This is a genomic window from Pedobacter sp. N36a, assembly GCF_014472395.1.
In the GTDB taxonomy this organism is placed as follows: domain Bacteria; phylum Bacteroidota; class Bacteroidia; order Sphingobacteriales; family Sphingobacteriaceae; genus Pedobacter.
Genome location: NZ_JACSZW010000001.1, coordinates 634160 through 834625 on the forward strand (window position 1 = coordinate 634160; position 200466 = coordinate 834625).

At 40.0% G+C, this 200466-nt stretch carries 175 protein-coding genes, 3 tRNA genes and 1 rRNA gene (1 of these 179 running past the window's edge); 89 read left to right on the plus strand and 90 right to left on the minus strand.

Annotated elements, in window-relative coordinates; genetic code table 11:
* From H9X96_RS02945 to H9X96_RS02965, 5 genes are all read right to left on the minus strand, one after another.
* Nucleotides 1–536, minus strand: the beginning of a protein-coding gene (locus H9X96_RS02945) for a TonB-dependent receptor (protein WP_187664826.1). It extends 2419 nt beyond the left edge of the window; only the first 536 of its 2955 coding nucleotides appear in the window; its start codon is at nt 534–536; the stop codon falls past the left edge of the window.
* A gap of 74 nt (nt 537–610) precedes the next feature.
* Nucleotides 611–1474, minus strand: a complete 864-nt coding sequence (locus tag H9X96_RS02950; protein WP_187664827.1) for a hypothetical protein — start codon at nt 1472–1474, stop codon at nt 611–613.
* A gap of 247 nt (nt 1475–1721) precedes the next feature.
* Nucleotides 1722–2126, minus strand: coding sequence for a hypothetical protein (locus tag H9X96_RS02955; RefSeq protein WP_187664828.1), 405 nt, complete (start codon nt 2124–2126; stop codon nt 1722–1724).
* Between the two features lie 247 nt (nt 2127–2373).
* Nucleotides 2374–3393 (minus strand): cytochrome d ubiquinol oxidase subunit II, encoded by a 1020-nt coding sequence (locus H9X96_RS02960; protein ID WP_187664829.1) that lies wholly within the window; start codon nt 3391–3393, stop codon nt 2374–2376.
* Nucleotides 3394–3397: 4 nt separating this feature from the next.
* Complete coding sequence (locus tag H9X96_RS02965) at nt 3398–4726, minus strand: cytochrome ubiquinol oxidase subunit I (RefSeq protein ID WP_187664830.1); 1329 nt, start codon at nt 4724–4726, stop codon at nt 3398–3400.
* Nucleotides 4727–4980: 254 nt separating this feature from the next.
* Between H9X96_RS02965 and H9X96_RS02970 the strand changes: the two genes are divergently transcribed.
* Entirely contained in the window at nt 4981–5832 is an 852-nt protein-coding gene (locus H9X96_RS02970; protein WP_187664831.1) for a hypothetical protein, read from the plus strand.
* On the opposite strand, the gene H9X96_RS02975 is transcribed toward H9X96_RS02970, so the two are convergent.
* Nucleotides 5833–8457: a M1 family aminopeptidase gene (locus H9X96_RS02975; protein WP_187664832.1), complete on the minus strand. Its 2625-nt coding sequence runs from the start codon at nt 8455–8457 to the stop codon at nt 5833–5835.
* 112 nt (nt 8458–8569) lie between these two features.
* Here H9X96_RS02975 and H9X96_RS02980 point away from each other — a divergent pair, with 112 nt between their 5' ends.
* Nucleotides 8570–9418: a DUF2911 domain-containing protein gene (locus H9X96_RS02980; RefSeq protein WP_187664833.1), complete on the plus strand. Its 849-nt coding sequence runs from the start codon at nt 8570–8572 to the stop codon at nt 9416–9418.
* A 112-nt stretch (nt 9419–9530) separates the two neighbouring features.
* Here H9X96_RS02980 and H9X96_RS02985 read toward each other — a convergent pair whose 3' ends face one another.
* From H9X96_RS02985 to H9X96_RS03010, 6 genes are all read right to left on the minus strand, one after another.
* Nucleotides 9531–11234, minus strand: coding sequence for a sodium:solute symporter (locus H9X96_RS02985; RefSeq protein WP_187664834.1), 1704 nt, complete (start codon nt 11232–11234; stop codon nt 9531–9533).
* 88 nt (nt 11235–11322) lie between these two features.
* On the minus strand, nt 11323–13764 hold the full coding sequence (locus H9X96_RS02990; RefSeq protein WP_187664835.1) for a PIG-L family deacetylase: 2442 nt from the start codon (nt 13762–13764) through the stop codon (nt 11323–11325).
* Nucleotides 13765–13860: 96 nt separating this feature from the next.
* Nucleotides 13861–14454, minus strand: a complete 594-nt coding sequence (locus H9X96_RS02995) for a hypothetical protein (protein ID WP_187664836.1) — start codon at nt 14452–14454, stop codon at nt 13861–13863.
* Nucleotides 14455–14507: 53 nt separating this feature from the next.
* On the minus strand, nt 14508–14939 hold the full coding sequence (locus H9X96_RS03000) for a DoxX family protein (RefSeq protein ID WP_187664837.1): 432 nt from the start codon (nt 14937–14939) through the stop codon (nt 14508–14510).
* 47 nt (nt 14940–14986) lie between these two features.
* Complete coding sequence (locus H9X96_RS03005; protein ID WP_187664838.1) at nt 14987–15592, minus strand: TetR/AcrR family transcriptional regulator; 606 nt, start codon at nt 15590–15592, stop codon at nt 14987–14989.
* Nucleotides 15593–15709: 117 nt separating this feature from the next.
* Nucleotides 15710–16306, minus strand: a complete 597-nt coding sequence (locus tag H9X96_RS03010; protein ID WP_187664839.1) for an alpha-ketoglutarate-dependent dioxygenase AlkB — start codon at nt 16304–16306, stop codon at nt 15710–15712.
* 293 nt (nt 16307–16599) lie between these two features.
* On the opposite strand from H9X96_RS03010, the gene H9X96_RS03015 reads away from it, so the two are divergent.
* Complete coding sequence (locus tag H9X96_RS03015; protein ID WP_187664840.1) at nt 16600–17295, plus strand: LytTR family DNA-binding domain-containing protein; 696 nt, start codon at nt 16600–16602, stop codon at nt 17293–17295.
* Nucleotides 17296–17349: 54 nt separating this feature from the next.
* A complete protein-coding gene (locus H9X96_RS03020; RefSeq protein ID WP_187664841.1) occupies nt 17350–17724 on the plus strand; it encodes a hypothetical protein in 375 nt (124 codons plus the stop codon).
* A gap of 16 nt (nt 17725–17740) precedes the next feature.
* Here the strand turns inward: H9X96_RS03020 and H9X96_RS03025 are convergent, their stop codons facing one another.
* The 9 genes from H9X96_RS03025 to H9X96_RS03060 all read right to left on the minus strand — a co-directional run bounded on the left by H9X96_RS03025 (nt 17741) and on the right by H9X96_RS03060 (nt 24044).
* A complete protein-coding gene (locus tag H9X96_RS03025) occupies nt 17741–18517 on the minus strand; it encodes a DNA-formamidopyrimidine glycosylase family protein (RefSeq protein ID WP_187664842.1) in 777 nt (258 codons plus the stop codon).
* A 68-nt stretch (nt 18518–18585) separates the two neighbouring features.
* Nucleotides 18586–19695 (minus strand): hypothetical protein, encoded by a 1110-nt coding sequence (locus H9X96_RS03030; RefSeq protein WP_187664843.1) that lies wholly within the window; start codon nt 19693–19695, stop codon nt 18586–18588.
* Between the two features lie 106 nt (nt 19696–19801).
* Entirely contained in the window at nt 19802–19960 is a 159-nt protein-coding gene (locus tag H9X96_RS03035) for a hypothetical protein (RefSeq protein ID WP_187664844.1), read from the minus strand.
* Between the two features lie 37 nt (nt 19961–19997).
* Entirely contained in the window at nt 19998–20210 is a 213-nt protein-coding gene (locus H9X96_RS03040; RefSeq protein WP_187664845.1) for a PHP domain-containing protein, read from the minus strand.
* A gap of 3 nt (nt 20211–20213) precedes the next feature.
* On the minus strand, nt 20214–20390 hold the full coding sequence (locus H9X96_RS22800; RefSeq protein WP_255430964.1) for a hypothetical protein: 177 nt from the start codon (nt 20388–20390) through the stop codon (nt 20214–20216).
* A gap of 37 nt (nt 20391–20427) precedes the next feature.
* Nucleotides 20428–20727, minus strand: coding sequence for a hypothetical protein (locus tag H9X96_RS22805; protein WP_255430965.1), 300 nt, complete (start codon nt 20725–20727; stop codon nt 20428–20430).
* A gap of 515 nt (nt 20728–21242) precedes the next feature.
* Nucleotides 21243–23048 (minus strand): alpha-L-fucosidase, encoded by a 1806-nt coding sequence (locus H9X96_RS03050; protein ID WP_187664846.1) that lies wholly within the window; start codon nt 23046–23048, stop codon nt 21243–21245.
* 59 nt (nt 23049–23107) lie between these two features.
* Nucleotides 23108–23575 carry a VOC family protein gene (locus H9X96_RS03055; protein WP_255430966.1) on the minus strand — a complete coding sequence of 156 codons (468 nt, stop codon included), beginning with the start codon at nt 23573–23575 and terminating at the stop codon, nt 23108–23110.
* A gap of 10 nt (nt 23576–23585) precedes the next feature.
* On the minus strand, nt 23586–24044 hold the full coding sequence (locus H9X96_RS03060) for a GNAT family N-acetyltransferase (RefSeq protein WP_187664847.1): 459 nt from the start codon (nt 24042–24044) through the stop codon (nt 23586–23588).
* Nucleotides 24045–24440: 396 nt separating this feature from the next.
* On the opposite strand from H9X96_RS03060, the gene H9X96_RS03065 reads away from it, so the two are divergent.
* Nucleotides 24441–24758: a pyrimidine/purine nucleoside phosphorylase gene (locus tag H9X96_RS03065; protein WP_187664848.1), complete on the plus strand. Its 318-nt coding sequence runs from the start codon at nt 24441–24443 to the stop codon at nt 24756–24758.
* Nucleotides 24759–24836: 78 nt separating this feature from the next.
* Here the strand turns inward: H9X96_RS03065 and H9X96_RS03070 are convergent, their stop codons facing one another.
* Nucleotides 24837–25283 (minus strand): KTSC domain-containing protein, encoded by a 447-nt coding sequence (locus H9X96_RS03070; RefSeq protein ID WP_187664849.1) that lies wholly within the window; start codon nt 25281–25283, stop codon nt 24837–24839.
* Between the two features lie 221 nt (nt 25284–25504).
* Between H9X96_RS03070 and H9X96_RS03075 the strand changes: the two genes are divergently transcribed.
* The 5 genes from H9X96_RS03075 (at nt 25505) to H9X96_RS03095 (ending at nt 33279) form a co-directional block, all read left to right on the plus strand.
* Nucleotides 25505–26188, plus strand: a complete 684-nt coding sequence (locus H9X96_RS03075) for a response regulator transcription factor (RefSeq protein ID WP_187664850.1) — start codon at nt 25505–25507, stop codon at nt 26186–26188.
* Between the two features lie 11 nt (nt 26189–26199).
* Nucleotides 26200–27558, plus strand: a complete 1359-nt coding sequence (locus H9X96_RS03080; RefSeq protein WP_187664851.1) for a HAMP domain-containing sensor histidine kinase — start codon at nt 26200–26202, stop codon at nt 27556–27558.
* Nucleotides 27559–27681: 123 nt separating this feature from the next.
* A complete protein-coding gene (locus H9X96_RS03085; protein WP_187664852.1) occupies nt 27682–28950 on the plus strand; it encodes a TolC family protein in 1269 nt (422 codons plus the stop codon).
* An 89-nt stretch (nt 28951–29039) separates the two neighbouring features.
* Nucleotides 29040–30134 (plus strand): efflux RND transporter periplasmic adaptor subunit, encoded by a 1095-nt coding sequence (locus tag H9X96_RS03090; RefSeq protein ID WP_187664853.1) that lies wholly within the window; start codon nt 29040–29042, stop codon nt 30132–30134.
* A gap of 28 nt (nt 30135–30162) precedes the next feature.
* Nucleotides 30163–33279 (plus strand): efflux RND transporter permease subunit, encoded by a 3117-nt coding sequence (locus H9X96_RS03095; RefSeq protein ID WP_187664854.1) that lies wholly within the window; start codon nt 30163–30165, stop codon nt 33277–33279.
* Between the two features lie 3 nt (nt 33280–33282).
* Here H9X96_RS03095 and H9X96_RS03100 read toward each other — a convergent pair whose 3' ends face one another.
* Nucleotides 33283–34707 (minus strand): alpha-L-fucosidase, encoded by a 1425-nt coding sequence (locus H9X96_RS03100; RefSeq protein WP_187664855.1) that lies wholly within the window; start codon nt 34705–34707, stop codon nt 33283–33285.
* A gap of 172 nt (nt 34708–34879) precedes the next feature.
* On the opposite strand from H9X96_RS03100, the gene H9X96_RS03105 reads away from it, so the two are divergent.
* Nucleotides 34880–35131, plus strand: coding sequence for a hypothetical protein (locus tag H9X96_RS03105; protein WP_187664856.1), 252 nt, complete (start codon nt 34880–34882; stop codon nt 35129–35131).
* A complete protein-coding gene (locus H9X96_RS03110) occupies nt 35128–35817 on the plus strand; it encodes an SRPBCC family protein (RefSeq protein ID WP_187664857.1) in 690 nt (229 codons plus the stop codon). Before H9X96_RS03105 ends, H9X96_RS03110 begins: the two co-directional genes overlap by 4 nt.
* 130 nt (nt 35818–35947) lie before the next feature.
* On the opposite strand, the gene H9X96_RS03115 is transcribed toward H9X96_RS03110, so the two are convergent.
* Complete coding sequence (locus H9X96_RS03115; RefSeq protein ID WP_187664858.1) at nt 35948–36418, minus strand: DUF5362 family protein; 471 nt, start codon at nt 36416–36418, stop codon at nt 35948–35950.
* A 101-nt stretch (nt 36419–36519) separates the two neighbouring features.
* On the opposite strand from H9X96_RS03115, the gene ychF reads away from it, so the two are divergent.
* Nucleotides 36520–37614: a redox-regulated ATPase YchF gene (gene ychF / locus H9X96_RS03120; RefSeq protein WP_062550043.1), complete on the plus strand. Its 1095-nt coding sequence runs from the start codon at nt 36520–36522 to the stop codon at nt 37612–37614.
* Nucleotides 37615–37744: 130 nt separating this feature from the next.
* On the opposite strand, the gene mgtE is transcribed toward ychF, so the two are convergent.
* Nucleotides 37745–39118 carry a magnesium transporter gene (gene mgtE, locus H9X96_RS03125; protein WP_187664859.1) on the minus strand — a complete coding sequence of 458 codons (1374 nt, stop codon included), beginning with the start codon at nt 39116–39118 and terminating at the stop codon, nt 37745–37747.
* A gap of 402 nt (nt 39119–39520) precedes the next feature.
* On the opposite strand from mgtE, the gene H9X96_RS03130 reads away from it, so the two are divergent.
* The 7 genes from H9X96_RS03130 (at nt 39521) to H9X96_RS03160 (ending at nt 43624) form a co-directional block, all read left to right on the plus strand.
* Nucleotides 39521–39592 (plus strand) — tRNA-Arg (locus tag H9X96_RS03130).
* Between the two features lie 561 nt (nt 39593–40153).
* Complete coding sequence (locus H9X96_RS03135) at nt 40154–40456, plus strand: hypothetical protein (RefSeq protein WP_187664860.1); 303 nt, start codon at nt 40154–40156, stop codon at nt 40454–40456.
* A gap of 176 nt (nt 40457–40632) precedes the next feature.
* Nucleotides 40633–40929, plus strand: coding sequence for a hypothetical protein (locus tag H9X96_RS03140; protein ID WP_187664861.1), 297 nt, complete (start codon nt 40633–40635; stop codon nt 40927–40929).
* Nucleotides 40922–41326, plus strand: a complete 405-nt coding sequence (locus H9X96_RS03145) for a hypothetical protein (protein ID WP_187664862.1) — start codon at nt 40922–40924, stop codon at nt 41324–41326. The genes H9X96_RS03140 and H9X96_RS03145 overlap by 8 nt, the downstream gene beginning before the upstream one ends.
* 349 nt (nt 41327–41675) lie before the next feature.
* Complete coding sequence (locus tag H9X96_RS03150) at nt 41676–41879, plus strand: hypothetical protein (protein WP_187664863.1); 204 nt, start codon at nt 41676–41678, stop codon at nt 41877–41879.
* A 632-nt stretch (nt 41880–42511) separates the two neighbouring features.
* Complete coding sequence (locus H9X96_RS03155) at nt 42512–42709, plus strand: hypothetical protein (protein ID WP_187664864.1); 198 nt, start codon at nt 42512–42514, stop codon at nt 42707–42709.
* A 3-nt stretch (nt 42710–42712) separates the two neighbouring features.
* Nucleotides 42713–43624, plus strand: coding sequence for a S49 family peptidase (locus tag H9X96_RS03160; RefSeq protein ID WP_187664865.1), 912 nt, complete (start codon nt 42713–42715; stop codon nt 43622–43624).
* A 71-nt stretch (nt 43625–43695) separates the two neighbouring features.
* Here the strand turns inward: H9X96_RS03160 and H9X96_RS03165 are convergent, their stop codons facing one another.
* The 18 genes from H9X96_RS03165 to H9X96_RS23055 form a co-directional block, all read right to left on the minus strand.
* A complete protein-coding gene (locus H9X96_RS03165; protein ID WP_187664866.1) occupies nt 43696–44412 on the minus strand; it encodes a hypothetical protein in 717 nt (238 codons plus the stop codon).
* A gap of 217 nt (nt 44413–44629) precedes the next feature.
* Nucleotides 44630–45064, minus strand: coding sequence for a hypothetical protein (locus tag H9X96_RS03170; protein WP_187664867.1), 435 nt, complete (start codon nt 45062–45064; stop codon nt 44630–44632).
* A 2-nt stretch (nt 45065–45066) separates the two neighbouring features.
* Entirely contained in the window at nt 45067–49428 is a 4362-nt protein-coding gene (locus tag H9X96_RS03175; RefSeq protein WP_187664868.1) for a tape measure protein, read from the minus strand.
* Between the two features lie 5 nt (nt 49429–49433).
* Nucleotides 49434–49955 (minus strand): hypothetical protein, encoded by a 522-nt coding sequence (locus tag H9X96_RS03180; RefSeq protein WP_187664869.1) that lies wholly within the window; start codon nt 49953–49955, stop codon nt 49434–49436.
* Nucleotides 49956–50077: 122 nt separating this feature from the next.
* Nucleotides 50078–50308 (minus strand): hypothetical protein, encoded by a 231-nt coding sequence (locus H9X96_RS03185; RefSeq protein WP_187664870.1) that lies wholly within the window; start codon nt 50306–50308, stop codon nt 50078–50080.
* On the minus strand, nt 50305–50631 hold the full coding sequence (locus tag H9X96_RS03190; RefSeq protein ID WP_187664871.1) for a hypothetical protein: 327 nt from the start codon (nt 50629–50631) through the stop codon (nt 50305–50307). Before H9X96_RS03190 ends, H9X96_RS03185 begins: the two co-directional genes overlap by 4 nt.
* Nucleotides 50632–50642: 11 nt before the next feature.
* Nucleotides 50643–50951, minus strand: a complete 309-nt coding sequence (locus H9X96_RS03195) for a hypothetical protein (protein WP_187664872.1) — start codon at nt 50949–50951, stop codon at nt 50643–50645.
* A 56-nt stretch (nt 50952–51007) separates the two neighbouring features.
* Complete coding sequence (locus tag H9X96_RS03200) at nt 51008–51289, minus strand: hypothetical protein (RefSeq protein ID WP_187664873.1); 282 nt, start codon at nt 51287–51289, stop codon at nt 51008–51010.
* Between the two features lie 7 nt (nt 51290–51296).
* Complete coding sequence (locus H9X96_RS03205) at nt 51297–51974, minus strand: hypothetical protein (RefSeq protein ID WP_187664874.1); 678 nt, start codon at nt 51972–51974, stop codon at nt 51297–51299.
* Between the two features lie 22 nt (nt 51975–51996).
* Entirely contained in the window at nt 51997–53385 is a 1389-nt protein-coding gene (dnaB, locus tag H9X96_RS03210; RefSeq protein ID WP_187664875.1) for a replicative DNA helicase, read from the minus strand.
* The gene (locus tag H9X96_RS03215; protein ID WP_187664876.1) at nt 53382–54110 is read right to left on the minus strand and encodes a hypothetical protein; all 729 of its coding nucleotides are present in this window, start codon (nt 54108–54110) and stop codon (nt 53382–53384) included. The genes dnaB and H9X96_RS03215 overlap by 4 nt, the downstream gene beginning before the upstream one ends.
* Before the next feature lie 196 nt (nt 54111–54306).
* A complete protein-coding gene (locus H9X96_RS03220) occupies nt 54307–54591 on the minus strand; it encodes a helix-turn-helix domain-containing protein (RefSeq protein ID WP_187664877.1) in 285 nt (94 codons plus the stop codon).
* A gap of 94 nt (nt 54592–54685) precedes the next feature.
* Complete coding sequence (locus H9X96_RS03225; RefSeq protein ID WP_187664878.1) at nt 54686–55654, minus strand: hypothetical protein; 969 nt, start codon at nt 55652–55654, stop codon at nt 54686–54688.
* A 2-nt stretch (nt 55655–55656) separates the two neighbouring features.
* A complete protein-coding gene (locus tag H9X96_RS03230) occupies nt 55657–56970 on the minus strand; it encodes a site-specific integrase (protein WP_187664879.1) in 1314 nt (437 codons plus the stop codon).
* 506 nt (nt 56971–57476) lie between these two features.
* Complete coding sequence (locus H9X96_RS03235) at nt 57477–58541, minus strand: META domain-containing protein (RefSeq protein ID WP_187664880.1); 1065 nt, start codon at nt 58539–58541, stop codon at nt 57477–57479.
* 91 nt (nt 58542–58632) lie between these two features.
* A complete protein-coding gene (locus tag H9X96_RS03240; protein ID WP_187664881.1) occupies nt 58633–59160 on the minus strand; it encodes a hypothetical protein in 528 nt (175 codons plus the stop codon).
* Nucleotides 59161–59196: 36 nt separating this feature from the next.
* A complete protein-coding gene (locus H9X96_RS03245) occupies nt 59197–59433 on the minus strand; it encodes a hypothetical protein (protein WP_187664882.1) in 237 nt (78 codons plus the stop codon).
* The gene (locus tag H9X96_RS23055; RefSeq protein WP_222943817.1) at nt 59385–59606 is read right to left on the minus strand and encodes a DUF5690 family protein; all 222 of its coding nucleotides are present in this window, start codon (nt 59604–59606) and stop codon (nt 59385–59387) included. Before H9X96_RS23055 ends, H9X96_RS03245 begins: the two co-directional genes overlap by 49 nt.
* Nucleotides 59607–59974: 368 nt before the next feature.
* Here H9X96_RS23055 and H9X96_RS03250 point away from each other — a divergent pair, with 368 nt between their 5' ends.
* A complete protein-coding gene (locus H9X96_RS03250; RefSeq protein ID WP_187664883.1) occupies nt 59975–60451 on the plus strand; it encodes a TspO/MBR family protein in 477 nt (158 codons plus the stop codon).
* 112 nt (nt 60452–60563) lie between these two features.
* Nucleotides 60564–61061, plus strand: a complete 498-nt coding sequence (locus H9X96_RS03255) for a hypothetical protein (RefSeq protein WP_255430967.1) — start codon at nt 60564–60566, stop codon at nt 61059–61061.
* 69 nt (nt 61062–61130) lie between these two features.
* Here H9X96_RS03255 and H9X96_RS03260 read toward each other — a convergent pair whose 3' ends face one another.
* Complete coding sequence (locus H9X96_RS03260; RefSeq protein WP_187664885.1) at nt 61131–63569, minus strand: BamA/TamA family outer membrane protein; 2439 nt, start codon at nt 63567–63569, stop codon at nt 61131–61133.
* On the opposite strand from H9X96_RS03260, the gene H9X96_RS03265 reads away from it, so the two are divergent.
* From H9X96_RS03265 to H9X96_RS03275, 3 genes are all read left to right on the plus strand, one after another.
* Nucleotides 63560–64309, plus strand: a complete 750-nt coding sequence (locus H9X96_RS03265; RefSeq protein WP_187664886.1) for an RNA methyltransferase — start codon at nt 63560–63562, stop codon at nt 64307–64309. The genes H9X96_RS03260 and H9X96_RS03265 overlap by 10 nt on opposite strands.
* A 50-nt stretch (nt 64310–64359) precedes the next feature.
* Nucleotides 64360–64430 (plus strand) — tRNA-Cys (locus tag H9X96_RS03270).
* Nucleotides 64431–64467: 37 nt separating this feature from the next.
* Complete coding sequence (locus H9X96_RS03275; protein WP_062550053.1) at nt 64468–64644, plus strand: hypothetical protein; 177 nt, start codon at nt 64468–64470, stop codon at nt 64642–64644.
* A gap of 333 nt (nt 64645–64977) precedes the next feature.
* Here the strand turns inward: H9X96_RS03275 and H9X96_RS03280 are convergent, their stop codons facing one another.
* The gene (locus H9X96_RS03280; protein ID WP_187664887.1) at nt 64978–66006 is read right to left on the minus strand and encodes a quinone-dependent dihydroorotate dehydrogenase; all 1029 of its coding nucleotides are present in this window, start codon (nt 66004–66006) and stop codon (nt 64978–64980) included.
* A gap of 294 nt (nt 66007–66300) precedes the next feature.
* On the opposite strand from H9X96_RS03280, the gene H9X96_RS03285 reads away from it, so the two are divergent.
* Together H9X96_RS03285 and H9X96_RS03290 are read left to right on the plus strand one after the other, a co-directional pair.
* Nucleotides 66301–68217 carry an ABC-F family ATP-binding cassette domain-containing protein gene (locus H9X96_RS03285; protein ID WP_187664888.1) on the plus strand — a complete coding sequence of 639 codons (1917 nt, stop codon included), beginning with the start codon at nt 66301–66303 and terminating at the stop codon, nt 68215–68217.
* Nucleotides 68217–69485 carry a DUF5103 domain-containing protein gene (locus H9X96_RS03290; protein ID WP_187664889.1) on the plus strand — a complete coding sequence of 423 codons (1269 nt, stop codon included), beginning with the start codon at nt 68217–68219 and terminating at the stop codon, nt 69483–69485. The genes H9X96_RS03285 and H9X96_RS03290 overlap by 1 nt, the downstream gene beginning before the upstream one ends.
* Here the strand turns inward: H9X96_RS03290 and H9X96_RS03295 are convergent.
* Nucleotides 69475–70959 (minus strand): alpha-amylase, encoded by a 1485-nt coding sequence (locus tag H9X96_RS03295; protein WP_187664890.1) that lies wholly within the window; start codon nt 70957–70959, stop codon nt 69475–69477. The two genes, H9X96_RS03290 and H9X96_RS03295, sit on opposite strands and share 11 nt — an antisense overlap.
* A gap of 100 nt (nt 70960–71059) precedes the next feature.
* Here H9X96_RS03295 and H9X96_RS03300 point away from each other — a divergent pair, with 100 nt between their 5' ends.
* Both H9X96_RS03300 and H9X96_RS03305 read left to right on the plus strand, forming a co-directional pair.
* Entirely contained in the window at nt 71060–71581 is a 522-nt protein-coding gene (locus tag H9X96_RS03300) for an acyl-CoA thioesterase (RefSeq protein WP_187664891.1), read from the plus strand.
* A gap of 41 nt (nt 71582–71622) precedes the next feature.
* On the plus strand, nt 71623–72819 hold the full coding sequence (locus H9X96_RS03305; protein WP_187664892.1) for a cation:proton antiporter: 1197 nt from the start codon (nt 71623–71625) through the stop codon (nt 72817–72819).
* Here H9X96_RS03305 and H9X96_RS03310 read toward each other — a convergent pair.
* Nucleotides 72816–73232 carry an EVE domain-containing protein gene (locus tag H9X96_RS03310; protein ID WP_187664893.1) on the minus strand — a complete coding sequence of 139 codons (417 nt, stop codon included), beginning with the start codon at nt 73230–73232 and terminating at the stop codon, nt 72816–72818. The genes H9X96_RS03305 and H9X96_RS03310 overlap by 4 nt on opposite strands.
* 1173 nt (nt 73233–74405) lie before the next feature.
* Between H9X96_RS03310 and H9X96_RS03315 the strand changes: the two genes are divergently transcribed.
* Both H9X96_RS03315 and H9X96_RS03320 read left to right on the plus strand, forming a co-directional pair.
* Nucleotides 74406–74654: a hypothetical protein gene (locus tag H9X96_RS03315; RefSeq protein WP_187664894.1), complete on the plus strand. Its 249-nt coding sequence runs from the start codon at nt 74406–74408 to the stop codon at nt 74652–74654.
* A gap of 10 nt (nt 74655–74664) precedes the next feature.
* Nucleotides 74665–75183 carry a hypothetical protein gene (locus tag H9X96_RS03320; protein ID WP_187664895.1) on the plus strand — a complete coding sequence of 173 codons (519 nt, stop codon included), beginning with the start codon at nt 74665–74667 and terminating at the stop codon, nt 75181–75183.
* A 572-nt stretch (nt 75184–75755) separates the two neighbouring features.
* Here H9X96_RS03320 and H9X96_RS03325 read toward each other — a convergent pair.
* Nucleotides 75756–76205, minus strand: coding sequence for a hypothetical protein (locus tag H9X96_RS03325; protein ID WP_187664896.1), 450 nt, complete (start codon nt 76203–76205; stop codon nt 75756–75758).
* Between the two features lie 274 nt (nt 76206–76479).
* Between H9X96_RS03325 and H9X96_RS03330 the strand changes: the two genes are divergently transcribed.
* Nucleotides 76480–77046: a Crp/Fnr family transcriptional regulator gene (locus H9X96_RS03330; RefSeq protein ID WP_187664897.1), complete on the plus strand. Its 567-nt coding sequence runs from the start codon at nt 76480–76482 to the stop codon at nt 77044–77046.
* Between the two features lie 120 nt (nt 77047–77166).
* The gene (locus H9X96_RS03335) at nt 77167–77496 is read left to right on the plus strand and encodes a multidrug efflux SMR transporter (protein WP_062550068.1); all 330 of its coding nucleotides are present in this window, start codon (nt 77167–77169) and stop codon (nt 77494–77496) included.
* A 111-nt stretch (nt 77497–77607) separates the two neighbouring features.
* Here the strand turns inward: H9X96_RS03335 and holA are convergent, their stop codons facing one another.
* A complete protein-coding gene (gene holA, locus H9X96_RS03340; RefSeq protein ID WP_187664898.1) occupies nt 77608–78633 on the minus strand; it encodes a DNA polymerase III subunit delta in 1026 nt (341 codons plus the stop codon).
* Between the two features lie 56 nt (nt 78634–78689).
* On the opposite strand from holA, the gene H9X96_RS03345 reads away from it, so the two are divergent.
* Nucleotides 78690–79151, plus strand: coding sequence for a type I restriction enzyme HsdR N-terminal domain-containing protein (locus H9X96_RS03345; RefSeq protein ID WP_187664899.1), 462 nt, complete (start codon nt 78690–78692; stop codon nt 79149–79151).
* Between the two features lie 83 nt (nt 79152–79234).
* Nucleotides 79235–79456, plus strand: a complete 222-nt coding sequence (locus tag H9X96_RS03350; protein WP_187664900.1) for a hypothetical protein — start codon at nt 79235–79237, stop codon at nt 79454–79456.
* A gap of 98 nt (nt 79457–79554) precedes the next feature.
* Here the strand turns inward: H9X96_RS03350 and H9X96_RS03355 are convergent, their stop codons facing one another.
* From H9X96_RS03355 to H9X96_RS03390, 8 genes are all read right to left on the minus strand, one after another.
* On the minus strand, nt 79555–82224 hold the full coding sequence (locus H9X96_RS03355; protein ID WP_187664901.1) for a valine--tRNA ligase: 2670 nt from the start codon (nt 82222–82224) through the stop codon (nt 79555–79557).
* A gap of 452 nt (nt 82225–82676) precedes the next feature.
* Nucleotides 82677–84833, minus strand: a complete 2157-nt coding sequence (locus tag H9X96_RS03360; RefSeq protein ID WP_187664902.1) for a DPP IV N-terminal domain-containing protein — start codon at nt 84831–84833, stop codon at nt 82677–82679.
* 76 nt (nt 84834–84909) lie between these two features.
* Nucleotides 84910–87363 (minus strand): PQQ-binding-like beta-propeller repeat protein, encoded by a 2454-nt coding sequence (locus H9X96_RS03365; protein ID WP_187664903.1) that lies wholly within the window; start codon nt 87361–87363, stop codon nt 84910–84912.
* 259 nt (nt 87364–87622) lie between these two features.
* Entirely contained in the window at nt 87623–89425 is a 1803-nt protein-coding gene (locus tag H9X96_RS03370; RefSeq protein WP_187664904.1) for a RagB/SusD family nutrient uptake outer membrane protein, read from the minus strand.
* Nucleotides 89426–89436: 11 nt separating this feature from the next.
* Nucleotides 89437–92916: a TonB-dependent receptor gene (locus tag H9X96_RS03375; RefSeq protein ID WP_222943818.1), complete on the minus strand. Its 3480-nt coding sequence runs from the start codon at nt 92914–92916 to the stop codon at nt 89437–89439.
* 140 nt (nt 92917–93056) lie between these two features.
* Entirely contained in the window at nt 93057–93968 is a 912-nt protein-coding gene (locus tag H9X96_RS03380; RefSeq protein WP_187664905.1) for a FecR family protein, read from the minus strand.
* A gap of 105 nt (nt 93969–94073) precedes the next feature.
* Nucleotides 94074–95513, minus strand: a complete 1440-nt coding sequence (locus tag H9X96_RS03385) for a glycoside hydrolase (protein WP_255430968.1) — start codon at nt 95511–95513, stop codon at nt 94074–94076.
* Nucleotides 95514–95789: 276 nt separating this feature from the next.
* Complete coding sequence (locus tag H9X96_RS03390) at nt 95790–96332, minus strand: RNA polymerase sigma factor (RefSeq protein WP_187664907.1); 543 nt, start codon at nt 96330–96332, stop codon at nt 95790–95792.
* 228 nt (nt 96333–96560) lie between these two features.
* On the opposite strand from H9X96_RS03390, the gene H9X96_RS03395 reads away from it, so the two are divergent.
* The 6 genes from H9X96_RS03395 (at nt 96561) to mazG (ending at nt 103794) form a co-directional block, all read left to right on the plus strand.
* The gene (locus H9X96_RS03395; RefSeq protein WP_222943819.1) at nt 96561–97454 is read left to right on the plus strand and encodes a DMT family transporter; all 894 of its coding nucleotides are present in this window, start codon (nt 96561–96563) and stop codon (nt 97452–97454) included.
* A 300-nt stretch (nt 97455–97754) separates the two neighbouring features.
* Nucleotides 97755–99788, plus strand: coding sequence for a M13 family metallopeptidase (locus H9X96_RS03400; protein WP_187664908.1), 2034 nt, complete (start codon nt 97755–97757; stop codon nt 99786–99788).
* A gap of 103 nt (nt 99789–99891) precedes the next feature.
* Nucleotides 99892–100554, plus strand: coding sequence for a tRNA (5-methylaminomethyl-2-thiouridine)(34)-methyltransferase MnmD (gene mnmD, locus H9X96_RS03405; protein WP_187664909.1), 663 nt, complete (start codon nt 99892–99894; stop codon nt 100552–100554).
* A 177-nt stretch (nt 100555–100731) separates the two neighbouring features.
* Nucleotides 100732–101682: an aldo/keto reductase gene (locus tag H9X96_RS03410; protein ID WP_187664910.1), complete on the plus strand. Its 951-nt coding sequence runs from the start codon at nt 100732–100734 to the stop codon at nt 101680–101682.
* A 123-nt stretch (nt 101683–101805) separates the two neighbouring features.
* Nucleotides 101806–102921 (plus strand): AI-2E family transporter, encoded by a 1116-nt coding sequence (locus H9X96_RS03415; protein ID WP_187664911.1) that lies wholly within the window; start codon nt 101806–101808, stop codon nt 102919–102921.
* A 66-nt stretch (nt 102922–102987) separates the two neighbouring features.
* The gene (gene mazG, locus H9X96_RS03420) at nt 102988–103794 is read left to right on the plus strand and encodes a nucleoside triphosphate pyrophosphohydrolase (RefSeq protein WP_187664912.1); all 807 of its coding nucleotides are present in this window, start codon (nt 102988–102990) and stop codon (nt 103792–103794) included.
* Between the two features lie 72 nt (nt 103795–103866).
* Here the strand turns inward: mazG and H9X96_RS03425 are convergent, their stop codons facing one another.
* Entirely contained in the window at nt 103867–105168 is a 1302-nt protein-coding gene (locus H9X96_RS03425; protein WP_370576704.1) for a DEAD/DEAH box helicase, read from the minus strand.
* A 121-nt stretch (nt 105169–105289) separates the two neighbouring features.
* Between H9X96_RS03425 and H9X96_RS03430 the strand changes: the two genes are divergently transcribed.
* The gene (locus tag H9X96_RS03430) at nt 105290–105757 is read left to right on the plus strand and encodes a DUF2059 domain-containing protein (protein WP_255430969.1); all 468 of its coding nucleotides are present in this window, start codon (nt 105290–105292) and stop codon (nt 105755–105757) included.
* 8 nt (nt 105758–105765) lie between these two features.
* On the opposite strand, the gene H9X96_RS03435 is transcribed toward H9X96_RS03430, so the two are convergent.
* The 3 genes from H9X96_RS03435 to H9X96_RS03445 form a co-directional block, all read right to left on the minus strand.
* Nucleotides 105766–107523, minus strand: coding sequence for an ABC transporter ATP-binding protein (locus tag H9X96_RS03435; protein WP_187664913.1), 1758 nt, complete (start codon nt 107521–107523; stop codon nt 105766–105768).
* Complete coding sequence (locus H9X96_RS03440) at nt 107507–109243, minus strand: ABC transporter ATP-binding protein (protein WP_187664914.1); 1737 nt, start codon at nt 109241–109243, stop codon at nt 107507–107509. The genes H9X96_RS03435 and H9X96_RS03440 overlap by 17 nt, the downstream gene beginning before the upstream one ends.
* A gap of 87 nt (nt 109244–109330) precedes the next feature.
* Nucleotides 109331–110551 (minus strand): FtsX-like permease family protein, encoded by a 1221-nt coding sequence (locus tag H9X96_RS03445; RefSeq protein ID WP_187664915.1) that lies wholly within the window; start codon nt 110549–110551, stop codon nt 109331–109333.
* A 429-nt stretch (nt 110552–110980) separates the two neighbouring features.
* Between H9X96_RS03445 and H9X96_RS03450 the strand changes: the two genes are divergently transcribed.
* Nucleotides 110981–112264, plus strand: coding sequence for an exo-beta-N-acetylmuramidase NamZ domain-containing protein (locus H9X96_RS03450; protein ID WP_187664916.1), 1284 nt, complete (start codon nt 110981–110983; stop codon nt 112262–112264).
* A 26-nt stretch (nt 112265–112290) separates the two neighbouring features.
* Nucleotides 112291–112509 carry a hypothetical protein gene (locus tag H9X96_RS03455; protein WP_255430970.1) on the plus strand — a complete coding sequence of 73 codons (219 nt, stop codon included), beginning with the start codon at nt 112291–112293 and terminating at the stop codon, nt 112507–112509.
* 33 nt (nt 112510–112542) lie between these two features.
* Here H9X96_RS03455 and H9X96_RS03460 read toward each other — a convergent pair whose 3' ends face one another.
* Nucleotides 112543–113604, minus strand: a complete 1062-nt coding sequence (locus H9X96_RS03460; RefSeq protein ID WP_187664917.1) for a DNA topoisomerase IB — start codon at nt 113602–113604, stop codon at nt 112543–112545.
* Nucleotides 113605–113664: 60 nt separating this feature from the next.
* Between H9X96_RS03460 and fmt the strand changes: the two genes are divergently transcribed.
* Complete coding sequence (gene fmt / locus H9X96_RS03465) at nt 113665–114573, plus strand: methionyl-tRNA formyltransferase (protein WP_187664918.1); 909 nt, start codon at nt 113665–113667, stop codon at nt 114571–114573.
* Nucleotides 114574–114591: 18 nt separating this feature from the next.
* On the opposite strand, the gene H9X96_RS03470 is transcribed toward fmt, so the two are convergent.
* Nucleotides 114592–115431, minus strand: a complete 840-nt coding sequence (locus tag H9X96_RS03470; protein WP_187664919.1) for an aminotransferase class IV — start codon at nt 115429–115431, stop codon at nt 114592–114594.
* The gene (locus H9X96_RS03475) at nt 115432–116463 is read right to left on the minus strand and encodes an RluA family pseudouridine synthase (RefSeq protein ID WP_187664920.1); all 1032 of its coding nucleotides are present in this window, start codon (nt 116461–116463) and stop codon (nt 115432–115434) included.
* Between the two features lie 346 nt (nt 116464–116809).
* Here H9X96_RS03475 and H9X96_RS03480 point away from each other — a divergent pair, with 346 nt between their 5' ends.
* Nucleotides 116810–117682: a 1-aminocyclopropane-1-carboxylate deaminase/D-cysteine desulfhydrase gene (locus H9X96_RS03480; RefSeq protein WP_187664921.1), complete on the plus strand. Its 873-nt coding sequence runs from the start codon at nt 116810–116812 to the stop codon at nt 117680–117682.
* A gap of 227 nt (nt 117683–117909) precedes the next feature.
* Here the strand turns inward: H9X96_RS03480 and H9X96_RS03485 are convergent, their stop codons facing one another.
* From H9X96_RS03485 to H9X96_RS03500, 4 genes are read right to left on the minus strand one after another with little or no spacing between them, the layout of a single operon-like run.
* Nucleotides 117910–118671, minus strand: coding sequence for a Ku protein (locus tag H9X96_RS03485; protein ID WP_187664922.1), 762 nt, complete (start codon nt 118669–118671; stop codon nt 117910–117912).
* 1 nt (nt 118672) lies between these two features.
* Nucleotides 118673–118930 (minus strand): hypothetical protein, encoded by a 258-nt coding sequence (locus H9X96_RS03490; protein ID WP_187664923.1) that lies wholly within the window; start codon nt 118928–118930, stop codon nt 118673–118675.
* 50 nt (nt 118931–118980) lie between these two features.
* Nucleotides 118981–121716 (minus strand): DNA ligase D, encoded by a 2736-nt coding sequence (gene ligD, locus H9X96_RS03495; RefSeq protein WP_187664924.1) that lies wholly within the window; start codon nt 121714–121716, stop codon nt 118981–118983.
* Nucleotides 121717–121724: 8 nt separating this feature from the next.
* Nucleotides 121725–121979, minus strand: coding sequence for a hypothetical protein (locus H9X96_RS03500; protein ID WP_187664925.1), 255 nt, complete (start codon nt 121977–121979; stop codon nt 121725–121727).
* Between the two features lie 351 nt (nt 121980–122330).
* Between H9X96_RS03500 and H9X96_RS03505 the strand changes: the two genes are divergently transcribed.
* The 4 genes from H9X96_RS03505 to H9X96_RS03520 all read left to right on the plus strand — a co-directional run bounded on the left by H9X96_RS03505 (nt 122331) and on the right by H9X96_RS03520 (nt 125150).
* Complete coding sequence (locus H9X96_RS03505) at nt 122331–122897, plus strand: DUF4256 domain-containing protein (protein ID WP_187664926.1); 567 nt, start codon at nt 122331–122333, stop codon at nt 122895–122897.
* Nucleotides 122898–123087: 190 nt separating this feature from the next.
* On the plus strand, nt 123088–123213 hold the full coding sequence (locus tag H9X96_RS22815; protein ID WP_255430982.1) for a YdeI/OmpD-associated family protein: 126 nt from the start codon (nt 123088–123090) through the stop codon (nt 123211–123213).
* Between the two features lie 189 nt (nt 123214–123402).
* A complete protein-coding gene (gene lat / locus H9X96_RS03515) occupies nt 123403–124734 on the plus strand; it encodes an L-lysine 6-transaminase (protein WP_187664927.1) in 1332 nt (443 codons plus the stop codon).
* Nucleotides 124734–125150 (plus strand): hypothetical protein, encoded by a 417-nt coding sequence (locus tag H9X96_RS03520; protein ID WP_187664928.1) that lies wholly within the window; start codon nt 124734–124736, stop codon nt 125148–125150. Before lat ends, H9X96_RS03520 begins: the two co-directional genes overlap by 1 nt.
* Before the next feature lie 33 nt (nt 125151–125183).
* Here H9X96_RS03520 and H9X96_RS03525 read toward each other — a convergent pair whose 3' ends face one another.
* The 4 genes from H9X96_RS03525 to H9X96_RS03540 form a co-directional block, all read right to left on the minus strand.
* Nucleotides 125184–126545, minus strand: a complete 1362-nt coding sequence (locus H9X96_RS03525) for an acyl-CoA dehydrogenase family protein (protein ID WP_187664929.1) — start codon at nt 126543–126545, stop codon at nt 125184–125186.
* 98 nt (nt 126546–126643) lie between these two features.
* Nucleotides 126644–127360 (minus strand): bacillithiol biosynthesis deacetylase BshB1, encoded by a 717-nt coding sequence (gene bshB1, locus H9X96_RS03530; RefSeq protein ID WP_187664930.1) that lies wholly within the window; start codon nt 127358–127360, stop codon nt 126644–126646.
* 26 nt (nt 127361–127386) lie between these two features.
* A complete protein-coding gene (locus tag H9X96_RS03535) occupies nt 127387–127884 on the minus strand; it encodes a glutathione peroxidase (protein ID WP_187664931.1) in 498 nt (165 codons plus the stop codon).
* A gap of 3 nt (nt 127885–127887) precedes the next feature.
* Entirely contained in the window at nt 127888–128505 is a 618-nt protein-coding gene (locus H9X96_RS03540) for a DUF4294 domain-containing protein (protein ID WP_187664932.1), read from the minus strand.
* A gap of 342 nt (nt 128506–128847) precedes the next feature.
* Between H9X96_RS03540 and H9X96_RS03545 the strand changes: the two genes are divergently transcribed.
* The 4 genes from H9X96_RS03545 to H9X96_RS03560 all read left to right on the plus strand — a co-directional run bounded on the left by H9X96_RS03545 (nt 128848) and on the right by H9X96_RS03560 (nt 134257).
* Nucleotides 128848–131058 (plus strand): bifunctional (p)ppGpp synthetase/guanosine-3',5'-bis(diphosphate) 3'-pyrophosphohydrolase, encoded by a 2211-nt coding sequence (locus tag H9X96_RS03545; RefSeq protein WP_062550109.1) that lies wholly within the window; start codon nt 128848–128850, stop codon nt 131056–131058.
* A gap of 63 nt (nt 131059–131121) precedes the next feature.
* Nucleotides 131122–131613 (plus strand): Fur family transcriptional regulator, encoded by a 492-nt coding sequence (locus H9X96_RS03550; protein WP_187664933.1) that lies wholly within the window; start codon nt 131122–131124, stop codon nt 131611–131613.
* Between the two features lie 32 nt (nt 131614–131645).
* The gene (locus tag H9X96_RS03555; protein WP_187664934.1) at nt 131646–132923 is read left to right on the plus strand and encodes an adenylosuccinate synthase; all 1278 of its coding nucleotides are present in this window, start codon (nt 131646–131648) and stop codon (nt 132921–132923) included.
* A gap of 80 nt (nt 132924–133003) precedes the next feature.
* Entirely contained in the window at nt 133004–134257 is a 1254-nt protein-coding gene (locus H9X96_RS03560; RefSeq protein ID WP_187664935.1) for an anthranilate synthase component I family protein, read from the plus strand.
* A 67-nt stretch (nt 134258–134324) separates the two neighbouring features.
* On the opposite strand, the gene H9X96_RS03565 is transcribed toward H9X96_RS03560, so the two are convergent.
* From H9X96_RS03565 to H9X96_RS03580, 4 genes are read right to left on the minus strand one after another with little or no spacing between them, the layout of a single operon-like run.
* Nucleotides 134325–135152, minus strand: coding sequence for a M48 family metallopeptidase (locus tag H9X96_RS03565; protein ID WP_187664936.1), 828 nt, complete (start codon nt 135150–135152; stop codon nt 134325–134327).
* Between the two features lie 12 nt (nt 135153–135164).
* Nucleotides 135165–135812, minus strand: a complete 648-nt coding sequence (gene plsY, locus H9X96_RS03570; protein ID WP_062550114.1) for a glycerol-3-phosphate 1-O-acyltransferase PlsY — start codon at nt 135810–135812, stop codon at nt 135165–135167.
* Nucleotides 135813–135864: 52 nt separating this feature from the next.
* Complete coding sequence (nadC, locus tag H9X96_RS03575; protein WP_187664937.1) at nt 135865–136707, minus strand: carboxylating nicotinate-nucleotide diphosphorylase; 843 nt, start codon at nt 136705–136707, stop codon at nt 135865–135867.
* A gap of 36 nt (nt 136708–136743) precedes the next feature.
* The gene (locus H9X96_RS03580; protein WP_187664938.1) at nt 136744–137136 is read right to left on the minus strand and encodes a DUF4783 domain-containing protein; all 393 of its coding nucleotides are present in this window, start codon (nt 137134–137136) and stop codon (nt 136744–136746) included.
* A 173-nt stretch (nt 137137–137309) separates the two neighbouring features.
* Here H9X96_RS03580 and gpmI point away from each other — a divergent pair, with 173 nt between their 5' ends.
* From gpmI to H9X96_RS03600, 4 genes are all read left to right on the plus strand, one after another.
* Nucleotides 137310–138830 (plus strand): 2,3-bisphosphoglycerate-independent phosphoglycerate mutase, encoded by a 1521-nt coding sequence (gene gpmI / locus H9X96_RS03585; RefSeq protein ID WP_187664939.1) that lies wholly within the window; start codon nt 137310–137312, stop codon nt 138828–138830.
* Nucleotides 138830–139360, plus strand: a complete 531-nt coding sequence (locus H9X96_RS03590) for a hypothetical protein (protein ID WP_187664940.1) — start codon at nt 138830–138832, stop codon at nt 139358–139360. The genes gpmI and H9X96_RS03590 overlap by 1 nt, the downstream gene beginning before the upstream one ends.
* A gap of 320 nt (nt 139361–139680) precedes the next feature.
* Entirely contained in the window at nt 139681–140913 is a 1233-nt protein-coding gene (locus H9X96_RS03595) for a PAS domain S-box protein (RefSeq protein ID WP_187664941.1), read from the plus strand.
* A 62-nt stretch (nt 140914–140975) separates the two neighbouring features.
* Nucleotides 140976–141371 carry a response regulator gene (locus H9X96_RS03600; RefSeq protein ID WP_062550120.1) on the plus strand — a complete coding sequence of 132 codons (396 nt, stop codon included), beginning with the start codon at nt 140976–140978 and terminating at the stop codon, nt 141369–141371.
* A gap of 59 nt (nt 141372–141430) precedes the next feature.
* Here the strand turns inward: H9X96_RS03600 and H9X96_RS03605 are convergent, their stop codons facing one another.
* The gene (locus H9X96_RS03605; protein WP_187664942.1) at nt 141431–142057 is read right to left on the minus strand and encodes a tetratricopeptide repeat protein; all 627 of its coding nucleotides are present in this window, start codon (nt 142055–142057) and stop codon (nt 141431–141433) included.
* A gap of 379 nt (nt 142058–142436) precedes the next feature.
* Here H9X96_RS03605 and lon point away from each other — a divergent pair, with 379 nt between their 5' ends.
* The 3 genes from lon to H9X96_RS03620 all read left to right on the plus strand — a co-directional run bounded on the left by lon (nt 142437) and on the right by H9X96_RS03620 (nt 146482).
* Nucleotides 142437–144908: an endopeptidase La gene (gene lon, locus H9X96_RS03610; protein ID WP_187664943.1), complete on the plus strand. Its 2472-nt coding sequence runs from the start codon at nt 142437–142439 to the stop codon at nt 144906–144908.
* A 39-nt stretch (nt 144909–144947) separates the two neighbouring features.
* Nucleotides 144948–145457 carry a hypothetical protein gene (locus H9X96_RS03615; protein WP_187664944.1) on the plus strand — a complete coding sequence of 170 codons (510 nt, stop codon included), beginning with the start codon at nt 144948–144950 and terminating at the stop codon, nt 145455–145457.
* A 62-nt stretch (nt 145458–145519) separates the two neighbouring features.
* Nucleotides 145520–146482 (plus strand): lipid A deacylase LpxR family protein, encoded by a 963-nt coding sequence (locus H9X96_RS03620; protein WP_187664945.1) that lies wholly within the window; start codon nt 145520–145522, stop codon nt 146480–146482.
* 12 nt (nt 146483–146494) lie between these two features.
* On the opposite strand, the gene arfB is transcribed toward H9X96_RS03620, so the two are convergent.
* Nucleotides 146495–146905, minus strand: coding sequence for an alternative ribosome rescue aminoacyl-tRNA hydrolase ArfB (gene arfB, locus H9X96_RS03625; protein WP_187664946.1), 411 nt, complete (start codon nt 146903–146905; stop codon nt 146495–146497).
* An 80-nt stretch (nt 146906–146985) separates the two neighbouring features.
* On the opposite strand from arfB, the gene cmk reads away from it, so the two are divergent.
* The 5 genes from cmk to H9X96_RS03650 all read left to right on the plus strand — a co-directional run bounded on the left by cmk (nt 146986) and on the right by H9X96_RS03650 (nt 154286).
* Nucleotides 146986–147666 (plus strand): (d)CMP kinase, encoded by a 681-nt coding sequence (gene cmk, locus H9X96_RS03630; protein ID WP_187664947.1) that lies wholly within the window; start codon nt 146986–146988, stop codon nt 147664–147666.
* Nucleotides 147667–147862: 196 nt separating this feature from the next.
* On the plus strand, nt 147863–148450 hold the full coding sequence (locus H9X96_RS03635) for a TetR/AcrR family transcriptional regulator (RefSeq protein WP_187664948.1): 588 nt from the start codon (nt 147863–147865) through the stop codon (nt 148448–148450).
* 56 nt (nt 148451–148506) lie between these two features.
* Complete coding sequence (locus H9X96_RS03640) at nt 148507–149673, plus strand: efflux RND transporter periplasmic adaptor subunit (protein ID WP_187664949.1); 1167 nt, start codon at nt 148507–148509, stop codon at nt 149671–149673.
* 9 nt (nt 149674–149682) lie between these two features.
* Nucleotides 149683–152871 (plus strand): efflux RND transporter permease subunit, encoded by a 3189-nt coding sequence (locus H9X96_RS03645; RefSeq protein ID WP_187664950.1) that lies wholly within the window; start codon nt 149683–149685, stop codon nt 152869–152871.
* A gap of 32 nt (nt 152872–152903) precedes the next feature.
* Nucleotides 152904–154286 carry an efflux transporter outer membrane subunit gene (locus H9X96_RS03650; RefSeq protein WP_255430971.1) on the plus strand — a complete coding sequence of 461 codons (1383 nt, stop codon included), beginning with the start codon at nt 152904–152906 and terminating at the stop codon, nt 154284–154286.
* Nucleotides 154287–154413: 127 nt separating this feature from the next.
* Here H9X96_RS03650 and H9X96_RS03655 read toward each other — a convergent pair whose 3' ends face one another.
* From H9X96_RS03655 to H9X96_RS03665, 3 genes are read right to left on the minus strand one after another with little or no spacing between them, the layout of a single operon-like run.
* Nucleotides 154414–157593, minus strand: a complete 3180-nt coding sequence (locus tag H9X96_RS03655) for an efflux RND transporter permease subunit (RefSeq protein ID WP_187664952.1) — start codon at nt 157591–157593, stop codon at nt 154414–154416.
* Nucleotides 157594–157608: 15 nt separating this feature from the next.
* Nucleotides 157609–158724 carry an efflux RND transporter periplasmic adaptor subunit gene (locus H9X96_RS03660; RefSeq protein WP_187664953.1) on the minus strand — a complete coding sequence of 372 codons (1116 nt, stop codon included), beginning with the start codon at nt 158722–158724 and terminating at the stop codon, nt 157609–157611.
* 8 nt (nt 158725–158732) lie between these two features.
* Nucleotides 158733–160082, minus strand: coding sequence for a TolC family protein (locus H9X96_RS03665; protein WP_187664954.1), 1350 nt, complete (start codon nt 160080–160082; stop codon nt 158733–158735).
* 356 nt (nt 160083–160438) lie between these two features.
* Here H9X96_RS03665 and H9X96_RS03670 point away from each other — a divergent pair, with 356 nt between their 5' ends.
* The 5 genes from H9X96_RS03670 (at nt 160439) to H9X96_RS03690 (ending at nt 164035) form a co-directional block, all read left to right on the plus strand.
* Nucleotides 160439–161122 carry a response regulator transcription factor gene (locus tag H9X96_RS03670; RefSeq protein WP_187664955.1) on the plus strand — a complete coding sequence of 228 codons (684 nt, stop codon included), beginning with the start codon at nt 160439–160441 and terminating at the stop codon, nt 161120–161122.
* A 44-nt stretch (nt 161123–161166) separates the two neighbouring features.
* Nucleotides 161167–162477: a HAMP domain-containing sensor histidine kinase gene (locus tag H9X96_RS03675; RefSeq protein WP_187664956.1), complete on the plus strand. Its 1311-nt coding sequence runs from the start codon at nt 161167–161169 to the stop codon at nt 162475–162477.
* Nucleotides 162478–162567: 90 nt separating this feature from the next.
* On the plus strand, nt 162568–162786 hold the full coding sequence (locus H9X96_RS03680; protein WP_187664957.1) for a hypothetical protein: 219 nt from the start codon (nt 162568–162570) through the stop codon (nt 162784–162786).
* A gap of 106 nt (nt 162787–162892) precedes the next feature.
* Nucleotides 162893–163873, plus strand: a complete 981-nt coding sequence (locus H9X96_RS03685) for a DUF1080 domain-containing protein (protein ID WP_255430972.1) — start codon at nt 162893–162895, stop codon at nt 163871–163873.
* 88 nt (nt 163874–163961) lie between these two features.
* Nucleotides 163962–164035: transfer RNA gene (locus H9X96_RS03690), tRNA-Arg, on the plus strand.
* 167 nt (nt 164036–164202) lie between these two features.
* Here the strand turns inward: H9X96_RS03690 and H9X96_RS03695 are convergent.
* On the minus strand, nt 164203–164655 hold the full coding sequence (locus H9X96_RS03695) for a GNAT family N-acetyltransferase (protein WP_187664958.1): 453 nt from the start codon (nt 164653–164655) through the stop codon (nt 164203–164205).
* A 287-nt stretch (nt 164656–164942) separates the two neighbouring features.
* On the opposite strand from H9X96_RS03695, the gene H9X96_RS03700 reads away from it, so the two are divergent.
* Nucleotides 164943–165860 carry a GlxA family transcriptional regulator gene (locus H9X96_RS03700; protein ID WP_187664959.1) on the plus strand — a complete coding sequence of 306 codons (918 nt, stop codon included), beginning with the start codon at nt 164943–164945 and terminating at the stop codon, nt 165858–165860.
* Between the two features lie 94 nt (nt 165861–165954).
* Nucleotides 165955–166734 carry a DJ-1/PfpI family protein gene (locus H9X96_RS03705; protein WP_187664960.1) on the plus strand — a complete coding sequence of 260 codons (780 nt, stop codon included), beginning with the start codon at nt 165955–165957 and terminating at the stop codon, nt 166732–166734.
* Nucleotides 166735–166772: 38 nt separating this feature from the next.
* On the opposite strand, the gene H9X96_RS03710 is transcribed toward H9X96_RS03705, so the two are convergent.
* Together H9X96_RS03710 and serC are read right to left on the minus strand one after the other, a co-directional pair.
* A complete protein-coding gene (locus H9X96_RS03710) occupies nt 166773–167633 on the minus strand; it encodes an RNA polymerase sigma factor RpoD/SigA (RefSeq protein ID WP_187664961.1) in 861 nt (286 codons plus the stop codon).
* A complete protein-coding gene (serC, locus tag H9X96_RS03715) occupies nt 167630–168733 on the minus strand; it encodes a 3-phosphoserine/phosphohydroxythreonine transaminase (RefSeq protein WP_187665020.1) in 1104 nt (367 codons plus the stop codon). The genes H9X96_RS03710 and serC overlap by 4 nt, the downstream gene beginning before the upstream one ends.
* Before the next feature lie 316 nt (nt 168734–169049).
* Between serC and H9X96_RS03720 the strand changes: the two genes are divergently transcribed.
* Both H9X96_RS03720 and H9X96_RS03725 read left to right on the plus strand, forming a co-directional pair.
* The gene (locus H9X96_RS03720; RefSeq protein ID WP_062550140.1) at nt 169050–169511 is read left to right on the plus strand and encodes an Lrp/AsnC family transcriptional regulator; all 462 of its coding nucleotides are present in this window, start codon (nt 169050–169052) and stop codon (nt 169509–169511) included.
* A 390-nt stretch (nt 169512–169901) separates the two neighbouring features.
* Nucleotides 169902–170876 (plus strand): GlxA family transcriptional regulator, encoded by a 975-nt coding sequence (locus H9X96_RS03725; protein WP_187664962.1) that lies wholly within the window; start codon nt 169902–169904, stop codon nt 170874–170876.
* On the opposite strand, the gene H9X96_RS03730 is transcribed toward H9X96_RS03725, so the two are convergent.
* From H9X96_RS03730 to H9X96_RS03740, 3 genes are all read right to left on the minus strand, one after another.
* On the minus strand, nt 170857–172140 hold the full coding sequence (locus H9X96_RS03730) for a PepSY domain-containing protein (RefSeq protein WP_187664963.1): 1284 nt from the start codon (nt 172138–172140) through the stop codon (nt 170857–170859). The two genes, H9X96_RS03725 and H9X96_RS03730, sit on opposite strands and share 20 nt — an antisense overlap.
* Nucleotides 172141–172234: 94 nt before the next feature.
* Nucleotides 172235–173749 (minus strand): SusD/RagB family nutrient-binding outer membrane lipoprotein, encoded by a 1515-nt coding sequence (locus H9X96_RS03735; RefSeq protein WP_187664964.1) that lies wholly within the window; start codon nt 173747–173749, stop codon nt 172235–172237.
* A gap of 57 nt (nt 173750–173806) precedes the next feature.
* Nucleotides 173807–176860, minus strand: a complete 3054-nt coding sequence (locus tag H9X96_RS03740) for a SusC/RagA family TonB-linked outer membrane protein (RefSeq protein WP_187664965.1) — start codon at nt 176858–176860, stop codon at nt 173807–173809.
* A gap of 75 nt (nt 176861–176935) precedes the next feature.
* Between H9X96_RS03740 and H9X96_RS03745 the strand changes: the two genes are divergently transcribed.
* The 3 genes from H9X96_RS03745 (at nt 176936) to H9X96_RS03755 (ending at nt 181716) form a co-directional block, all read left to right on the plus strand.
* On the plus strand, nt 176936–177925 hold the full coding sequence (locus H9X96_RS03745; RefSeq protein ID WP_187664966.1) for an AraC family transcriptional regulator: 990 nt from the start codon (nt 176936–176938) through the stop codon (nt 177923–177925).
* A 124-nt stretch (nt 177926–178049) separates the two neighbouring features.
* Nucleotides 178050–179984: a 30S ribosomal protein S1 gene (gene rpsA, locus H9X96_RS03750; protein WP_062550146.1), complete on the plus strand. Its 1935-nt coding sequence runs from the start codon at nt 178050–178052 to the stop codon at nt 179982–179984.
* Between the two features lie 115 nt (nt 179985–180099).
* Complete coding sequence (locus H9X96_RS03755) at nt 180100–181716, plus strand: beta-N-acetylhexosaminidase (RefSeq protein WP_255430973.1); 1617 nt, start codon at nt 180100–180102, stop codon at nt 181714–181716.
* Nucleotides 181717–181741: 25 nt separating this feature from the next.
* On the opposite strand, the gene H9X96_RS03760 is transcribed toward H9X96_RS03755, so the two are convergent.
* Complete coding sequence (locus H9X96_RS03760) at nt 181742–182200, minus strand: thiol-disulfide oxidoreductase DCC family protein (protein ID WP_187664968.1); 459 nt, start codon at nt 182198–182200, stop codon at nt 181742–181744.
* 226 nt (nt 182201–182426) lie between these two features.
* Between H9X96_RS03760 and pyrR the strand changes: the two genes are divergently transcribed.
* From pyrR to H9X96_RS03815, 11 genes are all read left to right on the plus strand, one after another.
* Nucleotides 182427–182975 (plus strand): bifunctional pyr operon transcriptional regulator/uracil phosphoribosyltransferase PyrR, encoded by a 549-nt coding sequence (gene pyrR / locus H9X96_RS03765; protein WP_062550149.1) that lies wholly within the window; start codon nt 182427–182429, stop codon nt 182973–182975.
* 1 nt (nt 182976) lies between these two features.
* Nucleotides 182977–183909 carry an aspartate carbamoyltransferase catalytic subunit gene (locus H9X96_RS03770; RefSeq protein ID WP_187664969.1) on the plus strand — a complete coding sequence of 311 codons (933 nt, stop codon included), beginning with the start codon at nt 182977–182979 and terminating at the stop codon, nt 183907–183909.
* 132 nt (nt 183910–184041) lie between these two features.
* On the plus strand, nt 184042–187059 hold the full coding sequence (locus H9X96_RS03775) for a tetratricopeptide repeat protein (protein ID WP_187664970.1): 3018 nt from the start codon (nt 184042–184044) through the stop codon (nt 187057–187059).
* Between the two features lie 10 nt (nt 187060–187069).
* Nucleotides 187070–188773: a TonB-dependent receptor gene (locus H9X96_RS03780; protein WP_187664971.1), complete on the plus strand. Its 1704-nt coding sequence runs from the start codon at nt 187070–187072 to the stop codon at nt 188771–188773.
* Nucleotides 188774–188828: 55 nt separating this feature from the next.
* Complete coding sequence (locus H9X96_RS03785; RefSeq protein WP_187664972.1) at nt 188829–190289, plus strand: SPOR domain-containing protein; 1461 nt, start codon at nt 188829–188831, stop codon at nt 190287–190289.
* A gap of 3 nt (nt 190290–190292) precedes the next feature.
* Nucleotides 190293–191003, plus strand: coding sequence for a MotA/TolQ/ExbB proton channel family protein (locus H9X96_RS03790; protein WP_187664973.1), 711 nt, complete (start codon nt 190293–190295; stop codon nt 191001–191003).
* Complete coding sequence (locus H9X96_RS03795) at nt 191003–191404, plus strand: biopolymer transporter ExbD (protein ID WP_062550154.1); 402 nt, start codon at nt 191003–191005, stop codon at nt 191402–191404. Before H9X96_RS03790 ends, H9X96_RS03795 begins: the two co-directional genes overlap by 1 nt.
* Nucleotides 191404–192219 (plus strand): energy transducer TonB, encoded by an 816-nt coding sequence (locus tag H9X96_RS03800; RefSeq protein ID WP_187664974.1) that lies wholly within the window; start codon nt 191404–191406, stop codon nt 192217–192219. Before H9X96_RS03795 ends, H9X96_RS03800 begins: the two co-directional genes overlap by 1 nt.
* 29 nt (nt 192220–192248) lie before the next feature.
* Nucleotides 192249–193535, plus strand: a complete 1287-nt coding sequence (locus H9X96_RS03805; RefSeq protein WP_187664975.1) for a folylpolyglutamate synthase/dihydrofolate synthase family protein — start codon at nt 192249–192251, stop codon at nt 193533–193535.
* Nucleotides 193536–193657: 122 nt separating this feature from the next.
* Complete coding sequence (gene pafA / locus H9X96_RS03810) at nt 193658–195325, plus strand: alkaline phosphatase PafA (RefSeq protein ID WP_187664976.1); 1668 nt, start codon at nt 193658–193660, stop codon at nt 195323–195325.
* A gap of 149 nt (nt 195326–195474) precedes the next feature.
* Nucleotides 195475–198867, plus strand: a complete 3393-nt coding sequence (locus tag H9X96_RS03815; protein ID WP_187664977.1) for a methylmalonyl-CoA mutase family protein — start codon at nt 195475–195477, stop codon at nt 198865–198867.
* A gap of 101 nt (nt 198868–198968) precedes the next feature.
* Here H9X96_RS03815 and H9X96_RS03820 read toward each other — a convergent pair whose 3' ends face one another.
* Nucleotides 198969–199949, minus strand: a complete 981-nt coding sequence (locus H9X96_RS03820; RefSeq protein ID WP_062550159.1) for an acyl-ACP desaturase — start codon at nt 199947–199949, stop codon at nt 198969–198971.
* 396 nt (nt 199950–200345) lie between these two features.
* A 5S ribosomal RNA gene (gene rrf / locus H9X96_RS03825) occupies nt 200346–200457 on the minus strand.
* Nucleotides 200458–200466: the final 9 nt, after the last annotated feature.

A 200466-nucleotide genomic window follows, 5' to 3' on the forward strand; every position in this document is an offset into this window, starting at 1 on the left:
TCAACTGAGGCATTCTTCCTGACGATATAATCGCTGGCCTTATACTCCACCGTATCTGTTTTATAGGTTATCGATGGCGTACCGCTGATCACCACTTCATTCAGGAGGTTTTTCTCCTCTTTTAGTGTAATTGGGTCCATCACAATTCTTGGAATTACATCATTCTGTTTATAACGAACAGGCTTTGTAGCTGCATATCCGATACTTTGGACCATCAGCGTATAGGTGGCAGATTTTACATTTTTGAACACAAAAATACCATCTGAATTTGTACTGGTTTTCAACGTATCCATAGTTGAAGTCAGCGTTACTGTAGCGCCAATTACGCCAAGATCTGTAGAATCTTTTACAATCCCACTGATTTCCCTGGTAGGAAGCGGCGGTGGGGCGGTTTGTTTACCTTGATTTTGCGCAAAGCCGTAAGCCGAACTGAAAATAAAACCCAATAATAGTAATGTTCTTTTTAATAGCCCAAAATGCCGGCTGCGTTGAAATTGCTGCAGCCGGGGGACTGCAACCGAATGAAAATGGTTCATGAGTTTGTATGGTTGGTTTGTGTGTGTCTATGTGTGCGCTGTGACCCGGTAACTGGTCGCATTTTTAGGCCTGATTATTTTTTTACTAAAGTATACTTGCCCCAAAAATCAGTTGGACTGATCAGTGCCTGAAAGTCGAAGTTACCACCTCCGCCGCCACGTGGACCAAAATTACCACCGCCACCGCCTCTTGGACCGCCTCCGCCGCCGCCATCAAATCCTGGCATTTGTAAGCCATTCAGTTTAATGTTGTAGGCAAATTCAGTAGCACTGTCTTTAGCAATACCCAAAGCAGATAGTGGAATGGCAATTTCATAGAATAAAGCATGGTCTTTGGTAATACTTGCTACCGCTTTAATCCCATATTCATTATATATAGATATCAAGGTATCCGCAGTATTTTTAAAGCCATTGATTCTAATCTCTTTGACTTGTGCCAACTGCTTTTTCTGCATTTCGGCCATCATGGAATCTCTTTGTAATTTACTGACTTGACCAGCTGAGGCTGAACCCATCACTGTGCCCATCATCATCGTTCTACGACCGCCGCCACCCTGACCGCCACCAGGTCTCATATTCGCCCTGTTTACTACAGGATAAGTTAAAGTGATACTTTCTTTTTCTTTCTTTTTCCCATCAGGGTTGATGGAAAGGGTAATCCCACCGGCCAGGATTTTAGTATTATTACTGGCCTCTGTAGATTTGATGGCGACATACAGGTTATTGTCGTCGTTAGCCATCGTATAATAGATATTTGTTCTCTTATTCAGTGCCTGAAAACTATCATTCCATTCTGTATTTCTCCCATCTGCTCTTATTCCTGCGGGTGCATACAACCCATTAGTTTGTACATCTGGAAGTTTCTGAGCATATCCAGCTGAACTAACGGCCAGCAATAACAAGAAAGAAGGAATTAATTTGGAGAGTTTCATTTTCATAGTAGTTCAAATTAAAGAGATCAATATATTCAGTTGTTGTGTTTAGGACTTTAGAAATTGATTTAGGTTTAATCTTTACACAAATTTTCTCTGTGTAAAGATTTTTGTGCTTCAGCCCTTTTTCTTTACAGCTATAGAACTACACCTTTCTTTAGCATTACACCAAAATCAACGCGAATTAAACATAAAATATATGCAGGATAAAATATCTACCTTAATTTGTTACATACCTATTGTGGATCAAGAACTAACCCTCACAATTCTTGATTTCGATTTTAGCGATTCCCAGCCAATTTTCTACCGGTACACCATCAGCGCCAAGTAAGACTTTAGGATCATGACCAACATGTCCTGCAATCTCCTGGATCATATCCTTACTGATTGCCTTGTTATTAATCCGAAGTGGTTCATCCAAAGTATCTGTACAAATTTCGAGATCATAGATGCCTTCCACCATAGTTTTACAGATCATCAGGTCAATGCCCTCCCCTTGAACCATTCGTTTTAATTCAGAAAAAGCATGGTTAACCTGTGCAGTACGATCCTCCGTAAAACCCATTTGCAGTGCTCCATTAAATCCGTCGCGACCGTCTTTTGTTAAATTAAAGCCATTTACATCCGCTAACACGGATTCCATAATCAATCTGTCCATAATTTCTATTTTAAATAATTATCTCTATTTAAAAGCTAATAAAGGCCCTAATTGTTTGATCAAAATTAAAAACAGCAGGTTTTTTAGTTTTATTTTATACCTTAAAAAAAATTGAAAGCATGAACATACAAGGAGTAAAAGTAGGATTGTCAGAAATCATGATCATGTTGATGGGACTGATTATTGTCTTTTTAATCATCAGGGCATTTATTGTTAAACCAAAAGGCTAAAATTACCACCGATTGGTTTAATGATCTGTCTCAACATTTGTTTTCTTTTGAAAAATATAGATGAGGTATACCAAAGCCGGTAAAATGAATATACTGCCGATCAATAAGGCATAGCCTAAAGTTTCTATAGTTTTAGCCTGTCCCTGGTGCGTCAGTAAAGAAAGGTTAGCACCGTCTTTTAATAAAAGAATATCTGGAAAATGGCTATAGGTAGCGGCAAATAAGATCATGGTGACCTGGAAGCCGGCCAGCAACCTTAAAAGAATAGGTTTATCTCTTTCCAGTACAAAGAACATTAGTACCAAAGAAATACTGGCGGCAATGATGGCAATGAGTCCTGGGATATCCCCAAAAATCCAGTGAATCAAAGGAATTTGTTCAAAGTAAGCGGCCAGGAATACCAGTGCTCCACAAAACATAACGATAAAAATAATCCTCCTGGCTTTTCTAATAAAATGGTTCCTATCTTCCTTTTCTGTGGTTTGTCCAATGATAAAGATGGTGGCTAAAAACGCACAAATGCTGACGGTAAAAATACCTACGGCAACAGAGAACCAGTTCAGCCAGCTGAACACATAGGCCGACAAGAAGTCATTCGCCTGTGGATCAATCCTTCCTGAAACAGCGCTTGCTGCGATAATACCCAAAAAGAAAGGCGTAATCAGACTGGAATACACAAATATTGGCGTATAGACTTTCTGCATATCATCTTCCACGGCATCATAATTTCTAAACACAAAAGCAGTGCCTCTGGCAATAATACCCAGCAGCATCCCTACAAGCGGAATATGAAGATATATAGATACCGTGGTATAAATTTTAGGGAAGCCTACAAAAAGAATGACAACGGCAATGATCAGCCACATATGATTTGCTTCCCAAATAGGGCCAATCGCTTTATACATCGTTTTTCGGGTTCTTTCTTTATTCTTATCCGAAGTAAGCAGTTCGATGATACCTGCTCCAAAATCGGCACCGCCCAATAAAATGTAAAGTAAAATAGCGGTCCAGAGAAAAACAATCACAACGTATATCATAATATTAGCTTTTAGGAACTTCGGATGACGAATTGTATAGTTTACCTACCATGGTAATCTGACGGTACAATAATAAACTTACGATCACTGCAAGAGAGATGTACACTGCAGTGAACAGGTAAAAAGAATAGGCAATTCCGGGCATAGGTGTGACCGCATCCGCCGTACGCATCACGCCATGAATGATCCATGGCTGTCGACCCACCTCTGTGACTGTCCAGCCGGCTTCCAAAGCAATAAATCCCATCGGGGTAGCCACAACGAACAGCTTGAGCAGCCAGGTACTCCTAAGCCAGAGTTTTTTCTTCCATAAAGCAAGAAAGTACAAGAGCGACAAGCCAACCATCGCCATGCCTAAACCTACCATAATCTGGAATGCATAATGTGTTACTGCAACTGGAGGATGATCTGCTTTAGGAACGCTGTCCAGTCCTTTTACTTCCCCATTAAAGTCTCCGGTAGTCATAAAACTAAGCAAACCAGGGATCCTGATCGCATAATCTACTGTTTTTCTTGCCGTATCAGGAATACCACCAATAATCAGCGGGGCATTTCTTTCCGTATGAAAATGTGCTTCCATCGCAGCTAGTTTTGCTGGCTGGCGCTTGGCCACATCTTTTGCAGAAATATCTCCACTTAAGGGCTGCAAACAAGCAAACACTGTCGCAAATATGGCGGCGATTCTAAAGGCCATGCTATGGAAAGCTACATTTTTACCTTTCAGGATCATGAGTGCATGAACCCCTGCCACAGCAAAGCCCGTGGATACAAATGCGGCTACTGTCATGTGCAGCGCCTGAGAAAACCAAGCATCATTAAACATCGCTTTAACCGGGTCTATATTTAAGTATTGTCCGTCTATATAATCAAATCCAGCAGGGCTGTTCATCCAGGCATTGGCGGCTACCACCAGAATTCCGGATAACAAACCACTGATCCCTACTACTACCCCTGTTGCCCAATGAAACCAGGGATTGAGCCTGTTCCAGCCATAGAGGTAGAACCCTAGCGCAATCGCTTCGATAAAAAAAGCTGTTCCCTCTAAAGAGAAAGGCATTCCAAATATTGGGCCGGCATGTTCCATAAATTTTGGCCAAAGCAGGCCAAGTTCGAATGACAATACAGTTCCGGAAACTGCTCCAGTAGCAAAGAAAATCGCTACACCAGCGCTCCATGCTTTTGTGACATCCCGGTAAACTTTTTTCTTCGTTTTAAGCCAGTAAAAATGTGCCAGTGACATAAAAAATGGCATCACCATTCCAATACAAGCAAAAACAATGTGGAAGCCTAAGGAGAAGGCCATCTGAAGGCGGGCAGCTAAAAAATCGTCCATATTAACTTACAATAAACGGTAATAGATAAAAGAAATCTTTGCCTGCTAAGGTACTGCTTAATGCGTGCAGAACATACTATTCATAGATTAATTAAACATTTCCAGGTCAAAAATTAACCGGTTAAATTCTTCAAAACAACAGGCATTAATTTAACCAAAAAATAATATAAAGTATTTTAAATTAATTATTAATCAGAATCCTCACCTTAATTAGAAAATTAAATATAGATTCGAATTTCATCAATCCCAATTATATGAACAGAAAGATCGTTTTCTCCGTTGGAGTATTGCTGCGTCCAATTTATCTCTGGGCGCTGTGTTGTATTTTACTGAGTTATAGCTGCAGCAAAAACCAAGGATTGCCAGATCCAGCAAAGAAAAAAGAAAAACCAAAGGATCCTGAAAAGCCTGTTCCGCCGGGAAATTCGGTTTTAATACCCACTACCATCAAATCCCAAAACCTCCTGATGACCTTCAAATATGAAGCAGAAAGCAATCTATTGACAGAGCTGATCCAATCTGATGGATGGGTAACAAAATTCTTTTACCGTAAAGATGGTACGCCAATGGAACAGGAGTACCACAAGGACAACAAGCTGCAGCAGAAAATCAGCTACGTCCACAGTAAAGAAGGTATGGTAGAAAAGATTTTGCTCTTCGATAAAAGTGGCACGACCTCAACAGGATCCTATTTCCTTGTGCAGGATGAGAAAAAACGAACCACACAATTAAAGAAACTGGATCCCAGAGGGAAATTAGTGGAAGAGGAAAATATCAGCTACAATCCACAGGGAAACATCATAAGCGTCTTGGTCACAAATAATGGCAATACAACAGCAATGACAAGTACTTACGACAACCGCCCTGGAATTTACCGGAACATCCCCTATTTTCAGCTGCTATTTTTAATACAGCCGCAAGTACAGTCTAGGGCTATATATTCGAATAACAACCCCTTACGCCTGGATTACCTGCCGCTGAGCATTACCAGCAGCAGCTTCACTTATGAATACAACAGTAACAATTATCCTTCAAACCTCGATATCAAAAAAGAAAAACATACGGAAACACTCAAGATAACCTATAAAAAGATTAAACCGAAATAACTATTTAGCAGAATTATTCCTTAAAGCTGAGGCCCGGTACAGGTTGTCTGTCGCCTGCAGGATTTTAGCTTTAAGCTTAGGGTTATAATCAGGATGTGCTTTTAGGAAATCTGTAACTACCTGTGCAGCCTCGACTGTCTGGTAATAGCTAAAGGTAGCTTGCAGCCAGCTTTGAGGGAAAAATATGTCACCTGTAGTTTGGATTTCAGCAAGCATTTCCAGGCTCTTAGGCAAATACGCAATAGAAGTGGTTTGCCTAAGCGGGTGATGCAGGTAGTACAAAGCAACGCCTACGTTGGCTTCTTTTTCTCTGTTCACCTTTAAGTCTAACCGCTTAAAAAAAGCATTCCGGTCGGCAAGATCAGAAGAAACAGCAGGTCTGATATACTCATAACGTTTTCTGCGGTCTACGTTACTAATTCTATCTAGCTGTGATTGGAGCAGATTGGAATTATCTTCCATTCTGAGTGCCAAAGCAAAGGTTAATGCGGTATAATCATCTTCAGATAAGATCAACCCTTGTGGTGCTTTTTGATTTTTCCAAATGAGGGATAATTGGTCAGCTGCAAATTTCGACTGGAAGACATCCTGGTAAGCCTTGAAATACAATTTTTTCTGATTTGCTAATGGCTGGTTCAACATAGCATTCCACAATACTTTTTCCAGTCTGCTATGAATGGTTACTCTTTGCTCGGGCGTCATAAATTCCCAGAAAATAGTACTGATATACCCGGTCATCAGCTTCAGGTTCAGTTCTTCTTTTTCCTGACTAATTCCAGCCATCAATAACTCCAGTAATGCGCTTGGCTGGATAAACCTGCCGTTCAGCATGTTTTCATAAAGAGAAATGTATGCTGTGGCACGGTTCAATGGCTGTTCAATTTCGTAAAGTTTTGAAAACATTGCCGTATCTACCGGCCATACGCCATAACCTTGTCCCGAAGAATTAAACTGTATAAATAATGGAGCATCCATTCCTATGGCCTCTTTTACTGCTACTGCTTTTGCATTCAGATTTACTGTCAGTTCTTTAACACCGTCAGGATAATATAAGCTGACTTCAAAAAGCTGAGGCCATATCTTTTCATTTCCGGTTCCACCGCTAGTCTCCGTTCCAGTTCTCTTATCCGTTCCACTTTTATACTCTGCCTTTTGCTGAATATTGAAACTGGTAATCTTACCATCTTTCTTTTCCAATTGGTAATCAATAACGGGTCTACCACTATCATTAACCCATACTTTATTCCATTTTTGCAAATCAGCATCGGCATACTTGTCCAGGATAGTAATTAAATCCGGCCATGAAGCATTGCCATTGGCAAACTTCTTCAGGTATTCACGAACTCCCTGTTGAAATTTATCTTTTCCCATCAGGCGTTCTAACTGACGCATCATGATGGGGGCCTTATGGTAAATGATATTACCATAAAGTGTTCCGGCATCTTTTAAATTGTCCAGATCCTGACGGATAGGATTTGCGCCCGTACTGCGGTCTACCCCATACGCTGCTGGAAAGTGATCCACCAGGAACTTCAAATCAAAATCTGCTTTTCCAGTAATGGCTTCTGTGCTTTTATCTGCCATAAAATTAGCAAACACTTCCTTCATCCAAACATCTGTAAACCAGTTCATGGTCACTAGATCTCCAAACCAGATGTGCGCAGTTTCATGGGCAATCAAATTACTTCTGGAATTTAGCTGGTCTTTCGTTGCACCTCCATCTAAAAACAAGGAGGATTCTTTATATTGAATTGCACCTACATGTTCCATTCCTCCGAATTGGAAATCCGGAATTGCCACGAAATCAAACTTCTGAAATGGATAAGGGATTTTCGTCCAGTTTTCCATGAATTTTAAAGAATTATCATGGATCTTGAAGATTTCATTTAGGCTATGATTGAGCTTTGCGGTATCTGTTTCACGGTATAAGAAATTGCCTGATAGACGATCCAGTGGCGCTGTCATCTTCTTAAATTTCCCTGCGGCAAAAGCAAAAAGATAGGTACTGATGGTATCGGAAGTCTGATAACGATAAGTTTTGCGGGTATTGGTTACGCTGGAATCTTTCAGCGCTGCATTTGCAATTGCCTTCCAGTCCTTGGGCACTGTTAAAGTTAACGAATACACTGCCTTCATGTCTGGCTGATCAAAACAAGGGAAAACAGTTCTTGCACGATCAGGTACAAATAAGGTATACAGGTAATCTGAATTACGATTCAGCGCGGCATTACCTGCCCAGAATTCCAGATTAACGAGATTTTTTCCTGATTTCAAGTAGCTCTGATCTACCAGTAAATGCTCCTTGGTCAGTTGAATCTCTACTGGCACTCCATTTACAGAAAGCTTTTTGATCCGACTTTTATCTTCTTTAAAATCCAGCTGCAAAGGGTACTTTGTAGATTTAAGCAGGAATGAAATCTCGGATACGGCATCAATTTTCTGCTCCTTTTCGGCCGGAATATCCAATTCCATCCGATAATGAACATCAGAAATATTAGCCTTTCTATAATTAGCCAGACTACGGGAAACTCCGGTTTCGATTCCTGGGTCAGGAAGAGATTTTACCGTTGCGCAGGATAAAAAAACAGTGGCCACCAAGGGAAAAAGATAACGTACATTCAGCATTTGGCTAATTTAACAATGATTCTCTAATTTGTTCGTCATATATACGATCAGAAACCTAATTTATAGCAAAACATCATTCTTTAGTGTAAATTAGTAACAAAAAAATAATCAAATGAAGACAACATTAAAGACTTTGATGATTCTCGCACTGGCAGTTTCATTGAACACGGAACTTCAGGCTCAAGGTATCAAAATACCACAGGCGAGTTCTGCTCAGACCATCACACAAAGTTTTGGATTGGGTAAAATCAACGTTTCTTATTCACGTCCAAACACTAAAGGCCGTAAAGTTTTTGGAGGAATGGAACCATTCGACAAGGTCTGGCGTACGGGTGCTAACTCGGCTACTTCCATCACTTTCAGTGACCCTGTAAAAATTGGCGGACAAGAGCTTGCAGCTGGTACTTATGGTTTATTTACCATTCCTGGTAAAGATGAGTGGACAGTTATCTTCAATAAGGATTCAAAACAATGGGGTGCTTATGAATACAAAGAGGCTGAAGATGTATTGCGCATCAAAGTAAAGCCTATTAAACTAAAAGAGAAAGTGGAAACCTTCACTATTCAGTTTGCCAATGTTTACCCTACTACTGCACAGTTACAGTTGTCATGGGAAAACACAGGTTTAAACATTGACTTGAGCACAGAAATTGATGCTCAGGTAATGGCTAGCATCGATGAGGCAATGAAAGGTGAGAAAAAACCTTATTTCGCTGCTGCACAATATTACTTTGAAAATGGTAAAGACCTGAATAAAGCATTAGAGTGGATCAATGCTGCTGAAGCTGCAGATCAGAAAGCACCATGGGTAAGGTTATGGAAAGGACGTATTCAGCTGAAAAAAGGTGATAAAGCCGGAGCAATTGCTTCTGCAGAAGCTGGAATCAAATTGGCTACCGAAGCTAAAGTTGATGAATACGTGAGATTAAACAGCGCGTTACTTGCTGAAGCAAAAAAATAATATCCGGTTCGCTAGAACCAGTTGAAATAGAAAGGGACTGCATCATGATGCAGTCCCTTTCTATTTATAATCCCTTTCTTTATTCAGAAACAATTAATAGTGATCATCTCCCCTATATCGTTTCTAAGCGCTTAGTTTCCTTGGTAAACTGTTGAATGATGATCGACAATACCACCACCAATATACAGCCAATTACATTGAGCCATAAATAAGCAACCCAGTCTTGCCTGCCGATGAGTACTACCGCAATTTCAGCAGCAATTGCAGCAAGAAAAACGGCCTTCCCATTCACTTGTTTGATATAAAAAGCGACCAGGAATACACCTAAAATAGTTCCATAAATGTAAGAGCCGAGGATATTCACTGCTTCCAGTAAATTTCCAATTTTACTGGCATATAGCGCCATAATGATACAGATTACGCCCCAAAAAACGGTTGCCCACCTAGAAGCCTGTAAGTATTCATGATCAGATCCATCCTTACGGATCATTCTTTTATAAATGTCGATAACGGTTGTTGAAGCTAAAGAATTCAATGCACTGGCTGTTGAGCCCATCGAGGCTAAAAATATAATAGCGATCAGCAGTCCAATTAATCCTTTAGGGAGGTATTGCGTGACAAAACTTAGGAAAATATAATTGTTGTCATTGACATCTGCATGTTCATCATTCTTTGTCATTAGCGTAGTCACTTCCTTACGGATCGACTTCCCTTTTTCATCAGCAAGCTGCAAGGCAGTCCGGTAACGATCGATTTCCGCTTTATTCCCATTGTCTAAAGCTTGATTCATCTGATCTACTACCTTTTGCTTCTCCACAAATGACTGATCATACGCTGTTTTCAACTTATTCAGTTCCGGCTGGTATTCGCTCTTTTCCAGCTTATTTAATTCAAAGCTGTTAAAAAAGATAGGCGGACGATTGTATTGGTAAAAAGTAAATACGAGTACCCCAATCAAAAGAATCAGGAATTGCATAGGGATTTTAACCAATCCATTCATCAGAAGTCCCAAACGGCTTTGGTTGACAGAAGCACCCGATAAATACCGTCCCACCTGACTTTGATCCGTTCCAAAATAAGAAAGCTGTAAAAAGAATCCACCAATCAGTCCAGACCAAACCGTATAAGGATTGTTCAGATCAAAGGTGAAATCGATCGCATTTGTCCTTCCCATTTTTCCGGCAATGCTCAAGGCTTTCCCAAAACCGATGTCTCCAGGCAGTAAATGAACTACCATAATTCCTGCGGCAAATAATCCGCAGAAGATGATGCTCATTTGTAACATCTGGGTATAGGATACTGCTTTTGTACCTCCATAAACCGTATAAAACACCACCAGACTCCCAATAAATAGTGTCGTATAAGTGGTATTGATATCTAAAATAGTCGAAAGAATAATCGAAGGTGCATAAATGGTAATTCCAGTAGATAAGCCCCGCTGAATCAAAAATAGGAACGCTGTTAATGCCCTGGTATTTAAATCAAAACGCTGCTCCAAAAACTCGTAGGCGGTGTACACCTTTAGTCTGTGATATATCGGTACAAAAGTGATACACAATACAATCATCGCCAATGGCAAACCGAAATAAAACTGCACGAAGCTCATTCCAGAGGAGTAAGCTAGGCCCGGCGCGGATAAAAAAGTAATTGCACTCGCTTGCGTGGCCATTACAGAAAGACATACCTGATACCAGGGCGCCGTTTGGTTGCCCAGCAAAAATCCCTGGATATTTTTAGCTCCCCGGCTTTTATAAATGCCATAAACGACAATAGCCACCAGGGTAATGATCAATACGGCCCAATCTATATTACTCATTGGAAATATTTAGTAAACGCATAAAATGCTATAATTAAAAAAATGAGCCAGCCGATTAGAAATCTATAAAATATCCGATAGTTATCCATTATTTCTTTTTTGAAAGCAGGTTTATAAATAGTCGGTATGCACCAGGAACTCCTGCAGGTAATTGTCTGAAAAAGGATAGAGAAGTGTAAACAAATTTCCCTTTGCCATAATCAGCAATCAGTAAGGAACCACTTTTCTCCGTATCACCGGTATCATGCATTCCAAGGATCGGTGTATATTTTGGATCAACATCTACAGCGAAATACAAACCTCTCTCTTGTACCCAGCCATCAAAATCCTGCTGACTGATTTGATTTGGATAGTTTAAGGCAGGATGATTAGGCGCCAGCACATGAACAGCGGCATCTTCTTCGGTTACCCTTTCGGTAGTTAAACGAAAAGGATAAGGCCCGATATGATCCAGTTTCAATGGGGAATTAACATTGTATTGCTGCAATAAAACACCACCGTTCTCCACATACTTCATCAGTTTAGGCTGCATGGCAGTGATCTGATGATTGATGTTATATAAGCGAACGCCAGTTACAATAGCATCAAACTGGGAAAGGTCCCCACTTAGTACTTCCTGCTCAGAAAGCTGGGTCAGTTCAAAACCAATCTGCTTCAAGGATTCCGGGATCAGATCGCCTGCTCCAGCAATATAACCGATTTTTTTACCGGCAAATTTCAGGTCAGTCTCGTTGATCTTTGCGGAAGCCAGCGGGAATAGTGTTTGTAAGGGGATATGGTCATAATTCAACACCCGTAATCCCTGATGAAAGGTTTTCCCATTTACATTGACATTCAATAACATTTCTCCAGCTTTGGCATTGGCGGCCGGACTCAGTTTAAAAGTCAGCATTTCCTCTGCTCCTTTTTTACTGAGTTTAAAATCCAGTTGCTGAGGAGTCATTTTCCAGCCTTCCGGCAATTGTACTGTCAATGTGCCATTTGCCTCTTTTTCTTCGAAACTTTTCAGTGCTACAGTAATCGTTTTACTTTCCTGACCATTGAAAAGGAAGGCATTCTCCTGGAAGGTTGCTGTAACCGGAGGAGCAATAACCAATGGCTGATAAACCTCTCCCCTTACCGGATCCGTAAATTTATAAATGACTGGTACCTTTTTTTCGATCAGCTGATCACCAATTTTAACATGAAATATCCCATTTACGAAAGGTTCATTTTCTGGAAGTCCGATTAAGGATAAGTCATCTACGGTATATCTTCCCTGGCCATGTTTTTTCTCCAGCCAGTAAGGCTGGGTAATTCTGGAAGCAGTTCCAAATATTTTACGGTCCAGTACCACCAATTGATTAGGCGCAAGCTGTACACTGGCTCCCGTACTTTCCTCAGTGACCAAAACAGGGTAAGAGAAATTTTTTCCAGCTCTGGCAATTGCCTGTATTTTCACTGGAATAGAATCATTCAACGTATAGGCAGGATTCATGGCTGCTACTTCCAGCCATACTCCAGCACAAGCAAGAATCAGCTGATCCAGCAAATCCTGTTTAAATGCTTTCCCTTTCACTAATTCTTTTAATTTCAATAGCTTTGGTACGGAGGCTCCAGGATTAGAAACTTGATATTCATTGTTGATTTCTGTAACTAAGTGTTGGACTTTCTTGGTTTCAGGATATCTATTGAGTGTAAAATCCAAACCATCAAAAAGATCTGATTTCGCCTTCGATCCGGCAATAGGGCTAAAATATTCCAAAGCTGAACCGCGTTGTTTCGCGGAACCAAAGCCCTGGCTTTTATGGTTAGACCTGCTATCCGCAGCAATCTCGCCATAACTTTTACCCAATAAGACATTGTATGCACCGACATCAATCTTCAATTGATCATCTGCAGTCGTGTTCATCCCTCCAAAATTATAGGTATTCCAAACGATTCTTGTAGCTTGCCATGGTTTCACATATGACAATTGCTCAGGAAATTGTTTTGGATCTGCTGCGGCTGCAAATGCCTCGCGGGCAAGGATTGCAGAACCGGAGTGATGTCCATGCCCGGCGCGTCCATCTTCCGGGAAGCGGGTAATGATCACATCAGGCTGAAACTTCCGAATCACCCATACAACATCAGCAAGAATTTTATTTTTATCCCAGATCTTGAAACTTTCTTCCGGGGTTTTAGAGAAACCAAAGTCATTGGCTCTGGTAAAGAACTGTTCGGCACCGTCCGTTTTTCTGGCGGCTAACAGCTCCTGGGTACGAATCAGGCCAAGCAGTTCGCCCTGCTCATTACCAATTAAGTTTTGTCCGCCGTCGCCCCTCGTGAGCGAGAGATAACCTGCTCTTACTTTTTTCTCTTTGGCAAGATAGGCCAGCAGGCGTGTATTTTCATCATCCGGGTGTGCCGCGATATACAAAACACTGCCAGTCACATTTAGCGCTTCCAGGCCTTGCTTAATTTCTGCAGCATTCAGCTGCACAGCAGATTGCGCTTTTAAAGAAATTGGAAGAACAAATGGTATTAAAAACAAATATTGACGAAGGTTCATAAACAGATCTTAATATCCGAATGTAAATAAAACATCCTCAATCTGAAACTTAATTTCGTCAATATTTGTAATCAGGTTGTAAAACAAAAAGCAGCTTTACAGTAAAATTTTACTACTGACCTCTTTATCGATGGTGATAAATCCAGGATACTTAATCAATGCCCCGGCAACCTTAATGCTCGGTCTAATCTTTAAAGTAAGTATTCCTTTTTTCTCTCCACCACCTTTATTTCCTTTTAGAAATTCTGTAATCTCCCCCATCACCTTACTATTCGTCACAAAAGGATAAATATTTGCGACCATATCTACAGGGACAACAGTTGATTTTCCTCCTGCTACGTTTACTTCCTGGTTTACAAAACCAGAAGCAATTTCTGCTCTGTTGATCAGGATTTTGTATTCAAATTCATTGATCGCAGCAGTATTGGCAGTTGGATTTGTAATTTCAAGGTTTATGCGCGCTTTTAAAGGCACATCCTTCCTCAACAAACCCAGTGCTAGTCCAGGAAGGCTGGCCAGATTAAGATCCTGACCATTCAGCAATCGCTTTACATCTGTACCTCCAAGAGAGATCTGATCAGCAGAAACTACTTTATAAGTGCATTTTTCCAATGCTTTTATTTGCTGTTTGCTGACACTACAGCTTTGAATGATAATCGCCGTTAAGCAAAGTATGATGATCTTTTTCATGGTATATGTTTTTGTGTGTGACCTAGCTATAACGGATAATTCCGCCAATTGGTCTAACGTCTTCGTTTACTTTGGTTCCGGCTAATGATGTAGTCGATACTATATTTACCACTTCCTGATACCAGTATAAATAAGTAAACCACTAAATAATGACAAGCCAATTCTTTCTTTTCAAAAGCATCCGCTGCATGGACCATAAATATGGCGATCAGCATGGTTACGATTAAAGGGAGTACTGCGAGTCTCGTTCCTAATCCAAACAGCAATAGTATTGAGCAAAAAAATTCAGCAAAAACGGCGAGTGCCAGGGAAGCGGCTTGACCAATTCCTAAAAAATCCATAAATTCTATTGGGCCACCGGAGGTTAAATATTGCAGTTTTGGATAACCATGTGCTAACATAAAAGCAGCGATAGCTACACGCAGGACCAACAGCATAAAATGAATGCCCTCTTGGTTAAAATTCGTGTTAAATAGTTTTCTCATTGACGTAGGTATGGTTTATAGGTGATAAGATAGATTAAAATTAAGAATTACTTCCTGTTTATGGAGATAATGAAACCAGAAATCGCATCTTGAAGGATCATTTTCTTCGCAGCATCTGGTTTTCCTTCTTTTTGAATCATCTGAATAGAGACCAAACCATGAAGAATAGACAAATAAGTATGGTATTTTAAGAAGTAATCGGTTTCGGGATGACTGCTTTCCTCAATTGCGGTTTTGATGGTAGAAATCATCACGCTGGTTGCATTTTTCAATTCTTCGATTTCGTTTACACGATCGCAGGCAGGAATTCCCAAACCAAACATCAATTGATAATATTCTTTATGGTCAAATGCGAAATCCCAATAGGCATGGGCCATGGCTTCCAATTGCTCTGCTGGAACGGTATACTGGTCTTTAACCGTCTGCAAGGTATCCGCCAGTTTCTGGAAACCTTCTTTTGTAAACTCTAAAAGAATCGCCTCTTTGTTTTCAAAGTGATTGTAAATCACAGGAATGCTGTATTCTATGGCATCTGCGATTTTTCGGATAGATAAAGATTGCCAGCCATCAGAAATGACTTGCTGCCACGCTGCTTCTAAAATACTAGCCCTGAATTCTTCTCTCTGTCTGATTTTACGCTCTGCAATTCCCATATCATGTATACTTTTGTTAACACCGTTAACAAAAGTAATGGGTAAATTATATTTACAAAACTCTTTCCGCTATTCTGACTTAAATACAACAATCAGTAGAGACCACATAATGTACCTTTATTTATCCAGAATCAACCTAAAAGTCAGGTTGATCCTAGGCTCGGTTACTTTGACTGTTTTTGGCAAGCGATGCTCCCAATAATGCTGGGTTTCCCCTTTCATAATCAGCACACTCCCCCCAGTAAGGTCAATGGAAATGATCGGGAGTTTTTCTTTATACCTTCTAAATTGAAAAATTCTGTGGGCGCCAAAACTGACAGAAGCGATAAAAGGATATCTGCCCAGGCTTTTTTCATTATCTCTATGCCAGCCCATACTGTCGCTCCCATCCCGATAATGGTTCAGCAAACACACATTAAACTTCACTTGATAACGCGTTTCAATCCTTTCTTTTATCGCCAATAAAGCTTCCGTCCAGGGCAAAGCATCCATAGTGATACCAGAATAGCTATAACTCAGCTCCGGATCTCCATAAAAAGCGGTAAACCGCGGCTGTAAAACTGTTTTACCAAAAATCTGGATTGGTTCCTGTTTCCAGGCGATACCAGTGCTGAGTTCTTCAAAAAACACATTACTTTCTTCTTCCGTAAAAAAACCTGGAAGGAACAACGCTTCTCCCGGAATGGGAAGAAGGTTTACATGATCTCCGTACATCGAGTGTGATAAGCTAAATTTATTTAAAGATAACTCAATTTAAAATAATCTTTACACAATAATGCAGATGGAAAACACCGAAGTATTTTAACCATCTGCAATTCTTCCCCCCACGTATCCGCTCTCAAAAATCTGTCTGATCTGATCGATTCAGTAAGACAAAATTAAATAGGTTTAGCGCTTGGGGAAAGTAAGAATAGATAGAAAGGCATCATCGATCGTTAAACGAGCAAAAAAACACTTTCATTTTTTGATCATTAATAACTATTTTGAACCAGGTTAACTACACGCTCATGAATTGCCTTATCGTTGACGATCATAGAATTGCCCGAACTACGCTCAAAAAACTGATCAGTTTGGACAACTCACTTATACTTGCTGGGGAATGCAGCACTGCCGAAGAAGCTTATAATAAAATTATCCATGATCCTATTGACCTTCTGTTTCTGGACATTGAGATGCCCGGAATGACTGGAATGGAATTGGTAAAAAGCCTTGGAAAAAGTAGTCCAATGATTATTTTTACCACGTCAGATCGGGATTATGCGGCCGATGCCTTCGACCTTAATGTGATTGATTTTATGATTAAACCTGTGAGTCCGGTCAGGTTTCTTCAATCAATGGAACGCTTGCGGGAGTTTGTCAAGACCAGAACATCCAAAACTATGATCAGAGATAAGGACTATATTTTCATCAGAGATTCGAATACGATCAGAAGGTTAGCACTCGATCAGGTTTTATTTCTGGAGGCACAGGGTGATTACGTCAAAATATACGTCAGAGACCATACCTACCTCATTCATTCGACACTGAAATCGGTGGTTGATAAACTGCCCGACAGTGTCTTTATTAGAGTCCACCGTTCCTTTATTGTTAATGTTAGTAAAATAGATACGCTAGAAGGCAGCACTTTAGTGCTGGATAAAAACTTTGTTCCAGTTTCCGATGCGTACCGAGCTTCTTTAAATAAACGCATGCAAATTTTATAAATCAGGAACTGGCTTATTTTTTGCTTGTAATGGTTAATTATCGCAACTCAACAAATGCCTCGACTTAAGTCCTATACCGCTCCAGACTACGAATATATAGACCTCAGCTATATTGAAGCCCTTAGTAATGGGGACCTAGCCTTTGAAAAAGAAATTGTAGAAATTTTTATTGATCAAATTCTCGAGGACCTCAATTTATTGAATACTAATTTCAATGAGGGTAATTTTAATCAACTGAAACAAAGTGCCCATTATATGCTGCCCAGTATCTCCATTCTTGGTTTAGAAAACAGGCTAAAAACTGAACTTGAAGCCCTGGATGCTTTAGATGCTCCTTATAAAATTCTTAAAAAACATGTACATACCATTACCACGGTATGCAATAAGGCTAGGAAGGAAGCAATTTCCTTAGTGCATACCTTAAGTTAGTCCTTATCATAAATGATCAATTGAAAAGTTGCTGTTCCTCTGTGTAATAAGTCTTTCTGGCGCCACTTTTATGGATGAGGATGTCTGCACCAGTTGGACTTTTGGGGTTGTGCTGTGTATGTACTTTCAGAAAATCTCTGAACTCTCCTGTTATGCTTCCCGGATGTGCTTTTCTGATTTCCTTTATCGCATCTGTCAGCACTTCATGGATAACATGATGTAAATCTTTAACCTTTTCTTCCGGAATCTTTCCTGCAATAGAAAAGGGAGAAATCCTGGCTTTCCATAAGATCTCATCGGCGTAAGCATTGCCTATTCCTCTGATTTGATGCTGATCTAATAATACTCCTTTAATACCTGCTTTTTTTCCTTTTAGATGTTCCTTTAAAAACTCCGGTGTTACTTTACTGTCCAGCGCATCCGGAGCAGCTGAAGGCTCTGGATTCAGGGTTGCTGCTGCAATCTTTTGCGGATCTGACATCACTAAACCAAGATCTCCCTCAAAATAAAGTTCGATCACCGGATATTTAATCTGATGAATTTCTTCAAAAAAATGCAATTGCCCTCTTAACATCAGGTGTAAGGCCAACACATCTTTTTCAAAGTTAAAATGAAGTTCCTTCCCGGAACGCGTCACCGATTTCAGCAGTTGTCCGTTCAGTACCTCCCTCAATTCTTCAGGAGTTACATTTAATTTTTTATCATTGGGCACTTGTACTGTGATCAACTTTTTACCGGCAAAGGCTTCATTAAGGTTTGCACTGAATACTTCTAAATCTGGTAATTCTGGCATAATAAAGAGTTCAAAAATGAGCATACATTTATGAGATTAAAACAATTCAAAACGTTGATAGTTTGCGTTTACTCTTGTTCGGCCTTGATTATTTTCCGAAGTCCGGTATTGAGCTGATCAGGTGCCAAACCAAATTCTTGCTGGAAGATCTCATTCAAGCTTTCGTAAGACATCATTTTCTTCAAACCTGCTATCCCTCCTTTTTTAAATGCGATGCGACATAGCATGCCTTGTATGGCACTATCTGGATTGGTGAAATTATCCATCTGCCAGAAGTCTTCCAATTTATTTAAATCTATCTCCGGATGCTGGATCAAATAAGTATTCAGACGTTTCAAATGCCAGGAGAGCTGCTGTCCTAAAGATCCGCCATAAAAAACAGCTAATCCTTCCTGCAAAGGGGATTTTGGATACTTATGATTGAGATAAATGTGCACCACTTCATGAAAATAGTTCTCTCCCCAGCCAGAACAATATACCAGATTGTCTACATGATCAGAAATACCAGATGGCTTATCCGCATTGCCCATTCCAATACTATAATCGAAGCCTCTTAGCCTTCCTATTTCCTCATTTGTAGCTGCAAAGTAATAGGTAATTGGAATAGAACCCAATCCCCATTCCTTTTCTAGTTTTTTAATCTGCAGCTGCAGGCTGTCTGCTTTTTTCTGGTTAAAAGTATGGTAAGGGGCGTAGTGATAGGTAATATTCCTGACTACTTTTGTCTTCCAGTCCTTCGAGTTCAGGGCTACCGGGTTTATAAAATATGGCTGCCCTTTGTCATCAAATTTCACATAGTGATTGGTGATGCATAGCGTGGTAATGTTCTTTGCAGTATCCAGCCAGCTGAATTGTGTTTTAAGTTGAACGTAATCTTTGCTGGGCTTAATGTACAAAATCAAGTGTTTATCGGCCATTTTATAAGTCGGATAATCACTACTGATCGCATAAATCATCTGGTCAGGGATTTTGTATTGCTGCTGGTCTGCCAGGGACCAATATTTCTTAAAATCTGGTAATCCATTTTTTTTAAACTCGTCCAAATATCCCTGGTAAAACCGAAGTGCAGACTTCACCTCTAGATTTAGCGTATCCACGCCTGGATTAATATTCAGCTGTGCTTTAGCTAAAAAACTAGTACCTAACCATACGATCAGTACTAACAAAGAGTTGCGCATAAAAAATGGATTAAGAGATCACTAAACTATACGCAAATTATAAAAATATTAAAGACTTATAAACTAAAAACCCTACCTGTCGAACAGGTAGGGTTTTTATAAGCAGCTAAATCAGGTTCCAGTCTACCGGATCTTTTAAATTGGTTTTACCGGCAACCACTGCTACTTTATTCTTTCCTTTTTGAAGTTTCACATCTTCAAAGATGTAATGGACCTTGGTGGTCCCTTTTTTACACCAGTAATCTTCCCCTAGCGTCTCTTCCATCACCGAATGCGAATAATCGAACTTGCGGCCACAAGTGTCATATAGTTTTATGGCGTCGAAATTCTATTCTTCCAATCGGCTTAATCCCTTTTTCATCACAGATACGTATAAATTCCATGATACCAGTAGAACTATTGATATCCGTGAGCACCAATTGAGTGATGCCCAGGGACAGTGCTTCTGCGGTCAATTTAGGAATAGACATCGTTCCGTAACGCAGGCTATATTGAGAATGGACATTCAAATACATGGCCTATAAATCTATATTCAACGTAGAGGCCAGTTTAATCGCTTGATCTCCAAATCGATTCCGAATTTTGTCTAATGCCTGATACAGGCGATATTGTTCCTGAGATTCAGTATATAAATCAATCTGTTCATGGCCGGTTAACAGGTTAGACAACCGTACACCAACCAGACGCAGCAACATCCGTTTTTGATACAGTTGGCGAAACAATTCTTTGGCTTTATATTAATGGAACACGCTCCCTCAAGATCTCCGTAATTTCAAAGGAAGCTTTAGAATAAGCATCCATATTCCCTTTCAAAAAAATCGCATGCGGGCAAAGCATTTTTGCCATTCGGGAACTCATGGCAGCATTTACCCAAAACTTTCTAGCTTCATAACTACAGGAAGCCACTACCCCACGATCGCAAGTCCCGCCAATAATGACCGGTTTTCCAATTAAACTGGGATCTTTTTTCACCTTCACTGACACGAAAAAGGCATCCTGATCCCTGTGGATGATGTGTTTGTTTGAAGTCATGAAATATTTTTTTGATACCCACAAAGTTATACTAAAATATTTACTATTTTAATTGTTCTACTAACTATATTAGTATCCACAAAACTAGTAAGGTTCCTTTATTCAGCGATTGTTTGCTTAAAATGGTCTTTGGTGGAATGGTACTAGCTACTGATCAATTACTTTTCTCCGACTTAGCGAATGCTGGTATTTTAGTGACCATCAAGAACTGTTATCCTAAAAAGCATACTAAATTATCATTCTATGAACCGATTAAACATTATGACACATTTAACTGTCGATTTCTATTTTTGGTTGTTCAGCTGTTTATTAATCACCGCGCTGCTGCTCCTCATTTTCCTGACCCATATTTTAAAAATCATTGCTAAACCTAAGCAGCCCTGTTAAAAACACAGGAAGCACTGCTGCAACCTTAAAAGATCTTTAAGGGTATTTTTGGACGGGGTACATTCATAAAAAGGGCCAGAAATCGTTAAATTTCCAGCCCTTTAATATCATTTATAAAATACCTTCCTTTACATTGGAATCAGCGTAATGCTGCTAATTTCAGCCATCGACTGGCCTTTTATCGTTAAAATTTTCAGCTGTAACCTCAGCGATTCTGCTCCGATTGCTTGCTGAGAAATATCAATTACACCTGCCTCGACGTCTTTGAAACCAGGAGTCTCTGAGCTAGGAAGGGTATAATTTAAGGTGTTTTTTTCCAGAGCAATATTCAGGTCTCCACCAGTATTTGCATTTTCAAAGTAATTGACCATTACTTTATACTTACCTGGGCGCTGAACTTTCATATCCCAATGCGCGGCATCTGATTTATTGGTCCAGAAAGCGATGGTATTTGGTCTGTTAGGATCATGTGTGGATGCTCCTTTCAATTTAATTCCTCCATTTCCAGTCAGCTGTGCCTGGTTTGCAGTGAGTACAATCCTGCCATCCGACAATGAGCTTACGCGGTTATTCAATGCTTTTGGTGCTCCTTTGACTTCTAGCACCAGCACCATTGGTTTAGGGCCTGAAAAGTCTGCCGGCAATTGAACTACCTTTCCTTTGGCAGTTGTTTTTACTGCTAATGTTTTTCCTTTAGCGCCTAAGATATAGGCTTTAGCAACCGTATTAGAGAGAGGTACTTCTAAAGCCCCATCTTTTGGTGCATCAAACACTTCCAGGTAAAGTTTCCCTGCTTTCTGTGTGGCATACCCCCATTCTAAAGGCTGGAATGGACTTGCTGTAGTTCCATAAACCGCTTCATTGTTGACCTTCATCCAGGCTCCGATTTGCTTTAAGATCGCCACTGCCGGCTCAGGAATTACTCCTTCCGCATCTGGGCCTACATTTAAAAGGAAGTTCCCTCCTTTACTCACAGTTTCGATAAACAGGCGCATCATCTTATCATAAGATTTCCAATTTTTATCATGTGCGCTATAGCCGTAACTCTCATTGGTGGTATGGCTCACTTCCCAGTTCATCCCAGGCAATCCTGTTGGTGGAACATATTTTTCTGGTGTTCCCATATCTCCATTTTTATTCTCCAGGCCATCCCAGAAGCGATTATTCACCAGGATACCCGGCTGCCATTTGATCAGGTCAGTTAGGATGCGTTTGGTGCCCCAGGTTTCTCCCTGTCGGTTTTTTGAGCTGAAATCCAACCAAAGAATATCCATTTTACCGTAGTTATTGGCCAGTTCTTTAATTTGTCCGTACAGGTAATCTTTATACACCTCATAGTTGGGATTTTCCTTAGGAGCATTCGCGACAAACTTATCGTAAGAATCAGGGTGCTGCCAATCCAAAAGAGAATAGTAAGCGCCAATTTTCAGGCCTTCTTTTTTAAATGCTGCCACCGTTTCTCCATATAAATCTCTTCCTTTCGGGGAGACATTGGTGCCTCCGGTAATGCTGTTATTTAGGGAATAAGGTTGTTTACTGTTGAAGATGCTAAATCCTTCATGGTGTCTGGAAGTGATCACCATATATTTCATTCCTGCTTCTTTGGCCAATGCGGCCCAATCCGCAGCATTAAATTTTGAGGCGGTAAACTTTGGTTTCAGCTCCTCTGCATATTCTTTACTGGGCACCTGTGCCCAGGTCTGGATCCATTCGGCATAATGCTGCGGATATTGTTTACCCTTCCAGGAACCACCGGCAGCACTGTATAAACCCCAATGAATAAACATTCCAAAGCGGGCATCATTGAACCACTTCATCCGCTGATCTTTTGTTTCTACCCAGCCTGGCACCCCTTCATAGGGTTTCGGTTCTTCCTGGGCAATTACCCTTCCTACTGTTAAAAGCAGCATGAGCATTACAATTACCTTTTTCATTGATGTGTTTGTGTTTAGTTTCTCAGGTTCCTTACCAACCTGGTTGTTGTTTAAGTTTTTTATTTATAGTCATCATTTACTTCCAGCCAATGCCCATCGGGATCCTGAAAATAGATCTGTTTGATGCCATCTACTCTTAGTGTGATGCTATGCGCAGTCCCTCCCCAGTCTTCATAAGGAATATGACTTGCGTTTAGCTTTTCAATAAAGGGATCAATAGCCGCAACACTAAAACACAAGTGCTCATTTTTATCAAAATTCCCTTTCCCTTTTGCACCTTGTATTAAATGAAGCTGTCCGGCAGCTCCCAGACTAAACCAGGTATGTCTGCCATCATGAAAAGGTTCGGGAATCTGGTTCAATTCAAATGTATTTTTATAGAAATCTGTAGATTTCTCCAAATCAGTTACGTATACTGCAATATGATTTAATATGGCCGGGCTTGTTTTTTGCATGTTTTGTGCTTTGCTGTCTTGAAAAGAATGAATTGTTATAGTCAATACAAGGATGAGGGTAAAAAGCTTCATGATTTTTGTTTTAAACTAAATGAATATCTCTGTCCAGTCGGTATAAGTCAAAACCAACGTCCCAATAATCCTTAACGACCTCTCTGAGTTCCAGGCCAAATTTCTCATAGAATTTATAAGCCATTTGCGAAGTTCTGACCGAGAGGATTTTTACACTATCGATTTCTTTAATCTTCCGAATTCTAAACTTCGTTAATGCGGTACCCAGTCCTTTTCCCTGGCTGTCTGGATGAAAGATGTCCCAGGAAATTTTACCGGTTTCGCCATCTTCGGATAAATTGAAGCCACCGCAGCCAAGAATCTCGCCATCTATTTCCAATACGTAATAATTATCGGCGAAATGGTTTAAATAATCAATCAAATCAGCTTCCTCTTCTGGCGAGAAATATTCTGGTGTATTTAACCTGAGTAAATTGAGGAGATGTGGTCTATCTTCAGGATGATGTGCTCTAATATTGATATTGTTCATGTTTATAAATTGGTTATTCCGGCTTAGTGATTCGGTAAAAGTAAAAATAAGTTTTTCCAGCTGATTTTCAACATGGCTGAAAAATAACAACATCCTTATACAGGTTAAATAAAGACAAGCTAGAAACTAAAATTGGTTGAAAAATAAAAAGGTAGATGCGGGGTCTAAATCAAGTTTAATTTTTATTGTAATCTTATTCAATACATTTGTTTTAAACACTTTAGCTGAAGCAATAATTTGAAGCGACTAAATGGCGAAATAAAGTAGACCGCTAAATTTTAAGGTGCATAAAAAACGGATTAGAAGCGACAGACCCCGAATCAAAGAACGGGATGAAAATACAACTATTGATTAATGAATAAATAAATTCCCCCTTAACAAAAGAAGATCTAAACCATGAGTAATCCCCACAATACTGCCCCGGCAGCAGAAATCGTATCCCATAATGTTTATTTTGAAGGCAAAGTTCAAAGTCTTGGTCTGGAAACGCCAACAGGTAAGGCCACCGTTGGGGTCATGAAAACAGGAAGTTATACATTTTCAGCATCTTCGCCAGAAACCATGTTAGTCATTTCGGGCCGCATGCAGGTTCGATTTTCTGGTAAGGATGACCAGCAGCAATATGAGGCACAGGAATCGTTTGAAGTTCCTGCGGAAAGTTCTTTCGAGGTACACTGCGAAGCAGATGTAGCTTACATCTGTTACTACGCCTAATAGAAAAGGGGTTACAAAGCACCCTGCCTGTAACCCCTTTTAAGGAAATTAAATATATAATGTGACTAAAAACTGCGCTTATGCAGTTTGAAGTTTAGCTATATTTCTATATGGGAATGAATTGAAGATATGACGACGTGCGAATCTACCTGGAGAATCAGCATTAACCAATTTCACGTAAACAGCTTTAGGAACACCGAAATATTCATAAGCGCTGCCATCCAGGAAATGAACGGTTAAAACCAGACCTGCCCAAGTATAATCAGCAATACCGCAATTTGCAGTAGTTTGCGTATATTCTTCAATAGAAAGCTCTAATGTTTCAGGAGCAATACTTACTAAGAAATGATATGCTTCAATGATTTCCTTACTTTTAGCTTCCGCTTCCACTTTAGCTTCTTCACTATCCTGGAATTTATCCGGGTGCCAGTCTTTCATCAAATTCCTGTAAATGGTCTTCAATTCTTTTAATTCGGCATCCTTTTGTACACCTAATAGCTTTCTGTAGTCAACAATCTTCTTCATAAATATTTTTAATGGCAATTATTGCCTTTGAAAAGCAGCCTGTTTTTTAGGGTAAATCTGCTCCATTCAAACAATATTTTGCAAAGATACGCTTTTTTATATTAAAGAAAGAGTAAGATTGTATTAACAAATCAATTGATAGTCTGTGAGATAGGAAGAATTAATCAGGATGCCTATTTTTAAATTACATTTGTGCCTTCAACAAAAACCATTTTTCAGGTATGTTTAAAATCGGATTAGCAGAAGATGACCTTAAAATAGCCGGATTGATAAAAACCGGATTAGAAGAGCAGGGATACCTGGTTACCATTGAACCTAACGGGGAACAGGCCTTAAAAACATTTAAAGATCAGGAATTTCACCTGGTGATTCTGGACATCATGATGCCTGGATTAAATGGCATTGCAGTTTGTAAATCATTGCGTCTTACCGATAAAAATCTGCCCATCTTAATGCTCACTGCATTGGGCACAATTGACGATAAGGTGACAGGATTAAACTCCGGCGCAGACGATTACCTGGTGAAGCCATTTCATTTCAAGGAGTTACTGGCCAGAATAGAGGCCCTACTGCGCAGGCAGCATGGGGTAAGTGGCAGCAATGTGGAAGATCATATTTTAAGTTTTGACGACATCAGTCTGAATACTTACAGCAAAGAAGTTAAAAGAGGCGGGGTACTTATTGAGCTCACCGCAAAAGAACATACGTTGCTGGAATTGTTCCTGCGCAATCCAAATCGCTTGCTTTCCCGACAATACATTGCGGAAAACGCCTGGGACATTAGTTTTGACACGGGTACCAATGTGATTGATGTTTACATCAATTTTCTACGTAAAAAAATAGAAAAAGGTTTTGCCCGTAAATTGATCCATACCAAAATCGGTATGGGCTATATCCTTAAATAAACATATTTTTCATGAAACTGAAAGACCGCCTTTCTTTATATTTTACCCTCATCAGTACATTAACCCTGCTGGCGGTATTGTGTGCGGTCTATTTCACTTTCATCAAATTTTTAGAAGCTGATTTCTTTGAGCGGCTAACCGACCGGACCATGGTTACGGCCAAACTCTATCTGGAAGCAGATGAGATCTCTGCGGATTCACTGAATACGGTCAGAAATCAATACCTGAAAACCTTAAATGGAGAGGTAATCAGGATTTACAATTCAAAAAACAGGGCTACTTTTATCGGGGACGACCAGCAATATTGGAGTCATGAAACGATCGAGAAAGTTAGAAAAAACAAGAAAATTCAATTTATTGATGGCGACAGGCAGGTGGTCGGCATCTTTTATAAAGACAATCAGGGCGATTTCGTGATCCTCGCCTCTGGTATAGACCAAAGTACACACCTCAGAATAGACAAGCTGCAGAAAATCATGGTGATGATTTTTGTGTTCATATTTATTGGGCTGCTGCTGTCTGGAAGGTGGATTGCCAAGAAAATATTAAAACCGCTGGATCGGTTTATAGATGATGTAAAGCAAATCAAGTCCAGCAACCTCCATTTTAGAGTGCAGGAGGGAAATAATAAGGACGAGATCAGCCTGCTTGCCCAGAATTTCAACAACCTCATGGAGCATTTGGAGCAGGCTTTTGTACTGCAGAAAACTTTTATTGCCAATGCTTCTCATGAGCTGAGAACTCCGATTACCAGAATGATGATTGCTGCAGAAATTACCTTATCACAAGAAAGACAAATTGAGGATTATAAAAAAGCTTTACTTTCTGTGATGGAAGATTCCGAAAAAATGGACAATATCATCACTGGTCTGCTCAACCTTGCACAGGCAGACCTGGAATTTGCTGCGCCGGAATTACAGGAAATCAGAATTGACGAAAGCCTCTGGGCCATATCGGAAGAATGGAACAAAAAAGAAAGGGCTAAGCTGTTGGTAGACATTCAAAACATGCCGGAAGATCCTGCCGAGCTACTAATCAAAGCCAACCCGACCCTGTTGGGCATCGCTTTAAACAATATCATTTCCAATGCTTTTAAATTCTCCGACCATCAGGATGTACATTGTTTACTGGATATACAAGAGCAAGAAACCGTCATCTCCATTAAGGATAAAGGCCCGGGAATTCCTAAAGCTATCCATACAGAAATTTTTAAACCTTTTTACAGTTTTAGTGCAGAAAACAGACATGAAGGCAATGGAATGGGGCTTTATATGGCACATAAAATCATTACTCTATTTAAAGGATCACTGACCGTACAATCAAAAGAAGGCGATGGAGCCCGTTTTATTCTTCGTTTTCCTAAACCTTAATCTGCCTGTCTAACCTAGGGGCTGGTCATGTTTCGGACTTCAAAACCCTACACACTCAATTTTAATCCCCTTTTAATTTCTCTTTAATTAGGGTTTAATTCACTCCAGATAGCTTTGTAGGAGATGAAAAGACAATTAATTCTGAGCAGCTTGCTCATTCTGGGATTTAGTGCGACAGGTATGGCACAAGACAACCTAAGACTTAGTCTCCGGGAAGCCGAGCAATTATTTATCAAGGGAAACTACGAGCTTATTGCTCAAAATTACCAAACAGAAGAAGCGAAAGCTGAAATCATCACAGCCAAACTTTTCGACAATCCGGAGCTAAGCTATGAGAGTCTTTTCTACAACCATGAGACGAAAAAATTCTTTCAAACCTCTATGGCTTATGGGCAATACAACGCACAGATTTCTCAGCTGATTAAACTGGCGGGAAAAAGAAACAAGAACATCCAACTGGCCAATACTGGGGTTAAACTATCTGAATACGCTTATTTCGACCTGATGCGCACTTTGCGCTATAACCTGCGTAGTGATTTTTACAAGGCCTATTATGCGCAGCAGTCTGCCGCCATTTACCAGCAGCAGATCGTTTCGCTGGAACAACTTTTACAGGCCTCAGAACAGCAGCTTAAACTGGGCAATATTGCCCTTAAGGACATCATCAGAATTAAATCTCTGGTCTACAACTTAAAAGCAGAATACATCAGTTTACTCAATGATATTGAGGATATGGAGACCTCTTTAAAGCTGATGACCAATATCAAAGCTGATGTGGTTTTGCAACTGACTGTTCCTGCTGAGGATGAGCAGAACTTTTCATTTGAAAAACAGCCTTATCTACAATTGCTGGAAAGTGCAAAAGCAAACCGTGCAGATTTGCAGCTGGCAAAAACAACAGTCAGCTACGCGGAAAATAACCTGCGTGTCCAAAAAGCCAATGCCATTCCTGACGTAGAACTTTCGCTCAGCTATGATTTGAAAGGTAATTATCCAGAAAAATATACAGGTTTAGGCATTAAAATTCCATTGCCGCTTTTCAATAGGAATCAGGGAGAAATCAAGAAAGCTAAAATTGCGATAGAAGCGGGCAATATTGGCATCCAGCAACAGGAAAACGCCTTGGAAAACGAGGTGTACAACAGCTATAAATCTGCGATAAGAACAGAAGGTTTATACCAAAGTCTGGATCATAATTTCAGTACAGATTTCACAAAACTCATTCATGAAGTGACTAAAAACTACCGTAGCAGAAACATCAGCCTGATTGAGTTTTTGGATTTCTATGATTCCTATAAAGAAAACACCTTACAGCTCAACCGTTTGAAATATGAACGGATGAATGCCAAGGAAGAAATTAATTACGTAACCGGATCTGCCATTTTCAAATAAGCTTTTTCCCGATGAACACCCTTACCGCTATCCTTAAATAAATAAAATCCAGTTCTAAATTAAGCTACACCCATTTTAAATAGTTCCACATGCATATCTTTATAAAAAACATCAGCAAACTCTCTTTCATTGGATTGGTTATCGCCAGTCAGAGTTGTACCAGCTCAAAAGAAGCACCAGTATCAGAGAAATTTGCAGTGACCGATTCTCTCATCAACAAGTTGTTAATTGATACTGTACAAGAAGCAAATAGTAAGACTAATTTGAGTTTTTCTGCAAAAATCACCGCAAATGAAGAGCGTAAAGCCGAGATTTTCCCTATGGTCAGCGGTGTGCTGCGCAGTGTTCCAGTGCGACTGGGCGATAAAGTAAGCGCAGGACAAGTATTGGCCACTATGGGTAGTTCAGAAATGGCTGGATTTGATAAAGAGGTGATCAGTGCTGCTGCAGAATTGAAAAATGCGGAGCGACAAGTGAAACAAGCAGAAGAGCTTTATAAAAGCGGTTTGTCATCAGCCAGAGAATTAGAAGAAGCTAAAAACGATTTTCTGATCAAACAGGCAGAAAATAAACGCGCCAGTGCTACCTTAAAATTAAACGGCGGGAACAGCAGCGGTAATTACACCATTAAATCACCTTTATCTGGATTCATTATAGAGAAAAATGTAAATGCAAATATGCAGCTGCGTCCTGACAACGATAAAAACCTATTTACCGTAGCGGACCTGTCTACAGTATGGGCGATGGTGAATATCTATGAATCCGATATCTCCAGAATCAAAGAAGGGAACTTAGTACACCTATCTATCCTCTCCTATCCAGAAAAAACTTTCACAGGAAAGATCGATAAGATTTACAATATGATCGATAATGAAAGTAAGGTGATGAATGCCAGGGTCAGCATCGCCAATCCTGGTTATTTATTAAAACCCGGGATGATGGCTACCGTAATGATTTCTGCGAATTCAGGATCAGATCTTCCCCTGGTAAATTCCAGAGGCATCATTTTCGACGACAACAAAAACTATGTACTGGTGGTAGATGGCACTAGTAAATTACGCATTCAGGAAATAGAAATTGGCCGTAAGAGCGCCAACAAAGCCTATATCAGTAAAGGACTGAAGGCTGGTGACCGTGTGGTTGCTTCCAAGCAGGTCTTGCTATTCGAGAGCCTAAAAAACTAAACTATTCATCACTAAAAAAACAGCTGTAATGAATAAATTCATTAAGAACATCATCGGCTTTTCGCTAAACAACAAGTATTTTATTTTCTTTGCCACTTTCATTTTGATCCTTGCAGGGTACTTTAGTTTCAAACATACTACGATTGAAGCTTTCCCCGATGTGACCAATACCAATATTACCATCATTACCCAATGGCCCGGACGAAGTGCAGAAGAGGTCGAAAAGTTTGTGAGCAGACCTTTAGAGATCGCCATGAATCCTACAGAGAAAAGGACCAGTATCCGATCCTCCTCTCTCTTTGGTTTATCTATCGTAAAAATCACGTTTGAAGACAATGTAGATTATGCAGAGGCCAGGGTTCAAGTAAACAACCATATTGACGAGGCTGATTTACCGGAGGGGCTGAAGCCTGAGATACAACCCCCTTATGGGCCTACAGGAGAGATCTTCCGTTATACCTTGAGCAGTGATCAGAAATCGGTCAGGGAGTTAAAAACCCTGCAGGACTGGGTGATCCAGCGGGAATTACTTTCCGTTCCAGGCATCGCTGATGTAGTTAGTTTTGGTGGAGAGGTCAAATCTTATCAAATCACTGTAGATCCTCAAAAAGCGCTACAATACGGAGTCAGCGCGACTGAATTATTTGAAGCAGTTTCCAAGAGCAATATCAATGTTGGCGGGGATGTTATTGTTCAGGGCGGACAGGCATATGTAGTTCGTGGAATCGGGATATTGAACAATATTGACGAAATTAAAAATGTAGTGGTTGATAATTTTAACGGAACCCCTGTTTACGTTAAAACAATCGCTGAAGTGGCAGAATCGGCCTTACCGCGGTTAGGACAGGTAGGCCGAGACCTCGATCCCGACGTGGTTGAAGGGATCGTGGTGATGCGCAAAGGAGAAAACCCAAGCGAGGTGATCAGCAAGCTGAAAGAAAAGATTAAAGACATCAATCACAACATACTCCCAGGAGACGTAAAGATCAATCCTTTCTATGACCGGGAAGACCTGGTTAACTATGCTACGCATACGGTCATAGGTAATATGATGGAGGGAATTATTTTTGTGACCCTCATCGTGTTTCTGTTCATGGCAGATTGGCGCACCACCTTAATTGTATCTATTGTTATTCCTTTAGCCTTATTATTTGCCTTCATCTGCCTGAAAGTAAAGGGGATGTCGGCCAACTTACTATCTATGGGGGCAATTGACTTCGGAATCATTATTGATGGTGCGGTAGTCATGGTTGAGGGCATTTTTGTTGCCCTCGACCATAAAGCCAAAAAGATAGGCATGGAGAAATTCAACCGCCTGAGTAAATTGGGATTGATCAAAAAAGCAGCTTTGGAGAATGGAAAAGGGATTTTCTTTGCCAAGCTGATCATCATTACCGGTTTACTGCCAATCTTCACGTTTGAGAAAGTGGAAGGAAAAATGTTTTCCCCATTGGCATGGACGCTAAGTTTTGCTTTACTCGGTGCGCTGCTCCTTACGTTTACCCTGGTACCGGCACTGGCTAGTGTACTTTTAAAGAAAAATGTAAAAGAGAAGCACAACATATTTTTGGAGTTCGTCATTAAATATGTGACTCTGTTTTATGATAGGTGTTTTAAATTCAGAAAACTGGCATTTGTTATTTCTATAGGTCTTCTTGTTCTGGGGCTGTTCAGTGCAAGATTTCTGGGTACAGAATTCTTGCCTACTTTGGATGAAGGCTCTATTTATGTCCGTGCAACGGGTCCGCTCAGCATCTCCCTGGATGAGACAAAAAAGCTATCAAATGACATCAGAAAGATCTTTTTAAGCTTCGAGGAAGTCAAGCAGGTGATGTCGCAGACCGGCAGACCGAATGATGGCACGGATGCGACCGGCTTTTACAATATGGAGTTCCATGTTGATATTTTTCCTAAGAAAGAATGGAAGCGAAAGCAGACGAAAGAACAGCTGATCGAAAGGATGCAGGAGAAGTTGAAGAGTTTTCCGGGTATTAGTTTGAATTTCTCTCAACCGATCTCAGACAACGTTGAAGAAGCTGTTTCCGGCGTAAAGGGCTCTATTGTAGTCAAGATGTTTGGCAATGATTTCGAGTTTATAGAAAAAGAAGAAGAGAAAATTGAGAACATTCTGAAAACTGTAGAAGGGATTGAAGATTTAGGGATTTTGCGAAACCTTGGACAGCCGGAACTGCAGATCAATCTGGATCAAAATAAAATGGCTTTATATGGGGTGAGCACTGCGGACGCCAATGCGGTGATTGAGATGGCAATTGGTGGAAAGGCGGCTACACAGATTTATGAAGGAGAACGGAAGTTTGACCTGATTATCCGCTATCCGGAAGATTTCAGAAAAGACGAAAGCGACATTGCCAAACTGCGCATTCCTACCATTTCCGGAGCAAAAGTACCTTTAGGAGAAATTGCCAGCATCAAAAAAATAACGGGTCCAAGTATGATTTACCGCGACAAGCACCAGCGCTATGGGGCCATTAAATTCTCTATCCGAGGCAGGGATATGGGAAGTGTCATTGCGGAGGCTCAGGCCAAGGTAAATGAGAAGATTAAGCTCCCTAAGGAGTATAAACTGGAATGGGCGGGTGATTTTGAGAATCAGCAAAGGGCAACCAGCAGGTTATCTCAGGCCGTTCCAATTAGTCTATTACTGATCTTTTTAATTCTATTTGTCTTGCTTGGTAATTTCAAAGACTCCCTGTTGGTTTTGAATAATGTGCCTTTTGCAATGGTTGGGGGGATATTGGCCATCCTGGCTACAGGCATTAACTTTAATATTTCGGCGGGAATCGGTTTTATCGCCTTGTTTGGGATCTGCGTGCAGAACGGGGTAATCCTGATTACTAAATTCAAGCACAATATTATAGAGCTGAGGCATCGTCCGGACTGGACTTTTGCGGATGCGATAAAAGACGGGGTATCGAGCAGAATACGTCCGGTACTGATGACGGCAATGATGGCAGCTATCGGCCTGATGCCCGCAGCAATGTCTACGGGAATTGGTGCTGAAGCTTCAAAACCACTGGCCATCGTAGTGATTGGAGGTTTAATTACCGATACCCTGTTTAACCTTTTTGTATATCCAATAGTATTCTATTGGGCATACCAGAAAAAGGTAAATCAAATACATTAATGCCTATAAGTCCGGTGCGTTGTATACTGCTATCTCTGATAGCACCGGACAGGCATTTGCTTCCAGAATATTGACACGAATTTTAGTGGTTTTTATCTTTGGAAAAGAAAGGATTCGCTTATGGCCAATCGTGGTTTGCTGGTCTAAAGTTTTATAAGTATTGTCAGCTAAATACTCGACAGAAAACGATTTGACACGTTGTCCGAGGGCGATATATTCCTGTAAAACCAGGCGGTTGAGTTCCGTTGCTTTTCCAAAATCTATGGTGATAGCAGCGGTCTTCAACTGATCATCTGTAGCCCAATAAGTAGCTGGGTGACCATCCGTCAGATTTGCGGCAGTAAATTGCGCGCCTTTTCTGGTATTGCTCACGGTAACTTTTTTTCCTTTCGCCAGGTTTGTTTTATAGCTGGCATCAATGGTTTTTCTAAATTCCATCAATCTGGTGGAGTCATTGGGATGGATCAGTCCTTCACGGTTTACAGGAACGTTCAATAACAGGTTTCCATTACGTCCGATAGAGGTTTCATAAATGGACACCAGTTCTTTTAAAGTTTTCACTTTATCATCTGTGTTGGCACTGTAGAACCATCCTGGTCTGATAGAAACATCGACCTCCGCAGGAATCCAGTATTTGCCATCTTCATTTCCGGTGTTTAATACGGTTGCTGCAGGTGCCGCTGCCCCTACCCCAAAACCATCGGTATTTAAAGTAGACCAGTTGGTCGTTCCGGCAACACCACTTTCATTTCCCATCCAGCGTGCATCAGGACCAATATCACTAAAGATCACTGCTTGCGGATTATTTGCCCTGACGATGCTATTGAACAGCTTAAAATCATAGTCCTGGTTTTTCTCTTTTTCTCCTTTTGCACCGTCAAACCACTGTTCAAATACAGGACCGTACTGGGTATGTACTTCTTTCAATGTATTGGCAAATACTTGATTGTATTCTGGTGTGCCATATTTAGGGTGGTTACGGTCCCATGGAGATAGGTATACACCGAATTTCAAGCCATATTCTTTACAGGCCGCAGAAAGTTCTTTCAGCACATCGCCTTTGCCATTTTTCCAGGCACTTTCTTTTACGGTATGGGTACTGTATTTACTTGGAAACAGGCAAAAACCATCGTGGTGTTTTGCAGTGATAATGATGGCTTTCATCCCTGCTGCTTTCGCAGTACGTGCCCATTGACGGGCATCCAGTTTAGTTGGATTGAAGACTTTAGGATCTTCATCACCATGCCCCCATTCCTTATCAGTGAAGGTATTTGGCCCAAAATGGATAAACATATAGTACTCCATATCCTGCCACGCCAGCTGGTTTTTATTTGGAACTGCTCCATAAGGAGCAGGTGCCTTTTGTGCAAAAGTACTGCCGGTACTCAGCAAAAAAGAGCATAAGAAAAAAAATGAGGACTTCTTCATACGTTTAAAATTCATTTATGGTTAGATATAGTCTCCTAAATTGCAACATATAAGCGGCTGTAAGTTCTTTTTTTTTGCCATTAAATTAAATGATTTTGGCTTGATTCACAGCATCCTGTAAAACACTAAGCCCATTTAGGTGTTATATAAGCTGAAATTAAACCCAGCAAACATGAAAGACAATAAATCAGGTCCGGATGAGTTTGACATTCATCTGGATATAGATGGCGCAGACGCTATAATAACCGTAAAACCAGATGAAACCAGTGATGGTGCCCGTTATTTCATCTGTTATATTGATAACGATAGAATCACTCAATTAAGGGAAGAAATAGATGGCAAATGGGAACAGATATGGGGAATATTAGACCATGATATGGTAGATGCCATTGGAAAAGAAATTAATCAGCGTCATAAATCATGAGTACTCCATTAAAATTAAGATCCGGCAGGTTTTCTATTGAAAAGCATCAGTATGAGAATATAGGATGGTCGGAACGTATGGTATCGATGTTCCTAAGTGGAGCATTGATCAGCTGGGGCCTCAGAAGGCCATCGAAAACGAAGTTTCTTTATGGCGCATATATGGCCTATCGCGCTGCAACAGGACGTTGTCTGTTTTATGAGCAATTGGGAATTGACGCAAGAAAGCCTCGTGCAGTTAATATTCGGGGGGAATTTGTGATTGAGAAGCCAGTAGCAGAAGTATTCAGCTATTGGCGGAATCTGAATAATCTTCCGGGAAGTATACAGCACCTGCTGGATGTGAAAGTAATTGATGAGCATTTGTCGACCTGGAAATCCAAAGTGATTGGCAATCTATTTTCGGTAAACTGGGAGGCCGAAATTGTAAAGGAAGAACCGGGGCACTTGATTGGCTGGCAGTCTGCTTCAGGATCCCTGCTTAGCCATGTAGGAAGGGTAGAATTTACCCCTTCTGAAGATGGAAAAGATACTTTTTTGAAAGTAGTGCTGTCTTATCGTCCGGTTGGCGGCGGTGTAGGAATCGGCATCTCGAAAATGATCAACCCTTATCTGGAAGGTTTACTGAAAAAGGAAATGAAAAATTTCAAGCATACAATTGAGCATAGAACACCAGTATATATTTGATTTTAAAGGGTAAACTGGGTTAAATAAAAAGTGCTGGATCATCAATAAATGATCCAGCACTTTTTATTTAATTTTTCGACGCTTTTCTTTTATTCTTTTAGGATGATGCTGCGCAGCGTATTTGCAGGTTTTAGCTGGCTGCACCAATAGCAGTGACCACGCTCAATAATAAGATGACCGAGTATAGTCCCAACATCACAATAGTTAAAATCCCCCAGAATTTGAAAAATGATTTCATCTTGCTCATGGCTTCAGCTAAACTTTCCTGATCTAGAAATAACACTGCTTTTTTCGCTGAGTTAGCATATTTAAACAACATTAAGCTTGGATAAAAATACAGCAGTGCAAAAAGAATATAAACTACAGATAGTGCACCAGTAGCTACGCCCATCATCGGATTTTTACCCATTGCAGTCATCGCTGCAAGGATTGCAGGTAAGCTTAAAGCCAATAAAATGATTAAAACACAAAATATGAAGCCCATAACAGATAGAAATTTCGCCCATTTAGCCGTTTCATAGATGTAGCTGCGGATATCTTCCGTGACAATAAGTGTTTCTACCTCTGTGTGATCTGGTTTAGTTTCTTCGAATTCTTCCATATAGCTGTGATTTAAACGTTAATTAGTTTTTAGATACCCTAAACATAAAGAATATTTTTAAAAAATTGGTAGCTTTGCGCCAAAACTAGAAAAAATCATTCATGGCATTACAATGTGGTATAGTTGGTTTACCAAATGTTGGAAAATCTACCTTATTTAACTGTTTATCTAACGCAAAAGCTCAAGCGGCTAACTTCCCTTTCTGTACAATTGAACCTAATATCGGTGTGATCACCGTTCCAGATGAAAGGTTAACTAAATTAGCAGAATTGGTACAGCCAAACCGTATTGTACCCAATACAATTGAGATTGTTGATATTGCAGGTTTAGTGAAAGGTGCTTCCAAAGGCGAAGGACTAGGCAATCAATTTTTGGGTAACATCAGGGCTACAAGCGCAATTATCCATGTTTTGCGTTGTTTTGACGACGGAAACGTGATTCACGTTGACGGCTCAGTTGATCCGATTCGCGATAAAGAAATTATAGATACTGAGTTACAGCTGAAAGACCTTGACACCATTACGAAACGCATTCAGAAAGTAGAGAAAATGGCTAAAACCGATAAGGATGCCAAAAGAACTTTCGATATTTTAAGCGTGATCAAAACACATGTTGAATCTGGCCAGTCGGTACGTTCGGCAGCAGTAGCAGCAGAAGATTTTGAGTTTATTGCCGATATGGGTTTGTTAACTCAGAAACCAGTGATGTACGTTTGTAATGTTGATGAGAACTCTGTAATCAATGGCAATGCGTATGTAGATCGCGTGAAAGAAGCAGTAAAAGATGAGAAAGCTGAAGTATTGGTGATCTCAGCGAAGATAGAATCGGAAATTGCAGAACTAGAGAGTTATGAAGAGCGTCAGGAATTTTTAGCTGACCTGGGCTTAACGGAATCTGGTGTAAACAAACTGATCGTTGCAGCTTACCGTTTATTAGATCTTTATACTTACTTCACTGCGGGTGTTCAAGAAGTACGTGCATGGACGATAACTAAAGGATTTACCGCACCTCAGGCTGCTGGTGTGATCCATACAGACTTTGAAAAAGGTTTCATCCGTGCAGAGGTGATCAAATATAATGACTTCGTTACTTTAGGGTCTGAAGCAGCTTGTAAAGAAGCTGGTAAATTAGCAGTAGAGGGAAAAACTTATGTTGTAGAAGATGGAGACATCATGCACTTCCGTTTTAACGTATAATTTGTCGGTTTAACTGACCTCATTATTCATATAAAAAAAACCGGATGATTATTGATCATCCGGTTTTTTTTATATGAATAATTCCCTGGATAGTTTTACGAGGATTTATTTTTAGCGGCTTTTTCCTGCTTTAGAGGAGTACTCCGGTCAGGAACATCACTGCTACTGAGAAGTAAATGATTAATCCGGTGACATCCACCAGCGTCGCTACAAATGGCGCGGAAGAGGTTGCAGGGTCTGCTCCAAGCTTTTTCAGAATTAAAGGCAGCATAGAGCCTGCCAATGATCCCCATAAAACGACTCCTACTAAGGAAACGCCGACAGTAACACCTATTAACATCCAATGCGGGCCATACATATCGGTAAAGAACGTCCATGCAAAAATCCTTAGGAAACCGATACAGCCCAATACCACGCCCAGCATCAGGCCTGAAATGATTTCCCTCCGCATCACTCTCCACCAATCTGAAACAGTAATTTCGCCAAGTGCCATTGCCTGAATGATCAGTGTAGAGGCTTGAGAGCCACTATTACCACCACTGGAAATGATCAAAGGGACAAACATGGCCAGGATTACCGCTTTTGCGATGTCTGCTTCAAAATGACCCATTGCACTTGCAGTTAGCATTTCTCCAAGGAAAAGCACCACCAGCCAACCTATTCTTCGTTTAAATAAACCCAGAATAGGCATATCTAAATAGGGTTCATCGAGTGCCTGTGTACCCCCTATTTTATGCATATCTTCTGTATATTCTTCATTTGCAATCCAAAGAATATCATCTACAGTTACAATTCCTAACAACACATTATGGTCGTCTACAACAGGTAAAGCGACGCGGTTATTCATCCTAAAGATGTTAATGGCTTCTTCCTGATGGTCATTTGCTTTTAAGGCGATCAGGCGACGATCGGTGAGATCTCCAATTTTTGCCTCTGGATCTGCCAGGAGAATCTCCCTGATCCTGATGTCGTCCAATAAGGTTCCATCTTTATCGATGACATAAATCACATCAATGGTTTCGGAGTTTTTTCCGTAGCGTCGGATGTGTTCCAATACTCTGGTTACTGTCCAGTCTTTCTTTACCGCCACATAATCTGGCGTCATCAGCCTGCCTACACTGTCTTCTTCATAGCCTAAAAGCGAAAGCGCTTCTACTCTATCTTTCGCTGGCAGCAGAATGATCAGCTTTTTTACAGCCTCACCACTGAGCTCGGAAAATAAGGAAGTACGGTCGTCTGGAGGCAACAGGTTGATTAACTCAGCGAGTTTATTACCGGGAAGTTTCTTAATGATCCTTTCCTGAGTTGGAAAGTCGAGGATTCTGAAAACGTTAACTGCCCTTTTGATGGACAACGTATCTATAAATGTAACTGCGTGCTGTGGAAGTTCGTCTATTAGATGTTCCACATCCGAAATATTCAGATTGTCTAAATATTCCTTTAATTGTGTATTATCTTCCTGCTCTAAGAGCTTTTCGACCTCTTCAACAATCATTTCTTCCATACGCCCCTTCTTTACATGATTTTCATTAATGTATTCTTTTAATGCCTAAGTCCTTAGGATGGGATTTATTGATCCGCATTCCAGTAAGACGGCATTTATCATTTTTGCAAAAGTGCCTTTTTATTTTCGAAAAATGGCCTTTATGTCTGATTATTATTGTCTTTTAGAGGAAGGCCTAACTTTTAAAAGCCCAGACCTATCTATCCGTTTCATTACCAGATTTTAAGAGAACAGATTTGAGCGTGAATTTGATTTACTTATTTGCAGGTAAACAGTAGTTTTTATAGTAGAAGCTTGTTTTTTAAAGTACTAAAGGTGTTTATTAGCTTAAGAAATCATGAAAAGATGGAAATTTAAAGAGTATAAAGGAATAACCAATCAAATTGATATATTTGCCAAAATGTTTCCGTAGTTCAATGGATAGAATTGTTGATTCCGGTTCAACAGATATGGGTTCGAATCCCTTCGGGAACACAAGTAAAATTCAAAAACCCCTCTAAATATGCTTTAGTGGGGTTTTTTTACGAATTTTAAAAACATGGTGCAAATTTAGGTGCATCTTCTTGATTTTTGAACTAAAAAATAACTACGCAGTTTTTTCTATATTCCGATATCCTTAGAGGCTATATTTATGCTGCTGTTGCTTAAAAGCAAGGTGTGTAAACCATATGGTTTACTTAGATACCTAAGTGCATCAACTCAGTTCCTTCATTATTTTAACACCCTGAATGAAGACGAAAAGCTGCTGTATAAATTACATACAGCAGGTCAAATAGTGATCTGACGTCAGAAACACTTTGGGCAGATCATAAATCCTTTAAGAAATAATTTATTTGTGGATATGAATATCTTTTCTCATCATTGCAGTGCAGAATAACATATTAACAGATTTACGAACTTTAACAGAGATACCACATAAGCAAAATTATTTTTTAACAATATTCCTGGGTGAGCGGTTTGGAACCGTATCTATTTTTTTCTCTGTAAAGAGTTAAATGTTGTTCTGCAGCACCCGGGATACTTTTATTAAATGTTATGCAGAACAACATTCGTAAAATTCAAAACAAAGCCACCAATGCTTTAATCCAGCAATTATCGGGCTCAAACAAAAATGTTTTAAACCAAACTCTTTCCGGTTTTGTTGATTCAAAAACCCTTGACGGGTATGAAGAAACAATTCACTACTTATTGAACGTGTATCTTGTTTCAGATGAAGAATCATCATTCCACGTAGCAAATACAGTTCACGATGTAAGGATGATCGTCAACCTTCTTAGGAGGTTTTCTGACTTCAATGCAGTTAATAAAATTAGAACGGAGGTAAACTCATGCGTTTAACCAATTCACTTCAGAAAGCACCAGTAGCCGTATTAGTGCAATCACCGGTGTGTCTGATTCAAGATAATAAAGGACCATGTTTCCACAATCACTGTTTACTCGCTCTCAAGAAACCACAGTGGTGGGGAATTAGTGTAAGCGAGTTTTACAGCCAACACCAGTTTTCAGAGTTTGATGTGACCTACTGTGATCGCTCTTACATTATCCCTCATAACCCAAATACTTGTACCGGCGATGGTTTTGAAGGATTTAGACAGTCGATGAACGCCATTACACATTTATGGGGAGAGTGGCCGAAAGAACTCAAAACAGTGCCTCGTGGAAATGTAGAGTTAAGGTGGACCGAGTTTGATGATGAATGCCCCTTTACTGATCCTACCACAATGAAAACTACTTGGCTAGTTAGAAAAGATGTACAGGAGTACGCTTATTATGTTGGTCCAGCTAAAGAGAAAGGAGTAGATAATGAATAGAAGAACCAAGCAGAATACCAGAAATAATTCCGTTGTAATAATGCTAAATAAGGGTGGAAGCAAAGTTAAGCCAAGTAAATTCACCACTGATTTAAATTTCATTACCCCCAGTCAGGCCAGTCGAATTCTCAAAATGTTTGACAGTCCGGAAGCGTATGCTGAAAACTTTGCAGCGCTAAAAGCGATTACAAGAGGTCTTTATAAATTAATAGATGACAATGGCTATGATAACAATGACCAGGTTGCAAGGATGTTTCAGACTGTTAATAGACTTCAGGGAATTTTATTACTTGACGATATACAGGAGGTGGACCGTATACTAAGAGAAAGTAGCTTAATGCCTGATCCATGGTTTGGATTTCGTGGAAACGGAGAGGAGGGGTGCAATGTTAAATAATAATAGATCTGATAAAGAAAAAATCAAGGACCTCAAGCGGCATATACACCTCCTAGAAAAGATGCTTTTGCAGGAGGTTTTAAAGAATGATCTCCTGGAAGAGAACTTTAGGTCAATAAATATCAGGCCTTTACTTAAAAGTAGTTGTAACGAATGGCCCCTGGAGGCAAATCGATTAGAGGATCATTAAATATAAATTAATCATGAAAATAGTTAAAGAACTTACTGAAGTTGATTTGCCTAAGAAAGGTAAATTAATAATCTTGACGGAAGAATACCGTAGGAATTTAGGGTTGCAGTTCATCGCAGCGCATAATAAGAAGATCAGAAACAAAAAAACACACAAATAATGAAAATCGCATATCTAAATAAAGGAAGGATTAAGGCAAAATCTAGTACAGACGAACTGCTTGAACTGGCTTATTTAAAGGATATGAGGCGCTGCTGGAATCGTAAAAAGGAGAAGTTTATCTCATTAGGAATTACAGAAAAGCAATATTTTACTTTGATAAAGGAAAAGTTAAGAGAAAAGTACGGACTGTTTATCGTGTAGGTAATAATATGCCTAGGTAAAACCTACCTAGGCATATTTATAAATGTTAAAAATGAAAATATTAAAATCATCTTCAATCAAGATTCCCAATTCTGGGAAATTCGGATCACTGGTGTTAACTGAAGAATTCTGGCGCAACTGGAGATTGGAGTTCATCGCAGCTCATAATGAGAAGATTCGTAAGAAGAGGCAAGGAAGCTTACGGTAAACAGCTGGGGAAAATAGCTTCCAAGTGATTTAATGGTTTTGTCCTATTTGCATACGAAACATAGGTCGACTTTAATGATTCAAATATTTTTTCAAATATTTTTTAAAATATTTAAACGTTTTTAAGGCATTTTAAGCGTTTTTGCTTTTTGGCTTGCACCTGTATACAATATGTATACAAAATGAATGTAGATCATGTTGATGGTCTTAATTTAAATCTGTGCTATATAATAGTTTGAAATTTGAATAATGTACCCGCTAGAATTAGTTTTTCATTCAAATGACGATAGTTTATGACATAGTGATTTATAAAAACTATTTTATAGATTTGGCTGTTAACAAAGTAAATAAAGAAGTATATATCAGTCCGTTGGGATTGTGTGTCTTCTTTTTTTAGTTACAAAAAAGTTCAAAACTCAACAATCATGGCAACTGACAAAATCAAAACAGCAGAAGAGTATGCCGAGTTATTCAAACATGACTATAGTAACATAGTCGGTAATGGCTCAAATTTTCAATCTAATCTTGGATGGATGAACCAAACAGAAAATTTTTCAGTATTTACCCTTTATAAGGACACCACTCCAGTGGTGGCTTCCAATAATAGCTCAATCAATAAATAATAAATGCCAAATTGGAATGAAGTCATCTTAGAAATAGATTTAGCTAGTAAAGAGAATCCAGATGACAATGCATATGATACTGTAAGAAGGAAATATTTAGCAAAAATACACACGATTACAAAAAGAAATGTTATAGCCTATTATTCAGGTTGGATGCAGAGGCCTGGATCAGCGGATGCTTCAGTCAATGATAAAGATAAATCTGGTTTTATGCTAGCTATTAATAAGCTAGATAAAACTTTAGGGTTAGATTTAATTTTACATACTCCGGGAGGAGATGTTGCTGCGACCGAATCTTTAGTTGATTATTTATACCAAATTTTTGGTAAAGATATTAGGGTTATTGTGCCTCAGATTTCAATGTCTGCTGGGACTATGATAGCTCTTTGTTCTAAAGAGATCATCATGGGGAAACACTCTAACCTTGGTCCAATAGATCCTCAATTTGGTGGCATGGCTTGTCAAGCTGTTTTAGATGAATTTGCACAGGCAACAAATGATATTAAAGTAAATCCCCATTCTGCAATACTTTGGCAGGCAATAATTAGCAAATACCACCCAACATTTCTAGGTGCGTGTAAGCAAGCAATTGAATGGTCAGAAAGAATGGTCTCTAGTTGGTTGAGTCACAATATGTGTCATGGAAAGGGTGAAGATGCAGTTAAAAAAATACTTACTACCTTCTCAAACCATCAAGAACAAAAATCTCATTCTAGACATATCCCAAAACAGGAGTGTATTGATGTAGGTTTAAATATTACAGCGTTAGAGGATGATCAAGATTTACAAGATGCAGTTTTAACAACTCACCATATGTATTTACATACTTTTTCGAATAGTTTAGCTGTTAAGTTTATAGAAAATCATACAGGGATTGCCTACATTGAGAAGTTTGCAGCCCCTAAACCGAATTAGGATTAGTAACACTTTTTAAATTAAAGGTATAAAATAATAAAACCGGGTAGTTATTACTCGGTTTTATTATTTTATACCTTATTCATAATTCTACATGTATAATTATGAATACCAGGTAGATTAACCTCCAGCTTAGCATTAGAGCCCTGTGCTGGGTAAACATACTCAGCGAAATCACCAAAACCATTTAGATCCGTAATATTATAAAGGCCGTTTGATCTTAAGGTCTCATTGATAGAATTCAGAATGTTTACCAGACTTTCCGCTTTAGCAACAAGGTCATAGCCGGTTTCTGTATCAATGTATTGTCTGGCCCTAGAGTCTTTCAAGCCTTCTAGATCTATTTCATTCTTTATGGCCGCTAAGCCATCGACGACTTTAATATCTGTCAAAGCGAACGTCATTCCAGGATATTCTAACCTGAGAATTAACCTGAGATCTAGATATTGCAGCAACTCATTAAAAGCCCTTAAAAAGGCATTACCCTTTTCATAGGTTTGAGCGGTTACTGCATCTGTTACTGCAGGGGATGTAATGCCAGCAGTAGCAAATTCAGCTTTGATCTTGCTTATTGCTGCATCAATGTATGATTGTGGACCAACAGCAAGCAACTCATTATACTTTGCGGTTGTAGATCCTAACTCGATGTATGTTTCATCAAATTCGGTAAATAAAGCAATAACATTATTGGCTTTGCTAAGAATTAAAGATTTTTCATTCAGGTATGCCTGATCAATCTGCTTAATAATTTCATCATTTTGATGAATTAAAATCCGGGTCTTCTCCATTTCTTTTTGTTTTAAATTTACTTAAAGTGCACCACTTTGTGCACCATGAATTGCGTTTGTTATTGAAAATATGTGTTTACTGCCGGTTTTAACTCTTTTATTTAAGATACAGTAGGATTTGAACCTAATTAATTTAGTCCTATATTTATATCTCTAAAATTTATGTAGCCGTTGGTTACCAATAGCCGCTGACGGGATGTCACCGGCTATTGATTTATTATCGATTAAAGTCTTTAAAGGCTGCTCTTAATTGTCTTTTGGTTTCCGGAATGCTACCGGTTAATACATCTTTCCCTTTACTCTCAACAGCAGCAGCGTAATTCATTCCAGCTACAACAATCAAGACATAGCCTGTTGGATGTGCTTGTAATAATTCTTTAATAAGCTTCTTTCCTGCGGCCACTCCTTCTTCACCGTTTTTAACCTTAACAAAATCACTGCCTAATCTCTTTACGCCGTTCTTTAAAACCACATACCCAATCGAGCTTCTTAAAGCCCCGCTCTGATCCATGTATGTATTTTTCAACCGGGCATTATTTACAAACGTTTCACCTATAAAAGCAAGACGGAGTACAATAGCCCGATCCACGGCTACAAGACGTTCGCCAATTGCGCGGCGAATATCTTGGCGGGTAAAATTTGGTTTTATCATTATTAGTCCCTCGTAGTTTTAGCTCCAGTTTTTTTATCAATTGAAGCAAGTGTATTTTCAATATTTGTTAACCGGTTAAGGTTATCCGTATTATTCGCTGTCCTGAAAGTGTTAGCTTCAATCTTAAGTGCAGTATCAAAGTTTGCTTTAGCGATGTTTAAAATTTGTTGCGCAGTTAAGTTTGTTTGCTTAGTAATATCAAATTGACCACGCCATAAACCTTCAAGGCGCGAGCCGGTATCCTGGTTTAATGAGGCGGTAAGTGTACTGGGTTTTAAAGCAGTCGTGTCTGAGTTACTACCTTTTAGATCAGATCCGGTAATCTTTTGAAATTCTTCAAACTTTTTAAGTGCATTACCTGTAAGTGAAGTAAATAATCCATTTAACCTGGCGATCTCATCAGCAGTAAGCTCATCCCCACTTTGAGCTGCTTTATCAAACTCATTATAGAAACTCTCCATTGCCCCAGCCAATACCTTATTTTTGAATATGCTCAGCGCAGCATCGTCCATCGACGTCTTAAAGAAGTCTGCAAGATCCTGAGCTGAGGTTTTTCCACTTTTAAACATGTCAGCCAGCGTGTCGGTTAGTGCGTTTGACGTGGTGCCAGTAAACAACTCTGAGGTTTCTCTTGCTAAGTCAGCAATAGCCTCTTCAGCATCATATCCCTTCTGCTCAAGCTCTTTTAACCGCTCAACTAGTGCTTTAGCATCTTTCTCCAGCTTACCCTCCGCGAGCAACTGACTCAGTTCTTGAAATGATTTGCCCTGAAGACTCGCGTATGTTTTCTCAACTTTTGCTTTCCGGAACCAGGTACCATGTTTATATGTCTCAGATGCAATAGAACTTTGTCCCTGAAGCTTAGCCATGATCTCATCGGCCTCCTTGCTATACGCTGCATTTTGCGACTTTCTTAAATTAATTTCATCACGAATACCTTGAAGGGCAATTTTATTATTTCGAACTGTTTCAAGCTGCCTTTCTTTCAGAAGATCCTGGTACTCTCTTTCTCCCTTTATTGCGTTGATATAAAAATCTTCAACCTCCTTTTTAGCGGCTAAGTTCATTTCACGAACCTTTTTTCCGATGGAGAATAATGTACCAACAGCTTTAACCGCAGCACCCACCATCTTGGCCGGATCACCTGAAACAATTGCCCCAGCAACATCCGCGGCAGCCCCTGCCAGTTGGCCAATAGTATCTAATGTATAACCAGCTTCAGTATCAACCCCACCTAAACCTTGCGACAAAGTCATAGCGGCATCGGAGGCTAATCCTAAACCGGTAGCAACTGTATCTAGGGCTTTATTATCCTTAAGTTTGTTAAGGAAGCCTTTTAGGCCTTTAGCGTTAATTTTATCAGTTGCATCCTGAATTTCAATTAACCTTCCATAAAGCCTCTTTAATTCAGCATCGTTCTCAGGGGTGGTTATCTTAAGTTTTTGTCTCTCAGATATTTCTCCAATTACTGAACCCTTTTCCTTGTTAAGCTCTTTTACATTAGATTTGTTAGCGCCCAAATTTAACCGACCTTCTAAGCCACTAAGCTGATATTCAACACTCTTTTTTAGATCACCAGAAATTGAAGGATCTTTTAACAGGGAACGCATTGTTTCAATCTGCTTTCTAATCTGCTCCCGAGTCAGGATCAAAGCGTCCTCACTGAATTTTCTGTAAATTTCAGACTTAGCCAAAACCTCCTCCCTAGCAGAGTTAATACCTGCATCCCTGCTTAGCTCTAAATTTCTTCGTTGTTCATCGGACACGTTCCCGTTCTGTTTTTTAAGAAGAGCATCCAACTGTTCATTGTATTTTTCACGGATAGATAGCTCTTTTTTAGCAAGGGTTTCAGCAACCTGGGATGCTTCGGTGTATTGTTGGTCACGTTTTTTCTGTTCGGCTTTTATCTCCTCATTGATCCGTTTATCCTGATCTTGCAGGCGATCCAGCTCAGGACCACTCATTTCCGTTGGGTCTTTACTGAGTAGTTTAGCTCGTTCAGCTTCTAATTTCTGTAAATAAGTAACCGATGTATCTATTTCACCTTTGAAACGAGAATCAGCAGCCTCCTTACCTAAGGATGTTTTGTATGATTCATAATCATCATAAAGAACCTTCTGCTTGTCCAGTTCAGTCTTTAATTTTTCAGTATCGTTTGAATATTGTTGATTTTCAAGTGCCTTTTCAATCGCTGGCTTCAGATCCGGATTAACCTTTTTATTTTTAGGATCCTTGTTATAAGTATCTATGTCGTGTTGCAGTGATTTGTATTGGCTCCTGATCTCAGCTAACTTTTGTTCATCATCAGTTAAAGACTTATTGTTGTATTTATCATTAAGATCATAGATTTTTTGAAGCATTTCAGCGTGGCGTTTTAATGCGGATCCCTCTTCCTTGTCTGTTTTACCAGAATTGACAACATTAAAACTTAGTAATTCCCTTTGAGCATCAGAGATCTTCTTTTTTAAAGGAGCAGCATCTTTTTCGAAAGTACTGCTGGCCTTATCTAACGCTTCTAGGTCTTCAGTGTTCTTTTTTACTATTTCTGCATAGAAAGCTTTATTTTTGGTGACTTCTATCTTATCCGTTTTGTCTACCGGCTTATTTACATTTCTTAAAGCATTTAGTTCATCCTGCTTTTCTAAGTATTGCTTTTCTAATGTTAATAGCTCTACAGATCCCCTTTTGTATAATGATTTTTGGCTTTCAATTATAGCCAAGTCATTTTTAGCAGCATTGATTTGTTCCTTTGATCCAGTTTGAACAGAATTACCGATCAACTTATTGGTTTCAATCTGCTGCTTCAAGATTTTAGCCCTTTCTTGATTTTCTGAAAACATTAAGGATTTTATAGTTGAATCATTTATTGCATCGCTTCTTTTTTTACCGCTTTTTTTTAAGTAATCCTCTAAAACGGCAGTGGTATTGTCTAGGTTCTTCTTTATCTCGCTCTCATTGCCAATACTGGCCTTAATGGCACCTTCTTGAGTTTCTAAACGGAATTTATCTCTTAATGATTTTATGTACTCGTCAACTCCTTTCTTAAGGTTGATATATGATAGTGTTTTTGCATCAAGACCTTTTACAATACTTGGATCAATATCTTTAATCTTGTTATAGATGCTTAATCTTTCAATCTCTGACAGATTCGTGTTTTTAAGCATTTCAACATATACCTTTAGTTTTGATTCTGCTGTTGAAACACTATCGCCTTGTAATTTTACGGCTTCAGCAGTCAACTCTGATGCAGTTTTAACTTTCGATGTAGCATCTTCAGCCATATAAAGATATGTGGTTATAGCGGCCAATGCGGTAGCCACAGCCACATATGGATTGGCAGCTAACACTGCATTCAATGCCTTTAGACCTTTCCCCAAGGTTTGTGTCCAGTAATATTGGAGTATTTCCGCGCTAGTAAAGCCCACAGATGCATATGTCGCTACTGATGTGGTGGCAGCTGTTAATAATAGGGCGGTACGATAGACTCCGTATCCGGCAATTAGAGATCCTAAAATATCAAGGATATCCTGGTAGTTCTCTATCATGTTGGTTGCGGCAGCTATACCTGATGCAAATAAGCCCTCTTGTGATTGCCCCATATCATTTAACATCAGATCCCAGGCATCTTTTAACCTTTCAATCTGGCCAGTTAGAGTTTTAGATTGAGCATCCATCAACCCGCCAAACATTCCACCGGCAGCAGTCATGTTTTTAAAAGCCTGCTCTACTTGCGGGAACCCAACTTTTCCTGATTCAACTAATCCAGCAACTTTGTCTTTAGCTACACCAAGAACTTTAGCGAGTTCAGCATAAATCGGAATACCACGGCCAGCGAACTGACGTATATCCATGGCATAAGCGCGCCCCTGAGTCTTTAATGTACCATATAAGTAAACAAGGTCACCAATCGGCACAGAAACACCACTGGCTACATCCCCCAACATCCGGAGTTCACCGACTACGGTTTTGGCAGTTGATCCGTAAGCCAGTAATTGTTTAGCGGCTCCGGCAGCATCCTTTAATCCAAATGGCGTGGTACCAGCAAATACAACCAGCTCCTTCATTAAAGTGTCAGACGCTGCTTTACTTTTCAGCATGGTCGAGAATGCAATATCCAATTGCTGGAACTCACTACGGACCTTTACTATTGATGAAACAAAACCTCCAGCCGCTTGAACTGAAAAATATGCAGCAGCGGCTGCTCCTGCTTTCTGGGAGAAAGATTGAATTTCATCTCCCTGCCTTCGCATGCCATCTGTCATACGGTTTACACCGCGCTCCATGTTATTTATTCCGTTATTAAATCTTGAATCATTTAATGTTGCGGTGAAATCTAGCGGCCCACCTGTGATATTTACAGCCATAATATTTAGTTTTCAAAAGATTTATTTTCAATATCACTATCCTTAGGCGGGTCCACACCTGGTGGCAATCGCATTTCTATCTGTTGGTCAGGAGAATCCAATACATTTTGACCTTTAATGAATTCAAGACTCTTTACAAACCCTAATAGATCCATTTGTTTTGATATGATTTGCATTGCTTGATGAAGATCATTGACTGTAAATTCTTTTTTTATTCTTCTTAAAAGATGTTTACTTGGTCCTTTTGGGCTGTTAACCATCCCTAAACCAATTATCTCTATTAATTTATCTACTTGTTCTATATATAGGTTTGATACTGATCTTTCCATTCCATCAGCAAGTATTTCATCTGGGATAGTTATTGCTATTTTAGAGACGTTGTATCTAACTACAGCTAATACAGGGGTGATTTCATACTTTCTATAAGATGGGAGGATTCTTAGTGTTTTTAAAGCCCACATTAATACATTTGTAGGCCTGGTTCCTATTGCTATCGTAAGGGGATTACTTTTAATTGTCTGTTTCATTTTTTAATAAATTAAGAGAAGTTATGCACCATAAAACGCACCACTATTTGTGTTTTATGATGTAACTTCTTGTTTTCTATATTGTTGTGTTTATTTTTTGAGATGAGGTGAGATTTGAACCTTTAATTTGGAAGCTTATCTGGCTTGTGATCTTCAATCATTTGCTTTTGAACAAAGGCCTGCAGCTTTATATGATGATCTTCTAGTTCTTTATACATTGCAAATGTTTCTTTTTTCTGATCCATGAGATAAACGATAACATCCCATTGATGCTTAGCTAGCTCTTTAGCTTGTTTAAATGTTGTTGGCGATTCATTATCCATTATGAACCCCATTTTTTCTTTTATTGTCATGTAAAATTCTGTTTTAATCGTTCATACTCTCTTTGCAGCTCTTCGTCCGACATCTTGTCGAATCGATTTACACTTTCCCCTTTAGTAGTAAGATCAACGGCTGTCATGGCTGGAAGGCTATATTTTATCATCTTCTCAAAGAAGGTCAGCTTATCCTTAGGGTCTAGCTTTTCATATTCCTCCTGCATTTTTGTCGCATTTTTTTGAAGGAATCCAGATATAACCTCTCTTAGGTCTTTAGTTACCTTGTTAGTGGTACCTGGTTTCCTTCCGCCGGTTCTAGGCAATCCCTTAGGCCGTCCGCGTTGTTTTATATTATCCATCTTTATCTACTTTAGATATTAATCTCTTCCTCCAAAGCCTTAGCGTAAGCTTTTACCTCTTCATCCGTCAATGGCACATTGTAATTGATGTTATTCATATTACCCTCAATAGTTGTTGTCTTTGGAAGCACGTAGGCTACAAGCTTTTCAATAAAGGCAACTCTATCTTTTGGGGATAGCTTCTTTATATCATCACCTATTATTTTCCAGTTGCTATCAATAAGATCTTTTACAGCCTGTTTCATGTTCTCTGTAGCCTTATTTTTCGATCCCCTGGGTCTGCCATAAGGGTTATTGGTTGTACCTTTCTTCGGTGCCATATCTTAGTATTTCTTTGTTATTTACAAAAGGGGGATTGTTAGGCCCCCAATTGTTATCACATTTCTTGTATGTTCACATTTGAAGCTTTTCGGGCTTCTGGAGTGTTTGAATTAAATTGCTCAAGCCCCTGTTTAAACCGTTCTTGCTGTCTATCTGATTCAATCTCTTCCGGAGACCTATCTAGGCCATGGTAGCTCATCAGACTATCTACTTCAATGTTCGCAGCGTTATTTGGATGGCTTCGAATGAATTCGTTTAGATCCTTTACAATTTGTGTGCGAGTTTCAGTGCTCATTTTTTCCAAAAAAGCCGCTAATAATGTGTGTTTACCTTTCATATGTTTATTAATTATTTGTTGTGTAAGTGAATTGAGCGAGATTAGGACCGTAAATAGCGGTCTTGCCATCTAAATGAGTAATAAATCTATTCAGGGTTTCAGTTGACCTAAGTTTATTTGCTAAGTCGCTATTATAACCATTGACATCAGTGATCATCTGGTTATAAGCCCTCACAAAGTCCAGAAGTGAAGCGTATCCTTTTGCTTCAGCTTCAGTTTCTATGTAAATCCTGCAATATTCATCCTTTAATACTTCAATATTTTCTTGTGTTATATTAAATCTATTATTGAAGAATGTGATCTTATTAGATCCACTTATAAGAGTGTAATAACCAATTCGATCACTACTATACTTTTTAAGTTCCGAAACAGCATCTGATAGCGGTTTCAATGCTTTATCAATATCACTCATTAAGGCGTTTTTCAAACTTGGATTATTGATCTTAAGACGTTTAATCTCTGATTTTACGTCATCGGAATACTTAACCTGGACATTTGACACCCCGTTTGAAACCAAATCCTCATATACTTCGATAGTAAATGCGCCCATGCTAAGCTCTTCGTATTTTGAAGCTACTTTATTAGCCAGGTTCGCGACCTTTTCTAAACTATTTTGAGGGTTACTAAGCCTCGATAAGTCTTCGAACACTAATGTCCTTTGTTGTTCTATTTCTTGCTTTCCCATATCTTTTATTTTCTTTTACTGATTAAAATATTTTTTCTTCGTTGGTTTCATTCGTTATTTCACCTGGAATACCCTGTATCTCGCTGAATTTCATTTTAGCACCATTAAAACTTAAGATTGCCGTATCAATAGCGCCATTTCTATTTTTAGCGAAATTCACTTCTGTAATACCGACCATACTATTGCCCTCAGCGTCTTCCATAATTCCGTAATACTCAGGTCTAAATAGGAAGATAACCTGATCAGCGTCTTGCTCAATTGAACCAGATTCACGCAAATCAGAAAGCATTGGCCTTTTATGAGCTCCAGCCCTCTCTTCGACTTTCCTGCTCAGTTGGGATAATGCTATAACTGGCACATTCAAGTCCTTAGCAACCGCCTTTAAGCTTCGTGAGATGCTACTTATTTCCTGCTCACGATTATTTTTGTATTCAGATTCACCTTTCATAAGCTGCAGGTAATCCACGACTATTAGACCGATGTTGTGATTTCTTTTGAGACGAGCGCATTTAGATCTGAATGATTGAATGCTTAATGAAGCAGTATCGTCAATAAATATTGTGCTCTCAATTAATTCTCTTGAATGATGAAATTTGTAAAACTCCCACGGTTGTAAATTCCTATTTAAAATTTTATCAAGTGGAATACCTGTTTCGGCCGACAGCATTCTATCAGTTAACTGTTCCTTACTCATTTCCAAAGAAAATATAACGGTCGGCTGATTACCAATAACCGCAGCATTTCGACAGAGATTAAGCATGAATGCAGTTTTACCCATTCCAGGTCTGCCAGCTAGTATAACGAGATTGGAGTTCTGCCAACCGGAAGTTATCAAATCGATACTATGAAACCCACTGGGAATACCTGTAAGTCCATTTTCACTTTTGGTTTCATAGTGCAAGAGACGATCCTTCACAATATCACTTAATTCAGAAATTTGACCAGCACTTGTTTCGGTAAGTTTCTGAATTGAATTGATCATTTGATCTTGCAACATAAAAATGTCTTGATCACCCTTAAAGATGTTTTTGGATGTTTCTGTTACTATACGGATAGTTTCCCTCTCCAGGTATTTTTGCATTATGATGCCGGCATGATAAGCGATGTTAGCAGATGAAGCAACACGACTTGTAAGTTCAGTCACATAGAATGCACCACCAACTGCCTCTAAATCACCTAACCTCCTTAACTGGCCGACAACGGTAATTATATCAATTGGACTGGAAGCCATAAACAGGCTTTTAATCGCTTTAAATATTTTCTTGTGCCTTTCATCATAAAAACTATTCTCATTGATCAGAGAGCTTATTTCATGGTATGCTTCTCGTTCTAACATTACAGCACCCAACACAGCTTCTTCAAACTCTTTGGCTTGTGGTGGAACGTTTAATATTTCTAATTTATTTCTCATGCTGTGTGTTTTACTTGGTTTCTTGGCTTACCCAATACAAAATCATTTGGCGTAGATGCATCAGGTATATTAGAATCGATTATAAGTTCATCCTTCCAATGGCCACCGTTTAAATATGTGATAGGATCCTTCCTAAATTGTTTATCGGGGGTTGATTTTACATAGTCAGGAACAACCTTCAGTATTTCCAACTTATCTGAACCGGCTAAAGTCTTCCATTTAGTCAAGGCCTTATCTCTTCCTACCTTCTTTTTGTATATATCCCAGAATTGATCAAAAAGAGGATCGATCAAATGATCATTCTTTTCTTTTTTAGGTTTAGTGTTTAATGTTTTACTATTGTTCTGTTCAGATTCCGAGTTACCTAGTGGGTTACCCACCTGCTTACCTTCCGAGTTACCTAGCGATTTATCGTATAGTAAACAGAGGGTAACCTTTGCTCTCGTATATAGATTTTTACCTTTCTGGTAGTTAGTTATGAATCCATTTTCCTGTAGAAAATTCAGTGCTTTGTAGTAGGTTGTTTTGTCAACTTTGGCCAAAGCCATCATATAACCGAAGTCCACATCAAACTCTTCAGACCACTTGCTCTGATTGTTCATATCAAGTAGAGCATAATACACCGCTATAATCCCAGAGGTTATACCAGGCGTTTCAATTTTCCTCTCCCTGAAAGCATTCATTTGGGAGATGTAGTTAATACGTGGATTTTGTTCATCAGCCATCCTTACCCCTTATCCTTTTGTGCTGAACTGATCAGGTGATGTAAATGGGATTCAGTAACCCTGAATTTTTTGCATAAGTTTTCGATCCCCTTTTCAGTGAAGTATAATGATGGGTATCTTTTTAAGGCTTGTAGGATTGAGAAATCACTTACCGGAACTACTTGGTGCTGATTTTCAGTATAATTAGATATAGCCATTATATACCTCTCCCTTTCTTAGCCAAGGCTGACTCTACATCAGAAATCCTGTAAAAATATTGCTTACCAAGCATAACAAAGGGAATAACACCTCTTCGTCTATATGTTCTAAGTGTGTTGTCGCTGATGCCGAACCTCTCTAAGACTAGTGAGGTTTTTACGAGCGCTTCATTGACTTCTGCCAAGTCAGGGTTAGATTTGCTAACGAAAGACAATATTTGATTTTGCCTTTCTTCTATAATAGCTAACCGCTTTTCTAATGATTCAAATGGATTGTAAGACATGCTGCTTCGTTTTGTTAAAACAAATTTACAGCAGGTGTAATGCGGGATTTTCTATACTTTCTATTATAGAAAAAATAGAAAAAAAAATCTAAATCTAGGAATTTAGGCGTTTTATGTCGTCTCTAAGACTTATGATATGTTCTAACATTTCTTCTTTGGAGTAAACGTCTTCAACTTTTGCATATGATTTATAAGAGTGAATTATTGATCCTGGCTTTAAACCTTCAAAATAAGAGACAAATAATTTATCTGCAAGTTTATTATTGACATTTTCTATAATATTTGCTTCAATGAGTGCTGTATAAAACATCCCAGCAGCAGGACTGTGTTTCTCAATTAGCCATGTATTATTTTCATCAATTAAGGATGGAGCTTGAGTGAAAATATCATCAGGTAGACGTAGTTTTCGTAATATTCCAACAAATGCGCCTATATGACCTTTATATAAAGGTCTGAACAATTCATTAAAAGTTTCAGGAACGTTTTTGTTAGCCAGCTTTTCTCCTAGCTTTTTGTTTACTTTTCGTTCTGGCGCATTTATAATAACTTCTTTCCAATCTGCTAATTGATCGTTTAAATATTCATGTGACCTCTCTACAGGCTCATTAAAAAACTTCGAAATTCTAATTCTCTTCCTAACATCGAGATAATTTTTATCAACAAACTCAAGTGCTTCCTCTTTAGGCTGCTTAAGTAGCCACTCTTCGATTTCGTCAAGTGAAGCAATCTTTAATCTTAAGAGTTTCTCGTGAAAATTTGTAAGATATGTTTCCACCGACTCCCTGTATTGATCTACGCCGTAAAAAAGAAAGACTAATCTCATTTCAGCTAACTCCATCATTGTATCAGAAAACTCTTTACATAACTTGTTAATTAACTTTTCATTCCAAGGAAAGACGCGGATAGAGGTATCCAAATAATGTTCTATTTTCATTTTAACATTATCCATAAAATCCTCTGAAAACTCTGCCAAATGAGCTAGTGACACTACTCCGTCATTGTTTTTCAATGGGCCTAATTTATCCCAGACATAATGATTATTATTCTTATCGTTGTCACTCATAACTAAACTACTTTTAAGTTGCTTACTTCACCCCAGGCTTTCACCATCACTAACTTTTTACGTTGTTCAGTCACTTTTACATAGCGCTTAAAACTCTTGTAATCTTCCCAGCCGCCTATTTTCATAACCTCCTCAGTGCTCATTCCTTTTTCTAATGATAGAGAAGCAAAGGTTTTTCGAGCATTATGGAACGATATCAACGCCCATTTTGGGTACAGATTAATCTCGCGAACATTCCCTCTGAATCTAACTATCTCCTGAGGTTTATCAATACCGGCCAGTTGACATAGCTCTTTGACGTAATCATTCAATTTTTGATTTGAAACTACTGGTAAGGGTCTTCGATTTTCTTTATACTTGCTTAAGATAGATGCAGATACTGCATTCAATGGAACGCTCAGCTCAGTTTTTGTTTTTTTGACTGTTATTGTGATAACATCATTATGGATATGTTCTCTTTTTAGTTGGGCAACATCGGAATACCGGAAACCTGTAACGCATGCAAACAAAAACACATCTTTTGTTTGGTCCAGTCGCTTATTAGAAGATAAATCTAAATTATACAAGGCATTAAACTCGTCTTGCTCTAGGGCAATTACTTCAAGGGTTTCCTTCTTAATTGTAAAGTCTTTATAACTATCAGAAATCTTGATATTATTGCGTCTGGCATAGCTTAAAAGAGTTTTTAAGGTACTTAGGAGTTTAGCAATGGTGCTATTGCCGAGGTTTCTGTGATTTATAAGGAAGGTTTGAAACTTAGCAAAGAATGAATAATCAATTTGGTCAAATTTCACTTTGATTTTTGAGTGTTGCTCAAAAGCCATTAAATGTGTTTTAACAGATTTATAAATATTTAAACTGCCTGGTTCCCTAAGCGCAAGATGATCACTTATATACTGATCAATAAAATTAAATAGCAATTCTTTAGCCTCATCTTTATGGGTTTTTCCACCATTTTGCTGTTTAATTTCTTTAATGATATCTGAACCAGAATAGGACTGTTTATTATACTCAAATCGCTTTTCTATGTTCCGGATCTGGGAAGTTAATGTATTCATCTCTTGGAGAACATTTCCGATCTGAACACTATCGAGAAGAGTTAGTTCAAAATCAATATTTGGATTTAACTTTAATGCATCCTTTTTCTTTACAAATACTGGAAGCCTGGTGGATAAGTCCCAGTTTAACTCATGTAATTTTATTTTGGTCTGAATTGTAAACCTCTCTCCTTGGATTTGATAGATAATTCTAAGCGGTGATTTCAGTGTCTTTTTTGACACCATGTCTTTTCTCAGATCAAAACGTATTGTGCCCATTGCTATTTTTTTGCTAAAGGTATGTTTTTACCAAACATGGTGCAAAAATAGGTGCAATTATTTTAATGACAGTTACGTAATGTTGATGTTAATTTAGGTTTCAAAATAATTTAACCCTATTTAAAACGCTATTAACGGCTATTCTATCCCTGAATATCATTAAACGTCATCAAAAGGTTCGAATCCCTTCGGGAACACTAATAAAAGCCTTTAAAGATCTCTTTAAAGGCTTTTTTCGTGATTAAGCTAGCCCTAAAATAATACCTGCCGCCCAATAAGGGGAAATCCAGTTCGATGAACCATTCTAAAGCGCTGATCTAGATGGAAGGATTATACGAGCTGACCCTGGTATTCTGCCCCTATTATTTTAAATCCAGCGCTACACAATAAACAACACAGTGGTGACCTACATCCAAAGCCTGAAAATTGAAGTTGCGAAGAGAAGTTTTGACAGCAGCAGAAAAAACATCACAGAAGTGAGGTATGAGGTAGGCTATACAGGCTTATTATTTAGTTACACCAAACATCAGTACCAGACGATCATTCTGATAAAGGTTCAGTGTCTGGTCTGCCACATCAAACTTAAAGTTTTTACTTCCTAAAATGCTCAGGTATTTACGCTCCAGTTCATTCAAGTCCTTATCCATACAAGCACGACGTGTACTTGCTGCCGGACCGAAAGCAATTGTAGTACTTCCCGCGTTATAATTACCGAAGTAATTATTGCAACCAGAATTACCACTAAAACGGCGCTCTGCCAGATTGAAAGAAATCGTAACCGGTGAATTGTCCTGCGTTACCCCTTCCATCTGGATCAATTTCCATCGGTTTTTACCAATATAACTCCAGATATCGTTGTTACTATTCGCTTCGGTTCTAAACGCTAAAGCTTTCAATTTCCCTTTATAAAAAGTCAGCGTATTCCCACTCGTCTCCAATCTATAGGTTTGATCGCTTAAGGCCTGTGTAAATTCAGACTCCAGCTTGTTCACCTTTTCATCTGAGCAGGCCATCATAGTGGAAGCTACTTTACCTATAGACAGACTTTTAGTTTTTGGGACATAGTTAAAGCTTCCGAAAATACTATTACAACCTCCAGAACCATTAAACTTATTCCCCTTTTCATCCAACCTGATAAAAACGCGATCACTGTTTACCGCTCGGCCGTTGATTCTGCTGAGCGTCCATTTCTGGTTTGCAGCTGTTAATAACGGGTCTTTAGTGTCGAATGGCTTAACCATGATCTTTTCCTTTTTGATCACTTTCTTCAGTTTGTAGGTATAAGCAGACGCATCAGCAGGAACGTTTTTTCTTTTTGTCCTAATCACTGAAAGCGTATAACGATACCCCTCCTGATGCTTGAATCCTTGGATTTCGCTATAAAAAAGCTCCCAATTCTTGCTGTTTTTGTATTTTACCTGTAAACAATTCATTGGGGCAACTCCAGTACAAGAGGCACGGTCTTCCTTCACCATCAACGTGATCACATCCGCGGCCATTGCGCTCATCACACTGCCAAAAACAATCAGCAGTGATAGAATTCCTTTTTTTGTAATGATACTTTTTAACATTTTGCGTGTATTTAAAATGATATTTAACCTTTGACCATTTCCACAGACGTTTGGGTAACTACAATTCTCACACCAAAATTATATGATTGGTTCAATACAAGCAAAATGCTGAAAACAGTAAAAAGCCAAAAATACCTTTAAAACTAGCTTCAGTATATCCAGCGCTAGCAGTCATCCCTTTTCCACCGATACAGGTACGGATGTGAATACAATCTTCGATATTATATTCAAAAATACGTTCTGTTGGATGCTGAGGGTAATAACCGGCCCAGGTGGTTCCCATATCACGAAGGTTGAAGTTCACCATCCGTTCCCCTTCTTTCAGCATCAGCTCGTTGATGTGCTGTTTCACATTGAAACCAAGGTCATCAAAATGGGCAACATCAGGATATTCATGAGCGTCTCCGATGATAAAACTACCATCTACTGCTTTTTTAAAGAATAAATGAATGCCCCATTCTTTCAATTCCTTATCATGATCAGGAGTGGCCAACTGTTTAAACGAAGGACAGCAATCTTCAAAGCTTTCATACCTTCTGATGGTTAGTCCTGTTAAAATATTTCCTTCTAGGGCAACCTCTGGCATAGGCACCGTCCGCATCATTTGAAGTTTACTCATCACCTGTCCGCTGGAAGCAAATAATTCCGGGAAGAGCTATTTAAATTCATAACCATTACAAAGCACCGCTTTATTGGCCTGATAAGTACGATTGCCGGACACTCGAACTGCTACACCATTTCCAGTTGGTGTGCAGTCTATCACAGGCGAATTACACAGCAAAGTATAACCTTCAAATTTTGCCTGCATAAACTCTTGAAGGCGATAAATCATCAAAGCTGGTTCTACACTGACCTCCTGGTGTAACCCATTACCTGAGCAATCACTAACCATACTTTATAATCGACCCCCAAATATTGATGGCCATCAAAAATACCTGCAGTAAAGGCCTTTCTAAAAGCATACATACTGTTGTAACAGCCGAAAGCCGCTAACCCCGCCAAAAAAGAAATATAGAAATATGGCCAAACCGCAACCTTGTTCCGACAGTATTTTAACAGGTTCATACAGAATTATTGATTGACAATTAATACTTCAGAATTACCATTGATCACATATGTGAGATGATATCTCAGGTCTATATCTTCTGCTTTGACAACTTGCTGTGGATAAGCATGAACCTTCACGGCCCTATCGAATACTACTAATTTCCCCGACATCATTGAACATTTACATGTTCTGAAATACTAAACTTTGTGTATTAATACTAAACAAAGTTTAGGTTAAGGAATTGTTAGATTTCAATTACCTTCGCCTACGGAAGCCAGGCAAATTAGGTTTATGCTTTTTACTCAGAAAAAATTTATGATTTTTGCGAGTCTAAGCTAAGACCATGGCCCTTCCCCCCTTATCTTTAACCTTCAATTCATAGCAGATGAAATTCAATCCTATTGCCTTTGTGATTAATCTGGCGATTCCTTTAGCAGTTGGTGCTCCTGGAAGCATACTTACCCTAAATTCCGTAAAAACCTGGTATCCTACCCTCGCGAAACCTTCTTTCAATCCACCGGATACCATTTTCCCGCCGGTATGGACTTCTATTTTTATCCTTATGGGAGTTTCTGCCTATTTAGTATGGCAAAAAAGAGCACAGATTATCAATTTCCCACGCATGGTGGCAGTCTATGCCATTCAATTGGTACTCAACATCATGTGGTCCTTCTTGTTTTTTTACGCGAAATCTTTAGGTGCCGCCTTATTTGAAATTGTTTTCTTATTGATTGTCATTGTCATCAATGCTTCCATGTTTTACAAAATTGACAAGACTGCGGGTTTATTGTTCATTCCTTACTTCCTATGGGTATGTTTTGCAACCGTTTTGACTTACAGCATCTTTTCGCTGAACGGTTAATTTAATAGCGGGTCTGCAAAAAACATATTCGCTTTTACTACATTTGAAAAAATTAATAACATCAATGATTTTTAGCGCAATGAAAAGATTATCCTTAGTGCTTTTGCTAATTATGGCTTGTACAACTGTCTTCGCACAACATGCAGACATCAATAATTTTATCGTAAAAGAGAGCCTATTGAAAAACAGCAAGCTTGCTATTATTGCAGCAGATTCGCTGGATAATCCAATAGAAAAAATCAATGGTGTCTATACTTTTACAGTGAGTGGCTTTACACAGCCTATTAAGTTCAATGACGGAATAGCAGTATTACCACTGCAATTAGAAAGATCGGCTTTCGTTTACCTGAAACACCAGAATGACAAGGGTACACACAGTAAATTATTATATGTCTACAAAAAAGATGGCACCCTAAATCCATATACAATTAGTAGTTTATGGCTAGTTTTATTCCCATTAATCCTGGTATTCCTGGCTTTTGCTTTTAGAAAATTCATCATTATAGCGGTGATCTTACTCCTGGTTTTCTTTTACTTTAACCACAGCAACGGCCTGAGTGCCTCCACCTTCTTTGAAACTATTTTTGATGGTTTAAAGAAGATGTTTTAACTTATAAATAGCCGCTGATCAGGACAAAACCAATTCATAGGTATGGCCTGATCAGTATTAAAGCGATATTTAGAAAGGCATTCCGATTCCGAAATTATACTGTACAAAACGATACCGATCTGGCGTATTGAGTTTATCATAATCTTCTCTAAATTTCTTTCCACCACCCAGAAATTTACTAATCACCCATTGATCTGATCCTTTAAACTGTGGATCTTTAAGCTTAAGACCTACATCAAAACGGAAGACAAAGTACTGTACATCATAACGAAATCCCATCCCAGTACCAATCGCTATCTGTTTAGCCAGATTTTTTATTCTGAAAACCGTTTCATCACCCACATCAGTATTTACATCAACTACCTTAGTAGAGTCGTTTATCTTCTTGCGGAGGTTCCATACATTCCCCATATCTAAAAAGACTGCTCCTTTTAATTTACCACCGAAAAACTTATTCACTAGTTTGAAACGATACTCCAGGTTTGCTTCCATGTGCATGTCACCGAGTTGATCCAGACCATACAGTGTTCTACGTTGTTCTTCACTTGGAATTGCAATTCCACGATTATAAGCCCCGGGGCCTAAAGTTCTAGCCTGCCAAGCCCTAACCCCTGAAGATCCACCCGCAAAGAATTGCTTCTCAAATGGCATGTCTATCGAATTCCCATAGGCATATCCTACACCAAGGTTTAATCTGGCTACAAATTGCTTATCCAGTCCCAAACCTTTATACCATCTTATATCCACTTCCGGACGTACATATTGATTAAATTGAACGCCTAAAAGTTTCCCATAAATCTCTTGCCGAGGAGCCATTTCTACACCTGCAAGTTTTGAAAAAGCATAAAGCATATTCCCAGCTATATCCATATTCCCACGGAAATAAATAAAATCATTACCAGTCAGCAGCTTATCAGCATTTAAGGAGTATACATATTTAATACCTAATGTAATGCTCTTCCTTTTCAATAAATCGATGGTGTATTTATTGTTTTTAAGCAGGTCCTGAATATATTGTGAGGTATCTTTATCATTGAAAAGTAGGCTACCAAATCTATACTCAAAGTTGATCGGTGTCACTGAATGAAGTTTAGATTTTGTTTCTATAAATTCATACGTCAAGGAATTTAAAAACACCCTTCTGGAAAAAAAATCCTTTTGCAAAGCGAACACATAACTACTGGAGAAGATCGTATGTGGCATTCCGCCTTTCCCCGTCACGTATTTAGAAAAATAAGGCATCATCAAGCGAGGAACAGTTAGACTGGCACTGACGGAGAAATCCCGTTGGTAAATATCGCTAAAAATAGAGCCGCCCTGACCAACCCTCGATTGTAAACCACCTTTAATCTGAAACTCGAAACGCTCTGTACCTCTAAAAAAGTTATTATTGGTATAAGTATTACTCAGGTTAAATCCAACCGTACCGCCATTAAAAGGCACTTCCCCTTCCACTCTATTACTCATGATTTTTTGAGGAATCAATTGCACAAATGGGCTTACTTTTAACGTACTGTCTTTCGCTTTTTGATAATCAATTTTAACATTTTTAAATACATTCAGCTCATATAGTCTATCAAAAGTGATGTTTTCATTCCTGATGTCATATTGTTCTCCTTCACGTAGGAAATTATAACGCACAACAGGATTTCTTCTGAATTTTTTAGAGAGGTCAGTATACCGTATCCCCTTAAAAATTCGTTTATTTAAGGTGACAGAATCGGGATAACCATCTGAATTTGGGGCAATAATGATATTGGTTTCTCCTATTTTATATTTTGAATGGTGTGATTTATCCAATGGGTTATCGATTAACAAAGTCACTTTCGCTTTACTGGCATTGGTATTTGAGTCTACCAAAAACCTCACATAAGGCTTGGCGAAATCAAAATAACCATTCTCTTTCATCAATTGATAAATCTTATCTCTTTCGAAAGAGAGCGAATCATCATCAAAGCGCATTCCTTTTTTAATACGAGTAAACAGATCCCTCTGTGAGAGGTACAGCTGCTTTACTGCGCTATCTGGGATCTGGAAGGTAAATTCTGAAATTTTAAAGTCCGGCCCGGTATTCGCCACAAACGTGACTTCCGCTTTTTGATCTTTCACTTTAATATTAGACTTCACTTTAGCATTAAAATACCCCTTACTCATCAGGTATTTTTCAATTTGACTGCGGGAAATATCCACAATTGCACTGTCAAGAATTGGCGGTGGGCTTCCCAAAGGTTTGACATTACTCGTCTTATAACGACCGTCCTTGGTATTGAACATATTATAGAGCAACACGTTGATGCCTAACTTGGAAGTCGGACGAATATCTTTTTGAATATAGTTATAAGCCTCCTCTTCGAAAGCTGGATCTATGCTATCAATTTTTACTTTCTTAACGATGGATTGGTAGGGTTCGATGTACTTTGTTGAAGAACATCCTGCCACAAAAACAATAATAAGTAGTAATATTGCAAGAAACTGGACATTCTTTTTATAATTATAGTATGCTTTCAAAATCTCAAATAGGTTTTATAAAATCGTTACATCAAAAAAAGTACCGTAAAGAAAATGGGATATTTATTATTGAAGGTATAAAATCTATTGCAGAATTTATTCATTCTTCTTACCAGGTTCACAGCATCTATTATCTGGCTCAATATCAGTCTCTACTCCCTGAATTACCTGCAAATATAAAGTTATTTGAAGTAAACAGTACGGAACTGGATAAGATAAGTACTTTACAAACACCACAAGGGATTCTGGCCTTGGTTCATCTCCCTAAAAACCAGGGACTGGATACAAAACAGCTCAAAAACAGCTTTTCATTAGTACTTGATGGCATACAAGATCCGGGAAACCTCGGAACCATCATCCGCACTGCAGATTGGTTTGGCTTTAAAAACATCATTTGTTCTCAAAATACAGTAGAAGTGTATAATCCGAAGACGGTACAAGCTACAATGGGCTCATTGAGCAGGATGGAAATTTATTATCAGGACCTTGCACCATTGCTTTCTTCCCCGCCAGTTCCAGTATTCGGAGCGGTATTGAATGGAAAAAGTATGTATAAGGTAGACTGGGGAACTGAAGGATTGGTGATTTTAGGAAATGAAGGACAAGGAATTTCTCCGGAAATTATGGAATTAATCACCGTACCTGTGACGATTCCCAGAATTGGCGGAGCAGAATCTTTAAACGTAGCAGTTTGTGCAGCAATACTATGCGCAGATATCAGCAGAAATTTTCAAAAATAAATTGCATACTTAGATTTAATTGCTACTTTTGCATTCTAATTTTTTAGAAAGGTCGAGTGGCCGAGTGGCTAGGCAGAGGTCTGCAAAACCTCCTACAGCGGTTCGAATCCGCTCTCGACCTCAGATTTACAATAAATAAAAAAATAAAGGGTTACACCATGGCAGTTACTAGATTAAAAAGAAAAGACAGAAGAAATAAGACTTTCGCTAAATTAGATGTGAAAAACTTAAAATTAGCGACTAACATTGAATTAGGTAGCCGTTCTAAACAGTCTACTACAGATCAATTGGCTAAAAACAATGCTGTTCTAGACAAACTTACTGCGAGAGCATAAGTTTCTGTTACCAGAAATAAGAAAGACTTTAGGAGATTCCTAAGGTCTTTTTTCGTTTTTAGCATACTGTACATTTCTTCCCTGCGCTACATAAAATCAGCAAATCTATTCTAAGGCTGGAAAATTTGCCCGGAAGGGAGCAAACCTTCCTAGGCCTTCTCACAGACCTGCTGATTTTCTTTCAAGCCTCAGTATGATGCTTATTACCGCTATATTCTTAAATTATCAGGCATAAAAAAAGCAGTAATGATTGATTTCATTACTACTTCTATTTGAATCAATATATCGGAACGAATTAAGGTTGAATTCCTAAGTCAAAGCCAATTCCCATATTTAAACGAGTTCTTTGCAAATCTTTCTCACAATACCTGGGCCTTCATAAATAAAGCCAGTATAGAGCTGTACAAGTGACGCACCAGCCTCCAGCTTATCTTTAGCATCCTGAGCAGAGTGAATACCGCCAACACCAATGATAGGGAATGCCTTATTTGATTTCGTAGAGATGTACCTGATCACCTCTGTTGAACGTGTAGTTAAAGGCTTCCCGCTCAATCCACCAGCTTCTCCGGTTAATTCAGCCGGACTATTCAATCCGCTCTTATCAATAGTGGTATTAGTAGCGATAACACCAGCAATACCAGTTTGTAAAACGATTTCTACAATATCATCCAATTGCTCATTGGTCAAGTCTGGAGCAATTTTTAATAAGATTGGTCTGCTTGTTGGATGCGTTAGATTTCTTTGCTGTAAAGTATTCAATAGGCTCATCAGCGGGGCTTTCTCTTGCAGTGCTCTTAATCCTGGGGTATTTGGAGAACTTACATTCACCACGAAGTAATCCACTACGTCAAATAAACGATCGAAACATTTGATGTAATCGCTTACCGCATCCTCATTAGGTGTATTTTTATTTTTACCGATATTACCACCAATTACGATGCTTTTATCTTTCAGTTTTAACAAGCGTAACCGCTCTGCTAGCGTATCTACCCCTTTATTATTGAAGCCCATGCGGTTGATGATCGCTGAGTCTTCCTGTAAACGAAACATACGTGGTGCATCGTTCCCAGGCTGTGGTAAAGGCGTTACCGTTCCCACTTCAATGAAACCGAATCCCAGATTACTCAGCGCTTCTACATATTCTCCGTTTTTATCAAAACCTGCAGCCAGTCCAACGGGGTTTCTAAACTTGATACCAAATACTTCACGTTCCAGTCCTTTGATATTGACATCAAAGCTACTGCGCAAAATTGTTTTTCCCATTGGGAAGTGATCATTGAACCATTTTAATTGTTTCACCACAAAATGGTGTACTTTTTCAGGATCAAACTGGAAGAATAAAGGTTTTATTAGACGGTACATGTAACGAATATAGAAACGTTTGGATATAGGACAACGGGTTTGAGATGATGGTATCCTGAGATACAACACCTTCCCTCCCAAAAACGCAAAAATACGCAGTAATGTTAACAATGCAGTAACAATAGCTATAAAATTCATTGCCCACAAAACCGTCTATTTTCTATCAGCGCTCCGAAAAACGCGTAAATCCCCTCATAACACGTATTTAACCCTTCCTATCCCTTAAAAATAAATTACAAATCCGTCAAATTTAATGCAATTGTAGAGCAAACAAAATCGTATTTTTGCAGGCAAATGATTTCAATAAACGACTTAACATTCCTGATAGGCTCCAGAGCTTTATACGACGAGGCAAACTGGCACATTAAACCAGGAGAAAGAATTGGATTAATCGGAGCCAATGGAACCGGTAAATCTACCCTTCTAAAAATAATAGTTGGCGAGTATGGCCCTTCTTCAGGCAGTATTTCCATGTCGAAAGACCTGAAAATAGGCTACTTGAACCAGGATTTACTTTCTTACGATTCACACCATAGCATTTTACACGTAGCAATGGAGGCCTTTGAACGCCAAAATCAGCTGCATGATGAAATTGAAGAACTCTTAAAAAAGATAGAAACAGATTACTCTGAAGAAGTATTGAACAAACTGAGCGATAAACAGCAGGAGTTTGAAGCTTTAGATGGGTATAGCATAGAATATAGAGCCAATGAAATCCTCGCAGGTCTTGGTTTCAGTACGGAAGATCAGCACAGACCATTAAACACCTTCTCCGGAGGGTGGAGAATGCGGGTAATGCTGGCAAAGATTCTTTTGCAGACTCCAGACATTCTTTTGCTGGATGAGCCTACCAACCACATGGATTTACCTTCCATCAAATGGCTGGAAACTTATTTATTGAGCTTTGAAGGTGCCATTGTGATCGTTTCTCACGATAGGTATTTCTTAGACAAAGTAGTGAACCGTATCGTAGAATCCCGCAAAGGAAAACTAACTCCTTATGCTGGTAACTATACCTTCTATCTGGAAGAAAAATCACTGCGTGGAGAGATTCAAAAGGGAGAATTTAAAAATCAGCAGGCTAAAATCAAGCAGGAAGAGCGTTTGATCGAGCGTTTCCGTGCCAAAGCTTCTAAAGCGAAAATGGCACAGTCGAGGATGAAAGCCCTGGATAAAATGGAACGTGTAGAGGATGTTGATGACGACAATCCAACGGTAAACTTCCAGTTTAAGTTCTCTAAACCTTCAGGACGCCACGTGATCCGCGTAGAAGAAGCTTACAAGAGCTATCCAAACATCGATATCTTAAACAATGCAGATGGTTTAATTGAAAAAGGTGATAAAATCGCTTTAATCGGTGCAAATGGTAAAGGTAAATCGACCTTATTACGTATCATCGCAGGTGCAGAAGAATTTGAGGGTAAATGTGAAATTGGTCATAATGTAACCACTACTTTCTTCGCGCAGCATCAATTGGAATCTTTACACCTGGACAACACGATTCTTGAAGAATTGCAGGCTTTCGCGCCTAAGCATACTGATACAGAATTACGTGGAATTTTAGGCTGTTTCCTTTTTACTGGTGATGATGTTTTCAAGAAAATCCGTGTATTATCCGGAGGAGAGAAATCAAGAGTAGCCCTGGCTAAATCTTTAACCACAGACTCTAACTTCCTGATTCTGGATGAGCCTACGAATCACTTGGACATTCAGTCTGTGAATATCCTGATCCAAGCTTTAACGCAATATGAAGGTACTTTTATTGCGGTATCCCACGATAGGTATTTCTTAGATAACGTAGCTAATAAAATCTGGTTTATCGAAGATCAGGACATCAAAGAATATCCGGGTACCTACGCAGAATACGAAGAATGGAATTCAAAAAGAGTCCCTTCTCCAGCAACCAGTATTCCGGTTAGACCTGATAAAGAGGTGAAACCTAAAGCAGCCGTAGTAGAGAAATCTGCTCCAAATACACAGCAGCAGCTTAAAAAGCTGAATGAGCAATTGAAAAAGATTGAAACAGAAATCGCTGAATTTGAGAAAAGTGTGAAAGCTATTGAAGCACAAATCGCTGATGAAGCTGTATATTCAAATATAGGAAAGCTAGCTGAAGCTAATAAAAGTTATACTGAAGCCAAACATCAGCTAGACAATGCCCAGAATAAATGGGAAGAACTGGCTTCCGATATTATGGAATTAGAAGGATAATGATAAAACTAAGCGGATTGTTTTTCGTGCTGTTATTAAGTATGCAAATTGCTGTGGCTCAGGACCAGCAATTTGTATACGATAACAAAGTATATTTACCGGAAATCCGGACGATACAATGTTATAATACACAAAAAGAACAGTCGCTTCCTGTGATTGCTTTAAACTCTAATGAGCTTTTGTACTTCTCTTTTGACAACCTGAACGGTGGCAGTAAAATCTATTCTTACACCATAGAACATTGTACTTCCGATTGGAAACCTTCCCGTCTTTCTCCTTTGGATTATCTGAATGGTATGTCGGAAGACCGCATTACAGAGTATAAATACTCTTTTGGCACCCTGCAGCAATATACAAATTATGCCCTTACTTTACCGAATTACCAGATTAAACCGAAAATTTCCGGTAATTACCTATTGAAAGTATATGAAGATGGCAATCCTCAGAAACCTGTCGTTTCTCAACGGTTTTATGTAGTGGATAAACAAATTGCCATTGGGATAAATATTACCGCTAGTCCGCAGGTTGACTTACGTCGGACACATCAGAAAGTCGATTTTACGATTTCTCATAGCAACCCAATTCAGAATCCATCTCTAGATTTAAAAGCAGTGGTGATGCAGAATGGCATTCCACAAACTGCTTCCTGGAATAAGACACCCACGTTTGTCAGACCAGGTTCCTTGGTTTACAACGATGTAAACAACAATGATTTTCCTGGAGGGAATGAGTTTAGAAAGTTTGACATGCGTAGCTTCCGTTATAAGGCCGAAAATGTAAAAGAAATCATTAGGGACACGACCAACAAAGTGATTCTTTTTAATGATCAAAACGGAAATGTGGCCAAGTTTACCAATCAATTTGATGAAAATGGCAGCTTTTTCATTAGAAATCAGGATGGTCGTGATGCCAATATAGAGAGTGATTATGCCCGCGTTTATTTTACTTTAAATTCTGCTGTTCCCAATACACCAGGTGATGCATACGTGGTTGGTCGTTTTAACAATTACCTCCTTAATGAAGCTAGTAAGCTAGTGTATGACCCCGCGACTAAACGTTTCCATACCAGTATCCCCTTAAAACAAGGGCTTTATGACTATAAATACGTTTGGCTGGATAAACAAACAGGTAAAACTAACCTGAGCACTTTTGAAGGTTCTTTCTTTGAAACGGAAAACACTTATCAGGTATATGTGTATTACCGAAAACCGGGATCCCGCTGGGAAGAACTGATTGGCTTTGTCAATGTAAACACGACTAAACGATAGTCCATACCGAGACGCTTTCCGCATTGCAGAAAAATTCTGCCCATCCATTCTGATCCACAGTAATGGATTCTTTTCTATTGCCTAAGACATCAATCATTGTCTTTCCGATATTTTCCTGCCCCATTTCCATTGCTTTGAATCCTTCCGCAGCATTGCTCATGATCACTGCAATACCCGAATTTTCTTTTTCAGGAATGCCGGCCCTTGTCCAGCCAATACAGTTTGGGAAGTCCAGGTAATCACGCTGCAAGCCATAAGACAGGTCTTTTCTGATCCTCATCATCTCCGGCAATTCGGCTAAAGGAACCAGATTTACTTCTACCAAATCTTCTTCTTTATCTTCGTCCTTATATTTTGCACCATATAAGTCAGTATAGAAAACACATGGAATTCCGTCTTCTCTTAATAAAATCAGCGCATAAGCCAATGGGCGAAACCAAAAATCGATATAAGATTCCAAAGCTTGTAAAGGCTGAGAATCATGGTTATCGACAAATGTAACGGCATACATCGGCTGCGCCTGAACTAAGGTTCCTTCAAATATTTTAGACAGATCATATTGTTCTTTTTCTTCTCCGGCCAGGAAAAGCTGATGGTGAAGTAAGGAATCAAACAACTGCATCCGTCCTTTTGTAATTTCCAAATATTGCTCCAGCTCTGCTACATTATCGATATTCCAATTTTCTGCGACAACAAAAAAGGAAGTATCGAAAGTTTCATTCATGTGGTCCAGCCACTCGATCAGGTAATCTGTGGCGATATGTTTTACGGCATCCAGACGAAAGCCTTTCATCCCACAGCTGTTTACGTACCATTCGCCCCATCGTTTCAGCTCTTCCCGAACGGCTGGGTTTCGAAACTCAATGTCATTGTACATCAGGTAGTCGTAATTGCCAAGTTCTTTGGAAGGCACATCTTCCCAACCTTCACCGTATACATTCTGAATGGAATAGATTCCCGTTTCTTTTAAATCTTCTGCCCAATCTATGCCGCTAAAACAGTCTTTATCCCAAATGAACTGGGAATACTCGCCATTTCTACCTTTAAAAGTGAACTTTGTCCAGGCTTCAATCTCGAAAGACTCAGAAGTAAATTCTACCCTGTCATCTGGATTCACACTCCTCACCATGACTTTTTCCAGTTCATCCCCCCCTGCTTTATGGTTAAAAACGATGTCGGCAATTACATTTACTCCATTTTTTTGAAGCAGCTGAATTGCATTTTGATAATCTTCCTTTGTGCCGTATTTTGTAGGTATCGTATGCTTCTGGTCGAATTCGCCAAGGTCGTACAGATCATAAGGATCATAGCCTACTGAGGATGGCCCAGAATTAGCTTTATAAGCAGGTGGAAACCAGACGCCTGTAATCCCCATCTGCGCAAGATTTTCTGCTTCTTTTCCTGCTTTAATCCATAAGTTGTCGGCTTCATTATAGTACCAGTGGAAGTACTGAAAAAGGGTTTGATTGTCCATATTTTAGGATAACATCAACCACGTACATTTGTTTAAAAAAAACAGGCTCCTCCTGAAATTACTTCATGTATGTTCATTTTTACTTACTTTTGCAGAGATTATGAGTACAAAGATAAAAAGCCCGAAAGAGTCATTCACCATTATGAATGAGTTGGTATTGCCGAATGATACCAACACATTGAACAATCTAATGGGAGGCCGATTGCTCCACTGGATGGACATCGCCGCTGCTATTTCTGCGCAAAAACACTGCAATAGGATTGTTGTTACTGCCTCGGTAGACAATGTATCTTTTAAACAGCCCATCAAATTGGGTGATGTAATTACCATTGAAGCAAAAGTAACACGCGCATTCAATACCTCAGTAGAGGTGAGATTGGATGTATGGGCGGAAAATATTCCATCCGGAGCGCGTGTAAAATCAAATGAAGCCTATTACACGTTTGTGGCCATCGATCAAAGTGGCAGAACGATTCCTGTTCCTGAAATATTGCCGGAAACAGAAGAGGAGATTGAATTATTTGCAGGTGCATTAAGAAGGAGACAACTTCGCTTAATACTGAGCGGTAAAATGAAGGCGAACGACGCTAAAGAATTAAGAGCTTTGTTCTTCGAAGAGTAAAATTATACCTCAATAAATTAGATAGATACTAAAAGAAAAATATGACGACATATACCACATTAATCATTTTGAGCGGACTCGTCATATTTTCTTATCTCTTCGATCTTGTTGCCAGTAAGACCAAACTTCCCTCCGTTTTACTACTGTTATTATTGGGCATTGGCTTACGTGTCCTGGTAGATAAACTCCATTTACACACCTTTGATTTTCTGACCATACTGCCTACTTTAGGTACGGTAGGTCTGATTTTGATTGTGTTCGAAGGTTCACTCGAGCTTAAATATGAAAAGGAAAAGAATAAACTGATCAAAGGCGCATTTTTCTCCGCTTTTTTTGTGCTGTTAGCTACCGTATCCGTGATCACCTTCATCATTTATCAAATCACCGGAAAAGAGCTGTATGTTTGTTTTACAAATGCGATCCCATTCAGTGTGATCAGCTCGGCTATTGCCATTCCCTCCGCAGCCGCGTTAAGTAAAAAAAGTAAGGAGTTCATCATTTATGAATCTTCCTTTTCAGATATTTTAAGCATTATTCTTTTCAATTTTGCCATTACCAATCCGCACATTTCATTGTCTTCTTTTGCAGGATTAGGGCTAAATACTTTATTAATTATTGTCTTATCGGCGATTTCATGTATTACCCTGCTGTATTTAATGGGGAGAATTTCGCACCATATTAAGTTTTTCCTGATCATTTCTATTCTGATCCTGGTGTATGCAATAGGACAGTCTTATCATTTGTCTTCATTAGTACTCATTCTGGCTTTCGGATTGTTCTTAAACAATGCAGACACCATTAAACATGCCTATTTCAGGAGTGTTTTTATCTATAAAAACTTATCAAATGATCTAACACAGCTGTACCAGCTTTCTGCAGAAAGTGCGTTCATTATCCGTACGTTTTTCTTTGTGATTTTTGGCTTTACAATGAATATCTACGCTTTGAATGATGCGCCAGTCATTGCCAATGGATTGATCATTTTAGCGACTATCTTTATCATCCGCTTCGCTTACCTGAAGATCTTCAGAAAAGAAAATAGTGGTTCGGAAAGCTTTATTGCTCCTAGAGGTTTGATTAGTATTCTGCTTTACTTTAACCTGCCTCCAGCATTAAAAATACCAGAGGTAGGCACGGCTTTCCTGTTCCTTGTCGTACTTGGATCCAGCCTGATTATGAGTGTCGGATTGCTAGCTGCGAAGAAAGTTATCCATACTGCAGAAGATAAGGCTCATTAAACAGACCCCATTTCCAGGATTTTGTCAAACTCTTCCGCTTTCAGTGGCATCACCGATAAACGTCCTTGTCTGACTAATGAAATGTCTTGTAAGCTTTCTTCTGCTTTGATTTGTTCTAAGGATACCGGTGTTTTTAAAGCCTCTACTGGTGCTAAATCTACTACTACCCATTTAATATCATCCGTAGTCGGATCCTGATAAAATTCCTTTACTACTTTGGCAATTCCGACTACATTTTTACCTTCATTACTATGGTAAAACAGCACAAAATCACCTTCTTTCATAGCTTTCAGGTTGTTGCGTGCCTGGTAATTCCTTACACCATCCCAAAAGGTACGGCCATCTTTGTTAAACTGATCCCAACTGTATTTAAACGGTTCACTTTTTACTAACCAAAATTGTGTGTTTTTCATGTTTTAAAGGGGTATTTTTCTTAATCGTTGACAAAACCGTTGACAAATTACTATTAATTTCTTTATAGATTTAAACATCGAACGGTATAAATGATGGATAAAAAGTCTACAAATATCTTCTTAAAAGAGTGAAACGGAATTGAATTTTTACTCTCAATCCCTACAAAAGTAACAAACAGTAACAAACCTTTCACCTATTTTTATTTCCAAGCCCCAACTCAATGGGGATAAATCAGTTAGGATCAGAAAAGGTAGGTACAGGTGGTGTTAAGGATTCAACGAATAAAATGAAAAGTTAGCACCATCACAGTCATAGACATAGATAACTGAGAATCCATGCACTGAACACAGCAGCAATTCTTGATTTCAAAGAAATTTTCCCTGATAGTGATCGGGAAGTGGTCGGGAAGTGTTCGGGAAGAGAAGGGCCTTATAATAGAGAGCCGAAGGGGTTCGCTTAGGGTCCATGTAGGGTTGCCATAGTCTCTGCTATCCAGATACTAACTGAACCTATTCCTCCGGCTAAAGACCATGTGGTCTCTTCCCGACCACTACTACACCTCATACCCTGCCTCAACCAGGGGCAAATCAGCAGTAGCATTGTTTTTAGAATATCCACTTCAGAATCAAATAAATCATCGTGAACTAATTGCTGAACATCAAAAAGCGTTAAAAAACAACAAAATATTGATGTAAAAATAATTAATTGAAAATCAGTTACACAAATCAGTATATTATCTATATTTGACAATATCAATAATTTTTACCTAAAACAGCTTTATATTATCGGTAATTTAAATCCCTAATATCTGTGAAAATAAACTATACCCATTCTTTTCCTTCTAAATTAATCGGATCGTGTTTTATGATACTACTCTTAATTGCAGGAGGTTGTAAGAAAGATATGAAAATTATGCCCCCCAAACCTGTAACCCCGACCTAAATTACAAAGTACCTACCAGACCTCCACCCAAAGGTAAACAATGGCTCTCACCATGTCCTCCTCCTATCGTTAAAGAACCATTAGAGGAAAAAAGAGAGGTAAAAATGAGGTTGAAGACCCTTGTCTAAATGAGGCTGTTGAAACCGCAAAAAATGCAAAAAATACAATAAAAGATATGCTTAATAACACATTTAGTGGTAACAAAATACCCAAAAGGTTTAGATGGAATAATGTCAATTGGAGATGGTCATTCTAAAATGGCCGATGAGTATATAGATTTGTTGACTGGATCTTTAAGGGTTGCATTCCCATCATTGAGCCTAAAGGATGCATGGGGTTTATCTTGGGGCGGCTTACAGTTTACCTCATTTTATAAGACTAAACTAAGTGATGGTGAAAGAGCGGAGATTGAAGATATCAATGAACAGCATAAAAAGTCGACTTCTAGTTCAAAAAGAAGAGGCGTCTTTTGTGAGTAAACTTAAAACAATGAAATTATACCTAACCATTTGCTCATTTCTGATGCTAAATTGCCTATTTGGCAACGCGCAGGACAGCCTCAGTATTAATATTATTCCAAATAAAAAAGCACTAGATATACGTCTTCCAATAATAAAAACTATCGGAGGGCATCTTAATGCTAACCTTTTATTTAAAACCCCTAAACATCAAGCTTTTATTATTTCTATCGCAATAGCTTTTGATCAGCTTGGAAAAATAGATACCGTATATTTTTCTAAGGATATGTCCAGTTGCATACTTGAGACGATCAAACCTGACCGCGGACTAGTTAAAAAAATAAAAGAGTTAAGATTAATCTCTAAGGAATATTCCTCAAAAATAATTGTTTTTCCAATTTTATTCCGAAGACAAGACGATCAAAAAATAGATAACTTGACTGATTTTTTAAATAGTTTTGAGAATTTATGGCCTAGCTTCAACGCATTAGAGAAAAGACCTATTATACTTTTAAAACCCTTTATAAATTCATATCGTGAGGTTCATTAAACCTTTGATTTGATATCAATATCTTAAATGTTCAAAATCTTCTAATAAAATAGACCCACCGCATCAACAGAGTGGGAACTCCTCCAATGAGCTTAACGATCTGATACTGTAGTAAATCTCGAAATAAAGAAAGAATATTTCTAAGTAATAAACTTTCGCAGTTCCTGGAATTTAATATATTTATATGATAAAAAAAATGCTCTTAATTTTTGTTGCAGTATTAAGCCTTTCGGCCTGTACTAAAAAAAAGCCCTTTGAATCTATAAAATCAGGCATGACTACAGCCAAGGTAACTGAATTGGTTGGTGAACCCACACAGAGAATGCCAATGATGATCGCGGAATGGTGGGTATACCCCATGATAATAAAATGATTATTATGGTAAATGATACTGTATCAAAAGTTGTGATCGATTTAAAGTCAGTACAAGACAGTATGCAGTAGGTAACCGGAGACTTAAAAAATCTGGAACATCAAATGGACAGCATGCAAACCCAATTGCAAAGTCAATTAGATAGCTTAAAATAATACAGAAGGTGCTGTTTAAATCTTTGGAGGCAAGCAGTACCTATCTAATCTTTGTATACTTTTTCCTTGCAAACCTGATTTAATACCTCCTGTAACTCTTCAGGTTTATGCGTGCCAATTAAGAGTTTCTGATCATTGTTAAATTCCAGTTGTAAACCTTTGTTTCCGGAAACATTCAGGGCTCGTCCATTTCCCATCAGCCCGTATCTGATGCCCCAGCCACCATACTCCATAATCGGACTATATTTTCTCACATAAGCCTTATTGATACTTTCCCAGGGATAAAACCGGAAGGATAAATGAAAAGGATAAAACCGGACATTAATTCCTTTATCGCTAATTTGTGTCTCTAAGCGAAGAATAAAAAAGAAAGCGGTGATCAATAAGGATACCGTAACTGAGATCACTAAAGCAGTATTACTCATCGGATGATCACCAAACTGTTTCATGAAGATGAGTTGTCTGAAAGCTCCTGTTAGAAAGAGCCCGTTCATGATCAGAAAAATCAACCACAGCCACCACTGCCTGAACCTTTGTTTCTCGGAAAAAATAATACTCTCCCCCATTATTTCATCTGTTATTCTGTATGAATTAGATCTTTTAAGATTGCTTCAATCATTTTTAAGCTATAGAACAGCTTTCTAATCACCAATTTAGCGATAAACATTTACAATAAGTATTAAAAAAACAAAAGCTCAATCATTTCAAATTCTATATTTGTGCAAACGATTATAAAAATACCTTTCGGTAAAATTACATCCACCACAAATGGAAACCATCAAACAGATCATCACCAATATTTCGCCCCTTGCCGACCATTCTTTAGAGAGGCTGGCCGATCTTTTTGTGGAAATTCATCACCCTAAAGGCCATTTATTATTCCGTCAGCATGAAGTGGACCGCACCGTATATTTCATAAAATCGGGTATGGCAAGAGCGTATTATCGTACTGAAGAATCTGATGTAACGTTTTGGTTTGGCAAGGAAGGAAACTCTGTTTTTTCTTACAATAGTTACATCAATCAAACACCAGGTTATGAAAGTATTGCATTATTGGAAGATACCACGCTGTATCGCATAGACCATCATCAGTTGGAAACCTTATATGCCACTGATATTGCCATTGCCAACTGGGGAAGAAAACTGATAGAAAAAGAGATCATTCTGGTTGAGGAACGTCTAATTTCCAGACTACTGCTCAATGCCAGTGAACGTTATAAAAATCTGATGGACCATTACCCTGAGCTGCTGCAGCGCGTACAGCTAAATTATATAGCTTCCTACCTCGGCATCACACCAGTTTCTTTAAGTAGAATCAGGGCTGAAATCAGGTAATCATTAAACAACTTGATTTCTTATCATTTGTTTAGCCCATTTTTATGCTCAAATGCGGAAATTTGTCCTAACATTTACCGAAGCCTGAAATTACAGTAGCCGGTAATAAACAACAATAAAATGAACTGGATATTTTTAATTCTTGGCGGTCTTTTTGAAATCGCCTTCGCTTCCTGCCTAGGAAAAATGAAAGAAACTACTGGCAACGCGACACTAATGTGGGGTGCAGGTTTCTTAGTCTGTCTGACGATCAGTATGGGTCTGCTACTTAAAGCAACGCAAACACTTCCTATTGGAACTGCGTATGCGGTGTGGACAGGTATTGGAGCTGTAGGAACTGTATTAGTTGGTATTTTTGTCTTCCATGAACCAGCTACCTTTTGGCGTATTGTGTTCATCACCACACTAATTTGTTCGATTATCGGATTAAAAGCAGTTTCTTCTCACTAAGCAATTAAGAAAAAGATAATCACAAGAAAAGGATGGCTTTGCCATCCTTTTTTATAACTAGGTAATCTCTGTTTGGTATTTAATTCGCTGCTTAAACCATTACATTAAGAGCTAATGCAGCATTTTAAATAGCAGCTCTTTCAGTAATTCCCCATCAGTAATATTCCCTGTACTGTCTACACCTTTGCTTTTAAGATCATATTCTCTCAATAGGCTGATGATGTCGAATGTTTTATTCAGGTTATAACTGCGTGATGCGGTTTCGTAATCCTTGATAAAGTAAGGATTTACGCCCAGTTCTTTCGCCGCTTCGGCTTTATTCGGGAGATAATGATACTTGAGAATTTTTGAAAAATAGGCGTTCAGGTTGGCCATCACCATTACCATTGGGTTCGCTTTAGGATTGTCGGCGAAGTAATTAATGATCTGGTTACATTTCAGTACATTTCTTACTGCCAGCGCCTTTTGCAGTTCAAACACATTATATTCTTTACTGATCCCTATATTTCGTTGAATCAGATCCGTATCTATGGTCACTTCTCTACCAATATTGAGCAGTAGTTTTTCCACTTCATTGGCGATCTTGGAAAGATCAGCACCCAAGTACTCTGCCATCAGCGCCGAGGCCTGAGGAGCAATCTTATAACCTTTCTCTTTTACAAAATCTTCTATCCAGGCCGCTAATTTATAATCGCGTACCAAATCCGATTGAAAAATCACTCCATTTTTATCGATGGACTTATAGATTTTCTTTCGCTTATCAAAATTGGCGTATTTGTATCCCAAAACCAGAATCGTGCTGGGCAGGGGTTTCTCAAAATAGCTTTGTACAAACTCTGCCTCCTTGCTGCTTCCCTCCGCTTCCTTGGCCCATTTAAGGTCCTGTGCTTCCTTCACCACTATCAATTGATAGTCTGACATCATTGGATAGCGCTTCGCCGCATTCATGATCGTAGCCATGTCTGTGTCCTTTCCATATAAAACGGTCTGGTTGAATCCTTTTTCCATATCGCTCAGCACATTTTCCTCCATATAATGGATAATCTGGTCGATATAATAAGGCTCTTCCCCATGTAATAGGTAAACAGGCTTAAACTTTCTGGCTTTAATGTCTTTGATTATATTGGCAACACTCATATATTTATCCAAATGTAACGGCTAAAAACTAATTATTAAAGGTTATTTTTGCACAAATGGCATTTAACCCCACAGCGCTGAACCTTCCGCAGTATCCTTTTAAAATTACACTCAAGGATAACAAGCACTTTATTTTCGACGAAGTGCGTAAGAAACACCTGGTTCTGACTCCAGAAGAATGGGTGAGACAGCATTTCATTCAGTATCTTATCTTAATCAAAAAATTCCCAAGAACACTGATCCAAATCGAAGGAGGACTAAACCTCAACCAGCTTAGGAAAAGAAGTGACATCGTTATTTTTAACACTTCCGGTGAACGAATTATGGTGATAGAATGTAAAGCTCCTGCGGTAAACATTACTCAGGCAGTTTTTGATCAGGCTTCCAGGTACAATTCTGTTCATAAAGCAAAATGGCTGGTGGTGACGAATGGCCTAAAACATTGCTATGCCCTGATCGATCATCTGGCAGAAAACTTCCAATTTATTGAGGAATTACCAGAATATCAGCAGCTCTAAGAAAAAAACATAATGATCATTCAAAAAACAAGCTAATCCTGAAAAAAACAGGGAGTAAATTATATTAGTATTACCTTTGCCCCATGACTATTTCCGACTTAGAAGACTATTTTTCTGGTATTAATCTACCGCAAACCCTGGAACTCTATCCAGGAACCATATTGAATGACGTCCCCCACTGTGTAGACACCCACCTCAATGTGTTAAAAATCTATGGCAATGTTAGGCCATATGAATGTTTCTACGACAGATTGATCAAAATCAAAGAAATGGTAGAACAAGAACAAGAAAGCTCAGAAGAATAAAAAACAAAAAAGATAAAACAACCTATAAATGAAAAAGACAACCTGATAAGGGTTGTCTTTTTCATTTGATTATATGTCCAAAAGGGTACCATTAACAATTACCCTAAAGATTCGATTTGTCCTAAAATAGTACTGATTTTAGATTCCGCATCTGCTTTTTTATTGCGTTCATTCTGAATGATCTCTGGTTTCGCATTTTGAACAAAACGTTCATTGCTCAACTTCGCATCTACTGACTTCATGAAGCCTTGTAAATAAGTCAATTCCGCATTTAAACGTACTTTTTCTGCTTCCACATCAATCGTTTCATTCAGTTGAATAAAGAACTCATCTTTTCCAACCATGAAACTCACAGCACCAGCGATTTTATCTGTTACAAAGGTTACTTCAGCAACATTTACAACTTTAGAAATCACGTTGAACCACTTTTCATAATCCAATCCAGAGTTCACCTTGATACTCAAAGGCAAAGCATCTTTTGGAGAAATTTGCTTGGTGTTACGTACATTTCTGATCTCTGCAATCAGTCCCTTCACGATCTCTACATCTTTCAATAATGGCACATCAATTGAACCTACAACCGGATATGAAGCGACAATACAGCAGTCCATCTCTGCTCTTGCACTGAACAATTCATCATGCCACAGCTCTTCCGTAAGGAAAGGCATATATGGGTGTAAAAGTGTCAAAATCTTCTCAAAGAAACCGATGGTGAACTTTAACGTTTCCGCATCAATTGGATGTTGATAAGCAGGCTTCACCATTTCCAGGTACCAGGCACAGAAATCATCCCATACCAATTTATAGGAAGTCATTAAAGCTTCGGACAAGCGGTATTGTTTAAAGTTATCTTCGATCTCGACTAACGCTTCATTGAAACGGCTTTCGAACCATGAAATCGCCTGCTGGTTTGGATTTGGCAAAGTATAATCTACTTCCCATCCTTTTACTAAACGGAATGCATTCCAGATCTTATTGGCAAAATTCCTTCCTTGTTCGCAATAGCTTTCATCAAACATCAAATCATTTCCTGCAGGAGAGCAAAGCAGCATCCCTACACGAACCCCATCAGCACCATATTTTTCAATCAGGCCAATTGGATCAGGAGAATTTCCTAATGATTTAGACATTTTACGCCCTAATTTATCTCTAACAATACCTGTTAGATAAACATTCGTAAATGGTTTCTGACCACGGAACTCGTGTCCGGCCATGATCATTCTTGCCACCCAGAAGAATAAAATCTCTGGAGCAGTCACCAAATCATTGGTCGGATAGTAATAGTTGATCTCTTTATTGTCAGGATTTTTAAATCCATCAAACACAGAAATAGGCCATAACCAGGAAGAGAACCAGGTATCCATTACATCAGGATCCTGGTTTACAAACGGAGCCAGCTGACTTTTGAATCCGTTCGCTTCTTCAGCTGTAAACTGCCCATCGATATCTTTTAGCTTTAAAAATTCCGTTAAAGCTTCTTCTTTAGTTTTTGCAACTACCCAGTTCCCCTGGTTGTCGTACCAGGCCGGGATTTGTTGTCCCCACCATAACTGGCGACTGATATTCCAATCACGGATATTTTCCATCCAATGACGGTAAGTATTCTGGAATTTCTCTGGAATCAACTTCACATCACCATTCAACACATCTTCCAATGCTGGCTTCGCCATTTCGTCCATTTTACAGAACCATTGCATAGATAGTTTTGGCTCGATTGCCGCATCAGTACGCTCAGAAAAACCTACTTGTGATTTATAGTCTTCTACCTTATCCAGGTGTCCAGCTTCATCCAATAATTTGGCAATCTTTTTTCTCGCTATAAAACGATCTTCACCCACAAGAATCTGTGCCAGCTCATTTAAAGTTCCATCGTCATTTAGGATGTCAATTACCGGCAATTTATGTCTCAATCCTAGCTCATAATCGTTTAAATCATGCGCAGGAGTAACCTTTAAACAACCTGTTCCAAAATCCATTGTCACATAATCATCCTCAATTACAGGAATCTCACGGTTGATCAAGGGTACAAATACTTTCTTCCCTTTCAGGTGCGCATAACGCTCATCATTTGGATTCACGCAAATTGCTGCATCCGCCATGATGGTTTCCGGACGGGTAGTGGCAATAGTCAGGAACTCCTGATCATTGCTTCCCGCAACTGTATATTTGATATAATATAGTTTTTGATTTACCTCTTTACGGATCACTTCCTCATCAGAAACAGAAGTCTTTCCTGCCGGATCCCAGTTCACCATTCTTACGCCACGGTAAATTCTTCCCTTTTTATATAAATGAATGAAACAGTCGATTACCGCAGCAGACATATCATCTTCCATAGTAAAACGAGTCCGCTCCCAGTCGCAGCTAGCGCCTAGTTTCTTCAATTGATCGAGAATAATACCACCGTATTTTTCCTTCCACTCCCATGCATATTTTAAGAATTCTTCCCTTGTCAGGTCCTTCTTGTCAATACCACGTTCTTTTAACATCGCCACGACTTTCGCCTCTGTCGCAATAGACGCATGGTCGGTACCAGGTACCCAGCATGCATTTTTACCCTGCATTCTTGCCTTACGAATCAAAACATCCTGAATCGTATTGTTCAACATGTGTCCCATGTGCAATACGCCTGTGACGTTTGGAGGTGGGATTACAATTGTATATGGCTCGCGTTCATCCGGTTCAGAATGGAAAAAGTTCTTTGACATCCAGTAGCTGTACCATTTATCTTCGGTCGCTGCCGGGTCGTATTTTGTGGAAATGCTCATTATTACGAAAAAGTATCTGTTGAGATGCAAAAATAGCTTTTTAATTCAGAAAGAGAAAAATTCGAGTGACTACTCGCCGACTCAAATCTTTTGCTGAAGGGCAAAATATTTATAGGTCGGCTCCTAGCATTCCCTCATTTTTAGTTAAGCGGCCTCTCGAGGCGTTAAGAGAAAGGCGAACCTTATTAATTAAGCACCCTATTAATTAAACACCTTTTATAACCTTAAAAGGTAACATTCACAGCTCCGGCTGTCAACTACTTGAGTTTTTTTGATAAGCGGCCCATATAAAGCTGGAATTAAAATAACGGGCATCCTGCATTTCAGTGCTCCAGGAACTTAATTAAAAAAAAGCGGCTGGTGCTTTGAGGGCCTTTAAAATCTTTTTTTCGAAAGATTTTGAGACCGAAAAGTACCAGCCGCTTTTTTAGCAGTATTAATTTATGAACTGCTTATTTTTTCAGATTCTGCATAAAATAATCTGTTACTTTCTGATAAAGGTGAACACGGTCCTTGCCAATCACATTGTGCTCATGACCTGGATAGATCATATAATCCAGTTGAATATTCTTATCCACCGCGTGTTTAATAAAATCAACGGTGTGCTGTTGTACCACTACTGGATCCTGTACCCCGTGAATCAATAACAATTTACCTTTCAGGCTGCCCACATGGTCAGATAGATTGGTTTCCGCATAACCTTCAGGATTCTCTTTAGGTGTATCCATATAACGTTCAGTGTACATAATTTCGTAGAAGTTCCAGTTAATTACCGGACCACCGGCAACCGCAGCTTTGAATAGACCTGGTTCTTTTAGCATCACATTTACGGTACTAAAACCACCAAAGCTCCAGCCAAACAAGCCCATGTTACTAGGATCAACATAAGGTAATGATTTCAGGTAACCTACTGCTTTCTTCATATCTTCCAACTGAACGGCACCAGCATGTCTGAACATCGACTGCTCAAAAGCTTTTCCTCTGTTGTCACTGCCACGCGTATCCATGGTCAACACTACAAAACCTTGCTGTGCCATATATCTGAACCAGTAATCACCAGCACCCGCATTCCAGCTTTTGGTAATCAATTGTGCATGCGGACCACCATACCAGTAAACAATTACCGGGTATTTTTTTGTGCTGTCAAAGTTTAGGGGCTTGTAAAGGCTGCAATAAAGGTCATCACCAGTATCACTTTTAATGGTGAAAACGGATGAGTTTTCAGTAGCATATTGAGCAAGTGGATTCGCTGCTTTCAACAATACTTTGTTTTTTGCACTGCCAACTTCAACCAATTCGATTAATTTTGGCACCTCAGGACTGCTGTAACTGTCAATCACGGTATTTCCTGTACTGCTAACTTGTGTATTATGCACTGCAAGACCTTGCGTAATTCGTTTAGATTTTACCGATTTTAAATCTAGTAAATATAGATTTCGTGTAATTGGAGATTCTTCGGTAGACACATAAAACAGCTGATCACCTTTAGGGTTAAAGCCTTTCACTTCTGTTACTTCCCAATTGCCTTTCGTCAGTTGCTTCAGAACTTTTCCTTTTAGATCATATAAATACAAATGATTCCATCCATCACGGTTACTTTGCCAGATAAATTTAGAAGGATCTGTTTTAAGGAATAACATAGGCACTAATGGCTCTATATATTTTTCATCTTTCTCTTCGAAGATAGTTTTAACGAAATCACCTGTTACTGCATCAAATTGATTTAGTTTCATGTGATTTTGCTCGCGGTTTACTATGGCAATAAATACGGATTTATCATCCGGGCTCCATGCAATATTGGTCAGGTATTGTTCTACCGGTTCACCAGTTTTCAGGTATACCAACGCTTTTGTAGCCGGATTATATACTCCTACTGTTACATGGTGACTTTTGTCGCCTGCCATCGGATATTTGATATTGACATTTTTTGCCGGACGGCTTGTCCAGTCTGAGATTGGGTAATCTGTAACCATACTCTGGTCCATTCTGTAGAAAGCCAGCAGTTTCCCACGGTTGCTCCAGAAAATCCCTTTTGAGATTCCAAACTCTTCCCTGTGAACAGAAGAAGCATACACGATATCTGCAGTTCCATCTGTTGTTACCTGCTCAGCAGTAGTTCCATTAGTAACAAAAAGATTAAATTTATCCAGGTAAGCCACATAACCGGCTTTACTCTCTTCGACATTCGTTTTAGCAGCAAGCTCTGCACTCAACACCGTTTTAAAAGTGTTGTTAGCAGGATTAAAGGCTATTTTGGCACCTTTAACATACATCATCCAATCTGCGCCCTGATTAAACTGAATCACTGGCATCGCAGTTAGCGTATCCTGTTGACCTGCACGAAGCTTTTGATTGAGTTGTCCGAGGGAAAGAATCGCCTGTTCTTCCTTTGCTTTAAGGCTTCCCGACATCCATACCGGACCATTGGCCTGACGTTTAGCATACACGTAGTTTTCTGTTCCATAAATGAACTGCAGCTGCGATAAATTTTCAGGGGCAAGAGTGGTACGCGCATTACTCATTGCGTCCTGCATGGTCAGCATCTTATTCTGGGCAATCCCATAAAATGAGAGGGCCACCAACTGACATAGTAAGATAAATTTCTTCATTGTTTTCTAATTGATGGCCCAAATGTAACAATTAACCAGGTATCCCTGGTAAACTGCAACAACATTGCAACATAAGTTACTTTATTTCGAAACCATACACATTACCTGCAAAATCTGCCATAAAAAGCTGTTTTCCATTTAGTGTCGGATCGGCAAATACCGGTGCCCCAAGGTTTAATTTTTGCAGCACTTCTCCTGACTTTTCATTGATCACATATAAATAACCATCAGAAGCAGCAAACAGCAAGTCTTTTCCATATTTAACTACGGTACTTTCTACAGTGGCAGCTCCCGGGCCGGTATAAGGCGCAGAATAAACCAAAGCATTACCAGTAGGCCTATTCCATACCTCTTTTAATGTTTTCAAATCGTAAGCGACAACACCATTTGTAGAAGTAGGCATAATTAGATGCTGATCTGTGATTAAAGGAGTGGCCATTACTTTAAAGTCGTAGGTACCTTCGATCTTATCTATGTTTTTTCCTGTTAAAGGATCCAGAATAAATATGGCATTCAAACCTGTGATGTATATTTTACCCCCTTTATAAATTCCGGTACTACTCCTAAAACGAAGACCTTCATCACTTCTTTTCCACAGCAATTTTCCCGTTTTACGGTCGTGACCAAATAAGCTTTGCCAGTTACTTCCGGTAATCAGGACCTCTCCCGCCATTGTCATTTTCTCTGGCGTTCCTTCTCCGCCATTCCAATCTTTATTGGTCCAGATTGTTTTTCCAGTAGCAGCTTCTAAAGCTTGCAGATAGGAGCCGTAACCAGTGTAATAAATACCTTTATCAACGATACCTCCGGATATATAACCAGGAAGGCTTTTCATCCCTAAGTCTTTTTTCCAGATCAATGCCCCATTATCAGGTTTCAATGCATAGGTAAATCCCTCCATATCTGTTCCTAAAATTATCCCTTTTTCATAGGCGAGCGCATGTTTTATAGAATTACGCGTTTTATAATGCCACAGGATTTTGCCCGTTATCGGATCTAAAGCAGTGATGCCGCATTGCTGATTATTTGCATCATCAATAGTGGCGACAAATAATTTACCTTCGGCAAGCATAGGACTGCCTTTCCATATACTTCCTTTGATATTATTAAGCCACTTCAAGGCTAAAGCAGTCGCCTTTTCCTGACCAGACTCCACAGATCCTGTTAAGGCAGCAGACTGTAATCCTGAGCTCGCAGACATTCCTGAACTAATATTTACCGCGAAAACAAAGGCTTGTTTTTGGATATGTACCCTGCCTCCATCGTAAGTCACCTCCGTTTGAATCAAATAGGATTTTCCTTTGGTCATTTTGGCAGCAGGTACCTTTCCATACCAGCTCCAGTCGGTATTTGCATTTAATGCTGCTGTTGCGATTTGGTTTCCTTTTTCGTCATAGACGATGCTTTTAGCTGATTTCACTGCATTTTCAGTATCGTAAATGTTCGCAGAAATTATCAAATTACCATCTTTTACCAATACCATATCTGAACCATTAGGGCTGTTTACCACCAAATGATCATGTAAATAAGTATAATGAGGCTTGATTTCTTTTACCCCATCCTTATCAATTTCTATGGATAAAAATTGTCCGGCAGAGTTGTCTATTCCTCCCATACTTGGCGCGGCAGAAGACACATACTGAATCCCTGTATTATCGCTTTTCCTGACAAAATTATTGTGCCAGTGACCATAAACCCAGGCTTTCAAATTATTTTCATTCAGGTTGATGGAATCATTTTTCCCTTTCAACACAAACTGGTCATTGTAGGTCAGCAGGTCATGGTTGAAGATGATCACCGGTTTATTCTTATCCGTAGCCGCCAGGTCATTTTTCATCCAGCTGATCACCTCATCAACCGTGTAAGAAGGCTGTACATCACCAGAACGCATTGGCGTCACCATAAAATGTGCAGGTCCGGCATCAAAAGAATAATATACCGGCCCGAAAAGGCTTTCAAAAAGTTCCTCACCATAAGCACCTTTTACCAGATCGTGATTTCCAATACAGTAAAATATCTGTTTCCCTAAGGCTTCTGGAGTCACCTGATTTGCATGAAAATTAAGCCCTTTTTCATAACAGATATCTCCCGTATGAACGATGAAGCTCAGCTCCTGATTTTTCGAGAAATTCTTTAGATTGGTAATCCAGTCGTTGTATTTATCAGTTTCTGTATCTGTAATCTGCAGCATCTTCACCGAAGAACCTGCACTGGTAGGATCTGGAAGTAAGCCAAAGTTATAAGCTTCCACCTTATCCTCAATTTTAAGGTAATGTTTTGCGCTTAGTTTATACCCCGCAGGAACGGTTACGAATATAAAGCGATTTTTGGCATGTCCTGGTAAGGAGAAATTGCCATTCGCATCTGATTTCAAAACGTTTTGTCCATCGGATACGGAAACACCTTTCATTCCCTTTTCGCCTGCATCCCAGGTTTTATTCTTATTCTCATCCAGGAAAACCTTCCCTTTGTATTGTGCTCCCGCGGCAGTGGCCAGGAAAGCAAAAGCTACTGTAAAAATTAATCTCATTAGTGTTTCATTTAGTGTTTATGGTAATTGTGTGTGGTTCATTAAAAGTATTTGATTATTCCTTAGCAGGTCAATTAACCATATATCAATATATCATTACCTCAACATATCGTTATATGAGTATATCACCAGCTCATTCCTTAACTGATCAATAACAGGAAATCACCTGATCTAATATTAAAAAAGCAGCAGGTCATTTAACCTGCTGCTGCATAAGGGGTATTGGATAACAGGTTTAAAACACCTCTTCGTACTTAACTTACCAGCCAAAAACTTGTTTCAACTGAGGATTAGCTACGACTTCTCCTACTGGAATCGGTCGGTAATAATATTTAGGGCTAATAAAATTCCTTGGCTGATCTCTGTCTCTGGTAAAGGCAATAAAACCTGAAGTACCATTGCTTAGGTAAAAATTCTGAGCTTTTCCGGCTTTATCTTTCAAGTAAAATTTAGCTAATTTTGCCCTTTCCTCCGCGGGAATATTGGCAATTGAAGATTCATCATCAGGGTTAGGTAATATGGCAATATCAGGTTTACCGTCGCCGGTTACATCCATGGCGCCCAATGCAGGAACATACATTCCCTGTTGACTATCCTGGAATAAATTACCCGATTTCCAACGCATTAAATCACTAAAACGGAAACCTTCACAGGCGGTTTCTACTCTTCTCTCACGACGTATTTCCAGCAATACCGCACTGCTCACATTTGGATACATCGCTGCCAGAACAGGATCTACAGCTACACCCATACTCAATGGCGGCATTTGTACACGACTGCGTAATCGGTTAATTGTCTGATCAAGATCTCCCTGACTAATGCTTCCTAATTCCGCTTTGGCTTCTGCATTGATCAATAATATCTCCGCATACCTGAAAACTGGCAATCCGGTATAATTTGCTTCCCAACCTTGTCTAAGGGCAGGATCTCGGGGATAAAACTTGATTTGATTGTATCCACCTAAGGTTCCTTTGATCACATAAGGCTCATTAAGTGTATTAAATCCTCTGAATGCAGGGTTAATAATTGTTTCCGCCATTCTCGGATCACGATCCTTAAATACTTCCGTATAAACCTTCGTATGATACCCCGGACTGGACGTAAAAGGTGTACCATCTGTTTTCAAATAGGTATCCGCAAGACTTCTGCTCAGGGACCAGGTATAATCAAGAACGGTGTGGGTATTATTTCCTACGCCCAGTTCCCTGTTATAATCTGCCCACATGATCATTTCTTTGTTGCCGGATAGCGTAGGACTTGAAAATAGAGACCTATAATCCGCAGCACCATTTCCAGTGCTAACCAATTCAAAACCACCTTCTTTCATAATTTTATCAGAAGCTGTTACTGCAATATCCAGAAAGCGCTGATAATCACTGGTCAATCCAAGCTCATCATGATACTTTCTGAAAGTACCTTCATGTAAAGCGAAACGAGACAATAGAGCCAATGCCGTCCATTTTGTTACCCTGGTTTTCGTATCTTTTCCTTTTGCATCAATTTTGATATTCGTTGCTGCATAATTCAGATCGTTCAATACAGAATCCACCACCAATGCTCTTGGGTCTTGTCCTTTGTATAATTCAGGATCATTTTCCGACAATACGTGGCCATACCAAGGCACATTACTATATTTTTTTATTTTATCGAAGTAAAACATTGCGCGGAAAAAGCGTGCGATCCCTACGTAATGTTTGATCAATACTGGATCACCTTTTGCCTGACCAATATGATCCAGCATAAAATTAACCCTTCTTAAATCCTCCCAGTCGTCCTTTCCCCAACCGCCCACATTAGCGGCAGATAATCCACCTCTGACTAATAAATCGACCTCTCCATTCGCGTTGTAATTTGAGATATTGTCTGAATTAATATCAGAATAACTTGGAGAAATCTGCTGGTAAAAGCCATTGCTATAAGTTTCTAAATCTGTAGGTGATTGAAAGAATACACCTTCAGTAATTTCGGTTTCCGGGTTTCTCTGCAGGAAATCCTTCTTGCAGGCTGTCATTCCTATCGTCATCAATCCTAATGCAAGGATATATGTTATTTTTAGTTTCATGATGTCTTGCGTTAAAAATTAAGGTTTAAACCAAGGGAGTATGTTTTTTGGAAAGGATAGATTTTCCCGTCCAATCCTTCAGGGTCTAGCCTGGCTTTGATGTGTGAAACATCAAATAAATTCTCTGCACTGAAGTACACCCTAAGCTTGTCCATCTTCATCCTGGTGGTTAAAGATTTTGGAAGTGTATAACCCACAGTTAGGTTTTTCAATCTCAGGTAAGAAGCATCCTGAAGGTATCTTGTTTGAGGATTTCCCAATTCTGATTCGTCTTCCGCGATATAAGCTTTTACACGTGGGAAATAGCCATTCGGAGTTTCCGGAGTCCAGTGATCCAGGTTATGCGCTTGAACATTCGTCCATGGCTGCGCATATACGCCCCAGAAATAGTGGTTACTTGCATTAGGATACCAATCTCTTTTACCAACACCCTGGAAGAACATCCGGATATCAAAACCTTTCCATCCTGCACCCAAATCGATTCCATACTGGTATCTGGCTGTGGTGTTTCCAATGATTTTCTGATCACCATGGTTCGCAAGGGTATTGTCACCCTTGTCGATTTTGCCATCGCCATTCAGGTCTTTGAACTTTAAATCCCCTACATCAAACAGGTATCCGGTATCATCCGCACCTACTGCACTTTGATTGGCATGGTTCGCAATTTCTTCCTTGGATTGGAAAAACCCTTCTGTTTCCAGACCCCAGATTTCACCGAGTTCTTTACCTACATAGTATCTTTCATTCCCAAATTCATCTTTCCCAATTTGTCCGCTAGGATTATCAAACTTGGTAATAAAACTACGGCTATCGCCCATATTGAATCCAATGTTATAGTACAGCTGGCTATTATTGACCATAAAACCATCTTTCCATCCGATTCTCAGTTCCCATCCTTTAGTTTTCAAATCAGCGGCATTTACTTTAGGCTCAACGGTTCCAAAAGGACCAGGCAAGACCTTACCCTTCGTCAGCATTCCTTTGGTATACCTGGTATACCTGTCAAAGTTCAATTCTAATCTGTTTTTGAACAGGCTCACATCCACACCAACATTGAGGGTAGAAATCCTTTCCCAGGTTAAACTGTTGGCCACTGCCCCCGGAGGATTTACGGTAGTCGGTTTACTCCCGTCCAGAATCTGTCCAATGACAGCCGGTTTCATCGTTGGGATATAATAGTAAGCACTTACATCCTGATTACCTAATGCACCATAAGATGCACGGAATTTCAGCAAATCTATTTTCAGCTTCTCTGCCACCGGCTTAAAGAATTTTTCATTGCTGGCTACCCATGCCACAGAGGCAGAAGGAAAAAAGCCCCAGCGATCAGCAGCAGGAAAGCGGGAAGTACCGTCATAACGACCATTCAACTCCAGAATATACTTGTTGTCAAAAATATAGTTGAAGCGATAAAACCAACCTCTAACTGCCCAATCTTCAATACTTTCTTCTGCTTCAAATGCCCCAGTAGCCAGATTGATAGAAGGTAAAGTAGCGCTGATTAAACCTTTTCGAGATACTTTGCTATAATTCCAGTTTCTGGTTTCCTGATTAAAACCAGCAAGGACCTGCAGGTAATGTTTTTCATTAAAGGTTTTATGGAAATCTGTATAGATGTTGTAAATATTATGTCTGATGTGTCTGTCCACATTAGTTGCTGATCCACCTGGTTCTCCGCTGTAACTAATGGCCGAATTTGGTCCTTTTTTATAAGGAATAGCAAGATCATAAGCTCTTCCAGCGCTATCAATTTTTCTCACTGTCGCATCTGCTTTTAAGTCCCATACATCTTTAACCAGGGAAGCTTTTGCAGTAAAAGTAGTTTGGAAGCTATTGCCTCTGGTTACCCTGCGGCCACCACTTTGCATTTTCCCCAACAAAGCAGCTCCCGTAGAAGTCCAGCTGCCATCTGGATTGGTAGGCACATCCAGAGAACTTTGTCTGTTTACGTTATGAAAGAAACCCTCTCCATTATAAGAAGGCTCGTCATAGGTACTGGTCATGAAGGAAGTATTATTTCCTATAGTCAGCCATTTCGATAAATTATAATCTGCTTTAGCACGAAGGTTGTAACGGTCGTAAGTATCATTCCCGTATTTAAACATCCCTTCGTTTCTAAAATATTCAGTAGACATATAATAGCTTAGTTTATCATCTTTTTTGGAGATGTTCACATTAGCATTATAAGTTGGAGCAGATTGATTATAAACTTCGTCCATCCAGTTTGTACTGCCATAATACATCCAGGCATTTTTGTCTGTTGGAGAGATAATAACCGATGGTAAAGAAGGATCTGCAGCAAGTTTCCTGGCATACTCCCGATCGCTTTCCGGGAATAAGTTATATAAAGGATAAGCGGCATCATGTTTATACTCCATTACAGTCAATGGATCGGTGATTACTTCCGGCACCTTGCCTAATTGTCTGATGGCATAATACGTATTAGCACTAATCTTCAAATCGGTGCTTTGTGCTGATTTTGTAGTAATTAAGATCACTCCGAACGCAGCCCTGGCACCATATATCGCTGCCGATGCCGCATCTTTCAACACGGTTACATTCTCAATATCTGCCGGATTCAAAGCCAATAATTCTTCATTAGTGAAAGGCACATTATCCACTAAAATATAAGGAGAACCACCATTTAAAGAGGTAAATCCACGGATATTGAATTTTGGTGCTTTATTCACCTGTCCGCTGGAAATGGTAATGTTCAGGTTGGGAATTAATCCCTGTAAACCTGCACCAACGCTGGTAATCGGCCTGTTGGCGATTTCCTTACCGGAAACACCGTCTACCGCACCACTTAGGTTTACTTTTTTCTGCGTACCGTACCCAACTACCACTACCTCATTTAGAAATTTCTGGTCATCCTGTAAAACCACATTGATCTGCTTGCGCGTACCAATCACGATTTTTTGCTCAGTCAGGCCAACATAACTAAATACCAATACATCTGCCGGTGAACCTGCTTCAATCTGATAATTACCATTTACATCTGTGGTCGCTGTTTTTGGGGTTCCCATGATGCGAACGGAAACTCCTGGAATAGGCAGTCCCTTTTCGTCGGTCACCATCCCTTTGATTAAAATCGCTTCATTTACCCAGGATAAAACCGGTAAGGCGTCCTGATCACGTCGTCTAAAGATCACGACATTATTTTCTGACTCCCGATAGGAGAAAGGAGTGCCATTTAACAGCTCCAGCAATACCTCATTTAAAGGTTTACCGGATACATCCATCATGATTCCTTTCACTTTTCTCAGCTCATTATTATTGTAAGAAAAATCCAGATTGCTGCTTTTACTGATTTTCTCTATTGCTTTTTCTAGGGATTCGCCTTTTAGGTGAACACTCACCTTAACATTTTTAAGCCGCTGACTAAATACCGTTTCCGCAAATAAGGTTCCGGCGGTAGTGAGCAATGTGGCAAACACTATTAATCCTACTCTCATCATCTTAAGAATTAGTGTAGTAATGTTTTTTTTCATATTTTTATTCGTTTTAAAATTTCATTGAAACATAGCACGGCCATCTGGAGAATTTTTCGAAGAGTTACCCAAATGCTGTACATTCTGATCAGTATCTGCTCTAACAGATACTGATCTTCTTTTTTACTACTATTGACCGATTAGTTACATCCAATACCTGTTATAAGCACCTCCTTTTCTTTGTTAATTTGGTAAGTAATTCCTTGTATTTCCTTGATGAGGTCTAATACCTCAGTTAAACTTTGGTGAGTATTAAAGCGGATACTATTCTGACAGTTTTTGAATTTCTGCTGATCATATTTGATCTTGACCTGATAAGCGTTTTCCACGGCAAGTACGAGGTCTTCAAAATAAGCCGCATTCAGGATTACATTGCCATCATTCCATGCCATGCGCTCTGTTGCTTTTACTTTCCATACTTTCGGCTTCCGGTGATCCGTATTGTAAACCACTTCTTCATTTTTGATTAAAACACTGGTTTGATGCTGTTCGTCAGTTACAGCTACCTTTCCGGTGACTACGGCCACACTCCTGGTAGACAATGCCTGATAAGATTTCACTACAAAAGAAGTTCCCAGCACATTGGTCTTAATTCCAGAAGCTTCCACTACAAATGGAACCTTTTCATCATGAACGATATTGAAAAAGCCTTCCCCATCCACCAGGTAAACCAATCTTTTCTTTCCGAATTTTTTAGGGTATTTAAAAGTACTGGCAGAATTTAGCCATACCGTGGAGCCATCTGGTAAAACCAGTTGTCGGGTCTCTCCTTTTGGAACGGTAACGGTAATGTAATTGCTGCTATAGGAATAGAAAAAGAATAAAGCTGTTGAAAGTAGTAGGAAGCTAATTGCTGCAGCCATGCTCAGCATTGTTTTTTTCTTTTTCAGCTTGAGGCTACGTGCTTGCTGCTGCTGAATTTGTTTGGTCGCGTGTAGGCGCCCCAGGATTTCCTGACGTATGGTCTCCTGATCATGTTCACCTTTAAAAACACCGGAAGGATCATTAATTCCGAATGCTTTATACAGGTCGTTTTTGTCTTTCTCGTTCATATACTAAATGCATAACGAACGGGCTTGGAAGAGGTACTATGAGAAAAATTTTTTTTTTTAAAAAAGCAGCAGCTGCATCATATCATGCCGCTGCTGCCTTTTTTTTTAGTTTTTTTGACCAGTAAAAGTGGTCACACTTTGAGCAGGAACGCTGATCGTAAAGCTGCCATCTGCAGCTGGGCTTAAGGTACTTCCTTGCTGCCAATGTGCAGCATTACCTCCTGAGGTCTGGAAACTCAATAATGTTCCAGCAGAAAAGCCTTGTAAACGTAAGGTGGTACTGATCGAATTCGTACCAGAATTGATGACTACCAAACTGAATTTTCCAGTATTAGGGTCTTTATAAGCAGACACTTTTAACACGGAATTGTTCTGTACAGTACTGCCAAACCTGTAGTAACCCGCATGAATATATCGGGAAAATTGCCCCATCACGTCGTAGGTTTTTGGAAAATCCAGACTACCATCTGCATTTGTACAAATCAGGGATTCATTGTTACGGATCGCCAGCATACCCAGCCAATACACAAAAGCATTCACATTACATTCAGCTAAGAACTTATGCATGCTGGTGGCTAGTTTTAGTCCACCAACAATCGTATTGTCATAGCTTCCGCCATCGTCAGAAGTCTCTGTCATCCATACCGGTTTATTAGCAGTAGCATAATTCCAGGTCACCGGACTCTGATTTAAGCCGCGCTTTCCTCCGATTAATTCTCCAACCTCTACATAACCGTGTCCCGCAAGAATATCTACATTACTTCTGTCCATACCGCCAAGAAAAGTATTGGCAGTACCCCAGGCCGCATTCTCAGAAGAAAGAATTTTTGTGGTACTCAAACCTGCCTGATTTAAGGCCGGCCTTAAGTTATTGGTCACAAATTGTCCAAGATGTGCCGAAGTCCAATAAGATGCATCCCAATCCGAGAATACATTTTCCGGTTCATTGGAAGGAGAGATGGCATAAAAATTCACACCTTCATTCTGGTAAGATTTCGCAAATCCAGCCAGATACCTGGCAAAATCGCTGGAACTGGTATTGAAGTTCAATCCATTAAACCACTTTGCACTTTCAACATTCGGATTTGTTTTCATAGACAAAGGAGGCGTCCAGGTACTGGCAAAAGTAATTGGTACCTGATAACGTTCTTTAATCTTTTTCAAAATCCATAATTGTCCTAAATGTTCTTTCTGAACTGCCGTAAGCGAAGTATAGCTGGTGCTATTTACGTCTACGTCGATATCTACCCCAGTAGGTTTAATGGTCACTACCCCAGTTTGCTTGTTAAAAGGATAGGTATGCAGGACTTTTCCTCGCACCATATTTAACTGTAAACCTGCATTTCCCCATAAATAAGCCATAATACTATCTCTTTTCGGAGATTCAAAAAATGGCACGATACGCCCCCCAAAGGCGCCAAAACCATCTATTCGCTGATAGGTTTGCTCCCAATTGACGGTAACTTCCGCTGTACCGGCGTCTGCCGCTGCCACAGCCAGCTGATTCGCTTTTAATTTTCCGGAACCTGGAACCAGGTCTTCCATTGTCTTCTTTTTACAGCTTCCGGCCAGGACGAGCGTTAACAGGGCCAAAAAAGTTAATTGTAGGTTATTGCACCTCATAATTCATTTAATTTGAGTTCAGGTTGTACAAGTCATTATTGACCTGCATTTTCATTAAATAATTTTAGGACATCAATTGGGGAAGTATCCGAAAATACCACTCCTTAAAAGCGCTTTTTTTGTTGTCTTGTCATCTACTAAATACATAACTAACTTAAACAAAAGGAGTACGGTAAATAAATACTTTTTTATCCAATTTTAATACAATTGGCATTTTACGCGAAGTCTTTTCAGTGCGCTGGTAATTTGATTCTTTACCGTTTGAGAAGAAATAGATAGTTTTCCGGCAATCTCATTCACAGATAGCTCTTCCTCTCTGCTCATTTGAAAAACTTTACGCATACCAGTGGGCATGTTCTGTATTTCCAAACTCAATTGGCCAGCCATCTCCTTTGTGGTGTATTGTTCAAAAAGAGAATTATCTGTTTCTTCGGTAAGATTTAAATATTCAACATCATGTTTGATGCGGAGGCTTTGTCGACGATGGAGATCCGTCAGTTTATTTTTTAAGATGGTATAAATAAATCCGATAAAAGTGGTGGTAATTTTTAAAGTATGTCGCTTTACCCAGATCACCATAAACAAATCATGAACCACATCTTTTGCCTCCTCCCTATTGTTCAGCTTCTTGCAGGCAATCGCGTATACCACATCCCAATAACGCGAATAAATTTCATTAAATGCGTCATTATTGTCTTCTCTCAATAAGGCCAGCAAAGCCAGGTCTGTAAGCTGTTTCAATAAATGGAGGTCTTAGGTGGTGTTATATTTGGTGATCCAATATATAAATTTAATTACAAAAGTAAAGGAATAGAAAAACAGAGCTCAGTCCTTATCGTTAAGTTTTCATTAAGTTCTTGTACATACTAACAGATTAAAAAATCATTTATCAATTCTTAGACTTTATTCTCACCTTGTTAAGGTATAAAGCTTCCATAAAATCAACAATTTTCTTAGGTTTAAGACGAAATGACAAAAGGGACGATAAAGACGATTGGAATCGGAGTACTATTCTCCATGCTTTGGGCATCTGCCTCAGTGGCAACTAAGTTTGGTGTACACTCTGCTCCCCCACTGATCCTGGCTAATGTTCGTTTTTTTCTGGCGGGAATGGTCTTACTGGGTTATTGTTATGGCATCAGTAAAGATAAAATCTATCGCTTGCCTAATGCCACTGAATGGAAACAGCTGGCTATTTTTGGCTTCCTCAATACCGCCGTGTACCTGGGACTGTACGTTTATGCGATGAAATTTACTGCTGCCGGGATCGGCAGTTTAGCCGTATCCACTAATCCCCTGCTGATGGTGATCTTTTCCTCCTGGCTAATCGGCAGAAGGCCTTCAGGAGCAGAAATATTAAGTATAGTACTAGGGATGACCGGAATCGCTTTTGCTACCTACCCTTTATTAGGCCATCAAAGTACAAGCTTGATGGGAATCGGGCTGCTCATGCTAAGTATGGTGGTCGTTTCATTCGCAAGTGTGTATTACGCAAGGGTGACCTGGGCCTTGCCAAATCTGCTGATCAATGGATGGCAAGTTGCCCTCGGGGGACTCTTCTTGCTGCCAGTAACCGCTATATTTGGTGATTTTCAATCCTTTCAACCCGATGCTACCTTTTGGTATTCTGTATTGTGGCTGAGTCTTGCCGTTTCCGTTGTAGGGCTAATCTGCTGGTTCTTCCTGCTGAAACTGGATACAGTAAAAGCTTCCTTATGGTTATTCCTATGTCCTTTATTTGGTTTCTTCTATGCCTGGTGGCTGATGAATGAACCGATCACATGGTATACCATATGCGGAACATCCCTGGTCGTTTTAGGCCTTTATATTGGTCAGCGTCAACGCATTAAAACACAAACCTAATCCTATAGCTAGCCAAAGTTTATATCATAATTTTCATAACATCACACAATAAATTGTGTTAAAATATGTTAAATAGATATAAAAACCCAAGTTATGAAAGCGATCAAGATAGTTCTATTTACAGAGGTCATTTTTAGAAGACTAGGCTTAACTAAGCTGTATTACTGGTTCAATAAGTAATATTTTTAATAGATATATGGTTTGTTTCCAGGGATTTCCTACATTGATCCTTCGATAGCTGGGCCGATATTTTCTTTCGGATAATAATGGCTGCGTCTATCCACTATTAACTAACTACTTATGACTACTAAACTGAAAAGCTATTTTGCTGCTTTGGGGATCTTGGCTGCAAGCTACACCGCAAATGCACAATCGCAGATGAAATTTATTGATCCTGCAAATATGGATCTTACCGTTAAACCAGGAGATGATTTCTATCAATACGCCAGTGGCACCTGGATCAAAAACAACCCTGTTCCTGCAAAAGAAACGCGTTGGGGAAGCTTCAATGCGCTCCGCGACTTCAATATAAATGCGGTAAAGGGATTGGTAGAAGGTGCAGCAGCAGACAAATCAGCTCCTGCAGGTTCTGTAAAAAGACGTGTAGGTGATTTTTATGCTGCGGCAATGGACAGTGTAACTATTGAAAAGCTAGGTTATACACCAATTAAAGCGGACCTGGAAAAAATCAAGCAGATCAAAGACCTCCAAGGAATTCTGGATCATGCTGCTTACCTGAGAACCACCGGACTGGCTGCACCAATGTTCAGCTTTTACGTTGGCCAGGATAGAAAAAATGTAAACAAGTACATGGCACAGCTTGGCCAGGGAGGAACGACCTTACCTGACCGTGATTATTACCTGAAAGACGACAGCAGAAGTGTTAAAATCAGAGAAGCCTATGATAAGTACATGACCACCCTGTTTACTTTAACGGGAAACAGTCCAGCTGAAGCTAAGAAAAAAGCCGCTACCGTGATGGCCATTGAAAAACAATTGGCAGAAGCACAAATGGCAAGAGTGGAAATGCGTGATCCACATAAAACCTATAATAAATTTACGGTAACAGACTTTAGCAAAACTACCCCTCAATTGAACTGGGTAACGATGCTTCCTAAATTTAAGGTCACTGGTCAGGATACAATCCTGGTTTCTTCGCCTAAATTCTTTGTCAGCCTGGACGGAATGTTAAAAACTGTTCCTGTGGCCGACTGGAAGACTTACCTGGAATGGAATGTATTAAAATCATCCGCTTCTAACCTGAGCAGCCCATTTGTAAATGCTTCTTTTGCCTTTACACAAGCACAAACTGGTCAGAAAGTACAAACTCCAAGATGGCAGCGTATGTCACAGCTAACCGATGGCACCATTGGTGAATTGCTGGGACAATTGTACGTGGCACAATATTTCAAGCCAGATGCGAAAGTCCGCATGACAGAATTAATTGCGAACCTTCGAAAAGCTTTTGAGATCAGAATCAATAACCTGGACTGGATGAGTGATGTAACCAAAGGAAAAGCATTGGAAAAATTAAATGCCTTTGTTCCTAAAATCGGTTACCCAGACAAATGGAAAGATTATGAAGGCTTAACAATCACCCGTACTACTTACCTTCAAAACTTACGTAACGCAGGTGCCTGGGGATACAATGAAATGGTGACTCAGCTGGGCAAACCGGTAGATCGTACCCGTTTCGGTATGACTCCTCCAACTGTTAATGCTTATTACAGTCCTACCATGAATGAAATTGTATTCCCTGCCGGAATCCTACAATTCCCATTCTTCGATCCAAATGCTGATGATGCCGTAAATTATGGTGGTATCGGTGCAGTTATTGGTCATGAGATGTCTCATGGATTTGATGATTCTGGAAGTCAGTATGACAAAGACGGAAACTTACGCAACTGGTGGACACCGGAAGACAAAGTTAAATTTGAAGCAAAAACTAAAGCGCTTGGCGAACAGTTTGATGCCTATACCGTTTTAGATACCATTCATGTGATTGGTAAACTGACTATGGGAGAAAACATCGGTGACCTGGGCGGTTTAAACGCAGCATACACTGCATTTAAAATGACAAAACAAGGGCAGTCGGAAGATAAAATTGATGGATTTACTCCTGATCAGCGTTTCTTCTTATCCTGGGCTCAGGTATGGAGAGGAAATATCCTGGACGAAACTGCAGCGCAGCTGATCAAAACAGACCCACACTCTCCAGGCCCATACAGAACCATCGGTGCACCAGTAAATATGGATGCCTGGTACAAAGCTTTTGATGTGAAACCTGGTGATAAATTATACAAAAAACCAGAAGACAGAATCAGGATGTGGTAATCCAAATCTGCCTTTAACCTAAAGCGCGGCCTCCTTATTTAGGAAGGCCGCGCTTTTTTGTTATCTTGCGGTTCATCTATTAAGCTTAGGGCTCACCTCTAAAATGAATATCATAACTTTAACTGCCGACGGCTCCAATACATTATTTAACGAAACAATCGGCGAACATTATCACTCTAAACATGGTGCTTTACAAGAAAGTAAACATGTGTTTATTGATGCTGGATTAAAACATGTAGCTGCCAATCAGCGGGAAATCTCTATCCTGGAAATCGGATTTGGTACAGGACTAAACTTTTTACTGACGCTGGAATATGCGGCAGCCAATAATATCGAGCTTAAATATATAGGACTGGAAGCTTTTCCTTTAGAACTGGAGGCCTTAAAATCTACCGGTTATCAGCAATATGTTCCTGAAAACATCTGGAATAGTTTAGAAAACAACTATTTAAACGCGCTGAAAGCACCGATAGCCCTTTTACCTGGCCAGGAATTAACCATCCCGCACATCACACTGGATCAGTTTCAAGGCCCCGCTGCATATGACCTGGTTTACTACGATGCCTTTTCCGTACAGCATCAACCAGAAATGTGGTCAGATGAAATCATTGCACATACCTGTAGTTTCCTGAAACCAGGTGGAACATTTGTGACTTATGCGATCACAGGGAAGTTAAAGCGCGCGCTAAAAAGTAATGGTTTTACCATAGAAAAATTACCCGGAGCACCTGGAAAAAGAGAAATGCTAAGGGGCACAAAACTATAATTCCTGCATTTGACAGCACCCTTCCCCTTTGAACCTCATTTTCCTGCGATTAATGTCATTTTCAATGACTCAATTTTTGGTGGTACAACAAATAGCGCTACTTTGTTGTTAAATAGATACGCTCTTAAAAATTATTAAAGACGTTCAAGAAACAATTAGAACAACAGATAGCTGGCAATGGAAAAAAGAAAATTAGGCAATTCCGATTTATTTGTATACCCGATCACTTTTGGCGGGAATGTTTTTGGCTGGACCATAGACGAGGCGAAATCCTTTGAAATATTAGATGGCTTTACCGGGGCCGGTTTCAACTTCATAGATACTGCAGATGTGTATTCCCGATGGAAGCCGGGCAACTCTGGCGGCGAATCTGAAACGATTATCGGCAACTGGATGCAGCAAAGAAAAAACCGAAATGAGGTCATCATTGCAACTAAAGTAGGCGGAGATATGGGCCATGGGAAATCACTTTCTAAAAAAACCATTCTGGAGGGTGTAGACGCTTCACTGAAAAGACTAAAAACAGATTACATAGATCTTTATCAGAGTCATTACGACGATCCGAATACGCCCATCGCTGAAACATTAGCCGCATATGACGAGTTGATCAGGGCAGGTAAAATTCGTTGGATTGGCGCCTCAAACTATACTGGAGCACGTTTAAAAGAAGCGCTGGAAACAGCTCAAAAATTAAGCCTGCCGAAATATCAAACCTTCCAGCCAGAGTATAACCTGTATGCTCGCGAAGGATATGAGAAGGATTTGGAACAGGTCGCTACAGAGTACCAACTCGCTGTGATCAATTATTATGCTTTAGCAAGTGGTTTCTTAACTGGAAAATACCGTACAGAAACCGACTTAAATAAAAGTCAGCGAGGTGCTGGTATTCAAAAATACATGAACGAGCGTGGTTTTAAAATACTGAAGGCACTTGATGAAGTATCCGAGCAATACAATGCCACACCGGCAAGCGTATCCCTTGCTTGGCTGATTGCACGCCCTTCTATAACAGCGCCAATTGCTAGTGTAACGAACCTTTCACAGTTAGAAGACCTTAAAAAAGCAGCAATGTTAAAATTGAATATGGAAGATATTGCCATTTTAGACGAAGCAAGTAATTGGGAATAATCACGCTACACTTTTAAAAATAATAAGACATCTTTCTAAATGCCTTGCTGAAGAAAATTTGGCAAGGCATTTGTCTTTAGGTGTAAATTACTAAATTACGTCTATCTAACACCTCAATCAGATATGAAGAACAGCTCCAGTCAACCGTTCAATGCAAAATTAGCGATAGTTCTTTTCTCGATTATTTCTTTAGGATACCTGGCCATACTAGGCCGAACGATCCTTGCTCCTCTACTCACTTCATTTCTATTGGCTATTTTACTATTGCCATTGGCCAACTTCCTGGAACAGAAATGCAGACTGAAAAGAAGTATGGCCTCTATCATCTCTGTAGTCCTGATGATCGCTGTCATCTGCAGCATTTTATTTTTCCTGGCCAACCAGCTCACAGACCTCTGGCAAGACTGGCCCTTACTGAAACAGCAGGGAGAAACTTCTTTCCATGAGCTACAACATTGGATCTCCTCAAATTTTGGCGTAAATGCACAAAAACAGATCGAATACGTAAAAGAGGGAGCCTCAAAAGTATTGTCTACCAGCGCTGTATTTGTCGGCGCTACCCTGCTTACCCTTTCTACTTCTTTATTATTTCTCTTTTTCCTATTGCTATTTACCTTCTTCCTGTTAAACTACAGAAGGGTATTGTTCAGCTTTTTAACCTCCGTGTTTGAAGAACAGCACACTGAAAAAGTAGGTGAAATCGTCAGGCAGATTCAATACATCATCAAGAAATACATCACCGGATTATTCCTGCAAATGTTCATTGTAACCAGTTTAATGATGCTGGTACTTTGGATATTAGGCGTAAAATATGCTGTTTTATTAGGCTTAATCACCGGAATATTTAACATCATCCCTTATATCGGAATCTTTAGTGCCTTGGTGATCAGTGTGCTGATCACTTTTGCTACCGCTGGTGCCGCCAAGGTATTACTAGTCATCATTGCCTTTATCGCTGTTCATACGATAGACGGAAATGTATTAATGCCCTTAGTAGTGGGATCTAAGGTAAAAATCAATGCCCTATTTGCCTTTATCGGGATTGTGGTTGGGGAAATGGTATGGGGCATCTCCGGCATGTTTTTATGTATCCCCTATCTGGCCATGCTAAAGATCATTTTCGACCGTATTGATTCTCTAAAACCATGGGGAATCCTGCTTGGTGGAGAAGACAAGCCCAATAAGAAAAGAAAGGTTTATCGCCTCAGCAAAAACATCAAACTAGAAGAACAAGAATAGCAATAACATAGGATAGTTAACCACAATGATGATTACCTTTAACGTCATTAAATAAAACACAACACAATGCCCAATCATATCGCCCCAATAACGGCTGCCGATCCGGCAACCGCATTCCAAAGGTTGTTAACCGTATTAGATACGCTTCGTACCGACTGTCCATGGGATAAAAAACAAACGATGGAAACCCTTCGTCACCTCACGATAGAAGAAACCTATGAATTGTCTGATGCCATCCTGGAAGGTGACCTGGACGAAGTAAAAAAAGAACTTGGTGATGTCATGATGCACCTGGTATTTTATGCCAGAATCGCGTCTGAAACTAATGATTTTACAATTGTTGATGTACTAAACAGTGTTTGTGATAAACTGATCAACCGCCACCCGCACATTTATGGTGATGTGGAAGTAAAAGATGAACATGATGTGAAACGCAATTGGGAGCAGATTAAACTGAAAGAAGGTAACAAATCAGTGTTGGCAGGTGTTCCGGCAGGCTTACCATCATTAGTTAAAGCCAGCCGCATTCAGGAAAAAGCCAGAGGTGTAGGCTTCGACTGGGATGATAAAACCCAGGTATGGGAAAAAGTAGAAGAAGAACTTCAGGAATTTAAAGACGAATACAATACTAAAGATAATGAGGCCATAGATGTAGAAAAAGCAGAAGAAGAATTTGGAGATCTGTTATTCTCATTAATCAATTATGCCCGTTTCATTAACATCAATCCAGAAAACGCATTAGAAAAAACCAATAAAAAGTTCATCAAAAGGTTCCAGTACCTGGAAAGTAAAGCCAAAGAAAATGGTAAAGCTTTACAAGATATGACCCTTGCCGAGATGGATGTTTATTGGAATGAAGCCAAGAAGCTTTAATAATAAAGCCCTTAGCTCAAATGAACTAAGGGCTTTATTTATGACAGACGATGCGCTGATCAGCTACAGATTTTAGCCGTGTTTCTTTTTCATGGTCATCTTTGCCTTCTGGCCAATACCATAATTATAGTCTTTAGTATTGCTTTCTTTCTTGTCATGGAAAGCGCCGCCGCCGGTTGGCGCAACATTTTTCTCTTTCACAATCCTGCTTTTATCAAGACCACCGGTTTTAGCAACTTTATCAATTACTAATCCTTCTGGTAAGTCCATCACTGTTAACTTTTTACCGATAGACTGCTCAATTTTCTTCACTTCTACCAATTCCATATCGGTCGCAAAAGTGATTGCTACCACCTCTTCATCACCATTTTTCAGGATTCTGCTTAGGAAAGTTTCTTTTTGCTCAGGAACTTCGAAATGGAAGATAAAAGGGATACCAGAAAGATCCAGATTAGCGGTGCCTTCATTAGCAATGATTAAAATTCTGGCTTCAGGAATTTCCTTAAAATCTTCAATATGGTCAAATCCATTCTCATCATCAAAAAACAAGGGATTCAATACAGATACATCACCGGGCTTTGCAGAATGCAGGCTTTTACCTAGTTTCTGTGCCGTTAAACGTGTATTTACAAATACCACAACCTGATCAAATACCTCATCATCTCTCAACAGCATATTGAGTAAATTCACTTTGGTTTTATGATTAGGAACAGGGTATAAAATCAGTTCATGCGTGCTTGCCTCATTTTCACCCAGGTCTTCAACTTCTAAAGTAGTTGGGAAATGCAGGAACTGATCAATCATATTGTTCAGTTTTTCATGAACAACAGTAGTAAAGATCAAATGCTGACATTTACCTGCGCTTCTCGCCAATTCACAAACCGGAAGCTGCATTCCTTGTTTCACAATTACTTCTGCATCATCTACGATAAACATCTGCAATTTACTCAGGTTCAGACCTAGTTTTAGATAAATAGCACGTGCTCTGGTTGGCAAAGCTACCACAATATCCACCCCATCTACCAGATCCAATACATCCTGCTCTGTTCCTCCGTTTCCGTATAAGCCCATCATACGGAGGTTTTTATTTTTATTTAGTTTCTCAAATTCTTCAATCACCTCTAATACCTTTTCCTTTGAAGGAACAAGGATCAGCACTTTTGGCGCTTCATCTGTGCTGTATTTCAGGCGCATTAGAACCCCAAGCACATAGTTCGTCGTTTTTCCTGAACCTTCAGGACCAACAGCGATGATATCCTGTCCGCCAAGAATTCTTGACATTGTTTTTGCCTGAATCTCTTTTGCAGATATATATCCGGCATCAGTCATTGCCGTTACCAGTTGCTTGCTTAGTTTTAATTTCTCTAATGACACAGTTTCTCTATTAATATTATTATTCTGCAAATTTACGTAATATTTAATTGAGGACTGTAGCCTTTTATAATTCGGGAAACATTATAGTAGGAATCTTGGATTTTTCTCTTTAATTTGAATCATGAAAAACATATCTAATACCATGAAAAGGCTCTTTTTAGTAACTGCCTTACTATTTAGCAGTACGATGATTTCCTTCGGACAGGACAGTAATTCCTATAAAACTAGCCTTAAAGAGATGATGGACGCTTCTGGCTCCGCTGCAACATACAAAGTCGCCATTGTACAAACTATAAAAATGCTGAAATCACAAAAAAACGATGTTCCTGAATCCATCTGGCAAGATTTTGAAGCTACTTTCCTTAAATCAGCTCAGGATGAGTTATTTGACCTGTTACTTCCAATCTATCAAAAAAACCTGACTGAAGCCGACCTTAAAGCAATCACAGCATTTTACCATACGCCTTCCGGCAAAAAACTAGCCGAAAAAACGCCTTTCATCATGCAGGATTCTATGCAGGCTGGCCAGCAATGGGGAATGAAATTAGGCGAAGAATTCACAAAGAAATTACAAGAAAAAGGATATTAGGGATAAAGTCAGCTACTCCGCTTACCCTTCAGCAACAGGTCCATCGCGTGCTCAAGTGTACCTGCACGTGTGACCTCTCCGGAGTTCACAAAGAAGATCTCATCCGCATTTTCGATGGTATTTAAACGGTGTGCAATGATCACCAAAGTGGTTTCTTTAGGTAATTTTTTTAGAATAGCGCTGAGTAACTGTTCTGTAATCGTATCAATATTAGCGGTGGCTTCATCCAGAATTAACAATTCTGGGTTTCGTAAAACCGCCCTCATAAAAGCAATCAGCTGCTTTTGTCCCAGGCTAATATTATCAGAACCGGAAGTCACTGCAGTATCCAATCCATCTTCGAAAATGGCTAATAACGCATCCAGATTGGCTTTCCGGATCACCTCTTCCAACTGTTCATTGCTATACTCTTTATACCGGTCATTCCCATATAAAATATTATCCCTCACCGTCCCTGTAAACAAAAAAGGTTCTTGTAAAATGAAGCCAATCTTAGCTGCACGTTCTTCATGTGAATAAGAACGAATATCCTTACCACTCAGTAAAACTGTTCCTGCTGTGGCATCATATAACCGCGCAATTAAGGATGCGGTAGTGGTTTTACCGCCTCCTGTAGGGCCAATCAATGCATAAGTTTTTCCTTTCTCCAAACTAAAACTGATGTCGTGTAAAATTTCTTTGCCGCTGGTATAAGAGAAATGGACATTTCTAAATTCCAGCAAAGCATTGGAAGTCTCTACATTTCCTTCAACTTGCTGCAGGTCATTTTTCATGGACAAGATTTGAGAAATCCGGTCCCATCCTGCCATCGCTACCTGAAAATTTGCCCATAAAGCGGCCAGTTGTCTCAATGGATTATAGAAATTGGTAGCGTAAGAAAAATAACTTACCAGGAGTCCGATCGTAAACTGTCCTTCAGAAATCAGATAAATTCCAAAGAGCAGCACAATCAGCTGTGCCATGCTGGAAAACAACCCATAAACAGGCATTAAAATATTATTAGCCAGCCCTGCTCCTATTGCCGTTTTATAATTGTGGCTATTCGCCTCATCAAATCTTTTCCGGAAATAATCTCTTCTGTTAAAGGCGATGATCACTTTAAAATTATTCAGGCTTTCCTGAATTTCGGCGCTCAAGCCACCAACGCTTTTCAAATTGGAGGCATTTCTTCTTTTCACCCATGGAGAGACCAATGCAGTAAAAATCAGGATCAGCAATGCCGGAACCAAGGCTGCCGCACCCAACTCAAAGTTGATCATCAGTAAGAAAATACCAGCACCTGTCATGGTCACAATACTGCCAATAAACTGCATCAGCGACTGAGAGAAAAACTGGTTGATCTTATCGGTATCGTTGTTCACTCTGGAAATCAAATCTCCAGCCTTATTCTCATTAAAAAAGGCCACAGGAAGTTCCTGAAGCTTATTGAAAACTGCATTCCTCAAGGTATACAGCATGCGCTGCCCCACCCCTCCCATCAGTTTCGTCTGGAAATACCCCGTGCAGAAAGCCAGTAGATACATCGCAAATATAATTCCTGAAAAGACAAGAACGCCCTGATAATCTTTAGTGCGGATATAGGTATCGATCGTATGTCCGATCAATAGTGGCCCCAATAAAAGTAAACCAGAGTTCAAAAGAATAATCCCTGAAGCAATCCACAGATTTTTCTTCTCATCAGAAATCAATTGAATCAGTTTTTTTAAGGCCTGAAAAGTAGACTGTTTTTCTTCCTGGCCACTATTCTGGTTAAGATTGTAATTCATAATTGCTGGTACTCTGTTGTGAGTTAAAAATTTGAACATACTCCGGACTCGTTTTCATCAGGTCCTCATGTTTACCCTGTGCCACAATTTCCCCTTGCATCAGCACCATCACCTTATCATAATGCGCTACTGCGGCAATTTTTTGTGTGACTGACAATAAAGTAATGCCCGGATAATTCTGCTGCACATTTTCTAATATTCTCTTTTCGGTATGGTGATCCACTCGGGAAGTAAAATCGTCTAATAGCAAAACCTTAGGATTGACGGCCAATGCCCTTGCCAGCATGATTCGCTGTTTTTGTCCGCCGGAAAGATTAGATCCCCGCTCAGAAACAATCGTATTCAATTGATCTGGTAAGGCAGTGATAAAGTCATTTAATTCTGCTGTAGCAATTGCTTTTTCTAAAGATTGATCTGTTACCGTATCACTGAAGGCAATATTTTCACGAATACTCATATTAAATATAATGCTATCCTGGAATACAAAACCAACCTGCTGGTGAAAAGATTCAGGATTATAATCTTTAATATCATGCCCATCAAAGCGAACTTCGCCGGTATCAGGCAGGATTAATCCGGTAAGGATATACAGTAATTGCGACTTTCCTGCAGCAGTAGGACCGATAATTGCAGTTTTAGACCCTGCTTCCACAGAAAAGGAGATGTTTTTCAAAGCTGGCTTCTGACCATAAGACACTGATACGTCTTTTAAGGTAATTGCTCCTGCTAATAGTTCCTTAATTTTCCCTTCTGCCGGACTTTCCTGTAAATTCAATACCCCTTCAATACGTTTATAAGAAGTGGTAGCCTGAGCAATCACGTTACTCATAAAACCAATCACCAGAATTGGAAAAATAAGTAAACTCAGGTAGCTGTTAAAGGCGGCAAATTCTCCTAATGACATGGTTCCCTGGATCACAAAATGACCACCCAATGCCAAAATTGTGATGCCGGCCATATTGGCCACAAATATAATCAGTGGAATTAAACCTGCGAATAGCTTTAAAATAGCCAGTCCAAGGTCTCTGGCTTGCGCATTGGCGGATAAAAACTTAGAATATTCCAGTTGCTGGGAATTGATCACGCGGATCAATGCAGCGCCCAAAATACTTTCATTGATCACCTTATTTAACCAGTCGATCACTTCTCTGCTCTTTTTAAACAAAGGCTTAACCTTACTCAATACCAGGTAAAAAGCAGTCCCTATAATCGGTACAATAGCAATTACCGCTAGTGCCAGCCGCCAGTTTAAGCCCAGCAGCAGCATACTCGCGCCTAGGATCAGAAAGATGGAGGAGGCAATGGAAACAATTGCCTGCGCCACAAAAGACTTGATGGCATCTACATCAGCAGTCAGATTGGTCAGTAATTTTGAAGGATTTGCCTTTTCTATATAAGCATGACTTTGGCGAGAAATCTGATCAGAAAGCTGTCTTCTCAGGTCTCTTGCCACCTTTTCAGAAGCGTAAGTCTGCACTACACTTTGTAAATAGGTAAAGATAAATATCAGTACAATCGCTCCGGAGAATTCAATCATTACCGGCTTAATCAGAAAAGTGCCGGCGGTATAGGCATCAATTCCATTTGCAATCAGTTTTGGCAGCAATAAGTTGACCCCATTACTCAGCAAAGCAAGAAAGATCAATAGATAGATCATTCCACGATAGGGCTTCAACAGACTAAAAACGCTAGATTTTTTCTCTTTTACTGTTGCTTTCATATTTCAATTTCCTCTATTTACAAGACCAAAAAGGACCTTACAAAGCTATATTTTTGCAGCACACAAAGTACCAAACATTCATTAAAATTATTTAAAACGGATTGCTTTTAGCGGCGATATTTTGCTGACTAACAAAGAAGGAATGATGAGTACCACAAAACAGATCACTACGATTCCGATATTTAAAACCAATACATCTACAAAATGGAGTTCCACAGGCACGTACGATAAGTAATAAGAGCCCTGATCCAATTTAAAAATATGGGTGTATTTTTGGATAAAGCCTAGTCCTAATCCAAGAATATTCCCTAAAAATAAGCCTATACCGACAAGATATACCGCATTGTACAGGAAAATCTTGATCACACTATAATCTGTCATCCCAAAAGCTTTCAGCATACCGATCATATTGGTCCGTTCGAGAATCATGATCAGCAGCGCGGTAATCATATTGATCACCCCTACAATCATCATCAGAATCAGCAAAACTCTGGTATTGACATCCAATAAAGACAGCCAGGTAAAAATAGCCGGAAAAAATTCGGATACAGATTCCGACCTGAGATTGACTTCCAGGTTTTCATATATACCCGTAGAAACTTCTTTCAACTTCGCAAAGTCTTTGATTCGGATTTCTAATCCACCAATCTCATTGGGGGCCCAGTTATTCAGCCTGCGAATCACATTGATATCGCCCAATACAAAACCTTTATCGATCTCCTCTACGCCAACGGCATAAATTCCTACAATTTTAAACTTTCGGTTTCTTGGTGGATCCTGCACAAAGTACATGATAAAATCATCGCCGGTTTTAAGTTTCAGCCGGTTTGCTGTAAACTGAGAGATCATAATCTCTTTCATCGCCTGTGCACTATCCGCAAAATTAATCACCTTTCCGGTTACCAAATGGCTTTTGATATAATTCCAGTTGAAAGTTTTATCGACGCCTTTAAAATTGATACCTTCCACCTCATCATTTACAGAGATGATGGCAGGTTTTGTCGCATAAGCCTGATAGTAGGCTACATTTGGATTTCCCTTTAAATGCTGGAGTGTTGCTGCTTCCGGAACAAATGGAGTCTGCTCAAAGGAATTGTTCAGGTCGAACTTGAAAATGCGCACATCACCGATGTATCCCCTCACCTTCTCCTGAATCTCCGTTTTAAACCCTTTAATGATCGCCACAGAAAGCATCATGACTGCTAAACTGAGCATTACGCCTGCAATTGCAATGCGAACGATCAGTTTTGAAAAAGTACGCTCAGATTTGATGGCTATACGCCTCGCTATGAAATATTCTATGTTCAAACTTTTTGCTATAAATAGTGACTTAGCAAAAATACGCCGACGGCATTTTTACAGCGATAAAGTTGCAAATATTATGTGAATTTCTCGACTTAAAATATCTTCAGCTGTATGGATATGATTTTAACCACACAAAGCGATAGGCATATCCATCGCTTAATGAAATGTAACGTTTATAAAAAAGAGGTTATCACCGCCTAAAACAATTAGACATCTTGATATAAAGATTTCAATAAACCCACCCTAAAGTACTTAAAACTGCCTCAATAGATATCAAGATACCTTAACATCAAGGCGTATAGACATAAAAACATATTTAAATCTTTATGATCTTGACACCTATACATCTTAACTCATCAGCCCTTTCTCAACCCATTTCAATTTTCTTATCTTTATCCTTATATAACAAATGATCACCAAATAATTTCCTTGATGAAAATAGCCCGTTACTCTTTACTCTTACTTACAGGTCTTAGTCTGCATTTATCCGCCTGTGCAGCGGGTCATAGTACTCCTCCTACTGCTGTTCACAAAGCAACAGAAAAGAAAACTTTGGAAAAATCGAGGAATAAAAGCAAGGTTCAAGACAACGAGATTCGCACCGGAGCAGAACAGACAGAGCAATACCTACCTTATCTGAAAGGCAAACGCGTAGGCATGGTGGTCAATCCCACCTCCATCATTGGTAAGGAAACCAGTGTAGATAGTTTACTTAAACTAGGAGTAAACATTGTAAAGATATTCGGACCTGAGCACGGTTTTAGAGGAAACGCTAGTGCCGGCATCCATGTAAATGATGCTATAGATGCCAAAACCGGCATTCCTGCAGTTTCTTTATATGGCAAACACCTCACGCCAACGAAAGAAGAACTCGCAGATGTAGACGTCATGGTTTTTGACATTCAGGATGTGGGTGTTCGTTTTTACACTTATATAAACACTTTGCAGCACGTCATGGAAGCCTGTGCCGCTCAAAATAAAGAAGTACTGGTCCTGGATCGCCCAAATCCCAATGGATTCTATATTGATGGCCCTATTCTTGACCCTAAACTGGTTTCAGGAATCGGTCTACAGGCCATTCCAATTGTCCACGGATTAACCGTTGGCGAATATGCGCAGATGCTGAACGGAGAAGGCTGGTTAAAAAACAAGCTGAAATGCAAAATCAAAATCATTAAGGTGGCCAATTACAACCATGACCTGCCATATGAGCTCCCGGTAAAACCATCACCAAACCTAAATACGGCACAGTCTATTTTGCTATACCCTACCACCTGCCTATTTGAAGGTACTTATTTGAATCATGGCCGTGGCACTTTGTTTCCTTTTACCATCCTTGGCGCTCCGGCATTAAAAGGAAAATATAACTTTAGTTTTACACCAAAAAGCATCAAAGGAATGGCAGAGACCCCATTACATGTCAATAAAGTATGTTATGGACTTGACCTCAGAAACTACGATACAGAAAAGATCCGTCAAGATAAAGCCTTAAACTTAAACTGGCTGATTGAACTCTACCAGGCTTATCCAAATAAAGCAGATTTCTTCAATTACAAGCTGAGCAATCAAATGAATAATTTTGATAAACTGGCCGGTGATAGCAGTCTGAGGTTACAAATCATTGCTGGAAAATCTGAAAAGGAAATCCGCGCCAGCTGGGAACCTGGTTTAACGCGCTATAAAACAATGCGCAAGAAATACTTGTTATATCCTTAACAAATATAAATTCTAAAAATAACCAGATGATGAACAGCGAAGCGAAAAAGAAAAGCGATAAACCCAGCAGTAATTATCAGGAAGAAGTTCCAAAAGATAAAGTGCCGGAAGGCGATAAAGCGGTGAAAAAGCCGGAGGATAAGGATTATCAGCAAGAAGAAGCTCATTTTAACAACCCTGCTAAGCAGAGAGAAGAAAGCGAGCAGCCTGTTCATCCGGTCAAAAAAGCACCAAACGATTCATAAACAACATAATCACCGATATCATACAGGCCCCGATCAATTCAGGGCCTGTTTCTTTTTCATCGCTTTCAAAAACTGCATCAATACCTTTTCCTGCAATTCCAGGCCCGCAGCAGTGTCCGATTGAGCAACATTCATCTTTTTCAAATATTTACCCAGTTGCTCATTTTCAAAAGCTTCCAGTAACAGCGGGTAAACGTAAGCACTTTTACAAACGGCACGTGTATTTCCAAGCTTTGCAGCCACACAATCCAATACTTCCACAATGATTTTCTTTTTAGGTTTTTCTGAAGTAGAATCATCGGCACAGCAAACCGCCAACTGACGCATCGCCTCCAATGTCCCTCCCCAGGTGCGAAAATCCTTAGCCGTAAAATCATCTCCAGTGATTTCTTTGATGTAGTTATTTACCTTTCCTGAATCGATGGCCTGCCGATCCTTCCCTGCCGTATAATATTGGAACAAATCCTGGCCAGGTATTTCTTTACATTTCTGCACCATTCTGGCCAATGTTTTATCCCTCAAGGTCAATTCCTGCTGTACTCCTTTTTTACCAATAAAACTCAGCATCAACCGGTTTCCATTGATTTTTACGTGTTTATTTTTCAAAGTACTGAGGCCATAACTACCGTATAGCTCCTGATAAGCAGCATTTCCAACCCGGATCAGTGTTTTTTGCATCAGCTGCACACAAATCGCCAGCACCTTTCTTTCGTCAAATTCCTTGCGGTTCAAATCCCTGGCAATCTTTTTCCTGGCGGCAGGTAATGCTTTTCCAAAATCCAGCAATCTGAAATACTTGCGGTCTGAGCGCCTGGAAGTCCATTCAGCATGGTAGCGATACTGCTTCCTCCCTGCTTGATCTATACCTGTGGCTTGTAAATACCCATTCTTACGTGGAGAGATCCAAACCGATGTCCATGCCGGAGGCAATACCAATTGCTGAACCCTTTCCAGCTCTGGCAATGCCGTGATCCGCTTTCCATCTTTGTCTATATAATGAAAATTACCGGGTTTTCCTTTCCTGTATATACCAGGTTTAGCGTCTGTTACGTACACCAAACCACTTGATTTAAGTTCTTCCAGAGTCTCTACCATACAATTGAATAAAATAAGCCTAAGATTATTTGTTATTTTTGTCCTCTAAAACAATGGACAATGAGATTAGTTTTTATGGGTACGCCCGATTTTGCCGTAGCTTCCTTAAATGCTTTAGTAGAAGCAGGATTTAATGTAGTGGGGGTAGTTACTGCCGCCGACAAACCTGCTGGAAGAGGTCAGAAACTTCAGGAAAGTGCCGTAAAACAATACGCTGTGGCTAAAGGATTAAAAGTATTACAGCCTTTAAAGCTGAAAGATCCGGAGTTTATCCAGGAATTACAGGCTTTACAAGCTGATTTACAAGTGGTAGTCGCTTTCCGTATGTTACCTGAAATCGTATGGAATATGCCTTCCAAAGGAACAATTAACCTTCATGCTTCTTTACTTCCGCAATACCGTGGTGCTGCTCCGATCAATCATGCCATTATTAATGGAGAGAAAGAGAGTGGTGTGACTACCTTTTTCCTTAAACATGAAATCGACACGGGCGATACCATCTTCTCTGAGCGCGTTGCTATCGGCGAGGATGAAACTGCCGGAGAACTACATGATCAGCTCATGAACGTAGGCGCAGGCTTGTTAGTAAAGACAGTAAAAGCAATTGAAGCAGGAAATTACACCGAACAGCCGCAAGTTCAAAGCGATTCGCTGAAACATGCACCAAAAATATTTAAAGAATTTTGTCTGATCAACTGGGACCAGCCTGCAAAGACAGTTTACAACTTAATCCGCGGACTAAGCCCCTATCCTACTGCATTTACCAAACTCGGTGAAAAAACATTGAAAGTATTTAAAGCGGAGTTGGAAAAGGAAACACCAGATATTGCTGCAGGGAAATTCTTATCAGATGGAAAGACCTATTTGAAATTTGCCGCCAAAGACGGCTATATCAAACTTACAGATCTTCAATATGAAGGTAAAAAGAGAATGACAGTAGAAGAATTTTTAAGGGGCATGCGTTTGTAAACCCCTTACGCTTTTCTTTTACATTTCATTTAAACGCGCACTCAGGTGCTTGGAGATTTCATTAAAATAACGTTTCCTTCCATATCCCATTACCCATCTGATACCTCCGGTTGCATTGGTGATAAAGACCTCTTCGGCCTCCTTCAGCACTTCCGGATTGATCTGAGCCTCGGTTAATGGGATATTGTGGCTTTTTGCCATTCCCATCACTACACTACGCATCACGCCAGCAATACAGCCTTCCGACAAGGCAGGGGTATAAATCTGCTTGTCATACACCACAAAAATGTTGGAACTGATGCTTTCACAAAGAAAACCTTGCTGATTTAAAATGAAAGCCTCATCCAAATTATATTGTTTCTTATACAAACCAGCCATCACAAATAATAGAGAATTGGTAGTTTTAAAGTTGGAAAGCTTATTTACAGGTTTGGTAATTTCATCATAAACATCAACAATTAAACCTTTTTTATTGAGTTCGTAGGTACTTTGAGGGAGCGCAGTGGCTTCCAGCACATACCCGGATTTATTGCTATCTGGCGTATATAAACCCGCACCGGCTCTGTAAACCGACAATCGAAAACGTACATTATCCTTCAGTTTATTCCTTTTACAGAGTTCGGCCGTTTTCTGCTTCAAGAAATATTCATCCATCAGGTCAGCCCCATCCATCTTCAAAGCTTTCATACCCGCTTTTAAGCGATCAGCATGCAGCTCTGCAAATTTAAGCTTGCCATTGTTCATACGCATGGATTCAAACAGGCCATCACCATATCTGAACGCCCGGTTTTCCAGCCCAATCACAGGGTGGTTTGCCGCTAGGAACTCGCCATTATGTAAAATATATTCTTGCTGCATTTACGAAGGCTCCACGATATAGTTTCTCCATTTGTTCAATACCGAATCAAAATCAGCTGGCAGAGGTGCCTCAAATTCCATATATTCCTTAGTTGTAGGATGTATGAAACCTAAAGTCTGTGCATGTAAAGCCTGACGAGGAATCATGTTAAAGCAATTCTGTACAAACTGTTTATATTTATTGAAAGTTGTTCCTTTTACAATTTTATCACCACCATAATTGGCGTCATTAAATAAAGGATGTCCGATATGCTGCATGTGTGCTCTGATTTGGTGTGTACGGCCAGTTTCCAGCTGACAACTAATTAAGGTTACATAACCTAAACGCTCCAAAACCGAATAATGTGTTACAGACCACTTACCTTTTTCTTCATCATCGTATACATCCATTACAATTCTATTCTTCAAACTGCGCCCGATATATCCCGTAACGGTACCATTTTCCTCAATATCCCCCCATGCTAATGCGATGTATTTACGTGTGATGCTGTGGTCAAAAAATTGTTTCGCCAATTTAGTCATGGTGATTTCGTTTTTGCTGATCAGCAACAAGCCGGAAGTATCCTTATCAATACGGTGTACCAATCCTGGTCTACCTTCATTTCCTGGTAATTGCGGTAAATTTTCAAAATGGTAGGCTAAAGCATTCACCAATGTTCCGGTGTAATTATTAAATCCTGGGTGTACCACCATTCCAGCAGGTTTATTCACCACCAACAAATCATTGTCTTCATAAACAATATCCAATGGGATATTTTCCGGATAAACTTCCGTATCTCTTGGCGGATGAGGAAACACGATAGAGATCTCATCTTCCGGTTTCACCTTGTAACTTGCCTTGACCGTAGCTTTGTTAACTAACACATTTCCAGCCTCAATAGCGTTCTGAATACGGTTGCGGGAAGCATTTTCCATACGCCCCATTAAAAACTTATCTACCCTTAATAAAGACTGTCCTTTATCAACAACAATATTAAAATGTTCGTATAAATCCTGCTCTTCTAATTCCTGCACCTCGCTGCTATTTTCCATGAAATCTATGTCTGTTTGTGATTTGGAAAGCCTCCTTTAACTATGGTTCCCTACTGCAAAACTAATCTTTAACAATTACATAATTGAAAAAAAATAATTTGGTCTGCTTTTTGATAACAGGCATAGCAATTACCAGCCGCAAATTTTTACTGTTTTTTTTGTGTAATTAAACACAAAACAGCGAACAAACTTGTTATGAACCAGGTTATTAACTTTAATTCCAGTACTATGAAAAACTTTACTCAAAATGTTAAGATCATTCTTAACTTCTTTCCTTACTTGTTAAGAAAGATCTATTTTAAGCCATAACCATTCGCTTAAAAAAAAGGCTTATATCTTTGTAAACATGTTTACAAAGATCCATAGCCCAGTTCAGCAATTAAAACATCCTACCCTCCAGCAACTCTGGATTAAAAGAGATGATTTGATTGACCCCTATATTTCGGGGAATAAATGGCGTAAACTAAAGTATTTATTGTCGAAAGCCCAGACGGAAAATAAGGACCACCTCGTCACTTTTGGTGGTGCTTATTCGAATCACCTGCTCGCCACAGCCGCTGCTGCATCCAGAGCAGCGCTAAAATCCACAGCCTTTGTCCGCGGGGAAACCGTAAAAAACGAAATGTTAATGTTATGCCAGCTTTTTGGGATGACGCTTCTCTTTGTGGACAGAACCAGCTATAAAGACAAAATTTCCTTATTTGACCAACATTTTGGCGATGATCCCAATGCCCTTTTCATTGATGAAGGAGGGGCGAGCATGGAGGCCGTAACTGGCTGTGCGGAGATCATAGCAGAACTTCCTGCAGATATCGACCATATCTTCTGTGCTGCAGGAACCGGAACTACTGCAGCAGGATTACTGAAAGGAATCCATGATATAGGCTTAAAAACAATTCTGCACGTGGTGCCCGCATTAAAAGGAGGAGAATTTATTGCAGAAGAGATTTTTAATTACCTGGGACACACCAATCAGTTAATCTTACATACAGACTATCATTTTGGAGGTTATGCAAAGACGAATCCTGAACTGATACATTTCATGAAAAGCTTTGTGAGCAGTCAAGGGGTATTAATTGATCCGATATATACTGCAAAAATGATGTATGCCATTGACGACCTTTCCAAAAAAAATTACTTTAGAAAAGAAGAAAAAATTATGGCCATCCACACTGGCGGCCTGATGGGTATCTTTGGTATGAAAGACAAATTCTTTTAAATGAAAATAGATACAAACAACGGCAAATAGCCTCCTGTTTCCTCTCATGGAGCTCGGTTTCGATCCACCTGGTCGCCTGGGCCAACTACCCTATAAGCTTGTAACCTTTTACCCTGTTGCCCAGTGAAGTGCGAGAATAAGCGACACCTGGTTCAGCTCAAAATTCTTACGAAAATGTTAGACACTATATTCTCTTTGTACTGGCTGATATTTTAACAAAATGAACACTAGGCTCCTTTCAAACTTTCCAGCAATTGTTCATATAAATCGTCGCTGCTTGCTTTTTTAGGTTTCATCTTTTTAACGGTTGCTCGCTTACCCTGGGCTTTCGCTTTTATAATCTTCAGCAACTCTTTAGAATAGTCATTTTTAAAGCTATCTATATTAAAAGTAGCAGTGTATTGCTTGATTAAGGCCATTCCTACTGACAACTCTTTTGCATTAATAACAGGCACTTCTTTCGGTTTTAGATCCTTGGTATCCCTGATTTCTTCCTGAAAACGGATTTTTGTAATGACAATAATCCCGTCCATGGGATGAATGACACAAAGATTTTCATGGTTACGCAACACAAAACGCGCAACTCCGGCTTTCTTTGACTTTATAAGTGCCTGCAAAAGTAAAGCATAGGCTTTTTTCCCTTGAGTTTCAGGCTGAGTATAATAAGAAGTTTCATAATACACAGGGTTAATATCTATCAGATCAACGAAATTCTCAATTTCTATGACCCCCGTTTTTTCTGGTTTCACTTCTTCAAAATCATGTTCATTCAACACAACATATTGGTCTTTAAGGTAATAACCTTTCACGATATGCTCGAAAGGGACTTCCTTCTGCGTTTTCTCATTTACTCTCTTAAACTTGATATTAGCATGGTCTCTCTCATCCAGCATATCTAAATCCAGCGTACTGCTTTGTACACCTGAGAATAACTTTACCGGGATATTCACCAAACCAAATCCTATAGCACCTTTCCAGATCGCTCTCATGTTATTCGGGTTTATTTAAATAATACTGATCAATTTGTTCTCCAGCCTGATCTGCCAGCTCTTTAGCGATCAAGCCTTCGGCACACCAGACCCTGCCTTGGGCAGTTTGCTCTGGCCATACCTGCCCAACTGAAGTTTGCTGATCAAACAATTCATATTTTGGTTCTTCCCGATCAGGAATCACTAATAACCTTTCCCATTGCCCTTCGATCAGCACTTGAATATCAAAGGGTTCCCATGGTTCTTCTACCTTTCCCATCTTGCTAATTTTCTATTTTAAAAAAATCAATTAAAAACCGGTTCCTACAATTACTCCAATAACAGGTCTTCGCTTTTATTGTTTTTAATCACGGTCAGTAGGTCGATCCCTTTTCCCAATACCGGGCTAAAAATATCTCCGATTTCATTTACTCTGTCTACTACATTGAAAATGGTGAAATCTTTCATCTGTAAACCTTTTTTCAGTTCGTCCCAATGTAAGGGCATTGAAACCGTTGCTCCAGGTTTCGGACGAAGAGAATAAGGAGCTGCAATGGTAGCCTGAGGCCTGTTTTGCAAAAAATCAAGATACATCTTACCCTTCCGATTGGCCACTACACGCTCCAGACTAGTAAATTTTGGCAACTCCTGGTTGACTAGTGTAACAATGATTCTCGCAAACTCTTTACTCTGTTCATAAGTGTATCTATTGGCCATAGGGATGTAAATGTGCAGTCCTGTAGATCCGCTCGTTTTGCAATACGAGGGCACTCCCATTCCGTCCAAAACTGCTCTCGTAACCTGTGCAGCCTCAATGACCTGCTCAAAAGAATTTTTCCCGGGATCAAGGTCTATGATGCACCAAGTGGGATGGTCAGGTTTTTGAATCGTGCTGCTCCAGGGATGCAGCTCAATGCAGCCTAAACTAGCCATATACAATAAAGTTGCCTCATCCTCGCCGACTAAAAAATGCTTGTCTGTATCATTCCCCTCCGCATGGTACAAATAGGTTTTTATCCATTCGGGCACTTTCCCTGTCACATCTTTCTGGTAAAAACTACCTCCGGTAATCCCATCTGGATAACGATTCAAAGATTGCGGGCGATCCAGCAGATAAGGCAATATAAAAGGGGCGATTTGATGATAGTAATTGATCATATCTCGTTTAGTGACCTTCTCCACGGGCCAATATACTTTACTGAGGTTAGTGAATTTTAAAGAATGTCCGTTTATTTTCTTTACCTGAGTTTCTTCTTCAGGATCCAGTAAAATGGTTTTCCCCGCCCCTTTGCGACTTCCTTTACTACCATTTTCACTTTTTTCTTTACTTGTCTTTTTGCCTATATTTTTCTTCGCTGCTTCCATTGTGTTTTCATGAATCACTTTGTCCGTATCTATGATCTCTTCCAGAAATATCTCTTTCGGATCTTTATCGGAGCGCATTCCTTCAAAAGAAGGATGCCTCATCAGCCCAGCAGCTGTCATTTCAGCAAAGCTAACCTCACAGATTAGCTCTGGCTTTAACCAGGTGGCAGTAGCATTTAATGAATCGTAACGGAAAGGACTGGTTTTATTGACATCCGGTTTGGTTGCAAAGGGGCTTTTCTCCACTACTAAGGGCTCGAACTGCGCTAGCATTTCCTGCTGTATTTTTACACTAAAACCAGTTCCAATCTTACCGATATAGTTCAATTTTCCTTTTTTAAATACCCCTACCAGCAGAGAACTAAAGGGCTTGGGAGTATCTTCATTCCTCGTATAACCACCAATTACGACTTCCTGGCGATGGTTCGCTTTAATTTTCAACCAATCTGGCGTACGATTTCCAGTATGATATTTGCTATCCATGCGTTTTGCCATGATGCCTTCCAGTCCGGCGCGCTTTGCCGCCTCCAGGAAATCAATACCCGAGGTTTTAAAATCTTTACTGAGTAAAATAGGTGTAGAAGAAGGAATTATTTCCGCTAGAATTGCTTTCCGATCGATCAGGGGCAATTCCCTTAAATCATACCCATCATACCATAATATATCAAAAACATAATACCTTAAATCCCCATCTGTTTCGCTGCGCCAGTTTTGCAAAGCCCCAAAATTTGCACTGCCTTTTTCATTTAACACGACCACTTCACCATCCAGGACTGCATTTATCCCCCATGATTTTAAGGCCTCATAGATAGGGTAAAACTTCTCGTTATAAGTCTTGTCATTTCGAGATTTAAACTCAACTTTGGAATCCTTCATAAAGGCAATGGCACGATAACCATCCCATTTGATTTCATAAAGCCAACCTGGTTCATCAAAAGCTTCATCTACCAGTGTGGCCAGCATTGGCTGTACCTGATCAAAGAAAGGAGCTTTAACGCCTTCTTTCACTAAGCTTAGCAGTTTTTTCCCCGCAGGCTGGATGCTGTTGGCTTTCTTTTCTGCGGCTTTCCTTATCTTTTCGGGTCTAGGTTTCTGAAGTTTCGTTTTCCCGTAAATCTGATCTGGCTGCTTTTCCATTTGTGCAATGCTTTTCCTGGAAATCACCGATTTATCTTTTAGAAGAATATCCGTCCTACTTGCATATTTATCTTCCAGTTTCATCAGCAGCCAACTGTTCTCCCCCTTCCCATAAGCTTTGATCAAGGCGAAAGCACCTTTCAGCTTTTTTCCGCTGAGTATGAATTTGAGTTTGCCGCTGTGTAATTGATGGAGCAGCTGCTTTTCCTGCGCTTTCAAATCTTCGGCTTCCGGCTCAAAAGGCACATAAGTTCCCTCGTCCCATACGATTACTGTTCCGCCTCCATACTGCCCTTTAGGGATGATGCCTTCGAAATTACGGTAATCATAAGGATGATCCTCCACCATCATCGCGAGTCGCTTGGTATCGGGATCCATTGAAGGACCCTTTGGAACAGCCCAGCTTTTCAGCACGCCAGCCATTTCTAAGCGAAAATCATAATGAAGATGGGAAGCAGCATGTTTCTGGATCACAAAACGCAGGCTTTTTCCAGTTCCTTTTCCTCCTTTAGGTTCGGGAGTATCGGCAAATGAACGTTTCTTTTCGTATTCAGTAAGACTCATCTTTTTGGTTAATTATTAGATTGATCGACCAATTGCTCAGCTAATTTTCGTCCTTCAATGGCCATCCCTATATTGATGAGGAATCGTGGAGCCACATGCTGATGATCGGCAGATTGCCACACCTCTGATTGGGCAATAATGAAAAAACTAGCCCCCTTAGGATACCTAATTCTCATTCCATGCTTTCCCTGATAGTTTTCAGATTTGGCATCCAGGAGCAATAAAACCCCTGTTCCAGGTTCTTTTACTTCAATTTGCATCATGATCGATTTGAGTTAAACAGTTCATGTTCTTTAATCGGATCGAGGTACCTTTCGGTATACCTCCACAATTAGTATGCTGTGTTACCTTAGGAACAAAAACAAGCACCAGAAGGAATAGTTTGTTCAAAAATCAATTTCAACAAACAACTATCATACTGTATCACAAACAGATAAACAGAAAACATTAAAATAAAATTCATCAAACATTTGCGAGCCATATTGGTTTTGGTGGCCACACAATCGGCAAATCCTCACAGCCTGCGAATTGCTCAAAAATGAGCCTTAAAGGAGTGGTCACCTGGTACATTAGACCAGAAAAAAGAAAAGTTAATTCAGTATATTTATAAAGGTATGAGCCACCATAAAAAGGAGTTGTCGATCACGCAGCGTGAAGCACTATTGAACCTATTGAGCAATCGTTTTGAGAAAAACAAAAACCGCCATAAAGGGATAGAATGGGCAAAAGTACAGTCAAAACTGGAAGCCCGACCGGAAAAACTATGGTCGCTTGATGAAATGGAAAACACAGGTGGTGAACCGGATGTAGTCGCTTATGATGCAAAGACAGATGAGTACATCTTTTATGACTGTGCTGCTGAAAGTCCTAAAGGCCGCAGAAGTCTTTGTTTCGATTATGAAGCACTGGAATCAAGGAAAGAACATAAACCGGAAAACAATGTGATAGATATGGCAGCAGCAATGGGCATTGAACTGCTAACAGAACTACAATACCGGGAACTGCAGCAGCTCGGGAATTTCGATTTGAAAACTTCGAGCTGGCTGCAAACACCAGCGAGCATCAGAGCACTTGGTGGTGCCATCTTTGGCGATCGCCGTTACAACACCGTTTTTGTGTACCATAATGGAGCGCAATCTTATTATGCTGCAAGAGCATTCCGTGGTTCGTTAAGGGTCTAAAGAGGGAAAACTCATCATGAATCCTCAGGTAAGTTTCTAATTTAATAAAGCCGGAAATCATTGCACAGCAAGCCATCTTAAAAGCCTATATCCATGAAGCGATTGAAGTAGAAAAGGCCGGACTGAAAGTAGATTTAAAAGAAACTACAAATTAACAGAAATCCCTACCTTGAATACGGCGTTTAAAGCATTGGCTCCTGGAAGGCAGCGGGCCTACCTGCTTCATTTTGCCGCGCCCAAACAAGCTAAAACCCGGGAAGCAAGAATAGAAAAGTGTATGCCGAGAATTAGGAATGATCCAGGATTAACTGAATAAAAATAAGCGTAAAAAAGACCAATTATTTCTCCGAAAATCATTAACATTTACTAGACCAAAAGTCGATCTATACCAAAATCATACTTTAAACTGTTTAAAGTATGATTTTACGTTTTTGTAGTAAAAACCGCCTGCACTTGTTTCTTTGGCACATTTTGTTAAATTTGATTACACCAAAATATAGAATTTATGTATGAACTAACGGTAAGCCCAGGTCAGGTAAAAGAGACTTTAAGCAAACATATTTTAGCAGACGGTTTGGACCTCACCTATGATATGGAAAAAAGCCATGGATCTTATATCTACGATTCAAAATACAATCGGAAATTATTGGATTTCTTTACTTGTTTTGCGTCCGTTCCTTTGGGATATAACCATCCTAAAATGGTCAATGATGAAGTGTTTTTAGAAAATCTGTTACTGGCTGCTTTGGCCAATCCTTCTAACTCTGATGTTTACACCCAGCATTATGCGCAATTTGTAGCTACATTTTCAAAAATTGGTATTCCTTCCTACCTTCCTCATGCTTTTTTTATTGCCGGTGGTGGCTTAGCAGTAGAAAATGCGATAAAAGTAGCGATGGACTGGAAAGTTCAAAAGAACTTTGCCAAAGGGTATAAAGAAGAGAAGGGATTTAAGGTGCTTCATTTTGAGAAAGCCTTTCATGGCCGAACAGGTTATACCCTTAGTTTAACCAATACCCTACCCGACAAAACCAAATGGTTTGCAAAATTCGACTGGCCAAGGGTTGCTGTACCTACTGTTAAATTCCCATTGCAGGATGAAAACCTGGAGCAAGCAATTTCAACAGAGGAAGCCTCCATTGCCCAGATTAAGCGGGCTTTTGCAGAAAATAAAGATGAGATCTGTGCAATCATTGTGGAACCAATTCAATCTGAAGGCGGCGACAATCATTTACGCGAAGAGTTTTTGATTCAATTGAAAACCCTTGCCGATGAAAATGATGCCTTTTTGATTTATGATGAAGTACAAACGGGTGTAGGCCTAACCGGTAAATTCTGGTGTCACCAGCATTTTTCTGAAAAGGCACGTCCGGATATCCTTGTCTTCGGTAAAAAAATGCAAATCTGTGGAATTTTAGTAGGCCATAAAGTAGATCAGATCGCAAACAATGTGTTCCATGTGCCTTCAAGAATCAACTCCACCTGGGGGGGAAATCTGGTAGACATGGTGCGTTCTACACAAATCCTGCAGATCGTTGAAGAAGATCAGCTTTGTAATAATGCTACAGTTGTTGGTCAGTATTTACAAGAAAATCTTGCTCAATTTGCCCAAAAATATGATAAGATGACCAATGTAAGAGGAAAAGGCTTACTTTGTGCTTTTGACTTCCCAAGCAAGGAAATGCGCAATGCTTTCGTCCAAAAAGGAATGGAAAACAATGTGATGTTTTTAGGCTGTGGAAACCAGACCATCCGTTTCAGACCTGCACTATGCATAGAGAAAAAGCATATTGACGAAGGAATGGAGGTCATGAATAAAATTTTACCAACTTTATAATGCGTAATAAAAAGTTTAATATTTTTCTGAGTGGACTGATTTTAGTTTTAGTGGGATGGATGATGAAAGGCACCTTTACCCAGCCTGGAATTGACGATCTGAAAGGAGAGTTTACCGAGGTGGCACATTACCGTAATGAAAACAACACTGGCCCTATTCAATATGTATTTACGGTCACGGTAAAAGACACGCTCTGGTCTGAAATGGAGACTTATGGTAATTTCAAACCCCATCATAAAGGCGGGAATACCAAGGTTTACTTCTTTCTAAAAGGGACCGCGGTACCGAATCAGTTAAGCCCGGGAAAAATAAACTTTGAGCCTTCTTATAATGGTGCTTGTATTGCCCTTTACGAAAAAAGTGCTATGGGCAATACAAGCTTAACCAAATATCCTTTTAAAGCACCTTCCCTTTAGACCGGTCTTTAAACAAGTAGATTTAATGTTGTGTTAGACAAAGGCAGAAAAACCTGTAATGGCCCTGCCTACGATTAAAGTATTGATCTCTTTTGTTCCTTCATAAGAGTAGATGGCTTCCGCATCTGCCACAAAACGCGCCACGTCGTACTCCAGTAAAATCCCATTCCCGCCCATTACTTCTCTTGCCCTGCTCACCACATCTCTGGTTCGCATAGAACAAAATACCTTCGCTAAAGAAGCATGCTCATCGGTCAAAAGATTTTGATCCTGAAGCTGCGATAATCGGAAACAAAGGGTCTGCATGGCTGTCAAATTGGAGAGCATCTCTACCAGATGGTTCTGAATCAATTGAAAGGAAGCAATGGGTTTACCGAACTGTTTTCTTGTCCTAGTATAGTGTAAGGCACTTTCATAAGCCCCTCTGGCGCATCCTACTGCCTGCCAGGCCACTCCTGCCCTGGTCATTTTTAACACCTTAGCGGTATCTTTAAAAGAATTCGCATTTTGGAGACGATCGACCTCTTCTACTTCACAATTGGTTAGCGTAATCAAACCGTTTTGTACAATTCTGAGCGCCATTTTATCCATCATCTTCTCTACTGCAAAGCCTTTGGTTCCTTTTCTAACGAGAAAGCCTTTGACTTCCTGATCGTCCAGATCTCTGGCCCAGATAATCGTCACATCAGAAAAAGGTGCATTGCCAATCCATTTCTTCTGCCCATTTAAGATCCATTTACTCCCCTGGCGTTTCGCCGTAGTAGTTAAACCGCCAGCGACTCCGGATCCTACTTCCGGTTCTGTTAGCCCAAAAGCACCGATAGTTTTCATTTGCTGCATCCCCGGTAGCCATTCTTCACGCTGTGCTTCTGACCCTAATAAATAGATCGAGCCCATCGCCAGTCCACTTTGTACACCAAAAAAGGTAGACATGGAGGTATCTATTCTGGCCAATTCCATCGCCAGAATTCCTTCCATTAAATTTGATTTATTCGGACAGCCATAACCTTTATAAGTCAGGCCACAAATGTTGAGTTCTGCAATTCCGGGAATCAGTTCAAAAGGAAATTCGGCTTTCAGCCAGTATTTATTGACCACAGGTTTCACTTCCCGCTCCAGAAATTCTCTTACTTTAAGCTGCAAAGCACGGTCTTCCGCTTTTAAGGCTTCATCACCAAGTTGGTAAAAGTCTCCGTCGATAGGTGGAAGTTCCCGATGCTTATGTGGTGTCCCGATCATTTTCATCAAGCCCTGCAATTGCGTTTCATCTAGATTGGCTACGGAATCTACGATTTTAGTCAGGTCGACCTTTTTGGAGAGTGCCTCCAGTTTCTGAAAATCTACACTTTTGAAAAGTGTGTAGGCATTTTTAAGGGAAGAGAAGATATTCGCCATATTTTGCTGTTTCTATTAAAAACAGCAAAAAGGCGATTTTGTTAGTTTTTGATAAGACTGCTGCACCAGGTAAAACTGGTACAGCAGTCCTTAAAGAATTAACTTAAATCAAACAGGCTGTTTACCCCCAGCAATTTACGGGAAGTAAAACCTTCTCCATAAGTGGCTCCGATAGATTTACCAAACTCACGCGCACGTCCTATCACACTGTCGAAAAATTCCGGTGAGGAAATATAAGTTTCCTGCTCTTCATGATCCGGATTAAAAAACTGAGTTTTAAATGCTTTGATGGAATCTATTTTGGTTTGAATAAAAGGGGTAATATCTATAATGATGTCCGGTTCAATATACCTGTCCTGAATGTATTGCAGCACCAATCTTGGTCTCCAGGCCTCCTGAGCGACCCCATCGATTTCTGTATGAATCTTTGGTAAACCCGACAGAAAACAGGCATCATTACTCAAATCACCGGCACGGCCATGATCTGGATGCCTATCGTGGAGCGCATTAGTTAACATCATCTCTGGTTGATATTTACGGATCATCCTGATGATGGCCAAACGATGTTCTTCATCATTAGTAAAGAACCCGTCTCTGAAACGGAGGTTCTCACGGGCATGGATGCCTAAAATCTTTGCTGAATCTGCGGCTTCCTCATCTCTGATTTCAGCAGAGCCTCTGGTTCCCAACTCACCTCTGGTAAAATCAACAATGCCTACTCTTTTACCAAGGGCAATGTGTTTTGCTATTGTTCCGGAACAACCTAATTCTGCGTCGTCCGGGTGAACAGCAAGTACTAATACATCTAACTTCATAACGTTTTAAAAAATTATTGGGAAAATTATCCCAGTCGCTGGATCTTCTTTTTTACTTTGTTGGACAATGGTTTGGTAAAGGGGAAGAAATAATCCACTACTTCTCCCTTTTTATTAATCAGGTATTTGTGGAAGTTCCATCTAGGTGTGGAAGTTAAATTTCCGTTGAGTTTTTTATCGCCCAGGAATTTAAACAAGGGATGTGCATGTGCTCCTCTGACCATTGTTTTCTCAAACACAGGAAATTCCACCCCATAATTTAATTCACAGAACTCCTGAATCCCGGCCTCCTCTAAAGGTTCCTGTCTGCCGAAATCATTAGAAGGAAAGGCCAGTACTTCAAAATCCTGGGATTTCAGCTCCTCCCTTAACTCCTGTAACTCCTTCAGCTGAGGTGCAAAACCACAGCCCGAGGCAATATTGACAATCAATAAATTTTTGTTTTTATAATCTGAAAGATTCTTTTCTTTTCCATTGATCAATTTCACCTTAAACTGGTGTATACTTTTTGGCTGATCCGACATATTTTATTGGTAAAATCCAGAAGAAAGAATGATCGCTTCAATGTCCCGCTCTTCCGTTGGATTGTATTTACTTTTTAGGTTATGGCCAACTACTCTGGCCACTGATTGGTATAAAAAGGCGGTTACGCCCCCTTTTGTTTCTTTTACAATTTCATAAGTGGTACGTCCTACTTCCCGGTCGATCAGCTTCGTTAAAATCTGTCCCTGAGAAATGGTCAATTCCTTAATTTCCCTATTAAACATGTCTTTAATCTCTTTATCACACTGTTTAACCAGGCTTTTTTGCGTCTTCTTATCTGTCGCCAGCGCAAGATCCTTTTCCAGCTGTTCATATCTCCGCTTTGCAAAAAGTGCATAGGGCATCACCTTCATCACATTGTAACGCAATCGGTTATAAGCCGCGCGATCTTGAGGAGTTTTAAATAGCCGATAGGCATAAATCTGGACTTCGTTGAGCGGAATCCATGGGATCATCTCTCCATTCTCATTTGTGGAGGCTACACGAATGGTGTCATTTTTTCCCAATGCAGGGTATTTCACGGGCACAGTGCCGGTCTGCCCTTTAGCAGAAGCCGCTGTAATCATGACAATTGACAGAAAAAACAACCTATAAAATTTCATAAATTTATACCTCTTCAATAAAGGCCAATTTAATATATTAATTGATTACTATTCTAAGATAAAATTTTCATAAGGAAAGCTTATCATCCTGAGGTAAATAAATACAAATGAAATGCCAATGAACCTTTTACTAAATGATCGGTTAAGAACGAACAAGGAATAACTTAGAGAAACTTAAAATTGGAGGAATTATTGTGTATCACTATAGGATCTTTACAAAAAGCTTATATTAACAAAAGTATAGGGGCAATAAACTAGTATTTAAGTAAAATTTTAGGTTCATTTGCCCTTTGAACAGCGATCCATAACCAATAACATTACCGAAAAACAATTTATAGATTGATGAAGAACACACTAGTGATTGATTTAGAAGCAGAGAAGCAAGAGATATTGAAGCGTTACCGTGCGCTTTTGCGTGCCTGTAAGCCAACACTTCAAAGAGGGGATAAAAAGGAAATCAGAAAAGCATTTGATATGGCATTGGAAAGCCATAAAAATATGCGTAGAAAATCTGGTGAACCTTATATTTACCACCCTATTGCTGTTGCGCAGATAGCTGCAGAAGAGATCGGACTAGGAACCACTTCGATTGTATGCGCCTTATTACATGATGTGGTAGAAGATACGGACATCACACTCGAAGATATTGAACGTGAATTTGGCAAAAAAACTGCCAAAATCATTGATGGTCTGACCAAAATATCCGGTGTTTTTGATTACAACAGCTCATTACAAGCGGAGAATTTCCGTAAGATGCTGCTCACCCTGGCCGATGATGTCCGGGTAATTCTGATCAAACTGGCGGATCGTTTACACAACATGCGGACGATGGACTTTATGCCCAGACACAAGCAGTTGAAAATCGCTTCCGAAACCATTTACCTTTACGCCCCCCTGGCCCATCGCCTGGGATTATATGCGATTAAATCTGAGCTGGAAGATCTTTCCATGAAATATCTGGAGCCAGACACTTATAAATACATTGCCACACAACTGAATGAGAAAAAGGCCGAAAGGACTTTATTTATCAAAAGGTTTGTGGAGCCGATCAATGAGATCCTGGCAGAACAGGGGCTGACGGCCGATATCTACGGCCGGCCGAAATCGATCCATTCTATATGGAATAAGATGAAAAGTAAAAATATTCCTTTTGAGGAAGTTTATGACCTTTTCGCCATCAGGATCATTCTGGACAGTGCACCTGAAAATGAAAAAGCAGATTGCTGGAAGGCTTATTCAATTGTGACCGATTTGTACCGTCCAAATCCGGATCGCCTGCGCGACTGGGTTTCGTCTCCAAAAGGAAACGGTTATGAGTCTCTGCATACTACCGTAATGGGGCCAAAAGGCCAATGGGTGGAAGTTCAGATCCGTACACAGCGGATGAATGAGATTGCAGAAAAAGGTTTTGCAGCACACTGGAAATATAAAGAATCCAGCAATGATAATGGTCTGGATCAATGGATTATGAAGGTAAGAGAGATGCTGAACAATCCGGAAGCGAATGCATTAGACTTCCTGGACGACTTCAAAATGAACCTCTTCTCGGATGAGATATTCATCTTTACCCCTAAAGGAGCCTTACTTCAATTGCCATTAGGTGCTACTGCCTTAGACTTTGCCTTTGAAATCCATACGGATGTTGGTGCGAAATGTATCGGTGCTAAAGTGAACCATAAACTGGTTCCTTTATCTTACAAATTACAGAACGGGGATCAGGTAGAGATCATCACATCCAGCAAACAGACGCCGAAAGAAGATTGGCTGAACATTGTGGTGACAGCGAAGGCCAAATCGAAAATCAAATCCTCCTTAAAAGAAGAGAAAAGAAAAATTGCGGATCAGGGTAAAGAAACTTTGGAGCGTAAGTTGAAGTCGTTAAAGATTACTTACAATACAGACAATCTGAACAAGCTGACCTATTTCTTCAAACTACCTTCAACACAGGAGCTTTTCATCGCCGTTGCGAAAGGAAAGATCGAGTTGAAAGACCTGAAAGATTACCTGGCGAGCGAAAAAGAGATTGAAAACAGAGGTTCCTCTGAAAAAAGCGACAACCAAAAGATTGAAGCCTTACTGAACAAAGTGAAAGGGCCGGAATCTGATATTCTTTTGATTGGTGAAGACCTGCAAAAGATAGATTATACGCTTGCTGCCTGTTGTAATCCCATCCCAGGTGATGACGTTTTTGGTTTTGTAACCGTGAATGAGGGAATCAAAATCCACCGCACTAATTGTCCGAATGCCGCACAGCTGATGGCCAATTACGGCTACCGCGTGATCAAAGCCAAATGGAATCGTCAGCAGGAACTCACTTTCTTAACCGGATTGCATATTATTGGAATAGATGACGTAGGTTTGATCAATAATATCACCAAGGTGATTTCCGGAGATTTCAAGGTAAACATGCGTTCTATTACCGTCGACACAGATAATGGCATCTTTGATGGCTCAATTATGGTTTATGTAAATGATAAAGAACACTTAGACAACCTGATTAAAAATCTATTGGAAGTAAAAGGCGTGACGGCAGTTACCCGTTTTGATGCCTAAAAAAACGAATAAAACATACAGGTTTATATAAAAATTGGTACCTTTGAAAGGAGTTTAAAAACTATGTCTACAAACCACAACAGCGAGTTAGTAAGAAAAATATTCGAAGCTTACCTCGAAAATAAGAGTCTGAGAAAAACACCGGAACGTTTTGCCATCTTAGAAGAAATATATTCCAGAGATGACCATTTCGATGTAGAGACTCTCTATATCCACATGAAAAACCAAAAATATCGTGTCAGCAGAGCTACTGTATACAACACTTTAGAGCTATTGGTTTCCTGTGATCTGGTTACTAAACATCAGTTTGGCAAAAACATGGCGCAATTTGAGAAATCTTATGGCTACCATCAGCACGACCATATCATTTGTATTGACTGCGGGAAAGTTGTAGAATTCTGCGATCCGCGCATCCATCAGATCCAGAGTATGGTTGGTGAATTGCTGAAGTTTGAAATCAAGCACCACTCACTAAACCTTTATGGCGTTTGTTTCGATTGCACTGCAAAAAATGCAATGAACAATCAGAATAGCGAAGTAAAACATGCAAGTTAACATATCCAATTTATAATATTCAAATTTAAATAATGACGCAAGTAGACGTGCTTCTGGGCCTGCAATGGGGCGATGAAGGCAAGGGTAAAATTGTTGATGTATTAAGTCCTCAATATGATTTGATAGCTCGTTTTCAAGGCGGTCCGAATGCCGGACATACTTTAGAGTTTGATGGCAAAAAGTTTGTTTTAAATACCATTCCATCAGGTATTTTCAACGAAAAAACAATGAATCTTATTGGTAATGGTGTGGTTATTGATCCAATCATTCTAAAAAGAGAGTTAGACAACCTTAAAGCTGCAGGACACGATCCAGTAGCCAAAGGGAAATTGGTAATTGCCCGCAAAGCACATTTGATTTTACCAACGCACCAGTTATTGGATGCTGCAAATGAGCAAAAAATGGGTAAAGACAAAATCGGTTCTACACTAAAAGGTATTGGCCCAACTTATATGGACAAAACCGGTCGTAATGGATTAAGAGTAGGTGATACTACCCTTCCTGATTTCAAGGAACGTTACAACAAATTGGTGGAGAAACATAAAGAGATTCTTTCTCATTATGAATTCGAATACGATCTAACAGAAAAAGAAGCTGCATTCTTTGAAGCGATTGAGTTTATCAAAACCATTCCTCATGTAGACAGTGAGCATTATGTAAATGGTTTCCTTAAAGAAGGAAAGAAAGTATTGGCAGAAGGTGCACAAGGAACATTATTGGACATCGACTTCGGTTCTTATCCATTCGTAACTTCTTCTAACACCACTACTGCTGGTGCTTGCACTGGTTTAGGTATTGCGCCAAACAGAATCGGCAATGTATATGGTATCTTCAAAGCTTACTGTACGCGTGTTGGTGGTGGTCCATTCCCTACAGAATTGGATAATGAAGTTGGTGAAAACTTACGTCAGGTAGGTCACGAATTCGGAGCAACCACTGGCCGTGCCCGTCGTTGCGGATGGATTGACATCCCTGCATTAAAATATGCGATCATGTTAAACGGCGTAACTGAGCTGATCATGATGAAAGCAGATGTATTGGATGGTTTTGATACCATTTATGCATGTACTCATTATGAGCACAATGGTGAAACTATTGATTATATGCCATATGACATCATTTCTGTAAAACCTACGCCTGTTTTAAAAGCAATCGAAGGTTGGAAAACTGATGTAACTAAAGTAAATCAAGTAGCAGATATCCCTGCAAAACTTTCAGCTTATATCGCTTTCTTAGAGAAAGAATTGGAAGTACCAGTAAAATATTTGTCTGTTGGACCAGATAGAGTTCAAACTTTAGAATTGATCTAAAAATTATCTTCTGATATATAGGAAAGGCGGCCAATGGCCGCCTTTTTTTATAGGCGGTTTTCCCTTACCTTTGTAGCGAAATGAGCCATCTGGAATTATCGTTATTTAAAAGTAAAGCGCTGCATTGGGCAAATACTTTTGACATCTGCTGCTGTTTAGACTCCAACAATTATACAGACCCTTACGGGAAATTCGACTTTATCATTGCTGCTGGAGCTACAACAGTACTTTCTAAAGAAACTGGCGGCGCATTTGAAGCCTTACAAGCTTTCTACGAACAGCACAAAACCTGGATGTTCGGCTTATTCAGTTACGACCTGAAAAACGAAGATGAGCAGCTGCAATCCAACCATCCTGATTTTCATCAGTTTCCTGCTTTATTTTTCTTTGTTCCTCAATATCTGATTGCCTGGAAAGACGGTCAGGCACAGGTGATTTTTGGTGATGCCCAGCTTTTAGAAACCATCTCTAGCTTTGAAATTCCAGCAGTAAAAACTTATCCTCCGTTGAATATCCAGGCTTCAATGAATAAAGAAAGCTATCTGGAAAAAATCAAACAACTGCACCAGCACATCAGCAGGGGTGATATTTACGAGATTACTTATTGCCAGGAATTCTTTACTGAAAACGCAGAGATTGATCCATTATATGTATTTGAACAGCTCAATGCCCTTTCCCCTACGCCATTTGCAGGCTATTTTAAGATCTACGATCAATACATCCTTTCGGCCAGTCCGGAAAGATTTCTTTGCAAACGTGCAAACAAATTAATTTCTCAGCCCATTAAAGGTACTGCTAAACGCAGTCGGGAGGCCAATATTGATGAGCGGATCAAACTTGAGTTAAGTGAAAATATAAAAGAACAGGCAGAAAATGTAATGATTGTGGATCTGGTGCGCAATGACCTTACAAAAAGTGCCTTAAAAGGAAGCGTTAAGGTCGAAGAGCTTTTTGGCATCTATACCTTCCCGCAGGTACACCAGATGATCTCTACGATCAGCTGTGAGCTGGCGCCAGAATTACATTTCATAGAGGCGATCAGAAATACTTTCCCAATGGGCTCGATGACCGGTGCACCAAAGATCCGGGCAATGGAACTGATCGAAAAGTATGAACTGAGTAGAAGAGGTGCATATTCCGGTTCTTTCGGCTACCTCAGCCCTGATGCTGAATTCGATTTCAACGTGATCATCCGCAGCATTTTCTATCAGGAAAGCAGCAAACACTTGTCTTTTCAGGTAGGGGGAGCTATTACGTATGCCGCTGACGCGCATGACGAATATGAAGAATGTATGTTAAAAGCATCAGCCATCATTCAAACCTTAACACGCTAAACCTGATTCCATTAAAAAGGCCGTTACCTTTCAGTAACAGCCTGTCTATAATTTTCTTCTTTTCTAATTATCGGATTGGTTTTCCGGTAGTAGAGTTAAAATATTTTTGTGCTTCCGGCAATAGTCTTTGAATCTGTGCGATACGTGTGGCATCAGAAGGGTGTGTACTTAAAAACTCAGATGGTTTTTGCGTACCAGCACTTGCTGCAGCCATTCTTTGCCAGAAAGAAATTGCACTGGAAGGATCATATCCTGCCATCGACATAAAAATCAATCCCAGCTGATCTGCTTCCAGCTCCTGCTTCCTTGAATTTGGCAGCAATACAAAACCTTGCGCCCCCAATCCATAAGCCTGGTTAATCATCGCTTGTGCAGTCTGCGATTTTCCTGCCGTAGCCGCACCCAGTAAACTACCTCCAGCTTGCGCTAAAGTAGCTTGAGAAGCCCTTTCTGAAGAATGCTGTGCGATGGCGTGGGCAATCTCATGCCCCATCACTGTGGCTAATCCTGCATCATCCTTTGCAATAGGTAAAATTCCGCTGTAAACGGCAACTTTACCGCCAGGCATACACCAGGCATTCACTTCTTTACTATCGATCAGGTTAAATTCCCAGTTGAAACCCTGGATTTGACTGGCATAGCCATTCGCGTTCATATACTTTGTAACCGCAGCCTGAATTTTCTGCCCTACTCTTTTCACTCTTGTTGCATCCGCATTGTTGAGCACCTTAGTTTTAGGGTCTCTTAACAAGGAGGTATAACTTTGAGCGGCCACATTCTGCATCTCACTTTCACTCACAATACTCAGCCTGCTGCGTCCCGTTAATGGCACTGTAGAACACGAGGAAACGGAAAGCATCGCCGCAGCAATGACCATTAAATTTAAAGCTTTCATGAATTCGTTGTTTTAGGTTGTTTTCTTTTTAAACAGGTAAACTTTGGATTCTTTGCCCATAAGGAGTCGCTCTAAATTCTTCTGATGTGTCACCAAAATAAGGATACACACACACATTCCATATAATACTTCTGATTTAACAGAAGAATGAAGGATGAATATAATGCTCAATGGGAAGGTAAAACCTGCACATATAGAACTTAGGGAAACATATTTAGTGGTTAAGAGCACAACTACAAAGACCAGAACACAAAGCATTGCTGCCGGGAAGTTAACTGCCAAAATCATTCCAAAAAGTGTGGCCACTCCCTTTCCACCTCTAAAGCCCGCAAATATTGGGAATAAATGCCCCATCACAGCGGTTACTCCGAGTGCAAGTTCGTAATTGATAAATTGGGAGGAGTTCTGCGGACCGGTAACGGATAGCCCTATAAAGTAGGCAAGTTTGGTTGCAGTATAGCCTTTGGCGATATCTATCGTCATCACGGCAAGCCCTGCACGTTTCCCCAATACCCTAAAAGTATTGGTTGCACCGGCATTTCCACTACCATACTCCCTCACGTCGACACCGTAAAATGCTTGTCCGAGCCATACCGCTGTTGGTATAGACCCAAATAAATAGGCTAAAATTACTGCTGATATAGAATAGACCGAAATCATTAACTACAATTATAGTAAAAAAACAGAATCAAATTCTGATGAATTAAGTTGTTTAGCATGCTTTTAAACTCATGTCTAAACTTTTAACAGAGTGGGTTAAAGCGCCCATAGATATAAAATCTACCCCACACGCCGCGTATTCTGCTACATTTTCTTCGGTGATTCCACCAGAGGCTTCTGTTACAAACCTGCCATCGATTACTTTCACCGCTTCTTTTAAATCGGCAAAGCTGAAATTATCCAGCATAATCCGGTCTACACCTCTCTGAGTTAAAACATCATTTAACTCTGAAAGGTTTCTCACTTCTATCTCTATCTGTAAATCTTTATTTTGATCTGCTAAATATTGATTGGCTGCTTTGATCGCATTGGTGATTCCACCAGCATAATCGACGTGGTTATCCTTGATCAGGATCATGTCGTATAAGCCAATGCGGTGATTTACTCCCCCACCGATCACTACTGCCCATTTCTCCAGGTACCTTAATCCAGGTGTGGTTTTACGGGTATCTAGCAGTTTAGTAGGATAAGCAGCCAGCAGGCCAACAATATGATTTGTTTTCGTGGCGATCCCACTCATCCTTTGCATACAGTTTAAAACCAATCGCTCAGCTAGTAAAATAGAGTGTGTACTGCCGGACACCGTCAGTGCAATATCTCCATACTTTACCTGCTCACCATCCGCAATGTTTACGGATACGACTAACTGATCATCAATATAATTGAAAATTGCTACTGCCAGTTCCACGCCTGCAATCACCCCATCTTCTTTAATGAGCAATTTTGCTTTACCTTGTGCATTGGCTGGAATGGTAGAAAGTGAAGTATGATCCCCATCGCCTAAATCTTCGGCAACAGCGTTTTTTATGAATTGATCTATGATTTGCTTATCCAAAACTTAAAATTAAACCCAAAAATAGCATTTTTACTATTATTTATCCGGCTCTATTCTCAATTCCGTAATAAAAAAAGCATTATTAGACTTTTTCATCGTGATTGAAACGCGGAATTTTCCATTCTTAGTCTGAAGGGAAAGGATGCCAAATCTAAAGTTCGGATTGGCATTAATGGTGTGTGTAACCGATGATTTAATTGGTGGATACTTAGTAAAGAAGTTCCTTAAGATCTGTTCTGCCTGTGCTTTAGAGTAGACATCTTCTTCATCAATGATGATGAGCTCCAGGGAAGAAGAAAAATTTACCGCCACATCCTTCGCATTGCCCGCTTTAAAATAACCGGAAAGATTGTCAATAATATCGCTTTGAATAGCAATAGCAGAAGAAAAAGAGGTAAACAGAATCGTAAATAAAAGTAAGGGCTTCATATACTCTATATAGCTAACAGACCAATCTTACATAAACTATGCCATTATTGGGTGCATCCAGGAAAACAAAGATACTACAGTTGAATTACAATTAGGCTCAAAAAAAACACACAATACGCTTATATTTGTTAGATTGACAGACAATCGTACGACAATTACTAAATTAATTCAAGATGAATAATAAAAAATTAGTGCTACTTATTCTTGACGGCTGGGGCTACGGGAAGCAAGACGAATCCGATGCCGCTTACGCAGCTAACACTCCTTTCTTTGACTCTTTATTGAAAAATTATCCAAATTCCAAGCTGGAAGCTTCGGGTGTAGCGGTAGGATTACCGGCCGGACAAATGGGGAATTCGGAAGTTGGACACATGAATTTAGGTGCAGGCAGAGTAGTTTATCAGGAATTAGGCAGGATTAATAAGGCAATAGAAGATAGAACACTGCACCAAAACCCGGTGCTGCTGGATGCTTTCCACTATGCTAAAGAAAATAACAAGGCAGTTCATTTCATCGGATTGGTTTCTGATGGCGGTGTACATGCCCATATCAATCATTTGAAAGCGTTATGCGATGCTGCTGGCGAACAAGGATTGAGCAATGTATTTATCCATGCTTTCTTAGATGGCAGAGATACCGATCCAAATTCTGGATTGACTTTCATCAAAGAACTGGAGCATCACCTGGAAAGTTCTACGGGTAAAATTGCCAGTTTAGTTGGCCGTTATTACGCGATGGATAGAGATTCACGCTGGGAAAGGGTAAAACTGGCTTATGATGTGATGACCAAAGGCATTGGAAAACCGACAACGGATGCCGTAACTGCTATCGAGCAATCTTATAGCGAAGGCATTACAGATGAGTTTACCGCTCCAATTGTAGTGACTCAGCCAGACGGCGAGCCGGTGGCTACCATCCAGCCTGGCGATGTGGTGATCTGTTTCAATTACAGAACAGACAGAGGCAGAGAAATTACTGCATCATTAACTCAAAATGACTATCCTGATTTTGGTATGCATAAATTACCATTGTACTATGTAACGATGACGACTTATGACGAGAACTTCGAAAATGTAAAGGTAGTTTTCACTAAAGATGATCTTTCAGAAACTTTGGGTGAAGTATTAGAGAAAAACCATAAAAACCAGATCCGTATTGCGGAGACTGAAAAATACCCACACGTTACTTTCTTTTTCTCTGGTGGCAGGGAATTAGCGTTTGAAAACGAAAAGAGAATTCTTATTCCATCTCCAAAGGTGGCTACCTACGACTTGCAGCCCGAGATGAGTGCGGCAGGAATTACCGAAGCCATTAACAAAGAGCTGGCCTCAGGATGGCCGGATTTTGTTTGTCTGAATTTTGCCAATCCAGACATGGTAGGTCATACCGGTGTATTTGAAGCAGTAATTAAAGCAGTGGAGACTGCCGACCATTGTGCAGAGCAGGTGGTAAAAACAGGAATCGAAAACGGTTACTCTTTCATCATCCTTGCCGATCACGGAAACTCGGAGTACATGCGCAATGCAGATGGATCTGTGAATACCGCACATACCACGAACCTTGTGCCCTGCATTTTAATTGACAATGATTATAAAACTATCGCTGATGGAAAACTTGGCGACATCGCTCCTACAGTCCTGAAGATTATGGGTATTGAGAAACCAGCGATCATGACCGGTAATTGCCTGGTATAATGAGAAACTATTTATTATTAGGTGCTTTTCTTTTGTTGTGTTTTGGCTGTGGCGACACCGCTGTAACCCAGCAAAAGGAAGCACATTCTTACTTCGACCTTAAAGGATACTTTGCAGGAGAAGCGACAAGATTAAGTCGCCAAAAGCCAAGGATTCATAAAACAGTGCTGGTCAATGACTCCACAGAAAGCAAGGACCTGGTGATTCAGGACTGGCCGAAAGAATTGAGCATATTCTCGGATGCCGACCTCAATAAATCGGCATGGAAAGGTTTGTTTCAGGTTAAAAAAACAGATACGACGGAGTTGTATACCTCCGACAATAAGAAAGTTCCGGTGAAGGAATTAAAAGTCATCAAGAGAAACGGCCAAGTTTACGGCCTTCAGATTTTGATCTGCAATGCCAATACACTGTACACTTCTTCGGACACGCTCAGCTATTTTCCAGATAGCTTATATGACGTAAAAAAGAACCAGCACATCAGGCTACTTGCGGAGAAGAATTACCGGATCACCGGAAAATTTAAATAGGACCTCAGCTATTCGATACCCATCAAAAGAATATTAATGACAGAAAATCCTGCGTTCGGAAAGCATTCCTTACACAGGATTGCCTGTACCTATTACTGTGCAATACTGTGGCATGATAATAGGCCTATTTCAGTTGCAAATATGGGGAGTTTAACGAGCAAAACGCCTGTTAGGAGCAAGAAAGTCTCTTTTATAGACTACAATTAAATGGTTTAAATACAACCTGATGCCCATAGTGTCAGATTTCGGGAAATAAATTCCTCATTTAATGTATTCATATCAGCGATATAAATTCAGTTAACACATTGATTCCTTGAAAAATGACTACAATAGCGTCATACTTGAAGAAATACAGGAGAACATTTCTATATGTTATTCCTGCTGATCATCAGTTTACGCTTTTCAGGATCAGTTCATGGAAACTGAATTTGTTTAGAGACACGATGATGTATTGCCTTCCATTAGGAATGATCGGCATTCTTTTGTTCCTGTTCAATGAGCTCGCTAAAGGAAAAGTGTTTTTTCCCGTATTTATGGTGCTGGTTATCATTTCTCTTATGGGTTTTGTAGTAAATAGAAAAATAAAGCTGGATTACAGGATGGTCATTGTGGTGGCCCTGCTCTATCTGATTGCCGTAATTTACTTGATTTTTGTAGGTTCTGATGGTCCTGGAGCACTATACTTGCTCATCATTACTTTTTTCACGGCAATGATCTTTCCATCGAGAGCCACTTTCATTCCTTTAGTGGTCAATATTGTCATTTGCATACTGATTGGCTTAATTATACAGTTTAAGCTTTTCCCAAATGCATTGTCTGAAACTTATGACCTCACTTTATGGATCGCCTATTCCTGGAATTTCATTTTTGTCAGCTTTATCAGTGTCTTTATGATCAGTACCATTCTGAATGGCTTTGAAAAAACCAGGATTAAAGAAGCCATATTGGTGAAGAAGCTGGATGCATCAGAACGTTATTACCGGAACATCTTTGAAGCGAATCCGGTACCCATGTATATTTTTGAATTGAATACCGGTAATTTCCTGAAAGTGAATGAAGCGGCTATAAAAAAATATGGTTACTCCCAGGAGGAGTTTTTATCAATGAACATCACGAAAATCAGACCGGCTTCAGAGATCAGTAAGCTGATGGACATTTTCAGCACGATAAAAACCCGGAAATATTCAGGAATTCTGACACACATGAATAAAGCAGGGCAATTGTTCCCCGTAGAGATTGATACGACCATCGTAAACATTGATGGAATCGACGCCAGACTAGTTTTAGCAACAGACGTCTCTAAGCGAATGAATTATGTAAGAATGATTGAAAAGCAAAATCAGGATCTAAAAGAAATCGCCTGGATTCAGAGCCATAAAGTAAGGGCACCATTAACGAATATCATGAGCTTAACGGAGATGATGCTCCAAAATCCGCATGGCGACCATATTGATCTATTGTATATGCTGAAGGACTCTACTGAGCAATTGAATGGATCTATTGCTTCAATAGTGCACCAGGCAGACAATAACCAAATGCTTCCACCAGAATGAACAGAATTAACCTCAAAAACACCTAACTAACAGAATGCTAACCAACGAATAAATATAATACAATGAAAAAATTTTATCTGATAGATGACGACACTATTTTCGTTTTTTTAACAAGAAAAACGTTACAGGTTGCCAATCTAAGTACCGACCTGACCGTCTTTGAAGATGGAAAAAAAGCTTTATTAGATTTGGAGTTGAGTGCCAATCAGCCGGAGTTATTGCCAGATGTGATTTTTCTGGATTTAAATATGCCGGTATTGGATGGCTGGGGATTCCTGGAAGAGTATTCACTGCTGGAGCCTAAAATGAGCAAGAAGATTGAGATTTATATTGTTTCTTCCTCGATCTCTCCATCAGAATTGGAACGTTCGCAGCGGATTCCTGTGGTGACCGACTTCCTAACGAAACCACTGAGCCGCTCTAAATTTGTAGAAATTTTTGATGGCGCTGAAGTATAAAAAAAATGCCTGCTATTGCGGTTACAATAGCAGGCATCGGCATTTTTTAATTACAATCCTTATTTAAGACTTGCAATCTGTGCTTTCACATAATCGACTAAGCCGATAATATCCTTACGTAATGGCTGTACCACCAATACTTTCTGAAAATCAGCAATAGAATTATTAAATAAAGAGACCACCGCGGTTTTTTCTGGTCCTTTCTTCACCTTATACGATTTATAGATCGCGTAATCCTTATAAGCCAGGCCTCTATTTTGTAATAACTGGGTATCTTCTTCCCCATTCAGCTCAATCGCCTTGCTAAAATCCTTAATTGCGGAAAGATAAAAATTGTCTCTCATTTGACTCAGCGACTCTTTTGGATCATTTGCGATATTTAATCTGGCTTTTCCTCTATAATAATAGGCAGAATAATCTGAAGGTTTTACCGTAATCAATCGGCTATAAGCCGCAATTGAATTTTCAAAATCTCCACATTGAAAATAAGAATATCCCAGCATCTTCAACACATTCGCATTGTTCGGAGTTTTGGTATCCGCTTTCTCTAATTGTCCAACGGCCGCCTTATAATCCCCTTTCATCATGGCTTGCAGCCCTAATTTATCATAACCGTTGTTTTGAGCGACACCGACCTGAGCAGAAAAGACAAATAATAATAAGATGGTTTGCTTGAAATAGTTCATTAAGTTTTATTTAAAAATATTAAATATATTCAGATTTCATTCCCAACTCCTAATTAAATTCTGATAATTTAAGGTGATCCAGGAATGATAAAGGTATTTGAAGGCAACTATCATACCATTTACAAATACTTCTCTTAAACGCTAAATAAATTAAAATATGATAAGGTGACGAATTATTCTGATTTTTTTTTCAAAAAAGGTCAGACAATTACGCATATTGCTTTCGCTGATCTTCATTTATTCCTGACTTTTTAACAGGGAAAAGGTTGGAAGAACCTTTTGGCACAGGAGTTGAAAATATAGATAATACAATGTAATTAATAATTTCGTAGACGGCATACTGTCAGATTGTCGTTTTTATTTTAGAAAGACTTAATAAATGAGTAAACAAGATCATTTTGATTTTAGCAACGCACTACCCATCATAAATGAAGATACAGAGTTTTTCCCGCTGATGTCCCAACAAGACGAAGACGAGATGAACAATGAAGAAACCCCTGAAATATTGGCCATCCTCCCATTGAGGAATACCGTCCTTTTTCCAGGAGTAGTCATTCCAATTACTGTTGGCAGGGATAAATCTATAAAGCTAATTAAGGAAGCTTACAAAGGTAACCGGATTATCGGAGTGGTATCCCAACGGGATGTTTCGATAGAAGACCCTACGTTTGAACAGTTGAACAGTGTAGGAACGGTGGCGCAGATCATAAAGATGCTGCAAATGCCGGATGGAAATACAACCGTGATCATTCAGGGTAAACAACGTTTCCGCCTGATAGAAGAAGTTCAATCTGAGCCTTACATTAAGGTAACCATCAGCAAATTTGAGGAGTCCAAACACAAAAGCGATAAAGAATTTAAAGCGATGGTGGCCTCTATCAAGGAAATGTCTTCGCAGATCATTCAATTGTCGCCGAACATTCCAAGTGAGGCGGGTATTGCCTTAAAAAACATAGAAAGCACTTCCTTCCTGATCAATTTCATCTCTTCAAATATGAATGCAGATGTTTCTGATAAGCAAAAAATGCTGGAAATGGGCAATCTACGTGAGCGCGCAATGATGGTGATGGAGCTATTGACCCTGGAACTTCAGATGCTGGAGTTGAAAAACCAGATTCAATCGAAAGTCCGCACCGACCTGGACAAACAGCAAAGGGATTACTTCCTGAATCAACAATTAAAGACCATACAGGAAGAACTGGGTGGTTCTTCTTCCGACCTTGAATACGAGGCTTTGCAGGTACGCGCAAAGAAGAAGAAATGGGCTGAGCCTATAAAAGAACATTTTACTAAGGAACTGGATAAGCTGGGAAGAATGAATCCCGCAGCACCTGACTATTCTATTCAGATCAATTACCTGGAGCTGTTATTAGACCTTCCATGGAATGATTTCACGAAAGACAACTTTGACCTTAAACGTGCACAGCGCGTATTGGATAAAGATCATTTCGGTTTAGAAAAAGTAAAACAGCGTATCATCGAATACCTGGCTGTATTGAAGCTTAAACGCGACATGAAAGCCCCTATCATTTGTTTGGTAGGCCCTCCGGGAGTAGGTAAAACCTCATTAGGAAAGTCAATTGCCAAAGCATTGAACCGTAAATATGTGCGTATGGCATTGGGTGGCATCAGAGATGAAGCTGAAATCCGAGGCCATAGAAAGACCTATATCGGTGCTATGCCAGGCAGAATCATTCAATCGATTAAAAAAGCCGGTGCCGCAAATCCTGTATTTGTGCTGGATGAGATTGATAAAGTAGGTGCTGATTTCAGAGGAGACCCTTCTTCAGCATTACTGGAAGTATTGGATCCAGAGCAAAATTCTGCTTTCAACGACCATTATGTAGAGGCTGACTATGACCTTTCCAATGTGCTGTTTATCGCTACGGCCAACTCATTGAGCAGCATACAGCCGGCTTTACTGGATCGTATGGAGATCATTGAAGTGAATGGGTATACGATTGAAGAAAAGATTGAGATTGCTAAAAAATACCTGTTGCCTAAGCAAAAAGAGCAGCATGGGATCAAAACAAAAGACATCGTTCTTAAGAATAGTCTGATTGAAAAAGTAATCGAAGATTATACGAGAGAATCTGGTGTTCGTGGACTGGAGAAAAAAATCGGTTCCCTGGTACGTGGTGTGGCAACTAAAATCGCGATGGAAGAAACATATGACGCAAACCTGACTTTAGAAGATGTAGAGCGCATTTTGGGTGCCCCTATCTATGATAAAGATCTTTATGAAGGCAATGAAGTTGCCGGAGTTGTGACTGGTTTAGCCTGGACACAGGTTGGTGGAGACATTCTATTTATCGAAGCGAGTTTAAGCCCGGGTAAAGGAAAGTTAACCTTAACTGGTAATCTAGGTGAGGTAATGAAAGAATCTGCGGTCATTGCATTGGCTTATTTACGCTCACACGCTGCTATTTTTGGAATTGACTATGCCTTGTTCGATCAATGGGATATCCATGTACACGTGCCTGCTGGGGCGACTCCAAAAGACGGCCCATCTGCTGGTATCACCATGCTAACCGCATTGACTTCTGCATTTACACAGCGTAAAGTAAAATCTAACCTGGCCATGACCGGAGAGATTACCTTACGTGGAAAAGTATTGCCAGTTGGTGGAATCAAGGAAAAAATCCTTGCCGCAAAACGGGCAAATATCAAGGACATTATTCTTTGTAAATCCAATAGAAAAGATATTTTAGAGATCAAAGAAAGCTATATAAAGGACTTAAATTTCCATTATGTAACGGAGATGAAAGAAGTGATTGAGCTCGCGTTAATGAAGGAAAAAGTGAAAGATGCCCAAGACCTGAGTGTTAAAATCAAGCCGGTTGCAAACTAGTCTGTTTTTACTTAATATTGCGAGACCAAACAAACAATAATGAGAAAATTAACATTGGCTTTTACTTTATTTTTAGCCCTTACCAGTACCCAGAAACTTTTTGCACAGGAAAGCAGCAACACTACTCCTGCAACGTCCAGAGCACAGAACATATTTATTGAACTGGGCGGTCAGGGTTTAACTTTTACAGCAAACTATGACTCCAGGTTCTCTAATAAGAGAGATGGTATAGGTGGTAGAGCTGGTATTGGTTACTTTTCAGTAGATGGAGATAACGTGACCACTGTGCCTTTATCTTTGAATTATCTGCTAGGAAAAGGTGGAAAGTACTTTGAACTTGGACTGGGTGCCACTTTTATTGCAACCGGTGGTAGTGCGGAAGTACTTTTCAATAAGAATGAAAGTAATGTAATTGGCACCATGAGTTTTTTCTACCGGGTACAACCGGAAGACAGCGGTTTCGCTTTCAGGATTGGACTTAGTCCGGTGTTCAGCAGGGATTTCTTTCTGCCTTATTACGGTGGTCTAAGTCTTGGCTATACTTTTTAACATAAAAAATACGATATTCAACTCCGGCAAATCTGCCGGAGTTTTTTTTTAGAAAAATAATAATGAAAGCTATAAGCAAAGTACTGCTCCCTTTATCCCTGATCTACCTGCTAGCCACCAATCCGGTTTCGGCACAAAGCTTCAAAAATGAGTTTGGTTTCAAGAGCGACAATGATTCTTATCTGCTACAGGGTTCTGACCGCTATTATACCAATGGTTTATTTATCAATTTCCGACATGCTTTGAATCAAAGCGGGCTTCCGGAAAAACTGGAAAAGAAAAATTATGAAATTGCTGTTGGGCAAAAGATGTACAATCCTTATTCTGGCTCAGCACCTGATCCGGCAAAACAGGACCGTCCATTTGCAGGCTATTTATATGCGGAAGCTGGATTGAACTGGTTTTATAAAAATGAAAGTATTTTGAAGACCAGCGCACAGATTGGCGTAACCGGCCCGGCGTCATTGGCAGAAAAAGGTCAGGAATTGCTGCATAAAACCGTAGGTTTCTATAAGCTGGAGGGCTGGGATTACCAGATTAAAGAAGAAATGCAGGTAAATTTATCCGCGCAATACACAAGACTATTACACCGTTTTAAAGATCAGGCGGCTGACTTCTCATTTGAAGGTTATGCGAATGTGGGAACTACCTTTAGTGGTGCCGGTGCAGGAATTTTGTTCAGAGCAGGCCGGATTAACCAGCTTTTCAATGCAGCTTATACCAACTCGGTGATTGGCAACCAGTCAAAAACAAAAAATTTAGTAAAAAGTGAGCTGTTCTTTTATGCAAAACCGCAGCTCAATTTTGTGGCTTATGATGCCACTATACAAGGCAGCATGTTTAACAACGCCAGTCCGGTTACTTTTGGTGTTAAACCGATGGTCTTCGCGCAGCAGCTGGGATTCAATTACAGCAGTCAGCGGTTTACCTTCGATTTTGGAATGATATTCAAGACTAAGGAAGTGAAAAGTATCGCCAGAGCGCATCAATATGGCAGCATCAGTATGTTTTACCGATTCAACTAATTCAGCAGTAAGTTAGTCCAGGGCAGGACGTTTCCGCAAGATTTTCTTTGTGGAAACGCTCTGTTTGTCCTGTAGCCGCTTCCTGATCACCGACTTCGGTGTCTTGGTGGGCTTCCTCTTTTTTTGAAGGTGCAGGCCAGATTTCAGCAGCGCGATCAATTTTAAGATCGTTCGCTCTTTGTTCATCAGCTGACTTCTGTCTTCCTGGGAAACGATGTGCAGGTTTCCTTCCTGATCCAGGCGATTGGCCAATCTTTCCAGCAGCAATGTCCTTTCTTCTTCCGTCAAAAAAACTGCGGATGGCAAGTGAAGAATCAGCTCTACTTTACTGGAAACCTTATTTACATGCTGACCGCCTTTACCTCCGCTTCTCGAAGTTTTAAAGCTGACCGCTTTTAGTATCTCTTCTTTATTGGGTAGCATGAAGTAAAAGTAGCTAAAGATAAGCTCCCATTTAAAAAAAAATGGGCGAACAATTCCCTAAAACATTAACTTTGCCCTATATGAGGAAAAATCTGGTTGTAGCTATCGATGGCTACTCATCATGTGGAAAAAGTACATTAGCGAAAGCATTGGCAAAGAAACTAGGTTTCATTTATATTGATAGCGGAGCGATGTACCGGGCGGTCACGCTTTATTTCCTGCGCAACCACATCGACATGAATGATCCTGAAGCGGTAAAAGACGCTTTACAGCATATCGAATTAAATTTTCATTCCAGAGATTATGAATCGCACATTACCTTAAATGGTGAAGAAGTATCTGATGAAATCAGGCTGATGCCGGTTTCAGATGCTGTGAGCGAAGTATCGGCAAATAAATTTGTCCGCAAAGACATGGTGAAACAGCAGCAGCGCATGGGCAAATCCAAGAACATTGTGATGGATGGCCGCGATATTGGCACTACTGTTTTCCCGGATGCACAAGTAAAGTTTTTCATGACTGCAGACCCAAAGATCAGAGCAGAACGTCGATATAAAGAAATGCAAAGCAAGGGTGATACTTCGACCAGTTTAGAAGAGGTATTTGAAAATCTGGCACACCGCGACTATGCAGATACTACTCGCGTTGAAAGTCCGCTGACACGTGCAGAAGATGCCGTGATCCTCGATAACACCAATATCACTCCACAAGAGCAACTTGATTTTGCAATTGAGCAAGTAAAGCTTCATTTTCCTCAATAAGTAAAAATGACTAGAATAAGCTAGCTATTGTAGGCTATATACAGTAATTATCAATACATATAGAAGGGCCTCGGCCCTTTTTTTTGTCAATAATCAGTTACAAACCTCCTCTTAACTTAAACATTACAATTCCATGTTTTAACTCATATATCAGATTAATACTTTTGTTTAACAATTTTGTCAAACTCAAAAGTATATGTCAACTCGCGACACTGGTACGGAACAATTAATAAAAGATACGGCTAAGCACCTATTTTTTGCCGAGGGTAAATTACATGCTACCACGCAGGAAATCGCCGATGCAGCCGGAGTAAACCGTACGCTCGTAAATTATTATTTTCGCTCCCGGGACATCCTGTTTGATCAGGTGTTCAATGAGGCACAAGAAGGCTTTGTCTGCACGCTGGATGAAGTATTTGACTCCAAAATGCCTTTTAAAGAAAAGATCAGAAATCTGATCTCTGTATTCATCAAAGAAACGGCTAAATACCCTTTTCGCCAGCTCTTCATCATTACAGAAATGAATAGAAATGAGTTGATCAATGCGAAGAAATCAAGAACTAAAAAAGTGAAAGCGTTTATGGAAGAGATCCAGATAGAAATGGATAAAGGCCTCGTTAAGAAAATGGATCCAAGACAATTTATGCTGAACCTATTCTCTTTAATGGCACATCCTTTCCTTACAGCACCGCTTCATAAAGCAATATTTGGCATGAATGATGAAGAATACGCCATTTTGATGGAGGATCGCAAGCAGCTGATCTACGAAACCATCTTCCCCTAAAATTACCCTATATATTATATCCTCTTAAAAACAAAAAACGAACAATACCCATAAAAATGAGATACACAATTCAATCACTATTATTGCTTCCGGCATTCATGATTTTAAGTTCATGCGGAAATAGCGGATCAAAACCAGGCGGCCCTGGAGCGGGTGCCCCTCAGGTCAAAGAATATAAAGTTTTAGAACTGCAGCCACGCAGCGCAACGTTAAACACAGACTACCCTGCCAGTATCCAGGGCCAGCAAAATATAGAAATCAGACCAAGAGTGGATGGGTATGTGGAGAAGATTTTTGTAGATGAAGGTTCTGTAGTCAGAAAAGGACAGCCATTGTTCAAAATCAATGCTCCTCAATATGAGCAGGAAGTACGTACAGCTACTGCGAGCATTAAAAGTGCAGAAGCAGAACTGAGCTCGGCAAACATGGCTGTAAATAAAGTAAAACCGTTGGTAGAGAAAGACATCGTGAGTAAATACGAGTTAGAATCTGCACAATACACTTACCAGGCAAAATTAGCAGCACTGGCACAAGCGAAAGCGGCTTTATCAAATGCAAAAACCAATTTAGGTTATACTACAGTAACCAGTCCGGTAGACGGAGTAGTGGGTGCAATTCCTTTCCGTTTAGGAAGTTTGGTGAGCGGCAACAATGCTGAGCCATTAACGACGGTGTCCAGCACAGGAAACGTGTATGCTTATTTTGCATTCAATGAAAAACTGCTGCTTCACTTCTTTAAAGACGATAAGGGAATGACGCTGGCACAAAAGCTGGCTAAGCTTCCTGAAGTTTCTTTAATCTTATCTGACGGTACTTTATATGATCATAAAGGACGTATTCAAACCATCACCGGACAAATCAATACGGCTACAGGCTCTGCAAATGTACGTGCGAGTTTCCCAAATCCTAAAGGCCTAATCCGCAGCGGAAGCAGTGCAACAGTAAGAATTCCAGATGCCATTACAGATGCTATTGTAGTTCCTCAAAGTGCGACTTATGAGCTGCAGGACAAGCGTTTTGCTGTTGTGGTAGATAAAGATGGTAAAACGAAAAGCACGGCCATTACCGTAATGAAAAATACCGCAGGTACTTACTTTGTGGTGGAAGAAGGTCTGAAAGCAGGTGATAAAATCGTGTTAGAAGGTGTTGGTACCTTAAAAGACGATACACAGATTAAAGTAACCCCAGTAGGCGCAGACGTTGTTTACGCAGATTTAAAATAAGATCCATATATGTTTAAAATATTCATACAGCGCCCGGTGCTCTCTACAGTGATCTCTGTGATCATCGTGATCCTGGGACTACTAGGGCTGCTCGCGCTACCCATTTCACAATACCCCGACATTGCCCCTCCTACTGTGCAGGTTTCTGCCGCATATACGGGTGCCAATGCCGACGTGGTACTTAAAAGTGTCATCATTCCACTGGAAGAGCAGATCAATGGGGTAGAGAACATGACTTACATGACCTCTACCGCAACTAATGATGGTTCTGCCAGTATTAACATTTTCTTTAAAGTAGGAACTGATCCCGATTTAGCTGCCGTAAACGTGCAGAATAGGGTGTCCAGAGCCACCAGCTTACTGCCTCAGGAGGTAACGCAAGCCGGGGTTACAGTAACCAAGAGTCAGAGTAGTAATCTATTGATTTTCTCCCTTTACAGTGATAATCCTGCTTACGACCAGACTTTCTTACAGAATTACGCTAAAATCAACCTGGTTCCTGCCATTCAAAGGGTAACTGGTGTAGGTAATGCTACGATCTTTGGCTCTAAAGATTACTCGATGCGTATCTGGTTAAAACCAGATATGATGGCACAATACAGCTTGATTCCTGCGGATATTTCAGCAGCATTGGCTGAGCAGAATATCGAAGCCGCACCAGGTAAATTTGGAGAGAACGGCGACGAAGCTTTTCAATATGTAATCAAATACAAAGGAAGGTTAACCAAAGCAACCGAGTTTGAAAACATCGTTGTGAAATCAGCTGGCAACGGTCAGTTATTACGACTAAAAGATGTGGCGAGAGTAGAACTAGGTTCTTTAAGTTATAGCTCTAACATCAACACGAACGGTAAACCATCTGTGGGTATGGCGATTAGCCAGACTCCGGGATCCAATGCAAGAGACGTAATTAATCAGTCCAAAAAGATCATCGACGAAGCCTCAAAAGACTTCCCTAAAGGTGTAAATTATGTTTACCTGGTGGATGTAAATGAAAACCTGGATGCTTCAATTGAGAAAGTAGTACATACCCTTATTGAAGCCTTTATCCTGGTATTTATCGTAGTATTTATTTTCCTACAGGATTTCCGTTCTACCTTAATTCCTGCAATAGCAGTACCGGTAGCAATCGTAGGTACTTTCTTCTTCTTAAACTTATTTGGTTTTACGATCAACTTACTGACCTTATTTGCACTAGTCCTCGCCATAGGTATTGTAGTGGATGATGCGATTGTGGTCGTAGAGGCCGTCCATGCCAAGTTAGATCATGGTTATAAATCCGCCAGAAAAGCGACGATTGATGCCATGAGTGAGATTTCAGGAGCGATTATCTCAATTACCCTTGTAATGGCGGCTGTATTTATTCCAGTAACCTTTATCACAGGTTCTACAGGGGTATTCTACAAGCAATTCGGTATTACACTTGCGGTAGCAATTATCTTATCCGCAGTAAACGCGTTGACCTTAAGTCCGGCATTATGTGCTTTGTTACTAAAACCACATGCAGACGACCATAAGCACAAAAGTTTTATCCAGCGTTTTTACACCGCTTTCAACGTTTCATTTGATAACGTAACCAACAAATACAAAAAATCTATTCAGTTCCTTTCTGTGAAGAAATGGATAGTATTGGGAGCGATTGTGTTGTTCAGTGGAGCTTTAGTTTTCATGATGAAAACCACACCATCTGCTTTCGTTCCTGCGGAAGATCAGGGTACCATTTTTGCCAATATCAGTTTACCGCCATCGGCATCTATGGAACGTTCCACGATCATCGCGAAGCAAGTAGATAGTCTGGCACATACCATTCCGGAAGTAAAAAACACCTTACGTATTGTGGGGCAAAACTTTACTGCTGGTCAGGGTAGTGCTTACAGTATGGTCATTCTGAAACTGAAAACCTGGAGCGACCGCGACCGCGGTATTCAGGAAGTGATCGGCGAACTTTTCGCAAAAACCGCAGGCATCAGAGACGCCAGCATCTTCTTCATCTCCCCTCCTACGATTCAAGGATTCGGACAAAGTGGTGGTTTTGAGTTCCAGGTACAGGATAAAGGCGGACATACCGTTCAGGAATTGTTCAAGGTCAACTCTGATTTCCTGGCCAACTTGTCTAAACGCCCGGAAATTCAATATGCAACCACTTCATTCAACCCGAACTTCCCGCAGTACATGCTGGATGTAAACTTGGAAAAATGTAAGGAAGCAGGAATTACTGTAAACTCAGTACTGAATACCTTACAAGGATATTACGGTGGATTGTATGCTTCCAACTTTAACCAGTTTGGTAAGCAATACCGCGTAATGATTCAGGCGGATGCCAATTACCGTAAAAATCCGGAAGGATTGAACAAAGTATTTGTTAGAAACAGCAAAGGCGAAATGGCGCCAATCACGGAATTCATCAACATGACCAGAGTATACGGTCCGGAGTCAATTTCGAGGTTCAACCTTTTCAGCTCGATTGCGGTTACAGGTGCCCCAAATGCAGGTTACAGTTCTGGAGATGCGATTAAAGCGATTCAGGAAGTGGCTGCAGAATCATTGCCGGCAGGTTATGGTTATGACTTCTCTGGTCTAACCCGTGAAGAATTAGCTTCTGGCAGTCAGACGGTGTTTATCTTTATCTTATGTCTGATCTTTGTTTACTTCCTGTTGAGTGCGCAATATGAAAGTTATATCCTTCCATTTGCCGTAATTCTATCTATTCCATTCGGTTTAGCAGGAGCTTACTTATTCTCGATCATCTTCAAATTAAACAGTAATATTTACCTGCAGATCTCCCTCATCATGCTGATTGGTCTATTGGCCAAGAACGGTATTTTGATTGTAGAGTTTGCACTGGAAAGAAGGCGTCAGGGACTGGACATTGTACAATCGGCCATTCAAGGTGCGGTTGCGCGTTTCAGACCGATCCTAATGACTTCATTTGCCTTCATTTTTGGATTGGTTCCATTGATGTTCTCTACCGGTGCCGGTGCAGTAGGTAATAAATCTATTGGTACAGGTGCTGTAGGTGGTATGTTGATCGGAACAATTTTAGGGGTATTTGTGATCCCGGTATTGTTCATTATTTTCCAGACGTTACAGGAAAAAATCAGTGGTCCTTTACACTTAAAGACTTACGACGATGATGACGAAGACGCTATCGATCCGACTAAAGCTAAAAAAGCGCCACAGCATTCATCCATTAATTAAGAGAAACAATGATTTTATCCTATAAAAAACAGATGTTCACCCTTGCATTAGCGGTTACCGTTTTTGCCTCTTGCAGGGTGACTAAACCTTACGAAAGTCCGCAGTTAAAAACGATGGGACTGTTTCGTGAGCAAACGTCAACAGACAGCACCACCATGGCGAATACGCCATGGCAAACAGTGTTTGCTGATCCGCAGTTGTCGGGATTGATCCAGGAAGGCCTGGATCAAAATCTGGACCTGAAAAATGCGGTTCAGAATATTGTACAGTCCAAAGCAACCTTACAGCAAAGTAAAGCGGCCTTTTTCCCTACGCTGACCGCTGATGTGAACGCGGCAAGGAACAAGCAGTCAGAAGCTGGATTAAACTTTCCTCCGGGTATCAATATCAATACGCTGACCAACTCTTTCAAAGCGCAGCTGAGCACCAGCTGGGAAGCCGATATCTGGGGTAAAATGAGCAGTGCGAAAAGAGCTGCCTTAGCGACATACTTCCAAACGGATGCTGCAAAAAGAGCGGTACAAACTCAGCTGATTGCTGACATTGCTACCAATTACTATACCTTACTTGCATTAGACAGTCAGCTGGAAATTACGCAGCAGACTTTGAAAAGCAGGATTAATGGAGTTGAAACCATGAAAGCTTTGAAAGAAGGTGCAGTAGTAAATGGTGCGGCAGTGGTTCAAAGTGAGGCGAGCAGATATGCAACAGAAGTAACGATTCCAGATTTAAAGAGAACCATCAGGGAGACCGAAAACGCGTTAAACATCCTATTGGCAAGAGCTCCAGGACCTATTAACCGTGGTAAATTACAAAATCAGAATCCGACCAGCGATTTAAAAATCGGTGTTCCTACGCAATTGCTGGAAAACAGACCAGATGTACAAGCTGCAGAGTTTGCTTTCAGAAGCGCATTTGAGAACACCAACCTTGCCCGCACTTATTTCTACCCTTCCTTCACCATTACGGCGACAGGTGGTTTGTCAAGTCTGGATCTTAAAGACTTTTTCGACAAGTCGGTATTTTATAATTTGTTAGGTGGATTAACACAGCCGATCTTCAATAAAGGCTTAAATAAAGCCAGGTTAACTACTGCAAAATCCGTTCAGGAGCAAGCAGTAAACAGCTTCCAGAAAACATTACTGCTAGCGGGCCGAGAAGTATCGGATGCTTTATACACTTACCAAACAGCAGTAGAAAAAGAAGAAGCGCGTGCAAAACAAATTGCTGCTTTACAAAAAGCAGTAGATTATACTCAGGAATTATTGAGATATAGCTCTGCGACAAACTATACAGATGTATTGACTTCAGAGCAAAGTTTGCTTGCAGCACAACTGAGTGGTGTAAATGACAGGTTACAAAAACTACAATCTGTAGTCAATCTATACAGAGCGTTAGGTGGAGGCTGGAAATAATTTCTGCTAAAGCATAATCGTAAAAACGCCCCAAGAAGTAAAATACACAGCCCCCAAAAAGTTAGACACTTTTTGAGGGCTTTTTTATAATATAGGAAATCCTGATCCGTATGTAAAAAATGAGGAATTAATCATCCTCGGCATGTAAAGTATCTTTATGGTCTTCTGGTTTATAGTTGGCTTGTAATTCGGCCAGTTTCTTTTTACCATAAGCAAGTTTAGTGATCAATACAAACAATACCGGCACAATAAATAAGGCCAATATCGTGGCTGACAACATCCCCGCAGCTACTGTCCATCCAATGGTCTGACGGGAAACTGAGCCTGCTCCGGTCGAGATGATCAAAGGAATGACCCCAAGAACAAAGGCCAGCGAAGTCATAATTATCGGTCTGAGCCTTAACCTTACCGCCTCAATAGTTGCCGCAATCAGCTCCATTCCCCAGTCTACCCTTTCCTTGGCAAACTCCACGATCAGAATCGCATTCTTAGCGGATAAACCGATCAGGGTAATCAATCCTACCTGCGCATAAATGTTGTTGTCTAATTTTGGCAGGAAGCTTAAGGCCAGAATCGCCCCAAATAAACCCAGCGGTACAGAGAGTAAAATAGAGAAAGGAACGGACCAGCTTTCATATAATGCGGCCAGTAAAAGAAACACGAATACGATAATCAGTGAAAAGATCAGCGTAGTACTGTTTCCTGCTTCCGTTTCCTCCAAACTCAATCCAGAGAAATCGTAAGCATAATTGGCTGGTAAAGTTTGCGCGGCCACTTCTTTTAAAGCATTCAGCGCATCACCGGAACTGCTGCCTGGTTTTGCAGCTCCACCTATCTCAATCGACCGGAAAAGGTTGTAATGATTGATAATAGAGGCATTTTCGATCACCTTATAGCTCACCAAAGAACTCAGCGGTACGGAAACACCCTGTGCATTCATTACCCGGAGATGCTTCAGGTTGTCAATATTTGCCCTATAATTGGTATCTGCCTGACTCACTACGCGGAAGTTCCTGCCATATTTCGTGAAATCGTTGATATAACTGCTCCCCAGATAGGTGGAAATGGTACTGTAGACCGCAGCAATGGAAACCCCCATTTTTTTAGCCAGATCCCGATCTACATGTATTTTATAGTTCGGTGTTCTGGAGTTAAACAGCGTATAGGCCATTCCAATTTCAGGTCGCTGATTAGCTGCTGCGAGGAATTTCCCCACATTGGCTTCAAACTCTTTGATGTCCCCACTCTGCTTCTCCTGAATCTGCAGACTGAAACCACCACTGATTCCCAGTCCCGGAATCGCCGGAGGGGAGACCACCAGGACACTTCCATCCTTATCACCGGCAAAACTTTTCGTCACGCTGGCCATAATGGCATTCACATCTCTTTTTCGAAGGTCCCAATTTTTAAGCTGCACAAAGAAAGTACCGGCATTCGATTTGAAGGACCTGTTCAGAATATTGATCCCGCTGATGGAAGTAATGTTGTCTACTTCAGGATTATTTTTACGGATACTATCTGTAATTCTTTTAATAAATGCATCTGTACGTACTGCAGAAGAACCTTCAGGTAAACTTGCCCCGATTAAGAAAATCCCGGCATCTTCAGAAGGAATAAAACCTGTTGGTTTTTTAACAAATAAACCACCCGTCCCCAGGTATATACAAAGTAAAATAATCAGTACCAGAGGAATGGACTTTAAGGCTTTTTTAACCCCCATAGCGTAATTATGCGTTACTCTGGCAAACCAACTGTTGAATTTATAGAAGAACTTATTCAGCCCTTTGGAGTCTGCTGTTAGATTCATTGGAACTAACAAAAGAGAACACAATGCCGGCGTAAGAGAAAGTGCAATGAAGGCCGAAATCAATACAGAAACGGCAATCGTTATGGCAAACTGCTGATACAGCTGACCAACCATTCCTGGAATAAAACCTACTGGAATAAATACCGCAGCTAAAATCAGTGCAATGGCAATTACCGGAGCGGTGATGTCGTTCATCGCCCTGCGTGTGGCATCGGGAGCAGATAAACCATCATGGTCCATATAATGCTGAACGGCTTCAACCACCACAATCGCATCATCCACCACAATACCAATCGCGAGGACAAAACCAAACATCGTCAGGGTATTGATAGAGAAACCAAAGAAAGTGAAAAAGATAAACGTTCCAATGATGGAAACTGGAATAGCCAATACGGGAATCAAGGTTGCTCTCCAGCTTTGCAGGAAGAAGAACACCACCAAAGTTACCAGCACTAAGGCCTCAATTAAGGTACTCACCACCTCGCTGATCGACACTTTTACCACCGTAACTGTTTCGTAAGGAACCGTATAATCCAGGTCTTTTGGAAAGGACTTTTTCAATTGATCCAAGGCCTTTTGAATACCATCAGCGGTTTGTACCGCATTTCCCCCCGGAGTCTGATTGATCATCATCAGGGAGGCTACTTTTCCATTTACTTTAGAGCTATTGGCATAACTAAAGACACCCAATTCTACTCTGGCCACATCTTTCAGAAAAACGACAGAACCATCCGGGCTGGCTTTGATCACTATATTATTAAACTGATCTACCGTATTCAGGTCGCCATCCAGGATCACAGAAAACTCAAATGTCTGATGGCTTGCTTGTGGAGGTGCCCCCACACTTCCTCCTGGAATCCTTGTATTTTGCTCCTGAACGGCAGTAGAAACGGCTGCCGGTGTTAAGCCATAATTGGCCAGTTTATTTGCATCCAGCCAGATCCGCATACTAAATGGCTGACCAAAGGCCTGCACATCTCCTACCCCTTTCACACGCAATAATGCGTCTTTCACATATAAATTGATATAATTTGAAATAAATTTATCATCGTAAGTCCCGTTTGGAGAATACAAACCAACCACCATCAAAATATCATTATTTGCTTTTTTGGTGGTCACCCCTAAACGGGTGACGGCCTCCGGTAAGGAAGGTTCTGCAATACCTACCCTGTTTTGCACATCCAGGGCGGCGATATCAATATTTGTTCCTACATCAAAGGTAACAGTAATGGAAGAACGTCCATCGGAAGTACTGTTGGACGATAAATACTTCATTCCCGGCGTACCATTGATCTGACTTTCTATGGGAGTGGTCACTGTTTGCTCTACCGTCTGCGCATCAGCCCCGGTATATGCTGCAGAAACAGTAACCGTTGGCGGCGCAATACTTGGGTACTGACTGATGGGCAAAGTAGTGATGACAATAGTTCCAATCAGTACAATTAAAATGGAGATGACGATGGCCGTGACCGGGCGCCTGATAAATACTTCTGAGATCATAAGCTTGAAATTCTTTTAAAATTTTACCACGGCACCAGGCCTTACATTTTGTGCACCATCTGAAACAATCAATTCGCCTGCTTTCAATCCTTGTTTCACGACTACATTTTTATCAAATTGTTTTCCCAGCTGAACAATACGCTGCTCTGCCTTATTGCTATCTGCCACCACATACACATTAAACGAGCCCAACTGCTCTGTTACTGATTTATAGGGGATCACCAATTCGTTCTCTTCAGACTTGTTCAGGACTTTCATATTGACCGTCATCCCGGCAATCAGCTTTCCAGACTCATTTGGATAACTGATCCTGACCTTGATCGTTCCTGTGGCCGGATCTACGGCACGGTCTATTGTGATGATCTTCCCCTGACGTTTATATAAACTGCCATCTTGCAGTTGTACGGTAAAAAGAGAGTCTTTCACCGCAGCGGCATTGCTTTTCAATTTCTGAAAATTCGGAATATCTGCCTGATTTACGGTGATGTCTACCGCGATCGGATTTCCAGTAGAAACCGTATTTAAAAGCGTAGACCCTGGCGTTACCAATGCGCCGGGTTTCACTTGTGAAATACCAATAGTTCCGGTTAAGGGAGACACAATCACTGCATTTTGAAGGTCATTATTTGCGGAAGAAAGCGTTGCTTTTGCCGCAGCAACCTGCGATTCTGCATTGGCCAGATCCGTTAACGCATAATCTACGCGCTGTTTTGCAATCGCATCCTGAGCGGCGAGGTTTTTATAACGCTCCGCATCTTTTTTAGCCTTATCACGATTGGCCTGTGCCATCTGCACATTTGCTTTGGCAGAATTGTAAGCGGCCAGGTATTTTGTGCGGTCAATTTCATAGAGCTTCTGCCCCTTGGTTACCTTCTGTCCATCCTTTACAAAAATAGCCGTTACAAAACCACCTACCTGTGCTCGGATTTCTACTTCATCCAAGGCCACGACCACCCCTGGATAAGAATCCACGGTGGCTACCGGCTGAGCAGCTACCTTATAAACAGATACCGGAGTTGCCGGAGGTGGCCCTGCCTGCTGCTGTGCAGCTTTATTTCCATTACCGCATGACGCTAAAGAAATGGACCCCAAAATAACAATGCCTAGTTTTACGTGATTAATCGTCTTCATTTGAGTACTTATTGGTTAACGGTAATTGTGCCTAATGCTTGTTCTACGTCCAGTCTGGAGGAAAGCAGACTATACAAAGAATTTAAATAATTGAGTTGTGCGGTACGCAGGTCTGTTTCCGAAGTCATCAGATCCAAATAGGCTTTTATGCCCTCATCGTATTGCAATTTGATGGTTTGGTAAACCTGCCGCGAAATTTCCACATTTGCACCCGCTGTTTTCCAATCGTTCAAATTGGCCTTATAAGTGGCCATGGCCTGCTCATATTGGGTCTTGATTTGATTTTTAGTATTGACCAGGTCGAGGTCTATCCTTTGCTCCTGTAATTGCGACTTCCTCAGCTCCTGAATTCTTTTTGTGCCCTGGAAGATGGGTAGGTTCAACTTTAGCCCAAACAATGAACTCGGATAATTCTTATCATAGAGGTTGCCAAAATTGTTATTCAGGTAATTCCAGTTGTAATTGATAAATCCGGAGATATTGGGTAGGAAAGACCATTTATTATAACTCGTATTCAAGTGCTGCAATTGCTTTTGCGTCTGCAATAAGCGATACTCCACCCTATTCTCATAAGTTTCTCTTTGATTGGTATCGATGAGGATTTGATTTTCCATCTTTACCGCGTCAAAATTCAGACTGAATTCTTTATCACCTTGATAACCAATCAGTTCCTTAAGGTAGGCATATTTATATTTGATCAGCTCCTCTGCCCGCTTTTTATCCGCTCTGGAATTACTCAGACTGATCTGTGCGCGCTGATAATCAGTTTTATCCACCAGCCCAAAATCATACTGCGCTTTTGAATCTTTGAGTTGTTTCTCTAACCTTGCATTGTTTTCATTGATGATCTTTATTTGTTCTATGCTGCTGAGCACATCAAAATAGGCTTTACTTACACTAACCACAGTATTGATCTTCGTATTTTCCGTATTTTGCAGGTACTGCTGTCTGTAGTATTTTGAGGCTTTAGAAGCTTGAATTAAACCTGCATCCAGAAATTTCTGATCGGCTTGCAAAGTAAATGCAGAGGTATTTTTCGAACCAAACGTCAGCAAGGAAGTTTCTCCATTCATTGTCAGCTGCTGGACCTGCTGTTTCAGGTTATTGTTATAATTAGCACTTCCAGTAATCTGAGGAAACCAGCCAGAAAGCGCCGATTTGATATCGCGTTCCCCAATCTCTTCATCTATTAACGATTGCTTCACTCCAGGTTTATTCACCAGTGCATAAGCAATGATCTCCGGAAGTGTGGCATTTCTAAGTTCTTTGGTGTGTTGTTCCGTTTGTCCAAAAGCAACCGAGCACCAGGTAACCGGCAGGATCAGGAGAAACGTTAAGATCGGTTTGTGTAGTTTCATAAGGTAGGGAAATGAAGTATTTAAAAATCATCATAGTTCGTTGTTCCATTTTAAAAAAATGAATACCAGTTCCCCTTTTTTATCGCCGCCGCCTACCGATATGCATTGTTCGTTTGATAAGATGAAATTAACCCGATGAACTGAGCTGCTGGAGAGATATGATCGTAGTGTTAGTCATAAAACGCGAATTAATCCTACTGATTTTATGGAGGCTTATAATTTGACAACAACCTATGTATCAATATTGTTTGATGATTTTAAAAATTACAACTAGGCTTATTCAGCGTCAGATTTGGTTGTTTTTTACAACGATCAAATCCCAAATATTAATTGTTTTTTTATGTAATATTGGCCTTATGAATATTCTGATTGTGGAAGACGAAAAAACCCTGGCACTGGAAATGGCCAGATTTCTGGGCAAAGAAGGTTATACGATAGAGCATGCCTGGAAAAAATCCTCCGCAGCAGAAAAAATATTTGTAAACACTTACGACTTTATTCTGCTGGATCTTGGACTGCCTGACGGTGATGGTTTTGAATTGCTGCATCAGTTTAAACAATTAAAAGACCGGGAGGATGCAGTAATCATTCTGACTGCCAGGGGCGATGTGGAAGACCGAGTGAAAGGCCTGGAATCCGGAGCAGATGATTACCTGCCGAAGCCCTTTTCCCTGACGGAATTACTGGCCAGGATGCATGCCATCATCAGAAGGAAACATAAACTGGAAATGAATGAGGTCAATATCCATCATTTTATCTTAGACATTAAAAACCATAAACTCAGTTTTGAAGGTCAAAAGATCAACCTGACTGGAAAGGAGTTTGAAATCTTTAATTACCTAGTATTGAATAAAAATAGAGTAATTTCGAGAATCAACCTGACAGAACATGTATGGGGTGATATTCTGGAAATCAACTCCGACTCGAATTTTGTAGATGTTCATGTTAAAAATTTAAGGAAAAAGCTTTCTGCACATGCGCCAATTGACTGGTTTGAAACGGTAAGAAGTATAGGTTACCGCATAAATTCCAGCTTATAATTACATTTGAATTCTTTTAAACCGCCGGAAAAGCCTAGTTAAAGATGAAACTGCAGCTCAAACTTGCTTTATATAACACGCTCACGAAGGTGGCCATTATCACCCTGATGGGAATTTTCATTCTGGTCTCTATCAACAGGATTTCGGTGAACCACATTCACCAGCGACTGATTCAGAAAAAGAATAAGCTGGTGACTCACCTATCCAGTACTGCAATCAATGATTTGCTGACACAGCAAAAGACTTTTACGGATTACAACTTACTCAAAGAGGAATACATCATTCTGAAAGAGGTAAAAAACAACCACAAGGAAAAACTAAAGCAATATTTTAGTCGGGAGACCCGGGAAATTGAAGGCAGTCAGGAAGAATATGAAATCCTGAGTGCGGAATTTGAATACCGTGGAAAAAGATACCTGCTGGAACTTGGAGAAACCATGTCGACGGTAGGGCAATTGGAAAACACCATTTCCGTTTTTACCTTCTTTATCTTACTCGCAGCAGTAATTCTGACCCTCCTCACCGATCTTGCTTTCAGTAAATTCTTACTGGCCCCATTTTATCAGATCATTGATCAGAAGCTCAACAAGGTAAATGATCCGATCAGTTTCAATTATGAACCGGTAAAGACGACTACGGAAGATTTCAGGATACTGGACCAAAGTATCAGCAGCTTGATGAATAAGATCACCGATCTTTTTCTGACTGAGAAAGAATTCATTGCCAATGTTTCTCATGAGCTCCTTACCCCGATCTCTATATTAAATACCAGATTGGAAAATGTGTTGAATGATGAAAAGTTAAGTGTGGAAGGAGAGAATAAAATTTTTGCCTGCTTAAAAACACTCAACCGCCTCAAATCAATTATCAATAGCCTCCTGCTCATCTCGAAAGTAGAAAACAACCAATATAAAAAACCAGATGCGATTGTGCTGAAAGAAATGATTCATGAAGTTTATGACGAATTGGAATATCGCCTGGCCATGATGGACCTGACTTTTACGATCAATTTATCTGAAGATTATGTTTTCAACGGTAACCGTTCTTTATTTCATACTTTGTTAATGAACATTGTCAACAATGCCATCAAATACAACCTTCCTTCCGGCAATGTTCATATTTATGATACTGTTAAAGATGGTAAATATGCGCTAGTGATTGAAGATACCGGCCAGGGAATGGCTGTAAACCAGGTTTCACATGCGTTTCATCGCTTTGAAAAGTTTCAATCGGAAAAAGAAGACAGCTATGGCCTGGGCCTTTCTATCGTGAAAAGTATTGCTATTTTCCATGAACTGGATCTCGAAATTGAGTCAGAAATCGGTAAAGGAACCCGAGTAATTTTAATCTTTTAAACAAAATAATTAGAACCCATCAATCTTCATAAAATCTTCATGTTTGATGAGCAACTTTGATCTAACAAATCACATAAAACAATTAAAAACATGAAAAGAACAATTTTAGCGCTTGCATTAGTTGCAACAACTTTCGGCGCATTCGCACAAACTCCTGCTGCAACTGCAAAACCAGTAGCTCACAAAGCACACGCTAAAGCAGTAGCAACTAAAACTGAAGTATCTAAAACTGCAGCAGTAACTGCAGCTAAAACTACTGCAGCTCCTATGACTAAAGCAGCTGTTAAACCTGTAGCAAAACAAAAATAAGTCTTAACCACCTCGTTAAGAACTATAGCCTAAGGGGATATCCAGAACTGGATATCCTCTTTTTTTTGTATTTTGGCTTCAACCACACACAAACCTGAACCAAATTATGACAAAATTCTTCCTTGTTCCTCTCGCCTGCGCTGGGCTTTTTCTGAGCTTTAATAATGTAGAGAAACCTGTTGCAGACCCGCCGCGAAAACAGCATGCTGCATCCTCAAAAACAAATCAGCAAATTTCAGATACCTTAATCCTACAACCAGCAGTAAACGAGCAAATTTCAAATCCTGAGCGTGCAAGCCAGACCATTTCAAACCATCTTGCTAAAAACACTAAAACACCGGTTGCTGATAAAAAAGGCTGGATCTCTCTTTTTAACAAAAAGAACATCGACGATTGGTTTGTAAAGATTGCTCATCATGAAGTTGGCGAAAATTATGGCAATACCTTCCGCGTAGAAGATGGTATGGTTAAAGTAAGATATGATCAATATGGAGATTTTAATGACCAGTTTGGCCATTTATATTATAAAGTACCTTACTCCTATTACCACTTAGTGGTAGAGTACCGTTTTGTAGGGGAGCTCCAGAAAGGCGCACCGGATTATACTTTAAGAAACAGCGGGGTCATGTTCCATTCCCAGGATCCGAGAACCATGCCTAAAGAACAGGATTGGCCAATTTCTGTAGAAATGCAGTTTTTAGGAGGATTGGGTGATGGGAAACCCAGGCCTACAGGAAATATGTGCTCACCGGGAACAAACGTGGTTTATCAAGGCAAAATTGCTTCATCCCACTGTCTCAATTCTACTTCAAAAACTTATCATGGCGACCAGTGGGTTCGTGCAGAACTGATCGTTTTGGGAGATTCCCTGATCACACATATCATCAACGGGGATACTGTTTTGCAATACTCGAAACCACAAATCGGCGGCGGTACAGCCAACAATTATGACCCTAAAATCAAAATAGACGGTAAGTTATTGAGCAGCGGTTACATCGCTTTACAGAGTGAAGGACAGCCTATTGACTTCCGAAAAGTAGAACTGAAAGATTTATCGGCCTTAAAAGTAAAAACCAGGCGCAAATAAGCCTGGTTTTCCTTGAATTAATTGTTTCTGAGAACTCTTGTAGATGTCCGTTTTTACTTATACCTTTGCGACTCCAAAATTTGGATATGCATCCATAGCTCAGCTGGATAGAGCAACGGTTTTCTAAACCGTAGGTCATAGGTTCGAATCCTATTGGGTGTACGAGAGATTTATCTCTTAAATTAAGGCGACGTTGCTCCAGACGTCGTCTTTTTTTGTTTAAAAACAACGCTGCATTTCAATATACTGCCTGCCACACCAAGTGTATTTTCAGTCATTCCTTTATTGATAAGTATATTTTTGCTCTTCTGACACTGAACCCGATTGCATTAACTTGGATCCATAATCATCTCCATATGAGGTATATCGTCCTCAAAATAGGCTATATCTGTTTCCTTAAAGCCAAGTGCGGCATAAAAATCTTTCGCATAGGTTTGCGCGCCGATACGAATGGCCACCTTGCCAAACAGTTCATGACATTTTTCAATAGCCAGTTTCATTAAGACCTTACCTGCCCCGGTGCCCCGCACCTTAGAACTGGTCACAACTCTACCGATCGATACCTCAGAAAAAGAGAGTCCAGCGGGAACTAATCTGGCATAGGCCACCAAAATTCCATCTTTTAAAAGCATCAGGTGGTCACAATGCTGATCTTTATTATCAGTATCCTGGTAGCTGCATTTTTGTTCGACAACAAAAACTTCGTTCCGAAGTCTTAAAATTTGATAAAGTTCATCAGGGGTCAAATCCTTGAATTTCTTTACAACTGTTTGGTATTCCATTTATAAATTACTTTATGTGTTACAAATCTAAAGCGTAATTGCTGGCCAATGAAAGTTACGACAATCCCTTAGGAAAGACCGGCATCCATAATTAGCCGTAAATTAAAACAACCTTCGGTCAGGCATCAAAGTTTGGATGCAAAATAATGCAATAAAATGCTAATTTCTCATGTATTAATGATTTAATCGCATTACAAAATGAACCTGCTGGCGAAAAAACGAACATTGCTTGATTTACACTGACAAGACATCTCAAAATTTGACCTCCTAACTATTACCTTTGAAAAATGAGTTCCAATCGTGTTATATTTTTCTTATTTGACAGCGTTCATCTTTTGGATCTGGCAGGCACTGTAACCGTTTTCTATGAATCCGGATGCTGTGGAAAACCATACGATATGCATTACGTTTCTCCATATCAAAATCCTGGAACCTCATCCGGTCTTGGATTTACAAATGTGGCACCACTCAGTTCCGTAACCGTTAATCAGGATGATATTGTGATTGTAGCTGGAATGGAGATTGAAAAATGGAACAGAGCAGATGACCAGCTCTGGATACCCTGGCTGCAATCTGCCGCTCAAAGTGGTGCGATGATATCTTCAGTTTGTACCGCAGCCTTTGCCCTTGCAGCTGCAGGGCTCTTAAACGGTCAGAATTGCACTACACACTGGGCATGGACTACGGTTTTACAGCAGAAATATCCACTACTTAAAGTCATAGAGAATAGGCTATTCGTGCAAAGTGGCCGGATTTTTACAAGTGCAGGAATTGCCACAGGCATTGATCTAGCACTCTACCTTGTTGAACAGCAGCATGGGGCAGCTTTCTCCTGCCTAGTCGCACAAGACATGGTAGTTTACATACGCAGAGACGGAGCGGAAGCTCAAAGCAGCATCTATCTGCAAAACAGACAGCACATTAACCATTACATACATCAGGTACAAGATTATATCACCAAGCATTTACAACATAAAATAACCATAGGAGAACTGGCGGATTTAATTTTTGTAAGCCCGCGAAACCTGACACGCTTATTTAAATCTGCCACAGGAACCACTATAGGGCAATATATCCAATTGTTAAGACAGGAAAAAGCGAAGCATCTGCTAAAGACCAAACACAAGATAGCCTGGATTGCAAAAGAATGTGGCTATAGCAGCACTGCTCAATTGCGAAAATTTGTCAAAGAGGCAAATGATTAAAACATTAATCTCAGGTCAAATGGCCGGATTGTGATGATGACTGTCCTGATTTATTCATCCCGTTCTCCTAATTTTGGGTTTAAATAATACATTTATGAAACGACTATTACTCTTCATACTTTTAATTCCTTGCTTTGCATTTAGGCAAGGAGATGGAACGACCTATGTGTGTCCGCCTTGCAACCATCCATGTGATACTGCCGTTTACGAACAACCCGGCATTTGTAAGCATTGCGGAATGACATTAGCTGAGAAAAACCAGCAGCTGTTGGAGGATAAAAAAATAACGGTTTGCTTTTACTTATATGACGGCGTAGAAGTACTTGATTTCGCAGGGCCGATGGAAGTCTTTTCCTATGCAGGCTTTAAAGTCATCACTGTTGCAAAAACTAAAAATCCACTATTGTCGCAGGGAATTCTTAAAATCATTCCGGATTACAGCATTAAGGATGCTCCGCAAACAGATATTTTTGCAGTATTTGGTGGCTCGGATGAAGTCGCAGCGGATGATCCGGAGGTTATTTCCTGGATAAAATCCAGGGATAGCAGTACTAAAAGTTATTTCTCCGTTTGTACAGGCGCATTCATTCTAGGAAAAGCGGGACTGCTGGATCAGCTCACAGTAACTACTTTTCATAAAAGCATCGACCATCTTCAAAAAGCAGTGCCAAAAGCTAAAGTACTTCAAAATGTACGCTATGTTGACAATGGCAGGGTCATCACTACAGCAGGAATATCGGCTGGCATAGATGGCGCACTCCACCTGGTTGCAAAATTGAAAGGTAAAGCAGCAGCTGAAGCCATTGCAAAACAAATGGAATATGATAAATACCAGCCTGAACAAGGGTTGGATCTATCAAACCCGAAAAAATAATAAAAGGCGACGTTACGCTAAACGTCGCCTTTTATAGTTTAAAAATATTCGGCTAAATAAGGCGTTCTGCAATGCTGTCTTAAAGTTTTCAGTGCCCTGTCTTTTAATTGTCGGATGCGTTCCTTGCTCAGGTTAAAAACTTCCACCATATCATCCAATGTCAATGCAGTATGGTTGTCCAGGCCAAAGAATAAAGTGATGATCCATTTTTCCCTTTCCGGAAGTACACCTAAAGTACGCTGTAAATCCTCGCTCAGCGATTCCGTCATCATCTGTGCGTCTGTATTTGGAACATTGGTATTGGCCAGACTATCCAGCAAGCTAAAACCACTTTCCTCATTGGTGGTCATATCCAGTGAAAAAGACAGCGGTGCGCTCGATAGATAATCGGAAACCTTATCTGCAGAAAGCTCTGTTTCCTGAGAAATCTCTTCATAAGTAGGCAAACGTTCCAGCTTCTGTTCTAATAAATCTGAGGCTTTATTAATTTTGATGATGCCCAATACCTGATTTCCAGGAAGGCGAATCATTCTCTTTTGATCGGCCAATGCCTGCATGATGCTCTGACGAATCCACCACACGGCAAAAGAGATAAATTTGAAACCTTTGGTATCGTCAAATCGCTCCGCAGCTTTAATTAACCCCAGGTTGCCTTCACTGATCAGATCAGCCAGCTGCAGACCTCTATTCTGATACTTTTTAGCTACAGAAACGACAAAGCGCAAATTGGTTTTCACCAGTTTATCCAGGGCTGCTTTATCTCCTTTTTTAATTCTTCTGGCCAGATTCAACTCTTCTTCTACATTTACCAGGTCGATTCTTCCGATATCGGTCAGGTATTTATCAATAGATTCGGAGTCCCGATTGGTAATGGATGGTGCAATCTTTAACTGTCTCATACCGTAACTTCATTTTTTAATGATATCTGCTTATTTAAGATGTAACTTTCAAAATCCTGCATACATTTTACGAGTACTTCCACACTCGATATAGGTAAGGCATTGTATAAAGAAACTCTGAAACCGCCTGCGGAAGGATATCCTTTGATGCCTACAATACCTTTGGTGCTAGCAAAATCCAGGAATTCGCCTTCTAATGCCGGATGCTTTGTTTTGAAAGTCACATTCATTCTTGACCTGTCTGTGGGATTTGCCAGGCCATAAAACAAGGTATTTCTATCTATTTCTTTATATAACAAGCCTGATTTGGCGATGTTTTCTTTTTCCTGCTGGGCTACCCCTCCCTTTTCCTTCAGCCATCTTAAATTCAGCATGGCTACATATATTGAAAATACCGGAGGCGTATTAAACATAGAATTGTTGTCTATGTATATCTGGTAGTCAGACATAGAAGGCACTTCGCGCTGAATCTTTTCCAGTAAACTATTTTTGATCACCACAAGCGTCATACCTGCGGGCCCCATATTCTTTTGTGCACCTGCATAGATCAGGTCGAAATCTGCAACCTCAATTGCTCTGCTGAAGATATCAGAAGACATATCGCAGATCACAGGGATTTGGGTGGCTGGAAAGCTAAATACCTCTGTTCCTTCAATCGTATTGTTTGAACAATAATGAAAATAAGCTGCGTCTGCTGGAATTTCGTAGCCAGTTGGAACATAGTAATAGTCTTTGTCTTTTGAGGAAGCTACAATCTCCACCTGTCCAAAGAACAAAGCTTCTTTGATGGCTTTCAAAGAAAAGAACCCAGTATCCAGATAAGCTGCTTTTTTATCCTGCTGGAGGAAATTCATCGCCAGCATAGAAAACTGGGTGCTGGCACCTCCCTGCAAAAATACAACGCTGTAACCCGCAGGCACTCCAAGCAATTCTTTCACTAAATCCTGTGTTTCATTGATGACAGCTTCGAACTCTGGAGTACGGTGCGAGATCTCTAAAATACTTAGGCCAATGCCATTAAAATTCTTAACCGCGGCGGCGGCCTGATCTAAGACTTTAGCGGGTAAAATACATGGGCCTGCACCGAAATTATGTTTGATCATTGTTTTATAGGTTCTGGTTGATAGCTCCAAAGTTCGGAAGGTCAAAACGGATATCTCATTTTCCGTTTACATTCAGCAAATTTTTCTGTTTTGACTGCTTTATACCATACAATTTTTGGGCACCAATTCTAATGCTGGGCTACCGCAAAATTAAATTTCCCTACTTCCTTATTTTTTAAGGGGTTAAGGTAAGTTTTACACTATCCTTCCAGGGAAAGCCCGTAAATGTTTCATAAAAAATAAATAATACTATATTTGACCTTAATTACGTTGCAAAACATCTACACTAAGCTAGAAATCTATCTTCTGAAAAATGTCTAAACTAGATCCTACCCATCTTGGAATTTTGCGTCTTTTACAGGAAGATGCCCGAATGACGCACAAAGAATTGGCGAGAAGATTAAGGAAAAGTGTTTCTCCGATTTTTGAACGTGTGAAATGGCTGGAGCAAAACGGCTATATCAAAGGATATACGGCTTTGGTAGACCTTCAGAAAAGCAGTAACAGCATCATTTCTTTCACGCATATCCAGATGAATGACCATTCCGAAGAAGCTTTAAGTGCTTTTCAAAAAGAAGTGGTACAGTTCGAAGATGTCAGGGAGTGTTATTATATCACTGGTAATTTTGATTTCATCCTGAAAATCGTATCTCCGGATATGAAAGGTTACAACGATTTTTTACGCGGCCAATTGTCTAAATTGCCAAATGTAGGCAGCGTACAGAGCTTCCTCGTACTTTCTGAGGAGAAAAGAGATACCAGCTACAAGATCTAAGCCAATAAGCCTGCTCAATTCCTTATTTAAAACTCCTTATTTAAACCTTTCTTTGGCGCTAATTGTTATACCCTAAGTCTTTTAAAAAATGAAGAAACGAAGGTCAAACGAAATCAGAAAAATCATTTTTTTAATCCCCAAACTGTCAAGTAATTTCAAAATAAGGTATTCCTGATAGTAGTCGGGAAGTGTTCGGGAAGAGAAGTGCCTTATAATAGGGTTCGGAGGGGGTTCGGTTAGGGTTCGCGTAGGGTTGCCTTAGTCTCTGCTATCCAAACCCTAACCGAACCCCCTCCTTCCTCTAAAGGAAAGCAGGTCTCTTCCCGACCACAACTACCCTCATTTCCCAAATAAATTTACTTAATTTAGGATACATAAATTCGAATTCAGATGATACAGGTAGCCTTATTACTTCCCAATAACTATCGTTTACTCAGTGTAGCCGCAATACTCGATGTATTCGACACAGTGAATCATTACTATGAAGAAATCGGCAGAGCCCCCCTCTTTCAGATCAACCTGATCAGGAATACAACCATTTCCAAGGAAGGAACTACCTTTGAAAAATACAATGCACTCAGCATATCCGAATCCGGACAGCAAAACCTCATCTTAATTCCAGCATTCGGTACCTCAGACCTCAATACGGCCATCCATCAAAACCTGGAGTTCTTGCCATGGCTACAGCTCCAATACAAGACAGGTGCAGAATTAGCTAGTTTCTGTACAGGAGCCTTTTTATTGGCCGCTACAGGTTTACTCAACGGAAAAATTGCCACTACTCATGTCAATGCAAGTACGGCCTTTGCCAGCTGTTTTCCAGATGTTTATTTTACTCCTGAAAAGGTGGTCACCGCAGACCAGGGGATTTATACCAGTGGAGGCTCAACGAGTAGTTTTCATTTGATGCTGATGCTGATCCACAATTACTGCAGCCGTGATACCGCCATACACATTGCAAAAATATTCTCCATTGATATGAACCGCGAACAGCAAAGCTATTTCGGTAGTTTTCAGCCGGTAAGAGATCATGGCGATGAGCTGGTTTCTAAAACACAGCTATGCATTGAAAATGCCTATAAAGAATCGGTAACGATTGAAGATATTCTGCAGCAGATTCCCTCCAGCAGGAGAAACATTGTGCGCAGATTTAAGCAGGCTACGGGAAATACCCTCATTGAATATTTACAAAAAACCAGAATTGAGGCGGCTAAAAAGCTTTTAGAGCAAACCAACCTCAGTATTCTGGAAGTAATGTTAGATTCCGGCTATAATGATCTGAAAACGTTCAGACAGCTTTTTAAGAAAAACTCCGGAATGACACCTAAAGATTATAGGGATAAGTTTAAGCCGAAAGCCGCATAGCTGACCTTTTATTTACCTTTTTCTTTCTTTTCTTTTTTAGCTTGTTCAGCCAGATCAATGTACCTGTTACCGGCAGACTGGTTGCAATCAAACAGGCCAGAAAATAAATGATCTTGGTAAACATACCATATACATCACCCAAATGCAGGGCTTTGATAGAACCGGATATGCGTTCGTTAAAAGGCTTATCACTAAACACCTCTTTCTGAAGTACGTTGCCCGTATATTGATCTAAAAGGACTTTATCACCTGCTGCAGGTGCAAAAAAACCTGTTTTGTTCTTCATCACCGAAATGGCAGCAGCAGAATCTTTTGGCAGACTGATGCTATAATCACCGGTATAAGGCAATGCAGCATCTGCTTTTTTCAGGTAATCGCTCAGATTTAAAGGGGCAGCCCCCGCTATAACTGTCGAAACCGGATCTTTAGGCGGCTCAAATCCTTCTGGCTGATAAGTACCCAAGGACTTCCTTAAAGCCTCTCTGTACCAAGGGAAGGACCATTGCGGACCAGTAATCCCCATCAGAAATAGAAATATACAAGCGTAGAATCCTAAACTGTTGTGTAAATCGTGGTTTGTTCTTTTCCAGCTTCCAGACCATTTTACCTTTAGCCCTTGTCTCCAGGATTTAACCCTTTGAGGAAACCAGATCACCATACCAGTAATGACACCGAATGTAAATAATATAGTCGCTGCACCGGTAATGTAACTTCCCAGCTTTCTATTTTCCAGTTCTCCGAAAATCGGTTTTTCCACTTTATCTAATAATAACCACCTGTGCAGGCTGAACATGGTTTTCATAAAGGAAGCAGTAGCCCCTTTCACTTCAGAAATATTGCCAATCACTGCTCCAGTGTATTGGTTTACCGAAAAAGCAGAAGGACGTTTTCCTTGTTCAGGTTTTCCTCCTTTTTCTTTTCTTTCTCCGCCTTTTTCTTTATCTCCTTCCTTGATTTTCACCATAAATTGATAAGTACGGTTCGGATCTGCAGGAATTTTCACAGAAACTACTTTCCCTCCAGTGCGCTCCTTCACTTGCTTGATCAAAGATTCAATCGGCATCGGATTTGCACCTGACGGAGCAGTTACTTTATACAATTCAGGATTGGCCATCTCCTTCAATTCTGTATTAAAAACATACAGCGTTCCACTTAAACAAACCAGGATCACGATGATCCCGCTCGCTAATCCGATCCATAAATGGACGTCATTAAAAAGTTTACGTGTTTTTTGCCAGGCGCTTTTAGTTGTGTTTGGTTTCATTAAGGCTATTTTTTACAAATATAAAACAAATCCGCAATTATTTAGACTAATTCTTAATACTTGCAGGCCTGTCAGGTGAATTTGACAATTCTTGTTATTTATTCCACCAGATCTTACCTACGGTAACTTCGTCATTGCCTTGTTTTCCGCTTTCTACAGCATTGGTCTGGCGCTCTGATTCCGGATACATCAACCTTAATGGTCTTGCTGTTGGCGCAGGCGCAAGTAAAGAATTAGGAATCTCTGGGAAACCCAATCTTCTGTAATCACTCCAGGCTTCCAGACTGCTGATACTGTTCAGGGCTAGCCATTTTTGCTCAATGATTCTTTTTAGGCGATCAGCCGGTGCTGCTCCGCTTAACTTCACCGTAGCTTGTTCATTGTAAGTTGTAAAGGATGCTGCAGCTACTTCCATATATTTGAATGATTCTGCAATCCCCTGTTCGTAGAAAGTCTGATCTGAACCGGAAATCCATCCCCTGTTTGCCGCTTCTGCCTGCAGGAATAAACTTTCAAAAGAACCCATTAAAATCAGAGCCTGATCAAAGCTTTTGAAAAGTCCAGTAGGTTTTCCATCGTTCTCAGTTGGTCCTTTAAAAGCAGAAGTACTTTTTGCTGCATATTGAGCATCCACATTAGGATTTCCGAAAAGCACACCTTTAAAACTTCCGCCAATGCTCAGGTATAAACTAGCTAGGCGTGGATCATCCAGTCCTTTATATTTATCAATAATGTATTGCGTTGGACGTAAATCCACATGATTAGTAGCTGCTGCATTTACACCTCTGTAATTATTTTCCCAGAATGGGTTCATTTTACCTTTAGAATTGATGTAGCCAGGTTTCGTAGCCACATGCTGTCCTAAACCTAAAAACCCACTTCCTTCCAGTTTAATCTTATCCATTTCAGCAGTGATGTAAGCATCATTATTTGCCTGCGACTGGCGGATTAGCGCTCTTAATTTAAGGGTATTCCCAAATTTAGCCCAAAGCTGCTTGTCGCCGCTAAAGATGATATCGGCTTTGCCCGGATTTTGATCCCCTGATGCTCCTTTAATCTCTGCCATCCCCTCGGTAATCAGCGAAACAGACTTTTCATATACGGTCTTCCCATCCTCATATTTAGGCTGCAGATATAATGTTCTATTCAAAGCTTCGTCAAAAGGAACATTGTTATAGATATCTACTAAGTGCAAAAAGTGCCATCCTTGCATGATCTTCGCAATTCCGGAATAAAACGGTGCATTTTCTTTTTGCGCCTGCTCCTTGATCAATTGATAATATAATAAGGTGTTATAAGTGCCTTCCCAGATCTGGATGCCATCTCTGGTTCCACGGATAGCTACCCCATTATAGGTCTTCTCTTTATAAAACTTATTGGTTGCTTCACTGGTGGTACCCCAATACCCTGCCCAAAAAGCGGCCAGCTGATTGATTTGTACAGTTTCCTGATTGATGGTGCTGATTAAAGCACCAGGTAAACGGGCACTCAAAATCAGGTATTGCTCTGTTGGACCATTCGGATTGTCATTCACATCCAGGAATTTTTCGCAGGAAGTCAGACTGAATAAGCCGGCAGCGAAAACGAATATTTTTATATTTTTCTTCATGATATGTTATTCTTCAGCGTGTATATCTTAAATAAACTCGTGTGTATCTCCAATCAGTTAGAACGTAACGTTCAGGTTAAAACCAAACATTCTGGTTGGAGGAATCTGTCTGAAACTCAGGTAACCGTCAGTTTGATTGTACAGAGATTCAGGATCACCGTAAGTATTGCTCTTATGTCTGACGATGAAAAGATTAGTTCCTACCAATCCGAAGCTAGCTTCACGGATTACTTTCTGTTTCGCCAGTAATGCTTTAGGTAAAGCATAATTGATATTCAATTCTCTTAGCTTAAAGAAATCTGATTTTGCCGCTGTATTTCTTTGCACTTTTCCTTGTGTATCCCAGAATGCTTTATCGCCTTTAGACATCACAGTTGTATTTTGTACATATACCGGCTGATCTGCAGTTCCTGTGTTGACCACAGAATTAGGGAAGATGAATGGCTGACGGCCGTATTCAGCAGTAGCTGGATGCGTACCAGCAGTGTACATTCTTGGTACGACCTCAGAATACAGCCAGCCTCCAAGACGGGCATCAAACTGAGCACCAATGCTGATGCCTTTGAAGTGAATCACCGAACTTAAACCCATTTGATAAGGAGGAACCATGGTACCTAGAGGGGCGCTATCGGCTACAGTAGTCGTATTTCCTTTCGAATCCACTACTACCCTTCCTTGCTCATCTCTTAGGTAATCACTCACTTTTAAGAGTGGGTAACTTTGTCCAACTACCGCATAAGCTTGTCTGAACATCCTGAATTCTTCCTGTCCGCCGAAAATTGTCTTCACCTTATTATTAATATGTGTGAAATTAAAACCGAGGTTCCATCTGAAATTGTCTTTACGGAGCACATCACCGCTTAAAGTCAATTCAATGATTTTATTGGTCAATCGTCCTGCGTTAACAATGGTGGTGTTATAACCGGTTGAACTTGAAATCGGCGCATCAAAAATCTGACCGTCAGAATCTGAGTACACATAGGCCGCTTCAAAGTTTAAGCGATCATTGAAGAAGCCCAGTTGGGTACCAACTTCATAAGACTTCACAAATTCTGGTTTAATATTAGGATTCGGGCTGGTTAAATTAGGGGTAAAACCTACTAAACCACCAAAAGGAAAACCATTGATCTGCGAGTAAGCGTTGTTTAAGCTGTAAGGATCTAAAGTCACGTTCCCTGTTTTGTTATAAGAAGCAAACACCTTTCCGAAAGAGAGTACTCTATTGTCCTTTAAAGCTTTGATCCCTTCTGTAAATACAAAAGAAGTACTGACACCAGGGTAAAAATAAGCGCGGTTTTCTTTACTCAATACGGAAACCATATCGTTTCTACCGGTTAAGGTGAAGAACAGATAGTTGTTATATCCGGCAGTATATTCGAAATACGTACCCAATGCTCTGTATTTAGTGATCGAAGCAGCACCATCTAACTCACCTGCACGGCTACCAGGATTGAAAAGGTCTGGAAATAGTAAGTTGGCACTTCCTACAGAAATCAGCTTGGAATCATCCATACGGATATTTTGTCCAACCAATAAACGGTTCGTAAACTTTCCGAAATCTTTCTTAAAGTTCAGGATTAAATCACTGTTTATCCTACGGAAATCATTGCTGCCATCATTTACAGAACCATTCACGTTTCTGTTTCCTGAAGGAGAAGCCAATTTATTTGTGGTTGCCCTGCTTTCTTCAGAAGTACTGTACAATCCAATGCGATAAATTGCAGAAAACCATGGTGTAAAATCATAATCCAATTGGATTTTTCCATTGATCGTTTGCTGATCAGCAGTATTTCTATTGTTATCCATTAAGAAAAATGGATTCTTTGCTGCTGTAGCATCTGTATAATAGTTCAGCGGATTTGCTGCTGAGTTTGGATCTCTCCAGTTTTTCAAACTTTTAAGGTCAAGGTTTGCAGGCTGCACATAGGTGCTGTACCATGGACCATCTGGCGTGGTATTTCTATTGGCCGAAATATAATTGACATTATAAGAGGTATTCAGCTTGCCGAAAGTTCTGGAACCATTAAATCTCGCTCCTGTTCTGGAACTTTTATCGCCAGGAATCACCCCTTTGATGTTTACGTTTTGAACAGAGAAAAAGTAAGTTGAGTTTTCATCGCCACCAGAAAAAGAAAGGTCATTTTGTAAAGTTCTACCCGTTTGGAACATATCCAGGCGGTTATCTTTTGAAGGTGCCGCGAATAATGCGGTTGGCTGTACACCGTTTGGCAGTTTTAAGCCCAGGTCTTTGGTGCTGCCATCAAATGCAGGTCCCCAGGACTCATATTCTGTTGGAGCATATACCCCATTTTGCCCTTGCCCGAATTGCGTTTGTGCTGGAGGCAGCAGGTATACATTTGAAAAAGTGGTGGTATTGGCGTAATTAACGGTCCCCCTACCTCTTTGTCCTTTTTTCGTGGTGATCATTAAAGCACCGTTCACACCTTCTGAACCATATAATGCAGCGGCATTTGCACCTTTAAGCACGGTAATATTTTCGATGTCGTTCGGGTTTAAACGGCCGATATCTGGAACAGGTACTCCATCTACTACATAGATAGGGTTGTTCTTTGCATCGTTGAAAGATCTGGAACCACGCAGTCTGATTTGCACCAGCTGGTCCGTTTTACCAGTGGTCGCATCGTTCATGTTGATTCTCAATCCGGCAACTTTACTGGCCAAACCCTGTAAAGGGTTCAGCACTTTACCTTGATTCAGACTTTCATTGCTGATCAATGTTGCGGAAGTCCCCAATTCTCTTGCCTGACGTTTGATGCCCAAAGCACCAGTCACTTCAACTTCCGACAATTGGTTTACAGAACCATCCAGGTAAGCATTCAGCGTATTTTTATCTGCAGTCAATGTCAATTCTACAGTAGAATAACCTGTATAAGAAAAGGAAAGCAAGTCGCCGGTTGCTGCATAGATGGTATATTTACCGCTCGCATCGGTACTGACCGCCTCTTTGTTCGCATTGCGGATCACGGTTGCGCCTGGAAGGGTTACTCCAGTCTTTTGATCTATTACTTTCCCGCTGATCATCCTTACCTGAGCAAAGAGGCCTGTAGAGATCGTCAATAGTAAAATAATTAGGGTAGCTTTTTTGTTCATCTAAATATTATTTTGACATTTTATTAAGATTTAATCTTAATAACCTTAACTTCGCCGCAAAGATATCAGTAGCCGATGACGCAAAAGGGAGAACAGATGACGCTAAAAGGAGAAAAACAAGAACGTTCAATTTACGGATCTAAGGACCTTACTATTGGTTACTCGAAAAAAATCGCTTTGTTAAATGCCGAGCAGGGCGGCTCAATCCTGGCTCAGCCTGAAAATCCTGCTGGTTATCAATTATTATTTGTGCTCAAAGGAAAATTGTCTTTTAATGACGATATGGCTGGTCAGCCTTTGCCTTTATTGGAAAGTCAGCAGTACAATCTGATCTGGACCAACGGTACGCCTGGCCTTTACGAGGGTTTATCCGACGAATCAAATGAGGTTGTTTTTGTAGAGATCAGTGCCGGATTTTTGTCCAGATACCTTCCCGAAGATCATCCTGCAGCCATTCATCTGCGAGCAAAACGTTTCTCTGAAACTGCCTTTGCAGGTGTTGTTCAAAACGTAATCTTCTTCTCTGAACATCATTTACACCTCACACCGGAAATCAATGCGATCTTAAATGGCCTGGAGAACTCGCCCCATACTGGCTTTTGCGAACGATTATTTCTGGAATCGAAGGTAATTGAGCTGCTGGCCATCAAGATTTCACAGCTGGAACAGCAGCAGCAACAGCCGCTTCCCCGATTAAAGCAGGATGATCTGGACAAAATGCAGGAAGCACGGGAAATTCTGATCCAGCATATTGATGCGCCGTTTTCTTTGAGAACTTTAGCGCACATGGTGGGAACAAATGAGTTTAACCTGAAGAAGCAATTCAAGGCTGCTTACGGAACTACCGTTTACGGATATCTGAACCAATACAAGATGGAACAGGCTAAAGCCATGTTACTTCAAGGGGATTCCCGGGTATCGGAAGTGTCGGAAAAAATGGGTTATAAACATGCTACCCACTTCAGCAGTGCCTTCAAAAAGTACTTCGGCTACCTTCCCAATAAAATCAAGATGTTCCTCTTACTTTTTGATCCGGAATTGTGTCTGGTTTTCTTCACTGCATAGTGAAAAAATGAAGTTTTCCGTCCAATCTCTTCTAAATCAACAACATTTATCAAGAAATTCTTTTCTTTAAATTATTTTATTTATACCTTTGCAGTCCCTCACGGGAAAAGGAGATTAAATTTTAATGGCTAAAAAACAAGTAGCAGAAAAAGAACTAGAGGCTAAAAAAGCCGAATTACAAGGTGCAGACGCTCGTCTCACTGAGAAAGAAACCATTGAGTCAGAAGCTGATTCAGTGTCGATCGAACAGATCAAATCATCATTAGCAACACCAGATCAAGATTTTGATTGGGATGCAGATGATAAAGTTTTCGGAAAATACTCTGATGAAGACCGTAAAAAGTTTGAAGACATGTATACCGATACTTTCAATCAAATCAACCAAGGTGAAATCATCAGCGGTATTGTTGTGTCTATCAACAATAAAGACGTAGTATTAAACGTAGGATTTAAATCTGACGGATTAGTATCTACTTCTGAGTTCCGTGATACACCTGATTTGAAAATTGGTGATACCGTTGACGTATTCGTGGAAGCTCCAGAAGACGCAAACGGTCAATTGATTTTATCTCGTAAAAGAGCTAAAACCCAAAGATCATGGGAGTCTATTAATGAGGCTCTTGACAATGACAGAATCATCAACGGATTTGTTAAAAGCCGTACTAAAGGTGGTCTTATCGTTGACATCATGGGTGTTGAAGCTTTCTTACCAGGTTCTCAAATTGACATCAAACCTATCCGCGATTACGATGTATACGTGGGTAAAACAATGGAATTCAAAGTTGTTAAGATCAACCATGAGTTTAAAAACGTAGTAGTTTCTCATAAAATCTTAATCGAAGACGATTTAGAAAGCCAAAAAGTTGAAATCGTATCTAAACTTGAAAAAGGACAGGTATTAGAAGGAACTGTTAAAAACATTACTGATTTCGGTGTATTCATCGATCTAGGTGGTGTTGATGGTTTACTTCACATCACTGATATTTCTTGGGGCCGCATAGAGCATCCAAAAGAAGTATTAAGCTTAGATGAGAAAATCAACGTTGTAGTTCTTGACTTTGATGACGAGAAAAAACGTATTGCATTAGGTTTAAAACAATTGACTCCACACCCTTGGGAATCTTTAGATACTAACTTAGCTGTTGGTTCTAAAGTTAAAGGTAAAATTGTTACTGTTGCTGATTACGGAGCTTTCTTAGAAATCATTCCTGGTGTTGAAGGTTTAATCCACGTATCAGAAATGTCTTGGTCACAAAACTTACGCAGCCCACAAGAATTCTTGAAAGTTGGCGATGAAATCGAAGCTGAAGTATTAACTTTAGACAGAGACGAACGCAAAATGAGCTTAGGTATTAAGCAATTAACTCAAGATCCTTGGCAAAATGTTGCGGAAAGATATCCTATCGGAAGCAAACATACTGCTGTAGTTAAAAACATGACTAACTTCGGTGTATTCGTAGAAATTGAAGAAGGTATTGATGGTTTAATCCATATCTCTGATCTTTCTTGGTCTAAAAAAGTTAACCACCCTAACGAATTCACTAAAGTAGGTGATACATTAGACGTAGTTGTTCTTGAATTAGATGTAGAAAGCCGTAAATTGAGCTTAGGTCACAAACAACTAGAAGAAAACCCATGGGATACTTTTGAAACTATCTTCACGTTAGATTCAATTCACCAAGGTACTGTTGTTAAGGTAACTGATAAAGGTGCTGTTATTGCTTTACCATACGGTGTAGAAGGTTTCGTACCAACTAAACACATGGCTAAGGAAGACGGAACAACTATCAAAGCTGAAGAAACTAATGACTTCAAAATCATTGAGTTTAACAAAGATGCTAAACGTATCGTTGTTTCTCACGCCCGTATCTGGGAAGAGGCTAAAGCTGAAGCTGTTGCTGAAGAAAGAGCTACTAAGAAAAAAGAAGCTAAAGCTTCAAACACTGCAGTTAAGAAAGTTAAAGACTCAGTTGAGAAATCAACTCTTGGCGATCTAGGCGTACTTGCTCAATTAAAAGAGCAAATGGAAGGTGAAGAAAGCAAAAACAAAGCTAAATAATCTTTTAAGCTAATATATTAAAGGCATCCCAATCCGGGATGCCTTTTTTTTTGCTATTTTGCCAAGGTTAATACCCGTTTTTAGTATTCTGAATGTTATGAAAATCTTTATATCCATGCTAAGCGCCCTACTTTGCCTTCAGCTCAGCAGCTTTGCTCAATACCCTGCCCCTTCCTTAATCCCACAGCCTGTGGAAATGAAAATAGGAAGAACCGAAGATAACTTTACCATCGCCAATAACAGTACACAGGTTTTTATCAGTGACAGCAGTTTGAGGCCTTCCGCGGAATTCTTCATCAGCTTTATTAAAAAACATTATCTGCTCGATTTAACACTAACCACCACTGCAGATCCGAACAGAAAGAATGTGATCAATCTGATCAAGGAATATCCAGCACAGCAGCGCACAAATATTGAAAATCCAGAACAATACAGTCTGGAAGTACGGGCAAAGTCTGTGTCGATACGTTCCAGCGCCCCTGCCGGTGCATTTTATGGGATTCAAACTCTAATCCAGCTCCTACCCCCTTCCGCAAAACCATTTCCTTTACAAGTAAAAGCGGTGAACATTACGGATTTTCCACGCTTCGCTTACCGCGGCATGCACCTGGATGTAAGCAGACATTTTTTTGATATCAGCTTTATTAAAAAATACATCAATTACCTCGCCATGCATAAGTTGAATTATTTCCATTGGCACCTGACCGATGACCATGGCTGGCGTATTGAAATCAAAAAACATCCCCGCTTAACTGCTGTTGGTGCCTGGAGAGATGGGTCCATCATTGGCCTGTATCCTGGAAAAGGAAACGATGGCATCAGACATGGCGGTTATTACACCCAAGCAGAAGTAAAAGAGGTGATCAAATATGCCGCAGACAGATACATTACCATTATCCCGGAGATCGAAATGCCAGGACATAGTATGGCCGTCCTTGCCGCTTATCCAGAATTGAGCACTACACCAAAACAACCCAAGAAAGTAGCAGAAACCTGGGGCATCTTCAATAAATTCAACAATGTCTTACTTCCTTCTGATCAGACTTTCAATTTCCTGGAAGAAGTTCTCACAGAAGTCATGGCACTTTTCCCCTCCCCCTATATTCATATTGGCGGTGATGAATGTTCAAAAATCTGGTGGAAACAATCTGCTTTTTCTCAACAGCTGATTAAAGAGAAGGGTTTAAAAGATGAGAATGGGCTGCAAAGCTATTTCATACATAGAATTGAAAAGTTTGTGAACAGCAAAGGAAAAACCATCATCGGCTGGGATGAGATTCTAGACGGTGGTCTGGCTCCAAATGCGATTGTGATGAGCTGGCGTGGAGAAAAAGGAGGCATCGCCGCTGCGAAACAAAAACATAAAGTGATCATGACGCCAGAAAACTTCATGTACTTCAACCACTCACAATTTTTAAAAGATGATTCCTTAACTGCAGCTCGGTATTTACCTTTAGCAGATGTCTATAATTATGAGCCTGTACCCGCGGTACTGACCCCTGCTGAAGCCAAATACATTTGGGGTGGACAAGGGAACTTATGGACGGAATACATCACCAATCCAGCTAAAGTGGAGTACATGCTTTTTCCAAGATTAGATGCCTTAAGTGAAGTACTGTGGAGCCCGAAACCTAAGCGTAATTTTGTGAATTTTAAGGAGCGCCTTAAAGAGCAGTTTCGGAGGTATGATATGATGGGTGTTAACTACAGCAAAAGATACTTGAAGCCTTAAATTAGTTTAATTGCAATAAAGTATTTTACAAAAACTTAGATTTTAGCGCCACAGATGGAACCATACAGCTTTCCTGTTTGCCCCAGATCCGGTATCTGTTTTTTGAAATCAGCTGATAGCAGAAATCCCTGATAAACGGAGGGATAATAATGAAACCATAAAGCAATGGCCAAAGTCCGCTGAGCTTTCTTGCAATGCGCAATGCTGCCGTAGAACGATAATATACTTTTCCGTTTTCCAGCAATATAATGGTATTTAATTCTTCTTGATGAGGTGCCAAGGATCCCTGCTGGTCTTCAGATAAAGTCCCCCCTTTCTCTTGGATATTTAAGGCCGTCAATTGCGTTTTTGCAGCGTCAGTCTGCAATGCCGCAAAACGAAAGTAATCGAGCTGGTCTCTTTTAATAACAAACTGCACAGCATGATTACATAGATTGCAAACTCCATCAAAAAATATCATTCCATGTTCTCTATTCTCCTTCATTGGCCTGCCTTTCACTTATACGATATCCATATTCAACATTGTTCCAATACAGGAATCAGACAAATATAAATTTTAAATTCAGGGCATCATCTATTGTTTTATAAATAAGACAGTTAAAGGATATTAGATTTGAAATCCCTTAAATTTCCATAAAACTGCCACAAAATTTCCTTTTCAACTTTACAGAGTTGGAACATTTTACTATATTTGACCAATCCTTTAGTCAATGCAAAAAAGAACCCTGCTAGACGGTCAGAAATTCCAGATCACAATTAAGAGACTTTGTCATCAATTAATTGAGAACCATAACGATTTTTCAAATACTGTTTTAATTGGCATTCAGCCAAGAGGCAGTTATTTTGCCGATAGAGTGCAAAATGAACTGTCCCAAATCCTTAAAAAAACCACGATTAAAAAAGGCAATTTAGACATTACCTTCTTCCGCGATGATTTTAGAAGGAAAGATGGCATGCTTGCCGCCAACGCCAACACCATAGATTTTATTATTGAAGGAATGAACGTAATCCTGATAGATGATGTATTGTGGACCGGACGTACCATACGTTCCGCCATGGATGCATTATTGGCTTACGGCCGACCAGCACGAGTAGAACTCATGGTCTTGATTGACAGGCGTTTTTCAAGACACTTACCGATTGAACCCGATTATATTGGTCAGCAGGTAGACAGCTTAAATTCACAGCATGTGAAAGTAAGTTGGAAAGAAACAGAAGGAGAAGACAAAGTAATCTTAATATCAGAAAGCAATAAATAACATGGCAGAAGAAAAATTATCAACCCGACATCTTTTAGGTATCAAAGATATTAACCGAAATGATATCGAATTGATCTTACAAACTGCAGATAATTTTAAAGCTGTAATCAACAGACCGATTAAAAAGGTTCCTGCATTGAGAGATATTACCATTGCGAATATTTTCTTTGAAAACTCTACACGTACCAAACTCTCTTTTGAGCTGGCAGAAAAGAGACTTTCTGCGGATACCATCAACTTTGCCGCTTCTTCTTCTTCTGTAAGTAAAGGAGAAACGCTGATTGACACGGTAAACAACATCCTGGCCATGAAAGTGGACCTGGTCGTGATGAGACACCCCTACGCGGGCGCTGGTCAGTTCCTGAGCAGACACGTTAATGCACAAATCGTAAATGCTGGCGACGGCGCACATGAACATCCTACACAAGCACTTTTAGATGCTTTCTCCATCCGCCAGAAACTTGGTGATATTGAAGGTAAAAAAGTAGTGATTGTAGGTGATATTTTACACTCCAGAGTAGCCATATCCAACATCCTTTGCCTTCAGAAATTAGGTGCAGAAGTCATGGTATGCGGGCCAACTACACTGATTCCCAAACACATCGAAAGTTTAGGGGTAAAAGTAGAACACAACTTAATCAAAGCTTTAAACTGGTGTGATGTAGCCAACATGCTACGCATCCAGCTGGAAAGACAAGATATTAAATACTTCCCTTCCCAAAGGGAATATGCCATGATGTATGGCTTAAACAAACAAATCCTGGATAACCTGGATAAGGAAATTATTGTGATGCACCCTGGCCCGATCAACCGTGGCGTAGAGATCACAAGTGATGTAGCTGACAGCAAACAATCCATCATCCTTGAGCAGGTAGAAAACGGTGTTGCAGTAAGAATGGCAGTACTTTATCTCCTTGCTTCTCAGAGAGATTAAAACTTCGCGCTTTTTTTTATAACATTCCTGTTTTCTTTTCGTTAAAACCAGTGTTATCAACAGTTGTTAGTTTCTTATGCTAACAAGACCTAATACTATTTTTATATTCGTAGCAACCATATTTGAAATCAGATGCAGAAAAAATACCTTTTTATTCCGCTATTCTTAGCAGGTAGCTTTACAACTGGCTATGCGCAGTCTAGCATACTAGTTCACCTCAATGAAAACTATCGAACAGGTCTGGAGTTACTAGACAATGAAAAATACGTTGCAGCGGCAGAACAATTCAGGTTGGTCGATAAAGCCCGCCAAAAAGCAGACGCTCAGCAAGAAAGCAATGCTGAATTGTCGTTACTTAAAGAAAATGCAAAGTTCTATGCTGCCGTATGTGCCTTAGAACTTGGAAATAATGATGCAGAAAGTCTTTTTCAAAAATTTATTAAGGATTATCCCTTAAACGCAAATACCAAACTTGCTTATTTTCATGTTGGCAAATCGTATTTCGCTCAGGAAAACTATCAAAAAGCATTAGATTGGTTCGAAAAAACTGATCCTTCTACCCTTTCTCAAAAACAACGCGTGGAATATCAATTCAAACAAGGATACGCATATTTCATGTTGAAAAACATCGAAAAAGCAGAACCTTTGTTTGAAGCGGTTAAAAAAGAAAAATCAGCTTATCAGGAAAGTGCAACTTACTATTTCGCTTATATCAATTACCTGAATAAAGAATATAAAACTGCATTAGCCAACTTTGAAAAGCTGAAAGGTTCGCCGACTTACGAAGCCAGTTATCCTTATTACATCACTTCGATGTATTACCTGGATGAACGTTATGATGACGTAATCAGCTATGCCGTTCCAATCTTAAAGACCACAAAACAGCAGTACGAAGCAGAAATGCTTAGCCTGATCGCGGCCTCTTACTTCGCAAAATCTGATTATACCAGCGCTGAAAAGTATTTCCAGGAATACTATGCGAAGAGTAAATCAGAAGTTAAAAACAACTTGTTCATCTATCAATATGGATACTCTTTGTTTCAATTGAAAAGATACCAGGAAGCGGTAGCGATTCTTGAAAAACTAGATACAGATGATGTGTACCTGCAAAGCGGTATGTACACACTGGGTCGCTCTTTCATTCAATTGAAAAATAAAGAAAAAGCACGCAGTGCCTTCTTTAGGTCATCTCGACTTGACTTTGATAAGTTCATACAGGAAGAGGCATGGATCAATTATGCCCGTTTGAGTTATGAGCTTGATTTCAACCAACAGGCATTAGAATCTACACAAAGTTTCTTAAAGCAATTCCCTAAATCGCGCAAAGCGAATGAAGCGAAAACGTTATTGGGAGAAATTCTACTGACCAGCAAAAACTACCAGGCTGCAATTGATATTCTGGAGCCTATTCCGGATAAATCTCCGGAAGCTAAAGAAGCATATCAAAAAGTGACTTATTTCAGAGGTTTAGAGTTCTACAATGAACGCGCATTCCCGAATGCACTGTCTATGTTCCTGCGCTCAGAAAAAGTCCCTGAGGATCAAGAAATTCATGCGCTGAATACTTATTGGAAAGCAGAAGCCAGCTACGAACTGAGAAAATTTGGAGAAGCGGTATCTACTTTCGAAAAATTCCTGGAAATGCCGGGAGCAGATAAGACTGAGGTATACAACTTCGCGAATTATGCATTGGCTTATGCTGCCTTTGAAGATGAGCGTTATGGAAAAGCGGCTTCCTATTTTGAGCGCTTCCTGAGAGGAAATGATAAAGATACGAAAACGGTAAATGACGCAACCATCAGGTTAGCCGATTCTTATTTCGTAAATAAGAGCTATGGCAACGCCTTGGTCAACTACAATAAAATCATCGCTTCCAAAGCAACAGGTGAAGATTACGCGCTGTTTCAACGGGGTATGATTCAAGGTTTAGAAGGCCAGAACGATGCAAAGATTGCCACGATGCAAAGCTTACTGAAGCAATTCCCAATCTCAAACTATGCAGATGATGCTGGTTTTGAAACTGCTTATACCTATTTTAATAAAGGGGATCTTGACAAATCAAAAACTGACCTGCTTTCTTTAATCAGCCAATATCCACACAGTAGTTATGTGCCCCGCGCCTTGGTCACCATTGGTTTGGTTCAATACAACCAAGATCAGGACGATGCTGCATTGGAAACATTTAAAAAAGTAATCGCAGATTACGCAAGTAGTGAAGAAGCCAAACAGGCATTAGAGTCTATTAAGAATATTTATGTAGATAAAGGCGATTCAGAAGGTTTTATCGGCTATGCCAAAACTACTCCTATCGGAGATTTCTCTATCGCTGAGCAAGATAACATTGTATTCCAAGGCGCCAATAACCGCTACCTGAAAGGGGATGCTAAAGGTGCTTTTGAAGCTGTAAATGCTTATTTTGATAAGTTCCCTAAAGCAATTCATGATAAAGAAGCCAAATTTATCAGAGCAGAATCATTGGTAAAGTTAGGACGTCCTGATGAAGCCATCCCTGATTATGAATATATCCTGAACGATTGGACCAGTGACTACACAGAACGTTCACTAGTGAGCATCTCTAAGTTATTCCTGGATCAAAAGAAATATAATGAAGCGATCGTTTACCTGAAAAGACTGGAAACAACTGCAGATTATAAAGTACACTATACTTACGCCATTAACAACTTGCTGAAAGCATACAGTGCATTGAATATGCCAGATGATGTGATCAAATATGTAGCCCTGATCAAAGAATCTGATAAATCTTCACAAGAAGAGAAAAGCAGTTCTGACTTATTTGCAGGAAAGGCGTATTTAGCGAAAGCCGATACGACACAAGCCGTAAAAGCCTTCAGTAATGTGGTGGAAAAAACTAAAACACTAGCCGCTGCTGAAGCAAAATACAATCTTGCTGCTATTCAATATGCAAAAAGAGAGTACAAAACTTCTACTAAGACTTGTTTTGACCTGATCAATAATATGTCTTCTTATGATTATTGGGTGGCTAAAGCTTTCATCCTGCTGGCAGACAACTATGTCGCATTAAAAGATAATTTACAAGCAAAAAGTACACTGCTGAGCCTAATAGACAACTATGATGGTAAAGATGATATTGTACCAACTGCTAAGGAAAAATTAAAGAAAATTAAATAAGACAAGCACGATGAGATTGACGAAATTAATATATAGCACCCTACTTTTTGTGACTGCCGGATCTCTAAACGCATTGGCACAGGATACAAAAACTACTGATAAGAAAACTGAAGAAAAAGCCGTAACGGAAGAAATTGAAGTCGTAAGACCTTATAAACCGGTATTGGCCGAAGCAGTAAAACTGAGAAGAAGTCCAGATTTAAATACAGTAAAGACCTATAAAGCGAAATTTAATTATAGCCTGACAGATAGAAAACTGGGACTGAATTCTGACATTAACAAGCTCCAAGCGCAAGAGGTAGCGAAAGAAAGAGAAACAGAATTGATCAATAACTACCTAAAAGGTGGCTTCGGAATACGTACTACGATACTTGGTGAAGCCTACATCAATCTGGGTAGAGATGAAGCTTTGCAGGCTGGTGCTTTCTTTAAGCATTTTGGACAAAAAGGCAAGCTGGCAGGACAAGAGGTAAACCAACAGCAATTAAGTGTTTTTGGTAGAAGTATTGGCGATGTTGTGACCATGAGTGGTCGCGTGAACTACCAGAGAAACGGTTTGTTTTTCTATGGATTTAACCCGGATAAACCAGAGTTAAACCTAAACCCTGACAAACAAACGTTAAACTTTATCGAAGCAGAAGGTGAAATTGTAAACAAGTTTACAGATGATCCGGATGCACTGAGCTATGCAGTTAAATTAAACGGATACCTTTGGAATGATAGATATGCAGCAAAAGAAAACTCTGTCATCCTAAATGGATATGTGAACAAAAGAATCAGCAGCTTCAACTTAGGACTTGCCGCTTCCACAGAACTTGGGAATACTAAAGACGCGCTGACAAGTGTAAATAATAACCTCTTTAAATTAAATCCTTATATCAAATTAGAAGCAAATGGTGTGAAGATCAATGCAGGAATTAATTTCGTACAGGAATTTGGTGCTTTCTCGAAAAGCAGAATCTTCCCTGCGGTTACTGCTGATCTAACTCTGATTCCTGACTACCTGCAATTGTTTGCAGAAGTAAAAGGTGATGTAAACCGTAATTCATTGAAACAGTTTACAGACGAAAATCCATTTTTAAATGCCAATATCGACATCAGAAACTCTGTAGAGAAATTGTCCTTCAGTGCAGGAATCAAAGGAACCGGCGGGCCCGGTTTTGGTTACAAAGCCAGAGTATACCACAAGAAAATTTCGGATATGGCCTTGTTCGTAAATAACTTTGCAAACCCTACCCGCTTTGATGTGATCTATGATTTTGGAAATACCACCATGACAGGTTTAGAAGGTGAGATCTCTGTTCAGATCAGTAATTCATTGAAGTGGACCGGTAAATTGAACTTCGAAGATTACCAGCCAGCACAAGAATCAAACAGCTGGTATAAACCTCAAATGAGAATCAGCTCTGACTTAATGTTTAACGTAACCGATAAAATTACCTTAAATGCAGCAGTAGCAATTCAAGATGCGAGCAAAGCGAAATTGTACACAATTGCTCCTGCAAGTCCATACATCATTCCCGATCCAAATAATGAGACTGTTGTAAGTGTTAAAGGTTTTGTAGACCTTGGCGTTGGTGCCAGTTATAAGATCAATAACAAGTTTTCTGCTTTTGCAAGAGCAAATAACCTGTTCAACTCTTCTTACAGCAGATACTTGTATTACCCAACTATTGGAACCAACATCTTTGGAGGATTAACTTATTCCTTCTAAGCGGTTTTCGATTTAATAATTGGTGGATATAGAATTAAAATTTAATTTTACCAGAATGGACATGTTATCATACCTTACAGTGCTTATTAAAACCCGTAAAGAGGTTGGGATCCCCGGACTTGGAACGATCTATAAAAAGAAATCACCTGGAAGGTATGATGCAGCAACGCATTCCTTTTTGCCGCCCAGCTATGTGTTGGATTTCAATCCGGAAGTGCTGGAGCATTCCTTACTCAATGACCATATTTGTAAACACAAAAATATATCTCCAGACTCCGCCAGTTATTTTATAGAACAATTTGTTGGAGAAATAAAGAAACAATTGAAAGAACACCAGGAGGCCAGTTTAACACCCCTCGGTACTTTATATCAATCTTCAGAGACACTTAGCTTTAAGCCATCAAATGATCAAAACTTCGGTTTTGATTTTTATGGTTTACCACCTATCAAAGAAGAACTTTCAGTTCCGGCAGTAACACAGGTAAAAACTGAAGAGATAATTCCTTCAACAGTAGAGGTAGAAGCACATCAAATAACAGAAAAAAATCAGGTGACAGAAGAACAGCTGGAACTTGAAAACAGCAACGCTGATCTTAGAGAGGAGTCCAGTCCTGCTGCTCCGCCGGTTGTTGAAGAAATAAAAGAAGAAGTATACTTAGGGAACGAAGAAGTAGAAGATGTAAATTATTTAACTTCTGAGCAGGATGAACAACCTGTTTTTGACGAAATAGCAGAAGTTAAAGTACCAAAGCAACCGCTGGCTCAACCAGAAATTGAAAGTATTGGAAACATAGAGGAACAGCCTAAGGCGATATTTGAAGAACCGGCTGTTACACGTCCAAGCATTAATGATAGTTATGCACAAGCCAGCAAAATAGCTGAGACGCCTATTGTAGTAAGTACTCCGGTACCTGCAGCAGATCAGCACAGCAATAATACTGGTTTCTATAATTCTAATGATGAGCCTGAAGAAAGAGCTGGGATCCCGGTTTATCTTAAAATTCTAATCGCTCTTTTATTGGTATTGATTGGATTGGCAGCGGGATACTTTATCCGCCCGGACCTATTCGACCCTATTTTAAAAACAGGTAAAAATCCGATCTTAAATCCTATAAGTGCACAACCTGCACTGCCCACAGATACTCTGGCCGATTCAGCTAGCTTAAAAAGTACTTTACCACTAAATGATACGCTAAAAAAAGATTCAGTTGCCGCTGCAACCGTAGCTAATGATCCTAAAACTGCTCAGGTTAATGCTCCTGCGCCGCAAACAGGAATTACTTATGAAGTGATTGGTGCTTCAGTTGCCAATCAAAAGGAGGCCGATCGCTTTATTGCTCAAATGAAAACATTGGGATTAGAGGCAAAAGCCATTCCACCTGCTCCTGGGAAGAAGAAAATAAAAATCAGCATTGCAACGTTTAATGACTACAACAGCGCCGATGCACAAATACCTGCGCTGGAAAAAAAGTTAGGCATTAAAGATTTATATATACACACAAACAAACCACTATAAATTATGATCGCATTAATACAGGGTGCTAATGATAGCCTTAACAAAATTGTTGATACCGCGAATAACGCTAGTCAAGCCGTAACTGCAGCAACTCCCGAACTACACTTTATCGACCTGCTTTTTAAAGGTGGATGGGTAATGATTCCCCTGGCCTTCCTTGCATTTGCAGGTTTGGTAATTTTCGTTGAAAGGTACATCACCATCAGAAAAGCTTCTAAAACAGAGTCTAACCTGATGCTGCACATTAAACAATATATTCATGAAGGTAGATTAGACAATGCCATCACCCTATGCAGAAACAACAGTTCTCCGCTAGCCAGAATGCTGGAAAAAGGATTGAAAAGAATCGGCCGTCCAATCAAAGACATTGAAGCGGCAATTGAAAATAATGGAAAACTGGAAGTATCTAAACTGGAGAAAAATATTGGTATCCTTGGTATCATCGCTGGTATTGCACCGATGCTTGGTTTCGTAGGTACTATTATTGGGGTAATTACCATTTTCCATGATGTATCCATCAAAGGAGCTATTGAAATCGGAACCATCTCTGGTGGTCTTTATACTAAAATGATCACTTCTGCAACAGGTTTGATCATCGGTATTATTGCATACGTATTGTATCATATCCTGAACATGATGGTAGAACGCATCATCTTAAGAATGGAAACTGACGCTATTGAGTTCATCGATTTATTAGAGGAGCCAGGAAAATAATGAATCTACGCAAAAGAAATAAAGGAACTGTAGAGGTTCATACTTCCGCACTGAATGATATCATGTTCTTCCTCATGCTGTTTTTCCTGCTGGCATCTGCTGCAGTGAATCCGCAGGTGGTAAAACTGTTATTGCCAAGATCGGAATCCGGACAGCAATCTGCGGCGCAGAAAACAGTGACCGTATCTATAGATGAAAAATTAAATTATTACGTAGATAAAGAACGTACCTCTCTGGAAGGTATTCAGCCGGCAATTGAAGTGTATCAAAAAGCTTCTCCCGACCTGACGATCGTACTCTATGTAGCCAGAGGAGTTTCTATTGAAAACACCATGGCGGTATTCGACGTGGCGAATAAATTAAAGCTTAAAGTTGTACTCGCTGTAGAACCTAAGAAATAATGACGTACCCAAAAGAAGAAAATAATTATCCTAAAGCAGTAGCCATCTCTACTGGTATTATGATTGCCCTCATCGCATTGAGTTTCTTCATTGTGATTGGGTCATTCCAGCCTCCTGTGGAAGCAGGTATGGGTGGAATGGTGGTCAACTATGGAACCTCTGTCGAAGGAATGGGATCGGATTATACCAGTATTGAAGAACCTTCTGCAGATCCTAATGCCAATCAGAAAGCACCGGATAAGGTAGTGCCAACAGAGCCAACCAAGGAGACGCCAACGCAGCAGAACAGTACCAAAGAGATTGTGACTCAAAGCACAGAAGATGCCGTGGCCGTAAACACTAAAAGCAGCCCGAAAAACACGGCCCCAACAGCAACGGTGGAGAGTAAACCTGCAAAACCAGTGATCAACCAGAATGCCCTTTATAAAGGTAAAGCCAATAAAGGTACAGGTGGTGGAGATGGTACAGGAACAACCCCAGGAAATCAAGGCGACAAAGACGGTGATCCATTAGCCAATAATTACGGCGAAGGGGGGTCTGGATTTGGCGAAACCCCTATTGCACTTCGAAAATTCACTAATTTAGTTACGCCGCAAGATGATGGTCAGAAAACCGGAAAGATTGCGGTGAGGATTAAAATCAATAAAAGTGGTGTGGTGATTGATGCAACTCCTGGTGTTAAAGGAACCACCTTGAACGATAGAGAGCTGTGGAGAAAATGTAAAGAAGCTGTAATGGGCGCCCGTTTAACTCAGGCAGATAATGCTCCTGATGTTCAAATCGGTGTAGTAGTATTCAATTTCAAGGTAAAATAAAACCCTGGTATTCTTTTTAGAACTCCAAAATGAACTATAAACAAACCCTCGATTACTTGTACAGTAAACTACCCATGTTTACACGTGTTGGCGCTGTAGCCTATAGAAAAGACTTACACAACACCATCGCCATGTGCGAACAACTGGGAAATCCACAGGACAAATTCAAAACCATACATGTAGGTGGAACCAATGGCAAAGGTTCCACTTCACACATGCTTGCGGCCATTCTTCAACAAGCAGGATACAAAACAGGACTGTATACCTCTCCACACCTTAAAGATTTCCGGGAACGCATTAGAATTAACGGAGAGATGATCCCCGAAACTTTTGTAATTGATTTTGTAGAAGAGCAGCAAGACATCATGGAGTTCCTGCAACCTTCATTTTTCGAAGTCACTGTAGCCATGGCTTTTTCTCATTTCGCTAAGGCAGAAGTAGATATCGCTATTATAGAAGTTGGACTTGGAGGAAGAATCGACTCGACCAATATCATCACCCCAGAACTTTCCGTAATAACCAATATCAGCTTAGACCATACCAATATCCTGGGGACTACCCTGCCGGAAATTGCAACGGAAAAAGCCGGGATTATAAAAAAAGAACTGCCAATTGTGATCGGAGAAACACAGCCTGAAACTGAAAATATATTCCTTAGGAAAGCTGCAGAAACCAATAGCCCGATCTATTTTGCAGATCAGGAACTGCGATTACAGCAGCTTAAAAAAACAGGTAAATATTTAAATGTTGCGGTCTACAGTGGAGATACGGCAATATACCCTGACCTCGACTTAGACCTCAATGGTGCCTATCAGCGTAAAAACGTCCTGACGGTTATTGAAGCCATTCAGATCTTGAAACAACAAGGCTTTAAAATTGAAGAAAAGGCAGTCTATGATGCACTAAAAAATGTAAAAGGAATTACAGGACTACAAGGAAGATGGCAGACCTTAAGCGAAAATCCTTTAGTCATCTGTGATACCGGTCATAACATTGCAGGGATTAAAGAGGTGATGCAAAACATCAATGATACGCCGCATGATCAGTTGCACATCGTGATCGGGATGGTAAAAGATAAAGACATCACTGGTGTTTTACAACTGCTGCCAGTAGACGCGCATTATTACTTCTGTCAGCCAGAACTAGAACGTGCATTACCCGCATTGGAACTTGCAGAGCAGGCTAAAAATCATCATTTAATTGGTGATGTCTTCCCAAGTGTTCAACTGGCCTTTCATGCAGCAAAAGACAACGCAAACGCTAATGACCTGATTTTCATAGGCGGCAGCACTTTTGTAGTTGCTGAAGTACTATAAAATCTTTACACAATAGTAATCCCAATACCTATTTCGATTACCTACCTTTAAAAATTCATTAACACAAAATATGATTCGTTTATTCCATAATAAACGAATCTCTGCTTTTAAAATAATACAGAATGAAAAGAGTTTACCTGTTATTTTCCGCACTGCTGATTACTTGCAGTGTATCCATGGCCCAAAAGAAAACAGTTACTGTTTCTAAAAAAGATTTCCCGGCATCAGTCGACAGACCGAAACTGGTGGTTGGTCTGGTAATCGATCAAATGAGATGGGATTATCTTTACCGCTATTACAGCAGATACTCTGCTGGAGGTTTCAAAAGACTAATCAATGAAGGTTTCTCTGCAGAGAATACTTTTATTCCATATACCCCTACTTACACGGCCTGCGGTCATGCAAGTATCTATACCGGTTCTGTTCCGGCAATCAATGGAATTATCGGTAACGACTGGTACGACCCACAACTAGGTCGTAATGTATATTGCGCAGAAGATACCACTGTAACCAGTGTTGGCAGTACCACAATGGCAGGTGTAATGTCTCCAAAAAATATGCTGACCACCACCATTACTGACGAGCTTCGTCTGGCTACAAACTTCCAGGGGAAAGTAATTGGTATTTCACTGAAAGACCGTGGTTCTATCCTTCCTGCTGGACATTCAGCGAATGCAGCCTATTGGTTCGATGGACAAACCGGCGACTGGATTACCAGTACCTACTACATGGCTAATCTGCCAGCATGGATGCAGGATTACAATAAAATGAAATTGGTCAACAAGTTTTATGAAAAAAATTGGCCAACCTTATATCCAATCGAAACCTATACTCAAAGCACAGCTGACGATAAAAGCTATGAAGGAAAAGCCAGAGGCGAACAAAGTCCAACTTTCCCTCATCCATTAAAATTATACATGGGCAAAAACTATGAGATGATCAAAAGTACGCCTTATGGAAATACCATGACCTTAGATCTGGCTAAACTAGCCATCGCTTCTGAAGATCTTGGAAAAGATAACATTACCGATTTTCTTGCAGTGAGTTGCTCTTCTACGGATTATGTGGGTCACCAATATGGTCCAAACTCTATTGAAGCCGAAGATACTTACCTAAGATTAGACAAAGACCTTGCAGACTTTTTCGACTACCTGGATCATACAGTAGGCAAAGGAAATTACTTATTTTTCTTATCAGCAGATCATGGTGCAGCACACGTACCAGGCTTCATGGCTGAAAACAAATTGCCAGGTGGAACAGTTGACGATGGCCCGATTATGAAAGAATTAAATGGACGTTTAGAAGAAAAATTTGGTGTTAAAAAAGCCATTCTTAAATCAATGAACTACCAGATCTATTTTGACCATAAACTGATCAATAACTCAAAAGCTGATTTTGATGCCATCAAAGCTTTCAGCATCGAGTTCTTAAAAACTCAAACCGGTTTTATGGATGCAGTTGATTTGAACAAAGTTGGCGCAAGCAGTCTGCCTGAGCCGATCAAAACAAGGATAGCAAATGGTTACAATGCCAGAAGAAGCGGCGACGTCTATTTTCTCCTGAAATCAAATTACTTCGACAGCAGCAGCAAAACAGGTACTACTCATGGTTCATGGAATCCTTACGATTCCCACATTCCATGTGTATTTATGGGCTGGAATGTAAAACCTGGAAAAACCAATAAAACACATTACATGACAGACATCGCAGCTACTTTAGCAGCCATGCTGCACATACAAATGCCTAGTGGCTGTGTTGGTGAACCCATCACCGAACTAACGCATCAATAAGATACACCGTTTTCATACACGAAAAGACCGCCGGGAAGATCATTCCCAGCGGTCTTTTTTTATAGCCCTTACTTTTGTATTGATTTAGCTATGCTCACCACCTAAGCCCAGTTTTTGTTACATTTGTTAACCAACTATAAAACCTATCTATGGAGCAAATCGAGATCTATAAACCTAAAAATAAAATACGTTTTGTAACTGCAGCTGCTTTATTCGACGGCCACGACGCAACCATTAATATCATGCGCCGAATCCTTCAATCTTCCGGAGCCGAGGTGATACATCTTGGCCATAATAGATCCGTTGAAGAAGTAGTGAATTGTGCCATCCAGGAAGATGTACAAGGAATTGCAATGACTTCCTATCAAGGCGGCCATATTGAATATTTCAAATACATGTACGACTTGCTGCAAGAACGCGGTTCCTCTCATATTAAAATATTTGCAGGTGGTGGCGGTGTGATTCTTCCATCGGAAATTGCCGAGTTACAGGCTTATGGAATCACAAGGATTTACTCTCCTGATGATGGTCGTAAAATGGGCTTGCAGGGCATGATCAATAACATGCTCGAGCAAACAGATTATATTACAGTGACCAGTCTGAATGAAGAGCTTAAATCAATTCCTAAAAAAGATGTAAAAAGCATCGCTTCGGCAATTACTGTTGCAGAAAACGATCCTGAAGGCGCACAAGCTTTTGTAGACGAACTAAAAAAGCTAACCCTAAAAAATCAGGCCCCAGTGCTTGGGATTACAGGAACAGGCGGCTCAGGAAAATCGTCACTGGTAGATGAACTAGTGAGACGCTTCTTAATGGAAGTGAAAGATAAAACAATGGCTATTATCTCTGTAGACCCTTCCAAACGCAAGACAGGAGGTGCTTTACTTGGAGATAGGATTCGTATGAATGCCATCAACAACTCAAGAGTTTACATGCGTTCCCTAGCCACCAGACAGGCCAATTTAGCATTATCAAGAAATGTACAGGAAAGCATTGATATCTGTAAAGCTGCCGGTTATGACCTGATCATTGTCGAAACTTCAGGAATCGGCCAGTCCGACACAGAAATCACAGAACATTGCGATGTTTCACTTTATGTGATGACACCAGAATTCGGAGCAGCAACCCAGCTGGAAAAAATTGACATGCTTGATTTTGCCGATTTGGTAGCAATCAATAAATTTGATAAACGTGGTGCACTGGATGCTTTACGCGATGTTCGTAAACAATACAAACGCAATCATAATCTTTTTGATGCTAAGGATGAAAACATACCCGTGTTTGGCACCATGGCTTCTCAGTTCAACGATCCTGGAATGAATAACCTCTTCTCCGCTCTGATGGATAAGATCAAAGAAAAAACCAAAGTTGATTTTAATGCACAGCTGGAACTCAGCTCCGAGCAATCTGAAAAAATCTATATCATTCCCCCAGACCGGATCAGGTACCTTGCAGAAATTGCAGAAGCCAGTCAGACTTACAATGAATGGGTGGAAAAACAATGTGCAATTGCGAGAAAGTTATATCAGTTACAAGGTGTCATACAGCTTTCTAAAGATGAAAAGAGCAATAAAGATTTTCCGGGCATAGCCAGTATAAATGATACTTTACAAGATGTATATCAGCATCTGGAAGAGCAATTAGACGGCGACTGCAGAAAACTACTTCGCCAATGGCCAGACACAAAAATCAAATACAAACAAGAGTTCTTTGTTTATAAAGTCAGAGATAAAGAAATTAAACAACCTTTGTTCTATGAGTCTTTATCCAAGCTAAAAATCCCTAAAGTTTCACTTCCCCGCTATGAAGACTGGGGAGATGTACTGCGCTGGTTGCTCACCGAAAATGTACCTGGAGAGTTCCCTTACGCTGCCGGTGTCTTCCCTCTAAAACGTGATGGAGAAGATCCTACCCGTATGTTTGCTGGTGAAGGCGGACCGGAACGAACCAATAAAAGATTCCATTATGTATCCTTAGGACAACCTGCTCATCGTCTGTCTACCGCATTTGATTCTGTTACCTTATACGGTGAAGATCCACACATCAGACCTGATATTTATGGTAAAATTGGTAACTCAGGAGTAAGTATTGCCACCTTAGATGATGCTAAGAAACTATATTCAGGCTTTGACCTTTGTGCCGCATCCACCTCTGTGTCCATGACAATTAATGGTCCTGCCCCTATGTTATTGGGCTTTTTTATGAACGCAGCCATAGATCAGCAATGTGAAAAATACATTATTGAACAAGGACTGCAAGATCAGGTAGAAAAGAAAATTAATGCCTTATACAAATCAAAAGGGATTCAAAGACCGAGTTACAGCGGAGCACTGCCCGAAGGAAACAATGGTTTAGGTTTGATGTTACTTGGTGTAACCGGAGATGAAGTACTGCCTGCAGAGGTATATGCGAAAATCAGAGCTTATGCCATCAGTACAGTGAGGGGTACAGTTCAGGCTGATATTCTTAAAGAAGATCAGGCACAAAATACCTGCATATTCTCGACAGAATTTGCACTGAGAATGATGGGAGATATTCAAAGTTATTTCATTACTGAAAAAGTACGGAATTTCTATTCTGTATCTATCTCTGGCTATCATATCGCGGAAGCCGGTGCAAATCCAATATCTCAACTTGCTTTTACCTTAAGTAATGGCTTCACCTTTGTTGAATATTATTTAAGCAGAGGAATGAACATCGATGATTTTGCCCCAAACTTATCTTTCTTCTTCTCTAATGGAATTGATCCGGAATATTCTGTAATTGGAAGAGTAGCCAGACGAATCTGGGCAAAAGCCATTAAGAATAAGTACAAAGGCAATGACCGATCCCAGAAGCTAAAATATCATATTCAGACTTCCGGCAGGTCATTACATGCACAAGAAATTGATTTTAATGATATCAGAACCACTTTGCAAGCATTGTATGCGATCTACGATAATTGCAATTCCCTCCATACCAATGCGTATGATGAAGCCATTACCACGCCTACAGAAGAATCTGTACGCAGGGCGATGGCCATACAGCTAATTATCAATAGAGAATTAGGTTTAGCTAAAAATGAAAATCCTTTACAAGGTGCATTTATCATTGAAGACCTGACAGATTTGGTGGAAGAGGCGGTATTGCAGGAATTCAAGCGTATCAATGACAGAGGTGGCGTATTAGGTGCAATGGAAACTATGTACCAACGAGGTAAAATCCAGGAAGAAAGTCTTTATTATGAGACCTTAAAACACAATGGAGAATATCCAATTGTCGGGGTGAATACCTTCTTAAATAAAAATGGCTCCCCTACTGTTGTTCCAGGTGAAGTGATTAGAGCTACAGAAGATGAGAAACAATATCAAATTACTGCTTTAAAAACCTTCCAGGACAGAAACGCAGCACATACAGCCACTATCCTCAAAAAGTTGCAAAAGTCGGCCATAGCTGGTGAAAACATCTTTGAAGAACTAATGGAAGTATGTAAGGTTTGCTCTTTGGGACAAATATCGAATGCCCTTTATGAAGTCGGCGGACAATACCGAAGAAATATGTAGGGATCAACTTGTAAATTTCAAAGTCCCTATAAATTTGAGATAAAACAAGAAAGCCTGAATAAAATTATTCAGGCTTTCTTGTTTTATCTAATTCGTATAGCTTAAGAATGTATCCAGCTAAATTTATAATCCATTGTAGGGTTTTTCATTCTATCTGCTACGCGTAACAACCGATCTGGTAAGGCCATGATATAATCACGAGCTTTCTCCCCAGTTTCATTTAGATCGCGCATGCTCTCTAATTTCCACTCTTCAATCAGCTGCTGCATGATTTCTACGTAGTCTACCGCAGTATATACGCCTAAACGCTGTGCAGCATCCGTAAAGTGACCAAATGTTTGTCCGATTTTAAGTCCCATTTCACGAAGAAAGTGAGCAGGCATGACAATCTTTTTACGCATCATATCCTCAAAAGCAACCATTGCTTCGTTTGGATCTACTTCAAAAATTTTAGCCATAAAGTCTTTATAGGCTTTAGCATGACGAGCTTCATCAGAAGCAATTACACCACACATTCTGGAAAGTAAAACATCACCATCCTTCTTAGCCATCGAAGCTACTCTTCTATGCGAAATATTTGTAGCTAGTTCCTGGAAACTAGTATATACAAAATTTCTGTATGGATCATGTCCAGTACCTATATCAAATCCATCAGCAATCAGATACTGAGTAGAGATTTCCATTTGACGCATATCTACGCGGCCGGAAAGGTAAAGATATCTATTTAGTAAATCTCCGTGTCTATTCTCCTCTGCAGTCCAATGACGCACCCATTTCATCCAGCCACCCTGTTCATCTTTAGTGATTCCGTCTACCATCGTTAACCATGATTCATAAGTTGGCAAAGCCTCTTCTGTAATGGTGTCACCGATTAAGACAGCAACTAGGTCATAAGATAACCCATCTGCATTCTCACGTAATTGTTTTATATCCTGAAAAAACGTATCGCTGGTTGAATCCGGCAAGAAATCAGAAGGCTGCCAATTAGTGTCAATCGGTTTCAAGTAGGTGTCCATCATCTCCAGCATATAGCTTTCGATATGTAACATCACTTCTCGTCTTTTTTCTGCGAAAAAACTCATTGTTTTTTATGTTTTAAATTAGTTTCAAAGATAACCAAAAATTGCATATTTTGTCGTCACACCATTATTTTATTCGCAATTAAGCGCCTTACAAACCAGCATCCCCGCCATTAAATTTGGTGTTCCTACCTTATAACATCATACAAAAGATTAAGTTTTCAATTCAGGCATTCTCAAACCTTTACTGTCCTATACAAGAGACATTGAGCAGGAATAATTTTAAAGACACCGAAAAGCCGTAAGAAAACTTAAGTAGTAAGTGATCAAGGATAAGGCATCAGCTGTAGATTATGCCTGGTGATGGATTTTCAGCTATACAGCTATGGAAACTTTTCAGTCATAAAAAAGGCTGTATACAAGAAAAGCCTGTAGTTTTCACTACAGGCTTACTTTAAGATTTGGCACCGACCTACTCTCCCACGTGTTACCGCAGTACCATCGGCTCTGGCGGGCTTGACTTCTCTGTTCGGAATGGGAAGAGGTAGACACCGCCGATATAGGCACCTAAATATTTTTA

What these genes read in the sequence shown, in the direction of transcription:
- H9X96_RS02950 (WP_187664827.1), bottom strand. Translation starts at nt 1,474, where the DNA reads ATGAAAATGAAACTCTCCAAATTAATTCCTTCTTTCTTGTTATTGCTG.
- H9X96_RS02955 (WP_187664828.1), bottom strand. Translation starts at nt 2,126, where the DNA reads ATGGACAGATTGATTATGGAATCCGTGTTAGCGGATGTAAATGGCTTT.
- H9X96_RS02960 (WP_187664829.1), bottom strand. Translation starts at nt 3,393, where the DNA reads ATGATATACGTTGTGATTGTTTTTCTCTGGACCGCTATTTTACTTTAC.
- H9X96_RS02965 (WP_187664830.1), bottom strand. Translation starts at nt 4,726, where the DNA reads ATGGACGATTTTTTAGCTGCCCGCCTTCAGATGGCCTTCTCCTTAGGC.
- H9X96_RS02970 (WP_187664831.1), top strand. Translation starts at nt 4,981, where the DNA reads ATGAACAGAAAGATCGTTTTCTCCGTTGGAGTATTGCTGCGTCCAATT.
- H9X96_RS02975 (WP_187664832.1), bottom strand. Translation starts at nt 8,457, where the DNA reads ATGCTGAATGTACGTTATCTTTTTCCCTTGGTGGCCACTGTTTTTTTA.
- H9X96_RS02980 (WP_187664833.1), top strand. Translation starts at nt 8,570, where the DNA reads ATGAAGACAACATTAAAGACTTTGATGATTCTCGCACTGGCAGTTTCA.
- H9X96_RS02985 (WP_187664834.1), bottom strand. Translation starts at nt 11,234, where the DNA reads ATGAGTAATATAGATTGGGCCGTATTGATCATTACCCTGGTGGCTATT.
- H9X96_RS02990 (WP_187664835.1), bottom strand. Translation starts at nt 13,764, where the DNA reads ATGAACCTTCGTCAATATTTGTTTTTAATACCATTTGTTCTTCCAATT.
- H9X96_RS02995 (WP_187664836.1), bottom strand. Translation starts at nt 14,454, where the DNA reads ATGAAAAAGATCATCATACTTTGCTTAACGGCGATTATCATTCAAAGC.
- H9X96_RS03000 (WP_187664837.1), bottom strand. Translation starts at nt 14,939, where the DNA reads ATGAGAAAACTATTTAACACGAATTTTAACCAAGAGGGCATTCATTTT.
- H9X96_RS03005 (WP_187664838.1), bottom strand. Translation starts at nt 15,592, where the DNA reads ATGGGAATTGCAGAGCGTAAAATCAGACAGAGAGAAGAATTCAGGGCT.
- H9X96_RS03010 (WP_187664839.1), bottom strand. Translation starts at nt 16,306, where the DNA reads ATGTACGGAGATCATGTAAACCTTCTTCCCATTCCGGGAGAAGCGTTG.
- H9X96_RS03015 (WP_187664840.1), top strand. Translation starts at nt 16,600, where the DNA reads ATGAATTGCCTTATCGTTGACGATCATAGAATTGCCCGAACTACGCTC.
- H9X96_RS03020 (WP_187664841.1), top strand. Translation starts at nt 17,350, where the DNA reads ATGCCTCGACTTAAGTCCTATACCGCTCCAGACTACGAATATATAGAC.
- H9X96_RS03025 (WP_187664842.1), bottom strand. Translation starts at nt 18,517, where the DNA reads ATGCCAGAATTACCAGATTTAGAAGTATTCAGTGCAAACCTTAATGAA.
- H9X96_RS03030 (WP_187664843.1), bottom strand. Translation starts at nt 19,695, where the DNA reads ATGCGCAACTCTTTGTTAGTACTGATCGTATGGTTAGGTACTAGTTTT.
- H9X96_RS03035 (WP_187664844.1), bottom strand. Translation starts at nt 19,960, where the DNA reads ATGGAAGAGACGCTAGGGGAAGATTACTGGTGTAAAAAAGGGACCACC.
- H9X96_RS03040 (WP_187664845.1), bottom strand. Translation starts at nt 20,210, where the DNA reads ATGTATTTGAATGTCCATTCTCAATATAGCCTGCGTTACGGAACGATG.
- H9X96_RS22800 (WP_255430964.1), bottom strand. Translation starts at nt 20,390, where the DNA reads ATGTTGCTGCGTCTGGTTGGTGTACGGTTGTCTAACCTGTTAACCGGC.
- H9X96_RS22805 (WP_255430965.1), bottom strand. Translation starts at nt 20,727, where the DNA reads ATGACTTCAAACAAACACATCATCCACAGGGATCAGGATGCCTTTTTC.
- H9X96_RS03050 (WP_187664846.1), bottom strand. Translation starts at nt 23,048, where the DNA reads ATGAAAAAGGTAATTGTAATGCTCATGCTGCTTTTAACAGTAGGAAGG.
- H9X96_RS03055 (WP_255430966.1), bottom strand. Translation starts at nt 23,575, where the DNA reads ATGAAGCTTTTTACCCTCATCCTTGTATTGACTATAACAATTCATTCT.
- H9X96_RS03060 (WP_187664847.1), bottom strand. Translation starts at nt 24,044, where the DNA reads ATGAACAATATCAATATTAGAGCACATCATCCTGAAGATAGACCACAT.
- H9X96_RS03065 (WP_187664848.1), top strand. Translation starts at nt 24,441, where the DNA reads ATGAGTAATCCCCACAATACTGCCCCGGCAGCAGAAATCGTATCCCAT.
- H9X96_RS03070 (WP_187664849.1), bottom strand. Translation starts at nt 25,283, where the DNA reads ATGAAGAAGATTGTTGACTACAGAAAGCTATTAGGTGTACAAAAGGAT.
- H9X96_RS03075 (WP_187664850.1), top strand. Translation starts at nt 25,505, where the DNA reads ATGTTTAAAATCGGATTAGCAGAAGATGACCTTAAAATAGCCGGATTG.
- H9X96_RS03080 (WP_187664851.1), top strand. Translation starts at nt 26,200, where the DNA reads ATGAAACTGAAAGACCGCCTTTCTTTATATTTTACCCTCATCAGTACA.
- H9X96_RS03085 (WP_187664852.1), top strand. Translation starts at nt 27,682, where the DNA reads ATGAAAAGACAATTAATTCTGAGCAGCTTGCTCATTCTGGGATTTAGT.
- H9X96_RS03090 (WP_187664853.1), top strand. Translation starts at nt 29,040, where the DNA reads ATGCATATCTTTATAAAAAACATCAGCAAACTCTCTTTCATTGGATTG.
- H9X96_RS03095 (WP_187664854.1), top strand. Translation starts at nt 30,163, where the DNA reads ATGAATAAATTCATTAAGAACATCATCGGCTTTTCGCTAAACAACAAG.
- H9X96_RS03100 (WP_187664855.1), bottom strand. Translation starts at nt 34,707, where the DNA reads ATGAAGAAGTCCTCATTTTTTTTCTTATGCTCTTTTTTGCTGAGTACC.
- H9X96_RS03105 (WP_187664856.1), top strand. Translation starts at nt 34,880, where the DNA reads ATGAAAGACAATAAATCAGGTCCGGATGAGTTTGACATTCATCTGGAT.
- H9X96_RS03110 (WP_187664857.1), top strand. Translation starts at nt 35,128, where the DNA reads ATGAGTACTCCATTAAAATTAAGATCCGGCAGGTTTTCTATTGAAAAG.
- H9X96_RS03115 (WP_187664858.1), bottom strand. Translation starts at nt 36,418, where the DNA reads ATGGAAGAATTCGAAGAAACTAAACCAGATCACACAGAGGTAGAAACA.
- ychF (WP_062550043.1), top strand. Translation starts at nt 36,520, where the DNA reads ATGGCATTACAATGTGGTATAGTTGGTTTACCAAATGTTGGAAAATCT.
- mgtE (WP_187664859.1), bottom strand. Translation starts at nt 39,118, where the DNA reads ATGGAAGAAATGATTGTTGAAGAGGTCGAAAAGCTCTTAGAGCAGGAA.
- H9X96_RS03135 (WP_187664860.1), top strand. Translation starts at nt 40,154, where the DNA reads ATGCAGAACAACATTCGTAAAATTCAAAACAAAGCCACCAATGCTTTA.
- H9X96_RS03145 (WP_187664862.1), top strand. Translation starts at nt 40,922, where the DNA reads ATGAATAGAAGAACCAAGCAGAATACCAGAAATAATTCCGTTGTAATA.
- H9X96_RS03150 (WP_187664863.1), top strand. Translation starts at nt 41,676, where the DNA reads ATGAAAATCGCATATCTAAATAAAGGAAGGATTAAGGCAAAATCTAGT.
- H9X96_RS03155 (WP_187664864.1), top strand. Translation starts at nt 42,512, where the DNA reads ATGGCAACTGACAAAATCAAAACAGCAGAAGAGTATGCCGAGTTATTC.
- H9X96_RS03160 (WP_187664865.1), top strand. Translation starts at nt 42,713, where the DNA reads ATGCCAAATTGGAATGAAGTCATCTTAGAAATAGATTTAGCTAGTAAA.
- H9X96_RS03165 (WP_187664866.1), bottom strand. Translation starts at nt 44,412, where the DNA reads ATGGAGAAGACCCGGATTTTAATTCATCAAAATGATGAAATTATTAAG.
- H9X96_RS03170 (WP_187664867.1), bottom strand. Translation starts at nt 45,064, where the DNA reads ATGATAAAACCAAATTTTACCCGCCAAGATATTCGCCGCGCAATTGGC.
- H9X96_RS03175 (WP_187664868.1), bottom strand. Translation starts at nt 49,428, where the DNA reads ATGGCTGTAAATATCACAGGTGGGCCGCTAGATTTCACCGCAACATTA.
- H9X96_RS03180 (WP_187664869.1), bottom strand. Translation starts at nt 49,955, where the DNA reads ATGAAACAGACAATTAAAAGTAATCCCCTTACGATAGCAATAGGAACC.
- H9X96_RS03185 (WP_187664870.1), bottom strand. Translation starts at nt 50,308, where the DNA reads ATGACAATAAAAGAAAAAATGGGGTTCATAATGGATAATGAATCGCCA.
- H9X96_RS03190 (WP_187664871.1), bottom strand. Translation starts at nt 50,631, where the DNA reads ATGGATAATATAAAACAACGCGGACGGCCTAAGGGATTGCCTAGAACC.
- H9X96_RS03195 (WP_187664872.1), bottom strand. Translation starts at nt 50,951, where the DNA reads ATGGCACCGAAGAAAGGTACAACCAATAACCCTTATGGCAGACCCAGG.
- H9X96_RS03200 (WP_187664873.1), bottom strand. Translation starts at nt 51,289, where the DNA reads ATGAAAGGTAAACACACATTATTAGCGGCTTTTTTGGAAAAAATGAGC.
- H9X96_RS03205 (WP_187664874.1), bottom strand. Translation starts at nt 51,974, where the DNA reads ATGGGAAAGCAAGAAATAGAACAACAAAGGACATTAGTGTTCGAAGAC.
- dnaB (WP_187664875.1), bottom strand. Translation starts at nt 53,385, where the DNA reads ATGAGAAATAAATTAGAAATATTAAACGTTCCACCACAAGCCAAAGAG.
- H9X96_RS03215 (WP_187664876.1), bottom strand. Translation starts at nt 54,110, where the DNA reads ATGGCTGATGAACAAAATCCACGTATTAACTACATCTCCCAAATGAAT.
- H9X96_RS03220 (WP_187664877.1), bottom strand. Translation starts at nt 54,591, where the DNA reads ATGTCTTACAATCCATTTGAATCATTAGAAAAGCGGTTAGCTATTATA.
- H9X96_RS03225 (WP_187664878.1), bottom strand. Translation starts at nt 55,654, where the DNA reads ATGAGTGACAACGATAAGAATAATAATCATTATGTCTGGGATAAATTA.
- H9X96_RS03230 (WP_187664879.1), bottom strand. Translation starts at nt 56,970, where the DNA reads ATGGGCACAATACGTTTTGATCTGAGAAAAGACATGGTGTCAAAAAAG.
- H9X96_RS03235 (WP_187664880.1), bottom strand. Translation starts at nt 58,541, where the DNA reads ATGTTAAAAAGTATCATTACAAAAAAAGGAATTCTATCACTGCTGATT.
- H9X96_RS03240 (WP_187664881.1), bottom strand. Translation starts at nt 59,160, where the DNA reads ATGAGTAAACTTCAAATGATGCGGACGGTGCCTATGCCAGAGGTTGCC.
- H9X96_RS03245 (WP_187664882.1), bottom strand. Translation starts at nt 59,433, where the DNA reads ATGGTTAGTGATTGCTCAGGTAATGGGTTACACCAGGAGGTCAGTGTA.
- H9X96_RS23055 (WP_222943817.1), bottom strand. Translation starts at nt 59,606, where the DNA reads ATGAACCTGTTAAAATACTGTCGGAACAAGGTTGCGGTTTGGCCATAT.
- H9X96_RS03250 (WP_187664883.1), top strand. Translation starts at nt 59,975, where the DNA reads ATGAAATTCAATCCTATTGCCTTTGTGATTAATCTGGCGATTCCTTTA.
- H9X96_RS03255 (WP_255430967.1), top strand. Translation starts at nt 60,564, where the DNA reads ATGGCTTGTACAACTGTCTTCGCACAACATGCAGACATCAATAATTTT.
- H9X96_RS03265 (WP_187664886.1), top strand. Translation starts at nt 63,560, where the DNA reads ATGCTTTCAAAATCTCAAATAGGTTTTATAAAATCGTTACATCAAAAA.
- H9X96_RS03275 (WP_062550053.1), top strand. Translation starts at nt 64,468, where the DNA reads ATGGCAGTTACTAGATTAAAAAGAAAAGACAGAAGAAATAAGACTTTC.
- H9X96_RS03280 (WP_187664887.1), bottom strand. Translation starts at nt 66,006, where the DNA reads ATGTACCGTCTAATAAAACCTTTATTCTTCCAGTTTGATCCTGAAAAA.
- H9X96_RS03285 (WP_187664888.1), top strand. Translation starts at nt 66,301, where the DNA reads ATGATTTCAATAAACGACTTAACATTCCTGATAGGCTCCAGAGCTTTA.
- H9X96_RS03290 (WP_187664889.1), top strand. Translation starts at nt 68,217, where the DNA reads ATGATAAAACTAAGCGGATTGTTTTTCGTGCTGTTATTAAGTATGCAA.
- H9X96_RS03295 (WP_187664890.1), bottom strand. Translation starts at nt 70,959, where the DNA reads ATGGACAATCAAACCCTTTTTCAGTACTTCCACTGGTACTATAATGAA.
- H9X96_RS03300 (WP_187664891.1), top strand. Translation starts at nt 71,060, where the DNA reads ATGAGTACAAAGATAAAAAGCCCGAAAGAGTCATTCACCATTATGAAT.
- H9X96_RS03305 (WP_187664892.1), top strand. Translation starts at nt 71,623, where the DNA reads ATGACGACATATACCACATTAATCATTTTGAGCGGACTCGTCATATTT.
- H9X96_RS03310 (WP_187664893.1), bottom strand. Translation starts at nt 73,232, where the DNA reads ATGAAAAACACACAATTTTGGTTAGTAAAAAGTGAACCGTTTAAATAC.
- H9X96_RS03315 (WP_187664894.1), top strand. Translation starts at nt 74,406, where the DNA reads ATGTCAATTGGAGATGGTCATTCTAAAATGGCCGATGAGTATATAGAT.
- H9X96_RS03320 (WP_187664895.1), top strand. Translation starts at nt 74,665, where the DNA reads ATGAAATTATACCTAACCATTTGCTCATTTCTGATGCTAAATTGCCTA.
- H9X96_RS03325 (WP_187664896.1), bottom strand. Translation starts at nt 76,205, where the DNA reads ATGAACGGGCTCTTTCTAACAGGAGCTTTCAGACAACTCATCTTCATG.
- H9X96_RS03330 (WP_187664897.1), top strand. Translation starts at nt 76,480, where the DNA reads ATGGAAACCATCAAACAGATCATCACCAATATTTCGCCCCTTGCCGAC.
- H9X96_RS03335 (WP_062550068.1), top strand. Translation starts at nt 77,167, where the DNA reads ATGAACTGGATATTTTTAATTCTTGGCGGTCTTTTTGAAATCGCCTTC.
- holA (WP_187664898.1), bottom strand. Translation starts at nt 78,633, where the DNA reads ATGAGTGTTGCCAATATAATCAAAGACATTAAAGCCAGAAAGTTTAAG.
- H9X96_RS03345 (WP_187664899.1), top strand. Translation starts at nt 78,690, where the DNA reads ATGGCATTTAACCCCACAGCGCTGAACCTTCCGCAGTATCCTTTTAAA.
- H9X96_RS03350 (WP_187664900.1), top strand. Translation starts at nt 79,235, where the DNA reads ATGACTATTTCCGACTTAGAAGACTATTTTTCTGGTATTAATCTACCG.
- H9X96_RS03355 (WP_187664901.1), bottom strand. Translation starts at nt 82,224, where the DNA reads ATGAGCATTTCCACAAAATACGACCCGGCAGCGACCGAAGATAAATGG.
- H9X96_RS03360 (WP_187664902.1), bottom strand. Translation starts at nt 84,833, where the DNA reads ATGAAGAAATTTATCTTACTATGTCAGTTGGTGGCCCTCTCATTTTAT.
- H9X96_RS03365 (WP_187664903.1), bottom strand. Translation starts at nt 87,363, where the DNA reads ATGAGATTAATTTTTACAGTAGCTTTTGCTTTCCTGGCCACTGCCGCG.
- H9X96_RS03370 (WP_187664904.1), bottom strand. Translation starts at nt 89,425, where the DNA reads ATGAAACTAAAAATAACATATATCCTTGCATTAGGATTGATGACGATA.
- H9X96_RS03375 (WP_222943818.1), bottom strand. Translation starts at nt 92,916, where the DNA reads ATGAAAAAAAACATTACTACACTAATTCTTAAGATGATGAGAGTAGGA.
- H9X96_RS03380 (WP_187664905.1), bottom strand. Translation starts at nt 93,968, where the DNA reads ATGAACGAGAAAGACAAAAACGACCTGTATAAAGCATTCGGAATTAAT.
- H9X96_RS03385 (WP_255430968.1), bottom strand. Translation starts at nt 95,513, where the DNA reads ATGGAAGACCTGGTTCCAGGTTCCGGAAAATTAAAAGCGAATCAGCTG.
- H9X96_RS03395 (WP_222943819.1), top strand. Translation starts at nt 96,561, where the DNA reads ATGACAAAAGGGACGATAAAGACGATTGGAATCGGAGTACTATTCTCC.
- H9X96_RS03400 (WP_187664908.1), top strand. Translation starts at nt 97,755, where the DNA reads ATGACTACTAAACTGAAAAGCTATTTTGCTGCTTTGGGGATCTTGGCT.
- mnmD (WP_187664909.1), top strand. Translation starts at nt 99,892, where the DNA reads ATGAATATCATAACTTTAACTGCCGACGGCTCCAATACATTATTTAAC.
- H9X96_RS03410 (WP_187664910.1), top strand. Translation starts at nt 100,732, where the DNA reads ATGGAAAAAAGAAAATTAGGCAATTCCGATTTATTTGTATACCCGATC.
- H9X96_RS03415 (WP_187664911.1), top strand. Translation starts at nt 101,806, where the DNA reads ATGAAGAACAGCTCCAGTCAACCGTTCAATGCAAAATTAGCGATAGTT.
- mazG (WP_187664912.1), top strand. Translation starts at nt 102,988, where the DNA reads ATGCCCAATCATATCGCCCCAATAACGGCTGCCGATCCGGCAACCGCA.
- H9X96_RS03430 (WP_255430969.1), top strand. Translation starts at nt 105,290, where the DNA reads ATGAAAAACATATCTAATACCATGAAAAGGCTCTTTTTAGTAACTGCC.
- H9X96_RS03435 (WP_187664913.1), bottom strand. Translation starts at nt 107,523, where the DNA reads ATGAATTACAATCTTAACCAGAATAGTGGCCAGGAAGAAAAACAGTCT.
- H9X96_RS03440 (WP_187664914.1), bottom strand. Translation starts at nt 109,243, where the DNA reads ATGAAAGCAACAGTAAAAGAGAAAAAATCTAGCGTTTTTAGTCTGTTG.
- H9X96_RS03450 (WP_187664916.1), top strand. Translation starts at nt 110,981, where the DNA reads ATGAAAATAGCCCGTTACTCTTTACTCTTACTTACAGGTCTTAGTCTG.
- H9X96_RS03455 (WP_255430970.1), top strand. Translation starts at nt 112,291, where the DNA reads ATGATGAACAGCGAAGCGAAAAAGAAAAGCGATAAACCCAGCAGTAAT.
- H9X96_RS03460 (WP_187664917.1), bottom strand. Translation starts at nt 113,604, where the DNA reads ATGGTAGAGACTCTGGAAGAACTTAAATCAAGTGGTTTGGTGTACGTA.
- fmt (WP_187664918.1), top strand. Translation starts at nt 113,665, where the DNA reads ATGAGATTAGTTTTTATGGGTACGCCCGATTTTGCCGTAGCTTCCTTA.
- H9X96_RS03470 (WP_187664919.1), bottom strand. Translation starts at nt 115,431, where the DNA reads ATGCAGCAAGAATATATTTTACATAATGGCGAGTTCCTAGCGGCAAAC.
- H9X96_RS03475 (WP_187664920.1), bottom strand. Translation starts at nt 116,463, where the DNA reads ATGGAAAATAGCAGCGAGGTGCAGGAATTAGAAGAGCAGGATTTATAC.
- H9X96_RS03480 (WP_187664921.1), top strand. Translation starts at nt 116,810, where the DNA reads ATGTTTACAAAGATCCATAGCCCAGTTCAGCAATTAAAACATCCTACC.
- H9X96_RS03485 (WP_187664922.1), bottom strand. Translation starts at nt 118,671, where the DNA reads ATGAGAGCGATCTGGAAAGGTGCTATAGGATTTGGTTTGGTGAATATC.
- H9X96_RS03490 (WP_187664923.1), bottom strand. Translation starts at nt 118,930, where the DNA reads ATGGGAAAGGTAGAAGAACCATGGGAACCCTTTGATATTCAAGTGCTG.
- ligD (WP_187664924.1), bottom strand. Translation starts at nt 121,716, where the DNA reads ATGAGTCTTACTGAATACGAAAAGAAACGTTCATTTGCCGATACTCCC.
- H9X96_RS03500 (WP_187664925.1), bottom strand. Translation starts at nt 121,979, where the DNA reads ATGATGCAAATTGAAGTAAAAGAACCTGGAACAGGGGTTTTATTGCTC.
- H9X96_RS03505 (WP_187664926.1), top strand. Translation starts at nt 122,331, where the DNA reads ATGAGCCACCATAAAAAGGAGTTGTCGATCACGCAGCGTGAAGCACTA.
- lat (WP_187664927.1), top strand. Translation starts at nt 123,403, where the DNA reads ATGTATGAACTAACGGTAAGCCCAGGTCAGGTAAAAGAGACTTTAAGC.
- H9X96_RS03520 (WP_187664928.1), top strand. Translation starts at nt 124,734, where the DNA reads ATGCGTAATAAAAAGTTTAATATTTTTCTGAGTGGACTGATTTTAGTT.
- H9X96_RS03525 (WP_187664929.1), bottom strand. Translation starts at nt 126,545, where the DNA reads ATGGCGAATATCTTCTCTTCCCTTAAAAATGCCTACACACTTTTCAAA.
- bshB1 (WP_187664930.1), bottom strand. Translation starts at nt 127,360, where the DNA reads ATGAAGTTAGATGTATTAGTACTTGCTGTTCACCCGGACGACGCAGAA.
- H9X96_RS03535 (WP_187664931.1), bottom strand. Translation starts at nt 127,884, where the DNA reads ATGTCGGATCAGCCAAAAAGTATACACCAGTTTAAGGTGAAATTGATC.
- H9X96_RS03540 (WP_187664932.1), bottom strand. Translation starts at nt 128,505, where the DNA reads ATGAAATTTTATAGGTTGTTTTTTCTGTCAATTGTCATGATTACAGCG.
- H9X96_RS03545 (WP_062550109.1), top strand. Translation starts at nt 128,848, where the DNA reads ATGAAGAACACACTAGTGATTGATTTAGAAGCAGAGAAGCAAGAGATA.
- H9X96_RS03550 (WP_187664933.1), top strand. Translation starts at nt 131,122, where the DNA reads ATGTCTACAAACCACAACAGCGAGTTAGTAAGAAAAATATTCGAAGCT.
- H9X96_RS03555 (WP_187664934.1), top strand. Translation starts at nt 131,646, where the DNA reads ATGACGCAAGTAGACGTGCTTCTGGGCCTGCAATGGGGCGATGAAGGC.
- H9X96_RS03560 (WP_187664935.1), top strand. Translation starts at nt 133,004, where the DNA reads ATGAGCCATCTGGAATTATCGTTATTTAAAAGTAAAGCGCTGCATTGG.
- H9X96_RS03565 (WP_187664936.1), bottom strand. Translation starts at nt 135,152, where the DNA reads ATGAAAGCTTTAAATTTAATGGTCATTGCTGCGGCGATGCTTTCCGTT.
- plsY (WP_062550114.1), bottom strand. Translation starts at nt 135,812, where the DNA reads ATGATTTCGGTCTATTCTATATCAGCAGTAATTTTAGCCTATTTATTT.
- H9X96_RS03580 (WP_187664938.1), bottom strand. Translation starts at nt 137,136, where the DNA reads ATGAAGCCCTTACTTTTATTTACGATTCTGTTTACCTCTTTTTCTTCT.
- gpmI (WP_187664939.1), top strand. Translation starts at nt 137,310, where the DNA reads ATGAATAATAAAAAATTAGTGCTACTTATTCTTGACGGCTGGGGCTAC.
- H9X96_RS03590 (WP_187664940.1), top strand. Translation starts at nt 138,830, where the DNA reads ATGAGAAACTATTTATTATTAGGTGCTTTTCTTTTGTTGTGTTTTGGC.
- H9X96_RS03595 (WP_187664941.1), top strand. Translation starts at nt 139,681, where the DNA reads ATGACTACAATAGCGTCATACTTGAAGAAATACAGGAGAACATTTCTA.
- H9X96_RS03600 (WP_062550120.1), top strand. Translation starts at nt 140,976, where the DNA reads ATGAAAAAATTTTATCTGATAGATGACGACACTATTTTCGTTTTTTTA.
- H9X96_RS03605 (WP_187664942.1), bottom strand. Translation starts at nt 142,057, where the DNA reads ATGAACTATTTCAAGCAAACCATCTTATTATTATTTGTCTTTTCTGCT.
- lon (WP_187664943.1), top strand. Translation starts at nt 142,437, where the DNA reads ATGAGTAAACAAGATCATTTTGATTTTAGCAACGCACTACCCATCATA.
- H9X96_RS03615 (WP_187664944.1), top strand. Translation starts at nt 144,948, where the DNA reads ATGAGAAAATTAACATTGGCTTTTACTTTATTTTTAGCCCTTACCAGT.
- H9X96_RS03620 (WP_187664945.1), top strand. Translation starts at nt 145,520, where the DNA reads ATGAAAGCTATAAGCAAAGTACTGCTCCCTTTATCCCTGATCTACCTG.
- arfB (WP_187664946.1), bottom strand. Translation starts at nt 146,905, where the DNA reads ATGCTACCCAATAAAGAAGAGATACTAAAAGCGGTCAGCTTTAAAACT.
- cmk (WP_187664947.1), top strand. Translation starts at nt 146,986, where the DNA reads ATGAGGAAAAATCTGGTTGTAGCTATCGATGGCTACTCATCATGTGGA.
- H9X96_RS03635 (WP_187664948.1), top strand. Translation starts at nt 147,863, where the DNA reads ATGTCAACTCGCGACACTGGTACGGAACAATTAATAAAAGATACGGCT.
- H9X96_RS03640 (WP_187664949.1), top strand. Translation starts at nt 148,507, where the DNA reads ATGAGATACACAATTCAATCACTATTATTGCTTCCGGCATTCATGATT.
- H9X96_RS03645 (WP_187664950.1), top strand. Translation starts at nt 149,683, where the DNA reads ATGTTTAAAATATTCATACAGCGCCCGGTGCTCTCTACAGTGATCTCT.
- H9X96_RS03650 (WP_255430971.1), top strand. Translation starts at nt 152,904, where the DNA reads ATGTTCACCCTTGCATTAGCGGTTACCGTTTTTGCCTCTTGCAGGGTG.
- H9X96_RS03655 (WP_187664952.1), bottom strand. Translation starts at nt 157,593, where the DNA reads ATGATCTCAGAAGTATTTATCAGGCGCCCGGTCACGGCCATCGTCATC.
- H9X96_RS03660 (WP_187664953.1), bottom strand. Translation starts at nt 158,724, where the DNA reads ATGAAGACGATTAATCACGTAAAACTAGGCATTGTTATTTTGGGGTCC.
- H9X96_RS03665 (WP_187664954.1), bottom strand. Translation starts at nt 160,082, where the DNA reads ATGAAACTACACAAACCGATCTTAACGTTTCTCCTGATCCTGCCGGTT.
- H9X96_RS03670 (WP_187664955.1), top strand. Translation starts at nt 160,439, where the DNA reads ATGAATATTCTGATTGTGGAAGACGAAAAAACCCTGGCACTGGAAATG.
- H9X96_RS03675 (WP_187664956.1), top strand. Translation starts at nt 161,167, where the DNA reads ATGAAACTGCAGCTCAAACTTGCTTTATATAACACGCTCACGAAGGTG.
- H9X96_RS03680 (WP_187664957.1), top strand. Translation starts at nt 162,568, where the DNA reads ATGAAAAGAACAATTTTAGCGCTTGCATTAGTTGCAACAACTTTCGGC.
- H9X96_RS03685 (WP_255430972.1), top strand. Translation starts at nt 162,893, where the DNA reads ATGACAAAATTCTTCCTTGTTCCTCTCGCCTGCGCTGGGCTTTTTCTG.
- H9X96_RS03695 (WP_187664958.1), bottom strand. Translation starts at nt 164,655, where the DNA reads ATGGAATACCAAACAGTTGTAAAGAAATTCAAGGATTTGACCCCTGAT.
- H9X96_RS03700 (WP_187664959.1), top strand. Translation starts at nt 164,943, where the DNA reads ATGAGTTCCAATCGTGTTATATTTTTCTTATTTGACAGCGTTCATCTT.
- H9X96_RS03705 (WP_187664960.1), top strand. Translation starts at nt 165,955, where the DNA reads ATGAAACGACTATTACTCTTCATACTTTTAATTCCTTGCTTTGCATTT.
- H9X96_RS03710 (WP_187664961.1), bottom strand. Translation starts at nt 167,633, where the DNA reads ATGAGACAGTTAAAGATTGCACCATCCATTACCAATCGGGACTCCGAA.
- H9X96_RS03720 (WP_062550140.1), top strand. Translation starts at nt 169,050, where the DNA reads ATGTCTAAACTAGATCCTACCCATCTTGGAATTTTGCGTCTTTTACAG.
- H9X96_RS03725 (WP_187664962.1), top strand. Translation starts at nt 169,902, where the DNA reads ATGATACAGGTAGCCTTATTACTTCCCAATAACTATCGTTTACTCAGT.
- H9X96_RS03730 (WP_187664963.1), bottom strand. Translation starts at nt 172,140, where the DNA reads ATGAAACCAAACACAACTAAAAGCGCCTGGCAAAAAACACGTAAACTT.
- H9X96_RS03735 (WP_187664964.1), bottom strand. Translation starts at nt 173,749, where the DNA reads ATGAAGAAAAATATAAAAATATTCGTTTTCGCTGCCGGCTTATTCAGT.
- H9X96_RS03740 (WP_187664965.1), bottom strand. Translation starts at nt 176,860, where the DNA reads ATGAACAAAAAAGCTACCCTAATTATTTTACTATTGACGATCTCTACA.
- H9X96_RS03745 (WP_187664966.1), top strand. Translation starts at nt 176,936, where the DNA reads ATGACGCAAAAGGGAGAACAGATGACGCTAAAAGGAGAAAAACAAGAA.
- rpsA (WP_062550146.1), top strand. Translation starts at nt 178,050, where the DNA reads ATGGCTAAAAAACAAGTAGCAGAAAAAGAACTAGAGGCTAAAAAAGCC.
- H9X96_RS03755 (WP_255430973.1), top strand. Translation starts at nt 180,100, where the DNA reads ATGCTAAGCGCCCTACTTTGCCTTCAGCTCAGCAGCTTTGCTCAATAC.
- H9X96_RS03760 (WP_187664968.1), bottom strand. Translation starts at nt 182,200, where the DNA reads ATGAAGGAGAATAGAGAACATGGAATGATATTTTTTGATGGAGTTTGC.
- pyrR (WP_062550149.1), top strand. Translation starts at nt 182,427, where the DNA reads ATGCAAAAAAGAACCCTGCTAGACGGTCAGAAATTCCAGATCACAATT.
- H9X96_RS03770 (WP_187664969.1), top strand. Translation starts at nt 182,977, where the DNA reads ATGGCAGAAGAAAAATTATCAACCCGACATCTTTTAGGTATCAAAGAT.
- H9X96_RS03775 (WP_187664970.1), top strand. Translation starts at nt 184,042, where the DNA reads ATGCAGAAAAAATACCTTTTTATTCCGCTATTCTTAGCAGGTAGCTTT.
- H9X96_RS03780 (WP_187664971.1), top strand. Translation starts at nt 187,070, where the DNA reads ATGAGATTGACGAAATTAATATATAGCACCCTACTTTTTGTGACTGCC.
- H9X96_RS03785 (WP_187664972.1), top strand. Translation starts at nt 188,829, where the DNA reads ATGGACATGTTATCATACCTTACAGTGCTTATTAAAACCCGTAAAGAG.
- H9X96_RS03790 (WP_187664973.1), top strand. Translation starts at nt 190,293, where the DNA reads ATGATCGCATTAATACAGGGTGCTAATGATAGCCTTAACAAAATTGTT.
- H9X96_RS03795 (WP_062550154.1), top strand. Translation starts at nt 191,003, where the DNA reads ATGAATCTACGCAAAAGAAATAAAGGAACTGTAGAGGTTCATACTTCC.
- H9X96_RS03800 (WP_187664974.1), top strand. Translation starts at nt 191,404, where the DNA reads ATGACGTACCCAAAAGAAGAAAATAATTATCCTAAAGCAGTAGCCATC.
- H9X96_RS03805 (WP_187664975.1), top strand. Translation starts at nt 192,249, where the DNA reads ATGAACTATAAACAAACCCTCGATTACTTGTACAGTAAACTACCCATG.
- pafA (WP_187664976.1), top strand. Translation starts at nt 193,658, where the DNA reads ATGAAAAGAGTTTACCTGTTATTTTCCGCACTGCTGATTACTTGCAGT.
- H9X96_RS03815 (WP_187664977.1), top strand. Translation starts at nt 195,475, where the DNA reads ATGGAGCAAATCGAGATCTATAAACCTAAAAATAAAATACGTTTTGTA.
- H9X96_RS03820 (WP_062550159.1), bottom strand. Translation starts at nt 199,949, where the DNA reads ATGAGTTTTTTCGCAGAAAAAAGACGAGAAGTGATGTTACATATCGAA.